Source organism: Deinococcus indicus (assembly GCF_002198095.1).
Lineage (GTDB): Bacteria > Deinococcota > Deinococci > Deinococcales > Deinococcaceae > Deinococcus > Deinococcus caeni.
Genome location: NZ_NHMK01000014.1, coordinates 54757 through 237500, shown reverse-complemented (window position 1 = coordinate 237500; position 182744 = coordinate 54757). Strand labels below are relative to the sequence as shown.

The window sequence follows — 182744 nt, the reverse complement described above, 5'->3', positions numbered from 1 at the left end:
GCCACGCGTGGCTGGGCGTGACGGACGGCGCGGCGGCCGCCGGCGGGTGGATCGCCGTGACCGGCGAGTTCGCGCCGGGCGCGTGGGCGCTGTGGGCGGTCGTGATCTTCTGGATGATCGGCTTGGACGTCATCTACGCCACCATGGACCGCGATTTCGACGTGGCGAACGGCATCCGGAGCATCCCGGCGCGTTTCGGGATCACGCGGGCGCTGCGGATCGCGGCGGCCAGTCACGCGCTGACCTTCGCGCTGCTGCTGCTGGTGGGCGTCCTGACCGGCGCGAGCTTCTGGTACTACCTCGCGGCGGTGGCGATGGGCGGCATTCTGCTGTTCGAGCACCGCATCGTGAACCCGAACGATCTGGCGCGCGTGAACGTGGCGTTCTTCGACGCGAACATGTGGCTGGCGCTGACCATGCTGGCCGGCGTGATCGTGGACGTGACGTGGCGCACCCTGACCTGACGGACCTGCGCGCACTGGTCCCGCCGGCCGCCGCGCGGGCTTTCGCGGACGGGGACGACCGCCTGACCGCCACGCTGCTGCAACGCGCCCGCGACGCGCAGCCGCCGGGCACGCTGGCCTGGGCGGTGCTGGAACGCCTGCTGGGACTGGCGTTCATTCACGTTCAGCGCGAGGTGGAGGGCACCTTCGCCCTGGAACGCGCCGACGCGATCCTGGACCGGACCTGCCCGCCCGGCGGTCTGGGCCGCCCGGACCTGGACTGGCTCGCCCCGCCGGACGCCCCGGACGGAGAGCGCGGGGCCGGTTAGGTTTGACCGGGGCGGGGGAGCGGCGCCGGAGACGGATGCGCTAGACTCGCCGCCATGTGGAATCTGCGCCCCGGAGTGCCGCGTTGACGCTGGAAACGTCCGAACGGGAGTTCGCCGGGCGCTTCGAGGAATTCGCGGCGTCCGGCGTGCTGTACCCGCAGCGGGAGGGCAGTCCGCTGCTGGAGTTCGCGTCGGGCGGGCGGGTCCTGTACCTGTTCGACCGTTCCGGACCGTACGCGGCGCTGCCGGGCGAGGCGCGGGTGGTCGTGCACGGCGTCCTGGACGCGGCCTTCACGCGGCGTCTGCCGGAGCCGGCCGCCCAGACGCTGACGGTGCTGGGCGTGTCGGGCGTGGAGGGGCAGGGGCCGGTGCTGGCCGTGCGCGGCAACGTGGTGGTCGTGCAGGCGCGGGTGCCGCTGGTACTGGGCTCGTTCGAGGAACTGCACGGAGTGCAGGCGGGCGACTGGCTGGCCTTCCGGACTCTGCCGCCCTTGCACGGCTTCCTGATCTGACGGTTCAGCCGCACTCCGGTCGAACGGAGTGCCCCGGCCATTCCATCGGGGTGAAGGGCGTGGAAGCTGTGCTTTCTCATGCTACCGGGACAGGTGGTATTGACCTTCTGGAGCGCTTTCTGCGGATTTTTCCACTCGCCTGAGTCCTGTTACCGGAGCAGTTGCACTTATGCGTGTCCGGTGTCCCCAGAACCGTTTGACGTCGCCGGATTCTGCTCTGGCGCGACCGTCATCCTTCAGGCATGATGAAGGTATCCGTTATGGCTGACCTTCTGCTTCCCCTTCCCGGTGACCACGACAGCACCATGGCGTGCCTCGTGATGGTCGATCTGGTCGGCAGCACAGCCATGGCGACCACGCTGCCGCTGCGCAATTACCAGACACTCATGCAGGAATTCGTGCAGGTCATGATCCTGAGCTTCGAGGCGCGCGGCGGTCAGGTCCTCCAGCACCAGGGCGACGCCGTGCTCGCGTGGTGGCCGCTGGAACAGGCGGGCGCCGCCTGCGTCGCCGCCGCCGAGGCCCACACCCGCGCCGCCCGCCTGACCCTGGCCGCCCAGCTGGGCCAGCAGCTGCGCGTGCGGGCCGGCGTGTCGGGTGGCGAGGTGATCATGGGCGTCGTGGGCCGCCAGGACAGCGCCTACGGACTGCCCGTCAACTACGCCACGCGCCTGTGCGGGGCCGCGCAGCCGGGCCAGACGCTGCTGTGCGACTCGGTGCTGGGCTACGTGCCGCACCTGCCGACCCGGCCCTACGAGCCGCTGCACCTGCGCGGCTTCGGTGACAACTGCCGCGCGCACCTGCTGCAGCCGCTGCCGACGCCCGGTCCGCGCGCTGCGGATGAAAGCTGATTAAGCGCCACGGCCCTCTTCTCATGAGAACGGTCCATAGACTGACCGCATGGAACGCAAGCCCCTGGTACTTGTCATCGAGGATGAGAAAGACATCGCTCGGTTTATTGAACTCGAACTCGCCGCCGAAGGATACGCCACCGAGGTCGCCTTCGACGGCGTCACCGGCCTCTCCAAATTCCGTGAAGTCAACCCCGACCTCGTCATCCTGGACCTGATGCTTCCCGTTCTGGACGGCCTGGAAGTCGCGCGCCGCATCCGCAAGACCAGCAACACCCCCATCATCATCCTGACCGCCAAGGACGGCATTCAGGACAAGGTCGAGGGACTGGACTCGGGCGCCGACGACTACCTGATCAAACCGTTCTCCATCGAGGAACTGCTTGCCCGCGTGCGCGCCCACCTGCGCCGCGTGAATCCGGCCGTGACCGGCGAGGTCCGCGTGGCCGACCTGGTCATGAACCTCGACGGGCGCGAGATCTTCCGGGGCGGACGCCGCGTGGAACTGTCCGCCAAGGAGTTCGAACTGCTGGAACTGCTGGCCCGCAACCCCGGCAAGGTCTTCTCGCGCTTCGAGATCGAGGAGAAGGTCTGGCCCGAGTACACCGGCGGCAGCAACGTCGTGGACGTGTACATCGGCTACCTGCGCCGCAAGCTGGAAGAGGGCGGGGAGCGCCGCCTGATCCACACCGTGCGCGGCGTCGGCTACGTGCTGCGCGAGGAGTAAGACGGACCCCGATTGAATGGGCTGCAAAGCCCGTTCGATCCGAGCGGATGCGAGCAGGAGAGAACCGGGTTCCGGACGTGGAGCCGGTAGGGGCGGTGACGTTCCGGATTGTCGGCGAAACAAACGGAATCCGTACAAGGGACTCCGATTGAATGGGCTGCAAAGCCCGCTGGGTCCGGGCGGACGCGACCCGCAGAGGGGTTCGGCAGATGGCCTGCCGGTGTCTCATGGCCGGGTGGGGGCGACTCATGAGGCGGGCCGGTAGACTGCCGCACATGGCTGCCCCGCACGTTCCCACCCGCCCCCGCAGGGCCGCATGACGCTCCGCTGGCGACTGACGCTGTTCTACACGGCGCTGCTGGCGCTGCTGCTCACCACGGTGGGCGTGACCACGCTGTACCTGATGCGCAGCAGCCTGATCGCCGGACTGGACAACGACCTGCGCGGCACGTACACGCAGTTCACCAGTTACGTGCAGAGCACCCGCGTGTCCGACCAGCTGTCGCTGCCGCTGGACGCCACCCGCAACGAGCCGGATCAGGTGCCGGACGCCCTGATGCTGGCCCGCTACCAGTTCCCGAACTCCAGTCTGGCGCTCGAGCAGATCGACGTGTATGACCGGCAGACGCTGCTCGACTCGCTGGAACGCGCCCGCACCCCCGAGGACCGCGAGGCGCTGTTCGGTACCCTGCGCGCCCTGCGCGACGCCTCGCGCCGCTCGCTGGGAGTCGATACCGAGAAGCCCATCGCGCTGTCCGAGGCGGAACTCGCGGCGCTGATCCGCTCCAGCGGCGGGCAGCTGTTCCTGAACCACGCGGTGCAGGAGCCCTACCGTCCCGCGCCGACCATGATGCGCCTGATGGTCGTCCTGACGCCGCTGTCGCAGGGTCTGCCGGGGCAGGAGGTGCCGGGCAGCCTGCTCGGCAGCAGCGACGGCCTGAGCATCGTGTACGTCGCGCGGTCCCTGGCGACCGTTGAGGATACCCTCCTGAAATTGCGCAACGTGATCCTGCTGCTGTTCCTGGTGGGCCTGATCACCGCCGGCAGCGGCGCATACGTGCTGGCCGGGCAGGCCCTGCAACCGCTGCGTCGCGTGCAGCGGGCCGCCGAACGCATCGGCGGGCAGACCCTGACCGAGCGCGTGCCGGTCCCGCAGACGGGCGACGAGGTCGAGTCGCTCGCCACGGCCCTGAACGCCATGCTGGGCCGCCTGGAGGACAGCTTCGACGCGCAGCGCCGCTTCACCAGCGACGCCAGCCACGAGCTGCGCACACCCGTCACGGCCATCAGCGGGCACGCCGGGTACCTGCTGCGCCGCACCAACCCGAACGAGCAGCAGCGCGAGAGCCTGCGGATCATCCAGAGCGAATCCGAACGCCTGACGAACCTGATCGCCAGTCTGCTGCAACTGGCCCGCAGCGACAGCGGCGCGCTGGTCCTGACGCGCGAACCGATCTTCGCGCCGCTGTTCCTGACCGAGATCACCCGCGAACTCGCGCCGCTGGCCCAGGCGCAGCACACCACCCTCAGCACCACCGGGCAGGACGTGACCTTCGAGGGCGACCCGGACCGCCTGAAACAGGTGATCATCAACCTCGTCAGCAACGCCCTGAAGGCCGGCGCGCAGACCGTCACGCTCGACAGCCGCGCCGTGGACCGCCCCGCCACGGGCGTCCCGACCGTGCGCCTGAGCGTGCAGGACGACGGGCCGGGCATCCCGCAGGGGCAGCTCGAACGGCTGTTCGACCGCTTCTACCGCCTGGAGGACAGCCGCAGCCGCGACCAGGGCGGCGCGGGCCTGGGCCTGAGCATCGCGCGCGGCATCGTCGAGGCGCATGGCGGCCGCATCTGGCTGGAAAGCGAGGTCGGGCGCGGCACCACCGCCTTCGTGGACCTCCCGGTGGGCAACGTGCCCGTCCTGGACGAGGACGACGTTCCGTAACAGGGGATGATGGTGAACGGTTGATGGTTGATAGAAAGGGCCACCCGCCGCCTCTCTATCAACCATCAACTTTCAACCATCCACGGCCCCTACCCCAGCATCAGGGCGTGGAATTCCTCCATGATGCTCTCGGCCTCGGCGGTGGTGCGGGCCACGACGAAGATGGTGTCCTCGCCGGCGATGGTGCCCACGATGTCGTCGCGCCGGACCCGGTCGAGCAGCAGCGCGACGCCGCTGGCGTGGCCCTCGGCGGTGCGGATGACGAGCATGTTCTCGCCGCGGTCCACGTCATGCACGAAGTTCTGGAACAGGCGGGCGAGTTCCTCCTGGGCGCCCACGTGTCCGGTCGTCTGGGCCAGGGCGTAGCGGTGGCGGCCCTTGCCGACCGGGAGGCGCACGAGGCGCAGTTCGTTGATGTCGCGGCTGACGGTCGCCTGCGTGACGCGGATGCCGTCCGCCTGGAGCCGCTCGACGAGTTCTCCCTGGGTGCTGACGCTCTCGCGCGCGATGATGTCCTGAATGCGTTTCTGACGCTGTTCCTTGCTGAGCGGTCCCGGCATTCCTCCCATGGTATGCATATTCAGTGAATTATTCAATGGGCGGTGGGGTGGGGGCAGCGGTGGGGGCACCCGCTGCCGGCCCGGCCACCCGTCCCGGCAGTCGCCGCGCCGCCTCGTCCAGCAGTCGCCGCGCCACCTCACGCTTGCTGACACGCGGCCAGTCCTCGTGCGAACCGTCCGGGCGCACCAGCGTCACCTGATTGTCGTCCCCGCCGAACGCCGTGCCCTCGCGCGTCGGGTAGTTCAGCAGGATGAAATCCGCGTTCTTCCGCTGCGCCTTCAGGGCCGCGCGTTCCACGCCCGCGTGCGTCTCCATCGCGAAGCCCACCAGCACGCGCTCCCCCTTCTCCTGCCCCAGCTGCGCCAGGATGTCCGGGTTCGGCGTCAGGTGGACCGTCACGTCCCCCGCCACCTTCGCCTGCTTCTCACCGCTCTGGGCCGCCGCGCGGTAATCCGCGACGGCCGCCGTCATCACCACGACGCCCGCCGTGCGCGCGGCCTCCACCACCGCTTCCCGCAGTTCCAGCGCCGACTCGATCCGCACCACCCGCATCCCCGGCGGGTCCGGCAGGTTCACCGGGCCGGTCACCAGCGTCACGTCCGCCCCCCGGTCACGGGCCTCCTCGGCCACCGCGAAGCCCATCTTCCCGCTCGACGGATTGCTGATGAACCGCACCGGGTCCAGGTACTCGCGGGTCGGACCGGCCGACACGACCACCCGCACGCCCGCCAGATCCCGCGCCGGGGCGGTGGGGGACAGCAGCGCCAGCGCCGCGTCCGCGATGTCGCCCGGCTCGCTCATGCGGCCCACGCCGCTGCCCTCGCCGCGCGTGCCGAACGCCCCGACCTCCGGCCCCAGGAACGCGTGTCCCCGGCCACGCAGGGTCGCCGCGTTCGCCTGGACCGCCGGGTGCGTCCACATCAGCTCGTTCATGGCCGGCACCCACAGCACCGGGGCGCGCACGCTCAGCAGCGTCGCCAGCGCCAGCTCGTTCGCGTGCCCGTGCGCCGCGCCCGCCAGCAGCTCTGCCGACGCCCCCACCACGACCGCCGCGTCCGCCCGCGCGAGCGTCAGGTGCAGCGCGTCCGGCCGGGCCTCGAACCAGTGCTCGTCCGTGCCGACCGGCCCGTCCGCCGCCGTACTCAGGCTCAGTTCCGTGATGAACGCCAGCGCCGCGCGCGTGGCGATCACCTGCACCGCCGCGCCCCGCTCGCGCAGCCGCCGCAGCACCGACGGGGCCTTCACCGCCGCCATACTGCCCCCCACGATCACCAGCACGGTCGGCCCGGACTTCAACGCATTCACGCCCCACAGGATAGGGTGCGCCGGGCGCCCAGTAACGCCGCGCCACCAGTGACGACGCGGGCCACCCCCAACCAGGAATGGCCCGCGCCGGATGACGGGGTTCAGCCCTCGCGCTGCCCGGTCACCCAGTAACGCACGCGCTCGGCGATGTTCTCCATGTGGTCGCCCACGCGCTCCAGGCTGCGCCCCACCCGCATCAGCATCAGCGCCTTGCTGATGTTGCGGGGGTCCTCGAGCATGTACGTGACCAGTTCGCGCTGGATCTGCTCGTACAGGTCGTCGACCTCGTCGTCCATCTGCACGGTCGCCTCGGCGCGCGTCACGTCGCGGTCGGCGATGGCGGTGCGCAGGTTCTCGCTCATCTCGCCCAGCCGCTCGAGCATCCGCGCGAGGTTCACGTAGCGCTTGAGGGCCGGGGCCTGCGCGAGTTCCGCGCCGTCCTCGGCGACATGCACCACGTAATCGCCCATCCGCTCGATGTCGCTGAGGCTCTTGAGGATCAGCGCGACCATCCGCAGGTCCCGCGCGACCGGCTGGTGCAGCGCGATGATCCGCAGGCACTCGGCCTCGATCTGCGCCTCCTGCGCGTCCACCTCGCGGTCCAGGGCCTTGACTTCCGGCAGGCGGTCCACGTTCTCACGCAGCAGCACGTCGGCCGCCACGGGCAGCATCCGCTCGACCGTGCCGAGCATGTTCAGGGCGCCGTTCAGGACGGCACGCAGATCGTTTTCAAGGGCTTCACGCATGGGAACTCCTGTTCATGAACGTACCACCCCGCAGGGGGCGGCGTGTCAGAGGGTGATCAGTGACAAGGGAAAGGAACGTGACGGGGGAGGGCAGTGGCACCACGGGCCGGGCGCCCGGCCCGCAGAGAGGGTGGAAGGGGCGACCTACAGGCCCAGCCCCCCCACGCCGGGCAGCGTGAAACAGAAGGCGTTCGCGTCGCCGCGCCGCTCCGCCCACGCCTGCCCGCCCCAGCCCTGCACGATGCTCCGGACGATGTACAGGCCCATGCCGCTGCCCTGCCCGGTCGCCGCGCGGCCGCGCGTGTGCGCCCGGAACAGGTTCTCGGTGTCGGGAATCGGGGTGCCCCGGTCGAGCACGCTCACCTCGACCCAGGTGCCCCGCTCGGCCGTGGCGACCTCGACGCGCTGCCCGGCCGGACCGTACTTCAGGGCGTTCTCGATCAGGTTCAGCAGCACCTGCAACAGCTTGTCGGGATCGGCGCGCACCAGATGATCCGCGCCGAACGACACGGCCGCCCCGCGCGCGTGCAGGTCCGCGCTCAGCAGCCGCTCGGCGCGCGTGAAGGCCTCGGCCAGCGGCAGCGTCCGCGCCCGCGTGGGCCGGAACCCCACCGCGAGGTCCTCGACCAGCCGCGCCAGCCGCTCGGTCTCCTGCAGGCCCTGCCGCACGAAGTTCTGCGACAGGTCACGCGGCATGTCGTACTCCAGCGCCTCCAGCACCCCGCGCAGCGCCGCGACCGGCGTGCGGAACTCGTGCGACAGCACCGCCGTCGCCTCGCGCAGTTCCGCCTCGCGGCGGCGGTGCTCGGTCACGTCCTCCACGATCAGCGCGCCCTGGTCGCCGGTGCGGGTGGCGGCGCAGCGCAGCGTGCGGCCCGTGACCTCCAGTTCCAGTTCGCCGCCGCGTTCCAGCAGCGTCTCCAGCGTGTGCCGCCGCACGACTTCCAGCACGGGGCGGCCCAGCGCGCGTTCCTGCGGCACGCCCCACAGCCGCGCGGCCGAGGCGTTCACGCGCGTGACCAGCCCCGCGCGGGTCAGCAGGACGGCCTGCGGCAGCGCGTCCATCCAGGCGTCACCGGACGCCTCGGCCGTCACGGGGTCGGCCTCCGGGGGCAGGGGCGGCGTCACGGGGCGTCCGTCCAGGGGCGCATGCGGTAGCCCTTGCCACGCACCGTCTCCAGGAAACCGGGCCGGCTGGGATCGTCCCCCAGGTGCGCGCGCAGCTGCGTGACGTGCTGGTCGACCGTGCGCTCGCCACCCAGGAAGTCCGCGCCCCACACCCGGTCGAGCAGTTCCGTGCGCGAGTACACGCGGCCCACGTGCTGCGTCAGGAACGCCAGCAGGTCGAACTCCCGGCGGGTCAGGTTCAGGCGCGCGCCGCTCACGCGGGCCTCGGCGGCGCCCACGTCCACGGTCAGCGGGCCGTTCGTCATGGTGGGCGGCACCTCCGGCTGCGTGCGCCGCAGCAGCGCCCGGACCCGCGCGACCAGTTCCGCCGCTGAAAACGGCTTGGTCAGGTAGTCGTCCGCGCCGGATTCCAGCCCCTCGACCCGCTCGGCCTCGGCGGCGCGGGCGGTCAGCATCAGCACCGGTAGGCGGCGCAGTTCCGCGTCGCCGCGCAGCCGGCGCAGGAACCCCAGCCCGCTCTCGCCCGGCAGCATCCAGTCCAGCACCAGCGCGTCCGCGCCGTTCAGGGCGTCCAGCGCGCCCGCCGTGGACTCCAGGGCCGTGACCCGCAACCCCGCCCGCTCCAGGTGAAAGCGCAGGACGTCCCGCACCGTCCCCTCATCCTCGATGACAACGACGTGGCTCATTGACCTCATTCTGAGCCCTCCGGTCAGGCCCGTGTCAGCTTCGGGACGCTCCCGTTCCCGCCCCGCGCCCCGGCCGGTCCCGGACCCTGCCTTTTCGTCCTTTTCAGCCCTGGCGCGGTGCGGTACGCTGCGGCACGACACGGCCCTTCCCGCGTCCGGTCGGTCCGGCACGGGAAACGGCCGCGCCGTGCGGGGACCGCAGCGACATCCCTCTCCAGGCGGTTCTGTGAGACGCCCCCCCGCACGCAAGGAGCCAGTATGCGGAAGTCCAGTATGCGGAAATACTACACCTCGGAATCGGTGTCCGAAGGGCACCCTGACAAGCTCGCCGACTTCATCTCGGACAGCATCCTCGACGAGTTCCTGCGCCAGGAACCCACCAGCCGCGTGGCTGTCGAGACCCTCCTGACCACCGGCATGGCCGTCGTGGCCGGCGAGGTCCGCGCCGAGACCGCCCACGTGGACGTGCAGAAGACCGTCCGCGAGGCCGTCAAGCAGGTCGGCTACACCCGCGCCAACTACGGCTTCGACGCCGAGTACAGCGCCGTGCTGGTCAGCATCCACGAGCAGAGCCCCGAGATCGCGACCGGTGTGGACACCAGCGAGGAGTGGCGCGCCATGACCCCCGAGCAGCGCGCCGACCCGGCCAACGCCCACTCCATGGTTGGCGCGGGCGACCAGGGCCTGATGTTCGGCTACGCCACCGACGAGACCCCGGAACTCATGCCGCTGCCCATCAGCCTCGCGCACAAGCTGACGCGCCGGCTGGCCGAACTGCGCAAGGACGGCACTCTGCCGTACCTGCGCCCCGACGCCAAGGCGCAGGTCACGGTCGTCCGCGACGGCGAACCCCACGAGGCCACGCAGACCCTGGTGGACACGGTCGTGATCAGCACCCAGCACAGCGACGACGTCACGCAGGAAACCATCCGCGCCGACATGCTCGAGCACGTCATCCGCGCCGTGATCCCCGCCGAGTACCTGACCGACGACACCAAGTACTTCATCAACCCGTCGGGCCGCTTCGTCATCGGCGGCCCGCACGGTGACACCGGCCTGACCGGCCGCAAGATCATCGTAGACACCTACGGCGGGGCCGTCCCGCACGGCGGCGGCGCCTTCAGCGGCAAGGACCCCACCAAGGTCGACCGCAGCGCGGCGTACTACGCCCGCTTCATCGCCAAGAACGTCGTGGCCGCCGGACTGGCCCGCCGCGCCCTGGTCGAGATCGCGTACGCCATCGGCCGTGCCAGCCCCGTCAGCCTGCGCGTGGACACCTACGGCACCGGCACCGTCAGCGACGAGCAGCTGGCCGCCCTGATCGCCACGCACTTCGACGCCCGCCCGCAGTCGATCATCGCGGAACTGGACCTGCAACGCCCCATCTACGCGCAGACTGCCGCGTACGGCCACTTCGGCCGCCCCGAATTCCCCTGGGAGCAGACGCCCAAGGCAGAGGCCCTGAAGACTGGCGCCGGACAGTAAGGGCGCACTGAAGGAGGAGGGGGCCGGACACGCCAGTGGTGTCCGGCCCCCTCCTGCTGTGGGCTCAGCGGCCCAGCAGCGCCGGGTTCTGCTTCTCGGCCTCGCGTTCGGCGTACACGTCCGCGTGTTTGCGGCGCAGGGCGCTGGCGCTGGCGCGGGGGACCATCTCGCTCACGTCGCCGCCGTAGCTGGCGATCTCGCGGACCATGGAACTGCTCACGAAACTCCAGCGGGTGGCGGCCATGATGAAGACCGTCTCGGCGTCCCCGATCTGGCGGTTCAGGTGCGCGATCTGCAACTCGTACTCGTAGTCGCTGACGGCCCGCAGGCCGCGCACGATCACGCTGCCGGTCTCCTGGCGGGCCATGTAGTCCACGAGCAGGCCCCCGAAGGTGTCCACGCGGACGTTCGGGAAGTGCGCGGTTGCCTCGCGCAGGATGTCCATGCGTTCCTCCAGGGTGAACAGGTGACGGCCCTGCTTGCGGGCGTTGTGCATGACCGTGACCGTCACCTGGTCGAAGATCTTCGCGGCGCGCGTCAGGACGTCCATGTGCCCGCTGGTGATGGGGTCGAACGATCCGGGAAAGACAGCGTTCATAGCCCCGTCACCTTACCCTACTTCCGCCGCGCCTTCATGGGCGCCCGCCGGTTCCCTGGCCGGGTCCTCGGTGGGTTCGTCGCGTTCGTAGATGGTCAGGCTGTTGCTGCCGTACTCGCGGACCTCGCGGGTGTACCCGGCCCGTTCGGGCAGGCGGGCGCGGTCCGGATGCTGGCAGATCAGCAGTCCGCCGGGCCGCACCACGTTCCGCGCGAGCAGGTTCGCGGTCAGTGCGGGGATGTCCACGTCGTAGGGCGGGTCGCTGAACACGATGTCGAACGGCCCCAGCGCCGGCATGAGGCTCTGCGCGTCGCCCTTCAGGATGCGGGCGCGCAGGCCCAGCGCGCGGGCGTTCGCCTCCAGGGCCTTCACGGCGCGGCCGTCCATCTCGATCAGCGTCACCCCGTACCCACGGCTGGCGGCCTCCAGGCCGATGGCGCCGCTGCCGCCGTGCATGTCGAGGAACGTGCCGCGCGGCAGCCGCGCCGCCAGCAGGTCGAACAGGCTCTTGCGGATGCGTGCGCCGCTGGGCCGGGCGCTGTCCGGCACTTCCAGCGAGCGGCCCTTGGCACTGCCGCCCAGGATGCGCAGGCTCATACGGACTCCGGGCGGGCGGGGCAGGGAAGAGGGGAGGCAGTCATCCCCACAGGATACGGGCTGCCCCTCAGTCCAGGAACGCCTGCGCCGCCCCGAAGCCGGCCAGGGCGTCCGGGCTCAGGTGCCAGTCCTCGCCGTCGCGGGTCGCCTGCCCGGCCTGCACCAGCCGGTTCAGTTCGGCCTCCACGCGCTGCTGCACGCGCCGCAGCGGCATGCCTTCTGCGCCCTCCACGCCGCGCCAGGTCAGGAACGCCCGGTGGAAGGCCGGCAGCTGGTCCAGGCCCACGCGGGTTTCCAGGGCGCGCCAGCGGAGACCGGCAGCGGGATCGGCGTTGATGTCTGTCATGTTTCCTGTTCTACCCGCCCCGGCCCGCCGCGTACAATGCCCGCATGAATGCCGACCTTCCCAGTGACCTGCCCGGCGACCCGGACGCGGGCGGCCGCCCGCCGGTCACGCCGGACCTGCTGCGCCAGCTGGAGGCGCTGGGCGGACAGCTGGTCTGGCGGATCGGGAAGGACGAGGCCAGCGACGACGTGATCGTCCGGCTGGGCTTCGCGTCGGCCACGCCCCGTTTCGCGCACCTGTCGCGCCTGCGCAGCGCCGGGGACGCCGAGTTGCAGGCCGCGCTGGCCGAGAACCGCGTCGTGATCGAATGGGTGGACTGACCCCACCCCCGGCCCTGGCCGCCCGCCGGAGCGCCGCGTGATCCTGGACGCCGAGCAGACCTTCACGCTGCCGTACCCAGGTCCGCCCGCCGACGCGGTGGCGTTCGTGCGCGACCCGGCCCGCGCGCTGGGCCGCCTGCGCTTCCTGCGGGACCTGCGCGCCGACCAGGAGAGCGTGCGCGGCGAACTGGTCGTGCCGCTGCCCGGCCTGGGCGACGCCGACCTGCCATTCCACAGCCTCCTGAGCGTCACGCCGGACGGCGCGGACCTGCTCCCACAGTCCCTGAGCGGCGAGCGCGCCTGGGTGGAGGTCGCCGGGCAGGCCCGCGCGGAGGGCACGGACCTGCATTTCGCCTTCCAGTTCCGCGCGCACCTCGCCACGCCCGACGCGCAGGGCTGGGGCGGCGCGGCCTTCGAGAAGATGATCCGCGCCGCCGCCACCCGCACCCTGGACCGCGTGGCCCGCGAACTGCCCGGCAGCATCAGCCGCGCAATCGATGGAAACCTGAGTTGACGTGGCGTGTTAGGGCAGTAGATGTGACCATGAGGTGTACGGTCATCGAGCTTGAGCGGGACGGTGACTCACTCATAGGGCTGTGGATGGGCTCTTACTTTCCGCAGAAGGGGGACAACTTTTACATTGAGCTGAATGTGGACGCTGTGCTGCCGGGATGGCTTTGCGAAGAGAATGCTGATATATCTCTTGGCGCTAAGGTTGCGGCTGACTATAACGAAATAAAAGTTCTAGTCGAATCGGTTGAGGAAGATGGCGTGCATTTTATGAGACTATCGCCCGATTTAATTATTATGATTGAGATTCAGGGTCGCTTATTGGAGGTCGGCAATTTCTATAAAATTTCGATTCCCTGTACGCAGACTTTGATATATGCATGTTGATCTGAAATATCCAGATAAGCATGGAAGTCCAATTGGAGCGGCCTCGGAAGACTATTTCCGAGGCCGCTCTATTTCATGGCGTTATCAGACCTTGACTTCGGGTTCCGGGAAGTCCATGGCGCGCGCGTCGCTCCAGAGGCCTTCGAGGTCGTAGTACTCGCGGGCGTCCTTGGTCATGATGTGCACGATCACGCTGCCGCCGAAGGCGAGCAGCAGCCAGCGTTCGCTGGGGCCTTCCACGCTGGGGCGGGGCAGGCCGGCGGCCATGGCCTTCTCGCGGATGTTCTCCTGCACGGCGTTCAGCTGCAACCCGGCGGTGGCGGTGCAGATCACGAAGTATTCCAGGGTGGAGCTGACGTCGGTCAGGTCGAGCACCGTGACGTCCTCGGCGCGGCGTTCACGGGCGGCGTCCACGATGGCTTGCAGTTGGGTCAGGGTCTGGGCGTCTGGGGTCATGGGTACTCCGGGGGTGGTGGGGGTGGGGGCGGCGCGGCGGGCGCTGCCGGGGCGGGCTGAGGCGGCGGTCGCAGGGACTCTGGTCGCGGCGCGGTGAGCGCGGCCCCGGCCTCGTTGCGGCCGGTCTGGACCGGCAGTGAACGGGCGGCGGGCGGCGCAGCAACAGGTCAGTGTACAGGTCCGCGCGCCGCACAAGGCGACGCCGCTCACCAGCCAAGCCGATTCTGCTGACTGGGACGCCTTCTGCGGGTTCCGTCTGTTTCGCCGGCGATCCGTAACTTCACCGGATAGCCCGCTTCACGTCCGGCAGCCCGCTTTATCGGAGGCCGAATCAATTCCCGGCGGGTGGGGGGGCGGGGGTCATGCCGGGCGTCGTGGGCGCAGCCGCGTCGGCGGCGGGGATCGGGGTGCCGGCCAGCGCCGCGAGCTGTGACAGGGTGTCCTGCGCGTCGCGGCCCAGCAGCACGCCCACCTCGCCCGGCGCGACCGGGAAGCGTTCGCCCTGCAGGCGCGGCAGCTTCAGCAGGTCCGCCAGGGCGCCCGCCTGGGCCACGTCCTGCTGCGTGAACACCTGACTGGCCTCCTGGCTGGGCGGGGCGACCGTGACCTGCACGTCCGCGTACCCGAGTGCGCCCAGCGCGCGGCTCAGGCCGGCGCCCAGGCCCGCGCCGCTGGCGTCCACGACGCTCACCTTCACGTCGGGCGTGGCCGTCACCGGGGCGGGCGCGTCGCCCCACAGCGTGGCGAGCCGCTCGCGGTTCACGGCGAGGTTGAAGGTGCCGGGAATCTCGTCGGTGGGCAGCGTGGCGAAACTCAGTTTCAGCTGCCCCAGGAAGGGCCGCAGGGCCACCAGCGTGTTCGGGTCGGCGTTCGTCTCCACGCCGTTCCCGATGCCGCCCAGGATGGTGGGCAGCGCCGCGAGGCCCTGCGCGGACTTCAGGCGCCCCGCGAGCTGCGTCAGCGCCTGCTTCTGGTGGTCGATGCGGCCGTAGTCGTCCCCGAAGCCCTTGCGGACCCGCAGGAACAGCACCGCCTCCTGGCCTTTCAGGTGGTGCGCGCCGGCCGGCAGTTGCAGGTTCACGCCGGCGGCGTTGTCGATCCATTCGATGCCGCCCTCGGGAACCGTGACGTTCAGGCCGCCCAGCGCGTCGATGACCCGCTCGACGTAATCGGTGCGGACGATCACGTACGAGTCCACCCGCTCGCCCGTGATGGTCTCCACGGCCCGCGCGAGGGCCTCCGGGCCGCCCGAGTGGTACTGGCTGTTCACCTTCTGCGCCGCGATGGAACTGAAGCGGTCGAACGGCCCCACGTTCGTGTCACGCGGAATGTTCAGCACCCGCACGCTCGACCCGTCCACCTTGACGAGCATGACCGTGTCGGTGTTCGGCGGTTGCACCAGCCCGGTCCGCTGATCCTGGTCCTTGCAGGGCTGCCGGTAATAGCAGTACACGATGTCCCGCCCGGCGATCAGCACCGTGAACTGCGGCGCGGCGCCCGGCGTGACCGTCGACGCGACCGTGCGGCCCGCCCCGCTGAGCAGCGCGAAGCCCCCCAGCGACAGGCACGACAGGGTCAGGCCGAACGCCTGCAGGGCCCGCAGGCCGGCGATGCGGGGCCCGCCCCCCGCCCCGGAAGTCCTTCTGGTCATGGCTGCCGGGCCGTCAGAGGAGAAGCGGACCCGCCCTGGTCCTGCCGGGCCACGCACGGCAGCGCGTGATAGGAGCGCAGGGTGCGCGGATGCACCTGAATGCCGCGACCCTGCAGGTACGTGACCTTCGAGACGATGGCGCGTTCCAGCGCCGCGTTCAGGTCCCGCAGCGCCAGTTCGCGGATGTCGGCGTTCACGCCCCGCCCCGGCTCGGACACGTCCGCGATGTACACGCAGTCCGCCACCGGATTCCCGCCGCGCGGGCCGGTCGTGTGGTCCTCCACGGCCTCCAGCACCACCCGGTCCTGGTAGCCCCAGCGTTCCAGCAGCACCCGCGCGGCCCGCCCGTGCAGCGCCAGCGGATGCCCGGCGTCAATGTCGCACTCGGGCGGCGCGAGCCGCAGCAGTTCGGCGTCCGGCAGGTCACGGGCGATGTCGTGCAGAATGCCGGCCGCGTAGGCGCGCATGTCGTCCAGACCGTTCGCCAGGGCAATCTGCGCGGCCAGTTCCGCCACGCGCAACACGTGTTCGTACCGCCTGGGCCGGACCATCAGCCGCACGCGTTCCTCCCAGCCAGTCCACTCGGCCACCGGGTGCCGGGGTACGAGGAGCTGGGCAATCACAGGGTCATGTGGCCGCTTCCCCACATCATGCTTCCGACTATACGCCGCCGCCCCCCACCCGCGATGACACTCCGGTCACTTTCGGCCGTGCCCGGCGCGGTGACAGCCTGCCCTACGGCCTCCGGTGGAACGGTTTGCAGAAGCCACCCGATCCGGGCCGACCCGTAGAGCTGCGCGGCAGAGCGGGTGGGAGCGGCACGCCCCTCCAGACACGCCGCCGGCAGTCCGGATCAGGGGGCCGGCGGCGTGTCCTGCGCCCGCTCGACCGTCAGGCGCACGCTGACCGTCTCCAGCGTCTGCGCGCCCGCCGGGATCGACAGTCGGACCGGCGCGGTGTACGTCCCGACCCGGTACGTGACCGCGCCGCTCACCTCTCGCAGCCGCCCCAGCAGCTCCGGGGCCGCCACGACCCGCACCGTGCTGGGCTGCACGCTGACCGACGTGACCCGCAGCGTCGCCGGCGGATCGTTCAGCACCACCCGCACCGTCTTCACCGGCAACTCCCCGGTATCCAGGCGGCGCACCGTCACTGTCGAGGGATTGGCCTTCACGCCCTCGACCGGCAGGCCCGCCTCGTCGAGCGCCACGAGCGGCACCTCCCGCTCGGCCCCGGCCGCCAGCGCCGCCGGACTGGTCACCAGCCGCGCCACCGTGGACACCACCTGCCCCGGCCCGGACACGCCCGCCTCGGCCGGCAGCACCACGTAACGCGGCACGCTCGCCTCGGGCGGCGACGCCACGCTCAGCGTGACCGGCAGCGTGCGCGTCACCTGCGTATCCACGAAACCCTGCACCCGCGCCGGCGACTGCCGCTGCACCTCGGTGCCAGTGGGCGCCGTCACCGTGACCGGCTGCGTGAAACTGCCCTCCGGCACGCCCGTCACGTCCACGACCGCCTCGATGTTCTCGGGTTGCAGTTCCCGCAGCCGCTCCGGACGGCCCCGCAACGTCACCCGCACCGACGACGGACTGAGGTTGCTCGTCGCGCGTTTCTCCTGCCCGTTCCCGGTCGTGTCCCTCACCGTCACCGGCACGTCGAAGCCCTGCTCGACATTCGCGCGCCGGTCCCCGGTCGCCACGAACCACAGCGTCACCGACACGCCCAGCGCCAGCAGCTTCAGCCCCAGGTTATGCGTCCCCCGCGCCCAGGCGTAACGCGGGTCCAGCCAGCGCCGCCACCCCTCCAGTGGCCCGCCGGCCTTCACCGCACCCTCCCGGCCGGCACGTCCGCCTCGGCGTCCCGGCCCGCCTCCGGATCCGGTTCGGACGGACCCGGCTCGGGTGGCAGGAAGGCCGCCCGGTCGTACACCAGCGCCCGCAACTGCTCACGGAGTTCCGTGCCGTTCAGGTCCGGCCCCAGCCGCCCACCCAGCGCGATCCGCATGCTGCCCCGCTCCTCGCTGACCACCAGCACCACCGCGTCCGTCAACTCCGACAGCCCGATCGCCGCGCGGTGCCGCGTCCCGTACCGCCGGTACGTGCCGTCACTCGACTGCAACGGAAACAGACACCCGGCCGCAATGACCCGCGAACCCTGAATGATCACGCCCCCATCATGCAGCGGCGCGTTCCGCGCGAACAACGCCTCCAGGAACGGCACGCTGACCAGCGCGTCCAGCGACACCCCGGTCCCCGCGTACTCGCCCAGTGGCGTGCGCCGCTCGATGGCGATCAACGCGCCCGTCTTGCGCTCCGCGAGCCGCTCCATCGCCCGCGCCAGGTCCTGCAGCGCCGCGCCGCTCGCCCCCACGTCCCGCGCGCGCGGCCGCCCCACCCGCTCCAGCGCCGCGCGCAACTCCGGCTGGAACAGCACCACCAGCGCGAAGATCCCCACCGTTCCCGCCCGGCCCAGCAGGTAACTCAGGGTCGGCAGGTTCAGCACCTGCGCGGCCACCCACACGCCCGCGAACACCAGAATGCCGCGCACCACGTTCACCGCCCGCGTCCCCGCCACCAGCAGGTACCCCTGGTACACCAGGAACGTGACCAGCAGGATGTCCAGAACGTCCCGGACATTCACCTGACCGAAGGGCGTGGGCATGACGTGAACGGCACTCCTTTCAACAGACTCGCGGAAACGACAGCAGGCAACGGGGCGGAGAACGGGCAACGGTGCGCGCCCACTATACGGCCTTCCCGCCCCCCCTCACCGTCCGCCCGCCCCCAGACTTCCCCACCGGAACCCTGGCAGGATGAAAGGAGGCCCCCACCCCACCCGCCCACCCGCCCCCCAGGAGACCCCATGGACATTCACTTCATCGGCCACAGCACCTTCATGCTCGAACACGGCCAGACCCGCCTGCTGATCGACCCGTTCATCCAGGGCAACCCACAGGCGACCGTCACCCTGCAAGACGCCCTGAACTGGAACGTCACGGCCATCCTGATCACCCACGCGCACGGCGACCACTGGGGCGACACCCTGGAATTCACGCGCGCCGGCACCCCCGTCATCGCCACCGCCGAGATCGCCGCCTACGCCCAGCAGCGCGGCGCGACCCACGCGACCGGCATGAACATCGGCGGCACCTACCGCGCCGACTGGGGCAACGTCACCTTGACCCCCGCCTGGCACAGCAGCTCCTTCCCGGACGGCACGTACGGCGGCATGCCCACCGGCCTGATCGTCGAACTCGGCGGGCAACGCCTGTACCACGCCGGCGACACCAACCTCTTCGGCGACATGACCCTCATCGGCGACCGGGGCCTGGACGCCGCCCTACTGCCCATCGGCGACCACTACACCATGGGTCCCGAGGAAGCCGCCCGCACCCTGGACCTGCTGCGCCCCCGCGTGGCCATCCCCATGCACTACGGCACCTTCCCGCCCCTGACCGGCGACCCCGCCGTGTTCCAGCGCGAAGGACAGGCGCGCGGCGTGGACGTCCGCATCCTGGCACCGGGCGAACACACCACCCTGTAAACACCGCCAGAGCGCGGGCCGCCGGCACTCCTGACCGGCGGCCCCCGCCGTTCATGCCTCTCCGCTCAGCGTTCCCCGGTCACCATGCGGCGGCCCGCTCCCTCATCCTCCGAGGCCACCCGCGTCTGGTTCGGCGTGGGCTCCGGAAACTCCGGGTTCGCCTTCCGGTCCGGCGCACGCACGAACGACCGCGAATCCACCAGCACCTCCTGCGGCTCCCGCACCTTGAAGCGCGTCGTGCGCGCCGGCACGCCCATCGCGATCCCATGCGGCGGAATGTCACTGCGCAGCAACGCGTGCGTCGCCAGCATCGCGTCGTCACTCACCACGCTGCCCGCCAGGACCGTCGAATGGTACGTGATGCGCGCCCCACGCCCGATCACCGTGCGCCGCAACGTCACATCCGGACCATCCAGCACGCTGTGCGTATGGCTGTACACGTTCACGTAATCACTGATGCTGGCATTGTCGTGCAACTCGATCCCACCGATGTCATCCAGCAGCACATGCCGGTGAACGACCACGTCGTCCCCCACCTCCATGTTGTACCCCACGCTGAACTCGACGTTCTGCCAGCACTTGAAATCCCGCCCCACCCGCCGGAAAATCCGCTCCGCCAGCACCCGCCGCACCGGAATCCCCAGCACCGGATTCTGCCCGACCGGCGTCAGATCCAGGTTCTTCCACAGCCACAGCAGCGGCTTGACCCGCCCGAACAACTCCGTGTCCGTCGCCATGTAGTACTCCGCCTCGAACGTCACGTTCCGCGCGTCCAGATTCAGGGCCGCCAGCGGCGCGTCCGCCAGCAACGCCGCGTAGGGCCGGCCGTACATCGCCTCGGCCAGCACCTCACGCGCCAGCACGAACCGGTCCGTTCCCGGATCCGCCAGCCGCGCCTCCAGATCCCGCAAGAACTCACCGTACGCCGACTGCGCGTCACGACCCACATCCACCGGCTTCAGCCAAGTCACCCCCACACTCTAGCGCCCGCAGTGAAAAACAAAGTGGGGTGGTCTGCAAGGGGCTCCTGCACGTTGATCGGCTCACAGCGCGCGGCCCTCCGGAATGCTGATCGGAGGGCCGCGCGCGGTTGAAAGTGAAGCGGGTTCGCTGCCCGCAGCCGGCGGGTCAGCGGATGTTACGCCCGACGATGGCGGCCCGGATCGGATTCTGGGACAGCACGGGCAACACGGTGACCGAACTGCCGGACGCCTTCTGGAAGCGCAGGCGGTACGTGACCGCCTGATCCGACTCGGACCTGAACAGGGGTTCGGCGGTCGTCGGGGTGCGCACGTATTCGGCCAGCAGCAGCGCCTGTGCGTTCGCTGCCGGTGCCAGGGCGACCGTCAAAGGAGACGTGCAGGCCGCTGCGGTAACGGGCGCCCTGAATTCCATCAGCACCTGGGATGTTTCGGCGCTGTTGACCGGGATGTCCTGCGCGGCATCCATCTGCTCGTTGTACTGGGCGCGGCTCAGCAGGTAATAGGCGTACATCATGGGAGTGCTGCCCGACACGGCCGTACTGGCCGGCACGACGAACGCGATGAAGGGATCGGTGCCCACCCGCCAGATGGTCGTACCGGCGGCATTCTTGGTGCCCTTGACACCGGCGGGCAGCGTGACCGCCGTGGTCTGCGGTAACACGGCGCAGGCTTCACGCAGGCGGGCGCTCAGCAGGCTGCTGGACACCGTCGCCTCATTGGTCAGCTGGGACCGCGTGGTCAGCACTGCGTTGGCCTGCGCCGTGTTGGTCGTCAGGGCATACGCAGCCCCCAGCACCAGCAGCGAGAGGGCCAGCGCGATCAGAATTTCAACAAGGGTCAGTCCGGCCGTAGAGTTCACATCAGCCTCCATACATCTCAAAGGTCAGTTCTGCGGCCGGGCCATCCGTGCTGCTCGACTGCACCCGCACACGCCGCACGCTGTTCGCCGGGCGTTCCGTAGCGCTCCCACAGTTGGTATTCAGGGAATAACTGCTGCTTACCGTGAACGTCCCGTCCGTATTGGGTGTCACGTCCCAGACCGTCACAGTCATGCCGGTCGGCACCGTGAAACTCTCGGTGCAGGCGCGGGCCAGCCGGTAATCCCCCCGGGTTCCGGCGGGCGAAGTCATGGTGGTGGGGTCCAGCCAGTGACGTCGCAGGTCCTCGGCCAGCTCCTGCACACGAACCGTGTTGTTCTGCCGCTGCTCGCTCTGCCGGTTGGACCGGAACAGGCCGGTCAGTGAGGCGCTGACCATGGCCAGCACGACGGCAAGGAGGGCAATGGAAACCAGAACCTCCAGCAGCGTGAATCCCTGTGTCTTACGATCCATCCTGAACCACCTTGCCTGTCACACCGACCGTACGCAGGGTCGTCTGTTTTGTGCTGCCAGTCCGTTTCACGACGATGGTGGCCTGTGCGCTGCTCAGTTCGCTGTAGGGAGCGCTGTAGGTGAGGGTGGCGTTCGCGGGCGTGCTTGTGATCTGCGCCGAGTCGGGCAAAGTGACTGTTTCAGAGGCGCCGTTGACCGTCATCCGGTACGAGGTGGAGCTGATGATCTCGAAGGTGGCGTCTCGGTTGTACCGCATGGCGCCGCTGCGCACCCTTTCGAGATCCCCGGCTACCTGCCGCGCGGCCTCCCGCATCTGCTGGGACTGAAGGTAACCCAGCAGGCTGTTCCCGGCGATGGCCAGCACGATCCCCAGGACAGCCATCACGATCAGGACCTCGATCAACGTGAACCCCTGCGCCGGTCGGTGGGTGGCGGGCGGGTTCATTGGCTCTTCTCGGCGCGGAAGTTTTGCGGGTCGCTGAGTCTGGCGAAGTTGGGCGTCGCCTCGTACTGACCCTGGGTGGGGAAGAAGGGCGGCGTGAGGCCCTTGGCCAGCCGCTCGTCCCACTTGAAGTTACGGGAGTAGCCCTTACCCGGCGTGCCGACCTGACCCACACCCTGCGACTGCTCCTCGATGATGCCGCCGGTCAGGTTGATCTTGGGGGTGGTGCTGCCGTTGGTACGCAGGGTGGTGTAATCCACCGTCCCGAAGCCCTTGCCGGTGGCGCTGGCCATCAGCGTGCCGTCGATGGTGATGTCCCGGTTCGCGGGGCCGTTCACCTTGATGTTGCCCCCCTCAGAGTACACGCCGAGCACGTTGCTGGAATCCGGTTTGTCCTTGGCGTTGTCGGTGTACGTCAGGTTGTCCTTGATGAAGATGTCGCCCGCGGCGGCCACAGTCAGCTGGGATTCCGCGGCGACGTCCGGGGTGTCCGTGCCGTCACCGCGCAGGCCCTTGCTGCCCTTGGTGCTCTGGTCACCGATGGCCCCGTCCACGAAGACCATCCCGTTGAACGTGCTGTTGGTCATGGTCTTCTTGACCACGCCGTTTTCCCTGACGGTCCAGGCCGTGGAGCTGGTCTGCTCGAACACCGTGGTTTTGCTGCCCTGAACGATCTCGATCCGCTGGAAGTTGCCGTTCTTCGAGAGCTTCAGGTCATCCACGTTGCCCTTCACGTAGATGCCGCCCGTGCCGTTGCTGCCGAAGCCACTGCCCGTATTGCTGGCAGTGGCTGTGCCGGAACTGAAGTACACGCCGTTCGTGGTGGCGCTGGCCGCGCCGAACTTGGCTGCCAGGCACAGCGCGGTCGTGGTCGTGCACTCGCCGGCCTGCACCCCGGCGGCCGCGAGGCGCTGGTCGTTCGCGTTGGAGGGCAGGGCGACGGGGGGCACTCCCATCTGATGTCCGCCCTTGAACATGGTGCTGGCAGACGGACGGGCGGTCGTGGAGTACTCCAGACTGGTGGCGGTGGTCGTGTACTTCCCGAGGAAACGAGGGCCTTTATCTGCTGCGGTCGCATAGAAGACCGGCGCGCTGACGCCCTGGGTCCCGTTGGTGTGCACGCGGCCCTCGAAGGTGTCCTCGTCCCAGAAGACGAGGCGGCCACCGTTTCCCGTCGCGGTGGTGCCGGGCAGGGTGCGGCGGTTGACGAAGTACTGGTACTCGGAGAAAGGCGGCTGCGACACTTTGACCTCACGTTCCTGCACGCTGCCGGCCGAGTAGGTCCGCTGGGCAATCACCTTGCCACCGCTTTCCAGAGTGGTGCCCGAGACGACGGGATACGATTTGAGAAGCACGCGCAGGGTGTTGTCGGGGTAGACGCGGACCTCGGTCATGGTCAGGCCGCCGCCCTTCACCTCGGTCTTGAGGGTGCCGGTATCGGTGCTGGGTGCTGCCGTCGTCTTGGCCAGCAGCACGGTGTCCTTGCCTCCGAACATGTTGCGCCAGTAGGTCTTCCAGGCGTCGTCGCTCATGCCCGCCGGCTTGGCGACGTTGTTGCGGAAGAAGGCCAGCTGGTTGTCCAGGGCGTTGCCCGTCAGGACCGGGACGTCGCACAGTTTCTGCCCAGCGACCGGCAGGTTGAAGATGTTCAGGGGCAGCGTAACTGCGCTGGCCAGGCCGCACACCGCTCCCAGCTGGTTCAGGATGCTGCTCTGCTGGGTGCCCTGCGGAATGACGATACTGTTCAGCGAGCTGGCGTACAGGTCCGCCTGCGACTGAGCGCGGGCCAGTGCGGATTCGGCAGCGTACTGCGCTTCCAGGCCCAGGCGGTTGTCGGTGGTGTTGCGCTGGCTGTTCAGCGTGACGGTGGCGGTCATGGACAGCACCACCGCGATCACGAGGCAGCCGCCCAGAACGGTGACGATGGTCGTCATGCCGCTTTCATGGCCGGCCGGGCGCCGCAGGCGGAGGGACCGGTCGAGACTTCTGGTGGCGGGTGACGGGTGGTCAGTCATGCCCTCAGGGTGCCATTTCTGTCCTTACAGACGATGCACAAATTCCCACACGGACGGGCTTTTCCGCCTGTTGTGGGGCACCTGTTCGGGTGTGTTGCCCCTGTTCGGGGGTGTGGGGCGGTGGGGGTTTGCTGAAGGTGCGGTCAGGTGGGGGCGGGTAGGCTGTCTGGCATGTTGGTGTCGAGTCGGGTGCAGGATCTGCTGGGGCGGGAGCGGGCGCTGCTGGGTGACGTGCTGGGGTTGCTGGTGGGGCAGGGCGCGCCGCCGGAGGTGGTGGAGGGCGCGCGAGTGGCGGTGCGGGCGCTGGATGAGGCGTTCCTGCTGGTGGTGGTCGGGGAGTTCAACGCGGGGAAGAGTTCGTTCGTGAATGCGCTGCTGGGGGCGTCGGTGCTGCCGGAGGGGGTGACGCCGACCACGGACCGGATCTATGTGCTGGTGAACGGGGAGGTGCCGGGGCAGATGGAGGCGACCCGTGATCCGTTCGTGAGTCGCCTGACGTACCCGTTGCCGTCGCTGGAGGGGGTGGCGTTGGTGGATACGCCGGGCACGAACGCGATTGTCCGGCAGCATCAGGCGCTGACGGAGGGGTTCCTGCCGCGTGCGGATCTGGTGTTGTTCCTGACGTCGGCGGACCGGCCGTTCACGGAGTCCGAGCGGCAGTTCCTGTCGCTGGCGGCGCGCTGGGGTCGCAGTGTGATCATGGTGGTGAACAAGGCGGACCTGCTGGAGACGCCGGAGCAGCGGGCGCAGGTGCGGGAGTTCGTGGAGGCGGGCGCGCGGGGCGTGCTGGGCCTGACGCCGCCGGTGCTGCTGATCAGCGCGCGGGCCGAGCAGCGCGGTGGGGACGTGGGCTTTCATGCGCTGCGGGAGGTGCTGCGCCTGCGGCTGTCCGAGGTGGAACGCACGCGCCTGAAGTTGCTGAGTCCGCTGGGCACGGTCGCGGAGTTGCTGGCGGGCGAGGAGGCGCGGGGCGCGGCGGCCCGGCAGACGCTCGCGGAGGACCTGGGGGTGCTGCGTGAGCTGGAGGAGCGGCAGCGGGCGCATCAGGAGAGCACGCTGGGGGAGCTGGACGGGCAGCTCAACCGCGTGAACCGCCTGCTGAGCGAGTTCGAGGTGCGCGCCGACCGGTTTATTGACGAGAAGTTGCGGTTCGGGAACCTGCGGGGCCTGCTGAACGGCCGGGAGCTGGAGGAGGCGTTCCGGCGCGAGGCGGTGGCGGAGTTGCCGGACGCGATCGACCGGCAGTTCGGGTCGATGATCGACCGGTTCGTGGAGGTGAACCTGGGCTTCTGGGAGGACGTGCAGGTGTTCCTGGCGCGGCGGCAGCCGGAGTCGGCGGTGGCCCGCACGCGCTTCAGTTACGACCGGGCGGCGCTGCTGGAAGGCATCGCGGGCAGCGCGCAGCAGCATCTGGAGGCGACCACGCAGACGGAACTGGCGCGGCAGCTGTCGCGGGACGCCGAGGACGCCATGAAGGGCGCCGTGGGTGGCCTGGCGGGCGGGCTGGGGATCGGGGCGGGGCTGGGCGCGCTGATCGGGGCGTCCGCGCTGGATTTCACGGGCGGGATCCTGGCGGGCCTGACGCTGGGCAGCCTGGGTCTGTTCGTGCTGCCGAACAAGCGCATTCAGGCGCACCGGCAGTTGCGCGAGAAGGTCGCGGCGCTGCGTGAGGTGCTGGAACGGATCGTGCGCAGCGAGTACGGCCGCGAGCAGGAACGCGCCGATACGCGCCTGCGGGACGCGGTGCGGCCGTTCACGCAGTTCACGGCGCAGGAGCAGACGCGTCTGAACGACGCCGAGCAGAAACTGGCGGCCCTGCAACTGGAACTGCAGGCCCTGCGTACCGAGGTGCAGGCGCTGGCGGCGCCCCAGTCGGCCGCCCCGTCGTCCCCGCCGACTGGGGGCGCGGCCGACTGAGGGCTGGTCGGCCGCGCGGGAGGGGCCGTCAGGGCAGCGTTTCAGCCTCGCGGACGATCTGCAGGACGCGTTCGCGGATGCTGCGTTCCTCGCGCAGGTAGCGGCCGGCGCTCATCTGCACGCCGATGGCCGCCACGACCGTGTCGCCGGTGTGCGGGTCGGGCAGGCCGCTGTGCAGCGCGTGGTACGGCACGCCCAGGGTGCACTGGCCGGGAATCCATTCCTCGATGGAGTACGCGTAGCCCAGGCGGCGGACCTTGGCGACCTCGGTCTTCCATTCGTCCAGCGAGGTGATGGAGCTGGGCGTGCAGGCCTCGAAGCTGCGGGGCGTGATCTCGGCGTGCGCGTACAGGATCTTGCCGCTGGCGGTGGCGGTGGCGGGCAGGTACACGTCGAGCGGCAGGTCGATGTCGGCGTCCGGGTGGCGTTCGCGGATGGTGGCGACGACTTCCTCGCCTTCCAGGATGCACAGGAACGCCACGGCGCGGACTTCCAGGGCCAGCCGGGTGATCAGCGCGCGGGCCTCCGGGAACCACGGGAGCGAGGCGGTCAGTTGCGCGCCCATCTCGGCGAGGTGCCAGGACAGGCGGTACTTGCCGGCGGGGGTGCGGCGCAGGAAGCCCGCCTCGGTCAGGCCGGCGAGGTAGGCGTGCGCGGTGGCGCGGGGCACGCCGAGATGGGAGGCCAGCGCCCGGACGCCCCACTCGGGTTGTTCGGCGCTGAACGCTCCCAGGATGGTGGCCGCTTTCTGGAGTGAGAGCACACGTCCAGCCTACAGGGACAAGCGCGGATTGTATACATCTTTTGGGTCCCTTTGACCCGGTGCAACGACCCGGCCCGGCCGCGCACCGCCGGGTCCGGATCAGTCGCGGCGCAGGTAGGCCAGCATCAGGTCGCCCGTGGCGCGCAGGGCGTCGGTGTGGGTGCGCTCGTAGGCGTGACTGGCGTCCACGCCCGGCCCGATCAGCGCGACCGGGTAATCCCCACCGGCCCGCCACGCCGCCGTGCCGTCCGAGGCGTAGTAGGGGTAGATGTCCACCCGCAGGTCCAGCCCGGCCGTGCGCGCGGCCGCCCGCAGCCGGTTCCCGAGCGCGTGATCGTACGGCCCGCCCCCGTCCGCCACGCACAGCGTCACGTGATGCTCGCTGCTCGTCTGCCCCTCACCGACCGCCGCCATGTCCACCGCGATCAGCTCGTCGGTGTGCGCGGGAATCCCGGTGGCCGCGCCGTGCCCGACCTCCTCGTACGTCGTGATGTGAAAGGCCGCCGTGACGCCCGCCGGGCGGGCCAGCAGCTCGCGCGTGACCGCCAGGAACACCGCGACCGCTGCCTTGTTGTCCAGGTGGCGGGCCTTCACGTACCCGCTGCCGGTCACGCGGGGCCGCGCGTCGAAACTCACGAAATCGCCCACGCCCACGCCCAGCGCCTGCACGTCCCGCACCCCGGACACCGGTTCGTCCAGCCGGACCTCCATGACGGCCGCCTCGCGCTTCAGGTCCCGCAGGGCCGCGCCGTGAACGTGCGTGCTCTGGCGGACGTTCACGACCGTTCCCGTCAGTTCCCGGCCCGACTGGGTGTGCACCAAGACGTCCTCGCCCTCCACGGTCGCCCAGTCGTACCCGCCCAGCCCCCACAGCCGCAGCCGCCCGCTGTCCTTGACGCCCTTGACCATCGCGCCCAGCGTGTCCACGTGCCCGCTGAACGTCACGTGCCCCGCACCGGTGCCCGGCACCTCCCAGGTCAGCGCGCCCTTACGGGTCCGCTGGCCCGGCACGCCCAGCGCCCGCAACTCGGATTCGATCAGGGTCACGGCCCGGTCCGTGAAGCCCGTCGGGCTGGGCGTATCCAGCAGACGCACCAGCACGTCCAGGGTGTACTCCAGGTTCAGGTCGCTCACGCCGGCACCGTCCGGTCCGTCACCGTGAACCCCTGTGCCTGCGCGGACGCCAGGGTCGCCGCGAGTTCCGGCGTGCCCGGCAGCGCCAGCACCTGCAGCGACTGCACGGCCCGCCCGTGCAGCTGCGCGCCCAGCTCCGACCCCTCGAAGGCGTCCGGGCGGGAGGCGCGGACCAGCACGTCGCCCTGCTCGGCCCGGAAGTCCGGATGCAGCGTCCACGCCTTCGAGAAGGTCTCCCAGTCCGCGCCGCGCGGCGCGTCCCACTGCACGAACGCCACCAGCCACCCGGCCGCGCGGGCCTCGTCCACGTGATGCGCCCAGTCGCGCGCCAGCGCCCGCTCGTCGCGGCGGTCCTCCAGATCGTGACGCTGCGCGTTCAGCAGCAGCAGGGCGTGCGGGGTGAGGGTCATGCCGCCCAGAATAAGGCAGCCTTGCCGTGCGGAGCGGGTCAGGGGCGCAGCACGAGCTTGCCGACCGTGCGGCCGGTCTGCTGGGCGCGGTGAGCGTCCGCCACCTGTGCCAGCGGGAACACCCGGCTGACGTGCGAGCGCAGTTGTCCGGCCGCGACCAGTCGCACCAGTTCGTTCAGGTGAGCGCGTGACGGGTACACCAGAATCCGGGTGGCGTGCACGCCCCGCTCCTGCGCCAGTGCCGCGGACGGCACGGCCGTGATGGACACCAGCCAGCCGCCGGGGCGGATCACGGCGAACGAGCGGTCCGTGGTGTCGCCGCCGACCGTGTCGAACACGGCGTCCACGTCCTGCACCTGCTCCTCGAAGGGCCGGGCGCGGTAATCCACGACCTCGTTCGCCCCCAGCTCCCGCACGAAGTCCACGTTCCCGGCCGAGGCGGTGGCGATCACGTACGCGCCGCGCGCGCGGGCCAGCTGCACCGCGTAGTGCCCGACCCCCCCGGCGCCCGCGTGGATCAGGACGCGCTGACCGGCGCGCAGGTCCATCCTGTCGAGCGCCTGATGCGCGGTCAGGGCCGCCAGGGTCATCGCGGCGGCGTCCTCGTGGCCCAGCGCGGCGGGTTTCAGGGTGATGTCGGCCGTGCGGGCCAGGACGTACTCGGCGTAGGCGCCGGGCAGCTGCGGGAAGGCCAGCATGCCGAACACCTCGTCACCCGCCGCGAACTCCATCACGTAGGGCCCGACCGCCTCGATCACGCCGGACACGTCCCAGCCCAGCACGACCGGAAATTCCTTGAGGGGGCCACCGGCGCGCCACTTGGTGTCCACGGGGTTGATACTGACTGCCTTCACGCGCACGAGCACCTCGCCCAGGCCGGGCGTGGGGACGGGGCGGGTGGCGGGTTGCAGGACTTCGGGGCCGCCGGGCTGCTGGAGTTCCATCACGGTCATGGTCTGCGGAAGGGACATGGGGGACTCCTGCGGCGGGCCGGTCCGGAGGCGCCCGCCGTTCTGAACGGGGAGGAGGGGAGGCAGGCGGGCGGGTTCCCCCTGCGGTGCCCCCAGTCTGCCAGCGTACCCATGTATTGCCAAGTACGTACACTTCTGGTAGGTACGCACATTCTGGGAACCATGGACTGTTACCCTGCGGGCATGACCGCGCCCGCCAGCCCGTCCCTGCCCACCAGCCCGCCGCACTCCTGTCCCGTCACGACCACCGTGGCTGTCATCGGCGGGAAATGGAAGGCCGTGGCGATCTACCACCTGCTGGGCGGGCCGCGCCGCTTCTCGGACCTGCAGCGGCGCATGCCGGGCGTCACGCAGCGCATGCTGACCTTGCAACTGCGCGAACTGGAAGCCGACGGACTGGTTCACCGCGAGGTCTACCCGCAGGTGCCGCCCAAAGTCGAGTACTCGCTGACGCCGCTGGGCCTGACGCTGGAACCCATCGTGCGCGCCATGCTGGCCTGGGGAGCCGCGTACCGCGAACGCGACACCCAGTCCGGCCAGTCTGACCCGGATGCATGAAGGGCGCGGCCGGGCCTCCTGGCTCGCCGCGCCCCGTATGCCTCCGTCCTTAGTTCTCGATCTTCATGGCCATGATGCTGGAGCCTGCGTCCACGTACACGGTCTGGCCGGTCAGGCCGCTGCCCAGGTCGCTGAGCAGGAACAGGGCGAGCTTGCCGACCTCGTCGGGCGTGGCGTTGCGGCCCAGCGGGGCGGCCTCGGCGGCCTTCTCGTACATGGTCCCGAAGCCGGGGATGGATCGGGCCGCGATGGTCCGCATGGGGCCGGCGCTGATGGTGTTCACGCGCACGCCGGCGGCGCCCATCTCGCTGGCGAGGTAGCGGGTGGTGGCTTCCAGCGCGGCCTTGGCGACGCCCATCACGTTGTACTTGGGCACGACCTTCTGCGAGGCGTGGTAGGTGAGGCTGATCACGCTGCCGCCGGGGCGCAGCAGACTCTCGGCGTGCCGGCAGGTGGAGACCAGCGTGTACGCGCTGACGTTCAGGGCGGTGTTCCAGTCGGCTTCGGTGGTGTCCAGAAAGCGGCCGTCCATGGCGGCGCGCGGCGCGAACGCGATGGAATGCACGAGGTAGTCCAGCCCGCCGAATTCGTCCTTCACGCGGGCGAACAGGGCGCTCAGGTCGTCCTCGCTGGTGGCGTCGGCCTGCTGGGTCCAGACGTTCTCGTGTCCGGCCAGCAGTTTGTCCAGTTCGCCCTTCAGGCGTTCGCCCTGGTACGAGAAACCCACCCGGCATCCGGCCGCCAGAAGCTGCTGCGCGATGGCCCAGCCGAGGCTGCGTGCGTTCGCCACGCCCATCACCAGGGCCGTCTTGCCGCTCAAGTCAATGCTGACACTCATGGGGGGGACTCTAGCAACCCGCGCGGCTGCCCGCTGAAGCGGGTGCAAAACGCGCTCCGTCGCGGCCCGCCCCGGCCGGGGGCACGCCGTACATGAAGACCGCCTCCCCCGGTGTGGGACTTGACGCGTCAGAATCCGGTGAGAGATGACCCTGCATACTGAACGCCTGATGCTGATCCGCGCGCCGCACCTCACTGCGCCGCACGCCTTCACGACGCGTGCTGGTGGCGTGTCCACCGGCCCGTACGGTGGCCTGAACCTCGACGACCGTGAAGACGACCCCGCGCTCGTGCAGGAAAACCGCCAGCGGCTGTGCGCCGCGCTGGGCTTCACGCCCGCGCAGGTGGCCCGCCTGACCCAGGTGCACGGCACCGACGTCGTCCACGCCCGCAGCGGCGGCCACTGGACCGGGGACGCCCTGGTCAGCGCCGACGCCGGGGTGCTGCTGGCCATCGGGACCGCCGACTGCTACCCGCTGCTGCTGCACGACCCGCAGGCCGGCGTGATCGGCGCCGCGCACGCCGGCTGGAAGGGCACGCTGGGCCGCGTGGCCGCCCGCACCGTGGAGGCCATGACCGAACTGGGCGCCGACCCGGCGCGGATCCTGGCGGCGGTCGGCCCCGGCATCCGCGCGGCCGCGTACCCGGTCGGCGAGGAGGTCGCGCTGGCCTTCGCGCAGGAGGGCCTGGGCGCGCACGTCGGCGCCGACGAGGACGAACTGCACGGCGATCCCACCTGGCACCTGGACCTTGCCGGAGCGAACCGCGCGGTGCTGCGCGGGGCGGGCGTGCCGGACGCGCAGGTGTGGGTGAGTGGCCGCTGCTCGACCGAGCCGGACTTCTACTCGTACCGCCGCGACGCGGGCCGGACCGGGCGCATGTGGGCCGTGATCGGCCAGCGCGCCCTGGGCGACACCCCGGCGCGGGGTCAGGCGTGAGCCTGCTGCGCCCCCGCGACGTGATCGACCACGTCACGCACCTCACGCCGGAATTCCTGGCCGACCGGGGCCTGCACGGCCTGCTGCTGGACCTCGACAACACCCTGGTCCCCTACGGCAGTTACGACCCGGTGGGCGTGGGCAGCACCCTGGCCTGGGTGCGGGACCTGAAGATCGCGGGCGTGGGCCTGTACCTGCTGAGCAACGCCACCGGGCGCCGCGCGGCGTTCTGGCTGGACAAACTGGAATTCCAGGGCGTCGGACTGGCCGGCAAACCCAACCCCCGCGCCTTCCGCCGCGCCCTGGATGAGCTGCGCCTCCCGCCACACCAGGTGGGCATGGTCGGCGATCAGCTGTTCACGGACGTGCTGGGCGGCAACCTGAGCGGCATGCACACCATCCTGGTACGCCCGCTGGTCACGAACGCCCTCCCGCACACCCGCGTGGCCCGCCGCCTGGAACGCGCCGTCCTGAAACGTTACGGGCACGACTGGAACCACTGACATGACCCTGAACACCGGCCCGCACGCGGCTCACGCCTCCTCTTCCCATCTTCGCTGCACCCTGCACGTTCCCTCACGCCGCGCGGCCCGGTCGGGCCTGAACAAGGAGACACAACATGGCACTCTCAATCGGTGACCGGCGCCTGGGCGCCATCCTGCTCGAACAGGGGTACGTGAACGACACGGACCTGCAAAAAGCCCTGGTCCGCCACGCCGAGGTCGGCGGCCGCCTCGCGGAGATCCTGATCGACTCCGGACTGGTCGGCGAGAAACGCATCGCGCGGGCCATCGAGGAGGCGCTCGGCATTCCGCTCGTGAACCTGCTGGTCGTGACGCCCGAACCGCAGGCGCTGGCGGCCGTCCGCTCGCAGACCGCCCTGAGCGTGCAGGCCTTCCCGTTCGCGGTGGACGGCGGCACCCTGCGCGTGGCGATCGTGGACCCGCTGTCGAGCATGAGCATCGAGGCGCTCGAGGACGACAGCGGCCTGAACATCGAACCGTACCAGGCGCTGCGTGACCAGATCATGTGGGCCATCGCCACGAACTACCCGGACCTGAACCTGCAGGCCGAACTGCCCGCCGACGCCGAGGGCAACAGCGGCGGCGGCATGATGGGCCAGCGCCTGATCTCGCGCGGCCTGATCACGGACGCGCAACTTCAGATCGCGCTCGACTCGCAGCAGCAGACCGGCGAGCCGCTGGGCGCCACCCTGATCGCTCAGAAGGCCATCACGGAAGATCAGCTGTACGAGATCCTGGCCGAACAGGTCGGCGCGGTGTACCTGCGCAACCCCCGCGACTTCCAGCCCAGCGAGGATGTGCTGGGCAGCATGCTGCGCGCCGACGCGCTGCGCCTGAACGCCGTACCCGTCGATGAGACCGACAGCGGCGTGACCGTGGTCGCCAGCGACCCCCGCAAACGCGAGGACATTGAGGCGCTCGTGGGCCGCCCCGTGCAGCTGATCCTCGCCAAGCCCCGCGACGTGGAACTGCTGATCGAACGCTTCTACCCGCAGCGCGGCCGCCTGGGTGAACAGATGGTGCAGCAGGGCACCCTGTCGCGCGCGCAGCTGCGCGAGGCGCTGCAGGTGCAGGCCCGCGAGGGCCGCGTCAAGCCGCTGGGCGAGGTGATCGTGGAACTCGGTTTCGCCGGAGCCGACGAGATCGACAACGCCCTGCAGAAACAGAACGCGGGCGGCGGCCGCCTGGAAGACACGCTGGTGCAGTCCGGGAAGCTCAGCCCGGAGATGCTGGCCCGCTCGCTGGCCGCCCAGCTCGGGTACGAGTTCCTCGATCCGGTCCAGAACCCGCCGGACAGCAAGGTCGCGCTGCTGATCCCGGAAAGCACCGCCCGCCGTTACGGCGTGGTGCCCGTGAGGTTGCAGGGCGAGTCGCTGGTCATCGCCATGAAGGACCCGCGCAACGTGTTCGCGCTCGACGACCTGAAACTCATCACGGGCCGCGAGGTCATCCCGGCCGTCATGGCGGAAAAGGACATCGTCCGCCTGATCGAACGGTACTTCGGCAGCAAGGACATGGCCGACCTGAACCAGCGGCTGGTGCAGGAGAGCAAGCAGCGCGACAAGGACAGCAAACGCCAGGAAGAAACCGACGTCACCGCCGGACTGGACGACAACGCCGTGGTGCGCGTCGTGGACAACATCATCCGCGAGGCGGCGCTGCAGGAAGCCAGCGACATCCACATCGAGCCCACCGAGACGTCCCTGCGCGTCCGCTACCGCGTGGACGGCGTGCTGCGCGAACAGAACGAGCTGCCCAGGGGCAGTTCGCAGAGCATCCTGGCGCGCATCAAGATCATGGGCCACCTCGACATCAGCGAGCGGCGCGTCCCGCAGGACGGCCGCATCCGCTTCAAGAAGGGCAGCATCGACCTCGACCTGCGACTGTCCACGCTGCCGACCGTGTACGGCGAGAAGGCCGTCATGCGACTGCTGCAGAAGGCCAGCAACATCCCGGAAGTCGAGCAGCTGGGCTTTTCCGAACACAACTACCAGCGCTACCTGGACACCATCCACAAGCCCAACGGCATCTTCCTGGTGACCGGCCCCACCGGCTCGGGGAAATCCTTCACGTCGTTCTCGACCCTCAAGCGCATCGCGGTGCCCGAGAAGAACACCACGACCATCGAGGACCCGGTCGAGTACGAGATTCCGGGCATCATCCAGTCGCAGGTGAACAACACGGCGGGCATGACCTTCGCCCGCGCGCTGCGCGCCTTCCTGCGACAGGACCCCGACATCATCTTCGTGGGCGAGATCCGCGACACCGAGACCGCCAAGATCGCCGTGGAGGCCGCCCTGACCGGCCACCTCGTGCTGGCCACGCTGCACACCAACGACGCGCCGGGCGCCATCGTGCGACTCGAGGAGATGGGCGTCGAGCACTTCAACATCGGCGCGGCCGTCGTGGGCGTCGTCGCCCAGCGCCTCGTGCGCAAGGTCTGCCCGGACTGCAAGGCCCCCACGAACGCCGACCCGGATGTCCTGCGCCGCCTCGGCATCACGGAACGCGACCTGCGCGGCGCGCAGCTCATGCGCGGGGCCGGCTGTAACCGCTGCGGCGGCACCGGCTACAAGGGCCGCATGGGCATCCACGAACTGATGGTCATCGACGAACCGCTGCGCGTCGCCATCGGTTCGGGCAAGAACGCCACCGAGATCACTGAGGTCGCCATCAACCAGAGCGGCATGAAGACCCTGCGCCAGGACGGCATCGAGAAGGCGCTGGCCGGCATCACCACCCTGGAGGAGGTGCTGGCCGTCACCAGCAAGTAACCCGCGCCCTGCCCCCCCGCCCCTGCCACCCGCCCTCCCGCACCCCCGAGGTACTCCCATGACCCAGCCCGCCGCCGACATCACCGACATCCTGCGTTTCGCCGCCGAGAAGGGCGCGTCCGACGTGATCCTGACCGTGGGCCTCGCCCCGCAGTTCAAGTTGCAGGGCGTGTACGACTCGCAGGGCTTCACGGAACTGGCCGCCACCGAGACCCGCAAACTGATGTACTCCATGATGAACGAGAAGCAGCAGCGCACCTTCGAGGAACGCCGCGAACTGGACTTCTCGTTCGCGCTCGGCGAGAAGGCCCGCTTCCGCGTAAACGCCTTCATGCAACGCGGCAACGTGGGCGGCGTGCTGCGACTGATTCCCACCAAGATCAAGAGCGCCCAGGAGATGGGCCTCCCGCAGAACGTCATCGACATCGCCAACGCGCCGCGCGGACTGGTGCTCGTGACCGGCCCGACCGGCTCGGGGAAATCCACCACGCTGGCCGCCATGATCGACTACATCAACACCACCAAGCGCCTGCACATCATGACCATCGAGGACCCCATCGAGTTCATGCACACGCACAAGCAGTCGATCATCAACCAGCGTGAGGTCGGGGCGGACACCATGAGCTTCAACGACGCGCTGCGCGCCGTGCTGCGTCAGGCACCCGACGTGATCCTGGTCGGCGAAATGCGTGACTACGAGACCATCAAGGCCGCCGTGACCGCCGCCGAGACCGGACACCTCGTGATGGGCACCCTGCACACCAACTCCGCGCCGGAATCCATCGACCGTATCGTGGACGTGTTCCCCGAAGAGCAGCAGGAACAGATCCGCGTGCAGCTCGCCAACAACCTCGTGGCCGTCATGACCCAGCAGCTGCTGCCCCGCCTGGACGGGCAGGGCCGCATCCTGGCGTACGAACTGCTGATCGCCAACCCCGCCGTGCGCGCCCTGATCCGCGAGGGCAAGACGTACCAGATCACCTCCGTCATGCAGACCGGCGCGCGCGAGGGCATGGTCACCATGGACGCCTTCCTGGCGAACCTGTACCGCCGCCGCGTGATCTCCTTCGACGTGGGCGTGGAACGCGCCGTGGACAGCAAGGAATTCGCCCGTCTCGCCAACGACCCCACGGTCGGCTCGGCCGGAGGCAGTGCCGCCGCGCCCGCCGGATACGGCAGCGCCCCCGTCGCCGGCTTCGCGCCCGCAGCGGCGCCGGCCGCCGGCGGCTACGCGGGCCGCGCCGACGCCGGCCTGGGCCGGGGCGCCGCCACCACCAGCACCCCCGAAACCGGCAGCGGCGGAGGCTACGGCCGCCGCTGACCCGCTCGACAGTGAAGCGTCCCCCCAGCTGGTCTGGGGGGACGCTTCACTGTCGAGCGGCTTACGCGCCGGGCTGGGCGGACGTCTTGCCCAGCGGAACGGGCATCGTGCCGTCCGACTCGGGTTTGGGAAGCAGCAGCAGGTCCAGCACCTCGCCGACCCGTTCGGCGGCGTGGACGCGCAGGTCGCTGCGGATGCTGTCCGGGACTTCCTGCAGGTGCGGTTCGTTGTCGCGGGGAATGATGACCTCGCGGATGCCGCCCTGGTGCGCGGCCAGCAGTTTCTCCTTGACGCCGCCGATGGGCAGCACCCGGCCGCGCAGGCTGATCTCGCCGGTCATGGCGACATCCATACGGACGGGGCGGCCGGTCACGGCGCTGATGACGGCCGTGGCGATGGTGATGCCGGCGCTGGGGCCGTCCTTGGGCGTGGCGCCATCCGGGAAGTGAACGTGCAGGTCCATGGTCTTGTGGAAGTCCGGGTCGGCGCCGTAGCGGGCGGCGTTGGCGCGCAGGTACGCGATGGCCGCGCTGACGCTCTCCTTCATCACGTCGCCCAGGCTGCCGGTCATGACGATCTTGCCGGTGCCGGGCGTGGCGAGCGCCTCCACGAGCAGCATGGTGCCGCCCACGCTGGTCCACGCGAGGCCCTGCGCCACGCCGACCTGCGGTTCCTTCTCCATGCGGTCCGGGCGGTGCACGGGCACGCCCAGGTAGTCGGGCACCTGCGCCGCGTCGATGACCTTCACGCCGTCCCAGGCTTTCTCGAGCAGTTCACGGGCGGCCTTGCGGGCCAGTTTGCTCACCTGCCGGTCCAGGTTGCGCACGCCGCTCTCGGCGGTGTACTCCTCGACCACGCGGTTGAGCGCGGCGTCCGTGATGTCCAGCTTGCCGGTCAGGCCGTGGCTCTTGATCTGACGGGGCACGCGGTAGCGCCGCGCGATCTCGACCTTCTCGACCTGGGTGTAGCCGGGAATGTTGATGATCTCCATGCGGTCCAGCAGCGGGCGCGGGATGGTCTGCAGGCTGTTGGCGGTCGTGATGAACATGACCTGCGACAGGTCGTACGGCACTTCCAGGTAGTGGTCCTGGAAGGTGTGGTTCTGCTCGGGGTCGAGGACTTCCAGCATGGCGCTGCTGGGGTCGCCGCGCCAGTCGCTGCTCATCTTGTCGATCTCGTCGAGCAGGATCACGGGGTTCGTGACGCCCGCGTTCTTCATCGCCTGTATGATCCGGCCCGGCATGGACCCGATGTACGTGCGGCGGTGACCGCGGATCTCGGCCTCGTCCCGCACGCCGCCCAGCGCCATGCGCACGAACTTGCGGTTCAGGCTGCGCGCGATGCTCTTACCCAGGCTGGTCTTGCCGACGCCGGGAGGGCCGACGAGCACCAGGATCGGGGCGCGCAGTTCGGCGTCGTCCGTGCGTTCCTCGGCGCTGCGTTCCTTGCGGGCCTCCTCGGTCTCGCCGGGACGGTGGGTCAGCTGACGCACCGCCAGGAATTCCAGGATGCGGTCCTTCACGTCGCCCAGGGCGTAGTGGTCGGCGTCGAGGATCTCGCGGGTGCGCGCGATGTCCAGGATCTCCTCGTCGCGTTTGCTCCAGGGCACGTCGATCAGCCAGTCGATGTAGTTGCGCACGACGGTGCTCTCGGGGCTGCCGCCGGGCGTGCGTTCCAGGCGGTTGAGTTCCTTCAGCGCCTTTTCCTTGACGCTGTCGGGCATGCCGGCCGCCTCGATCTTCTCGCGCAGCGCCTCGACCTCGGCCGGGCCGTCCTCGCCGCCGCCGAGTTCCTTGCCGATGGCCTTCATCTGCTCGCGCAGGTAGTACTCGCGCTGGTTGGCGTCCATCTGTTCCTTGACGCGCCCCGCGATCTTCTTGTCCATGTTGAAGCGTTCGGTGTCGCGGCCCAGGAACTTCAGCACTCCTTCCAGGCGGGCGCGCAGCGCGACGGCCTGCAGGATCTCCTGCTTCTCCTCGGGCGTCCAGGTGGCGTGGTGCGTGACCTGATCGGCCAGCGCGCCCGCGTCGGTCAGGGCCTTGAGGCCCTCGAGCTGGTAGTTGTCCAGGCGCAGGTTCTTGTTCTGACGCTGGTACTCCTCAAAGGCGCTCTTGACCTCCTGCGCCAGCACGACGACCTCGCGGCTGTCGTCGGCGGGGGTGGGCTGCGTCTCGGCGCGCACGCGCATGTACGCCGAGGGCACCTCGTCCTGCACGGCGGCGCGCTCCTGGGCTTCCACGAGAACTTGGTAGGTGTTGTCGGGCATCCGCACGACCTGCTTGATGACGGCCAGTACGCCCATGTCGAACAGTTCGGCGCGGGTGGGGTCGTCGGTGCGGGCGTCACGCTGGGTGAGCAGCAGCACGCGGCGGTCGCTGGCCTGGGCCTCGTCGACGGCGCGTTTGCTCTTGGGGCGGCCCACGTCCACGTTCATGGTGACGCCGGGCAGGATCACGATGTTTCTTAAGGCGACTACGGGCAGTTCCCAGATCATGCTTGCTCCTTGCGGCCGCGCCGGGATGGGCGCGGGAATACTTGAGTGTAACGCGGGTCTGCCGAAAGCCGACACCCCCGCACGGTGTCCCAGAAGTGTAGGGACGCGGGCGGGGGCTTGCTGTAATGCCTGTTGCGTTTAGGCAGACTTCTTGAGTCCCTTAGACTCAAGCAGGCCCATCGGCGCATCGATGTGATCCGCGTCGAACCGCAGCTCCTTCAGGTCCTCGACCGGCAGTTCGAACAGCAGGTCCGTCATGGCCTTCTCCAGCACCGCCCGCAGCCCGCGCGCCCCGGTCTTGCGTTCACGGGCGCGGCGCGCCACCTCACGCAGCGCCTCGTCCGTGAAGCTCAGGTCCACGTTCTGGAAGCCGAACAGCGCCTGATACTGCGACACGATCGCGCCCTGCGGCTCGGTCAGGATGCGCACCAGCGCCTCCTCGTCCAGATCCTGAAGCTGCACCACCAGCGGCAGACGCCCCACGAACTCCGGGATCAGACCGAACTTCACGAGGTCCTCGGGCAGGAAGCGCAGTTCCTCCTTCTCGTCGCCCTTGTGCTCGGCGCCGAAGCCCACCGCGCGCACGTTCGTGCGGCTGCGGCCGATGTCCGCGATCCCGTCGAAGGCGCCGCCCACGATGAACAGGATGTTCTTCGTGTTCACCTGCACGAGTTCCTGCTGCGGGTGCTTGCGTCCCCCCTGCGGCGGCACCTGCGCGACCGTGCCCTCGATGATCTTCAGCAGCGCCTGCTGCACGCCCTCACCGGACACGTCACGCGTGATGCTGGTCCCCTCGGACTTGCGGGCGATCTTGTCGATCTCGTCGATGTAGATGATCCCGCGCTCGGCCGCCGCCACGTCGTACTCGGCCGCCTGAAGCAGACGCACGATCACGTTCTCCACGTCGTCGCCCACGTACCCGGCCTCGGTCAGGGTGGTCGCGTCGGCAATCGCGAACGGCACTTCCAGCATCTCGGCCAGACTGGCCGCCAGCAGCGTCTTGCCGGTCCCGGTCGGCCCGATCAGCAGGATGTTGCTCTTCTGCAGGTTCACGTCCGGGTGCGCCAGCCGCTGGTAGTGACTGACGACCGCCACCGCCAGCGCCTTCTTCGCCTCGTCCTGCCCGATCACGAACTCGTCGAGGTACGCCTTGATCTCACGGGGCGTCGGCAGTTCCTCCAGGCTGAACTCCGCGCCCGCCTTGCGGTTCTGCTTGACCAGCTCGTGCGCCCGCTCGGTGCACTCGTTGCAGATGAACGCCGCGCGGCCCGGCGCCTCGATCAGCTGCGCGATCTGCGGATGCTGACGCCCGCAGAACGAGCAGCGGTCCCCACCGTTCTTCGTCATTGTTCCTTCGCCTCCCCGGACCGCACCCGGTCCACCACGCTGTCGATCAGGCCGTACCCCATGGCCTCCTCGGGCGACATGAAGTAATCACGTTCCATGTCCCGCAGCAGCTTGTCGTGCGGAATGCTGGTGTGCTCGTGGTAGATGCCCACCAGCTTGTCACGCAGGTGCAGCACCTCCTTGGCCTGCACTTCCAGGTCCGGGGTGTTCCCACGGAACCCCGCCGACCCCTGGTGAATCATGATCCGGCTGTTCGGCAGCGCCATGCGCTTGCCCTTGTCGCCGGCCATCAGCAGCACGCTGCCCATGCTCATGGCGATTCCCACGCAGATCGTGCTGACCGGCGCCTTGATGTACCGCATCGTGTCGTAGATCGCCAGTCCCGCGTACACCTCGCCGCCGGGGCAGTTGATGTACATCTGGATCTCCTGCTCGGGATTCTGGGAATCCAGCAGCAGCAGCTGCGCCACGATGGTGTTCGCCATCTGCGACTCGATGGGCGTGCCCACGAAGATAATCCGGTCCTTCAGAAGGCGCGAGTAGATGTCGTACATCCGCTCGCCACGCCCGGTCTGCTCGATCACGTAGGGAATCACGCTCATGGAGCAATTATCGCACGGCGGGGGAAAGGGAACGTAGGCGAACCCCGACTTGCACCCGGACCACTTCCGCGCGCCCGCAACCAGACGGCCCCCGCCGACTGATACGCACTCCGATTGAATGGCTTATAAAGCCGTTCAATCCGAGCGGAGCGAGTGGGATAGGGGCGGATTCCGGACGTGGAGTTGGCAGATCGGTGGTCTTCCGATCTGTCAACGAAATAAACGGAATCCGTATGACAGGGGCCGCCGGGGACCGGTCGTTCAGTCCACGATCAGGGGAATCAGGACGGGGTTGCGGCCCGTCGCCTTGCGCACGAAGCGCCGCACGGCGCCGTACATGTCGTCGCGGACGTCTTCGAGGCGTTTCTTCTCGCGCAGGCTCCCATTCCGCATAATGGCAGCATGCCCCGGTCCGCCCCTTCACCGGATGATCTGACTCTCGCGCAACTGCGGGCTGCATTCGAGGCCGGAGTGACAAGGGCCGGGTATCAGCTGACCTCTTCAGAGGTCCTTGAATTGTCCCGTGCAACCTCACATGGTCATCAGAGACTTGGTGTGCGGGCAGAATGGCGTAGGCGCAGCTGGCGGCTCTCCACGTGGGCCACGACCGTCTTTCAAGTGGACCTTTCCGGTAGGCCACAAGGCCTCACGTTCCGGACGACCTACGCCCGATTGACGGGGCAGGACACCCCCTGGGTCCAGCTGCTGCCCGGAGCATTGGAACACGAGATGGTGCAGCAGATGGAACGCCTGCGGGCGCAGTGCGACGAAGCCCTGTTCCCCTGGCTTGATCAGGTGCAGACTCCTGCCGGTCTGGTGGCGTTCATGTCCGTGCCGCGTAACAGCCGACGACTGATCTGGGGGCATTCGGTGGGTCCCTTCCGCCCGGCTCAGCTGGTGGCGGCGCGTCTGCCCGCGTCAGAAGCGGCAGACGCTCAGGCCAGGTTGCAGGAAGCGGAACGCCTGACGCGGCTCTACCTCAACGAGCGTGAGCAGTTCAGCGCAAACGACACGGCCCCCGCCGACTGACAGGGGCCGTCCGGGGACCGGTCGTTCAGTCCACGATCAGGGGAATCAGGACGGGGTTGCGGCCCGTGGCCTTGCGCACGAAGCGCCGTACGGCGCCGTACATGTCGTCGCGGACGTCTTCGAGGCGTTTCTTCTCGCGCAGGCCCTGCTCGACGGCTTCCAGCGCGACCTTGCGGATCTGGCCGTCGAGTTCGCGGTTGGCGCGCACGAAGCCGCGCGACACGACTTCCACGTGCGGGGTGGGGTGCAGCACGGCCGTCATGATCAGCACGCCTTCCTGGCTCATGTTCACGCGGTCGAGCAGCACGTCGTCGCCGATGTCCCCGACGCCCAGGCCGTCCACGTACACGGCGCCGGCGGGCACGGTGCCCGTGACCTTGAACTCGTCCTGGCTGAGGCGGATCACGTCGCCGTTCTTGGCGATCAGGGTGCGTTTGGGCGGGCGGGGGAGGGTCTGGGCGAGGCGGGCGTGGTTGATCTGGTGGCGGGGTTCGCCGTGCCAGGGCAGGAAGTACTTGGGCCGCGCGAGGTTCAGGACCGTGGCGAGTTCCTCCTGGCTGCCGTGTCCGGAGGCGTGCACGCGGTAGGTGGGCGGGTAGTACACGTCCACGCCGATCTCGTACAGGCGGTTGATGACGAGGTTCACGGCTTCCTCGTTGCCGGGGATGGGGTTGCTGCTCAGGATGACGCTGTCGCCGCGCCTGAGGGCGATCTTGGCGTGGTTTCCGAACGCCAGGCGTGACAGGACGCTCATGGGCTGGCCCTGGCTGCCGGTGCAGACGTACAGCACCTGCTGGTCCTGAAGTCCGCCGACCTCGTCGCTGGCCAGGAACGGTTCGGGCAGTTCCATGTACCCGAGTTGCTGCGAGACCTGCGCGTACTTCAGCATGGAGCGGCCTTCCATGACCACGCGGCGGCTCTGGCGGTGCGCGATGTTGATGACGTTCTGGATGCGGTGCACGTTCGACGCGAAGGTCGTCATGAACACGCGGCCCTTGATGCCGGCGATCAGCGTTTCCAGGTTCCGGGCGACCTCGGCCTCGCTGACCGTGCGGCCCGGACGCTCGGCGTTCGTGGAGTCGCTGAGCAGCAGCAGCACGCCGTCCTTGCCGGCCTGCTCGATGCGGGCGAGGTCGCTGGTCTTGCCGTCGCTGGGTTCCTCGTCGAGCTTGAAGTCCCCGGTGTGCAGCACCACCCCGGCCGGCGTGGTCAGGATGTACCCGGCGTTGTCGGGAATGGAGTGGGTCATGCGGATGAACTCCACCTGGAAGTGCGTGCCGATGCGGACGCGGTCGGTGAGCTGCACCTCGCGCAGGTCCACCTCGCCGTCCTTGATGCCGAACTCGGACAGTTTCTCGCGCACCAGTCCCAGCGTGAGGCTCGCGCCGTACACCGGGATGCGCGGCAGGCGCGGCAGGATGTAGGGCAGGCCGCCGATGTGGTCCTCGTGCCCGTGCGTGAGGATCATGCCCTTGATCAGCCCGGCGTTCTGCTGCAGGTAATCGATGCGGGGGATGATCAGGTCGATGCCCATCTGGTGGCTCTCGGGGAACGCCAGTCCGGCGTCCACGATCATGATCTCGTCTTCATAACGGTAGGCGGTGATGTTCTTGCCGATCTCGCCCATCCCGCCGAGCGGGATGACTTCGAGGTGGGGGGCGGCGCCCGTGTCGTTCGGGGCGGCTTTGCTGGGTTGTGTCATGGGAACTCCGGGTGCCTGTCGCGGTGGCGCGGGCGGGTTGTGTGAGACGGCGGGGCCTGGAATGCGGCCTGAGTGCGGTTCATGCGGTTGTGTCGCTCGGTCCCCCTCGTCAGGGCAGGGTCAGAGCGCGGTAGCTTCACCGTACCACACTGTCTGCGCGGCCCCCCCACCGGGGCCGGGGGCGCCCGGCGGGCGCGGCAGCGTGAAGGGAGGCTCAGCACGGCCGGTCTTCATGAAGGGGTATCATCCTGTGCGTGAGCTCTCAACGCATTCTTGTCATCGAGGACGACCTGGATATCGCCAACGTCCTGCGCATGGACCTGACGGACGCCGGTTTTGAAGTGGAACACGCGGATTCGGCCATGAACGGCCTGATCAAGGCGCGCGAGGAGCAACCCACCCTGATCCTGCTGGACCTGGGCCTGCCGGACTTCGACGGCGGGGACGTCGTGCAGCGCCTGCGCAAGAACAGCGCCGTGCCGATCATCGTGCTGACCGCCCGCGACACCGTCGAGGAGAAGGTCCGCCTGCTGGGCCTGGGCGCCGACGACTACCTGATCAAGCCCTTCCACCCGGACGAACTGCTGGCCCGCGTGAAGGTGCAGCTGCGCCAGCGCACCACCGAGAGCCTGACCATGGGCGACCTGACCCTGGACCCCCAGAAGCGCCTCGTGACCTACAAGGGCGACGAGCTGCGCCTGTCGCCCAAGGAGTTCGACATCCTGGCGCTGCTGATCCGCCAGCCGGGCCGCGTGTACTCCCGCCAGGAGATCGGCCAGGACATCTGGCAGGGCCGCCTGCCCGAGGGCAGCAACGTCGTGGACGTCCACATGGCCAACCTGCGCGCCAAACTGCGGGACCTGGACGGCTACGGGCTGCTGCGCACCGTGCGTGGCGTCGGGTACGCCCTGCGCGGCTGACCGGCCGCATGAACGACCTTTCCGCCGCGGCCGGAGCGGACGCCGGGGCGCTGCTCGCGGCGCTGCCGGACCCGGTCGCGTGGCTCGGCCCGGACGGCGCCTGGACCGTGAACGGCGCCGCCGCCGCCCGACTGGACCTGCTGGACGCCGGGCAGGACTGGCAGGCGCTGTTCAGTGACGACAGCGCGGCCCGGCTGCGCCGCGCCGTGCAGGACGCGCAGGCGGGGCAGACCACGCGCGTCACGGTCAAGATCGTGGATACGGCCGCGCCGGGACTGGTGACGGTCGCCCCGTCGGGCGGCGGGGTGCTGCTGCACCTGCACGTCGCCCGTGACCCGCTGGAGGTCGCGCTGGAACTCATGGACGGCCTGCACCTGGGTCTGACCGTGCAGTCCCCGGACAGCCGCATCCTGATGGTGAACGGCGCCGCCCCGGACATCCTGGGCCTGAGTGCCGGGCAGCTGACCGGACGGGACTCGCTGGACCCGCGCTGGCAGGCCATCCACCCGGACGGCCGGCCCTTTCCCGGCGACACCCACCCGTCGCGCGTGGCGTTGCGGACCGGGCAGGTCGTCCGGGACGTTCCCATGGGCATCTTCCACCCGCCCAGCGAGACGTGGCGGTGGTTGCAGGTGACGGCCATCCCGAGGCTGGTGGCCGGCACGAACGAGGCCAAGCAGGTCACGACCGTCTTCGCGGACGTCACGGACCGGTACGTGCTGCAACGCGAGATGCAGCGCAGCGAGCAGCGCTTCCGGTCGCTGGTCGAGGCGACCTCGCAGATCGTGTGGGACGCCCACCCGGACGGGCACTTCCCGCCCCCGCAGCCCGGCTGGGAGGCCTTCACCGGACAGACGCCGGGCGAGTACGGCGGGGCCGGCTGGCTGGACGCCGTCCACCCGGACGACCGCCCCAGCACCCTGCGCGACTGGCGGCGGGCCGTGCAGACCGAACAGCACTACCTGACCGAACACCGCCTGCGCCGCGCCGACGGCACCTACGTCCCCATGCAGGCCCGCGCCGTGGCCGTCCGTGACGAGAACGGCGCGATCCGCGAGTGGGTGGGCATCCACACCGACATGAGCGCCGTGCGTGACGCGCAGCAGGCGCTGATCGACCTGAACGCCGACCTGGAACGCCGCGTGCAGGAACGCACCCTGGCGCTGGCCGACCTGACCCGCTTCAGCACCCTGCTGCTGACCGCCGCCGGCGAGGGCATCTTCGGCCTGAACCCGGACGGCATGACGACCTTCGCGAACCCGGCCGCCGCGCGGATGCTGGGCTACAGCGTGGAACGCATGATCGGCGCGTCCCAGCACGACCTCGTCCACCACCACCACGCCGACGGGCGCCCGTACGAGCTGCGCGAATGCCCCATCCACCAGACCCTGCAGGACGGGCAGACCCGCCGCGTGGAACAGGACGTCATGTGGCATGCGCAGGGGCACGCCGTGCCCGTCGCGTACGTCGTCACGCCCACCCACGACGAGAACGGGCAGCCCAGCGGCGCGGTCGTCATGGTGCAGGACATCACGGAACGCGAACGCGCCCAGGAGCAGCTGCGCGAACTGATCGAGAACCTCGAACGCAGCAACCAGGACCTCGAACAGTTCGCGTACGTCGCCAGCCACGACCTGCAGGAACCCCTGCGGACCATCGGCAGCTACACCGAACTGCTCGCCCGTCGTTACCAGGGCCAGCTGGACCCGCGCGCCGACCAGTACCTGCACTACATGCAGGACGCCGTGATGCGGATGCGCAGCCTGATCCAGGACCTGCTGGGCTTCGCCCGCGTGGGCCGGCACGACACCCTGCTCGAACGCGTCCCGCTGGACGACCTGCTGCGCGCCGCCGCGCAGAACGTGCGCGGCACGCTGGACGACGGGGGCGGCACCCTGGACTGGCGCACGCCGCACGCCGTGCTGGGCCAGCCGTCCCTGCTGATCCAGCTGATCACGAACCTGATCAGCAACGGCCTGAAGTTCCGCGCCCAGGACCGCCCGGCGCACGTCCAGGTGACCTCACACCTGGAAGGTGAATTCGTGCGCGTGACCGTGCAGGACAACGGAATCGGGATCGCGCCCGAGTACCACGCGCGGGTGTTCGACATCTTCCAGCGGTTGCACCGCCGCGAGCAGTACGCCGGCAACGGCATGGGGCTCGCCATCTGCCGTAAAATAGTCGAGTTCCACGGCGGCCGCATCTGGCTCGAATCTGCCCCGGCACAGGGCAGCACCTTCCACCTGACGCTCCCCGTGGCTCCCTCCCAATGACCCCAACACCCATCACCGATCCCATTGAAATTCTGCTGGTCGAGGACAACGAGCCGGACGTCCTGCTGACCCTCGAAGCCTTCGAGGACGCCCGCGTTCCCAACCGCCTGCACGTCACCCGTGACGGCGTGGAAGCCATGCGCTTCCTGCGCGGCGAGGGAGAGCACGGCGGCGCGCCCCGCCCCGACGTGATCCTGATGGACATCAACATGCCCCGCAAGACCGGCCTGGAAGTCCTGGAAGAGATCAAGGCCGACCCGGACCTGCGCAGCATCCCGGTCGTGATGCTCACCACCAGTCAGGCCGACGACGACGTGCGCGCCTCGTACGAACGCCACGCCAGTGGGTACGTCGTCAAGCCCGTGGGCTTCGAGAACTTCCTGGGTGCCATGCGCGCCTTCGAGGCCTTCTGGATGACCTTCGTGCGCTTCCCGCCGCGCGGCCCCTGAGCGCCGGCACGCGCCCCGCAGCGTGTGGGACAGAGGGGACCGGAGTACACGCCCCGGTCCCTCTGCCCATGTGGTTCGGTCCGTGCCGTTCAGGCGAGGGCCGGTTCGGGGGTGGCGTCCTGAAGGGCGCGCAGCACCCGCTCCATGTGCTCGTCGAGCGGCACGCCCAGTTCGCGGGCGCCCTGCTCGACCTCGTCGCGGTTCACGCCCGCCGCGAACGCCCGGTTTTTAAAGCGCTTCTTCAGGCTGGACAGTTCCACCTGCCGCACGTCCCGGTCCGGGCGGACCAGCGCGGCCGCCTGCACCAGTCCGGTCAGTTCGTCCACCGCGAACAGCGTCCGCGAGAGCCGCGACTCGCGGGGCGTGCCCGTGAACGCCGCGTGTCCCATGATCGCGTCCAGCACCTCCGGCGGCGTGTCCGTGTGCTCACGCAGGAAGGCCACGCCCCAGACGGGGTGCTCGTCCGGGTGGGCCTCGTAGTCGAAGTCGTGCAGCAGGCCCGCCACGGCGTACAGTTCCTCGTCCTCGCCCCAGTGACGGGCGTAGGCGCGCATGGCGGCCTCGACGTTCAGCATGTGCCGCCGCAGCGACCCGGACGGAGTGTGTTCCAGCATCAACGCGTACGCCTGATCACGGTTCATACGGCAGTCTAGCGGCCAGCCAGCCACACGGGTGCCGGGGTCAGCCGCCCAGGTAGCGGCTCCACTGCGGCTGCCAGTGCGCGAACTGCCCGTGGGCGTACACCCCGAAGGTCGGCGCGCGCGGCCGGGTCCGCAGCGGCATGGCGGCCTCCTCGGGCGTGCGGTTGCCCTTGCGCTGGTTGCAGGCGCGGCAGGCGGTCGTGACGTTGTCCCAGGTGTGCCGCCCACCGCGCGAGCGGGGCAGGACGTGATCGAGCGTGAGTTCCTCGGCCGAACCGCAGTACTGGCAGGTGAAGGTGTCGCGGCGCAGCACGTTGCGGCGGTTGAACGGCACCGGGTGCACGCGCGGGCGGCGCACGTAACGGCGCAGGCGGATCACGCTGGGCACGTTCAGGACGGTGCTGGGCGACCGGACCACGTCCGCGCTGTCCTCCAGAATCTCGGCCACGCCGTACTGCACCAGCGTGATGGCCCGCTTGGCGCTCGTGACGTGCAGCGGCTCGTACGATGCGTTCAGCACCAGCACGCGCGGCGCGTTCAGGTCGGCCGCGATCCGGGGTATTCGGGTGTCTTCCTGCACGTCCTTTCTGGAGGTCATGCACGGCATTCTAAGGCGCGGCCGTCAGGCGAATGTTGCGCTGGGACGCTTAGTGATTCCTGTCACACCCTGCGGCGAATGGCCTACGCCGCCCGCCGGGTCAGCGCACGCCGCGTCAGCCCAGCCAGGGCAGCGTGCCGGGCACCCAGCCGGTCTTCAGGCCGCCCCGGATCAGTTCCAGCGTGCCGTCCGCCACGTACTGCACCGCCAGCGCCCCCAGCAGCACGCCCAGCACCCGCGTGACCACATGCACGCCGGTCAGGCCGATCACCCGCGCGATCTGCCCCGACAGGCGCAGCGCCAGGTAACACAGCAGCAGCACGGCGGCCGTCACCAGGAACACCGCCGAGAGCAGCAGCGGCGACCCGTGCGCGTCCGCTGCGAGAATCATGATGCTGGCCAGCGTGCCCGGCCCCGCGATCAGCGGAATGGCGAGCGGGAACACGCTGATGTCCTCGCGCTGCTGCGCCTCCTGCTCCTCCTCGGCGGTCTCCTTGCTGCCGCTGGGCCGCGCGAACACCATGTCCAGCGCGATCAGGAACAGCAGGATGCCGCCCGCGATCCGGAACGAACTGAGGCTGATGCCCAGATGCCCCAGCAGTTCCCGGCCGAACAGACCGAACAGCAGGATGATGATGCCCGCCACCACGCAGGCCTTCAGCGCCACGCGCCGCCGCTCGAAGCTCGGGCGGTTCCCGGCCAGCCCGATGAAGATCGGCGCCAGCCCGATAGGGTCCATCACGACCAGCATCGTCAGGAACGTCTGAAGGGCAATGCTGGAAAGTTCCGTCACATCCACCGACCGAGCGTACCATCCCGCCCGCGCCCGCCCCTCACCCCACGGTCGGGGGCCGGGCGGTCAGGGTTGCGTGGCGTCGGCCGGAGCCGGAACGCCCGTGCCCGGCGCGGGCCGCACGTTCAGTTCCAGCGTCCCGGCCGCCTCGGCCGGACGGTCCCCCGCAGCCTCGCGCGCCCCGATCCCGACGGTGTAGGTGTTCACGGGCGTCTGCGCCGACACCATCACCGTCACCGGGAAGTCCTCGCCCACCCGCACCCGCGTGCGGCCCGGCGTGACCGTCACGCCCGGCGCGGCCGTCTGCGCCTGCACTGTGAACACCCCTGGATGCGTCTGCGGGGTGTAGCCGCCCACCCGCGCCGTGACCGTCACGGACGACCCGGCCTCCAGCCGCAGGCTGCTGATGCTGCCGCCCGGCCCGCCATCAGCGGCCGCGCGGGACACGACCACGTACCCGCCGGCACACCCGGTGCGGCGCAACTCCCCGATGTCCTGCGCGCCCACGTACAGCGCCGGCATCAGCGACGCCGCCACCAATCCCAGGCCCAGCGCCGCCCGGCGGGGCCGCCGCCAGTTGGCGGCCGTCAGCGCCAGTCCGCCCGGCCCCAGCAGCAGCGGCAGCAGCAGCGCCAGGAGCGTGCGGCCTTCGCAGGGATCACCCAGCAGCGCCCCGCCGACCGCGCGCACCGTGAACGTCAGGGCGGCCCCCACCCCCCAGCCCAGCAGGAACGGCGGCAGGAAGGTCGGCAGGCGGTAGGTGGGGAACTCCTGCACTTCAGGAGCTGGGGGCGGCGCGGGCGTCATACCCGGCAGAGTACCGCCCGCCTGCCGGGACGAACCGCCCGCAGCCGGCGCCGGACGGGTTCAGTCCCCGGTGGCTTCGGCGGCCTGCGCCTGACAGCCGGGGCACACGCCCATGAATTCCAGGCGCACGTCCGTCACCTGGAATCCGGCCGGGAAGGCCGAGGCGGGCACGGTGGGCACCACGGCGGCGTCCACGTCGAAGATCGCACCGCAACTGCGGCACACCGCGTGGTGGTGCGTGTCGCCCTCGTGCTTGTAGTCGTAGCGGGTGGCCTGCCCGGCGCGTTCGAGCGTGACCACCACGCCGTCACGCACGAGCGCGTCCAGCGTGCGGTACACGGTCCCCAGGCTCACGCTGGGCAACTGCCCGCGCACCTGCGCGTGAATCCACGCGGCGTCCGGGTGGGACCGCGCGGTCCGCAGGACCTCGATCACCGCCGCCCGCTGCTTGGTCTGCCGCACCATCGTCATGCGCGCAGTCTAGCAAATGCACCTGACGCGCCCGTGACCTGCGCGACACACTCACCCGCAGGCCCCCGCCCCGCCCCCGGCCCGCCCCCGGCCCGGCGCCCGCGACCGCTGTCTGAACCCGGTTCATTGCCTTCGTTCACCCGAGCGGGTAAAACACTGAACGAATGCCCGACCGCCTCCTCCCGCTGCTGACCGACCACCCCCAGACCGGGGACACGCTCGGGCAGGCCCTCGGCGTGAACCGCGTCACCGTGAACACCCTGGCCCGCCAGCTGATCGACGCTGGCGTGCCCGTGCAGGTCACCCGCGCCGGGTACGCCCTGCCCCCCGGCACGCCCACCCCACCCCTGACCCCCCGCAGCGGCACCCTCGGACAGGCCATGCGCTACCACGGCACCGTCACCAGCACCCAGGACGCCCTGCGCGCCTGGGCCGACCACCCCGACCAGCCCGCCCCGCACGGCGCGGTCATGGTCGCCGAACGCCAGACCGCCGGACGTGGCCGCCGTGGCCGGAGCTGGGACACCACCCACGGCACCCTGGTCTTCAGCGTCCTGCTGACCCGCAACCTGCGCGGCGGCCCCCTGACCCTCGCGGACCTGCCCCTCATGCCACTGGCCGCCGGCGTCGCCGTGCAACGCGCCGCCGGCGTGGGCGGCCTGAAATGGCCGAACGACCTGCTCGCCCCCGACGGCCGCAAACTGGCCGGCATCCTGCTCGAAGCGGACCTGCGCGGCGAGGAAGCCCGCCGCGCTGTCCTGGGCATCGGCATCAACGTCACTGCCGCCCCACGCGACGCCGCGCACCTGAGCGCCCTGCGGGCCCCCGGCACCCCCGAACCCACCCGCGCCGCCCTGCTGGGCACCCTCCTGAACGAACTGGAACGCGCGTTGGCCGCCCCGCCCGCCCAGACCCTGCGCGACTGGCGGACCGCGAACGTCACCCTGGGCCGCCCGGTCCTGATCCACACGCACGAAGGTCCGCTGGAAGGCGTCGCCACCGATCTCGACGCGCAGGGCAGCCTGATCGTCACGACCGCCGGCGGCCCCCGCACCGTCAGCGCCGGCGACGTGCAACTCGTCGGCACCCTTGCCCCGGACGCCGCCCGGAGCGGCCCCGCTCCCTGAGCGACCCGCCGCGTTGCCTGCTGTTCTGCCCGCCCCTCACCCCCGCAAAGGAGGACTCACCATGACCCTGACCCACCCCACCCTGGCCCGCCAGCTTGCCCCCACTCCCAGCCTCGCCCGTGACCTGCTGCTCGTCGGCGGCGGCGCGGCCCTGATCGCGCTGCTCGCGCAGGCCGAGGTGCCGCTGCAACCCGTCCCCATGACCCTCCAGACGCTGGGCGTGCTGCTGGTCGGCGCGGCCCTCGGCTGGAAACGCGCCTTCGCCGCCGTGCTGCTGTACGCCCTGGCCGGCGCCGCCGGACTGCCCGTGTACGCCGGGGGCGCCAGCGGCGTCATGAACTCCACGGGCACCGGCCTGCGCGCCAGCATCGGGTACGTCATCAGCTGGCCGTTCGCGGCCGCGCTCGTCGGCTTCCTGGTCGAACGCTTCGGGCTGGACCGCCGCTTCCTGGGCACCTGCCTCGCCATGCTGGTCGGCAGCGTCCTCATCTACGCCATCGGCCTGCCCGTCCTGGGCGCCATCACCGGCCTGAAGGGCGCCGCCCTCATGACCGCCGGCCTGACCCCCTTCATCATCGGCGACAGCATCAAGCTGCTGCTGGCCGCGCTGCTGCTGCCCGCCGCCTGGAAGTTCGCCCGCCGGTAAATCCCGGCAGGCAACGAAGCAGCCCCCCACCTTCACTCGGGTGGGGGGCTTTGACTTTGGGCGTGGGTTGTCGATGTCTCCCACGCGGAAACCCCACCCCGAAGCCTGCGCCCAGTCTGCGCCGCCCGCGCCGGACGCGGCATCCGCCGAAAGAGGGACGGCCGGGTAGGCACAGCGGCCTACGCGGAGCCACCGACGCGGGGCTATCGACACAGGGCTATCGACGCGGGGCCATCTACACTGAGCCATGCGATGGAGAACGTTGGCCGTGTGCGTGGCCCTGCTGGGCGGTTCAGTGTGGGCGCAGTCGGACGCGCCCGTGTTGCGCGGCACGGTGGGCGGCTGGACCGGCCAGCCGGCCTCGGTGGGCCTGCTGCTGGAATTTCCGGGCGGGGACGACCGCCTGATGCAGGCGGCGCGCGGCACGGTCAGCGCCGCCGGTGAATGGACGCTGCCGCTGCCCGCCCCCGAGCGGCTCACGGGGTCGCTGGTGTCCCTCGCAGACTGGCTGATCCTGGAACCGCTGGGCTGCGTGACCCGCACCGGCAAGGTGACGTTCAGCGATCCGGCCGCTGCCGTCTTTCCCCTGGGTCAACTGCACGTCGCGCCCGGCGGGCGGTCGTTCCCCAGCGTGGGCAGCATCGTGGGAGTGGACCTGTGGAACGCCGCAGCGATCCTGAAGCCGGAAACGAACCTGCTCAGGGGCCAGCCGGACGCAGCGAACCGCGTGCGCACCCAGCAGCTGGTGTTCAGCCCGTCGGACGTGACGGTCAGCGGCGCGGCGCGCTGCGTCCCGGAGCGGGGCATGCCGGAGTCCGTCACCGTGGACCTGCCCCTGAAGGCCGGCTGGAACGTCGTACAGGACGAATCCAACTACGGCAGTGAGGAGGCCACCCGCACCCTGACCCTCGCCGCGCCGGACACCGTGACCGTCTGGAAGTGATCCGGACTCCGCCGGAGTCCGCATGACTGCCTGCATGACAGAGGGGGAGAGGCCCGCTGACCCCTCCCCCTCACCTTTCAACCATCAACCTTCGCCCATCAACGTCACTCGGAGATGGGTTTGGTGGGCAGTTCCGGGGCGTTGCCGGTGCGGATGGCGTTCAGGACGCGTTCGCGGATCTCGGCTTCCATCTCGGGGCGTTCGGCGATGTAGGCGATGGCTTTCTCCTTGCCCTGGCCGATGCGTTCGTCGCCGTACGAGTAGAAGCTGCCGGCCTTCTTGATGATGTCCATGTCGCTGGCGAGCGTGACGAGGTCGCTGAGCTGGTCGAAGCCCTTGCCGTACACGAGGGCCAGTTCGACTTCCTTGAAGGGCGCGGCGACCTTGTTCTTCACGGTCTTGACCTTGACGGTGTTGGCGACGGCGTCGTTGCCGACCTTGATGGGCTGCCCGATCTTGCGGACGTCCAGGCGCACGGAGGCGTAGAACTTCAGGGCGCGGCCGCCGGTGGTGGTTTCCGGGTTGCCGTACATGACGCCGATCTTCTCGCGGACCTGGTTGATGAAGATGGCGGCGGTGTTCGTCTTGCTGAGGATGCCGGTGAGTTTGCGCAGCGCCTGGCTCATGAGGCGGGCCTGGAGGCCGGGGAGGCTGTCGCCCATCTCGCCCTCGATTTCGGCGCGGGGGGTCAGGGCGGCGACCGAGTCGACGACGACGATGTCGATGGCGCCGCTGCGGACGAGCAGTTCCATGATTTCCAGCGCCTGTTCGCCGTTGTCGGGCTGCGCGACGAGCAGTTCGTCGGTGTTCACGCCGAGCGCGCGGGCGTACACGGGGTCAAGGGCGTGTTCGGCGTCGATGAACGCGGCGGTGCCGCCGGCCTTCTGGGACTGCGCGATGATGCTGAGGGCCAGGGTGGTCTTGCCGCCGGATTCCGGGCCGTAGATCTCGGTGACGCGGCCCTTGGGCACGCCGCCCACGCCGAGCGCGAGGTCCAGGCTGAGGCTGCCGGTGCTGATGGTCTGCACGTCGAGTTTGCTCTCGGCGCCGAGTTTCATGATGCTGCCCTTGCCGAACGCCTTCTCGATCTGGCTCATGGCGGTGTCGATGGCCTTGGCGCGTTCCTTGGCGTCGGTGGGGGCGGCGGTGATCTCTTTTTCCTTGCTCATGGGGTCTCCTTGCCCGCTGGCCTTCCGGTGCGGGGCGGGGGTTGCGGCGTGGGTGGGGTTACTGCGGGTCGGTGACGGCCGGTTCGGCCGGTGGGGTGTCGTGGGCAGAGTCCGGTGCCAGGAGGTCCGGGGCCAGGGGGTCCGGTGTGGTGGGCAGCGGCGCGCGGAAGCGGAAGCTGCTGGCGGTCTCGTGGATGGGGCCGGTCTTACGCAGGATGCTGCGGTACAGGACCGCGCCGCCGGCCTGCCATCCGTGGGTGAAGGTCAGGGGCGGCACGCGCGGCGCCGGTCCCTTCTTGCGGGCCAGGGTGATGTGCCCCTTGAACGGTTGCTCGTCGGTTTCCAGGCCCAGCGCGTGAATGCCGTCGCGCAGCGCCTGCGCCAGTTCCGGCAGGCCCTCGGCTTCCACCTTCACGAACCACACGCGGGGGCTGCCCTCGTTGGGGTAGTAGCCGGTGCCGCGCAGGCTGACCTGCATGGGCGGCAGGTCCTGCATGAGCGTGACGCCCAGGCGCTTGAGGTCGTCCACGCGGTCGGCGGGCACGGCCGGCAGGTACGCCAGGGTGACGTGCAGCTGGTCGGCGTCCACGCGGCGCCAGTTGCCGCGCAGTTTGCGTTGCGCTTCCCGCAGCGGCCCGACGAGGTTCGCGGGGACCTTCAGCGCGAAGAACAGGCGCTGCGTGCCGGCCGGCTGGGGACCGGACCCGGACTCCGGGCGGCCGGTCTGCCGGGGGTCGGTCTGCCTGGCGCCGGTTGGCCTGGCGCCGGTCTGCTGGGAGCCGGTCGCGCGGGGGGCGGCGTCGTGGGTGGGCCGGCGGCCCCCTTCCTTCGCGGGCCGGGTGGGTTTCGCGCCGCGGTTGCCCGCTCCCTGGCCGGCCGGGCGGTCGCGGCGTGGCGCGTCGGCCTGCGCCTCGGTGACGGCGCGGCGCAGCGCACCGGGCTCGCTGGCCGGGGCGGGGGTGGAGGCGGTGCGGGCTGGGCGGTGGGTCTTCTTGATCTTCATGCGGTCCTTCCTTCGGGCCGCTGTACGGGGGCCGGGGCAGTGCGGGTGTGGGGGTCGGGCGTGGAGGAGAGGCTGGCGCGCAGCAGGGACAGGGCGCTCACGGCGGCGCGTTCCCGCACCTGCGCGGCGTCGCCGGGCCAGTTGACGTGCAGCGTGCGTTCCAGCGGCTCCTGGCCGGGCCGGGGGACGTTCACGGCCACGAAGGCCTGCCCGGCCCGCTCGCCGGTCGTGGCGACGACCACCGCGAGGCCCACGTCGGCGCCCAGGTGTTCGCGCGCCCCGGCGGCCAGTTCGCGGGCGGCGGCCTCGCTGACCAGTCCGGCGCCGCGCAGCGTGACGGGCGTCAGACCCAGCGTGATCAGGCGCGCGTGGTCCTGCGTGACGGCGGCGTCCAGGAAGCCCGGCTGGTCGGCCAGCAGCGTGCAGAGCATTCCCGCGCTGCCGGCCTCGATGACGCCCAGCCGGAGGCTGCCGAGCGCGCCCTGCGCGGCCCCGGCAAGCGTCTGGTCGTCCTCGCCCCAGGTCCAGCGGGCCAGCAGTTCGCGGACGCGCTGCCGGACCGGGTGCAGCAGCGCGGCGGCCTGATCGCGGTCCGGGGCGCTGGCGGCCACGCGCACGTCCACGCCGGTCGCGCGGGCGTACGTGGCGACGCTGGGATTCGCCTGCCGGGTCAGGTCGCCGAGCAGTTCGGCGACCGCGCTCTCGCCGACGCCCTGGGTGTGGATGGTGGTGTGTTCCAGCGCCGCTGCGGGCATCGGCAGGCGCGGCAGCACCTGCTCGCGCCACATGCGCTGCATCTCGCGGGGCGGGCCGGGCAGCGCGACCAGCAGTTTCGGCGTGCCGCCGCGCGTGGTCCGCACGAACCAGCCGGGCGCGGTGCCGACCGGGTTGGGCAGGGCCTCGGCGCTGGGGATCAGCCACGCCTGCTTGCGGTTGATCTCGGGCATGGCGCGCCCGCGGGATTCGAACAGGCCGCGCAGGTGCGCGAGCTGCGCGGCGTCCTCTGTGGGGGTTTCGTTCAGGGCGGCGGCGATGGCCTCGCGGGTCAGGTCGTCGTCGGTGGGGCCGAGGCCGCCGCCCAGGATGATCAGGTCGGCGCGGCCGAGTGCGGTCTGCACGGCGTCCGTCAGGCGCAGGAGGTTGTCTCCCAGCACGGTCTTGCGGTGCAGGGTGACGCCGCGCGCCCCGAGTTCACGGGCGAGGAACGCGGCGTTGCTGTCGACGATCTCGCCGAACAGCAGTTCCGTGCCTACGCTGATAATTTCTGCTAGAAGCATAACAACCTCGGCGCAGTATAGGCCAAAGCGAAACGTACGTCCAGTGAATCACCGGACGTACGCAGGGGCAGAGGGAGCGTCATCCGTCCAGTCTACCCCCACCCCCAGGCCGGTCCCGGACCCCTAGGCGGGCACCCGCACCCGCACCGCAACCCCGTTCAGGCCGCCAGTTTCCGGCACGCTTCCTCGCAACGGCGGCAGGCCTCGGCGCAGCGCTGACAGTGGTCATGGTGGTGCTGGCCGCACTCGGCCGCGCAGGCCTCGCACGCTGAAGCGCACAGCGCGCACGCCTGCGCATGCAGGTCACTGCCGCGCATCAGCAGCCGCGCCGTCAGGGCGCACACGTCCGCGCAGTCCCGGTCCAGGCGGATGCAGCCGCGCATCATGTCGATCTCTGGCTCCGACAGGCACGCCGCCGCGCACTCCTCGCACGCCGCCACGCACGCCAGACAGGCCTCGATGCACTCCCGGATCATGGCTTCAGTCATGCCCCACCGTCCCACGCCGCGCCGGGAGGGGGGTGGGAGTTCACTTCAGGCCCACTTGACCCCCCGTGAAGCGCGCGTTCATCCGCCCAGCGGCAACTCGAAACACAGGCTGTTCTCCACGCCCTCGCAGTACCCGAAGTTCGGAATGCGCCGGAACCCCGTCCGCGTGTGCAGCGCCAGCGCCGTCGCCTGCTGATCCCCCGTCTCCAGCACCAGCCGCGCGTACCCCTCGCGATCAGAAGGCAGAAGGCCAACCCCCGCGCCACGCAGGATCAGGGGCCACGCCCGATCAGGTCAGGAACAACCGGTACGCCGGGTTCGCCGTCATGTCCACCGCCGGGTACCCCACCCCCGCCAGGAACGCCGCGAACGCCGCCCCGTCGCCGGGTGGCACCTGAAAGCCCGCCAGCACCCGCCCATGCGCCGACCCGTGATTCCGGTAGTGGAACAGGCTGATGTTCCAGCGCCCGTGCAGGTGCGTCAGGAACTCCAGCAGCGCCCCCGGCCGCTCCGGGAACGTGAACGAGTACACCCGCTCATCCGTCGCCTCGGGCGCGCGCCCGCCCACCATGTGCCGCACGTGGACCTTCGCCAGCTCGTCCTCGGTCAGGTCCGCCACCGCGTACCCCAACCCCACCAGCTCCGCCACCAGTTCCGCCCGCTGCCCCGCGCGGGCCAGCTGCACCCCCACGAAAATCTGCGCCTGCGACCGGGGCGCGAACCGGTAGTTGAACTCCGTGATCGCCCGCGCCCCCACCACCTCGATGAACTCCCGGAACGCGCCGGGCCGCTCCGGGATCGTCACCGCCAGAATCGCCTCGCGCTGCTCACCCACCTCGGCCCGCTCGGCGACGTGCCGCAACCGGTCGAAATTCACGTTCGCGCCGCACGTCAGGGCCACCAGCGTCTCGCCCTGCACGCCCAGCTCGGCCACGTACTTCTTCAGGCCCGCCACCGCCAGCGCCCCCGCCGGTTCCATCACGGCCCGCGTATCGTCGAACACGTCCTTGATCGCCGCGCACACCTCGTCCGTGTTCACCCGCACCCAGTCGTCCACGTACCGGCGCGTCAGGTCGAACGTGAACGCCCCCACCTGCTTGACCGCCACGCCATCCACGAAGATTCCCACCGTGTCCAGCCGCACCCGCTCACCGGCCTGCACCGACTGGAACATCGCGTCACTGTCCTCTGGCTCCACGCCCACCACCCGCACGTCCGGCCGCAGCGCCTTCAGCACCCCCGCCACGCCCGCGATCAGCCCGCCACCCCCCACCGGCACGAACACCGTCAGCGGCCCGTCCACCTCCACCTGCCGCAGCACCTCCAGCGCCACCGTTCCCTGACCCGCCAGCACCAGCGGATCATCGTAAGGATGCACGAACGTCAACCCCCGCTCGCGCTGCAACGCGAACGCATGGGCCTCCGCGTCACTGAAACTATCCCCGAACAGCACCACCTCCGCCCCACGCGCCCGGCACGCCCCCACCTTGATCTCCGGCGTCGTCGCCGGCATCACGATCACCGACCGCACCCCCAACCGCTGCGCCGCGAACGCCACTCCCTGCGCGTGATTCCCCGCCGACGCACAGATCACCCCACGCGCACGCTCCTCCGGCGTGAGCTGAGCCATCTTGTTGTACGCGCCCCGCAACTTGAACGAGAAGATCGGCTGCAGATCCTCCCGCTTCAGCAGCACCCGGTTCCCCAACCGCGCGCTCAACGACGGCGTCTCACTCACCGGCGTCTCGATCGCCGCGCCGTACACCTTGCTCGTCAGCGCCAGCCGCAGCACGTCCATCGCGTCCATCTCACCCGGTTTGAACTCCCTGACCTGCATCACCACGCATCACCCCTTGATTCCTACGAAAGAAAAAACCCCCACCGGCAGCGGGTGGGGGACGATTGGCAGCGCGCAGGCCGTCAGGCGTTCACCCCTGACCAGCCCGTAATTCGCGCCGCGCTCATGGGCGACAGCTTAGGCGCCAGGGGTGATGGGCGGGGTGGGAAGGGGTAGACAACAGGAGGGGCGGCTTTGCGAGTGCTTCCCCACCCCCCAGCCCTCTCCGCAAACGGCTCACACGCCATCCTCTGCTGCGCAGCTCTGCGAGTCCGATTTCGCCGCGTGCGCCCCGCGCGCTACGCGAACGACGGGCGCGGTTGCCGTGCCAGCCGCGTCAGCATGCTTTTTAGGCTCCCCTTGAGGGGAGCTGTCAGCGAAGCTGACTGAGGGGTCCTGCGAAGCAGTTGGGTCATGCGAAGCAGCCGCGCTTCCCCCCTCTTTACGTCTCTGCGAGGTGCTGTGCCAGTTGGTGCGCGAGTGCCTGGGCGGTGTGGGGGCCGAGGGTGTCTGCGTGTGGGCCGCCGAGGAGGAGGGTGGTGTGGTTGTCGAGGGGTTCGTGGGTGGGTGGGTGGTGGGGGTGGCCGTGGGGGAGGGCGATCCAGCTGCCGGGGATGTCGCTGAGGCTGCGGCCGAGGTGGAGGGCAGGGGTGGCGAGGATGGGCAGGGCGTCCATGAGTCCGACGAGGTCTTCGAGTGTTTCGCGGCGCAGGCCGGTGGGGACGCCGGTCAGGTGGCCGCCGGTGGGGGTGTAGCCGTGCGGGTCGCGGTGGTGGGTGGCGGGGTGCAGGGTGTACGCGCCGTGCTGGGGGGTGAGGGTCAGTCCGGCGACGTGCAGGGTGGGGCTGGTGGGGGTGCTGGGGGCGTTCAGGTGCGGGGTCTGCCGGTAGGCGCGGGCGTGGCGGGTGTGGATGCCGAGGTGCTGTTCGGCGTGGGTGGGGGCGTCGGCGCCGGTGGCGAGGATGACGTGCCGGGCGCGCAGGGTGTGGGTTTCGTGCGTGACGATCTGGTGGGTGTTGGTGACGGTCAGGCGTTCGGCGGTGACCACGCCGCCGGGGTGGGGGGCGGCGCGGGTGTTGAGCATCAGGTGCGCGCCGGCGCGGATGGCGGTCTGGGCGGCGTTCAGGGCGAGCGTGCCGGGGCGGTAGGCCAGGGCGTGCGGGTCGGTCGTGGCGTGCGTGAGGACGTCCGGGTCGAGCAGGGCGAGGCTGTCCGGGTGGGCGGCCAGGGCGTCGGTGGTGGGCAGGCTGCCGGGGGCGGCGTGGGTGTGCAGCGTGACGTGGTGGCGGTGGGTGGGCTGGGCGAGTTCCTCGATCAGGGTGCGGCTGGCGTGCGCGGCGGGGTGCTGGTCGGGGGGCAGGTGGGCGGTGGTCCACACGCCGGGCGCGAGGATGGTGTGACCTTCCTCGTTGGGCAGGCCGCCCTGTTCGATCAGCAGCAGGTGGGCTTGCGGGGCGGCGCGGGTCAGGGCGAGGGTCAGGAGGCTGCCCATGCGGCCCGCGCCGATCACGATGAAGTCGTAGTGGGTGCCGTCCGGGCGGGGGGTGGGGGGCGTGAACGGCTGGCCGACGTGCGCCCAGACGTGACCGGGGGTGGGGGTGGGGGGCATGGGTGGCATGATGGCGCGCTTCTCACGCGGCTGTCAGTCGCGTGCGGGGGGGCGCGCGTATACTCGGCGTTGATCATGCGTTCATGTCTGCGTTCCGGCGTTTCCCTGCTTGCCGCGCTGCTGCTGGGGGCGGGCGGCGCGTCCGCCCTGAATGTGCGGGTGCTGGTGGCGTCCGCGCCGCAGTTGACGGTGCGGGTGCCGACCGCGCCGGCCGCCGTGACGGGCGCGCCGGGGTCGGTGGGGGCGGCGTTGCCGGCGGCGGCGCTGCCCCCGCAGGCGTGGACGGTGGGGGTCGTGGGGGCGGGCGCGGCGGCGCAGTTGACCCTGAACGGTCAGCCGACCGGGAGCGCCACGCTGTACCTGCCGCCCGGCGCGGGCCGCACGGTGGAGATCGCGGGCCGCGCGTACCGGGGCGGGGTGCATCTGCGGGCCGAGAAGGGCGCGGTGCAGGGCGTGAACGTCGTGGACATCGAGGAGTATCTGCGGGGCGTGGTGCCGGCCGAGATGCCGGCGTCGTGGCCGGCGGCGGCGTTGCAGGCGCAGGCGGTGATCGCGCGGACGTACGTGGCGGCGCGGGTGAATCCGGCGGCGCCGTACGACACCTGCGCCACGCAGAGCTGTCAGGTGTACGGGGGCGTCCCGGCCGAGAAGCCCGCCACGGACGCGGCGGTGACGGCCACGCGCGCGCAGGTGGTGGCGTTCGGTTCGAAGGCGGCCAGCACGTACTTCAGCAGTGATTCGGGCGGGTTCACGGCGTCCAGCGCCGAGGTGTGGGGCAGCGAGGTGCCGTACCTGACGGCCCGCCCGGACCCGTTCTCGACGGGGGGGCCGCGCGCCCGCTGGCGGCTGGAGGTGCCGCTGTCGCAGGTGCAGGCGGTGGCGGCGCAGTACGGCGTGCAGGTCGGGCCGCTGAGTAGCGTGACCGTCACGCGCCTGAGCGCCTCGGGCCGCCCGGCCGAGATCCTGCTGGTCGGGGCGTCCGGCGCCTCGCGGCTGGGCGGCGCGAAGGCCGGGGGGTTCATCCGGTCGCTGGGCGCGTCGGGGACCCGCGTGACGCTGGCGGGCCTGAACCCGCTGGTGATCGAGGGCAGCGGCGCCGGGCACGGCGTGGGCCTGTCGCAGTACGGGGCGCTGGGGCTGGCGCGCGCCGGGTACGATCACCTGCACGTGCTGGGCTTCTACTATCCGGGGACGGTGCTGGGCACCCTGAGCGCCCCGGCCGCGCAGCTTCCGGCGACGCGGGGGCTGGCGCTGTCCCCGGCGCTGGCCTCGCCGGTCCTGGCGTCCGGCCCGGCCCTCCCCACTCCCGAGCTGCCAGCGGTTCCCGACGCGCTGACCGCCCCGCTGGCCCACGCCGGAACGCCCGCCGAATGATACGGATTCCGTTTGTTTCGCCGACAATCCGGAACTTCACCGGATTGCCGGCTCCACGTCCGGAACCCGTTTTTCTCTCACTCGCATCCGCTCGGACCCAGCGGGCTTTGCAGCCCATTCAATCGGAGTCCGTATGAGCCGCGTCCGGGGTGGCCGGCGGGGGCGTCGCGTGCGGGCGGCGCTGCTGGGCCTGGGCCTGCTGGGCCTGGGGCTGCTGGACACCGCCGGGGCGCGCACGGTGCGGATCATCTCGGCCGACACGCTGGAACTGCGGCAGGTGGACGGCCAGGAACTGGTGATCATCTCGGGCGAGGCGGTCGAACTGCGCGTGGACGACGACGTGGTGCGGGCCCGGCGCGTGGAGTTCAACCGCACGCGCCGCGTCCTGACGCTGGTCGGCGCGGCCAGTTACCGCAGCGCCCGCGACAGCCAGGACCTGCGTGGCGAGAACCTGGTCGTGGAACTCGGGCAGGAGCAGGTGACGGGCGAGGACGTCCTGATCAGCGACAGCCAGCTGGAAATCCGGGGCCAGGAGGTCGAACGCATTCCGGGGCAGCTGCGCGCCGCGGGCGGGTACTTCACGACCTGCGCCCGCTGCGGCCGCACCCCGAACGATTTCGCGTTCCGCGCCGAGCGGCTGATCGTGTACCCCGGCGACCGGCTGGTCGCGTACCGGGCGCAGCTGCTGCTGGCCGACGTGCCGGTGCTGTTCCTGCCGGTGCTGGTGTTGCCCCTGAACGACCGCGAGCGTCAGCCGCGCCTGGAAATCGGGCAGGACGCCGTGGACGGCTACACCGTGCAGGCCGACCTGCCGTTCAGCGTGGGCAGCAGCACCCTGGGCACCACGCTGCTGCGCTACTACCAGAACCGCGATCCCAGCGTGGGCCTGGGCGTGAGCCTGCGGTCGTTCGCGCCGCTGCCGCTCGTGGACCGCCTGAACCTGTACGCCCTGGCGAACCCCCGCCCGGTGGGCAGCAGCGGGTACGACCTGGACCTGGAGTTCGGCGTGCGGGGCCGCCTGCCGCTGGACCTGGCGCTGCGCGACCTGGACTACACCCTGAACGTCAGCCGCAGCGAGGTCGGGCGGAGCGACACCGACCCGCAGCGCGGCGTGACGAACGTCACCTTCGGCGCGAAGGCCGACTACCCGCTGTTCACGGCGGACTTCAACTACATCAACCGCTTCGGGCCGGAACCCACCACGCCCCTGTCCACGCCCCTGAAACTCCCGGAAGTCACGGTGGACCCCAAGGTGTACACGAGCGGGAACCTCAGCGCGGACGTTCGCGTGACGGCCGGGCGCTACACCGGGGCCAGCAACCCGCTGTCGCGCAGCGCGTCGGCGCAGGGGCCGAACGTCACCACCGAACGCCTCGAGGAGCAGCACGCCCTGTCGTACACCGCCCGCCCCTGGCAGGACGCGGACCTGAGCCTGAAGAACACCTTCACCGGCCGGTACTACGGCACGGGCGCCCGCACGGTGCAGCTGACACTGGGCGCGACCCTCACGCAGCGGTTCAACACCACGAACACCCTGAGCGTCAGCGGCGCGTACAACCGCACCGAGGGCACCAGTCCCTTCGCCTTCGACGCGCTGGGCGGCCGCCTGCTGAGCGCCCCGCTGGGCGTGACGTTGTCGGCCGTCCCGGCCCGCGACGTGACCTTCGGTGCGTCGTACAGCCGCGACCTGTTCCTGAGTCCCGAGCAGCAGGGGCCGCTGAACTTCACGCTGCGTGTCAACCGCCGCCCCCTGACCCTGGACGCCAGCAGCAGCGTGAACCTGTACACGCGGCAGCTGGACAGCGCGTCGTTCACGGCGACCCTCAGCGACCCGGATGCCGGGCAGGTCACGGCCGGCACAGCGGTGTCCGGCGCGGTGGCGTCCGGTACGGTGGCGTCCGCCCGGCCGCGCAGCAGCGCCTGGCCCGCCCCGAACCTCGCCCTGAGCGCCTCGGGCAGCTACGCCCGGCAGACCGGTCCGGGGCCGCTCACGCTGCGCGCCACCGTGACCGGCGACGTCCGCACGAACACCTTCAGCGCGTACCTGATCCACAACGTCCGCACGCCCGACGTGAACGAGATCGGCGTGTCTTACACCCTGGCCCGCACGCGCGACACCGTCCTGAACGCCCTGACCCTGAGCGGCAGCGAACGCCTGCTGCCCCGCACCACCGACCAGGGCAGCGGCGCGCAGCTGATCGGGGACGCCAGCCTCACCTGGCGCGGCGCGTACCGCCTGAGCACCGCGCACAGCCTGCTGCTCAACCGCCCCGCCAGCGCGCCGGACAGCGGCACCCTCACCTTCAGCGTCGGCACGGTGCAGGGCAGCGCCACGAACTGGAACGTCACGTACGGCGGCCCGTACGACCTCGTGCGCGGCGGGTTCACGCGCCCCGCCCTGAGCGGCAGCGTGAACGCCACTCGCCCCGGCCAGAACCTCGCCCTGAGCGCCGCCCTGAACACGCCGGGCCTGGACCAGCCGCGCACCGAACTGAGCCGCGCCAGCCTGGACGCCTCCTGGCTGTTCGGCACGCGCGCCGCGCTGGCCGGCCGCGCCGCGTACACCCGCACCCGCAGCGGCACCTTCCCGAACGACCGCGCCACCGACACGCTGACCCTGGACCCCGTGCGGCTCAGCGTGGGCATCGGCCGCAGCGGGCAGGCGCCCGGCGCGTACCTGAGCGGCAGCCTGCGCCAGACCTTCACCTGGCTCGACGGCGTGCGGCAGAACCCGGCGCCGCTCTCCCCGGTGATCGGCCTGACCATCGACCGCTGCTGCTGGGCGCTGCAGGCCGAGGCGGACCTGGGCCTGCGCCGCTACCGCCTCGCGGTGGGCCTGCCCGGACAGACCTTCTACCCGCTGTTCGACCTGACCGATGGCAACGTCCGCGTGCCGCTGGTCAGTCCCTGACCCCCCTGCCCGAGGTGCCCCCCATGCTCCAGCGTTCCCGCCGCCCTGCCCTGATCCACCCCCACCACCCGGCCCACCCCCGACACCCGGCCCGCTCCCCACTTCCGGCCCGGCTGCTGGGCGCCGCGCTGCTGACCGCCCTGCTGGGCGCCTGCACCGGCACCGAGGAGGCCGCCGTCCCCCTGACCCTGGCGGTCCTGAGCGACGGTGGAACCATTCTGCGCGCCGTCACGCCCACCGACACCGGCGGCGTGGTGAGTGCCCCGGAAGGAGCGCGCGTGACCGTCACGGGCGGCGTGAAGCTGTTCACGCCCGCCGGCGGCCAGCGCCTGCTGCTGACCCGCCAGGACGGCGTGGAGAGCCGCGCCCCCGACCTGAGCGACCCGCGCCCCTACCCGGACCCCGCGTTCACGCCCCGCTGCAACCTGCGGTCCGCGCAGAACGCCGCCCGTGACCGCCTGCTGATCCTCAGCGACTGCGGCGGCGTGCAGAACCTCGCGCTGTACCAGACGGGCGTGCTCGTCTGGACGGCCGCGCTGCCCGGCGCGCTCGTCACCGCCCCCGGCCCGGACACGCCCCCCACCCGTCTGGCCGTGCAGGGCGACGTGGGCATCGTCGCGCGCGCCCGCCTGGGCGGCGGCAGCGAGGTCCTGCGCGCCGCGCCCGTCACGCCCGGCGACGCGACCGCGCAGGTCAGCCTTCCGCAGGCGGCGCCCGCCATCCGCGACCTCGCCAACCTGGGCGGCACCCTGATCGCCGCCACCGACACGGGCGTCCAGAGCCTCACGCCGGCCGGCCTGCCGGACCCCGCCACGACCCGCGCGGCCCTCGGCGCGACCCGCTTCGACCGCCTGTGGACCGGCGGCCCCCAGAACCTGCTCGCCGCGTGGCGCGACCCCGCCCTGGCCGGCACCGGCAGCGAACCGCTGCGCGTGTGGGACGGCCGCGCCGCGACCGCCGCCACCGTCGAGAACGTCACGGACCTGCGGGACCTGACCGTCACCCCGGACGGGTTCCTGTACACCCTGACCGGCAGCGCCCTGCGCCGCCACGACACCCTGCTGGGCCTCCAGAACGGTAACTGGCGCAGCGTCACCCTGCCCGTCGCCCTTCAGGACGCCCGCAGCGTCACCTGGGTCGTGCCCACGCCCTGACCCCAGCTCCGCAGGCAGGGCGGGGTCATTCCAGCAGGCGCAGCAGCAGGGCGGACAGCGCCGCGCGGCGGCCCAGCAGCGGCTCGCCCCCGCGTGCCAGGATCGCCGCGACGGCGCCCGTCCCGGCGTGAAAGGCCAGTCCGGCGCGGGCGTGCCGGGCCACGCCGTCATGCCAGCGCAGCGGCCCGCGCGCCAGCCACCCGGCCGTGACCTCCAGCCCGGCCGGCAGGCCCGGCGGACGCTGCGCCGCGACCCAGTGATCGCCCAGCGGCCCGTGCAGGTGCGCCCGCCCGAACGCCAGCAGGTCGCCGGGCGAGGCGAACAGGCCGCCCGCGCCCGCCAGCGGCCCGAACCCCGTGGGCGGCCCGGCCGGCCCGGACAGGCGCGGTGGGTCCAGCGTGACGTGCAGATTCAGCGGGCCGGTCACGAAGCGCCGCAGCGCCCGCCCGTACCCGGCGGCGCTGCACGGCTCGCCCGCCGCGACCGCCCCAGCCAGCGCCAGCGTGCCCGCGCCCAGGTTCGAGTACCGGAACCGGCCGGGCGGCCCGGCCCAGCGGCGCACGCTGTCCAGAACGGCGCGGGCGTCCATGCCGCCGTAGGGATCGTGGTAGCGGGTCAGGACCGTCACGGCCGCCCGCGCCGGGTGGGTCGGCAGGCCCGCCGTGTGCGTCGTCAGCCGCCACGCGGTCACGGAACGCGGCAGGCCCCGCAGCGGCCCGCCCAGCGCCGACAGCGGCGCGTCCCAGTCCAGCTGACCGGCGCGGACCAGTTCGGCCGCCAGCGCCGCCGTGAACGGCTTGCTGACACTCGCCAGTTCGAACGGCCCGTCCGCCGCTCCCGGCAGGCGCAGCGGCGCGCTCAGCTGCCGTCCGCCGCGCGCCACGGCGATCACGCCGCCGCCCGGCAGCGCGGCGCGCAGCAGCGGCCGCAGGTGCGTCAGGTCGCGGCCCAGCACGCCGCCCAGGTCGGTCAGGGCGGCGCGGGCCGGGTCGCGGCGGAACATGCCGGTCAGCGTACCCCGGCCGCGGGCGCCCTTCACACGGGCCGGGCGCCGCCGCCTGTCAGAGTCGTGGGAGGCGCCGCTTCCTATCCTGCGGTCAGCTGATACGGAATCCGTATTGAGGAGTGCTGCCGTATGTCCATTGCCGTCACCTTCACGTCCACAGGGGTCCGCCCGTCCTCACGCGCCGCCGGGTGCGGGGGGCGGCCGTGAATCCCGGCGCGCGGCCGGACCGGCCCGACACCCCGTACAGCCTGCCGGAACGGATCGGGCGGCTGTACTTCCGGGTGGCGCTGCCGATGGTCGCGGCGTCCCTGCTCGTCGGGACGGTCGGGGCGTCCCCGGCGGCGCAGGGGGTGATCGGGGCGCTCGCGGCCCTCGCGCTGCTGACGTCGGCGCTGCACGTCCTGCTGCCCACGCCGCTGCACGACCCGCTGCGGCGGCTGTTTCCGCCCGTGACCATCGCCTTCGTGGCGGTCGTGGCGGCGCTGTCCGGACCCGGCGGGTTGCGCGGCGACCCGCTGCTGCTGTCGGTCGTGCTGCTGCTCGGGCCGGGCACCGTGCTCGCCTGGACGCTGCTGTTCCTGGACGACGCCCGCATGGGCCGCCTGACCGGGCTGGGCCTGACCGCCAGCGCCACGCTGCTGCTGTGGCGCTGGCAGCAGGCCGGGCTGCAACCCACCCTGACCGGCAACACGCCGCTGCTGATGCTGGTGGTGTGCCTGACGGTCGTGCTGTACGGCGCGGCCTTCACGGACATCAACCGTCGGTTCGTCGCCGGGGAACGCGAGCGGCGGCGCGACCCGCTGACCGGCCTGCTGAACCGCCGCGCCTTCGACGAGGACAGCCGCGCGCCCCGCCCGGACGGTCAGGCGCTGGCCGTGCTGGACATCGACCACTTCAAGCGCGTGAACGACACGCACGGCCACACCGCCGGGGACCGCGTGCTGCGCGGCGTGGCCGACGTGATCATGGACGTGCTGGCCGGGCGCGGGCAGGCGTACCGCTGGGGCGGCGAGGAATTCGTGGTGCTGCTGCCGCCCGGCCCGGACCCGACCGACCTGACCGTGCAGGCCGCCGAACTGATCGAGAGCGTCCGGGCGGAGGTCGCGCGCCGCGCCTTCACCGGCGGGCAGCACGTGACCCTCAGCGCCGGCCTGGGCTTCAGTCCGGCGGGCGAGCCGCTCCAAGCGGCCTTCGACCGGGCCGACGGCGCCCTGCGCCGCGCCAAGGCGGACGGCCGCGACCGCGTGGTGCTGGCCTGAGCGCCGCCCCCCCCTTGACTTCTGCGGCTGCGGCCCGTAATCTCTGTTCCGCTGGTCCGGTAGTGTAGCGGTTAGCATATCTGCCTGTCACGCAGAAGGTCGCGGGTTCAAATCCCGTCCGGACCGCCAGCCAGAAGGGAGCGAGGTGAATGCCTCGCTCCCTTCGACTTTGTCCCGCCCGGCGCGGCGTATTCGGTCCTGCGGGGCGGCTGGGCCGCGCATGAAGGGTGAATGCGGGAGCAGATGACATCCGGACCGCCGGCTTTGCCGTATCATGCGCCCGGTTTCGCACGGCGTCCGTGAGTGCCTTTCCCGTCAGTGCCCGCCGCGGCGGGTTCCGGGCAGCGCAACTCCGAACCCCGCGCACGGCGAGCCTATCCCCACGGAGGAGGACGCCCTTCATGACGACACCCAGCAGTTTTTCCACCACCGACGCCGCCGAGCTGTACCAGGTTCCCAACTGGTCCGGCGGCTGGTTCCGCGTGTCCGACAAGGGACAGGTCGAGGTCACGCCCAGTCCGGGCCTGCACGTCCCGCTGCGCTCGATCGTGGACGAGATCGTGGACCGCGGCGAGAGTCTGCCGGTCATCCTGCGCTTCCCGCAGGTCATCACGGGCCGCGTCAAGCACCTGAACGAATCCTTCCAGACCGCCATTCAGGAGTACGGCTACACCGGCCACTACCAGGGCGTGTTCCCGATCAAGGTCAACCAGCGCCGCGCGGTCGTCGAGGCCGTCGCGTCGGCCGGCTACGACTTCGCGCACGGCCTGGAGGCCGGGTCCAAGGCGGAACTGGCGCTGTGCCTCGCGCAGAAGATGCACCCGGACGCGCTGCTGTGCTGCAACGGCTTCAAGGACGACGGTTTCATCAAGCTGGCGCTGTGGGGCCGCACGCTCGGCAAGAACGTGGTCATCACCATCGAGAAGTACAGCGAACTCGACCGGATCCTCAAGCAGGCCAAGGCGCTCGGCGTGCGCCCCGCCATGGGCGTGCGCTTCAAGCTGCACGCGCGCGGCAGTGGCCAGTGGGAGGAGAGCGGCGGTGATCAGGCGAAGTTCGGCCTGAACGCCTACGAACTGCTGCGCGTCGTCGAACGCCTGCGTGAAGAGGACATGCTGGACACCCTGGTCATGCTGCACACCCACATCGGGTCGCAGATCACCGACATCCGCCGCGTGAAGGTCGCCGTGCGCGAGGCCACCCAGACGTACGCCGGCCTGATCGCCGCCGGCGCGCAACTGAAGTACCTGAACGTGGGCGGCGGCCTGGGCGTCGACTACGACGGCTCCAAGACCACCTTCTACGCCAGCATGAACTACACCGTCCGCGAGTACGCCGCCGACATCGTGTACACCGTGCAGGAGGTCTGCAAGGCCAGAAGCGTGCCGGAACCCGTGATCGTCTCCGAGTCCGGCCGGGCCCTGACCGCACACCACGCCGTGCTGATCCTGCCGGTCGTGGACGTGACCGGCCCCACCCGCGACCTCGAGGACCTCGCCCCCGCAGACGAGAACAGCCACCAGATCGTCAAGGACATGGAAGAGATCCTGGCGAACATCACAGCCCGCAACTACCGCGAGTCGTACAACGACGCGGTCGGCGACAAGCAGACGCTGCACAATCTGTTCGACCTGGGCTACGTGACCCTGCCGGACCGGGCGCGCGGCGAGGCGCTGTTCAACGCCATCCTGCGCCGCATCGCCAAACTCATCCAGAACGAGAAGTACGTCCCGGACGAACTCGAAGACCTGCAGAAAGTGCTGGCCGACAAGTACATCTGCAACTTCTCGCTGTTCCAGAGCCTCCCGGACAACTGGGCGATCCAGGCGCTGTTCCCCATCGTGCCGCTCGACCGCCTGAACGAGAAGCCCACGCGGCAGGCGACCATCGTGGACATCACCTGCGACAGCGACGGCAAGATCGAGAAGTTCATCGACCTGCGCGACGTGAAAGCCACCCTGCCGCTGCACGAGCCCGGCGACCGCCCCTACTACCTGGGCGTGTTCCTGATGGGCGCGTACCAGGACGTGCTGGGCAGCGCCCACAACCTGTTCGGCAAGGTCAGCGAGGCCCACGTCACCGTGCGCCCCGGCGGGAAGTACCACATCGACCTGTTCGTGCGCGGCCAGAAGGCGCGGCGCATGATCGAATCCATGGGCTACGAGGAACCCATGCTGCGCGACGCCATCGAGGATCAGGCCGACGCCGCCATCAAACTCGGCACCCTGACCGGCGAGCAGGAACACGAACTGCTCGAGGACTACGGTGAGGAACTGCTGGGCTACACGTACCTCGAATACGAGAACTGAGCTGATACCCACTCCGATTGAATGGGCTTCACAGCCCGTTCAATCCGAGCGGATGCGAGTAGGAGAGAAACGGGTTCCGGACGTGGAGCCGGCAATTCGGTGAAGTTCCGGATTGTCGGCGAAACAAACGGAATCCGTATGAGCTGGACACCGGTTCTGTCCGGCGCGGCGGCCTCCGGGGGATTCCCCTGGGGCCGCCGCGGCACGTCGGCGGGGGCGGCGCGGGGCGCAACGTGAGCTGGGGGCAGCGGCGCGGGCGCCGGACGCGCTACCCTGTCCTTTATGTCGGACGCTTTACTTACGCTGGAAATCGAGAAACTTGTTGCGGGGGGGCTGGGGCTCGCCCGGGACGAGTCCGGCGTGGTGCTGGTCCGTGGGGCGCTGCCCGGCGAGCAGGTCACGGCCCGCGTGCGCGCCGGGAAGGGCGTGCGCCAGGGCCAGACGGTCGAGGTGCTGCGCCGCAGCCCCCAGCGCGTGGACGGCCCGGACCTGCCCACCGCCGACCTGGCGCACGCCACGTACGAGGCGCAACTGGACTTCAAACGGGCCTTCGTGCAGGAGGCCCTGAGCCGCATCGCGAAGGTGCAGCACGGCGTGGCCGCCACCGTGCCCAGCCCCGAGGCGTGGGGGTACCGCAACACCGCGCAGTACCTCGTGACGCCCGGCGGACTGGCGTACCGTGAGCGGCGCGGCAGCGACCCGCTGGTCGTGCAGAAGGACCCGCTGGTCATGCCGCAGATCCAGGCGGTCATGGACCGCATCGATCCCACGCTGCTGGACCCCGCCACCGAGGTCGCCTTCCGCGCCAGCCGCCTGACCGGCGAGGTCGTCGCCGCCGTGATCGGCGCGGGCGAGACCCGCCAGTACCTGCGCGCCAGCGACCACCTGATGGAAGCCGGCGTGGTCGGCGTGTCGCTGGCGCAGCCTGCCGGGAAACGCTTCAGCGCCGGCGTGCGCCTGATCGCCGGGGAGAGCGAGATCCGCGAGCAGTTCGGGCGGGTGCAGGTCAGCGTGTCCGCCACAGGCTTCGCGCAGGTGAACCCGCAGGCCGCCGGACTGGCCTACGAGCGGGCCGCCGAACTGGCCGGCAGCGGCGAGCACGCCGTGGACCTGTACGGCGGGGCCGGCGCGATCGGCCGTCACCTCGCGCCGAACTTCCGCCGCGTGACCGTGCTGGACGCCGCCCCCGAGGCGCTCGCGCGGGGCCGTCAGGACGTGGCGGTCAGCGGCGAGAGCAACGTCACCTTCCGCAGCGGCGACGCCGCCCGCTTCAGCGAACTGGGCACCGACGTGATCGTCGTGGACCCGCCCCGCGCCGGTCTGGAGGAGGGCGCGCGCGAGCACATCAACTCCAGCACCGCCGACCGCCTCGTGTACGTGTCCTGCGACCCGGCCACCTGGGCGCGCGACGTGGGTGACCTCGTGCGGCGCGGCTGGAAACTCGCGGAGGTCATTCCGCACGACTTCTACCCGCAGACCAGTCACGTGGAGATCGTCAGCGTCCTGAACCGCTGACCCGGAGTGCTGTGCCCGGAACCGGCGGCAGCCGGGGAGGGCCGTCCCTGCGGGGCGCGCACCTTCATGAAGCCCTTCATGAGCGCCGGTCCCTGGGAGGCGCGGCGCGCGGTGCGCTAACCTGCCCCGCGTGATTCGCCGTGCCTGCGCCCTTGTTCTGCTGGTTCCGCTGCTGGTCGGCTGCCAGGACCGTGAGGCCCGCGCGCAGAACGCCGAACTGACCCGCCGGGTCGAGGCGCTGGAGCGGCAGCTGAGCGCCGCGCAGGCCGACCGGCCCGCCGGCATCACGGCCGACGCGGACCGCGTGGTCAGCGAGGCCGCCGCGCAGAACTGCGCAAACAACCTGACCCGCGAACTGGAAATCTTCCGGCAGAACAGCAGCGACCGGATCTACCCCCGGCCCGCTCAGCTGGCCCTGCCGGACGCCTGCATCGACCACCGCGTGAACTGGATCACCCGCACCGATCAGGCGTACACCTTCAGCGTCACGGACACGGCCGGCCGCGAACTGGTCCGTCAGAGCAGCCAGACCGGCTCCTGACCGTCAGGGACGCCGGGCGACCGGCGCGTCGCTGCGGTCCTCCTCCAGCGCGATCCCGAAGGTCGTGACCTGCGGCCCCGTGAAGCCCAGCACGACGGCCCACACCAGCTCCGGCGCGTTCTCGAAGGCGGCGCTGCGGACGTAGAACACCTCACGGCCACGCGTGAAGGTGCGTTCCTGCACGACCTGCCGTTCCGGCCCGTACTGCGCCAGCCCGCCGCGCCGGAACGCCCGGAAGGCGGTCAGGGTGCCCCACTGCGCCCGCACGCCCGGCGAGAACGCCCCCCACAGCCCGTCGAGTTTCACGGCGTAGAAGTCCCCCACCAGCGTCCGGCCGCGCGTCAGGGCGACCTGCTCGGCGGCGCTGGTCTGCGCGGCCGGGGGCAGTCGGGGCGGGGCGGCCTGCGCGCCGTGACCGGCCAGCAGGGCGGCGCCCAGCAGCAGGGCCAGCGGTGCCAGCCGGACGGAAGACGCGTGCCTGGGTGCGGGGTTCATGCTCCAGCGTAGGCCCGCGCCCGCCCGGCCGGGTGTCAGCGGGGCGACGATTGTGGGGGGGGAGGCCCGCTCCCTTCAGGAACGCTCAAGTCCGTGGCGGGAGCCGGTCCCTCCAGGATCACCACGGCCGACGCGTGCTCGCGGGTGTGCGTGAGGGTAAGGTGCGCCGTCCAGCCCTGCTCGCGCATGAGCTGCGCGATGTGCGGCGCGAATTCCAGGTGCGGGCGCGCGAACGGGAACGGCCCGCCGGGCGTGGCGGTGCGCTCCACCCACACGTCCCGCCAGCCGTGCGGGCGCGGCCAGACCTTCTGGAAGGCCTCCTTGGCCGCGAACCTCGCCGCGAGGCTGGGCGCCGGGTCGCTCAGGCGCGCGCAGTACGCCAGTTCCGTGGGCGTGAACAGCTTCTCGGCCCGCCGGCCCTCGCGTTCCAGCATGCGCCGGATACGGTCGATCTCGATCAGGTCGTGGCCCACGGCGATAATCACCCGTTCAGGATACGGTCCCCGCGCGCGGGCACGCCGTATCCTGGGCGGCATGAACGCTGCCCAGCCGCTGTTTCCGGACGTCCGCCTCGACACGGTCGCCGGGCGCCTGCGGGCCGCGCAGCCGCAGTGGGAGGAGGCCGGCGTGACCCGCGTGCGGGTGTTCGGGTCGGTCGCGCGCGGCGAGGCGGGCGAGGCCAGCGACATCGACCTGCTGGTCGACTTCGCGCCTGCACAGGCGCGCGGCCTGCTGGACCTGATGCGCGCGCGGGCCGTGTTCGAGCGGGCGCTGGGCCGCCGGGTGGACGTGGTGACGGAAGCGGCCCTGCGGCCCCCGCTGCGCGGCGAGATCCTGGCCGACGCGGTGGACGTGCAGCGCGTCCCGGAGCGCCTGCCCCGCTCGCACCGCGAGAAACGCTGGCGCTGGCGGGTGTTCGACCTGCTGCGCGCCATCGACCGCGTGACGGCCTTCACGGACGGCCACACCCTGGCGACCTTCGAACGCGACGAACGGACGCAGGACGCCGTGCTGCACGGACTGGCCCGCCTGGGCGAGACGACCAAGTTCATTCCGCAGTCCGTGCAGGACACCCACCCGCACCTGCCGTGGGCGCTGCTGCGCGACGTGCGCAACCTCGTGTCGCACGACTACTTCGGGATCGAGGTGGCGCTGATCTGGCACACCGCCCGCGTGGAACTCCCCGCCCTGCGCCCCGACCTGCAGGCCCTCGCAGACGGTGAAGCGGTGGCCGCGCCGTAGCGCAACGGCCACGCACGGAGGCGGCTCTCCTGTTGAAAACTTCACACCCCGGTGGGAGCCCCTGATGGGGGAAATTTCACATTTCGGCCCGGCCGGGTTCTACCATCGGGTATGAAGAGCATCGTCCTGACCGACTCCACCAGTGACCTAGAATCCGGCCAGGCCGACGCCATCGGCCTGCGGGTCATTCCCCTCACCGTCCGTTTCGACGGACGCGACTGGCTCGACCACCACGAACTCGGCAGCGACGAACTGTTTCGCCGCGTGGAAGCCGGCGCCGACATGCCCGTCACCGCGCCCCCCACCGTGCAGACCTACCGCGACACCCTGGACGACCTGCTGCAACGCCACGACCACGTATTCGCCGTGCACCTCAGCAGCCGCCTGAGCGACACGCACGCCCACGCCACCGAGGCCGCCCTGGCCTTCCCCGGCCGCGTCACGGTCCACGACTCCTGGCAGTCCGCCGCCGGACTGGCCCTGCAGGCCGAACGGGCCGCGCGCCTGCTGCGTGACGGCGTGCCCGCCACGCAGGTCGCCGCCGCCCTGACCACCCTGCGCCCCCAGGCCACCACCCGCATGTGCCTGAACACCCTGCGTTACCTGCAACGGGGCGGCCGCATCGGCGGCGCGGCGGCCCTGCTGGGCGGCCTGCTGAACCTGAAACCCATCCTGGGCCTGCGCGAAGGCCGCGTGGAAGCCTGCGCCCGTACCGTCGGAGCGGGCCGCGCCCTGAACCACATGACCGAGCAGCTGCGCACCTGCGCCGCCAGCCTCCCGCAGGGCCGCGTGGCGTTCTTCCACAACGGCGCGCCCGACAACGTGGACGCCCTGCGCTTCGAGGCCCGCCGCCTGGGCGTGCAGGAAAGCATGACCCTGAGCCTCGGCACGGTCCTGTCCGCCCACAGCGGTCCCGGCGTGTTCGGCTTCAGCTTCGAACCCGCGCACGTCTGGCAGAACTTCCGCGCGTACTGATACGGACTGCGGGTCAGTTCCAGGGCAGCGCGGCCCGCTCCTGCCAGTACGTGCGGGCGTCAAGCGTCAGTTCCGGCAGGGTGTCCGCCGGGACCTGCACGCGCAGCGCCGCCAGATTCTGCGCCAGCTGATCGGTGTTGCTCGCGCCGCTCAGGACCATGTCCGCCCAGGGTTGCGCCAGCACCGCCGCCAGGGCCGCCGCGTCCGGCGTGACCCCCAGCTCGGCCGCCAACGCCGCCAGCGGGGCGGGCACGTCCCCGCGCCCGCTCAGGCCCCGCGCACTCAGGCGGCCGTTCGCCACGCCCTCCTTCACCACGGTCACCCACCCGGCCGCGTGCGCGTCGGCCAGGGCCGCGCCCGCCGAGCGGTCCAGCAGGTTCCAGGTGGCCTGCACCGCACTCAGGGGATTCACGCCGTCCACCTGCATCTCCAGCGCCCGCCGGATCGTGTCCGCCTGCGCGGGGCCGCTCGTACTCAGGCCCACCCGCACGCCCTCCGCCGCCAGTTCCGCCAGCCGGGACAGCACCGCCGGGTCGTCCAGCACGCCCGACTCCAGCGTGGCCGAATGGATCAGGTACAGGTCCGGGGCCATGCCCAGCGCCGCGAGCGTCTGCGGCCACTGCCGGTCCAGCGTGGCCCGGTCGTGCGTCTTGACCTCATGCACGGCCGCGTCCGGCTGCCAGTCCGCCACGTACGTGTACCCCCACTTGCTGCCCAGCACGGCGTCCCGGTGCCCGCGCGCCTGCACCCACGCGCCCAGGAACTCCTCGGCGCGCCCGTAACTGCGCGCCGCGTCGAAATACCGCACGCCCGCCGCGTACGCCGCGTCCAGCACCGCCCACGCCTGCGCCTGCATGCCCGCCACCGACCGGTCCGGCAGGTCGCCCGCGTGCCCCAGGTTGATGTACCCCGGACGGCCCAGCGCCGCCAGCCCCACCCCCAGGCGCGGTGACGCCGGATCGAACGGACGGCCAAGACCGGACAGGGAAGAAGTCATACTCCCCAGTCTGCCGCAGGGGCGGGGGTCACCCGCCGATGACGGCTTCGGCCTCAATCTCCACGAGGTGCAGCGGGTCGATCAGCGCGGCGACCTGCACCAGGGTCGTGGCGGGGCGGATGTCGCGGAACACCTCGCCGTGCGCGCGGGCCACTTCTTCCCAGCGGCTGATGTCGGTCACGTAGATGCGGGTGCGGACCACGTCGGACAGCTGCGCGCCGGCCGTTTCCAGGGCGGTGCGGATGATGCCCAGCGCCGCGCGGGTCTGTTCGGCCGGGTCGCCCTCGCCGACGACCTCGCCGTTCACGGTGGCGGTCGTGCCGCTGACCTGCACGGTGTTCCCGACCTTCACGGCGCGCGAGTACCCGATCTGCGCTTCCCAGGGGCTGCCACTGCTGATGTTCTGACGCATGACCCAGCGTAAACAGCCCGGCCGGCTGCGCGCCGCGCCGTCGTCTGACCCGCCCTGTGCCGCGCCGCGTGACAGGCCCTCCGCCACCGCCCATCAGCTGCCGACCGTTCAGTCCTCGTACAGTTCGCCGCTGCGGGGCGTGAAGGTCCAGTCCGTGACCTGCCAGCCCTGCGCGGCGCGGCCCAGGTTGACGGTCAGGGTGTGGCGTTCGCCGCTGACGTACTCGCTGTCGGTGCGGTCGTCGGTGAAGCCGACGGTGGTCGTGATGACCGCCTGCGCCTGCGTGGCGCTGTCCCGCGCGAGGGTGACGCTGCCGAACGTGAAGTTCCCCAGCCGCGCCAGCGGGAAATCGGCCGGGCCGCGCCGGGCGTCCAGCCAGGGCCGGGCGCGGGTGACGGCCGCGTCGATGCGGCGCTGCACCTCGGCGGTCTGCGCGGCGGTGCGGGGTGCGCTGCGGTACTGCGAGGCGACGTGCCCGGCGACGCTGCTCAGGTCGCTCAGCAGCGCGGTCGTGACGGCCAGCGGGTCGTCCCGCAGTTCGGTCAGGGCGGCGCTGCCCACGCGGTACGCGGCGTAGCGGACGCTGCCGCTGCGGGCGTCGCGCAGCAGGACGTCGTCGCGGCCGTTCGCGCGGCGGACCGTGACGGCCGGCCAGACGGTCAGGCGCGGCTCGCCGTAGCTGTCGCGGGTGACGGGGACGGTCAGCAGGGCGGGACTGGCCGTGATGTCCGTGCCGCTCGGCTGGAACAGGCGCAGCGTGGCGACCGGGTCCCGTCCCGCGCCGACGATGACGGCAAGGTACGCGCGCGTGCCGGGCGCCGTGAACGCCCCGCCCACGCCGCTGCGCACGGCGTCCGCGTTCAGGCCGGCGCGGGTCGGCCAGTCCCGCAGTCCGAAGTCCGAGAGGTCCTGCCGCACGTCCGGCCCGTAGTTCGCCAGCCACGCCCGGAAGGGTGCCGGTTGCGTCGCCGCCCAGGTGTCGGCGCTGGCGTCCCCCTGCGTGACGGCGCGCGTGGCGTACTCGACCAGCACGCCCCCGCTGAACGGGTCGGCGTTCATGTGGCGCGCCTCCGCCTGCAGGAAGCCGGGGAAGGCGCGGGTGTTCTCCACGTACCGGCCGTTCAGGAAGGAGTACACGGCGGGCAGCGGGGCGCTCTCGGCGAAGCTCATGCCGTACCCGTACGCGAAGCGCCAGTCCGCGCCGACCAGTTCCAGCGGGCCGCGTCCGTCCAGCTGCCGGGCCTCCAGGGTTTCGCTGTGCGCGCTGAACGCCGTGAGCAGCCGCCGGGGCGGGCTGGTCAGCGAGTACAGCGTGTGCGTGAAGCAGCAGTGCGCGCCGCCGGAAAAGCCGGCCAGCAGCACTTCCGGGACGCCGTCGCCGGTCACGTCGCGGCACCAGTCCACGCCGACCATGGTGTCCTCGACCGTGGCGTGCGTCACGCCGCCGCGCGAGAGGGTCACGCGGTCAAGTGGATCGCCGAAGCCGTTCTCGCGCAGGGTCAGGGTGTACGCCCCGCAGGTCTGCGAGGAGGCCTTCACGGGCGCGGGCGTGGTCTGCGCGTCGGCGGGCGCGGCCAGCAGCAGGCACAGCAGCGGGCTCAGGGCGGAGGCCAGCAGGAGCGGCGTGCGGGGTCGGGTCATCAGGAACCTCCGTGAGAGGGGAGCGGGGATGTGGACTCGCCTCACAGCATGCCCCATGTGGGCGTCCGGGTGAACGGGCCGCGCGGATGCAACCCACCCCACACCCGACCTAACGCTCGTTAGGTACACTGGGGGCAAGTCCCCATCAGGAGGTTGCCCCCATGACCCACCCCACCCCCGCCCAGACCGGTATCACACCCGGCGAAACCGCCGAGCAGCACGCGCACTTCGAGGCCCGCATCGCGCGCGGCGAGAAGATCGAGGCCGGCGACTGGATGCCTGCCGAGTACCGCCGCCAGCTCATCCGCATGATCAGCCAGCACGCCCACAGCGAGGTCGTCGGGATGCTCCCCGAAGGCGAATGGATCACCCGTGCGCCCAGCCTGAGGCGCAAGACCATCCTCATGGCCAAGGTGCAGGACGAGGCCGGGCACGGCCAGTACCTCTACCACGCCGCCGAAACGCTGGGCGCCACCCGCGAGGACATGCTCCAGGCCCTCCTGAGCGGCAAGGCCAAATACAGCAGCATCTTCAACTACCCCACCCACAGCTGGGCGGACGTCGGCATGATCGGCTGGCTTGTGGACGGCGCCGCCATCAAGAACCAGACCATGCTCGCCGGCTGCTCCTACGGCCCGTACAGCCGCGCCATGGTCCGCATCTGCAGCGAGGAAACCTTCCACCACAAACAGGGCAAGGAAATGATCGTCGCCTACGCCCAGGGCACCCCGCAGCAGCGCGCCATGGCACAGGACGCCCTGAACCGCTGGTGGTGGCCCGCCATGATGATGCTCGGCCCGCACGACGCCGACAGCCCCAACAGCGGCGTCCTCACGCGGTGGGGCATCAAACTCAAGAGCAACGACGAAGTCCGGCAGGAATTCATCAACGAACACGTCCCCGAACTGCTCGAAGCGGGCCTCACCATCCCCGACCCCGACCTCCACCAGGACGAGCACGGCAACTGGCGCCACGGCCCCATCCACTGGGACGAATTCTGGGCCGTCATCCGCGGCGAACAGGGCCTCAACAAAGAACGCCTCGGCGCCCGACAGGCCGCCCACGACGACGGCGCCTGGGTCCGCGACGCCCTCCAGGCGTACACGGACCGGCAACGTGCCGTCGCGGCCGACTGAACCCCTCTGCTTCGCAGCTCTGCGAGTCCGCCCCTTCGGGGCACCTCCCCTCAAAGGGGAGGCAAAGCATGTCCCTGGCTCCCCTTGAGGGGAGCTGGCCGCGCAGCGGACTGAGGGGTCACCCCCCAGCCCAGAAAGGAATCACCCATGACTCAACCTCAATACCCGTCCTCCGATACGCAGTGGCCGCGCTGGGAGGTGTTCAAGCAGGACGCCCCGAACCGGCCGCATCAGGCAGTGGGGAGCGTGCACGCCGGTGATCCGCAGCATGCGCTCCTGACGGCGCGGAACGTGTTCGTGCGCCGCCCGGCGGCCGTGAGCCTGTGGTGCGTACGCGAGGATGACATTCTGACCGCCACGCCCGAGGAACTGACCACGAATTTCGCGCTGCTGGACACGCCCGGCGAGGCCGGGACGTACCACGTGGGCGTGAAACGCACCAACAAGCGCTCCATGACGTTCGTGGATCTCAGCGGCACCGTGCAGGCCAGCGGGAGTGGCGACGCGCTGCGGCAGGCGCAGGTCATGCACCCGGACGTGCTGGCCTGGATGGTCTTCCCGGAAACGGCAGTCGTCCGCACGGACGAGGACCCTGGCACCGTCGAGAGCTGGTTCGCGCCCGCGAAAGACAAGACGTACAAGCAGCAGCAGCACTACGGCGTGATCGGCCGTCACGTCGGCGAACTGAAACGCGCCGGGCTGATGCCGGGCCGCGCCGCCAGCGAGGAAGGCGCATGACCACCACCCCCACCGAACTGACCGACACGCAGACGCAGGCGCTCCTCCTGAAACTCACGGTCCTCGCCGACGACGAGATCATCCTCGCCCACCGGAACGGCGAGTGGACCGGGCACGCCCCCATCCTGGAAGAGGACATCGCACTGGCGAACATCGCGCAGGACGAACTCGGGCACGCCGGACTGTACCTGAGCCTCGCGCAGACCCTCGGCGGCAGCGACCCCGACCGGGTGGCATTCTGGCGCGGCCCGGACGACTACCTGAACACCCGCCTCGTGGAACTCCCGAAAGGCGACTGGGCGTTCACGATGGTCCGGCAGTTCCTGTACGACACCTCCGAAGCGCTGTGGCTGGAGGCCGCCACCCGCAGCACCTACGCGCCCCTGGCAGAAATTGCCGCGAAGGCCGTGCGCGAGGAGAAATTCCACGTGCAGCACACCGCCCTGTGGGTGGAACGCCTCGCCCTGGGCACGCCGGAGAGCGAACGCCGCACCCAGGCCGCCCTGACCGAACTGTGGCCGCACGCCGCGCAACTCTTCCAGCCCGTCGAGGGCGAGGCCGAGCTGACCGCCTCTGGCATCCTGCCTGATTTGAACGCCGTTCACGCCCGCTGGAGCGACCTCGTCACCCGGCACCTCGTGGACAGGTGCGGCCTCACCCTCCCCGACGCGCCCGCTACCCAGCCCGGCCGCGACACGCACACCGAACACCTCGCCCCCCTGCTGGAAGAGATGCAGCGCGTCGCCCGGCAACACCCCGACGCCGAGGTCTGGTGAACAGGTTGAAGGTTGATGGTCAAAAGTTGATGGAAGACTCCACCCCATCACCTATCAGCCATCAACTATCAACCATCTGGGACGCGCTGGCCAGCGTCCCAGACCCTGAGATTCCGGTCGTGAGCATCACGGACATGGGCATGGTGCGGGACGTGACTGTGGGCGACGCCGGGCGCGTGACGGTGACGTTCACGCCCACCTTCAGCGGCTGCCCCGCGCTGCACGTCATCCGGGACAGCATCGAGCAGGCGGTGCGCGACCTGGGTGTGACCGACGTCGAGGTCCGCAGCACCCTCACGCCCCCCTGGACGACCGACTGGATAGGCGACGACGCCCGCGAGCGGCTGCGGCAGTACGGCATCGCGCCCCCCGCCCCCACCGGGGAAGGGCAGCTGATTCAGCTGGACGCGGAACCCACCCGCTGCCCCCGCTGCGGCAGCCTGAACGTCCGCATGACCGCGTCTTTCGGCCCGACCCTCTGCAAACGCATGTACGTCTGCGACGCCTGTAAGGAACCGTTCGAGGGCTTCAAGAGCGTATGAGCATGACGTCGTGACCGCACAGCACACCATCCGACTGCCTGCTGGTGACTTCGTGTACCGCGAAACGGGCATGCCTGACAGGCCGACCGTGCTGGCGCTGCACGGCATGGGTCGGGACGGCTCCGACTGGGACGCGACCGCTCAGGCAATCGCCCCGCAGTTCCGTCTGGTGGCCCTCGATCTGCGCGGGCATGGGCAGAGTGTCCGGACGGGGCAGTACAGCCTGGAGGCCATGCGGGACGACGTGGCGGCGTTCGTGGACGCCCTTCAGCTGAGTGACTTCGTGTTGCTGGGGTTCTCGCTGGGGGGTGTGGTCGCGTATCTGTACGCGCAGTCGCACCCCGCGCGGGTCCGTCAGCTCGTGACGGTGGATACGCCCCTGCCGACCACCTGGGAGCAGCCCGCGCCGCCCGCCCAGGCTCCCGAGGGCGTTCGGCACGACTGGAACGCCACCACGCAGCTGTTCCCGGAGCTGCACACCACGAATGACCGGTGGTGGCATGACCTCGCGCGGATCACCTGCCCGGCACTTCTCCTGCGAGGTGGGGAGACCAGCTGGATGCCGCAGGAACGCATCGAGGACACCGCCCGCCAGCTGCCGGACGCCCGCGTGATCGAGATTCCAGGCGGCGGCCACCCCCTGCACCGTACCCAGTTTGCGGCGTTTACCAGCCACCTCACCCGCTTTCTTCGGGGAGCGGAATGACCCTCACGTCACGCCGTCAATATCACCGGTTTCCCTTTGGTGATCATGATGGTGTGTTCGACGTGGGCGGCGATTCCTCCGTCGGTGGTGGCGAGCGTCCAGCCGTCGCGGCGGGTGCGGACGCGGGGGCTCTTGCCGGTGCTGATCATGGGTTCCACGGCGATCACGAGCCCCTCGTGCAGCGGTTTGCGGAGTGCGGGGCGGTAGTAGTTGGGGACGTCGGGTTTCTCGTGGATGGCGCGGCCCACGCCGTGCCCCTGAAGTTCCGGCAGGAGCGTGAAGCCCCGGCGCTCTACCTCGGTCTGGATGGCGCGCCCGATGCCGTTCAGGGGTTGCCCGGCGCGGGCGGCGTTCAGGCCACGGGCCAGGGCCGCCTCGGCAGCCTCGATGAGGCGGGTGGCGGTGGGGGAGACGGGCGGCACGGCGACCGTGATGGCGGCGTCCGCGACGAACCCGCCGACGTTCGGCGTGACGTCGATGCACACCACGTCACCCGCCTGAAGCGGTCGGTGGGTGGGCAGGCCGTGGACGATGTCGTCGTTGACGCTGATGAACACGTTCACGGGCGCGCCGTACTCGGCACGCGGCGCGGAGAATGCGCCGAACCCCGCGAACACCTGCCCGGCCAGCGCGTCCAGCTCGGCAGGCGTGATGCCCGGTTCGACGGCGGCGCGCAGGGCGTCGAGGGTGCGGGCGACGACCTTCCCGGCGAGGGTCATGCCGTCCAGTTCATGCTGCGTGGTGATCGTCATGCGGCAGTGTAAGCGCCCGGTCGTGGGCGGGAGTGTGACGATCCGGTGACCCGTTGCTTTTCTCCTCCCCCTTGCCTTGCAAAGCTGCGCAGCAGAGGGGGGAGGCCGGGTGGGGGTGAACTGGGCTGATCTCCAAGTACGCCTGAACGAAATGCCCTGTTCCTGCCCTCAGATCGATTCTTCTTTCTCTCTTCAAGGAGCGTTTTCTGTGACTCAATCAATCACTTCTGATCTTCTTCGTCCGGCGTCTTACGTGTCGGGTTCATGGCATGCGAATGCGGATGGGCAGGTGCTCCTGGACGCGGTGTACGGGCGTCCGGTGGCGGTGATCTCGTCGGAGGGTGTGGATTTCGGTGGGGCGCTGGCATACGGCCGGAAGGCGGGCGGATTGCTGCGCCGCATGACGTTCCATGAGCGGGCGCGGGCGTTGAAGGCGCTGGGGGCGTTCCTGATGGAGCGCAAGGAGGCGTATTACGCGCTGAGTGCGTTGACGGGGGCGACGCGGCGGGATTCGTGGGTGGATATCGAGGGTGGGATCGGCACGCTGTTCAGTTACGCGAGTGCGGCGCGGCGGGAACTGCCGGACGAGCGCTTCTGGCCGGACGGGCGCGTGGAGCGGCTGGGGCGCGAGGGGACGTTCGTGGGCCGTCACCTGCTGGTGCCGCGTGAGGGCGTGGCGGTGCAGATCAATGCGTTCAACTTCCCGGTGTGGGGGATGCTGGAGAAGTTCGCGCCCGCCTTCATCGGGGGGATGCCGAGTCTGGTGAAGCCCGCGCCGCAGACGGCGTACCTGACGGAGCGGGTGGTGCGGGACATCGTGGCGTCGGGCCTGATTCCGGAGGGGTCGCTGCAACTCGTGACGGGGGAGCCGGGGTCGCTGCTCGATCACGTGGAGGAGCAGGACGTGGTGGCGTTCACGGGGTCGGCGGCGACGGCGGCGAAACTGCGGGTGCATCCGGCGATCGTGGGGCGGTCGGTGCCGTTCAATGCGGAGGCGGACAGCCTGAACGCGTCGGTGCTGGGCCTGTCGGTGAAGCCGGAGGACCCGGAGTTCGCGCTGTTCGTGCGCGAGGTGGCGCGCGAGATGACCGGGAAGGCCGGGCAGAAGTGCACCGCGATCCGCCGGGCGCTGGTGCCCTCCCATCTGGTCGAGGCCGTGACGGAGGGTCTGCGCCGCGAACTGGCGAAGGTGACGCTGGGCGATCCGGCGCGGGATGACGTGCGGATGGGCGCGCTCGTCAGCGTGGAGCAGCGCGAGCGGGTGCGTGAGACGCTGGAGAAATTGCAGCAGGAGGCGCGCGTGGTGATCAGCGGCGAGGCGCAGCTGCTGGGCGGTGACCGCGAGAAGGGCGCGTTCCTCGACCCGACGGTGCTGCTGTGCGAGAACCCCCTGACGGCGCGCGGGCCGCACGAGCTGGAGGCGTTCGGGCCGGTCGCGACGCTGCTGCCGTACGACTCGCTGGAGGACGCGATTCACCTCACAAAGCTGGGTCGGGGCTCGCTGGCCGGGAGCATCGTGTCCCGCGACCGCGCCGAGGCGACGGAACTGGTGCTGGGCATGGCGAGTTCGCACGGCCGCCTGCTGGTCCTGAACCGCGATAACGCCAGGGAGAACACCGGGCACGGGTCGCCGCTGCCGCAGCTTAACCACGGCGGGCCGGGCCGCGCGGGGGGCGGCTCGGAACTGGGGGGCCTCAGCGCAGTGCGGCATCACATGAACCGCGTGGCGGTGCAGGCCGACCCGACCACCCTCACGGCGATCACGCGGGAGTTCGTGCCCGGCGCCGAAGTGCAGGAGGACGTGGTGCACCCCTTCCGCAAGTCCTTCGACCAGATTCAGGTGGGCGACAGTCTCCTCACGCACCGCCGCACCGTCACCGAGGCCGACATCGTGAACTTCGCGGGCCTGACCGGCGACCACTTCTACGCGCACGTCGACGAGATCGGCGCGCGGGAGGGCATCTTCGGCAAGCGCGTGGCGCACGGGTACTTCCTGATCTCGGCGGCGGCCGGGCAGTTCGTGTCGCCCGCGCCAGGGCCGGTGCTGGCGAACTACGGCCTGGAGAACCTGCGCTTCATCGAGCCTGTGGGTATCGGGGACACCATCCGCACGCGCCTGACCTGCAAACGCAAGATCCGCAAGGACCTGCGCCCCGGCGAGACCCGCCCCACCGGCGTGGTCGAGTGGCGCAGCGAGATCACCAACCAGGACGGCGCGCTCGTCGCCACGTACGACATCCTCACGCTGGCCGAGCGGGCGCGCGACGGGTTCGACCCGCCCGAGGAGATGCTGTCGGAGGAGGGCGGATCGGCGCAGGCCTGATGCGGCCTCCGGCTGCCGGGGAGCGGCCACTCACACCTGCGGGGCATTGTGCTGAGTGTCTCTTTATGCGGGCTTCACCTGACGGCCGGCGGATGCTTTATCCGATAAAGTGTGCCGCATGGAATACCGGAACCTCGGCAAGAGCGGTCTGAAAGTCAGCGAAGTCGCCCTGGGCGGCTGGGAAACGTACGGCGTCGGCGTGAACGAGCAGCAGATGGTGCGTGACATCGTCACCGCCGCGTACGACGGCGGCGTGAACTTCTTCGATCAGGCCGACATCTACGCCAAGGGTCGCAGCGAGGAACTGATGGGCAACGTGCTGCGCGAACTGCCGCGCCACACTCTGGTCATCAGTTCCAAGGTGTACTGGCCCATGAGTGACGACGTGAACGACCGTGGCCTGAGCCGCAAGCACGTCCTGCACAGCATCGACGGCAGCCTCAAGCGCCTGGGGACCGACTACCTCGACGTGTACTTCGCGCACCGCTACGACCCCGACGTGCCCATGGAAGAGATCGTGATGGCCTTCGATCAGGTCATCCGCGACGGCAAGGCCCTGTACTGGGGCACCAGCATGTGGCCCGCCGCTCGCATCGCCCAGGCGGTCGAGTTCGCCCGCGCCCATGGCCTGCACGCACCCATCACCGAGCAGCCCGAGTACTCCATGATCCGCCGCGACCGCGTCGAGAAGGAAATCCTGCCGTACACCGAGACGGCCGGCGTGGGCCTCGTCGTCTGGAGCCCGCTCGCCATGGGCCTGCTGACCGGCAAGTACGACGACGGCAAACCCGAGGGCGCCCGCCTGACCGAGAAGGAAAACTGGGGCAAGAACTTCCTGACCGACGAGAACATCCAGAAGGTCCGCGACCTGAAAGCCATCGCCGACAGCCTGAACATCACCCGCGCGCAACTGGCCCTCGCGTGGATCCTGCGGCAGAAGGGCGTGAGCAGCGTCATCACGGGCGCCACGAAAGTCCAGCAGATCGAGGACACCGTCAAGGCCGCCGGCGTGCGCCTGAGCAGCGACGTGATCGAGCAGATCGAAACCATCCTGACCCGCTGAACGCGGGCGTCTGTCCGCGCGGCCCCCTCCATCCCGGAGGCGGGCCGCTGCTGTTACCGCCCCTTGCCGCTGGCGGTTCAGTCTCTGGGGGGGTGCACGCGGTTGCGGCCGGCGCGTTTGGCGCGGTACAGGTGCTCGTCGGCCTGCGTGAGCGCGGCGGGCAGGCGGTGGCCGGGTTCCACGGCGTACCCGACGCTGGCGGTCAGGTCCGTGCCGGGCAGCAGTGCGGACCAGTCGTGACCGGCCACGGCGTGGCGGCAGCTTTCGGCCAGGGCGTGGGCCTGCGCGGCGTCCCTGACGGGCGCGATCAGCACGAATTCCTCGCCGCCGTAGCGGGCCAGGAGCGCCTGGGGCCAGCGGGCCAGCTGGCCGCGCAGGACGTCCGCCACGCCCCGCAGCGCGCGGTCCCCGCCCGCGTGGGAGTGCCGGTCGTTCACGCGTTTGAAGTGGTCGATGTCCACGAACAGCGCCGCGAACGGCCCGTCGGGTGACTCCTGCAGGCGCAGCAGGCCCTCTTCCAGTCCGCGGCGGTTGAGCAGTCCGGTCAGCGGGTCCTGCCGCGCCTGGGCTTCGGCCAGCCGCAGGCGGTCCTGCCAGGAGCTGGCGTCCTGCCGCGCCTGCTGCTGCGTGGTGACGTTCACGCGGCTCAGGGCGTCCCGCGCGTCCGCGAGGGCCTCGCGCGCGGCGCGCAGGGCCTGCGGGTACTGCCCGGCCCGTTCGTGCAGCGCCGAGATGTCCCCCAGGATGCGTTGCGTGTCCCGGTGGCGGTGCTGACTGCGCACGAGGGCCAGCGCGACGTGGTACTCGTCGAGGGCGGCGGCGTGGTTGCCGCGCGCTCCGGCCAGTTCCGCGAGGCACAGGTTGACCTCTATGTACAGCTGCTGGTCGAGGCCGCTGTGCAGTTCGGCAGCCCGGTCGGCGGCCCGCTGCGCGGCCGTCAGGTCGCCGCTCAGCAGGTGCAGGGTGCTCTCGTGTGCGTGGCACAGGACTTCGGTGGTGCGGCTGGGCAGGACTTTCAGGGCGGCGTGCGCGGCGCGCAGCACCATCAGGCCCTGCTGGGCGGCGTGCTGAACCGCTTCCGTTCTGCCCAGGTCGCGGGCGTGCCGGGCCAGCAGCGCGTACGAGTGCGCGCGGTTCTCGTGCAGGTAGTTGTTCAGGTCGTCCCGTAACTGGGGGTCGTGCAGCGAGTGGATGTGCTCCTCGAGCAGGTTCAGCTGGTGCAGCGCCTCGCCCGGTTCGTCCCGGTTGTTCGCCAGCCACGCGAGGTTCACCAGGGCGTTCCCGGTGTCCAGCGGGTCGTCCTGCTGCCGCGCGAGGCCCAGCGAGTCCTGCAGGTCCTGCTGCGCGCCGTTCAGGTCGCCGATCAGCATGTGCGTCAGCGCGCGGACGTTCAGCAGCGAGGCCTGCAGGTGGCGCAGGTCGTGTTCGCGGATGAGTTCCTGGGCGCGCGTGACGGCGTCCCTGGAGCGTTCCAGCTGGTTCAGGTGCGCCGCGACGAAACTCAGGCCGATCAGGGCCAGGGTCGCCTCGGCCGGGGCGTCGGCGAGCAGCGCGAGTTCCAGGGCCGCCTCGCCGACCTGCTGCGCGCCGTGCATGCTGGTGTCGCGCAGGTACCGCGCCAGGCTGGTCAGCGCCTGCGCCCGCTCGCGGTCGTTCGTGGCCGCCCGGAATTCCATGACCAGCGGTCCCGGCAGGTTCGCGGGCAGCTGGAGGCTCCCGAGATCGAACGGGACGGGCGGGGACATGACGGTCATTGTCGCGGATTGTGCGGTGAACGCGGCGCGCATGTCCGTGAAATCCGGGCCATTCCACCCGACCACCCCCCCCAGCGCCGCCCCGCACCCGCCACGCCGCGCCCGCCGCGCCCGCGTGAGGCGCAGGCACTCCGCAGAAAGACTGACGATTGCGCCCGCACCCCGCCCCTATGCTGGAAGGCGTGAACGCCATCGAAACGCACGAGTTGCGCAAGGAGTACCGGGGCCGCGCCGTCGTGGACAGCCTGACCCTGACCGTCCCGCCGGGCGAGGTGTTCGGTTTCCTCGGCCCGAATGGCGCCGGGAAAAGCACCACCGTGAAGATGCTGCTGGGCCTCGTGCATCCCACGGCCGGGCGCGCGCAGGTGCTGGGCGGCAGTCCGCACGACCCGGCCGTGCGCGCCCGCCTGGGTTTCCTGCCCGAACAGTTCCGCTTTCAGACCTGGATGACCGCCGAGGAATTCCTGCGGTTCCACGGCCGCCTGGCGGGCCTGAAGGCCGCCGAACTGGGCGCCCGCATCCCGCAGGTGCTGGAGACGGTGGGGCTGGGCGGCCGGGGCGGCGAGACGCTCGGCGGGTACTCCAAGGGCATGTTGCAGCGGGCCGGGCTGGCCGGCGCGATCCTGGCCCGCCCGGCGCTGGTGTTCCTGGATGAACCGACGAGCGCCCTGGATCCCATCGGGCGGGTCGAGGTGCGCGAGATCATCGAGCGGCTGCGCGGCGAGGGTACGGCCGTGTTCCTGAACTCTCACCTGCTGTCGGAAGTCGAGCAGGTGTGCGACCGCGTGGCGTTCGTGAAACGCGGCCGGGTGCTGCAACAGGGCAGCATGCGGGAACTGATGGGCGGCGTCCTGCCGCTGGACGTGCGCGTGGACCACCTGCCGCCAGGCCTGCTGGACACCCTCTCGGGCCTGGGTGAACTGCGCCACACCGACACGAACACGCCGGGCCGCGCCGACGTGGAACTGTGGCTGGACCACGAGGACGCCATCCCCGCCGTCGCCAGCGCCATTCACGCGGCCGGGGCGCGCCTGTACGCCCTGAACCCGCGCCGCCCGGACCTGGAGACCATGTTCCTGGACCTGATCGAGGACACCCCGGACAGCAGCGCCCGCGCCGCCCGCCTGGGCCAGGGGGCCGCCCGTGCGTAACGCCCTGCTGATCGCGGAACTCTCGCTGCGCGAGGCGGTCCGCAAACGCCTCGTGAGCGTGCTGCTGCTGCTGACCGCGCTGTTCCTGGGCTTCTACCTGTACGGCATCGTGCGGCTGGAAGGCACCCTGGACCAGCGTTCACTGGAGGCCGGACTGGACGGGCGCAGCCTGAACGGCGCGTCGAACCTGCCCGTCATCTACTCGGCCATGTTCGGCATGTACCTCGTGTACTTCCTGGGGTCCCTGATGGCCGTGCTGTCCACCGTGGGCGCCGTCAGCGGCGACATCGAGAACGGCGTCATGCAGAGCGTCATCGCGCGGCCCATCAGCCGCGCGCAACTGGTACTGGGCCGCTGGCTGGGCTTCGGCGCCGTGAACCTCGGGTACGTGGCCCTGCTGAGCGCCGGTCTGCTCGGCGGCGTGTACGCCATCACCGGTTACCTGCCGCCCGAGCCGCTCGCCGCGACCGGCCTGATCCTGCTGGCCACGCTGCTGCTGACCGCCCTGACCGTGCTGGGCAGCACGCTGTTCACCACGCTCGCCAACGGCATCGGCGTGTTCGTGCTGTACGGCGTGGGCTTCACGGGCGGCATCCTGGGGTCCATCGGCACCTTCGCGGACACGCCCACCCTGACCACCCTGGGCCGCGCCGCGAACGCCCTGATGCCCACCAACGCCCTGTGGCTGGGCGCCAGTTACCACCTGCAACCCGAGGTGGCCCTGCAGGTCAGCGAGGCGGCGCGCGGCGCGAACCCCTTCTTCGCCGACGCACCCATCGCCGCCGGTCTGGTCGTCTGGGCCGTCGCCCTGACCGTCCTGGCCGTCCTGGGCGCCACGCAGCGCTTCAGCCGCCGCGATCTGTAGGGTCATGCGGACTCCGATTGAATGGGCTGCAAAGCCTGTTCAATCCGAGCGGACGCGAGTGGGAGAGAAGAGGGTTCCGGACGTGGAGCCGGCAATCCGGTGAAGTTCCGGATTGTTGGCGAAACAAACGGAATCCGTATCGGTGGTCGATGGTCGAAAGTGGATGGAGAGCTCCTTCAACCATCGACCTTCGACCATCTGCTTACCTCAGTTGTCCGAGGGCGCCGCCCGTCTCGAACCACACCTGACCGTCCGGCGCGACGTGCAGGGCGCGCGGCCCGGCGGACGGGGCGTTCGCGGGACTGTCCGGCAGGGGCACGGTGGCCGCCGCTGTCTCTCCGGGCAGGACGCGCAGCAGGGCCGGGTGGGCGGTGTCGGTGGCCCACACGGTGCCGTCCGGCGCGACGGCGATCTCGCCGGGGCGGGCCTCGTCGCCGGGACCGCTGCCGGCCGGCAGGGAGATCTCGCGCTGCTGTCCCGTGACCGGGTTGAGGGCGCGCAGCGTGCCGGTGCGGGTTTCCGTGAACCACAGCTGACCGTCCGGCGCGGCGCTCAGGCTGGCGGGAACGCTCACGCCGGGCGTCCCGACCGGGTACGTGCGCCCCGCGCCGCCCGTGAGGCTCACGGACACGATGGCGGGACTGGCGCCGCGCCGCGTGAAGAACAGCGTGCCGTCCGCGCCCAGCGTCAGGCTTTCCGGCGCGCCGGCCGTGGCGACCGACCCCACCGCGCCGCTGGCCGGATCGAGCAGCAGCACCCGCTCCTGCCCGTACGCCGTGAACGCCACCCGCCCGTCCGCGAGCGGCGTGACGTTGTTCAGCGTCTCGACGGTTCCCGCCAGGAAGCGTCGGGCGGTCCCGTCCGCGCCGCGCCTCAGCAGGAAACTCCCGTCGGCCGTCACGCCGCGCACCGCCACCCACACGTCCGGGCCGTTCACGGCGTGACTGGTGATCGTCTCGAAACCCGACACCGGGAAGGTCACGGACGTGAACGTGGCGGCCCCCGCATCGAACCGCAGCAGGCTGCGGCGGAACGCGGCGTCGGCGCTGACCGTGGCGCGCAGCAGCACCTGGGCGCCCTGCGAGCGGGTCGCGCCCGCCAGGTACGGGGTGGGCGGCGCGTACCGCCCGCTGCCCAGGACCCGCACCGTCACGTCCTGCGAGCGGCTGCCCGCGCGGACACTCAGGGTGACCGGCCCGCTGCCCTGACCGCTCACGGCGAGCGGCAGCAGGGTGTCGCTGCCACTGGCGACCGGCGTCAGCGGCGTGACAGTCAGGCCGGTCGGCGCGTCCCGCACGGTCACGCTGACCCCGGCCGGCGCCGCGCCCCGCACCCGCAGCGTGCCGGACTGCGCCAGCGCCCCGCTGACCGGCACCCGCTCCAGGCGGGTGGACAGCGCCCCCGGAGGGGTGGCGCCCGGAGTGCCGCCCGTCACGGCGGACGGACCGGACCCGCACGCGGCCAGCAGCAGCGGCCCCAGCAGCGCGGCCAGGACCGCCCGCGCGCCGGGTGGCCGGGTCGGGAGGCGCCGGCCGCCCGGACCCGCAGACGGAGTGACTGCCGTGAGGGAGCGTGTCATGCCATCAGTTCACCGCACCGGCCCTTGCACTCTCCTTACGGCAGGTCCGTCAGCTGGGGGCCGGGTTGCCGGCGCCACGCCCGGAATCCGGGTTGCTTCCACTCACTTCGCTCGGATTGAACGGTCTTTGCGGCCCATTCAGGTCCGAGTCCGTATCAGGCGCGGCGGGCGGCGCGCAGGCGGCGCGGCAGGGCGTGCAGGTCGTCCACGCCGGCCACCGGCAGCAGCGCGTCCAGGAACGGCAGGGCCGCCGCGACGGCCCGCTGCACCGGCCGGTAGTTCGGGCTGGCCGCCAGCGGCGAGAGCCACACCACGCCGCCCGCGCGGCGCTCCAGGTCCCGCAGCGCCCGGCCGACCAGCGCGGGGTCGCCGGTGTCCAGGCCGTCACTGAGAATCAGGATCAGCGTGTCGCGGTTCACGGGCGCGCGTTCCTCGCGGGCGACGCGCAGCAGGTTCTCGCCGATGCGGGTGCCGCCGCCCCAGGCGTCCCCCAGGTCCGGGAGGGTCAGCGGCACGCCGGGCGGCGCGCGGCGCAGCAGCGGCGTCAGGCGGGTCAGGCCGGTACTGAACGCGTAGACCTCGACCCGCCGGGAGCGCAGGTGCAGCGCCTGCGCGAAGCGCAGCAGCAGCGTGGCGTCCGCGCCCATCGAGCGGCTCCCGTCGATCAGCAGCAGGAAGTGCGGCGCGCGGCGCGGGCGGCCCAGCCAGCGCAGCAGCGTGGCGTCCCCGGCGGTGCGGGCGGCGGCGCGCAGGGTGCGCCGGGCGTCCAGTTTCGGCCCCCGGTTGGCCTGCGGTTTCAGCCGGCGTGCGCGGCCCAGTTGCAGGGACCGCACCAGCGCCGACGCGGCCCGCAGCAGTTCCGGCAGGTCGTCCCCGCCGGCCTGCACGGCCTGTCCCGGCGCGGCGTTCGGGCTGAGGCGGGCGCGCAGGCTGGGCACGGCGGCGTCGTCCGGGGGGGCCGTCTCCTCGCCGGGCAGCGGCTGGCCCGGCGCCTGACTGTCCGGCGCGTCCTCGTCCGGGTCCGGCGCGTCGTCCGGGGCGGGGGCCGGGGTGGGTTTCGGCGCGGGCGGCTGACCGGGGCCGGGCGGGGGAGACTGGCCGGCGTCGGTCTGTTCCTCGCGGCCCGGCGTTTTCGTTTCCGGCAGCAGCGGCGGCAGCTTTGGCTGCGCGGCGCCCTCCACCCGGAAGAAGGCGTTGAATTCCAAGTCGAACAGCCGCAGCTGCTCGGGGCTGGCGCTCAGGACCGCCCGCAGCGCCCCTCGCACCTCGCGCCGCGCGAGGACGTCCACGGCCCCCAGCGCCCGCAGCGCGTCGGCCGTCTCGCCCGGCCCGATCAGGAAGCCGTGCCGGTCACGTAGCCGCGCCGTGAACGCCGACACCTGCGCCGCGAGGTCCGGCGGGACGGCCCCCAACCCGCTCACGCGCCGGGCGGGCGGCCCGCCGCCGCCTGCGCCGCCAGTCCCTGCAGGGTCGGCGCGGCCAGCAGCTGATCCTCGCGCAGTTTCAGGACGGCGCCCAGCGTCGCGCGGATGCCGGGGGCGTCCAGGTGGTCGGCGTGCAGGCTGACCAGCGCTGCCGCCCAGTCCAGCGTCTCCGCCACGCCCGGCGGTTTGCCCAGCGGCAGGGCGCGCAGGGCGTGCACGGCGTTCGTGACCTGCTGCGCCAGCGTCTCGTTCACGCCGGGCAGCCGCGCGTGGACGATGGCCAGTTCCTGCGCGCGGCTGGGGTACTCGGTCCAGTGGTACAGGCAGCGGCGGCGCAGCGCGTCACTCAGTTCCCGCGAGCGGTTGCTCGTCAGGATCACGTGCGGGCGCGTGCGCGCCTCGATGGTTCCCAGTTCCGGCACGGTGATCTGCCACTCGGCCAGCAGTTCCAGCAGGAAGGCCTCGAAGGCGTCGTCGGCGCGGTCCACCTCGTCGATCAGTAGCACGGGGGCCTGCTCCTCGCGGATCGCCTGCAGCAGCGGGCGGGCCATCAGGAAGCGTTCGCTGTACAGGTCCTCGTCGGTCACGCCGCCCAGCCCGCCCAGCTCGGCGGCCCGCAGGTGCAGCAGCTGCCGCGCGTAGTTCCACTCGTACAGCGCCGACTGCGCGTCCAGGCCCTCGTAGCATTGCAGGCGGATCAGGCGCGTGCCCAGGGTCGCGGCCAGCGTCTTGGCGGCCTCGGTCTTGCCGACCCCGGCGGGACCTTCCAGCAGCAGCGGCTTGCCGAGCGCCACGACCAGCCGCAGCGCGGTCGCCAGGGCGTCGTCGGCCACGTAGCCGCGCGCCAGGAAGGCCGCCTGCAACTCGGCCGGACCGGGCGGCGCGGCGTTCATGCGGCCCTCAGGTCGGTGGGGGGGGTGAGGGGCGGCGTGGGCGTCTGACAGCAATTCTTACAAGACATGTTTCTCTCTCCTGGCGCGGCTCCAGCCACTTCAGACCGCGATCTTAATGTTCGGGCCGGGCGGGGCCGGTGACGGGACCGTGAGAGGCCGCCCGCTACGGTGACCGCATGACCCTGCCCCTGCTCCTGTGCGCCCTGATCGCCCTGACCTCCGGACTGCACTTCGGTCGCCGGTTCGCGCAGGCCCACGCGGCCGGCGGGAACGTGGCCCTGCCGGCCCTCGCGCACGGCGTGATCGTCACGCCGCTGATGATCCTGACCGTCGTGCTGGACCCCACCGCCGCCGGCCTGCTGTGGATGGCCGTGGCGACCGCCGCGCTCGTCGGACTGGCCGTCGGCGCGCTGCGTCCCGTCCGCGAGGTCACCCCGGCCGTCACGCTGGCCCCGCAGCGCCTCGCGGACACCCCGCTCCCCGCCCAGCCCGGCGCGCAGCACGCCGCCCAGCACAGCGCCGCCTGAACCCCCCGCCCGGCAGGTCATCCGCGCCGCCCCCACTCCGCACCGGAGGGGGCGGCGCGCGCGCGTCTCGGGCCGCGCGGCAGGTGAAGGAACTCCACCGGACGGAGGATGCAACCCGCCCCCCGCTGAGGCACACTGAACCCGGACGGCCCGGCCGGGCAGCGCCCGCCGGCACCCGCTTCCCCGGAGGACCCATGAGCCGCAGCAGCAAGACCGGCCGCACCCTGAACACCCTGATCCGCCTGGGCCGCGCCCTGACCGACACCGACATGCCCGCCGATCCCGTGAGGGCCGCGCAGCAGGCCGCCACGCAGGCATTGCGTGGGCCGGTCGGCGGCGCCGCCGAGAGCCTGCGCCGGCGCGGCTCGCAGGTCCGCGACCAGCTGAGTGAACGCGCCGACGCCCGCCTGGAACGCCTGATCACCGAACGCCGCGCCGCTCAGGCCACCCCGCCCGACCCGCAGGCCCTGGCGGTCCTGGCCCGGCGCCGCGCCGAACGCGAGGCCCGCGCCGCCCGCCTGCGCGCCCGCCAGACCCTGCTGGCCCAGGCGCAGACGCCCGCCGAGCGGCAGGTCATGCAGGCCGTCGTGAATGTGACCGGCTGGGCCGGCGGGCAGGACGCGCCGCTGCGCTACACCGCGCTGCTCGACCAGCTCGCGCCGCGCGGGGACGCCGCGAGCGAGATGGCCGCGCACCGCGCCCTGTGGACCCTGGCCGAACGGCAGGTCCTGAGCGTCTCGCCGCACGGCCTGATCCGCGCCGAACCGCTGCGCGCGCCGCTGGCGCTGCCGCCCGCCCGGCCTGACCTGCCGGAATCCTGACGCGCCCGCCCGCCACGAGGGCCGGTGCGCGGGCGGCGTCCGGACGGTCATTCAGGCCGTCGCGGCGCTGGCCGCGCCGACGTGCGCGCTCATGTTCTCGAAGGTCTTGGAGATCAGTTTCTGCGCCTGGGCGTCCAGCAGGCGCCCGCCGACCGTCGCGACCGGGCCGCGCATGGTGGCGTCCCCGGTCCAGTCCAGGGTGGTGGTGCCGTCCGCGTTGTCCACGACGTTCGCGCCGGCCGTCAGGTCCACGACGCTGCCCAGCCCGCCGCCCTGCACCTTCACGTTCACGCGGCCCTGCGCCTCGTCGGGCAGCACCTCGATCTTGAACTTGAACTTGCCACGCACCATGCCCACGCCCACCTGCACGGTGGCGTCCATGTGCGTCTGGTCGTGCACGACGACCTCCTGCACGTCCGGCAGGCAGCGCGCCACCCGTTCGGGGTCCTGCACGAACGCCCACACGGCGGCGGGCGGCGCCTGCACTTTTTCCTGACCTGAGTAACTGAGTTTCATAGCGGTCCTCCCGGCGGCGCGCGCGCCACACCCGAATTGAAGTGAACGCCGCCATTGTAAGGCGCGGCGGGTTGAAGAAAGATTGGCCTGCACTACCATGCCGGCATGACCCTGCCTTCCCACGCGCCGGTCGCGGGCGTGCTGCTCGCCGCCGGACGCAGCGCCCGCATGGGCCGCCCCAAGCAGCTGCTGCCGGTCGCGGGCGTGCCGCTGGTCCGCCGCGCCGCGCAGGCCCTGGCGGGCGGCGGGCACGACGCGCTGCTGTGCGTCGTGCCGCCCGGCGAGGTCGGCGAGGGCATCCGCGCGGCGCTGGCGGGATTGCCGTTCTCGTTCGTGGTGAATCCGGACCCGGCGCGCGGACTGGCGAGTTCCTTCCGGGTGGCCGTGGCGGCCCTCCCGGCCGGGCTGGCCGGCGTGAACTTCGCGCTGGCCGACATGCCGCTGCTGGGGGCCGCGCAGCACGCCGCCCTGATCGCCGCCTTCCGTGAGACGGGCGCGCCCGTCGTGCTGGCCGAGTACGGCGACCCGGACGCCGGTCCCGACGCCGGGCCGGTACGCGCCCCGCCGCACCTGTTCCGCGCGGACCTGCTCGCGGCCGTGCGCGACGCCCCGGACGCCGACCACGGCCCCCGCCACCTGATCCGCGAGCACGCCGCGCAGGCGCTCACGCTGACCTTCCCGGCCGGACTGCTGCTGGACGTGGACACCCCGGAGGCGCTGGCGCAGGCACAGGCCCTGCTCCGGCAACAGGCGCCGTAGCGGCGGTTGCGGGTGCGGCGTATGCTGCCGTATGGCCCCCAACACGGCAGCGAACGCGCTTCAGGACGGCAAGCGGCGGCAGGCGCAGGCCCTGCTCGGTGAGGGCGAGGTGTGGCTGATCGCCGCGCGCGAGTCCGGCGTGCGCCCGGAACCGGCCCTGACGCTCGTGGCGGGCATGGACGTCACCTGGGACAGCCTGTTCCTGCTGACCCGCACGGAGGCGGTGGCGATCGTGGGCCGCTTCGACGCGGACGCCGTGCCGCCCGGCTGGACCGTGCACGGCTACGACGCCGACCTGCGCGTCCTGCTGCGCGCCGAGGTGACGCGGCTGGGTGCGCGGCGCGTGCTGCTGAACATCAGCGAGGACGACCCGCTGTGCGACGGCCTGACCTCCGGTCTGGAACGCCGGGTGCGCGGCTGGCTGGAACCCGGACCGGACCTGAATCTGGAGTGGGACAGCGCCGCGCCGCTGCTGGGCCAGCTGCGGTCGGTCAAGACCCCAGGGGAACAGGCCGCGATCCGGGAGGCGGTGGACCTGGCCGAGGCGCATCTGCGCGAGATGGCGGCCGCCGCCCGCCCCGGCTGGACGGAACGGGACGTGGCAGCCTTCCTGCACGGCCTGTGCCGCCGCGACGGCGCCGAGCCCTCGTGGGGCTGGAACGCCTGCCCGAACGTGCACATCGGCCCGGACAGCCCCCCGTCGCACGCGCCGCCCGGCGACCACGCCCTGATCCCCGGCGCGCTGCTGCACATCGACTACGGCGTGCGGCTGGCCCACGGGTACTGCTCGGACATCCAGCGGGTGTACCGCCTGCCCGACGGGAACCCGGTGCCGGACGCCGTGCAGGCCGCCTTCCGCGCCTGCTGGCAGGCCATCCAGGCGGGCGCGGACGCCCTGCGCCCCGGCACGCCCGGCCACGCCGTGGACGCCGCCGCCCGCGCCGCGCTGGTCGCCGCCGGGTACCCCGAGTACCAGCACGCGCTGGGCCACGGCCTGGGCCGCGCCACGCACGACGGCGGCACCCTCCTTGGCCCGCGCTGGCCCCGCTACGGGCAGACCGTCGAGGGCGGGGTCCGCGAGAACGAGGTGTACACCCTGGAACTCGGCGTGATGGTGCCCGGCCACGGCTTCATCGGGCTGGAGGAGGACGTCGTGGTGCGCGCCGGGCCGCCGCAGTGGCTGTCGGACCGGCAGGACGACCTCAAACGCCTGGGGTAAGGCCCGGTTGGGGGGCGCTTACCGGGGGGGCGCGCCGGGCAGGTCGACCGGCGTGACCGGAATGGGCTCCCCGAAGCGGGCGTACTTGCGGGCGCGCGCCGGGTCGCCCCGCCCGCAGAACACCGTCACCTGCGGCAGCCCGTGGACGTTCACCTCGGCGACCGCCAGCCGGCCCGTGTCGTACGCGCCGAGATCCAGGTACAGGTGGCGGCCCAGCCGGGACGGCGTGGGGACCGGCGTGTGCCCGTGCACGGAGTACATCACGCCGTCCGGCAGCGGGAACGGTCCCTCGAAGGGCCGCAGCCACAGCGCCGCCGACAGCGGGTTGGGGTGCTGCGGGTGCCGCACAGGCGGCGAGGCGTGCGCGATCAGCACGCTGGGGTGCGGGGGCGGCTCGTCGTGGATGTCCCCGTCGGCCGTCACGTACACCACGCGCCGCAGGACCTTCAGGTACGCCTCCAGCAGCGGCGGGAACTTCTCCAGGGTCAGGCCGCCCAGCTCGGTGCGGACCGTCTCGCCGCCCGCGCGCATCCACCACTGGTAGCCTTCCATGGCGCGGCGGTAGTCGCCCAGGTCGTGCGTGCCCAGGTACTGCCGGTACCACCGGACGCCCTCTTCCATCATGCGTTCGTGGTTGCCCATCAGCAGCGTGGCGCGCCCGGCGGCGTGCAGGTCCATCAGGGCCTCCACGACCGGCATGGAGCGCGGGCCACGGTCGATGGCGTCGCCCAGCGACACGTAATGCGCGTCCGGGAAGCGGTCGAGCGCGGCGCGCAGCAGGTCGGGCCGGCCGTGCAGGTCCGGGATGATCAGGATCTGGCGGCTCACGCGCCGTCTCCGGCGTCGTGCTCGTCACTGAAGTCCAGCAACGTCTGCTTGCTGCGCTCACGCAGGCGGGCCGCGCCGTGCGGGTCGGGCGTGAACGTCACCTGCCCGCCGCTGAGCGTCACGCGGTACGCCGCGCCGTCCGCCGCGCCGGGCAGCCACTCGGCCGGCAGCTGAAAGGTGCGGCCGCGCAGGTCCTCCACGTCGGCCAGTCCGGCGTCGTCGTCCAGTACGTCTATGACCAGCAGATTCTCGGGCTCGGCGTGCATCCCGGCAGTCTACCGCGCCGCCCGCGTGCACCTTCCGGTGGACGCCCCCCGACCGGCCCGGACGCTAGGGTAAGGGCATGACCGTGACCCGCCGCCACGTCCTGCGCGCCCTGGGAGGCGGAGGTCTGGCGGCCCTGGCGGCCGGAGGGGCGGGCGCGGCGCAGGCCTACCGGTTCGGCGTGACCCGACACGCCCGCGCCCTGCCGGGCCTGCGCGCCCCGCTGCGCGTGGCGTTCCTGACGGACCTGCACTACGGGCTGTTCATCGGTGCGGGCAGCGTGGCTGCCTGGGTGGACGCCACGAACGACCTGCGGCCCGACGTGGTCCTGCTGGGGGGCGATCAGCTGGACGCCCGCATGGACGCCCCGCCGGAACCGCTGCTGCGCGAACTGCGCCGGCTGCGGGCGCCGCTGGGTACCTTCGCAGTGTGGGGCAACCACGACTACGGCAGTTTCGGGCGGTACGGGGGCCGGCAGTACGGCGCGCCCCGCGCGGACTGGACCGCGAAACGCGCCGAACTGGAAGCCGAGTTCGCGCGGGCCGGCGTGACGGTCCTGCGCGACACGGGCCGCGCGCTGCGCGAAGACACCTGGGTGGGCGGCACGGACGACCTGTGGTTCGGCACGCCGGACGTGACGGGCGCACTGGCCGGGGCGGGGGGGCGGGCCACGCTGCTCGTCACGCACAACCCGGACCTGCTGCCCGACCTGCCGCGCCCGGCGGGACTGACGCTGTGCGGGCACACGCACGGCGGGCAGGTGCGGCTGCCGGGCCTGGGCGCCCCGGTGGTGCCCAGCCGCTACGGGCAGCGGTACGCGATGGGCTGGGTGCAGGGCGCGCACGGCACGCCCGCCTACGTCAGCCGGGGCCTGGGCCTGAGCGGCCTGCCGCTGCGGAACCTGTGCGAACCGGAACTGGCGCTGTTTCAGCTGACCCCCGCCTGAGACGGACTCCGATTGAATGGGCTGCAAAGCCCGCCCGGTCCGAGCGGATGCGACTCGGAGAGCTGCTCCGCAGAGTGGGAGTAACAGCGGGCTGCCGGACGTGGAGCCGGCAGGGGCGGTGAAGTTCCGGATTGCCAGCGAAACAAACGGCAGTCCGTGTGATCAATGGTGCGGACAGGTTCATCCCTTCAGGTCAGACCAGCGATGACCACGCCGTGTTGTTTGCCCCTCCCCCTTGAGGGGGGAGGCTGGGAGGGGGTGAGCAGGAATGGCGTGACAGAAGATGTTGTCCATGCCGGTCACATCTGGCGCTTGAACAGTGTCCGCATCATTGATGAGACGGACTCCGATGGACTGGGCTGCCCACCCCGGCGGCGCGCGCAGGAAGGCGCTGGCTTCCGGGCGGGGCGGTCACCCGCTGCATGAAGGTGGGCGCGCTGGGCGGCGGGTGCCGGGGCGTGCGCGGCGATCCTTGCGCCCGGAGTGTCCGGATGGGCAACCTTCGGGAAGCAAAGTGCTCGGTGGGGGACGGGTATTGCGCCGGGTGGCGGAAAAAGTGGCTGGATGTGCAGAAAAGTGTGCACAGAACATTGGACCCGTTATAAACAACGGCCCTGCATAGACATGCATCTCTCTGTATGGTGATTCTAGCAGCCTGCACCCTGCGGGCCAGCGAGTCACGAGCGAGATGGGAGCGTCAACATGAACAGAACAGACAACCGGGTGACGCCGGCTGAGGCGCCGCACACCCCCGTAACCCCCGCGAGCGGCGCGGAACTGAACCTCGCCCGTGAGCAGGGCCTGTACAGCGGCGCCGAGCACGACGCCTGCGGCGTGGGATTCGTCGCGCACATCAAGGGGCACAAGAACCACGCCATCGTGCAGCAGGGCCTGAAGATCCTCGAGAACCTCGACCACCGCGGCGCGGTCGGCGCCGACCCCCTGATGGGCGACGGGGCGGGCATCCTGATCCAGATTCCCGACGAGTTCTACCGCGCCGAGTTCGCCGCGCAGGGCGTGACCCTGCCGCCGCTGGGCGACTACGGCGTCGGCATGATCTTCCTGCCCAAGGAGATCGCCTCGCGCCGCGCCTGCGAGCAGGAACTCGAACGTGCCATCGTCGCCGAGGGTCAGGTCGTGCTGGGCTGGCGCGACGTGCCCGTCAACCGCGAGATGCCCATGAGCCCCGCCGTGCGCGAGAAGGAACCCGTCATCCGGCAGGTGTTCATCGGCGCGGGGCCCGACACGCTGGTCCCGGACGCGCTGGAGCGCAAGCTGTACGTCATCCGCCGCCGGGCCAGCAACGCCATCCGCGCGCTGAACTTCACGCACGGCGCCGAGTACTACGTGCCGAGCATGTCGTGCCGCACGGTCATCTACAAGGGCCTGCTGCTCGCCACGCAGGTCGGCGAGTACTACCTCGACCTTCAGGACCCGCGCGTGACCTCCGCGCTGGCCCTGGTCCACCAGCGATTCAGCACGAACACCTTCCCCGAGTGGCCGCTGGCGCACCCGTACCGCATGGTCGCGCACAACGGCGAGATCAACACCGTCAAGGGGAACTTCAACTGGATGCGCGCCCGCGAGGGCATCATGCAGAGCCCCGTACTGGGCGACGACCTGAAGAAGCTCTACCCGATCTCCTTCGAGGGCGAGAGCGACACCGCCACCTTCGACAACGCCCTGGAACTGCTGACGCTGGCCGGGTACCCCATGGCGCACGCCGCCATGATGATGATCCCCGAGGCCTGGGAGCAGAACGCCAACCTCGACCCGCGCCGCCGCGCGTTCTACGAGTACCACGCCAGCATGATGGAGCCCTGGGACGGCCCGGCCGCGATGGTCTTCACCGACGGCCGACAGGTCGGCGCGACGCTGGACCGCAACGGCCTGCGCCCCGCCCGCTACGTGCAGACCCGCGACGATCTGGTCATCCTGGCCAGCGAATCCGGCGTGCTGCCCGTCCCCGAGAGCAAGATCGTCAAGAAGTGGCGCCTGCAACCGGGCCGCATGTTCCTGATCGACTTCGAGCAGGGCCGCATCATCGAGGACGACGAACTGAAGAACCAGTTCGCGTCCGCCAAGCCCTACGCGCAGTGGGTGGAGAACACCCGCTTCCGCCTGGACGACAGCGAGGAGACCGGCACGGTCGGGCAGTTCCGCGAGTCGCTGCTGGACCGCCAGCAGGCCTTCGGGTACACCCAGGAGGACCTGAAGTTCCTGATGGGCCCCATGGCCCTGACCGGCGAGGAAGGCATCGGCAGCATGGGCAACGACAGCCCGCTGGCCGTGCTGTCCGGCAAGAACAAGCCGCTGTTCAACTACTTCCGGCAGCTGTTCGCGCAGGTCACGAACCCGCCCATCGACCCGATCCGCGAGTCGGTCGTCATGAGCCTCGTGTCGTTCGTGGGGCCGCGCCCGAACCTGCTCGACATCAATGCGGTCAACCCGCAGCTGCGCCTGGAAGTCGAGCAGCCCATCCTGGACTTCGACGACATGGCCCGCGTGCGCAACATCGAGGAACACACCCGCGGGAAGTTCAAGGCGTACGACCTCGACATCACCTACCCCGCCGAGTGGGGCGCGCGCGGCGTGGAAGCCAAACTGGCGACCATCAACGCCTGGGCGGTGGACGCCATCGAGAGCGGCCACAACATCATCGTCATCAGTGACCGCCGCGTGGACCGCGAACGCGTCGCGATTCCCAGCCTGCTGGCCCTCAGCAGCATCCACCACCACCTCGTCAAGGCGGGGCTGCGCATGAAGGTCGGTCTGGTCGTCGAGACCGGTGACGCCCGCGAGGTCCACCACTTCGCCGCGCTCGCCGGGTACGGCGCTGAAGCCATCCACCCGTACCTCGCGCTGGAAACCCTGATCAACCTGCACACCGACGTGCCCGGCATGCCCGCCCTGAACGGCATCGACGCGCACAAGGCCATCTCCAACTACATCAAGGCCATCGGCAAGGGCCTGAGCAAGATCATGTCGAAGATGGGCGTCAGCACGTACATGAGCTACTGCGGCGCGCAGCTGTTCGAGGCGGTCGGCCTGAAGACCGACTTCGTGCAGAAGTACTTCTACGGCACGCCCACCCAGGTCGGCGGGATCGGCATCTTCGAGGTGGCCGAAGAAGCCCTGCGCAACCACCGCGGCGCGTTCAGCGACGACCCCGTGCTGGCGCAGAACCTCGACGCGGGTGGCGAGTACGCGTGGCGCGTGCGCGGCGAGGAGCACATGTGGACGCCGGACTCGATCGCCAAGCTGCAGCACTCGGTGCGCAGCGGCAACTACGCCACGTTCGAGGAGTACGCCCGGATCATCAACGACCAGAGCAAGCGGCACATGACCCTGCGCGGCCTGTTCGAATTCCGCACCGACGGCGTGACGCCCGTCCCGCTGGAAGAAGTGGAGAGCGCCAGCGAGATCGTCAAACGCTTCGCCACGGGCGCCATGAGCCTCGGCTCGATCAGCACCGAGGCGCACACCACCCTGGCCGTCGCCATGAACCGCATCGGCGGCAAGAGCAACACCGGCGAGGGCGGCGAGGACCCCGCCCGCTACGAACGCGAGATGCGCGGCGAGACCATCGGTGAGGGCCACACCCTCGCCAGCATCCTCGGCGAGAGCAGGGTTGAAGTGGACTACCCGCTGGAACCCGGCGACTCCCTGCGCTCCAAGATCAAGCAGGTCGCCTCGGGCCGTTTCGGCGTCACCACGAACTACCTGACGAGCGCCGACCAGATCCAGATCAAGATGGCGCAGGGCGCCAAGCCCGGCGAGGGCGGCCAGCTGCCCGGCGGGAAGGTCAGCGAGTACATCGGCTTCCTGCGCCACTCCGTGCCCGGCGTGGGCCTGATCAGCCCGCCCCCGCACCACGACATCTACTCCATCGAGGACCTCGCGCAGCTCATCCACGACCTGAAGAACGTGAACCCCCGCGCGGACATCAGCGTGAAACTCGTCTCCGAGGTCGGCGTGGGCACCATCGCCGCCGGGGTCGCCAAGGCCAAGGCCGACCACATCGTGATCGCCGGGCACGACGGCGGCACGGGTGCCAGCCCCTGGAGCTCCATCAAGCACGCCGGCTCCCCCTGGGAACTGGGCCTCGCGGAGACGCAGCAGACCCTCGTCCTGAACCGCCTGCGCGACCGCGTGCGCGTGCAGACCGACGGGCAGCTGAAGACCGGCCGCGACGTTGTGATCGCCGCGCTGCTCGGCGCCGACGAGTTCGGTTTCGCCACCGCGCCGCTCGTCGCGCAGGGCTGCATCATGATGCGCAAGTGCCACCTGAACACCTGCCCCGTCGGTGTGGCCACGCAGGACCCGGTGCTGCGCGCCCGCTTCCAGGGCAAACCCGAGCACGTCATCAACTTCTTCTTCTTCATCGCCGAGGAAGTCCGCGCCATCATGGCCAGCCTGGGCATCCGCTCCTTCGACGACCTGATCGGCCGCGCCGACCTGCTCGACACGAAGAAAGGCATCGAGCACTGGAAGGCGCAGGGCCTGGACTTCAGCCGCGTCTTCTACCGCCCCGAGGTGCCCGGGGAGGTCGGAGTGCGCCACCTCCACACCCAGGACCACGGCCTGAGCGGCGCGCTCGACCTGCACCTGATCGAGAAGTGCCGCCCCGCCTTCGAGAAGGGCGAGAAGGTGCACTTCCTGCAGGACGTCCGCAACGTGAACCGCACCGTCGGCGCGATGCTGTCGGGCGAACTGACCCGCGTGCGCCCCGAAGGGCTGCCGGACAACACCGTGTTCATCCAGATGGAAGGTACCGGCGGCCAGAGCTTCGGTGCGTTCCTCGCCCCCGGCCTGACCCTGTACCTGATCGGCGACGCGAACGACTACACCGGCAAGGGCCTGTCCGGCGGCCGCGTGGTCGTGCGCCCCAGCATCGAATTCCGCGGGAAGGCCGAGCAGAACATCATCGTCGGGAATACCGTCCTGTACGGCGCGACCTCGGGTGAGGCCTTCTTCCGGGGCGTGGCAGGCGAACGCTTCGCCGTGCGCCTCAGCGGCGCTGAGGCCGTCGTGGAAGGCACCGGCGACCACGGCTGCGAGTACATGACTGGCGGCACCGTCGTCGTGCTCGGCCAGACCGGCCGCAACTTCGCGGCCGGCATGAGCGGCGGCGTCGCCTACGTGTACGACGTGGACGGCAGCTTCGCCAAGCGCTGCAACACCAGCATGGTCGACCTGCACCCCCTGCTGCCCGAGGACCAGCAACTCGCCCAGACGGGCGGCGCCCTGCACCTGGGCCAGAGCGACGAGGCGCACCTGCGCCGCCTGCTCGAAAGCCACCACAAGTGGACCGGCTCGCAGCGCGCCTCCGAACTGCTGGACGACTGGGAGAACAGCCTGAAGCGCTTCGTCAAGGTCTTCCCCAAGGAATACCAGCGCGCCCTGCGCGAACGCGCCCAGGCCGGCACCGTCCAGGCCGCCGACACGACCAGCATGCAGACCGCGCAGCCCGGCAACCCCGTGGCGGCGCAGGGCACGCTCACCAAGTAACACTCCGCTCCGTTCAGTGCCGTGCTGAACGGAGCCGAGCGGATGCGAGTACGAGTCTGGACGGGACTCAGGAGATGGAACAGCATGGCAGCGCCCTTCTGACATGGTGTGGAATCGGATGAGTCCCGTCGAAGCCCCTCCCAGTGCCCGCCCAGTTCAGGCGGCGGGCGCTGCCCCCCCACCGGAGCACGCATGAGCAAGATCACCGGCTTCCTCGACCAGCCGCGCATCAAGGACCAGTACGCCCCGGTCGACGCGCGCCTCAAGCACTACCACGAGTTCCTGCTGCCCCTCGCCCCGGACGCCGCCCGCCTCCAGGCGACGCGCTGTATGGACTGCGGCATTCCGTTCTGCAACAACGGCTGCCCCGTCGGGAATATCATCCCGGACTTCAACAACCTCGTGTACCAGGACGACTGGCGCAGCGCGCTGGACACCCTGCACTCCACGAACAACTTCCCCGAGTTCACGGGTCGCATCTGCCCCGCCCCCTGCGAGGCCGCCTGCACCCTGAACATCAACGGCGACGCGGTCGGCATCAAGAGCATCGAGCTGAGCATCATCGAACGCGGCTGGCAGGAAGGCTGGGTCACGCCGCAACCCCCCGCCGTGAAGACCGGCAAGAAGGTCGCCGTGATCGGTTCGGGTCCCGCCGGGCTGGCCGCCGCGCAGCAACTCGCGCGTGCCGGGCACGACGTGACCGTGTTCGAGAAGAACGACCGCGTGGGCGGCCTGATGCGTTACGGCATTCCCGACTTCAAGATGGACAAGCACCACATCGACCGCCGCGTCGAACAGATGCAGGCCGAGGGCGTGACCTTCCGCACCGGCGTGCTGGTAGGCGCGTGGCCCGAGGGCAGCCGGATCACGAACCTCAGCAAGCAGACCGTCACGCCCGACGAACTGAAAGCAGAGTTCGACGCCGTCCTTCTGGCGGGCGGAGCCGAGCAGCCCCGCGACCTGCCCGCCCCCGGCCGCGAGCTGGACGGCATTCACTTCGCCATGGAGTTCCTGCCGCAGCAGAACCGCGTGAACGCGGGCGACAAGCTGAAAAAGCAGCTGCGCGCCGACGGCAAGCACGTCATCGTGATCGGCGGCGGCGACACCGGCAGTGACTGCGTGGGCACCAGCAACCGCCACGGCGCCGCCAGCGTCACCCAGTTCGAGGTGATGCCCCAGCCGCCCGAACAGGAGAACAAACCCCTCGTGTGGCCCTACTGGCCCATGAAACTCCGCACCAGCACCAGCCACGAGGAAGGCGCCGTGCGTGAATTCGCCATCGCCACCAAGGAATTCATCGGCAAGGGCGGCAAGGTCACGGGCGTCAAGACCGTCCGCATGGAACTGAGGGACGGCCAGCTGACCGAAATCCCCGGCAGCGAGGAGGTCCACAAGGCCGACCTCGTCCTGCTCGCCATGGGCTTCGTCAGCCCCGTCGGCAGCGTTATCGACGCCTTCGGCATCCAGAAGGACGCCCGCGGCAACGCCCACGCCCACACCGACGAGGGCGGTTACCACACCAACGTCGAAGGTGTCTTCGCCGCCGGGGACATGCGCCGCGGCCAGAGCCTCGTCGTGTGGGCCATCCGCGAGGGCCGTCAGGCCGCCCGCGCCATCGACCAGCACCTCATGGGCACCAGCGTCCTGCCCCGCTGAGCGTAGGCAGGGAAGAGGAGGCGGGCGTGAAGGCCCGCCTTTTCGGTTTCGGCGATGTAAAGATCACTTGACAGCGCGGGGGACGGCCGGTTAGGGTGAGTCAAGCAAACTTGACATGCTGGAGGCTCCCATGAAATCGGAACGAATGCCCACCCGCCGCGACCGCCAGTTCAGCCAGATGCGCCGCCTGGAACTGCTGTTCATCATCGTCTGCATCGCCCTGTTCCTGCTGGCTGCCCGCTACCCCACCAACTTCGGCGCCCACTGGACCCTGATGACCGCCTCCCTGATCGGCGGCCAGTTCATCTGGTTCCGGCAGTACCGCGTCCTCGACGAACGCGCCCGACTGCGTTTCCTGAAAGCCTGGATGGTCACCGGCATGTTCCTGTCGAACGCCGTCGCCCTGCTGCTCCTCTGGAGCTTCCTGTCCACGATGAACACCGCGGGCGCCCCGCTGACCACCCCGCCGCCCCTGCCGTTCTGGCCGGTGTACCTCGCCCTGGTCGGGTCCATGCTGATCATGTGGGCCACCAACCGCTACCTGCGCTGGAAGGACGGCGAATGAACAACCGCCTGCGCGAACTCCGCACCGCGCGCGGCTGGACGCAGGCCGATCTCGCCGATCAGCTCGACGTGTCCCGCCAGACCGTCAACGCCCTGGAAACCGGCCGGTACGACCCCAGCCTGCCGCTGGCCTTCAAACTAGCCCGCCTGTTCGGGCAGCGCATCGAGGACATCTTCCAGGACGACCACCAGCCGTGACGAAACGGAAAGGCCGCGCCGCCCCAGTCAGGGGAGAGGTGCGGCCTTCTGCTGGGCGAGTCTACGCTGGTCGGTGGAGGTTGACCTTGCCGCTGCTGAAGTCGGCGGGGGCGCTGCTGTGTTCGTGGAGGATCAACCAGCCGTCGCCGCTGCGGGTGAGGGTGAGGCTCAATCGGTTGTTCATGGCGTGCAGGCGTTCGCCGCTGGCATTCAGGCCCGCGTAGGTGGCGAAGGCGTGCACGAGGGCCATCTCCGGCGTGACGGTGCTGCGGACATCGTCGAAGGTGACCTGCACCCGCTCGTCGCCGAGGCTGGCGAACCAGCCCTCGACCATGCCGCGCCATGCCGCGCCATGCCGGCTGGCCGTCGTAGAGCCAGTGTTCCCACATGTCGTACACGGTGACGTGCGGGTGGTACAGGGCGAGCAGGGCTTCAGCGTCGCGGGCGTGGACGGCGTCGGCGTAGGCCTGGAGGAGTTGTTCGGGGTGCATGGGCTACCGTAGCACCTGATTGTCTTCAGGCAGAATAAGCTATTCTTACTATGCTGTCTGCTTACGCTGCGTGGTGCCCGAGAACCTTCACGAGGGCCTGCACGACCTGCGGGTCGAAGTGCGTGCCGCTGGCGGACTGCACGAAGGCCAGCGCCTCGTCGGTACTCCAGGCGTGCTTGTAGGGACGGTTGCTGGTCAGGGCGTCGAACACGTCGCACACGGCGAAGATGCGGGCCGGGAGGGGAATGTTCTGGCCGCGCTGGCCCAGCGGGTAGCCGCTGCCGTCCCAGCGTTCGTGGTGGGCGGCGATGACGTCCAGGGCGGGTTGCGGCAGGAACGTCAGCTGCTGCGCCAGCGACACGCCCTCCTCGACGTGGACGCGCATCCGTTCGCGTTGCGCGGGGCTGAACGGGCCGGGCCAGCGCAGCACGTCGTCGGGCAGGGTGATCTTGCCGATGTCGTGCAGGTACGCGCCCCAGCGCAGGGCGCACAGGCTGGGTTCGTCGAGGTTCAGGGCGCGGCCCAGCCGCACGGCGAGCTGCGTGACCCGGTCGGTGTGGCCGTGCGTTTCGGCGTCCCGCGCTTCTAGGAACAGGCCCAGGGTTCGCAGGGCGCTCTCGTGCGCCTCGCGTTCGCGTTCCTCGGCGTCCAGGCGGGCGGCGAGCAGTGCCAGCAGGCCGGTGACGCTGCCGGTCAGGGCGCATTCGATGTCCGTCCAGACGTGCGGGATGTGCGCGTGGGCGAGCAGCGCGCCGATCAGGTGGCCCTGGCGGTCGTGGACGGGCGCGGCGATCAGGGCGTGCATGCCCAGCGCCGGGAAACCGGTCGCGGCGGGGTGGGTCAGGGTGTCGGTGTAGAAGCTGACGCTGTCAGCGGCCCGCAGCGCCTGGATCAGCGGCAGCGTGGCGGGCAGGCCGGACGTGGCGTGCCAGGGGTGGCGGCCGCTGACGGCGCGGATGCGGAAGGTCTGTTCGGATTCCCACCACTGGAAGTACCCGGCCCCGTCGGCGGCGGTGTGGGTGACCAGGGCGTCCAGGACGGGCTGCATGGCGCTGCCGAGGTCCGGGGCGTTCAGGCCCAGCCGGGTGAGTTGCAGGGTCAGTTCAGCGTAGCTGACCTGTGGGGTGGGCGGTTCGGTCATGGATGTTCCCACTATGCCACGCGAATTGACGGAATTCTCACAGGCGGCGGGTGCGTCGCGCTGGGGGGGGAGGGTCGGATGTCGGTGCCTGCGGGCCGGGCAGGACAGACAGAGCAGAGGCGGATAGGGCAGAGGCAGTGAGGGAATCCCCCCACTGCCTCTGCCCTGCCGGGTGGCGCGCCGGGTTCAGGGAATCCGGAAGCCGCCCGCGAAGGCATGTACTTCGGCCTTGACGTCCTCGCCTTTCAGGGCGCGGTCGATCAGGTCTGCGACGGTCTGCATGTCGCTTTCCACCATGCCGCGCGTGGTGACGGCGGGCGTGCCGATGCGGATGCCGCCGCCGTGCAGGATCTTCTCGGTGTCGTACGGCAGGGTGCTCTTGCTGATCGTGATGTGGTTCGCGTCGAGCAGGCGCGTGGCCTTGGTGCCGTTCAGGCCCTGGGGGCGCAGGTCGAGCACGAACAGGTGGTTGTCGGTCCCGCCGGACACCACGCGGTACCCTTTGTCCTGGAAGGCCTTTGCGAGCGCCTGCGCGTTGCGGATGATCTGCGCGGCGTACGCCTTGAACTCGTCGGTCAGGCACTCGCCGAACGCGACGGCCTTCGCGGCGATCACGTGCTCCAGCGGCCCGCCCTGGTAGCCGGGGAACACGGCCCGGTCGATCTTGGCGCCCAGTTCCGGGTCGTTGCTCAGGATGATCCCGCCGCGCGGCCCGCGCAGGGTCTTGTGGGTGGTGCTGGCGACCACGTGCGCGTGCGGCAGCGCATTCGGATGCACGCCGCCCGCGATCAGGCCCGCGATGTGCGCGACGTCCGCGAACAGGATCGCGCCCACCTCGTCGGCGATCTCGCGGAACGCCTTGAAGTCGATGGTGCGGCTGTAGGCGCTGGCCCCCGCGATGATCATCTTCGGCTGGTGCTCATGCGCCAGCCGGCGGACTTCCTCCATGTCGATCAGTTCGGTGTCGGGGTTCACCTTGTAACTGACGATCCGGTAGCGCAGGCCCGAGAAGTTCACGGGGTTGCCGTGCGTCAGGTGCCCGCCGTGGCTGAGGTCCATGCCCAGGACCGTGTCGCCCGGCTGGATCAGCGCGTTGTACACCGCGAGGTTCGCGCTGCTGCCCGAGTGAGGCTGCACGTTCGCCCACGCCGCGCCGAACAGTTCCTTCAGGCGGTCGATGGCCAGCTGCTCGATGCGGTCCACGACCTCGCACCCGCCGTACCAGCGCTTGCCGGGGTAGCCCTCGGCGTACTTGTTCGTCACGATGCTGCCCTGCGCTTCCCGCACCGCCGCCGATGTGAAGTTCTCGGAAGCGATCAGCTCCAGCCCGAGACGCTGCCGCTCGGCCTCCTGGGCGATCAGGTCGAAGAGTGCCGTGTCACGGGCGGCAGATTTCTCGGCGGTGGTCGTCATGACCCCACGGTAACACCGCCGCCGCAGCCCGGTGTCCCCCGTGTCTTTGCAGGTCAGACAACGCCGGGCGCCGGCCACGCCGCGCCGCCGGGCGCTGCGGTCAGCAGTTCCGGCGGCGCGGCCCGCCCGATCCAGTAGCCCTGCAGGGCGTCCACGCCCAGTTCCCACAGCAGCTGCGCCTGCTCCGGCGTTTCCACCCCCTCGGCCACCACCCGCAGGTTCAGCGCGCGGCCCAGCCCCACGACCGCCTGCACCACCTTGAACGCCGCCTGCCCGTCCGCGCGGTCCCCCGTGAGTTCCGTCACGAACGCCCGGTCCACCTTCAGCACGCTGATCGGCAGGCGCAGCAACGACGACAGCGACGACTGTCCCACCCCGAAATCATCGACCGCCACCTCGATTCCCAGGTCCAGCAGGGCCTGAAGGGTCTGCGCGGCCTGCGCCTCGTTCTCGATCAGCAGGCGCTCCGTGACCTCCAGGCTCAGCGCGGCGGGCGGCAGGTCATGCTCGCGCAGCGTCCGCAGCAGGAACGGCAGGAAATCCGGCCGCACCAGGTTCGGCGGGCTGATGTTCACCGCCACCTGCCACTCCCGCCCGGCCGCCCGCCACGCGGCCAGCTGCCGGCACGCCTGCGCGATCACCCAGCGGTCCAGGCTGACCATCAGGCCCGCGCCCTCCGCGACCGGCACGAACTCGGCCGGGGAGACGGCGCCCAGCTGCGCGTCCTGCCAGCGCAGCAGCGCCTCGAAATGCACGCGCTGCCCGCCGCGCTCCAGTTGCGGCTGGTAGTGCAGTTGCAGTTCCCCGCGTTCGGCGGCGCCGCGCAGCCGCGTCTCGATCGTCACGCGCCGCGCGGCGGCCTCGTCGTCGCGCAGCGGATCGAACAGCCGCACGGCGTTCCCGCCGCTGCGTTTGACCTCCTTCATGGCGAGGTCCGCGCGCCGCAGCAGGGCCGCGCCGCTCCATCCTCCGTCCGCCGGCCGCAGCGCCGCCCCCACCGACGCCGTGATGTTCAGCACCTGCCCCTCGAGCGTGACGGGTTCCCGCAGGGCCGCCCGCAGCGTCTCGCCCGCCGCCCGCAGCGTCTCCTCGTGCGTGGCCGGGACGATCACCACGAACTCGTCGGCGCTCAGGTGAAAGCACTCGCCGTTCAGCGCGGCCGCCTGATCCCGCAGCGTGGCGGCCGTCCGTTGCAGGAACGCGTCCCCGGCCCGGTGCCCGAGCGCCTCGTTCACGAACCGGAAGTCGTCCAGGTCCACGATCAGGACGCCCGTTCCCTGCGCGTGGCCCGCGCAGGCCTCCAGGGACAGGTGCAGCTGCCGGCGGTTGCCCAGCCCGGTCAGTGCGTCGTGCCGGGACTGGAATTCCAGCCGCGCGCGGCTGTCCTCCAGTTGCCGCAGCGTCAGCGTCTGCCGGGCCGCGACGAACACGGCCGCGAAGAACGTCGCGTACAGCGCCCCCCGCGCCTCCAGCGACAACCCCACCCCGCCCAGCAGCGTGAATCCCGCCAGCAGCGCCGAGTATGGCGCGAGCGGCCCGTACCACAACGAACGCGGCCGGCGCGGCGCGCCGCTCCTCAGCGGGCGCGGCCGCCCCGCCTGCCACGCCCCCGCCGCGAACAGCAGCGCCGCCAGCGGCCACAGCGCGTCCGGCCACATGCTGCCCAGGTACTCGCCCCGCAACGCCAGGAAGATGTACGCGGTGTCCGCCACCACGAACAGCACCATGCCCGCCGCGAGGAACCCCATGCCGCGCGGCGCGCCGTCCGGGCCGCGCCACGTCTGCGCCAGCAGCAGCGTCAGCAGCACCAGATCCGACAGCGGGTACAGCGCCGACACCAGATTCGACAGCAGCGACGGCCCGGCGCGCTGCATCTGCTCGGCCAGCACGAAAAACCACAGGTACGCCCCGGTCGCCATGACCTGCGCCGCCACGTCCAGCTGCCCCTCCCGCGACGGCAGCGACGGCCAGCGCCGCTCGAACAGCCGGAAGGCCAGCAGCATGCAGACCGGCAACGCCAGGAACCACGGGTCCGTGAAACCCAGCACGCCCGCCTGCACGTCCCCCAGCGTGTACAGGGCGTTCCCGATCCCCCAGCTGAACGTGCCGGTCGCCACCCACCGCCACGCACCCGGCGCTTCCGTGCGGGCCGCCAGCGACCAGATCAGCGCCGCCGACCCCAGACACACCAGCAGGTACGGCCCCATCTCCCACTCCAGCGACCCGGACGTCCAGCCGAGCAGGTACGTCAGGTGCAGCAGGTACGCGGTCCCCAGCCCCAGCGCCGCCAGACCGGTGCCTCTGGCAACAGAGCGGGGCGCAGGCAGGATCATGCTCCCCAGCCTGCGCCCCACCCCCTCGCCAAAGTCTTACCGCTGCGCCCGTAAACCCCGGCGTTCCACGCCCCGGCGGGACGCTCAGCGGTGCAGTTTGCCTTCCACCTCGCGCAGTTCCGTCTCGCCGGCCAGCACCAGCAGGCTGTCCCCGGCGATCAGTTCGGTCGCGCCTTTCGGAATCAGGAACTCCCCGGCCCGGTGGACCAGGATCACGAGCGCCTCGGGCGGCAGTTTCAGGTCCATGATGCGCTGCCCGTCGGCGGCGCTGCCCGCCCGGACCTCCACCTCGACCATCTCGTTCTTGTTGTGCCCGGTCGGCGTGTACGTGATCGGGTACTGCGTCACCTCGGGCAGCGCCTCGCGCACGTGCAGGAACCGCGCCACCAGCGTCAGGGTGGTCCCCTGGAGCAGCACGCTGGTCAGCACGATGAAGAACACGATGTTGAACAGCGTCTGCGCCTGCTCCACCCCCGCCAGCAGCGGGAAGGTCGCCAGGACGATCGGCACCGCGCCGCGCAACCCCACCCACGCCACCATGCTCTTCTCGTTCAGCGGCATCTTCGCGCGCGCCAGACTCAGGTACACGCTCAGGGGCCGCGCCACGAACACCAGCACCAGCGCGCACGCCAGCGCCAGCCCCGCCGTGGGCAGCAGCTCGTGCGGGTTGACCAGCAGGCCCAGCGTCAGGAACATCGCCACCTGCATCAACCACGACAGCCCGTCGTGAAAGCCGATCAGGGACCGCTTGTGAATGAACTCGGCGTTCCCGATGATCACCCCGGCAATGTAGATCGCCAGGAACCCGCTGCCGCCCGCCACGGCCGTCCCCGCGAAGATCGTCAGGGCCAGCGCCAGACTGAGCACCGAGTACAGCCCCTCGAACTGCAGTTGCAGGCGGTTGAGGATCCACAACCCCGCGCGGCCCAGCACCACCCCGAACGCCGCCCCGATCAGCATCTGCTTCACGAACAGCGGCAGGATGCCCAGCACGCCCAGCTCGGGATTCGCCATGAGTTCCAGAATCCCGACCGTGAGGAACACCGCCATCGGGTCGTTCCCGCCGGACTCGAACTCCAGCAGCGGCGCCACGTCGCCCTTCAGGCCCAGCTGCCGCTCCTTGAGGACACTGAACACCGCGCTGGCGTCCGTGCTGCTGACGATCGCGCCCAGCAGCCACGCCGCCAGCCACGGAAAGCCGAACGCGTAGTGCGCGAACGCCGCCATCACGCCCGCCGTGACCAGCACCCCCACCGTCGCCAGACTCAGGCCCCGGCGCACCACCGGGCGCGTCTTGGCCCAGTTCGTGTCCAGTCCCCCCTGGAACAGGATGAAACACAGGGCCAGCGTACCCAGCGCCTGCGCTCCCTGGTAATCCTGAAACTGGATGCCCAGCCCGTCCGAGCCGGCCAGCATCCCCACGCCCAGGAACAGCAGCAGCCCCGGAATGCCCAGCCGCCCCCCCAGCCGGCTGAACAGCAGACTGACCAGCAGCATCACCCCGACAGCCAGCAGGAACACCTCGGTGTGAACCTCACCCATCCTGACCCTGCCTGTTCCGCGAGGGCCGCACCCTGAATCCATGTACCGTCATGCCGTCATGGTCGCATGCGTCCAGGCGCACAAAAAAGGACCGGGCACCCCCTGGGCGGCCCGGACCGGGAACATGAAGGCCTGGTGAAGCAGGTCCTCACGGCGCTGGCCCGGAGCCCGCAGGGACGCCGCACTCCCCGGACGAAAGGGACTTCGCAGCCCCTTCTACCGGAGTCCGTATTACAGGTCCTTGGCCAGCCAGCGCACGATGTTCTTACCCAGCGTGGCGTTGCTGAGGTTGGGCCAGTTGTTGTACGTGCCGGTGCTGCCGTCCGAGTAGGTGTTGTCCCCGAAGGTGCTGCTGTCGCCCCACATCGCCACGCGGCCCGCGCCGACGCTGTTCACCGCGAGGTACGTCTTGCCGCCCGTGCCCATCAGCGCCGTGCCGGACAGCACGTCCACGCTGGTGCCCACGTACACCCCGGCGCTGCTCACGCCATTCAGGATCGGGTGGGTGGTCACGGGGGTCGCCGTGTACACCGGGTCGCTGAAGCTGGAATTGAACGACGCCCCCAGACCGAAGATCACGTCGCTGTTCAGGCTGGCCTGCAGGGTGCTGCCCACGCTGGCCGGCGTGCCCCCGTCCCAGCCGTTGAAGACCTCCGGGCTGTCCCAGCCGTTGTTGTTGCGGTCACTGACGCGGTGGTCCGTGATCATGAACACCCCACCGCCGCTTTGCACGAAGCTCTGGATCGCGGCGCGCTCGGCGTCGCTGAACGGATTCTGCGGCTCGGGAATGACCAGCACCGACGCGCCCGACAGGCTGGTGGACGTGATGCTCGTGCCGGTCACGCTGCTGACCGTGTACCCCAGCCCGCGCAGCGCACTGGCGTAATCGCTGTACGCCCCGTCGATGCGCCAGTCGGCGTTCCCGGCGTCCTCGGCCTTCGTCAGGTCGAACAGGACCTTCTTCCCGGTCGTGCCGCCCCCGCCGCCCGTCCCGCCCCCGTTCGCCGCGCCGGGCGTGGCGGCCTGCACCCGGAAATCCACGCTGTTCGCGTCCGTGTCCGAGCCGTCCGGCACGCGGGCCAGGGCGCTGCCCGCCCCGGTCGTCGCGGCCGACGCGCCCTCGCCCCGGCTGCTGCTCGGCGAGCCGTACGCCACCGCGTCGATCACCGCGCCGCTTTTCAGCAGACGCAGGCTGCCCGCGCCGTTGTTCAGGTCCGCGCCCGCATTCACCAGATTCCGGCTCGCCACCGTCGTGTCCTGCGCCACCACGAAGTACCCGCCCGCCGGGATCGTCCCGGACAGCGTAATGGTGCGGTACTGCGTGCCGGCCGTGTCGAACGCCGCCAGCGTGTACCCGCTCAGGGACTTGCCCGCCGGCCCTTTCAGCTCAATGAAGGTCCCGGCGTCCGTGCCCGGCGAGTCGTAGTACAGCTCGTTGACCACCGGCTCACCCGCCGCCGCCAGCGACGACAGCCCCGCCTCCCCGGACAGCGGCACGTGACCGCACGAGGACAGGGCAAGAGAAACGGAGGCCAGTAGCATCAGGCCGCGCCGGAAGGTTGAGTTGGACATCGAGATACCATTCTTCGCGCACCTGTCAAGCAGATGTCAACACCACCCGGTCACCTGCCTCCCGCCGCGCCCGAACCTGCTACCCTGAACCCCATGACGCCCCGGACCGGTACACCTTCGCCGTTTACCCGCACCGGGGTCACGCTCGCCTGAACAGGTCGCAGCGCGTCACCCCGCCCGCACCCGCGAGGCGGGGCTTTTCATTGCCAGACTGTTCATTCCCCCCACCGGAGGACCCATGCAGCACGAAGCCATCCCCGAAATCCAGGCGGCCACCACCCTCGAAGCGCTCCAGACCGTCAAGACCAAGTACGTCGGCAAGAGCGGCCTCGTCACCCGCGAACTCGGCACGCTGGGCAAACTCCCCCCCGAGGAACGCAAGGCACGCGGCGCCGAGATCAACGCCGTCCGGCAGGCCATCCAGGACGCCCTCGACACCCGCGAAGCCACCCTCAGGCGCGAAGCCCTCGACGCCCAGCTGGCCAGCGAGGCCATCGACGTCACCCTCCCCGGCCTGCCCCTCCCGAGTGGCGGCCTGCACCCCATCAACCGCGTCTACGACGACCTGACCGGCATCTACGAACGCCTCGGCTACACCGTCGTCGAGGGACCCGAAGTCGAGGACGAACACCACAACTTCGAAGCCCTGAACGTCCCCTGGTACCACCCCGCCCGCGACCTCCAGGACACCTTCTGGCTCGAGGACGGCCGCCTGCTGCGCACCCACACCAGCCCCATGCAGATCCGCTACATGACGGAGCACGAACCCGACCTGAAGATCGTCGTGCGCGGCAAGGTCTACCGCTACGAAGCCACCGACGCCACCCACGAAAGCATGTTCCACCAGCTTGAGGGCCTCGTCGTGGGCGACCACATCAGCATGGCCGACCTGAAAGGCACCATCGCCGAAATGGCCCGCGGCCTCTACGGCCCCGGCGCCAAGGTCCGCTTCCAGCCCAGCTACTACCCCTTCGTGGAACCCGGCGCGGACTTCGCCGTGTACTGGGACAACCCGCGCGGCGAGAGCAAATGGCTCGAACTCGGCGGGTGCGGCATGGTCCACCCCAGCGTCTTCAAGGCCGTCGACGACCTCCGCGAAGCGCAGGGCAAGACGCGCGTGTACGAAGGCAAGACCGGCTTCGCGTTCGGCCTCGGCCCGGAACGCATCGCCATGCTCAAGTACAAGATCCCCGACATCCGCTACTTCTACGCCAACGATCCCCGCGTCATCGGACAGTTCCGGGGAGAGCTGGAGTGAGAGCACGCGCCGTCGCGATCATCCTCAACGACGCCACCACCGACAGCGTCGAGGTGCTGCTGATGCTGCGCCGCAAGCAGGGGCGCGCGTACGCCACGTTGCCCGGCGGCGGCATCGAGGACGGCGAGACGCCCGCCCAGGCCTGCGTGCGCGAGGTGCTGGAGGAAGTGAACCTGACCGTCACGGTCGGCCCGGAACTGCTCGTGCTGGAGAACATCGGCAACCTGGAGCACTACTTCCGGGCACACGTGCAGTCCGGCGAGATGCGCCTCGGCGACGGCCCCGAAGCGATCCGCAGCAGCGACGTGAACTGGTACTCGCCGCAGTGGGTGCCCCTCACGCAGCTCGACGCCGTGAACCTCGTGCCCGAGCGGGCGCGGGACCTGGTGCGCGAGGTGGCGCACGGACCCCTCACCCCAACCCCTCTCCCCACGGGAGAGGGACTGACAGAAGGCTGAAGCCAGAGCGTTTTTCTCCCTCTCCTCTTGCGGAGAGGGCCGGGGTGAGGGGTCACTGGACTTCCACCCGAACATCCGAGGTTACTCAATGAAAATTCCGTATTCGTGGTTGAAGGAACTGGTGCCGGGTCTGCCGGTGGTGTCGGAGTTGGAGCCGATCCTGGCGGGGCTGGGTCTGCCGCTGGAGGGCGTGGAGGAGGTCGCCGCGCCGCCGGCGGGGGTGCTGCTGGTGGCGGTGAAGGCGGCGGAGGCGATGCCCGGCACGCAGTTGACGCGCCTGACGCTGGATGCCGGTGAGCACGGCGAGCGGGTCATTGCGTCGGGCGCAGGGAACGCGGTGGGCCTCCCGGCGGGGACGATGCTGGCGCTGGTGTCGCCGGGCACGGAGCTGGGCGGCATGACGTACGGCGTGCGGGCGTTGCAGGGCGTGGAGTCGTGGGGCATGGCGGCGAGTGCGAAGGAGCTGGGTCTGGGCGAGAGCAGCGCGGGCCTGATGCTGTTCCCGGCCGGGACGGCAAAACCGGGGACGCCCATGCGCGAGCTGTGGGCGGCGGATCACGTGCTGGACGTGGAGGTCACTCCGAACCGCGCGGACGTGCTGAGTGCGCTGGGGCTGGCGCGGGATCTGGCGGCGTTCCTGAAATTGGAACTGGTGGAACCGGCGGCCGGGCCGCAGGCGGTGGGGGAGGGCGAGATCCGCGTGTCCCTGCCGCCCAAGGGCATCCGGATCGAGCGGGACCCGACGCAGAAGCTGCGCTTCGGCTGCGATCGCTTCGTGGCCCGCACGGTCAGTGGACTGCGGAACGGTCCGGCGCCGCTGTGGATGCAGCGCCGCGTGACCCTGTCCGGCATGCGCTCGATTGACCTGATCGTGGATACCAGCAATTACGTGATGCTGGAACTGGGCCAGCCGACGGCGCTGTACGACCGGCGGGACGTGCGCGGCGATCAGATTCTCGTGGCGTTCGGGCTGCGTCAGGGCGAGCGGGTGCGGGACCTGCTGGGCGGCGAGCACGAGGTCGGCCCGGAGGACCTGCTGATCCTCGACGGCGCGCAGCCCGAGGTGTCCACCGTCGCGGAGGCCTTCGAGACGGCCGGGCAGCCCAGGCCGGGCGACACGGTGCTGGGCATCGCGGGGATCATGGGCGGCGATCACGGGCACGTGCGCGCCGACACGACGGACGTGGTGATCGAGGTCGCGCACTTCGACCCGGTGCTGCTGCGCCGCACGAGCACCCGCCTGGGCCTGAAGACCGACGCCGTGTACCGCTACGAGCGTGGCGTGGACCCCCTGCTGCCCGAACGCGCGGCGGCCCGACTGGTCGGCCTGCTGGGCGACGCGGGCGGCCAGGTGCACCCCGGCGCGACCGTCGTGGGCGACCCCGAGATTCCGGGTCGGATCGAGGCGACGGGCGAGCAGATCCGCGCGCTGCTGGGCATGCCCGTGGACACCGGCGAGATGCGCGGCATCCTCACCCGCCTCGGGTGCGTCGTGGAGGGCGAGGGGGACACGCTGAGCGTCCTGCCGCCCTCGTGGCGGGTGGACATGGCGATCTGGCAGGACCTCGCGGAGGAGGTCGCGCGCCTGCACGGCTTCGCGCACCTCCCCGAGAGCCTCCCCACCCTGCGCGTGCATGAAAGCAACGTCGGCGCGGAGAAGCCCGGCGTGGCCCGCGCGACGCTGCGCCGCACCCTGGCCGGCATCGGCGCGCAGGAGGTCGTGACATACACCTTCACCAGCGACGAGGAGGCCGAGAAGGCCCGCACCGAGCGGCCCGGCGTGCGCCTGCGCAACCCCCTGACCGCCGACCGCACCGGGCTGCGCACCGCGCTGTACCCCAGCCTCGTGAAGGCCGCGCAGGCCCACGCGAAGGGCGACCGCGCGCTGATCTTCGAGATGGGCCGCATCTTCCCCGCCAGCGGCGAAACGGAACGCGTCGGCCTGCTGATGCGCGGCCCGTTGGCGCCCCGCACCGATCAGGCGGGCATTGCCGGGGACTTCCGGGCGTTCAAGGGCCTCGTGGAATCCCTGGCGGGCACCCTGGGCGCCAGCTTCGAACTGCGCCAGCTGCGTGGCGAGGCCGTCCCCAGTGCCCTGCACCCCGGCATCGCGGGCGAGGTCGTCTGGAACGGTCAGAGCGTCGGCTGGCTCGGCGCGCTGCACCCCGAGATCGCCCAGGCATTCGGCCTGAAGGGCGACACCTTCCTCATGGAGGCCGCGTTGCCCCTGCCGGGCCGCGAGTGGACGTTCCGCGACCCCAGCCGCACCCCCGCCGCGTGGCGTGACCTCGCCGTCATCACCCCCGCAGGCGTCAGCTACGGCGAGATCGCCGCGCTGCTGCGCGAACACGGCGGCACCCTGCTGGAAAGCGTGGAACCCTTCGACGTGTTCACCGGCGAGCAGATCGGCACGGGCAACCGCTCCGTCGCCGTGCGCCTCGTGTTCCGGGGCGACAGGACCCTCACCGACGCCGAGGTGGACCCCGTCATGGACGCCCTGATGGGCGCCGTCCGCGCGCAGGGCTGGAGTATCCGGGAGAAGTAAGCGGGCTGTGCACTCTGAGCCATGAGCTCTGAGCAGGCAGAAGGAGGCCAGGGCCGCGTGCTCTGGCCTCCTTCCCATGCATGTGCAGCAGCGGGACCGCGTGGGGGCGGGTAGGCTCGGGCATGACTTCCGAGACAGTGACGGCAGACGTGCGTGGCTTCCGGGGCGAGGCGCTGCCCTGCATGGTGAACCGACACCCGCCGGGCGAGGCCGTGGGGGCGGCGCTGCTGCTGCCGGGGCTGCGGTATGGGGCGCGCCAGCCGGGCCTGCTGTACCCGGCGCTTCTGCTGGATGAACTGGGCTTCGACACGCTGACGCTCGACACCCGCTGGAACGTCCCGGCGTTCATGGACGCCCCACAGGAGGAACAACTGGCGTGGCTGCGGGAGGACGTGCGGGCCGCCTGCCACGCGATCCTGCCGGGCGCGGGCGGCGCGTGCGTGGTGGCGAAATCCATCGGGACACAGGGCCTGACCCTGCTGCTGCAGGGGGGAGTGGTGCCGCCCGGCGCGCGGCTGGTGTGGCTCACGCCGCTGCTGGAACGCCCGGAGGTCCGCGCGGCCATCGCGGCGCACGCGGCGACCTCGCTGGTCGTGATCGGCACCCAGGACGGCCAGTACCGCCCCGAGTGGATCACGGAACTGACCGGCGCGGGCGTGCGGGTGCTCGTGCTGGACGGCGTGAATCACGGCCTTCAGGTCGAGGGGGACGTGGTCGGCACGCTGGGTGCGCTGCACGCTCTCATGCGGGAACTCCGCGCGTTCCTGACCGGGCAGGCGGGGTGAGTTGGAGGTCACGCTGGTGGGCGCGGCTCGCACTGGCGGCCATCCTGGGCGGGTCCGGTGTCGCGCAGGCGGCTTCCGCGCCCGTCTCGGTGCGGTTCGGGGCGCTGTACTGGATCGACGCGTAGGGGGGCGCGCCGGGGGTGGAGGCCGGACGGGTGCGGGTGCCGCTGGTGGCTGCGTGCGACCTGCTGGGCCTGACCTGCCCGGTCAATGGGCGGGCGGCGGTCGTCAATGGTGTGCGGGTGCCGGTCGTGGCGGGCCGGGTGGCGCTGCGTGACCTGATCGCGGCCCGGACGCCGTTCACCCTGACCTTCGACGCGCGTTCCCGGACGGCGGTGGTGAGCACCCCACCGACGGTCAACATGATCGCCGTGCCGTGGATGCGGGCCGAGCAGGACTGGGGCCTGTCCCTGAATCCACCCTACCGGGGGCCGCTGCGGGCCCAGCGGGGCGCACCGGAGCGCGCGCCGTCGCGGTTGCGGCGCTACGTGCTGACCTCCGGTGGTGAGGCGCTGGGCGGCGTGACCCTGCTGGGTCACCTCAGGGCAGGGGTCGTCGGGCCGGTCGGTGTGCTGAATGTCGTGGGAGCGCAGGCCCCGTCCCTGCCGGACACGCCGAACCGTGACCCGGGCTGCGGCGCCCGCCCCCGCTGCGAGGGATGCGCCGACGTCCGGGCGCCGTGGGTGCTCGCGGCGGTGGAGGCCGCCCGCTGAGTCGATTCATACGGGATCAAAACAACTTGCTTCCCATGTGATCGCGTTCCGTTTTCCCCTCTCCCCTTGTGGGAGAGGGAGGGAGGAGCGGAGCGACGGAAGGGTGAGGGGGCCACTGGGTGACTCGGAATGATGTGGAATCACTTGAGTCTCGGGTCAGCCGTGCGTGCGCCACCAGCGGAGGTTCGCGCGGATCAGTTCGCCGCTCAGGTCCTCTTCGGGGGGGAGGTCGTCGGGGCTGAACCAGCCGACCTCCAGCACCTCGCCGGGCTGGGGGGTGAGGGTGCCGGTGACGCCGTGGGCGCGGTACAGGACGGAGACGTTGTCGATGATGTGCCCGTTGGGGTACGTGAAGCGGTACTCGGGTCCGGCGAACATGTGCAGCGGGTGCAGGTGGGTGGCGCGCAGCCCCGTCTCCTCGAACAGTTCCCGCGCGGCGGTCTGGGCGAAGGTCTCGCCGGGTTCCAGGCTGCCACCGGGCAGCGTCCACAGGCGGGTATGCCCGTGCCGCAGCAGCAGGAGGCGCCCCCCGTCGTCGGTGACGAGGACGTTCGAGCCGGGCGCGAACCAGGGGCGCGGGCCGATCACGCGCCGCAAGTCCATCAGGAAATTCCCGACCGGCGGTGCGGGTGGCGTGGGCGCCAGGGGCAGGGGTGGGAGGCCCGCGCGGGCACGCAGGACGTTCATGCTGGCGCGGTTGGCGTTGTTGCTCAGGTCCGGCAGGGCGTCCAGCGGGAACCACGCCAGTTCCAGCGTCTCGCCGCTGTCGTCCGGCGCGGCCCATTCCAGCGCGGCGGCGCTCAGCGTGCCGTGGGCGCGCATCCCGACGATGTAGATCTCGTGGCCGTTCGGGTAGCGGTGGAACAGCTCCGGGCCGTCCTGCAACCCCTCGGGCAGCGGCAGCACCGTCAGGTTGGGGCAGTCCAGGCCGGTCTCCTCCAGCAGTTCGCGGCGGGCGCTGGTCAGGAAGTCCTCGCCGGGTTCCAGCGCGCCGCCCGGTTCGCCCCACAGACCGTCGTCGCCGCGGCGTTGCAGCAGCACGCGGCCCGCCTCGTCCTGAATCAGGACGCCCACGGCGGCGGCCATCAGGGGGCGGTTGCCCCACACGGCCCGCAGTTGCATCAGGGTCACGCCCAGCCTCCCTGGAGCAGCGCGCGCGTCTCTGCGACGGCCTCCTGCCAGATGCGCTGCATCTCCCGGTCCGGGCGGCGGTGCAGCCCACCGTAATTCCCGTCGCCCAGCCGCTCCCGCACCAGCGCGGGCGGCAGTTGCCGCAGGGCCGCCACGTCCACCATGGGTTTGCGTTCCTCGGGGGCCGCCACGCCCTCCAGGCGCGTCCAGGGGAAGTTCTCCATCCAGCTCGCGTGACTCGCCAGTTCGTCGGTGGCCTGCACGGCCGCCCAGGTGCGCGGCGCGTTCCACCAGTTATGCCACTGCACCCGCGCGTCCGGATGCCGCGCCAGCCACTCGCCAAGCCACCCCTGCCCCGGCGAGTTCCCCCCATGCCCGTTCACGATCAGGATCCGCCGGAACCCCTGCCCGTGCAGGCCCGACAGCAGGTCGTCCAGCAACGCCAGGTACGTGCCCACCCGCAGGCTCACGGTGCCCGGATACGCCGTGAACGACGGCGTCACCCCGTACGGCAGCGCCGGGAACACCGGCACGCCCAGCCCGTCGGCCGCCTCGGCCGCCACCCGCGCGGCGAGGCGCGTGTCGGTCGCCAGACTCAGGGTCGCGTGCTGCTCGGTGCAGCCCAGCGGCAGCACGCAACGGTCCTCGGCGCGCAGCGTCTCGGCCACCATGGCCCAGTTCATGTCCTCGATCCGCATGAACCACGCTACCGCACCGCCCATGCTGGCGCCGCCGCAAACAGGACAGGCCGGAGCACCCGCCCCGGCCTGCGCCCTGTCCGCGTGCGCTCAGCGGCGCGGGTTGGCGAGTTCCTGCAGGTCCTTCTCGGCCGTGCGGAAGTCCGCTTCGACCAGTTTGCCGCTCTTGACGTAGCGGAACTTCACCTGATCGCCCGGCTGCAGGTCCATGTCCTTGCCGTCGGCCAGCGGGCCGAAGGCGGTCACGACGGCCTTGCCGTTGAAGCTCAGGGCGGCGTTCAGGGTGCCGCCGATCCGGTCCAGGGCGTTGGGGGCGCTCATGGCCTTCTCGCTGAATTCCAGGTTGCTCAGGTCGCGCAGGTACACGTTCAGTTCGGTCTTGTGGCTGGGGATGTCCAGCGTGCCGGTCAGGTCGGCGCGGGTGGGCGTGAACGTGAAGGCTGCGCCGCAGCGGTCGCGGGTGGTGCCGGTCACGTTCAGTTTCATGCTGGCAGCTGCCTTCTCTTTGGTCGTTGCGTACTGCGCCGAGCCGCTGAACAGCACGTCCTTCTCGGTCCAGGCGTACGCCAGGTCCAGTTTGGCGGGGGCGTTCGCCTCGCGGCCCGCCCAGCCGCTCAGGGTCAGCGCGGTGGGGCCGGCGGTGTTCAGGCAGTCGCCGGGCGTCATGCTGAATTTCAGGCCCGCCACGGTCTTCCCGGAGACGGTGACGCTGCCGGTCGCGTTGGTCGGCACTTCCTGCTGCACCATCACGCTCTGCCCGGTGCGGTAATCGTACCGGTACCCGCTGTTCACCCAGACGGTCGCGGCGCCGCCGACCTTCCACTTTGCCTCAATGCGCACGCCGGATTGCTCGTCGATCTCCACGTAGCCGTCTCTGGGCAGCTCGGAGTACTGGTAGCCGCCGTCGCGGGTGTACGTGCGCGTGCCGGTGGCCAGGGTGTCCTGCACGACCGTCATGGCCTGCGTGGTGACGCGCCCCTTCCCGCCGAGCCCCTGCACGAAGTTCTTCCCGAACGACGCGGCGCCGCTCAGGTCCAGGCCGTTCAGGCCGCCAGACATAGGGACGGGCGCGCTGCCCATGCCCAGCAGACCCAGCAGGGCTTTCAGATCCGGGTCCATGTTCGGGCTGTTCGGGTCGGTCATGGCGGCCATCTGCTTGGCGGCGCTCTGGGCGGTGCCCATCACGTTCTGCACTTCCAGGCTCTGGCCCACGACGGGCGCGGCGGGTTCGGTCTTGGCCGGGTCAACCGGGGCCGGATTGGTGGGTTGCGTGGGCGTGGTGGTACGGTCGCAGGAGGCGAGCAGCAGGGCGCCGACGGTCAGCAGGGCAAGGGAACGTTTCACATCTTCACTTTAGGGAACGTTCAGAAAGCTGTCGTGCGGATATGACGCACCCCTGTCGGCCGCGCGCCTAGGCCGGGAGCGGTGGCAGGTCCGGCAGGTCCTGCTCGCGGCGCAGCAGGTTCAGGCTGGCGACGTTGATGGCGCCGCTCAGGGGCGGCAGATCGGTCAGCGGGAACCACGCCAGGGCCAGCGTTTCGCCGCTGTCGTCGGGCGCGGCGAGGTCCAGCGAGGCGGCGCTGAGGGTGCCGCGCGTGCGCAGCCCCACCTGATAGCGGTCGCCGCGCGGCGTGCTGACGCGGAAGGCGGGACCGTCGATCAGGGCGTCCGGGAGGGGCATCAGGTGCAGGTCCGGGCAGATCAGGCCGGTCTCCTCGAACAGTTCGCGCTGCGCGGCCTGCAGGAAACTCTCGCCGGGGTTCAGGTGCCCGCCGGGCGTGCCCCAGCGGCCGTCGTCGCCGCGCCGTTGCAGCAGCACACGCCCCTGCTCGTCCTGAATCAGGACGCTGACGCCCACGGACAGCGTGGCGGCCGGGCGGGCCGGGAGGGTGGTGAAGGGGTCGGGTGGGCCGGACATGCCCGGCACCCTAGCGCGGCGCGCGGCGTAGCGTGAGGGCATGACCGACACGCCCCGCCCGGCCGCCCATCCCGCCGAAGACTGGAGTTACGAGACGACCGCCGTGCAGAGCAGCATTCCGCGCGGGCTGGGGCAGACCATCGGCTTTCCGATCCACGCGGCCGCCGCGTTCCAGTTCGACACGCTGGAAGAGGCGCAACTGGAATTCCAGCAGAACACCGGCCTGAGTTACGCCCGGCTGCAGAACCCGACCGTGCGGGCGCTGGAGGACCGCCTCACCACCCTGGAGGGCGGCGCGGCCACCGTCGCCGTGGCGAGCGGGCAGGCGGCCACCCTGACCGCCATTCTCAGCGTGTGTCGCGCGGGGGATCACGTGGTGTCGGCCAGCAGTCTGTTCGGCGGGACGACCGGGATGCTCAGTAACATCCTGCCGCTGATGGGCATCACGGCCACGCTGGTCGACAACACCCCCGAAGCCGTGCAGGCGGCGCTGCAACCCAACACGCGGCTCGTGTGGGCCGAGATGATCAGCAACCCGGCCGGGGACATCGCGGACATCCGCGCCTTCGCGGACATCGCGCACGCGCACGGGGCGCTGCTGGCCATCGACAACACCTGCGGCGGCGTGGGCTTCCTGTGCCGCCCGCTGGAACACGGCGCGGACATCGTCAGTCAGTCCCTGACCAAGTGGGCGGGCGGGCACGGCAGCGTGCTGGGTGGGGCTGTCACGGTCGGCAGTGGGCACGATCTGACCCGCAATCCCATCTTTGCGGACGGCGGCGAGCAGAGCATCCTCAGCGTGCGGGGCGACGCGGCGCTGGCGTGGCGGCAACGCTGGTTCGGCGCGCACCAGCTGGGCATGACCCTGGCCCCGCACAGCGCGTTCCTGATCGCGCAGGGCCTAGAAACCCTCGCCCTGCGCCTGGAGCGTGAGAGTGCGACCGCGCTGGGCCTCGCGCAGTGGCTGGAGGCGCACCCGCGCGTCGGGAAGGTCAGTTACCCCGGCCTGCCCAGCCACCCGCACCACCACCTCGCGCAGACGTACCTGCGGGTCGGGCAGGGCGCCGTCCTGACCTTCGAGGTGCCGGACCCCGCCGCGTTCCTGTCGCGCGTGCGGGTGCTGCGCATCGCCCCGAACTTGGGGGACGTGCGCACCCTGGTCGTGCACCCCTGGACGACCACGCACGCCCGCGTGCCCGAGGCGGCCCGCCACGCCGCCGGAGTCACGCCCCTGACCATCCGCATGAGCGTGGGCGTCGAGGCCCTGGCCGACCTGAAAGCGGACATCGAACAGGCGCTGTAACCCACGGGGCGCGGCACCCCCGGAACCCGGATCAGTCGAACAGGGTGGGGGTACGCTGCGGGACCTGCTGCGCCTTGCGGTCCCGTTTCATGCGGTACATGGCGTGATCCGCGCCGGACAGCAGGCCGCTGGTGGTCACGCCGGCCGTCAGGGCGCTGTGCATCTGTCCCAGCGACCCGGCCGTCGTGAGCGTCTGCCCGTCCGGCAGGGTGATCGGCCGCGCGATCAGCGCCGCGACCTGCCCGGCCAGCGCCTCGCCCCGCTCCGGGGTGCCCAGGAACACCAGCGCGAACTCGTCGCCGCTCAGCCGGGCGGGCAGCAGGTCGGGTTCCTGCGCGGCCAGCCCGCTCAGGCGCTGCCCGGTCACGCGCAGCACCTCGTCCCCGGCGGCGTGCCCGTACCCGTCGTTCACGTTCTTGAAGCCGTCCAGATCCAGGAACAGCACGCCCACGTCGGCCCTGGCGGGGTCCTGCGCCAGCCAGCCGTCCAGGCGGTCCAGGCACGCGCGGCGGTTGGGCAGGCCGGTCAGGTCGTCGGTGTGCAGTTGCCGCCACAGGTCCCGGCGGCTGCCCTGGAGTGCCTGTGCGGTGCTGCGCAGCCGGGTCGTCAGGCGGCGCTGCCGGGCTCCCAGCAGTTCCTGCCGGGCCAGCAGCAGCGCCGTGAGGGCCATGATGCCGGTGAAGGTCACGTTCTCGACCGCCTCCCCGTGCGAGATCAGCGCCCAGGTCAGGGTCGCGACCCCCAGCGCCACGTACGGCCCGGCCTGCACCAGCGCCGGCACCCACGCGGGCCGGTTCCATTCCGGGTCGGTGGTGGCCGTCAGGGCGCGCAGGGCCGACAGGCCGAACGCCCCCATGGCCGCCGTCCACAGCGCCGTGACGGGATGCAGGGGCGAGTACTGCCCGTGGGCGCTGAGAATCACGTACGCCACGTCTCCCACCACGATCAGCAGGACGCCCGTCACGAGCGGCAGGACGATCAGGGGCAAGCGGCGGCGCGTGAACAGCAGCGCCAGCAGCGTGCTGAGCACCCAGGCGTCCAGCGCCGGGTACAGCACGCCCGTCCACCACGCCAGCTGCCGCTGCTCCGGCGAGGCCTGCACCAGCACGACGTACAGCGGCAGCACGATGGTCAGGGTGGTCGCCAGGATGTTCAGGCGCGACATCAGCGGCAGCGGACGCCCGCCCCGCAGGGGCTGGAGGGCCCACAGGACCAGCGGGTAGAACGTCAGGTACAGCAGGTCCGGCAGGCCCGGATCACCCGTCGAGATGCTCAGGGAGGACGCCGTCAGCACGAAGGCCGCCTCGGCCAGCACGTACACCAGCGTCGCGCCCAGCAGGCGGTAGAACACGGGCCGCAGTGCTGCCGGGACGCGAACGGCTGCCAGTGCCAGCAGCAGCAGCGCCGCCGCCCGCACCACGCCCGACAGCAGAATCACCGGACCCGGCCGGTCCGTCAGGAGCAGCGCGGCGACCGTTCCGCACAGCCCGGCCGTCACGATCATGCCGGCCCACCACCAGGGGGCCGACAGGAACGGTGACGGGCGCGCAGTCATGGCTCAGTGTTTCACTCCGGACTTGACACGAACCAAACAGACCCATTCTGAACGGTTCATGAAGCGCCCGGCGCCGTCAGGAGCGGGGTCTGTTGGTGACACAAACGGCTGTCCGGATCAGGCCGTCACAGCCAGGCTTTCTGCCCCCGCACGTACTCGCGCTCGAAGTCCGCGTCGCTCTTGGTCAGGTAGATGATGCCCTCGACCAGTCCCAGCAGCCCCACGGCGCTGCTGACCAGCGCGGCCAGCGGCAACGTGATGACCAGCCCGAACCCCAGCGTCAGCAGGCCCAGCACGAACGCCACGATCCACACGCCCACGTTCACGCCCAGCATGATCGCGCCGGGCGTGGTGTTGCCCAGGTAGAACTTGTGCACCCCCAGGCTGCCCAGGAAGATGCCCAGCAGTCCCGCGATCAGTTTCTTCTGCGCCACGTCCGCGCCGCCCAGCGCTTGCGGGGCCTGTGGCCGGGCCGGCTCTCCGAAGCGGTCCAGGTTCGAGGCGGGCGGCGTGACGGGCAGCGACCCCAGGCCCGGCTGGGGTGCCGCCGGCTTCGTCAGGGACGGCGGCGCGGTCGGAACCGGGGCCGCCGGGGGAATCCGCAGGTCCTGGGGGCGTCCGTCGTCCGGGCCGCTCGTGCCGGCGCGGCCCAGCACTTCATCCACCCACGACGGCGCGTTCCCCGGCGTGCCCTTTCCATCGTCTTCCGGTCTGGTCATGCCCCACAGTACGCCCCGGAAGGCCAGCCGTTCATCCTCCGAAAGTCGCCGCGCCCCCGTGGGTCACCCTGGCCGGGTGGCGCGCGCCACGATCACCGGCAGCGGCACCGTCACCGGCCCGCCCGCGAACAGCGGCGCGAGGTCCGCGCGGTGCTCGGCTTCCACCTGCGCCCGCAGGTCCGGCGTGAAGCCCGCCAGCGGCAACCCCTCCAGACCCGACGCGATCTCGTTCCAGCGCCCGGTCACGTCCGCCAGGGTGTACGGCAGGTCCGTGCGGTCGGCCTGCACGTCCCGCAGGCCCGCGCCCAGCAGCAGCTCCCGCGCGGCGTCCGGCGTGGGAATCCGGCCCAGCGGCGCCGACCCCGGCGTGACCCCGTGCGCCTCCAGCCGCGCCCGCCACAACCCCGGCAACTCGCCCAGCAGGCCCCGCCCGAACGACGAGAACACCACCGACCCGCCCGGCCGCACCACCCGCCGCCACTCCCGCAACGCCGCGTCCATGTCCGGCACGAAGAACAGCCCGGACGCGCACACCACCACGTCGAACGACCCGTCGGGGAACGGCAGCCGCGCCGCGTCCCCCACCACGAACCGCGCGCCCGGCACGCGCCGCCGCGCCGCCTCCACCATGCCCGCCGACAGGTCCAGGCCCACCACGGACCCGCTCCTCGGTCCGGTCCCCGTCTGGCCGGCCCTCACCTGCCCGGTCAGGGCCAGCGCCACGCCGCCCGTCCCGGTCATCACGTCCAGCGCCGCCTGCCCCGGCCGCGCCCCCACACGGTCCGCCACGAACGCCGCCACCCGCGCCAGGAACCCCAGCCGGTCGTACCCGCCGGCCAGCGCGTCGAACTGCCGCCGGTTGCGGTCCTCCCAGCTTTCCTGAAGCGTCACGCCCGGCCTCCCGTTGCGCTCAGGGTAGCCTGCACCTGCGCGACCCGCTCGGGTACGCTGCCGCGCAGCACCGTGAACGGCACGCCCCGCGCCTCCAGATCCTGCCGGATGAACGCCTGCTGCACGGCCCGCACCTCGGTGTTCGCGCGCCAGCCGTCCTGCTCGTGCGGGAGGTCGGTGTCGCACAGGAAGGTGTGCGCGTAGCGGGCGCGGCAGTCGTCCGCGAGGGCGCGCAGGTCCGGGTGGGCCGCGCCGGTCAGCAGGTGCGACCACATCAGGGTCGTGGCGGCGTCGGTGTCGCTGAACACCCACTTGTGCGCGCCGGGTGACTGCGCGGCCTCGTCCTCCAGCGCCCGGTGGCCGCGCGCGATCTCCAGAAAATGCGTGGGGGTCAGGGCGCCGTCCTCGCGTTCGTACACGTCCCGGCCGTACTCGCGCACCCAGGTCGTGCCGAACGCCTCGCCCAGCGCCCGCGTCAGGGTGCTCTTGCCGGTGCTCTCGGCACCCAGGATCACCACGCGCCGCACGAAATGGGCGTACACCAGCGGATCGAGAAAGTGCCGCAGGGCATGCACGTCCGCCCGCAGCGCCGTCCCACTGACCGGCACCGCCGCCCGCACCCGGTCCACGCAGACGTGCGCCGCGCCCAGCGACGCCGCGAAGGCCGCGCCGTACTCCTCGGACGTGAACACCGCGTCCGGCCGCACGCCCCAGCCGTCCAGCACGCCGCGCACGTACTCGCGGTGCACGGCGTCCGGCGCGTCGTTCAGCGGGGGCTGCGGCGCGTCCGGCAGCAACTCCAGCCCCGGAAAGAGGCGCGCCGGGTACAGTGCCCGGATCCAGCCGCGCCGCAGCGGACCGGGCATCCCCGGGAAGTCCGGGCGCGAGTACACCCACACGCTCAGGCGCTCGCACTGCTCAAGCGCCGCGTCCAGCAGGAGCATGTGCCCCCGGTGCAGCGGCGCGAACTTGCCCACGATCAGGCCGTGCCGATAGGTTTTCGCCAACACACTTTTGCTGCTCACACGCCCCCTCACCCCGGCCCTCTCCCGCCACGGGGAGAGGGAAACACCATCAGGCAACCGCCACTTCACGCCGCTCGTCGCGCCGCCACGCCTGCCAGCCGACCACGCTCATGGCCGCCAGCACGAACTGCAACGCGAACAGCACCCAGTACTCGGCGTGCCAGAAGTACACCGCCTGCACGGCATTCACCGCGATCCACACCGGCCACGACCACGCCCAGCGGCGCGTCGTCCCGAAGTTGGCAATCAGGGCGAGTGTCACCGCCGCGAACTGCACCCAGTTCCACGCCGCGCTGAAATCCGTCACGGCCACCGTGTAAGCGAAGATCGCCAGACTCGCTGCCCACGTCACGCCGTACCACCCTGTCTCGTTGAAGCGGATCTCGCCCCGCGCCCGCCGCGCCTCCAGGTGCCACAGGTACAGCCCGTGAATGCCGAACAGCAGGTACGTGACCTGCAGGCCCGCCAGCATCCACTGCCCGCCCGACGCGAACAGCAGGAAGTACGGCAGCAGCGACAGGTTGCTCCAGTGCCAGTACGTGCTGCTCTTCGCCCACAGGAAATACAGGCTCACCAGCACGCAGAGGCCGCCCGTCAGGTCGAGAACCAGCGGCGGAATGCTCAGGCCGAGAATGTTCATACGGTCGCCCCACTCACGTGTCGATCCGCAGGGTCGCCACGCCCGCCCACGCGCCCAGCGGCAGGCGCGCCAGGTCGATCAGCAGCAGTGCCGCGCCACCCGCCGTGACCGTCACCAGCCGCCGCTCCGGGTGGGCCAGGAACAACGCCTGCGCCGCCCGGATGGTCTGCACTTCCTCCGGCGCGTAGAAGTCCTCCACATCCCCGTCCGCCTCATGCTCCGCCAGCTGCTCCGCCACGCGGAAGTCCGATCCGGTCACCTCCACCTCGACCTCACCGGTCGGGAGGGGCAGCAGGCCCAGCCAGTCCACACCCCCCAGTTCCTCCGGTGTGAACGCGCGCGGCAGCACGAACGGCACGTACGACGTGTCCGTGTCGCTCGACTCGGTCAGGGAAGACATGGCCCCCGCCAGCGCCGCCGCGAACGCCACGCCCTCCTGCACGGCCTCAGGACTCGCCGCTTCTCCCGGCTGCTCCGGCCAACCGAACACCCCGTCCGGCGACAGACGACCCGCCACCACCACCGGCGACACCGACCCATCCGCCCGGTACGCTACCAACCGCTCCAACTGTAGGGGCACGTTCAGATCACCGTTCATAAGTCTCCTTCCCAGTCATTCCCGCCCAGCCGCGTCAGCACGGCCACCTGCCGCGCCAGCGCCGTGAGGGTCCACGCGGCTTCCGGCTCGCTCCACTCGTCCCGGCGCACGTCCGCCCGATTCAGGAACCCCTGTTGCGCCAGCCCCAGCAGGGCCGACGCGAACTCCTGCCGGGACAGACCCGCCACCGTCGCCGTGCCGTTCACGGGCAGGCTGTCCCCGAACGGGTCGATCGGGTCGAGCAGGTCGAACAGACCCACGAACACCCGCAACTCCCGGTCGGACAGACCCTCGATCACGCGCATCGTCTGAAACCTGTCCGGCGCGGGCGGCGGGAAGCTCAGCACGCACCCCGCCAGCGCCCGCGCAATGAAGCGCAGTTTGTCCTCGGACTCCGCGATCTCCGCCGCCCGCACCGCCTGCACCACGTTCGCCTGGAACGCATCGGAACGCAGGTACGCGTGATCCACCGCCCCCGCGAAGGCCCGCAGCAGCGTGGCGAACTCGGCCTGCACATGCACGGCCAGCCGCGCCGCCTGCCGCTGATTCGCATAGGCGAACCACTCCGGCAGGGCAGAGGAGGGGAGGCCCAGCGGCTCCAGAGAACGCAGGGCCGGAAGGAGAGGGGTCAGGGCGTTCATATTGCGCGGCTCACCGTTCAACTCTTTGAGATTTAAGGTGAGATATAAATTCGCTTCTTAAGATGCTAAGACCTGTTTTAGTTAGTATATATTGAGTTATTGAGTCATGGCCTCCATGAATGCTTGGCCAATTTGAATTGATTTGTTGTGACTTGGAGATCGGTACGGTTTGATGCTCGATTATTCCATATGAGGCTAAGGTTGCGATAAACTCACTTGTATTCGCCTCGGATAGAGTTTTGCCTTTTGGAATGTTGAATTCTTTATTCAAGAAGCTTATGATAGAAGAAACTTCTCTGGATTTTATTACAAGGTATTTAGCGATACCTATTGCTAAATCTAGATATGTCCTTTTGGTGCCGTTTATCTCCAGGGTAATATTGCTGATCTCGCCGATCAAATCTTGTAAGTTGATGGAAGATTGACTTCGTAGCTCGGCATTTTCGCGGCTTAATCTGGCTATTTCCTCAGTAACTTCGGGACGTGCTTGTGGGTTTCTAATCCATCCAGGGCGCGGCGTATCAATTTGTCCCATAACTAGGGCGGTTGTGACTTGTGCTGTCAATTCATCGGCATTTTTCCAGAAATCTATCATGCGACTTTTTGAGACTTCTGAGCGAAGAGCATCTAACTTCTCCCGGTGAGCGTCTGATTCGCGATGCTCTGGCAGAATGGGCACATCTTTCGAGATAAACGTAAGACACGGAATTCCCTGCTCTAATGCGTAGCGATATTCCTTTTCGGTGTAGCTAATTCCAGTTTCAGAATCGATTGATCCGTAGCAATTTCCCAGGATCAAGACATAGTAATCACTAAGGTCGATGGTCTTTTTAATTATGTCCCATTGATTTTTTTCGGACGCAGTAAAGGCTTCCATGCCAAGCGGTATCAGATTCAAGCGCATCAAAGCTCTAGCGACGGCCCAGCGCGCATCTACTAAGTCCTTATACGTGCTGCTGACAAAAACGGTGTACCGCTTGTCCATATTCACGCCCGGCTCCGCACTTCCTCCAGCGTGTCCCGCACCAGCAGTTCGCCGTCGCGGTACACGGTGCGCAGCAGGCTGCCGGGGAAGTCCGTATCGAAGGTCCTGTACGCCCTGGTGACCATGCGGCCGCCTTCCTGTACGAGGTCGAGGACGCCGTCCTTGCTGCGTTTGCCGGGGTCGGTGACGGGGTCTTTGTAGATGCCGCGGTACGCGCCGTCGATCAGGCCGGCGCTGGCCTTGTACGCGAAGCGCTGGGTGTCGCGGTCGACTTTCTGGAGGAGGGCGCCGCCCATGCCGAAAGACACGTTCTCGGCGCTGTAGCCGTCCACGTCGAGGTTGTCGAGGATCTGGCGGATGGTCTGTTCGTCGATGCCGTCGCCCTGGATGACGCGGACGTGGTTCAGGACCTTGTAGCCCTTGCTGTTGGTGGTGGTGCCGTAGCGGGCGGCCAGGGCGTTCACGGCGAGGCGGACCATGGCGGGCGGTTCGCCGCTGTCGGGCCGGACGACCAGGGTGCCGCCGGACTCGATGACCTGCTGTCTCAGCGTGTCGCCCCACAGGTGGTTGATGGCGTTCTTGAGGTCGTAGGAGTCGCTGACGACGGCGTACACGCTGCCGGGGCGGCTGAAGCGGGTGATCATGTTGCGGTAGGCGTCGGCCTCGTGCGCCTTGCCCCAGGAGGTGATGGTGCTGTGTTCGGCGGCGGGGATGCTGAAGCCGGCAAGGTCGCTGTCGTAGTGGTTGCGTCCCACGCGCAGGGCTTCGAGGGTGTCGCTGCCCTGGAAGTTGATCAGGTGCGCGAGGCCGCCGATGCCGGCGCTCTCGCGGCTGGAGACACCGCGACTGCCGAAGTCGTGGAGTTTGAACGGGAGTTCCTCGGCGGCGCGGTCGCTGGTCTTCTCCAGGGCGGCGCGAATGATCTCGCGCAGGAAGTAGCTCTGCGTGGCGACGGTGGTGGGGTACCAGACGCGCATCAGCATGGTCTCGAACCAGCCGGGCAGCCAGGGCAGTTCGGGGTCGGTGTTCGTGCAGGTCATCAGGACGTTGTGGATGGGCACCAGCGTGCCTTCCGGAACGGCGCGAATCTCCAGGGGCAGGCGGCCCCCGTGGACGTTCACGACGCGCATCCAGCCCTCGTAGGGGAAGGGTTCGCCGTGCGCTTCGATCAGCGTGCGGGCTTCCTCGACCATCTCGGCGGTGATCTGGCGGGTCAGGTAGCGGTCGAGGATGTACTGCAACCCGAAGAAGCGGGTCTGGGGGTACTTGCCGCCGCGACTTTCCAGGTAGGAGAACAGGCGGGTGGTGCCGGCGGGGTACTGCAGGTAGTGGCTGCTCTTGTAGGAGTCGGTGTCGAGGATCAGGTTGTCGTCGTTGAGGGGGGTGCGGGTGGTCATGGGGTGCCTCCTATGGTGACGCCTTGTCTTGACTCATAATCTAGAAATTGATTATGAAAACTATGAGTCAGGCGAGCAGATCTCGATACCACGTTGCTTTCTCCAGGGAGAACCTGATCGCCCACACGCACTTTTCCCAGTCGGTCGAGCGGGACAATCATCTGACCGGACAGGCATTGAATGTTCCTTCATCCACCCCGCGCACAGTCCGGCCACCGCCGCAGGTCCCTACAGGTACACCTGACAGCCCCGCTCAATCAGCGTGTCGAAGGCGTCCGGCAACTGCTCGATGCGGTTCCAGCGCAGGTCGAGTTTCCGCAACCCCGGCAGGTGCGCCAGCCCCTCGGGGAGGCTGGTCAGTTCGTTGGCGCGCAGGTCGAGGGTGTGGAGTGCGTGCAGGTCGCCCAGCGTGTCTGGCAGGTGCGTCAGCGCATTGAAGCGCAGGTTCAGCGCGGTCAGGCGCGGCAACTGCCCCAGCGAGTCCGGTAGTTCGGTCAGCGCGTTGCCCTGAAGGTCCAGCACCTCCAGCGCCCCGCACCCGCCCAGACTGGCGGGCAGCGCTGTCAGGCGGGCGTTCATGACGTGTAGTTCCCGCAGGCTGCCCAGTGCCCCGAGGCTGTCCGGCAGGGCCTCCAGCGGGTTGCCGTACAGCCGCAGCTCGGTCAGGTCGCGCAGGTCGCCCAGCCAGTCTGGCAGCCGCGTCAGGGCGTTGTCCGTCACGTTCAGGTACGTCAGCAACCCCAGCCCGCGCATGGACTCCGGCAGCTCCGTCAGGCGGTTGTGGCTCAGGTACAGGAACGCCAACTGCCTCAGCCCGCCGAACACGTCCGGCAGGGCGTTCAGCTCGTTGCGCCCCAGATCCAGCATCCGCAACTCGCGCAGGTTGCCCAGCGGCTCCGGCAGCGCCGTGAACCGGTTCGCGGACAGGTTCAGCGTCCGGAGTTCCCGCCGCGTCCACACCCAGCCCGGCACGCCCGTCAGCGCGTTGTCGTACACGCTGAATGCGATCAGGTCCGGCGCGGCCTCCCGCTCTGGCAGCGCACCCAGGCCCAGCCCGTCCAGATTCACGCGTCGCACCCCCGACCAGTCCGGCAGATTCAGCAGCGCCGCCCCCCGCAGATCCGAGAGGTGCTGATGCGTGGGCAGCGTGACAGCAGACATGCCCGCAGCGTACCGGCGGCGGGCACGGCGCAGGCACGCACATGGGCTGCGGGTTCTGACAGCGGTTTTCAGGGGTGTTGAGGGGTTCCCTCAGCACTCCTGAAACGAGCGAAGCGAGAAGCCGTCCACAACAGCGGTTGGAAGTGGAATTGAAGGGCGTGCTGTTGGCCCTTCAATGGAACTGGAAACCGCTGTGAGCACACCTGCCCATTCCTCAGAGCCCACAGCTCATGGCCCCGGTCAGTCTTTCTTCGGCAGGGCGAGGCCCATCTGCTGGTACATCTGGTACTGGGGGGCGCCGCCGAGCATGTTCTGGCCGCCGTCGACGGGCAGGATGACGCCCGTGACGTAGCTGGCGGCGTCACTGACGAGGAACAGGGCGGCGTTGGCGATGTCCTGCGGGATGCCGAAGCGGCCCAGCGGGACGGTGCCCATGAACTGGCGGCGGGTCTTCTCGTCGGGGGCGAGGCGGGCCATGCCTTCGGTGCCGTCGATGGGGCCGGGGATGATGGCGTTCACGCGGATGCCGCGCAGGCCCCATTCGATGGCGAGGGTGCGGGTCAGGGCGTCCACGCCGGCCTTGGCGGCGACGACGTGCGCCTGCATGGGCACGGGAATGCCGTAGGCGCTGATGCTCAGGATGTTCCCGCCGGGGGTGGTCAGGTGGGGCGCGCAGGCCTTGATGGTGTGGTACGTGCCGAGCAGGTCGATGTCCACGACGGTCTTGAAGCCGTTGGGGCTGATGCCGTCCACCGGGGCGGGGAAGTTCCCGGCGGCGCCCGCGAGGACGATGTCGATGGGGCCGAAGGCTTCGACGGCCTGCGCGGCGGCGGCCTGCATGGCGGCGATGTCGCGCACGTCGGCGCTGACGCCGATGGCCTGCCCGCCGGCGTCGATGATGCCCTGCGCGGCCGTCTGGGCTTTTTCGAGGTTGCGGCCCAGGATGGTGACCCGGCAGCCGTGCGCGGCGAAGCTCTGCGCGATGCCGAGGTTGATGCCGCTGCCGCCGCCGGTGATCAGGGCGTGCTTGCCCTGCAGGAGGTCGGGGCGGAAGGTGCTGTCGGCGGCGCCGGGTTGCAGGGTGCCGAGGGTGGGGGTCTGGGTCATGTGGGGGCTCCTTGGGTGGGGAAGGGGGGCGGGGGGTTTACTTCAGGGCCTGCGCGAGGCCGTCGGCGGTCATGTGCTGGGCGTTCCAGCGCACGGCCTGTTCGAGACTCTGGGCGTGGGGGAGGTGCGCGTGCAGCGTGCGTTTGGTGCCTTCGACGGCGCGGGGCGGCAGGGCGGCCAGTCCGGCGGCGAGGGTGTTCGCCCGCTCGAACAGGGCGTCCGGGGTGGGCAGGAGTTCGGTGATCAGACCCCAGCGTTCGGCGGTGGGCGCGTCGATGGGGTCGCCGGTCAGGGCGAGGTGCGCGGTGCGCCCGGTGCCGATCAGGTGCGGGAGGCGTTGCAGGCCGCCCAGGTCGGCGGTGATGCCCAGCCGCACCTCGGGCAGGCTGAAGCGGGCGTCCGCGCTGGCGATGCGAATGTCGCAGGCGCTGACGAGTTCCAGGCCCGCACCGATGCACCAGCCGTGCACGGCGGCGATCACCGGGATGGGCAGCGCGGCGAACGCGTCGATGGCGGCGTGCATCTCGGCGACGACCTCCGCGAACGCCTCGGGGTCGCCCAGGGTGGGGGCGATGACGGGGGCGCTGGCCCGCACGTCCAGGCCGGCGCTGAACAGGTCCTGGCCGCGCAGGATCAGCGCGCGGGCGCCGCCCAGTTCGTTCAGGACGCGCGGGATCTCGGGCCAGAAGGTCGGGCCCATGCTGCCCTTCTTGCTCGTCAGGGTCAGCGTGGCGACCTCACCCGCGTGGGTGAGACTCACGTTCTGGAATGTCATGACGTCCACTGTACCGCGTTCAGGTGAACTCGGTTCAATTTATCCGGTCGGGCGTGCCGGGCCGCACCTGCCCCGGCGGGCCTGCCGGGCGCGCAGACCGGGCGGGAACGCCCGGAAGGGTCGGCTACAATGCCTGCGTCATGTCCGCGCCTGCCCCGACCACCGCCGAGTCTCCCGCCGCCGAAGGCGCGTCCCGGCCGGCTGCGCGGCGGAAAGTGACGCTGCGCGCCTTCCTGCTGCGGCCGTTCCTGCTGCCGTTCGCGCTGCTGGTGGGCGTGGGAACGGCGGTCACCGTGGGCGTCAACCGCAACGACGAGCAACTGCGACTGGTGTCGGACGCGCAGACGCGGATGCTGCTCCTGAACGACCTGAACACCCAGATCTCCGTCATGGAGAACGGCGAGCGCGGTTACGTCATCACCGGCGATCCCGCCTTCCTCGCGCCGTACCGCGAGGGCGAGGCGGCGTTCCGGGCCGCCGCGCTGGCCCTGCACGACCTGAGCGTCACGGACCTGCAACGCACGAACCTCGCGCGGGTGCGGCGCGCCGTGCAGCGCTGGCAGGAGACGGCCGCCCGGCCCGAGATCGCCGCCCGCAGCGACTCGCTGGCGCAGGCCGCCCAGCTCGTCCGGCAGGGTAAGGGGCGCGACCTGCTGAACGAGGCGCGCGACATCATGGCCGTCATGCGCACCAACGAGAGCGGCCGCCTGAGCGCCGCCACCGCCGCCAGTCAGGCCACCCTGACCACCGTGCGAACCCTGACGGTGGGCGGCCTGCTGCTCTCGCTGACGCTGCTGCTGCTCACCGCGTACCGCGTGACCCGCACCATCACCCGCAGCCTGAACGACCTGAACGCCGGGGCCGGCGCCATCGCTGCCGGGCAGTACCAGCGCCGCACGCCGGTCATGCCCGTGCAGGAACTCGCGCAGCTGGGCGGGCAGTTCGACCGCATGGCGGCCGCCGTGCAGGACCGTGAACAGGCCCTGCGCGAGAGCGCCGAGGCGCTGCGCGCCAGCAACACCCACCTGGAACGCAGCAACCGCGAACTCGAACAGTTCGCGTATGTCGCTAGCCACGACCTGCAAGAACCCCTGCGGACCATCGGCAGTTACACCGAACTGCTCGCCCGCCGCTACCAGGGGCAGCTGGACGAACGCGCCGACCAGTACATCGCGTTCACGACCTCGGCCACGCAACGCATGAAGACCCTGATCCAGGACCTGCTGGCGTACTCCCGCGTGCGCAACGCCCCGCGCGCCACGCAGCCGGTCGACACGGCCGCGCTCGTCCGCGAGATCACCGCCGACCTCGAACGGCAGATCCTGGACGCGCAGGCGCAGGTCACGGCCCGCGACCTGCCGGTCATCCCGTCCAACCCGGACCTGATGCGGCACATCCTGCAGAACCTGATCGGAAACGCCCTGAAGTTCCGCGACCCCACCCGCCCGGCCCGCGTGCAGATCAGCGCCGACCGCACCCGCCACGCCGGGCAGGACAGCTGGGTGTTCCACGTGCAGGACAACGGCATCGGCATCGCGCCCGAGTACCACGAACGAATCTTCGGGGTGTTCCAGCGACTGCACGGCATGGACGAGTATCCGGGCAGCGGCATCGGGCTGGCCGTCACGCGCAGCGCCGCCGAACAGCTCGGCGGTCAGCTGTGGCTGGACAGCGAACCCGGCCGAGGCAGCACCTTCCACCTCGCGCTGCCCGTCACGGCCCCGCCCGACCCCACCCCCCAGGAGAACCCCGCATGACCGAACCCGTCGAAATCCTGCTGGTCGAGGACAACCCCGCCGACGTGATGCTCACGCGCGAGGCCTTCGAGGACGCCCAGTTCCCGCACCGCCTGCACCACGCCCGCGACGGCCTGGACGCCCTGAACTTCCTGCGCCGCACCGAGACGCACACCCAGGCCCCGCGCCCCGACGTGATCCTGATGGACCTGAACATGCCCCGCATGACCGGCCTGGAACTGCTGGACATCCTGAAAGAGGACGCCATCCTGCGCAGCATCCCCGTGATCGTCCTGACCACCAGCCGCGCCGAGAGCGACATCTGGCGCAGCTACAACCTGCACGCCAACGCCTACATCCCCAAACCCGTCAGCCTGCTGGAATTCGAGGACGTGATCCGTACCCTGGGGAACTTCTGGTTCCGCAAGGTCGCCCTGCCCCACCCGCCCGAAGCGGATTGATCCGCGACGGCCCCCCGGTCAGGACGGACATCGGAAGAAGGGACCCCGGATTGCTCTGGGGTCCCTTCTTCTACTGGGGATTCAGTGGGGGAGAGGGTTACATCGTGCGGCGGCTGAGTTGCCCGCCGCTCACGTATTCGCCCCCGTGGCGGATGGCGGCCGCCTCGACCACGTCGGCCGGGACGCTGTCATGCACGGCGACCGTGCGCCCGCCGCTGGTGTGGGTGGTGTTCAGACGGTCGTAGTAGTCGTCGTCGGCGTCGTAGTAGTCGCCCGTCTCATCGACACCCATCGCGCCGCCGGTCGCGCCGACCGCGGCGCCCACGCCGGAACCCAGCGCCGCCATGCCCAGAATCACCGGGAGGGCCAGCCCGCCGGTCGCGACGGTCGCGCCGGTCGCGATCACTCCGGCCACCGCGCCGACCGCAGCGCCCACACCGGTGCCCTTCACGGCGCCCGCCCCGGCGTCCTCGGCCGTGCCGCCGCCGTCCGTGACGACCGGGTCGGCAGCGGTGCGGCGGGTGACGGTCGCGCGGCCCATGGTGGGGGCGATCACTCCCTGCGCCTGCAGGTCAGCGGTGAAGGCGTCGGCGGCGGCGGCGGTCGGGAAGATGATGTGTTTCATGCCCCCAGTCTTTCCCGCCCTTCCCGCCCACCCGTGAGAGCGGCGCCAAGCGATCTTGGGCGGACGCTGACGGGACCCTGAGACGCGCCTCATCTGACCAGCCCCGAACGGACTACCCGACCTGCTGGGCCTCGAACAGCCGCGCGGGCTTCACGAACTCGTCCTGCGCCGCCACCAGCTGAATCTCGCGGGTGCCGGCAGCGTGCGTGCGGCTCAGCAGGCCGAACAGGGCGCTCATGGACAGACTCAGCGCCTGCGCCGCCTGACCGGTCTTCAGGTACTGGCCCAGGAACAGCGCCGCGATGGCGTCCCCCGTGCCGTTGCGCGGCGGGTCCAGCGGCAGCAGCGGCGTGCGGCACAGCCACGCCCCGTCATCCGTGACGACCAGCGTCTCGATGCTGTTCTCGGGCGCGCCGCTGCGGACCAGACTGGTCAGCAGCACCACGCGCGGCCCGCCGGCACGCATCCGCTCCCGCAGGGCGCGCGCCGCTTCCAGCGCGTGCTCCAGCGTGTCCACCGCGCGCCCGGTCAGCAGTTCCAGCTCGAACTGATTGGGCGTGACGATATCCGCCTCCGGAATGGCCTGCGCCGCGATCAGGTCCGGCAGTTCCGGCCGCACGAACACCCCGCGCCCCACGTCCCCCATCACCGGGTCGCAGGCGTACAGCGCGCCGGGATTCGCGCCCCGCACGCGCCGCACGGCGTCCACGACCGCCGCGACCGTCCCCTCGCTGCCCATGTACCCGCTCAGGATCGCGCCGCAGCCCGGCAGCACCCCACGCGCCTCGATCCCGTCGATCAGCTCCGCGACCGCCTCGGGCGGGAACACCGCGCCCGTCCACGCGCCATACCCGGTGTGGTTACTGAACTGCACCGTGTGAATCGCCCAGACCTCGAACCCCAGGCGTTGCAGCGGAAACACGGCAGCCGCGTTCCCCACATGCCCGAAACTGACCCACGACTGAATACTCAGGATGTTCTGCGGCGTGCCCGTCATGCCCGCCAGGATACCCGCCCGCGCCCCACCCGGCCCCTCATGCGGACTCCGGTTGAATGGGCTGTAAGGCCCCCCGGTCCGGGCGAAGCGACTCGGAGAGCCCCTCCGCAGAGCGGGAGCACAAACGGGCCGCCGTATCATACGGACTCCGATTGAATGGGCTGCAAAGCCCGTTCAATCCGAGCGAAGCGACTCGTAGAGCTGCCCCGCAGAGTGGGAGCAAAACGGGTTCCGGACGTGGAGCCGGCAATCCGGTGACATTCCGGATTGTCGGCGAAACAAACGGAATCCGTATCAGGGAGCGCGCAACGTCAGCGGTCCGAACACCCGCGCCCACAGGTCCGCCTTGTCCCGCGCGCCCGCCAGGTCCAGCGGCGTGACCCCCGACACGCTCAGCTCCCAGCTGCCGTCCGCCGCGCGGCGCAGGCCCTCCAGACGCGCCGCCCCCGCATGCGAACGGTCCAGGCCGTCCGCCACGCGCAGCACCGCCGCCAGCCGCGTCACCCGGTCCCGGTCCCCCGCCCCCAGCGCCATGAACTCCGCATGCGACGCTTTCGGCGGACTCTTGCGGTGGTAACGGGCCAGCAGGGCGATCAGCTCGATCTCACGCGGACTGAACCCACGCAACCCCGCATGCCGGATCAGGTACGCCGAATGCTTGTGGTGCGCGCTCTGCGCCACGATCTGCCCCACCTCATGCAGCGCGCCCGCCGCCGTCAGCAGACTGCGGTCCTCGTGATCCACCGGCTCGCCCGCCGCCTGCAGCGCGTCCAGCAGCCCACGCGACAGCGCCGCCACCTGCCGCGAATGAGACAGGTTCGCGCCGAACCGCTCGGCCGTGCCCAGCACGCTCCGCTGCCGCGCACTCAGCGCCGACCGGTACGCCTGGAACCGCGACAGTTCCTCGATCAGCATCCCCTCACGTAACGCACCCTCACTGACCGTGAACTCCTGCGCGCCCAGCGCCACCAGCGCCGCATGCAACGTCGCCAGCCCCGCCACGACCGTCTCGGAACGCCGCTCCAGACCCGGCACCCGCGCCCGCGCCGCCGCCTTCAACCCCCGCACCTGCTCCAGTAGCGCACCCAGCTCAGCCACCGTGACGCTCACACCGTTCACGCCTTCCGGACCGTCCGCCCCGCCCCCCGCACGGCCACCCCCACCGCGCCGCGCCACGACGGCCGCCGCCGCCCCCTCCGCCGTACCGCTCGACAGTACCACCCGCGTACCGGACCGCACCCGGAACCGCTCCACGTACGGCGCCAGCGCCCCACGCACCGCGTCAGCCAGCGCCTGCACCTCCCGCCGCCCCGCCGGTTCAGACCGGATGAACGCCCCCGTCATGCGGATCCCACCCAGCGGCAGACTCAACACGTCACGCGGCCCCTGCGCGTCCCCACGCACGAACTCCAGACTGCCGCCCCCCAGATCCAGCAGCACGTTATCCTCACCCAACTCCACCGCGTGCGCCGCACCCAGGTACGTCAGCTCCCCCTCACGCTCCCCCGAGATGATCGCCGGATACACCCCCGTCCGCGCCAGCATCCGCCCCGCCACCTCCGCCCCGTTCGGCGCCTCACGCAGCGCACTCGTGGCATACACATGCACCTCCGCCACCCCCGCCGCCGACGCCAACTCCCGGAACCGCGTCAGGGCCGACGCCAGCCGGTCCTCCCCCTCCGGCGTCAGGTTCCCCGCCCCATCCAGACACTCCCCCAACCGCGTACGGTCCTTCAGGGCGTCCAGCACCCGGAACCCACCCGCATCCCCCTGCGCCGCCTCGGCAATCAACAGGTGACTGGAATTGGTACCCACATCCGCAACGGCGACCCTCATGCGCCGCAGCGTACCGCAGATTCCCGCGCGTCCCCCAGCCACAACCGCCGGAAATCAATGCGGCCATACGCATCCGGACGCACATCCCGGATCAGCGGATGCACCGCGCGGCGCTTGACGCGGTGATGCGTCAGGTGCAGGTGATACCCGCCCAGCAGCCGCGCCTCCACGCGGGTCATCAGGGCCTCCAGGGCCGCCGCGTCGGGAGCCACGCGGTACCCGTCCAGCTGGGCCGCGCGTGAAATGGTTCGGCTGACGTTGTAGGTGGGCGCCTGGCGGCGGGCTGCCCCACCCCCCAGCCCCCTACCCCAAAGGGGCAGGGGGGGCAGCGTTGCACTGGGCAGGTACTCCGCTGGCTTTCTAGCCGGGTGTCGGGCGGGGACGACCACGCCTCACACGCCATCCTCCGATTTCGCGGCGTTCGCCCCGCGCGCTTCGCGCACGACGGGCTCGGTTGCCACGACGCCGGATGGGCCAGCCAACTGGGTGCGTGCCACAAGGTTCTACTCTTTCGCTTTGGCAATAGCGCGGTTTTCAAAGTCGATCAGCGGATCGCTTCATGCTGCCCTGCCAGCCGCCGCAGACCACCACCGGCCGTCGTGCGCGAAGCGCGCGGGCCTACGAGGGGGCGGCAGGATGGCGTCGAAGCCGGACACGTCAGCGCCCACAGCAACTCCGCCGCACCAGTAGAACCTCTTGCCCAGTGCAACGTTGCTCCCCCTGCCCCCCTGGGGTAGGGGGTTGGGGGGTGGGGAAGCCCGCCGCCAGGCGCCCCCCCACGACATCAACCTCAATCCGCCAACAACCTTACCGGAGTTTCAGCTGCCATTCGGTAAAGGTGCTGTACGGCGTGAAGCCGAGTGCCACGTTGATGCCGAGCATGGGGGCGTTCTCGTTGGCGTTGTTCGTCTGGACCCAGCGGGCGCCGGGGCACTCCTCCAGGATGCGCTCCAGCATGGCGGCTTTGACCCATTTGCCGAGGCCCTGTCCGCGTGCTTGGGGTCGGACGGCGGTCGCGCCCTGGTACACCAGCGCGGCGCGTTCCGGCATCCAGAAGACCTCGCTGTATGCGTCGAGCCTTCCGGTGCGGGTGTCTTCGATGGCGAGCATGTGGCGGGTTTCGTTGGCTTCCTCGATCATGGTTTCCCAGGAGCGGATCATGTCGGGGGTGACGGTCCAGTCGTGTTGTTCGAGGTCGCCTTTGGGGGCGGTGTTCATGACCATCATCATGTCGGCGACGCGCTCCAGGTACTCGTCGGGGACGCGTTGCCAGAGGTGCAGGTGGAAGGGGTCGCCGTGGGGGCGGGTCTGCCAGTGGGTGAGGAGGTCGTGGTCGAGGGTGGTGAGGTCGAGGCGGCTCTGGCGCATGGGCAGGGCGGGTTGCGCGCCGTAGGCGTGTGCGAAGGCTTCTCCGGCGGGGCTGCGGCTGCTGGTGCCGAAGGTGAGGGTGTGGCGGCCCAGTTCGTCGGCGCGGGCGAGGAGCTGGGTCATGACGGCGCGGCCCAGGCCGTGGCGGCGGGCGGTGGGGTGGACGGTGAGGCGCAGGTGGGCCATGTGGGTGTTCTGTTCGGTGTCGTATTCGACGCTGCCCCAGGCCAGCGCCTGGTCGCCGTTCCACACGACGAGGTGTTCCTTGCGTTCGGTGGGGAGGCTGTGCGTGAGGCCGAGCGCTTCGGTTTCGGGGAGGAGGGCCGGGTCGTCCGGGTGGGCGTGCGCGAAGGTGTCGGCGAGCAGTTGCCCGACGGCGAGGCGCTGCGCGGGGGTGGCCGCGTGCGGATTGAAGGGGGTGACGGTGGGCGAGGTGGGCCAGCCGGGGTCCGGTTTGGCCTGGGGCTCCGGGGTGGTGGTGGGCGCAGTGGAGGTCATGTCCGCAGTGTGCGCCCTGCCGGTCAGCGCGGCATGCGCCGGATGGCGGAGGGTGTCCATAGGCCAGATCGGTCCTTGCCGGACGCTACGCTGGGCGGGTGTTCGCGCATGCCATCGGGTTCGACGACGCTCCTTTCGCGCACGGCTGGCGGGGCGACGTGCCGGTCGTCGGGACGGTGTACGCCCGCACGACCCTGCATGGCGTGGTCAGTGGCCGGGTGCGGCGTGATGGGCGCAACAGCACCGCCGAACTGGCGCGGCTGGTGAACCGTTCGCCGGAGCACCTTCAGCTGATCCTGTTGCAGGGCATCGCGCTGGCGGGCTTCAACGTCGTGGACCTGCGCGCGCTGCACGCGCAGACGGGCCGGCCCGTGCTGGTCGTCGCGCGCCGCGCCCCGGACCTGGACCGTATCCGCGAGGCGCTGCTGACGTGCGTGCCCGGCGGCCGGCGCAAGTGGGCGCTGATCGAGGCGGCCGGTCCGATGGAACCGTGCGGGCCGGTGTTCGTGCAGCGCGCGGGCCTCACGCATCCGCAGGCGCAGGAGGCCCTGCGGACCTTCACGGTCACCGGGAACCTGCCGGAACCGTTGCGGGCCGCGCACCTGATCGCCGGGGGCGTCACGCGCGGGCACAGTGCCGGGCAGCGCGCCTGACCCTGCGGCGCCCGGCGCGCGGTACGGGCTTCTTCACGTTCCCCTGAATTCTGAACGCTTCCGTCAGGTGGCATCAGCCGGCCGTCACGCAGGCCGGGCAGACTTGGGCTCATGAAAAGCACCCTGACCGCCCTGCTCGCCCTCGGCACCGTCGCCCAGATCAGCACCGCCTCCGCCGCGCCCAAGATCAGCGCGCAGAGCATCATCGTGAACCCCGCGCAGCCGGACCTGAACGTCAGCGTCCGCGTGAACAAGGACACCACCGGCGCGCAGAACCCCGCCTACCGCATCGACGAGCGCATCTCGATCAGCACCACCGTGAACCGTGACGCGTACGTCTACCTGTTCAACGTGAACCCGGACGGCAGCGTTGACCAGGTCCTCCCCAACCGCCTGAGCGGCGAGAACTTCGTGAAGGCGAACACCACGACCACCTTCCCGGCGGCCGACGCGAACTTCACGTACACGGTGGGCGGCCCCATCGGGCAGAACAAGGTCCTGGCGCTCGCCAGCCTGACCCCGCTGAACCTCGACCAGATCAGCTCCTTCAAGACCGCCCAGGATCAGTTCGCCACCGTTACCGCCAAAGGTCAGGACGGTCTGGCGCAGGCGCTGAGCATCGTCGTCACGCCCCTGCCGCAGAACAGCTGGGTCAGTGACACGGCCTTCTACACGGTCGCCGCGCAGAACCCCGTCACGACCGGCAGCCTGTTCGTCGGCACGAACGTCTCGGGCGCCACCGTCACCCTGAACGGGCAGCGGCTGGGCGGCGCGAACGTCACGTACAGCAACCTGCGCGCCGGCACGTACCCCGTCCGCGTTCAGGCCCCCGGTTTCCGTGACTACACCACGACCGTCACCATCCGCGCGGGCAGCACCACCAACGTGAACGTCGAGTTCGCGCAGGCCGTCGCCCCGACCCCCGCGCCCGTCACGACCGGCAACAACGTCCTGGACTTCATCGGCACGCTGTTGGGCGCCATCACCAACAACCAGATGCAGGACCCCGCCCGCAGCGCCTACGACCGCAAGGTCAGCGACCTTCAGGCCCAGGGCTACGGTCTGCAGCAGACCCGCCAGACGAACACCGGCTTCGTGGGCACCCTCGTCAAGGGCGGCAGCACCGTCACCCTGACCGTGGACCGCGGTGCGAACCGCACCGTCCGCGTGAACGTCAACGAGACCACCACCTACCGCTACTGAGCAGCAGCGTTCAGAGGTATTGGGGAGGCCCTCCAGTACCTCTGATACGGGTTCCGTTTGTTTCGCCAACAATCCGGAACTTCACCGGATTGCCGGCTCCACGTCCGGAACCCGTGTTGCTCCCACTCGCATCCGCTCGAATTGAACGGGCTTTGCAGCCCATTCAATCGGAGTCCGTATGAATCGAGTGGACGCGTGGAGCTGCGCCGCAGGGCGGGCACCTGAGCAAGACAGCGGTTGGAAGTTGAGCCCAGGGGTGTGCGGTCTGCCCTTCAACCCGATAAGAGAGCGCCCCGGACCTTCACAGGGTCCGGGGCGCCGTCTTGCCGTATCAGCCGGGCAGTTGCGTCTCGATGAAGGCCATCAGGCTCCGGATGTGCTCGCGGTCGAAGCGGAATTCCACGCCGGCGGCGCGGTACAGGTCCGGCACGCTGACGGTGCTGCCCAGTTGCAGGCTGGCCCTGTAACGGGCGAGCGCCCCGGCCGGGTCGGTCTGCGCGCCGCGCCACACGCCGACCGCCGCGAGGTAGCACATGGCGTACTCGATGTAGTAGAAGGGCACCTGGAAGACGTGGTAGTACTGCCAGCCCTTGGCGCGGACGCTCTCGTCCAGGCCGTCCCAGTCCACGAACGGGTGGAAGGTCCGGTCGAGTTCCAGCCAGCGGGCGTCCAGGTCCGCGACGGTCACGTTCTCGGGGGCCTCTGCGTACAGCCAGTGCTGGAAGGCGTCCATCTGTGCCGCCCACGGCAGGAACGCCACGACGCCCTGAAGCTGCTTCTCGCGGTAGCGGCCCAGTTCTTCCGGCGTGAACACGTGGCCCAGGTGGTCCAGGGTCAGGAATTCCATGGCCATGCTGGGGATCTCCACGAACTCGATGGGACTCCAGCGGTTCCACGCGAGGGGTTGCGCGTCGCCGCTGTAGAAGCCGTGGAAGGCGTGCCCGACCTCGTGGAACAGCACGCGCACGTCCTCGGCGGTGCCGACCACGTTCATCAGCACGAACGGTTCGTTGCGGGTCGGGAAGTACTGGCAGTACGCGTGCGTCATCTTGCCGGGCCGGGATTCCAGGTCCAGCAGGCCGCCGCGCATCTGCCGGAAACGCGCGGCGAGGTCGGCGTCCAGGCTCTCGAAGGCCGCCTCGGCCAGCGTTTCCAGTTCCTCGCCGGTGCGGAACGGTTTCAGGGACTCGCGGCCCTGCGGGTCGAGGAGGTTGTTGCGGTTGTAATCCCAGGGGCGCACGCGGTCCAGGCCCAGCCCGTCGGCGATGCCGCGCACGATCTTCGCGGCGAGCGGCACGACCTCGTCCCGCACGGCCGCGTGGAAGGCCGCGCAGTCGGCCGGGGCGTAGTCCACGCGGTCCAGCGCCCGCCACTGGTAGTCGCGGTAGTTGGGCAGGTCGGCGTTGCGGGCCAGCTGCCAGCGCGTGGCGATCAGGTCCAGCATCACGCCGTCCAGTTCCCCGGCGACGCCCATGTTGCTGTCACTCAGGGCGCGCCACGCCGCCTCGCGCGCCGCGCGGTCCGGGCTGTCCAGGCGCTGCTTGGCCTGCGGGATGGTCAGCGTCTCGCCGTTCAGGGTGACGGTCTGGTTGCCGGTCGCGACCGAGTACCGGTTCTTCTGCGCCTCGTGCGTGACGCCCAGGGTCACGTTCGCCTCTCGGTACAGGGCGGCCGCGTCCCGCATCCGCCGGAAGTTCAGCGCGAAGTCCGGCGCCGGCACGAAGTCCGGCACGCCCAGCAGTTTCTCCTTCAGGGCCTGCTCGGCCCGCTCGACCTGCGGCAGCACCTGCGCCACGAACGTCTGGTAGCGCTCCTGCACGTCCGGGCGGTCCGTGTGCAGGTCCGCGTGCGTGGACAGCCGCGCGGCGACGTCCGTGACCTCGCTGCTCACGGCGTTCCAGTCGGTCAGCCAGTCGGGCACCCCGGCAGCGTCCAGCGGGGCGTCCAGCAGCGCCCGGTACCGCCCGGCGAAAGCTTCCCAGCGGGAGTCGTCGGCCGGAACGTGAAGTTTGGCCTCGACGGCACTCGGGCCGGATGGACGGTCAGTGGTGGTCATCCCCGCGAGTGTACGCGAGCCGCCGCCCGCCCGCAGGCCCGGTTACCGGTCGCGGGCCGGTTTACCCGGACGCCCGCCGCGCCCACCGTCCGGCAGGGCCTTGATCTCCGCGTCGGTCAGGCGGCGCAGCTCGGTGGCGGGCACGTCCGTCAGGACGCCCTGGTCGGTGAACACGTCCACCGTCCCGGCCAGCGGGTGCAGTTTCGTGACCTTCCCGCACGCGCCGCTCGCCTCGTGGCACACGCGGGCGTTCTTGCGGGGCAGGTCCTTGAGCAGGTCCAGGTACTGCGTGTGCTCGAACTGCAGGCAGCACAGCAGCCGCCCGCACGGCCCCGAGAGTTTCTCCGGGTTCAGCGGCAGCTGCTGGTCGCGGGCCATGCGGATACTGACCGGCGCGAAGTCCTGCAGGTGCGTCGAGGAGCAGTTCTCGCGGCCGCAGGCGCCCAGCGTGCCGATCATCTGCGCCTGCTCGCGCGGCCCGACCGCCGCGAAGTTCACGCGGGCGCGGGTGTGGGCGCGCACCTCGCCGATCAGGCCGGACAGTTCGATGCGTTCGTCGGCGCTGTAACTGACCGTCACGAGGCTCTCGTCAAGCGTGAACTCGACCGCCACGACCTTCACCGGCAGGTTCTTCTGGCGGGCGCGGGCGCGCAGCAGCCACTTGAGGTCCTCGCCGGACGCGTGCAGCGCCTCCCAGCGGCCCAGGTCGTCGGGCGTGGCGGCCCGCAGCACCGCCCCGTACCGCCCCTGCGGTTCGGGAGGGGCCGCCTCGCCGCGCACGGTGGCGACCTCCGGGCCGCGTTTGCCCTGCACCACGACCCGCGTACCGACCGCGTGAGCCTCCTCGCTCAGCATGGCGTGAAGGCGGGGACTGCGCTCGAAGCGGACCGGCAGGACAAACATTACGCGCAGGATGTCACGCCGCGCCCCGCAGCGTCGAGACCCGGTACACAAAGCGTCCCGGCGCAGGTGGCCGGGACGCGGGCAACAGACGGAGTCCGTCTCATCCGGATTCCGTCTGTTTCGCCGACAATCCGGAACTTCACCGGATTGCCGGCTCCACGTCCGGAGGGGCGTTTCTCTCCTGCTCTGCGGGGCAGCTCTACGAGTCGCATCCGCTCGGACCCAGCGGGCTTTGCAGCCCATTCAATCGGAGTCCGTCTCAGTGGCGTTCGGCGATCACCTCGATCTCCACGCGCACGTCGCGCGGCAGGCGGGCCACCTGCACGGTGCTGCGCGCCGGGTAGGGCGCGCGGAAGTGCGACTCGTACACGGCGTTCATGGCGGCGAATTCGTTCATGTCGGCCAGGAACACCGTCGTCTTCACCACGCGGTCCAGGTCGGTGCCGGCCGCTTCCAGCACGGCTTTCAGGTTCGCGATGACCTGTTCGGTCTGCTCGGTCACGCCCCCGGCCACCAGTTCCCCGGCGGGTGTCAGGGGAATCTGCCCGCTGGTGATGACCAGATTCCCGAAGGTGACGGCCTGGCTGTACGGGCCGATGGCGGCGGGGGCGTCCGGCGTCTGGATGATCTCTTTCATGCCCCGAGCATACCGGGCGGCGCTCAGCGCCGTGAGCTGCTGAGGGGACTGTCCGGCTGGGTCGGCGTGGTGGTCAGGGCGGCGCTTGGGCTCTTCAGGACGTCGTGGCTGCGCCGCGCCGCCTGGGTGCGCTGCCACACGAGCAGGCCCACCAGCGCCGCCGTGCCCAGCAAGCCGATCAGCGCCCGGCGTTCCGGGACGAGCATGATGCCCAGCAGCGTGAAGTACGCGACCATCAGCAGCAGGTACGTCAGGAGGCTGCTGCCGCGCTGCGTGCTGAGCAGCACGTCCACGTAGGTGGGGCCGTCCTCGCGCCGGGGGGGCAGGGCGTAGCGGGGCGCGGGGGTGTCGCGGTGAACGTCGATGATCAGCGCCGTGATGTTGTCGGGGCCGCCGCCGTCGTTGGCGGCGTTCACCAGCATCCGGACGGTCGCCTCGGGTTCCAGGGGGCGCGACAGCAGCAGCAGCAGTTCCTGATCGGTCACGACGCTGCTCAGGCCGTCGCTGCACAGCAGCAGGCGGTCCCCGGCGCGCAGCGGCAGGCCGAACAGTTCCAGCCGCACACGTTCCTCGCCGCCCAGCGCGTTGCTGACCACGCTGCGCCACTGGTGGTCGCGCGCCTCGGCCTCGGTCATGTGGCCCAGCCGGACCTGCTCGGCGACCCAGGAGTGATCCTCGGTCAGGCGGTGTAGTTCGCCGCCGCGCAGCAGGTACGCGCGCGAATCCCCGACGTGCGCGATCAGCGCCGCGCCCCGGTCGATCAGCGCGGCCAGCAGCGTGGTGCCCATCCCGACGTACTCGCCGACCGCGTGTCGCAGCACCGCGACGTTCGCGGACTGCACCGCCTCGGCCAGCCGCACCGGGGGCGCGCCCCGCCCGTCGAGGTACTGCTGGCTCAGCGCGTCGAGCGCCAGGTTCGCCGCGAGTTCCCCGGCCGCGTGGCCGCCCATGCCGTCCGCGACCGCGTACAGCCCGCCGGTCGGGAGGTCCAGCGCCAGCGCCGCGTCCTGGTTCACGCCGCCCTGACGCTGACGACCCACATCCGTCAGCAGACCGGAAGTGAGTGAGGGCGTCGCAGGGGCGCGCATGAGTTCAATATAAGCCACCGGGTCAGATTCGCCCGCTCGGAATTCCACACAGCCCGCCGGCCCGGACGTTCAGGCTTCTCATTCAGCGGCGTTCAGGCAGTCCGCCGCGCTCATGCAACGTCAGGAAGACCCTCACGATTGCCGGGTCGAACAGCGTCCCAGCGTGACTTTCCAGGTACGCCAGCGCCCGCTCGGGCGCCCAGCCCGGCTTGTAGGGCCGCTCGCTGACAAGCGCGTCGAAGGTATCGACCACCCGCACCACCCGCCCGCCCAGCGGAATGGCGGGTCCGGCCAGTCCAGACGGGTACCCGCTGCCGTCCCAGCACTCGTGATGCGTCAGGGCGATCTGCGCGGCCAGTTGCAGCAGCGGCCCGCCGTCCGCCGCGCCCGGCTGCGACAGCAGTTGCGCGCCCAGCGTCGTGTGGGCCGCCATGCGCGCCCACTCGTCGGGCAGCAGCGGCCCGTCCTTGAGCAGGATGGCGTCCGGAATGCCGATCTTGCCCACGTCATGCAGTTGCGCTGCCAGCCCCAGCTGCGCCGCGTCGGCCGGCGGGCTGCCCAGCGCCAGCGCCACCGCCTGCGCGGCGTCCCCCACCCAGCGGGTGTGCGGTCCCAGCGGCGCGTCCCGGAACTCGGCGCAGCTGGCCAGCAGGTCGATCACGGCCCGCTGGCTGCGCGCCAGTTGCGCCGTGCGGTCCTGCACCAGCCGGTCGAGTTCCTCGCTGCGCTGCCGGTGCAGCCGCGCCTCCTCCCGCGTGGCGTGCAGACCCACCCGCGCCTGCGCCGCCTGCGTCCGCTCGCGCGCCAGCCGGTCGCGGCGCCGGGCGTCCAGCGCGTGGTAGGCGCGGTGGTGGGCCAGCGCCCCGGCGTGATCGCCCAGCGCCTCGCAGGCGTCGCAGGCCGCGAGGTGCAGCGCCGCGTGCTCGTCCGGCAGCCGCGTATCGGGATTGAGCGTCAGGGCCGCCCGCACCTCCGCGAGCGCCTGCGCGGCCAGCCCCAGCGCCAGCTGCGCGCGCGCCAGATCCGGCAGGACCTGCAGCGCGCCGCGCGTATCGCCGCCCTGCCGCAGCAGCGCCAGCGCCCGCCACGCCGCGTCGTGCGCGCCGTCCGGGTCGTGCCGGCACAGCAGGAGCCGCGCCAGCGCCGCGTACCCCTCACCGGCCAGCCGGTCCTCCCGGCCGGAACGCACCTGCGCCAGCGCGTCCCGCAGGTGCGTCTCGGCGTCCGCGAGGGCCGCCGCGTAACGCGCCGGGTCGGCCGTGAAGGCCCGCAGGGTGACCTGCGCCAGCCGCACCACGGTGTGCAGCGCCCGCCCCGGCCGGTGGCGCGAGGCCAGACTGCCGCGCAGCGCCTGAAGGGCCGCCGCGTGATCCCCCTGCTCCGAGTGCGCCTGCGCCAGATCCTCGAGCAGCTGCACCTCCAGCGCCTCTGCACCCGCCTCCTGCGCCAGGTTCAGCGCCAGCGCCAGGAACTCCTGCGCCTCGCTGTCGCAGGCCAGATTCCACTGCGCGCCCGCCGCTTCCTGCCACGCGCGGGCCTGCGCTTCCCGGTCCTCCGGCGGCAGGAACGCCACCGCCTCCAGCAGGGCCGCGAGCGCCTCCTGCGAGCGGCCCAGGCGGTTCAGGGCCACGCCACTGAGGTACAGCGCCGCCCCGAGCGCCGCGTCATCCCCGGAACGGCGCGCCTGCGCCTCGGCCCGCGCGGCCTCCTCGAACGCCGCCTGCCACTCCGGGCCGGGCTGGAACGTCACGCCGTCCAGCCCGAAACACCCCTGCCCGAACCACGCCGTCACGCGCGCCCCCACAGCGGCCCGCCCGGCCGGGTCGCCCGGCGGGGCCGTCCGGCGGGTGTCGTGTGGGTTCCGTCTGTCTCGCCCGCTCTGCCGCGCCGCTCTACGGGTCCACCCGGATGGAATGGATTGGTCATCCGTTCCATCCGGGTCCGTATCAAAAAGGCCGGCCCGCGCATGCTCCCCCCATGAAACTCCAGTCCGGGCGCCGCTGACCAGCGCCCACCGGGAACCGCCACCGGGGGTGCCCACTGTATGAAGGTCGGGTGCAGGGAGCGCGCCGCACCTGCCCTTGACACCCCAACTGCCCTGACACCCCACCTGCCCTGGCACCCCGCCTGACCGGATCGCACGCGCACCCGGCCATCCGGTTAACGGGACAGGGCGGCCGTGCGGGTCAGGGCCGGATCTGTTCTCGCAGCCACAGCATCAGCGCCTCGGCACTCGCCGGGTTGGTCGCCAGCGGAATGTCGTGCACGTCGCACAGGCGCACCAGCGCCGACACGTCCGGCTCGTGCGGCTGCGCCGTCAGCGGATCCCGGAAGAAGAACACCGCCAGCAGCCGCTCCTCGGCCAGCCGCGCCCCGATCTGCTGATCGCCGCCCAGCGGCCCGGACAGCACCCGCTCGACCTGCAGTCCCGTCTGCTTGGCCAGAATCCCGCCGGTCGTGCCGGTCGCCACCAGATGAAAGTTCGCTAGGGTGTCGCGGTGACTCAGGGCGAACAGCGCCAGCTCCAGCTTCTTCTTGTCGTGCGCGATCAGCGCCACCTGCCGCCGGGTGTCGGGTCGCGCGGCCTCTGCGGGATCAGTCATGCCCGGCATTCTCCCACGCCCGGCAGGCCGTCTTCCGCTTCCACCCGCTCTGCGGCGAGGCTCCGCGAGTCGGTATCACCCGGCGTCCGTACCACCCGCCGCAGCTATCATACGGATTCCGTTTGTTTCGCCAACAATCCGGAACTTTACCGGATTGCCGGCTCCACGTCCGGAACCCGTTTTGCTCCCACTCGCTTCGCTCGGATTGAACGGGCTTTGCAGCCCATTCAATCGGAGTCCGTATCACCCGGCGTCCTCGATGCGGATGCGGCGGTAGCGGGCCTGCACGGCGCACCACACGCCGTAACACAGCGTTCCGACCGCCACGACCCCCAGCAGCACGTTCCCGGCCGGCTGGGACCCCAGCCACGTCAGCGCCTGCGAGATCCCGACCGTCTCGCTGGCCCGGCGGTTCCACGCGGCGACCAGCGCGAAGGCGCCGATGATCAGCATCAGCACCCCGCGCGACGCGATGCCCACCTGCCCGGTCTTCACCAGCAGGTCCCGGACGCGGCCGTCCACCCCGGAAAACTGCATGCGCTTCATGAACTTCGCGCCGTACGCCGTGTACAGCTGACTGGCCGCCAGCCCCAGCAGCGCCGCGCCTACCAGCCCCAGCAGCAGCTGCCCGCCCGGCAGGTTCAGGACCGTGCCCGCCGTCTGCGCCTGACCGTCCCCGCCCTGCGGCGCGCGGCCCGACGCGGCCAGCCGGGCCGTGAACACCGCCAGCGTCAGGTTCACGCCGGCACTCAGCAGGTACCCGGTCCGCTTGACCAGCCCCTTGGCGGCCACACCCTGCCGTTCGGGGTCCAGCGCGGCGCGGATCAGCTGCCACAGCGCGTACCCGACCAGCCCGACCGCCAGGACGGACAGCAGCGCCGCCCCGCCCGGCAGGTCCTGCAGTTTCAGCAGTGCGCCGCGCGTGTCCGTGGTGCGCCCCCCCTGCCCGAGTGCCACGCTCAGGGCCAGGAAGCCCACCGTGAAGTACACGACGCCCTTGCTGACGTACCCGACGCGCGCCAGGAGTTCCAGGCCCGGCGCGGCCTGCTGCGCGGCGTGCCCGGCGGCCTCGCGGGTGTCGTGCAGCCCGGCCTTCACCTGCTGCGCGCCGCGACTGACGCGGCTGTTCACGTTGTTCAGGTCTGCCATCAGACCCGCAGTGTGACCCGCCCGCCCCGCCCGGCGGAGCTGAACAGTCCACAGGCGCCTTGAACTGACGTCCGGTGTTTCTTCATGTAGGGCGCGTTCACAGCAGGGGGGCGGCGCGTGTGGTCACGGCGCCGCCCCCCTCTTCTGTCCGGGCCGGATCAGGGCAGTTCGAGTTCGAAGTCCTTCACGTCGCTCAGGTAATCGGTCATCCAGGCTTTCAGGGTCGCGCGGGTGTACCCGCCGCTGATCGGCATGCTGGAATCCAGGTAGTACGCGCCGTCGTAGGCGTACGCCTGCGTGTAGTAGTTGCCGTTCCAGTCGTTGACCAGCGCCGTGTCCAGTTCCTCCTCGCTGTCGCTGTAATCCCAGGAGGTGCTGGCCGTCACGCGCCCGCAGCTGCCCGCCTTGCAGTTGCTGAGCCACACGCTGACCTCGTAGTCGCCGGCCATGACGGTCATGCTCGGATCGCTGTCCGGGCTGACGGGGTCCATCGTCACGCGGTACCCGGCCTCCTTCAGGGCGGCCATCAGCGCGGCGGGCGTCGCGGCGACCACCTGACCGGCGCCAGCCATGGGAGCGGCCGCGCCGCCCGCCAGGGCCGGGGTGGACAGGGTGAGGACGAGCAGCGCAGCGGACACCAGATTTTTCTTCATGCCTCACAGTACGCCGCCGCCGCGGGCCGCGCACGCCACTCTGCACGCCCTGAACCCGGTTCAGACTTGACTATCCCGCCAGTCCTCATCAAGTTCATAGACAGATGGTGACATCGTGAGGATCATGGCCGTTCCCACCCCCACCCCCGCCCGCCGCAGACGCACCTTCGGCGTGTACATCGGCCGCTTCGAACCCCCCCACGCCGCCCACCTGCAGGTCATGCTCGAAGCGCTGCGCAGCGTCCAGAAACTCATCATCGTCATCGGCAGCGCCCGCGCCGCCCGCAACACCAAGAACCCCTTCACCGCCGACGAACGCCAGGACCTCATCACCGCCATGCTCCAGCAGGCCGGCGTTCCCCGCACCCGCCTGCTGTTCGTGCACGTCCGCGACTACTACTACAACGAAACCCTCTGGCTCAGCGAAGTCCAGGCCGGCGTCCAGGCCCACACGCGCGGCAGCACCGACATCGCCCTGATCGGCCACATCAAGGACGAAAGCAGCTACTACCTCCGCTCCTTCCCCGCCTGGGAATTCATCCCCACCCACGTCGTCAGCCCCCTCAGCGCCACCGACGTGCGCCGCGCCTACTTCGAAGGCCGCCTGAACGACGTGCAACCCATGGTCCCACCCGCCGTCCACGCCTTCCTCGACACCTTCAGCCGCACCCCCGACTACACCGAACTGAAAGCCGAGTACGACCACCTCCTCGCCTACCGCGCCGCCTGGAAAGACGCCCCCCACCCACCCATCTTCGTCACCACCGACGCCGTCATCACCCGCAGCGGCCACGTCCTGCTCGTCCGCCGCGCCGGCCGCCCCGGACGCGGCCGCCTCGCCATGCCCGGCGGGTTCCTCGAACCGCACGAAACACTCCTCGCCTGCGCCATCCGCGAAACGCACGAGGAGACCGGCCTGAGCCCCAGCATCGACCTCGCCGCCGCCCTGCGCGCCCAGGCCGTCTTCGACTACCCCGACCGCAGCCTGCGCGGCCGCACCGTCACCCACGCCTACCACTTCGACCTCGGCATCGGCCAGCTGCCCCGACTCAGCGGCGGCAGCGACGCCAGCGAAGCGCTCTGGATGCCCATCAGCGACGTCCTCGCCCGCCCCGAACTGTTCTTCGAGGACCACCACGCCATCATCGAACACTTCGTCATGCGCGGCTGAGGGGGCCGGGGGGAGGTTGCGGGACGCGGGGGAGAGGCGGGCCGCAGCTCAGCGAACGCGCGCGACGTGCTGATGGCCGGGCTTGCGTCGCTCGACTTTGCCCTCGCGCATCAGCAGGCCCAGCACCGAGTACGACAGGTAATCCTTCGCGCCGCCGCCGTAGTCGCTCCGCAGCCCCAGCAGGCTGGCCGTGTCCGAGTTGGTCACGCCGCCGGGGTTGGCCTGCGCGAACTCCAGCACGGCGTCCTTGAGCAGTTGCAGACCCACCTGCGCCTTCTCGGGCACGCCCGCCGGGACGACCTTGCCGGCACGCGCCTTGCCTCCCAGACCGCTGGGCAGCACCGTGTTCGTCAGCAGGCCGCCGCTGGCCTGCGTGCCGAAGGCGGCGATCAGTTCCGCCTCGATCTTCAGGGCCTGCGCCTCGGTCAGGCCCTCGACCAGCCGCACGACCAGGACCTCGGCGCCGGCGGCCAGAATCTCGCGGATGCGCTGACCCTTGGGCGTGCTGTCGGGCCGGTGCAGGTGATCGTGCGCGCGCGTGCCGATGCCCTTGCCCACGTAGAACGGCGCGGCGGGCGACGTGCGCGGGTCCTTCAGCGCGTACACGTAGTACGAGAGGTCGGTGGTCACGCGCGGCGTCCGGTCATGCTGCGCCCATCATGCCAGGTCGCTCCCGGACACACTTCCTCATACCCCGCACCCGGCCTGACCGTGACGCAACTTCCGTGCGGGTGCGCCGGGCGGGCCTAGACTGTGCGGGTGTTGCCTGCCCGTTCCCCCTACGCCCGCCTGGAGGGGTTCCTGCGGGACACGCTGGGCGGCGGGGCGACGCGCCTGCACGAGGAGGAACCCGCCCCGGCGCGGACGGTGGGCGTGCCGGAGCTGGGCTGGAGTGACGCGGTGGCGCGCGGGTTCGGGTTTCCGACGGTGTTCGCGCATCAGGCGCGCACGTTCGAGCTGATGCGCGCGGGCGAGAACGTGATCATCACGACGCCCACCGCGAGCGGGAAGACCGGGGCGTTCTTTCCGGGGGTGTTCGACCGTCTGGAGCGGGACCCGGCGGCGACGGCGCTGTTCGTGTACCCGCTCGTGGCGCTGGGGCAGGATCAGCGGGACAAGCTGCTGGAGTTCCGCGAGCGGGGCGGGTTTCCGTGGGAGGTGGCGGCGTTTCAGGGGTCGGCGCAGGGGTCGGCGGTGTTCCGGCCGGGCGTGCGGATGGTGACGGCCACGCCGGACAAGCTGCACTGGTCGCTGGTGCAGCCGGGCGTGCGGGACTTCCTGCGGAACCTGTCGTTTCTGGTGCTGGACGAGGCGCACACGTACCGGGGCGGGTTCGGGAGCGAGGTGGCGGGGATGCTGCGGCGCCTGCTGGGGCTGGCGCGGGCGCTGGGCGCGAACCCGCAGGTGGTCCTGAGTACGGCGACCATCGGGAACCCGGCGGAGTTCGCGCGGGAACTGACGGGCGTGGACGCCACCGAGGTCAGCGAGTCCGGCGCGCAGCGGCACGGGAAACGCTACTACCTCGCGGACCACCGGGGCCAGCCCCGGCGCTTCTGGAACGCCGTGATGGACGCCAGCGCCCGGTACGACCTGAAGGTCCTGGCGTTCTTCCGGGGGCGGTCGCGGGCGGCGCGGCTGTACTCCACGTACCGGGCGCAGCCGGGGTACGCGGGGCGCGCGCACCTGTACATGGCGGGCACCAGCGACCGCGAGGGCCGCCTGTCCGAGTTCCGCCGCACGCGCAGCGGCGTGATGTTCGCCACGAACGCCCTGGAAGCCGGGGTGGACATCGGGGATCTGGAGGTCGTGATCATCGACGGGTACCCGGGCTCGCGCATGGCGTTCCGGCAGATGGCGGGCCGCGCCGGGCGGATCGCGCCGGGACTGGTGCTGTACCTGCCGTCCCTGAACGAGCAGGGCGTCCCGCAGCCCGCCGACGCCTTCTACAGCAACGCCGGGAATTTTCTGGACCTGCTGACTGGCCCGATCGAGAAGGCGGTCGTGGAGGCGAACAACCCGTACCTCGCCCCCCGGCATCAGGCGCGCGCGAACGAGGAATTCCACGCGGCGGGCCTGCCGGAACCGCACGCGGCGTCCCTCACGGCGCCCCGCTACTGGAACCTGCGCGGCGAGGGCAGCCTGAAGTACGTGGTGGTCGAGGCGGCCGACTGGGAGCGGCACGGCGCGCGGGCGCTGGACAACCCGCTGGAAAGCCCCAGTCAGCACTACGCCCTGACCGAGAAGCACGAGGGCGCCGTGTTCACCCTGGATGGTCAGGGGTACAAGGTCGTGCGCTGGGAGAAACACGAGGGCGGCACCGTCATCCTGGTCGAGCGGCACGACACCGCCAACCTGTTCACGCGCGGCCTGTACACCATCGAGGTCACGCCCCGCGAGATGGGCAAGTGGGTGCAGCGCGGGCCGCTGGCGTACCGGCACGGCGAGGTCGTCATCCGCCGCCGCTACACCGGCTACCAGATGCTCCGGCAGGTGTTCGAGCGCGTCTGCGTGGGCTGCGACCGCGAACCCGGCCCCACCGAGCGCAGCTGCGTGAAATGCGGCGGCCGCATCCAGGACCGCATGCAGGACCACAAGCTCTCCGAGCACCTGTACGACACGCCCACCGAACTGCCGCCCTTCCGCACCAGCGCCCTGGAGGTCGGCGTGGACGCCCGCGCCACCGACTACCCCACCGCCGTCGCGCACACCCTGAAGCACCTGCTGCAGAAGGTCACGCCCGAACGGGTCGCCTGCGACGAGAACGACCTGTCCGGCGCGTTCCGCGAGGGCCGCGACACGTACTTCTTCCTGTACGACGACTGGCTGGGCGGCCTGGGCGTGGCCCGCCGCGCCTCGCTGCACATGGACGACCTGCTGCGCCGCGCACTGGACCTGACCGCCAAGACCTGCTGCCAGAACCCGCACGGCTGTTTCGAGTGCATCGCCGTGAGCCGCTGCTACTCGCCCACCCTGCCCAGCGGGGAACGCCGCCCCACCGACAAGCACGCCACCCGCGCGTTCCTCCAGGCGGTGCTGGGCGTCACCGACGAGCAGCTGCACCAGCCCGTCCCCGCGCACCTGCGCCCTGATCACGCCCCCGCCGCCCCGCACGCGCCGCTGCCCGACCAGCCCGCCCCGCCCACCGACTGGCCCCTCCAGGCGCGCGAGCTGCTGGACCTGCACGGCCTGAGCCTCCCGGAAGTCAGCGCCCGCCTAGGCATTCCCAGCCGCGAACTGCAACGCGCGGTCAGCACCACCCAGCCGCTGCGCCTGCGCCACGCCAAGTTCGGGGACGGCGTGTTCATGCAGGGCTTCCACCAGGGCGACCGCCGCGAGGTCCTCGTGTACTTTCCCGGCGTGGGCCAGAAACGCCTCCTGCTGAAATTCGCCGGGCTGACCGTCATCGAGGCCGCCCCCGCACCCGCCCGCTGAGCGTCCCCCCGCCCGCGCTGTCTTGACCCTGCCCGGCCACCCCCGGTATACTCATGCCCGCCTGAAAAGGCACTGCAGGCACACCCTAGGGATATGGTGTAATGGCAGCACAGCAGATTTTGGATCTGCTTGTCTAGGTTCGAATCCTAGTATCCCTGCCAGAACCCAGCGGCTCACCGACCACCATCGGGGAGCCGCTTCTGCATACCCCCAGATCAGGCGACGCTCCTTTTCTGACGAGATCATCATGAGCCGAAACGTGACGCAGCTCATGTTCAGTCAGCCTCCCTTCACCGCCCGTCAGGTGCCGGCGCCTACGCTTGAGGAGAACAGAAGCCGCTCCCACACGCCCACCAGCGCCCGCCACCCCGGCCGCGCCTAGGGCCGAGCGGCCCCGGAGACCCCCATGAACAAAGCTGCCCTGCTCCTCGCCGCCCTCGCCACCGTCACCCTGGGCACGCCCGCCACCGCCGCGCCCAAGCTCAGCGCGCAGAGCATCATCGTCAACCCCGTCCCCACCGACCTCAGCGTCCGCGTGTGGGTGGACCGCGACCCCGGCGGCAACGGCACGCCCACCTACCGCGTCGGCGACGCCATCCGCATCGCCACCACCGTCAACGAGGACGCGTACGTGTACCTGTTCAACGTCAACCCGGACGGCACCACCGACCAGATCCTCCCCAACCACCTCAGCGGCACCCACTACGTCCGCGCCGGACAGACCCGCACCTTCCCCGCGCCCGGCGACAACTTCGTGTTCAACGTCAGCGGCCCGCGCGGCCTGAACAAGGTTCTGGTCATCGCCAGCCGCACCGAACTGAACCTCAGCCAGCTCAGCTCCTACCGCAGCGGCGAGGCGTTCGCCACCGTGAAACCCACCACCACCCCCGGCTTCGCGCAGGCCCTGAGCATCGTCGTGAACCCCGTCACGCAACCCATCCCGCAGCAGAACTGGACCAGCGACACCGTCCGCTACACCGTCGGCCGCTGAAGCCCCGCACCCAACGCGCCGCCCCCGGATCACTCGGGGGCGGCGATTTCTGCGCGCCGTACACCACTCCCGCTGTTATGCTGCCCGCACATGCCCAGCGCGCCAGACCGCATCCGGGAAGCCGTGACCCACATCCAGGACTGGCTGACCCACACCCCCAACCCCGGCGAGGCCGTCGTCCGGCAGGCCATCGTGCTGCGCCTCCTGCACGCCGCCGGATTCGACATCTGGAACCCCAGCGAGGTCGTCCCCGAAGAAACGAACGCCACGGGCAACCGCGCCGACTTCCTGATCCGCACCGGGCACGGCGCGTTCGCGCTGGAACTCAAGGGCATGAACGTCACCCTGGGCGCCGCCCACTACCAGCAGGCCGCCACGTACGCCGTCAACGAGGGCACCCGCTGGGCCATCGTCACGAACGGCCGCGTCTGGGTCATCCTCGACGAACACCTGCCGGGCCGCTGGGAGGACCGCGTGGCCCTGAAACTCGAACTCGGGCAGGAAGGCCACACCTTCGCAGGAGACCTCGCCGCGCTGCTCGACGTGGACACCTGGCGGGCCGGGCGATTCCCGGACGCCCTGCACGGCATCCGCCAGCGGCAGCAGCAGCGGCTCGACGAGGCGCGCATCCGCCGCGAGAAGACCCCGGTGGTCGAACAGGTCCGGCAGCACTTCGGAATTGCCACCTTCGAACTTGCCGCGCAGGCCGCCGCCGAGATGAACCGCATCACCGAAACGGAGCGCGACGTGCTGATCGGGCACGCTGCCGCACCGAGCGTGACGGGCGGGATTCCGATGACCTTCACGGCGCTGGGCTGCACAGCCCGCGTCCTCTATTTTCCTGAGCCGGGCACCAAGGGGCTCTGGCGCCTGCTGGCAGGCAGTCAGGTTTCCACGCGACTGCGAGAAGATCCGGGATGGAAGAACTTCAATACGCGGCGAGCAGCGTGGGTGCAGGACGGCACCCTGAAACAGATCAGTGACACCCAGTACGAGCTGACCCGCGACTGTGAGTTCACCTCGCCGTCCGACGCGGCGTGCATGGTCTGCGTCCGGCCTGTCAGTGGATGGGACGCCTGGAAGGATGACCAGGGCCGCACGGCCCAGCACTACCGCGCCGCCCCAACACCCTGACCCTGTGCCCTGAACGATGAGGCGCACCTGACGTCGGGCGGGTAGCCTGCGGGGTATGAAGCCGCTTCTGCTGGGTCACCGTGGCACGCCCCGACTGCATACCGAGAACACCCTGGCCGGGTTTCAGGCGGCGATGGACGCCGGGTTGGACGGCGTGGAGCTGGATGTGCGCCGCCTGCTGGACGGCACGCTGGTGGTGCATCACGATCCGGCGTTGAAGGAGGGCGGGGCGCTGCCCGAGATGACGGCCGCCGGTCTGCCCGCGCACGTGCCGACGCTGGACGCCACGCTGGCGTGGGCGGCGGATGCGGGGGCGTTCGTGAACGTGGAGATCAAGTTTGAGGGGGCCCGTCCGGATGACCGCGTTCACCGGACGTTGGACACCATCCGCGCGCACGGCCTGTCGCGCCGCGTGATCGTCAGTTCGTTCAGTCCGCTGGTGCTGGACGCCGCGCGGCACCACGCGCCGGACATCGAGCGGGGGTTCCTGTTCCACCGGGCGTACCGGGCCGGGCCGCTGGACCTCGTGCCGCTGGTGATGCGGCGCGTGAAGGCGGCGGCGCTGCACCCCATGCATCCCCTGATCGACGACAGCCTGATGGCCCAGGCCCGCGCGCACGGCTGGCGCGTGAACACCTGGACCGTCAACGACGCTGCGCAGGTCGCCCGCCTGAAAGCACTCGGCGTGGACGCCCTGATCGGCGACCTGCCGGACGTGCTCCTGACCGCCCGCTGAAGAGGGGAGTGGAAAGCAACGTGTCGGCAATGGGTAGGCCTTGACGTGCGCAGCCATGTCGCGCACACGCTGTTGACCATCAGCCATCAGCCATCAGCCATCAGCCATCAGCCATCAGCCAGTCATTCCAGCCAGTCCTGCCGGTAGTGCTGCGCGAAGGCCTCGATGGTGTGGCCGGCGCTGCCGGTCAGGGTGTGCAGGTCGGGGGTGGTGGGGGCGGTGTCGCCGGCGCGGATGGGCGGGTAGATGGAGGCGATGGCGCGCGCTTCTTCCTCGTCGCTCTCGCCGGTGGAGATCAGGAAGTCGACGAAGCCGTCGTCGTCGACGGGGCGGTACGTGATGGGGTGGCCCAGGGCGCTGCTGAGGGCGGCGGCGACGGCGTGCCGGTCGATGGAGTGCGGGCCGGTCAGGTCGTATTCGCGGCCGTCGTGGCCGGGCTGGGTGAGGACGACCACGGCGGCGGCGGCGATGTCGCGCGTGTCGATGAAGCTGGTGCGCTGTTCCCCGGCGGGTTCCGCGAACTCGTGGCGGTCGCGGATGCCGCGCCGGAACATCTGGTTGTAGTTCTGCATGAACCAGTTGGGCCGGAGGACCGTCCAGTTCAGGCCACTGGCGCGCACGCTGTCCTCGGCCTCGCCCAGCGGGTTGTCGCCCTTCTCGGCGCCGAATCCGGATTGCAGCACGACGCGTTCCACGCCCGCCTGCTTCATGACGTTCAGGGCACGTTTCAGGGTCTCTGTGTCCACGGTTTCCGGGACGATCAGGTACACGCCCTGCACTCCGGTCGCGGCTGCGCGGATGCTGGCCTCGTCGCCGAAGTCGAAGTGCACGGCGTGCGCGCCGGACGGGAATGATGCCCCCTGCGGGTGGCGGGTGCCCGCGCGGACCTGTTGCCCGGCGGCCAGCAGTTGCGGCACGAGTTCGCGCCCGACGTTCCCGGTGGCGGCAGTGACGAGAATCATGCCCTGACTGTAGGCCGGCCGGGTCTGGCGGTCGCGTTCCCTGAAGGCCTGCTCAAGCGGGGCGCGGAGGGGGAGGGGAGAGCGGGCAGGTCCTGCCATGACAGCCTTCTGGGGCACCTGACAGGCCCATCACACGCCGATGATGAGAAGCTGATGACGGGAGCCTAGGCTCGCGGGCGTGAACAAATTCATGCTGACCCTGGCCCTGCTGGGCACCGTCGCCACGCCGCTCGCCTCCGCGCAGACCACCGTGGAATTCTGGCATTCCTTCGGGGACGCCAAGCGCAGCGGCTGGATTCAGGCCCGCGCGGACGAGTACAACAAGTCCCAGAACGCCGTGAAGGTCATGCCCAGCTACAAGGGCAGCTACAACGACAGCCTGCAGGCGACCATCCTCGCCGCGCGGCAGGGCAAGGCCCCGGCCCTCGTGCAGGTCTTCGAGGTCGGCAGTCAACTGGCGCTGGACAGCGGCGCGTTCCAGCCGGTCAGCAGCGTCAGGAACGTCGATTTCGGCGATTACATCAAGCCGGTCATCAACTACTACACGATCGGCGGGAAGGTGAACAGCCTGCCGTTCAACTCCAGCAGCCCGGTCCTGTACTTCAACCAGGACCTGATGAAGAAGGCGGGCCTGAACCCCAAGCAGCCGCCCACCACCTTCGGCGGTCTGCTGAGCGCCTGCCAGAAGATCGAGGCGGCGAAACTGAACGCCAAGTGCTTCGGCATGAGCCTGAACGGCTGGTTCATCGAGCAGTGGATGGCGCAGCAGGGCGCGCCCCTCCTGAACAACGCCAACGGCCGCCAGGGGCGCGCGACCGCCACGAACCTCGACAGCCGGGCCGCGAAGAACATCTTCACGTTCTTCAAGACCATGCAGGACCGCGGGTACTACACGTACACCGGCAAACTGCAGGACTGGGACGGCAGCGACGCCATCTTCACGAACCAGAAGGCGGTGTTCCACATCACGTCCACCGCCGACATCGGCAACATCCGCGACGCCGCGAAGAAGGCCGGGTTCGGGGTGGGCGTGGGCGTGCTGCCCATCGCGGACGGCACCAAACGCAACGGCGTCGTGATCGGCGGGGCCAGCCTGTGGATCAGCAAGGGCGTCAGCAAGGCGCAGGCCGAGGGCGCGCTGGACTTCGCGCTGTACATGACCAACACCCAGAACATGGCCGACTGGCACAAACTGACCGGCTACTACCCGGTGCGCCAGAGTTCCATCGAGCTGCTGCGCAAGCAGGGCTGGTTCACGCAGACGCCGCTGCAACTCGTGGCGTTCAACCAGCTGACCCGCACCGTGCCCGGCGCCGCCACCGCCGGCGGCCTGAACGGCGCGGCCATCCAGACCCGCAAGATCATGGAAGAAGGCGTGCAGAAGGTCCTGGCCGGGCAGAACGTGGACGCCGCGCTGAAGGAAACCAAAACCCGCGCCGACGCCGCGCTGGCCGAGTACAACGCGAACTTCAAGTAAGCACTCTGCCTGACCCCCTGACCCGTCCCACCGTTTCGCCCTGCCCGCCGCGCGGCCCGGTCCCTCCCTGACGGAGGGTGGGCCGCCCGCGCCGTTCACCGGAGGCCCGCATGACCCGTCCACCCGCCCCGCTCCCCGCCCGCCCATGCTGAGTCCCGCCCGTTCCCGCCCCGCCCCGGACGACGCCGGAAGCGCCGTGTTCCGGGGCCGCGCGCTGCCGTGGGCGTTCCTGCTGCCCAGCCTGCTGATCCTGGCGGTGTTCATCTACCTTCCGGCGTTGCAGACGCTGCGGCTGGCCGCGTACCGCGCCAACGTGATCCTGGGCACCGAGCAGTTCGTGGGTCTCGCCAACTTCGCCGAGTTGCTGTCCAGTCCCGCGTACCGGCAGGTGGCGTTGCAGACGCTGGTGTTCACGGTCCTGACCGTCACGTTCGGGCTGCTGCTGTCGCTGGGACTGGCGTGGCTCGCCAGACGTCCCGTGCGCGGCGCGAGCACGTACCGCCTGCTGCTGATCTACCCCTACGCCCTGAGCCCCGCCATTGCCGGGACGCTGTGGCTGTTCCTGTTCAACCCCGAGATCGGGCTGGTCAACCAGCTGCTGGGCGAACTGTTCGGCGTGCGCCCCCGCTGGCTGGACACGCCGGCCCTGGCGTTCGGGCTGGTCACGCTGGCCGCCATCTGGAAGGGACTGGCGTACAACATCGTGTTCTACCTGGCCAGCATCCAGAACCTGCCGCGCGACGTGATGGAAGCCGCCGAGATCGACGGCGCCACGCCCGCGCAGGTGTTCTGGCGCGTGGCGTTCCCGCTGCTGAGCCCCATCACGTTCTTCCTGGTGTTCACGAACATCATCGCGGCGCTGTTCGACTCGTTCGCGCTGACCGATATCCTCACGCGCGGCGGGCCTTACACCGGGAACGCTGGCGTGACCACCTTCCTGGTGTATCAGCTGTACCAGGACGGCTTCGTGAACTTCAGGACCGGCGCGGCCGCCGCGCAGGCCGTCATGATGCTGGCGCTGGTGGCCTTCGTCACCTGGATGCAGTTCCGGGTGGGCGAGCGGCGGGTGCACTATGGCAGTTAAGCACCCCGCCGCGCCCGCCGCCCGCGCCGACCGGACCGCCCCCCGTTCCCGCCGCGCGCGGGGCGAGTGGGTCACGCACGCCGCGCTGATCCTGTCGGTCCTGATCATCGGCGCGCCCCTGATCCTGGCGGTCATCAAGAGCACCCAGACGTCCAGCGTCGTCCTGAGCCCCAGCCTGCTGCCGGGCGGCGCGTTCTTCCAGAACCTGTCCGGCGTGTGGCAGGACGCGAACCTGGGCCGCTACATGCTGAACAGCCTCGTGGTGGCCGTGTGCGTCACGGCCGGAAAGACCACCCTGGCGCTGCTGGCTGCGCTGGCGTTCGTGTACTTCCGCTTTCCGCTGAAGGGCGCGGCGTTCACGCTGGTCCTGCTGTCCCTGATGCTGCCCACCGAGGTGCTGATCATCGCGCTGTTCGATCTGGTCAGCCGCGACCTGAACTGGGCGAACACGTACGCCGCGATCATCGTGCCGTTCCTGGCGAGCGCAACCGGCACGTTCCTGTTCCGGCAGCACTTCCTGAGCATTCCCGGCAGCCTCGCCGACGCCGCCCGCATCGACGGCTGCGGCCCGCTGCTGTACCTGACGCGCATCCTGATTCCCATGAGCACGAACACCATCGGCGCGCTGGCCGTCATTCAGTTCGTGTACGCCTGGGATCAGTACATCTGGCCGCTGGTGATCATGCAGCAGGACGACCGGCAGGTCGTGCAGGTGGGCCTGCGCCGCCTGATCGAGGTGGGCGGCCAGACCGACTGGGGCGCCGTGATGGCCGGCGCCGTCATCACGGCCCTGCCGCCCCTGATCGTGTTCACGGCCCTGCAACGGCAGTTCAGCCGGGGCTTCGCGCTCAGCGAGGACAAGTAGGCACTCCGACTGAATGGTTTGCAAAAACCGTTCAGTCCGAGCGAAGCGAGAAGGAGCAAAACGGGTTCCGGACGTGGAGTCGGCAATCCGGTGAAGTTCCGGATTGTCCGCGAAACAGACGGAATCCGTATCGGGAGCCACGCACTTCCCTGACGCCGGGCTGACCCGCCGCGCACGTTGCTCTGACGTGCGCGGCTTCAACTGACGGGTGTGAATTCCTCATCTGCTGTCCGCATGTCCGTGAAAGCCCTCATGATCCGCCTGTCGGCCGCGCTGCTGCTGGGTGTGGGGGGCGCGCAGGCCGTCACGCTGGCCGGGTACGCCGAGTTGCCTGCCGATACCTTCGCGCCCGGCCCGGCCAGCGGCGCGTGGAGGGACGGACTGCGCGGTCAGGCGCGTTTTCAGGGGCAGCCGGTGCAGGGGTTCAGCGGCGTGCAGTTCGCGCCGGACGGCACGTACCTGTTCCTCAGTGACAACGGGTACGGCGCGAAGAACAACAGCGCCGATTACCTGCTGCGCCTGTACCGCCTGACCCTCACCCCGAAGACTGCGCCCACGGGAACCGGGAAGGTCGAGGTGGGCGCGTTCATTCAGTTACGTGACCCGGAGCGGCGCGTACCGTGGGCGATCGTGAACGAGGCCAGCCCGGAGCGTCTGCTGACCGGCGCGGATTTCGACCCGGAAGGCTTCGTGGTCGCGCCCGACGGGACGCTGTGGGTGGGCGACGAGTTCGGCCCGTACCTGCTGCACTTCAGCGCGGACGGCGTGCTGCTGGACGCCCCCATGCCCACGCCGAACCTGCCGGGCCTGCCCACCCTGACCGGCCGGCCGCCCCTCGTGATCGCGCACCGGGGCAGCAGCGGCACCCGCCCGGAACACACCCTCGAAGCGTACCGGGTGGCGATCGAGGCGGGCGCGGACTTCATCGAACCGGATCTGGTCGTCACGAAGGACGGCGTGCTGGTCGCCCGGCACGAACCCGTCATGGCGGTCCTGGACGGGAGCGGCAAGGTCACGGAGGCCACCACCGACGTCGCGACCCGCCCCGAGTTCGCCGGGCGCGTGAAGACCAAGAACCTTGACGGGCAGGACGTCACGGGCTACTGGATCGAGGATTTCACGCTGGCGGAACTCAAGACCCTGCGCGCCGTGGAACGCCTGCCGGCCCTGCGTGGCCGCACCTTCGACGGGCAGTTCGAGGTGCCCACCCTGAGCGAGATCATCGCCCTGATCCGCGACACCGAGACCCGCACCGGCCGCCGGGTCGGGATCTACCCCGAAACGAAGCACCCCACCTTCATGACCGCGCAGGCCGGCGTGAACACCTCGCAACTGGTGATCGACACCCTGAAGAAGGAGGGGTTCACGGACCCGGCGCGCGTGTTCATCCAGTCCTTCGAGACGGGCAACCTGCGCGACCTGCACGCCACCATCATGCCGGCCGCCGGCGTAAAACTGCCGCTGGTGCAACTGCTGGGCGGCCAGACCGGCGCGCCCTACGACCTGACCGCCCGCAAGGACCCCCGCCGGAACACCGACCTGACCACCCCCGAGGGCCTGCGCGACATCGCCACGTACGCCAGCGGCATCGGCCCCAGCAAGGGCTGGATCATCGACGGCAAGGGGCAGACCACCGACTTCGTGACCCGCGCGCACGCCGCCGGGCTGCTCGTGCACCCGTACACCTTCCGGAACGAACCCACCTTCCTGCCGGCCCAGTACGCCAACAACCCCGAAGCCGAGATGCGGCAGGCCATCCTGGCGGGCGTGGACGGCCTGTTCACCGACTTCCCCGCCACCGGCGCGAAGGTGGTCGCCGAGTACGCCGCGCCCGAAGTCCGCAGCCCCCAGCATCCCGCCTTCACGCAGGGCGCCAGCAGCGGCGCCGCCACGCTGGGCAGCAGCGGCGGCTTTGAGGGCCTGACCCTCAGCCCCGACGGCAAGACGCTGCACGCCCTGCTGGAAAAAACCGTGGCCGGAGACGCGCCCGGCCAGCTGCGCCTGCACGCCATCGACCTCGCCACGCGCCGGTGGACCCTGACCGGCCGCTACCCGCTCGACGCGCCCGGCAACGCCATCGGGGACATCACGCCCGTGAACGCCTCGGAACTGATCGTCATCGAACGCGACGGCGGCAGCGGCGACGCCGCCCGCACCAAACGCCTCTACCGCCTCAGCCTGACCGACCGCAACGCCGACGGCACCCTGAAAAAGACCCTGTTGGCCGACCTGCTGAACATCGCCGACCCGCAGGGACTGGCGCCCAGTACGACCGGCGGCGTGTTCCGCTTCCCGTACGTGACCATCGAGAACGTGATCGTGCTCGACGCCACCACCGTCCTGGTCGCCAACGACAACAACTACCCCGGCACCGGCGGGCGCGGCGCGGCCGTCAAGGACACCAACGAGTTCATCTGGCTGAAACTCGACGCGCCCCTGACCCTCGCGCCCGGCGTCGGCCGCCGCTGAGCATCACAGGCGACCCACCGCCGCTGTCAGAATCACGAAATACCACGCGTGGCACACTGAAATCCGGACCGGCAGACCCTGCGCGGTGATCCCCCGCGCCCTGCCCCGCCCCCACACCCCCAACCCAGGGCCGCCCGCCGATGTTCCCCCGGTCGGGCGGCCTTTTTCGTGGGGCGCTCAGCTCAGGCTGTACAGCCCTGCGTACTTCCCACGCAGGTACGTGAGGTACGGCGCGGCGGTCATGCCCTGCCCGGTTGCGCGCTGAACCAGTTCGTTCGGCGTGAACGTCCGGCCCGGCGCGTACACGTGTTCACGCAGCCAGCCGTGCAGGCGCCCGAACTCGCCCCGCGCGATGTCCCCGTCCAGGTCCGGGTTCGCCGCCTGCGCCGCCGCGTAGAACTGCGCGCTCAGCACGTTCCCCAGCGTGTACCCCTGGAACACCCCGCCGATCCCGCCACTGAACCAGTGCACGTCCTGCAACACGCCGTCCACGTGACTGGGGGCGCGCAGGCCCAGGTTCGCCTCGTACGCCGCGTGCCACGCGTCCGCCAGATCAGAAATGGCCAGCGAGCCGCCCAGCAGCTGCCGCTCCAGCTCGTAGCGCGTGATCACGTGCAGGTTGTACGTCAGCTCGTCCGCGTCCGTGCGGATCAGGCTGCGGCGCACCACGTTCACCGCGCGGAACATCTCCTCCTCGGTCACGTCGTTCAGCTGCTCCGGGAAGGCGTCCCGGAAGCGCCCGAACTGCCCCGCCCAGAACGCCCGCGAGCGCCCCACCAGGTTCTCCCACAGCCGCGACTGGCTCTCGTGCACCCCGGCACTCACCCCGCCGCCCAGCGGCGTGTCCAGCAGGTCGTCGGCCACGCCCTGCTCGTACAGCGCGTGCCCCACCTCGTGCAGCGTGGAGTACAGCGCGTCCGTGGGGTCCGCCAGTTGCGCCCGCGTCGTGATCCGCACGTCCCGCGCGCCCAGCCGCGTCATGAACGGATGCGCCGTCAGGTCCTGCCGCCCCCGCGCGAAATCGTACCCGTACAGCGCCCCGACCTCCTCGCCCAGCCGCAGCTGGGTGGCAATCGGGTACTCGCGCGCCAGGAAGTCCATGCGGGGCGCCGGGGCCGCGGCGACCGCGTCCACCAGCGGCACCAGCGCCGCGCGCAACTCCGCGAACACCGCGTCTACCTGCGTGGCCGTCATGCCCTCGTCCGAGGCGTCCACGAAGAAATCCATCGGGTCCGAGAATTCCGGGAAGAAGCCAGCCCGCTGCACGCTCAGGTCCAGCGTCCGCTCCAGCAGCGGCACCATCCGCGCCCAGTCGTTCGCGGGCCGCGCCTCCACCCACGCCGCGTAACTCTCCCCGGCATGCTGCGCCGACGCCCGCACGAACTCGCCCGGCAGGCGCGTCGCCCGCTCGAAGTCCCGCCGCGCCACCGCCAGCATCCGCGCCTCCACTGGCCCCAGGTCCAGCGCGCCCGCCGCATCCAGCAGCCGCCCGTACCCCGCGTCCGTCGCCCGCGCGTGCCGCAGACCCGACAGTAGCGCCCGCTGGCGCGCCCGCCCCGCCGAACCCCCACGCGGCAGGTACGTACTCTGATCCCACCCCAGCAGAGCCCCGATCCCACCCAGGTCCGAAAGCTCCTGCCAGTGCGCCCGCAGCGCTGCCCACGTCTCATGCTGTGTCATGACCCGCAGCGTACCGCGCCCCCAGCCGGATGGCCTGCGTCAACTGGCTGATGCCCCACCCGCCTCACCCCGCGCAGACTGGGTGCATGACCGACCACGCCCTCTCCAGACGCCTCTCGTACCTGCTGCGTCACGCCCCGCACGAGGCCGGGCTGACCCTCGCGCCCGGCGGGTGGGTGCCCCTCACACCTCTTCTGGCGCACCTGAACGTCACCCGCGCGCAGGTCGAGGCCGTCGTCTCGGGAAGCGATAAGCAACGCTTCGCCCTGCGCGGCGACCACATCCGCGCCAACCAGGGGCACAGCGTGCCCGTCGACCTGCAACTCGAACCTGCCATCCCACCCGCGCGGCTGTATCACGGCACGCACACGGGTGCCCTCTCCGCCATCCGCGAGGGGGGACTGCGCCCCATGAACCGCCACCACGTCCACCTCTCGCCTGACCCCGACACCGCCCGGCGCGTCGGTGCGCGGCGCGGGCCACCCGTCATCCTCACCGTCCGGGCAGGGGAGATGCACGCCGCGGGGCACCTGTTCCTCGTCAGCGAGAACGGCGTGTGGCTGGCGGACACGGTGCCGCCTGCGTACATCGACGGTGCATAGGTCCTGAAAGCGCCGTTCAGTGATTGGCGTGCTGGACGGCAGAAATCAGGCCGCCCGGCGGGGGGTTGACGCAGCCTGCATACCGGGGTATCTTGTTTCTATCACCGCCGAAGAAGGCGGGTTTTTTATTTTGAGCCTGAACAGCACAGGCAGCCCAGCACGACTCTTCGCCTTCCCGCCGCTGTCGAGACTGCGTTTCCGTCTTCCGTCCATCTGTTCAGCCCACCCGGCCCCGATCCGGAGGTGTTCCTGTGTCCAGTGAACGAATGACCATCACCAAGGCCCTGAGCGAACTCAAACTGCTGGAAAAACGCGCCAACAAACTGATCGACGAGACGACCTTCGTAACCTTCACGGTCGGCGGGGAGCCGCCCCGCGACGCCCGCAGCGCCGCCGAATTCAACGACCGCGTCCGGGCGCGCCGGCAGAGCGTCACGGACCTGCTGCGCCGCCGCTCGGCGATCAAGGCGGCCGTGGTCGCCAGCAACGCCCGCACCACCGTGGACATCGCCGGGCAGACGTACACGGTCGCCGCCGCGATCGAACGCAAGGCCAGCGTGGCCTTCGAGCAGCGGCTGATCGCGCGGCTGCGCAGCGACCTCGCCCGCGTGCAGCGGGAGGTCGAACTGCACAACGAACGGGCCGGGGAACGCCTCGACCAGCAGGCGCAGGCGCTGCTGGGTAAGGAAGGCTCACGCGGCGCGGAGTACGAGGCGCTGCACCGCTCCTTCATGGACCGCAACGCCGCGCGGCTCCTCGACCCTCTCGACGCGCAGGCGGACATGGACCGCCTGTCGGATCAGGTGGAGGCGTTCCTCGCGGAGGTGGATCAGGCCCTGAGCGTCAGCAACGCCCTGACGGTGATCGACGTGCCGTGAGGCGCGGGGCTGGCCGTTCGAACGGCGCGCGACGTGACCGCCCCGACCACAGGGCCTTGTGGTCAACTTCCTGACTTCCGGACGCCGGATGTCGATGGCACCAACCCCCACGGGGGACCGCTGAACACTCAGAGTTGACGGTTCAGGTGACAGCCTTCACGGTTCTCAACCCTCTTTCCATGAACGCTCAGCGCTCAAGCTTGCAAGGCTCGATCAAATCCTGGACGCAGGGCACCCACGGACCCGGTCACTCCGGCGCGCGGCCCCCAGGCTGAACGGTCAGCCCCACCCACCTCAGGGTTCCCTGGCACCACCGGGGAGCCCTGAACCACTTTGACCCCTGCTGGAGTTGAGGCAGCGGACCTGTCCGGCGCCGGGCTACCCTGCCCTCATGGATCTCGTTGCTGCCCGCGCCGCCCTGCAAGCCGCCACCCGCGTCGCCGTGCTGACCGGCGCGGGCGTCAGTGCCGAGAGCGGCATTCCCACCTTCCGGGACGCGCAGACCGGGCACTGGGCGCGCTTCCGGCCCGAGGACCTCGCCAGTCCGCCCGCGTACCGCCGCGACCCGGCGATGGTCTGGGAGTGGTACGCGGGCCGTTACCGTGACGTGCTGGCCGCGCAGCCCAACGGCGCGCACGACCTGCTCGCGCGACTGGAAGCGCAGAAGGGGCCGGGCTTCTTCCTCGCCACGCAGAACGTGGATGGCCTGCATCACCGCGCGGGCAGCGGCACGCACGGCGGGCGGGTCGTGGAACTGCACGGCAACCTCCTCAGCGGCCGGGACGAGGTGACGGGGCAGACGTTCCCCCTCGCCGCGCCCACTGAACTGGTCACGCCGCCCACCTCGCCGCTCGGGAACCGCATGCGGCCCAACGTCGTCTGGTTCGGCGAACTGCTCCCCGAGGACGCCCTGGAGGCCGCGCAGGACGCCTTCGCCGCCGCCGAGGTCGCGCTGGTCATCGGCACGAGCGGCGCCGTGTACCCCGCCGCCGGACTGGCCGCCGAGACCCTCCGGCGCGGTGGGATCGCCATCGAGATCAACCCCACCGAGACGGAGATCTCGCACCAGATGACCTGCGTTATCCGGGACGTCGCGTCACGCGGACTGGCGAGCCTGCTTCAGCCTGCGTAGGGGTTGGGGCGCGCGGCCTCCTGCACGAGCCACTGCGCCCAGGTGCGGCCCACGCCGCTCAGGTCCGGGCGGGTGAGGGGCGTGAAGCGCCGCGCGGCGGGGACGGGCAGGACGCGGGTGCGGGCGCCGGTCGCGTCGGCCCAGCTGCGGGCCAGTTCCGGCAGTGCGATGACCTGCGGGCCGACGAGGTCCGGCGCGCGGCCCTGCGGGTCGCCCAGCGCCACCTGAGCGATCTGTGCGGCGGCGGCGTGGACGTCCACCGGCTGCAGAGGCAGGCCCGGCAGGGGCAGCAGCGGCGCGCGGGTCAGGCGCGACAGCACGAATGCCACGAACTCGTGGAACTGCGCAGCGCGCACCACCGTGAACGGCACGCCGCCCGCCGCGACCAGCGCCTCGGCCTGGGTCTTGGCGCGGTAGTACGGGAACGCCCGCACCCGGTCACAGCCCACGATGCTGACGTACACGACGTGCCGCACGCCCGCCTCGCGCGCCGCCGCGAGGAGCACGCCGGTCATCTCGAGGTCCGCCTGGGGCCGCGACGGCTGGCTGGCCGCGTGGATGACGGTGTCCACGCCGCGCAGCGCCTCCGCGAGGCCCGCGCCGGTCTGCAGGTCACCCTGCCGGAAGGTGGGTTGGGGGTCGGCGTGGCGGGACAGGACGCGCACGTCCGCGCGGCCCTCCAGGGCGGGCGTCAGGGCGCGGCCCAGCACGCCGCTGCCTCCGGTCACGAGGATCGTCTTCATGGGTGGGGTGCCTCCGGACCCGCCCGCGCCCCTGTGCTGCCGGCGCGTGGGGCCTGTGCAGAGCATACGCGCCGGTCCGGGCGTTGCCGGGCGGGTGGTACAGTGACGGGTTATGAATGCGCTGAACGCAACAATTGACGCGGGGAACAACCTGCTGTGGGGCTGGCTGCTGATCTACCTGCTGATCGGCACGGGCCTGTACTTCACGGTCCGGACGGGCGCGGCGCAGTTCCGGTACTTCGGGCAGGCGTGGCGCACGATCCTGGGCAGCCGTTCCGGCGGGTCCGGGGGGGGCATCACGTCCTTCCAGGCGTTCGCGACCGGACTGGCCAGCCGCGTGGGCACCGGGAACATCGCGGGCGTGGCGATCGCCATCTCGCTGGGCGGGCCGGGCGCCGTGTTCTGGATGTGGGTCACGGCGCTGGTGGGCATGAGCAGCGCCCTGATCGAGGCGACGCTGGCGCAGGCCTTCAAGGTCCGGGACGGCGAGCGCGGGTTCCGGGGCGGCCCGGCGTACTACATCCGCCAGGGACTCGGGCAGGGCTGGATGGGGCAGCTGTTCGCGGTGTTCCTGATCCTGGCGTTCGGGCTGGTGTTCAACGCCGTGCAGAGCAACAGCATCGCGGCGTCCATGCAGCAGGCCTTCGGGCTGTCGCCCGCTGCGGTGGGGGCGGCGCTGGTGCTGCTGACCGCGCCGATCATCTTCGGCGGGATCCGCCGGGTGGCGCGCGTGGCCGAACTGGTCGTGCCGTTCATGGCGCTCGCGTACCTGCTGATCGCGCTGTACGTGGTGTTCACGCACCTGGGTCAGGTGCCGGACATGCTGCTGGGCATCGTCCGCAGCGCCTTCGGTCTGGAGAGCGCGGTGGGCGGCGCGGCCGGGTTCGCGGTGCAGCAGGCGCTGATGATGGGCGTCAAACGCGGCCTGTTCAGCAACGAGGCCGGGATGGGCAGCGCCCCGAACGCCGCCGCGGCCGCCAGCGTCAACCACCCGGTGCAGCAGGGGCTGGTGCAGATGGTGGGCGTGTTCGTGGACACCATCATCGTGTGTACCTGCACGGCCGCGATCATCCTGCTCAGCCCGCTGCCGCGCGACGCGGACCTGTCCGGCGTGCAGCTCACGCAGGCGGCGCTGGAATCGCACGTGGGCGGCTGGGGCGGCGCGTTCCTGGCGGGCGCGATCTTCCTGTTCGCGTTCACCAGCATCATCGGGAACTACGCGTACGCCGAGGGGAACGTGCAGTTCCTGACCCGTCACCGCTGGGTGCTGAACGCCTTCCGGGCGCTGCTGCTGGGCATGGTGCTGTTCGGCGCGCTGGCCGAGGTGCCGACCGTGTGGAACATGGCGGACCTCAGCATGGGCCTGATGGCCGTCACGAACATCGTGGCGCTGCTGCTGCTCTCGCCGCTGGCCCTGCGGCTGCTGCGCGACTACGACCGCGCCCGCCGCGCCGGTCAGGCCGACCCGCTCTTCGACCGCCGCGCCGACCCGGAACTCGATCGCCGCCTCCCGCGCGAGGTCTGGGGCGCCGGCGAGGGAGTCAGCGCCACGGATTGACCACGCCGCGAATGGTCCTGTGGGGGGTGCGCCAGACCGGCGTGCCCCCCACAGCCTGTTGTGCGGGGGTGTCCCCCGTCAGGTGTCTGATCTCTCCCACAGTTGGGTGGTGGCCGGGTGCTAGGTTCAGGGTGGCCCGCTCCCGGGTGGGCCGACTTCCTTCGGGGTGGGGTGGAATTCCCTACCGGCGGTGATGGCGTGAGCCTCAGCCCGCGAAGCCCGCGCAGACTGCACCACGCGCAGGCCCGATCCGGTGAGATTCCGGGGCCGACGGTCAGAGTCCGGATGAGAGAAGGAGGAACGCTGCCTGCCACCCCGGCGGGCGGCGACAGACCATGTATGAAGTGAATGCTCCACCCCCTGGGGTGGCGGCGGCACTGCCAGTAGACGAGCGGTTCATGACGCTTGCGCTGGCGGAGGCTGCCAGAGGACTGGGCCGCACGGCGCCGAATCCCCCCGTGGGCTGCGTGATCGTGCAAGGCGATGAACTGGTGGGGCGAGGCTTCCACCCCAGAGCCGGTGAGCCGCACGCGGAGGTGTTCGCCCTGCGGGACGCGGGTGAGCGGGCGCGTGGCGCCACCGCCTACGTGACGCTGGAACCGTGCAGTCACCACGGGCGCACGCCGCCCTGCGCGGACGCGTTGATCGCGGCGGGCGTGCGGCGGGTGGTCGTTGCGGCGCTGGACCCGAACCCGCTGGTGGCGGGAAGCGGCGTGCAGAAACTCCGCGATGCTGGGATCGAGGTCACGGTGGGCGTGCTGGAAGCCGGGGCCGTGAGGCAGCAGGCGGGCTTCCGCAGCGCGGTGGTGCGGGGCCGCCCGTGGGTGGTGGCGAAGTACGCCATGACCCTGGACGGCAAGGTGGCCGCGCTGAACGAGAGCAACGGCGCGGTCAGCGGCCCGCAGGCCCGCGAGCGCACCATGCGCTGGCGTGACGAACTGGACGCCATCGCGGTCGGCAGCGGCACGCTGGGGCTGGACGACCCGGCCCTCACGACGCGCGGCGTGCCGGGCGGACGTGACCCGCGCCCGGTGGTGTTCGACCGCCGCGCGGCGAGCGATCCGCAGGCCCGCGCGTGGCGCGACGGCGCCGTGCTCGTGACCGCTCCAGACGCCGACGCGACCGCGCACGAGGCTGTCGGGATCACCGTGCAGCGCGCCGACTCGCTGCCGGACGCCCTGAGCGGACTGGCGGGCCTGGGCATCGGCAGCGTGCTGCTGGAGGGCGGCCCGACTCTCCTGAGCGCCTTCTTCGCGCAGGGACTGGTGGACGAGGTCAGGGTGTTCGTGTCCCCGAAACTCCTGGGCGCGGGCCTGAGTCCCCTGACCGGCCCCACGCGCCCCATGCACGAGGCGCAGGCCTTGCGGGACGTGACGGTCGAGACCCTCGGCCCGGACGTCCTGATCACCGGCCTGCTGCACGACATCCCGCGCGTCTGAGCCTTCCTTCCCCGTGGAGGGGGGCGAGTGCGCTCCTGCCTCCACCCGAGGTCAACACATGTTTACTGGAATTATCGAACAGGTCGGGCACATCGCCCGCACCACCGACAACGAGGGGAACCTGACCGTCACCATCCAGCCCGCGCGCATGTGGGCGGACGTGGAACTGGGCGAGAGCATCGCCGTGAACGGCACCTGCCTGACCGTGACCACCTGGGACGCGGCGGGCTTCACCGTGGACCTCAGCCGCGAGACGCTGGCCAAGACCGCCCCGCACTGGCGGGAGGGCACGAAGGTGAATCTGGAGCGCGCCATGACCGCCCAGGCGCGCTTCGGCGGGCATGTGGTGAGCGGGCACGTGGACGGCGTGGGCGAGATCCTGCGCGTGGACGCCCAGCCCGGCGCTTACACCATGACCGTGCGCGCCGCGCCGCACCTCGCGCGCTACCTCGTGCCGAAGGGGAGCGTCACGGTGGACGGCGTGAGCCTGACCGTCGTCGACGCCGGTGGCCCGGCGGGCAGCCGCGCGGACCTGCGCCCGGACGAGTTCACGCTGTGGCTCGTGCCGCACACGCTGGAGGTCACCACCCTGCACACCTGGGCGGCGGGCACGCAGGTGAACCTGGAGGCGGATCAGATGGCGAAATACGTGGAACGACTGATCCTGATGCGCGACTGGACGCCCGAACAGGAGGTGACGGCATGACCCTGGCCTCTATCCCTGAGCTGCTGGCGGAACTGCGCGCCGGGCGGCCCGTGATCCTCGTGGACGACGAGAACCGCGAGAACGAGGGCGACCTGCTGATGCCCGCCGCCACCGCCACGCCCGAGTGGGTGAACTTCATGGCGCGCGAGGGGCGTGGCCTGATCTGCGTGACCCTCACGCCCGACCGCGCGCGGATGCTGGACCTGACGCCCATGGTGGGCAGCAGCACCGACCCGAACGGCACGGCGTTCACCGTCAGCGTGGATCACGTCAGCAACTCCACCGGCATCAGCGCCTTCGACCGCGCCGCCACCATCGCCGCGCTGATGGACGACGCGGCGAAACCCACGGACTTCCGCCGCCCCGGCCACATCTTCCCGCTCGTCGCGCGGCCCGGCGGGGTGCTGCGCCGCGCCGGACACACCGAGGCCGGCTGCGACCTCGCCCGACTGGCAGGCTTCCCGCCCGTCGGCGTGATCTGCGAGATCATGGGCGACGACGGCGAGATGAGCCGCCTCCCGGACCTCCTCGCGTTCGGCGAGCGGCACGCCCTGAAGGTCGGCAGCATCGAGGCCCTCATCGCGTACCGCATGGAACACGACCCCTTCATGCAGCTGGTGGCCGAGGCGAAGTTGCCCACCGAGTACGGCGAGTTCCGCATCATCGGTTTCGAGGACGCCCTGACCGGCGCGGAACACGTCGCGCTCGTCATGGGCGACGTCACGCCCGACCCCCTGCTGGTGCGCGTGCACAGCGAGTGCCTCACCGGGGACGGCTTCCACAGCCTGCGCTGCGACTGCGGCCCGCAACGCGACGCCGCCATGCAGGCCATCGCCGCCGAGGGCCGCGGCGTCCTCGTGTACCTCCGGCAGGAGGGGCGCGGCATCGGCCTGCTGAACAAGATCCGCGCGTACCACCTTCAGGACGGGGGCGCGGACACCGTCGAGGCGAACCTGCAACTCGGCTTCCCCGCTGACGCCCGCGACTTCGGCATCGGCGCGCAGATGCTCCACCTGCTCGGCGCGCGGCAACTGCGCGTCCTGACGAACAACCCCCGCAAACTCCACTCCCTGGGCGGCTTCGGCCTGGAAGTCGTCGAACGCGTGCCCCTGCACGCCGGCCACAACGAACACAACACCGCCTACCTCAACACCAAGGCCGCGAAACTCGGCCACATCGGCACGGACGGCAGCGGGGACTGAGAACCCCTCAGTCCGCTGCGCGGCCAGCTCCCCTCAAGGGGAGCCAAGGACTAAGCCATGCCTCCCCTTGAGGGGAGGTGCCCGAAGGGCGGAGGGGTTGCCCTCCGAAGGAGACCCACCATGAACCGAATTGAAGCCAATCTGCTCGCCACCGACCTGAAGTTTGCTGTTGTCAGTACCCGCTGGAATCACCTGATCGTGGACCGTCTGGTGGAGGGGGCGGAGCTGGCGTTCGTGCAGCACGGCGGGAAGACGGAGAATCTGGATCATTTCCTGGCGCCGGGCAGTTACGAGGTGCCGCTGATCGCCCGCAAGCTAGCGGAGAGCGGGAAGTATGACGCGGTGGTGTGCCTGGGGGCGGTTATCAAGGGTGATACGGACCACTACGATTTCGTGGCGGGCGGCGCGGCGAACGGCATCCTGAACACCAGCCTGCACACGGGGGTGCCGGTGGCGTTCGGGGTGCTGACGACGGATACGGTCGAGCAGGCCCTGAACCGCGCCGGGATCAAGGCCGGGAACAAGGGCGCGGAGGCGGTGTTGGCGATGATCGAGACCGTGAACCTGCTGCGGCAGATCGGGTAAGCGGGGTGCGGTGGGGGCAGTCATGGCCCCCGCCAATCCCGCCTTGACTCACACCCGGCCCTGTGCGGGGTTGTTATGCTGTTGTGCTTGATGCGGGGCCGCCACTGGAGTCCCGAAAAGGGGTGATGTGTTGTGACGGCAGCTGAGAACATGCAGGATCAGGTTTTTCCCGCACCGATCAAGTCGGTGGAGGGTGGCAGCGCCGCCGAGCGGGCCGGGGTGCAGCCGGGTGACGTGCTGCTGCGCGTGAACGGCGAGCCCGTGACGGACGTGCTGGCGTACCGGCACGCGCTGTCGCAGGGCCGCGCGACGCTGGAGATCGCCCGTCCGAAGGAGGCGCCGCGTGTCATGACGGGCGTGGCGGGGACCGCGCAGGATCACCACCGGCTGTTCCTGCCGTCCCCGCCCAGCCTGGAGGACACCTTCACGTTCGACGTGGAGTGGGAGGATCCGGGCCTGGAGTTCGAGGAGGTGCTGTTCGACGGCATCAAGAAGTGCGCGAACAAGTGCGATTTCTGTTACGTGCATCAGATGCCGCGTGGCTTCCGCAAGAGCCTGTACATCATGGACGACGACTACCGCCTGTCGTTCCTGTACGGGTCGTTCGTGACCCTGACGAACCTCTCGGAGGGCGACATTCAGCGGATCGAGAACGAGAACCTCTCGCCGCTGTACGTGTCGGTCCACACGGCGAACCAGGACCTGCGGCAGGACATGATGAAGTGGTGGCGTCTGAAGGTCAAGGACCAGCAGGCGGTGCAGATCCGTTCCATGATCGAGCGGCTGGAGCAGATCGACCTGTACACGCAGATCGTGCTGGTGCCGGAACGCAACGACCGCGAGAACCTCGACGAGACCGTGGAGTACCTCGCGAGCCGGCCGAACGTGATCAGCGCGGCGGTCGTGCCGATCGGGCTGACCTCCCACCGCACGAACCTGCCGGACGTGCGGACCTTCACGCGCGAGGAAGCGCAGGACACCCTGCGGCGCCTGAACGTGTGGCGTAAGCAGTTCCTCGCGGAGCGC

At 70.5% G+C, this 182744-nt stretch carries 173 protein-coding genes, 2 tRNA genes and 1 riboswitch (2 of these 176 only partly in view); of the genes, 82 read left to right on the top strand and 93 right to left on the bottom strand.

Annotated elements, in window-relative coordinates:
- The 6 genes from mqnP to CBQ26_RS11615 form a co-directional block, all read left to right on the top strand.
- Window positions 1-464: the 3' portion of a menaquinone biosynthesis prenyltransferase MqnP gene (mqnP, locus tag CBQ26_RS11640; RefSeq protein WP_172418045.1), read on the top strand. The gene continues 403 nt to the left of window position 1, outside the view; 464 of the gene's 867 nt are visible here — the last part of the coding sequence; its start codon lies off the left edge, out of view; the stop codon is at window positions 462-464.
- Window positions 446-772, top strand: a complete 327-nt coding sequence (locus CBQ26_RS11635; RefSeq protein WP_088248795.1) for a hypothetical protein — start codon at window positions 446-448, stop codon at window positions 770-772. The genes mqnP and CBQ26_RS11635 overlap by 19 nt, the downstream gene beginning before the upstream one ends.
- Before the next feature lie 56 nt (window positions 773-828).
- A complete protein-coding gene (locus tag CBQ26_RS11630; RefSeq protein WP_229844128.1) occupies window positions 829-1284 on the top strand; it encodes a hypothetical protein in 456 nt (151 codons plus the stop codon).
- A 260-nt stretch (window positions 1285-1544) separates the two neighbouring features.
- Window positions 1545-2135 (top strand): adenylate/guanylate cyclase domain-containing protein, encoded by a 591-nt coding sequence (locus CBQ26_RS11625; RefSeq protein ID WP_088248794.1) that lies wholly within the window; start codon window positions 1545-1547, stop codon window positions 2133-2135.
- Window positions 2136-2184: 49 nt separating this feature from the next.
- Complete coding sequence (locus CBQ26_RS11620; protein ID WP_010887388.1) at window positions 2185-2862, top strand: response regulator transcription factor; 678 nt, start codon at window positions 2185-2187, stop codon at window positions 2860-2862.
- Window positions 2863-3178: 316 nt separating this feature from the next.
- The gene (locus CBQ26_RS11615) at window positions 3179-4804 is read left to right on the top strand and encodes a sensor histidine kinase (RefSeq protein WP_088248793.1); all 1626 of its coding nucleotides are present in this window, start codon (window positions 3179-3181) and stop codon (window positions 4802-4804) included.
- An 89-nt stretch (window positions 4805-4893) separates the two neighbouring features.
- On the opposite strand, the gene argR is transcribed toward CBQ26_RS11615, so the two are convergent.
- The 5 genes from argR to CBQ26_RS11590 form a co-directional block, all read right to left on the bottom strand.
- Entirely contained in the window at window positions 4894-5364 is a 471-nt protein-coding gene (gene argR / locus CBQ26_RS11610; RefSeq protein WP_172418044.1) for an arginine repressor, read from the bottom strand.
- 28 nt (window positions 5365-5392) lie between these two features.
- The gene (coaBC, locus tag CBQ26_RS11605) at window positions 5393-6670 is read right to left on the bottom strand and encodes a bifunctional phosphopantothenoylcysteine decarboxylase/phosphopantothenate--cysteine ligase CoaBC (RefSeq protein ID WP_268248317.1); all 1278 of its coding nucleotides are present in this window, start codon (window positions 6668-6670) and stop codon (window positions 5393-5395) included.
- 101 nt (window positions 6671-6771) lie between these two features.
- The gene (gene phoU, locus CBQ26_RS11600; protein WP_088248791.1) at window positions 6772-7416 is read right to left on the bottom strand and encodes a phosphate signaling complex protein PhoU; all 645 of its coding nucleotides are present in this window, start codon (window positions 7414-7416) and stop codon (window positions 6772-6774) included.
- A gap of 144 nt (window positions 7417-7560) precedes the next feature.
- Complete coding sequence (locus CBQ26_RS11595) at window positions 7561-8481, bottom strand: sensor histidine kinase (protein ID WP_088248816.1); 921 nt, start codon at window positions 8479-8481, stop codon at window positions 7561-7563.
- 59 nt (window positions 8482-8540) lie between these two features.
- The gene (locus CBQ26_RS11590) at window positions 8541-9230 is read right to left on the bottom strand and encodes a response regulator transcription factor (protein WP_088248790.1); all 690 of its coding nucleotides are present in this window, start codon (window positions 9228-9230) and stop codon (window positions 8541-8543) included.
- A 273-nt stretch (window positions 9231-9503) separates the two neighbouring features.
- Here CBQ26_RS11590 and metK point away from each other — a divergent pair, with 273 nt between their 5' ends.
- Window positions 9504-10715 carry a methionine adenosyltransferase gene (gene metK / locus CBQ26_RS11585; protein WP_172418043.1) on the top strand — a complete coding sequence of 404 codons (1212 nt, stop codon included), beginning with the start codon at window positions 9504-9506 and terminating at the stop codon, window positions 10713-10715.
- A 64-nt stretch (window positions 10716-10779) separates the two neighbouring features.
- Here the strand turns inward: metK and coaD are convergent, their stop codons facing one another.
- The 3 genes from coaD to CBQ26_RS11570 form a co-directional block, all read right to left on the bottom strand.
- The gene (coaD, locus tag CBQ26_RS11580) at window positions 10780-11313 is read right to left on the bottom strand and encodes a pantetheine-phosphate adenylyltransferase (protein ID WP_088248788.1); all 534 of its coding nucleotides are present in this window, start codon (window positions 11311-11313) and stop codon (window positions 10780-10782) included.
- 12 nt (window positions 11314-11325) lie between these two features.
- Window positions 11326-11910: an RsmD family RNA methyltransferase gene (locus CBQ26_RS11575; RefSeq protein ID WP_088248787.1), complete on the bottom strand. Its 585-nt coding sequence runs from the start codon at window positions 11908-11910 to the stop codon at window positions 11326-11328.
- Window positions 11911-11977: 67 nt separating this feature from the next.
- Window positions 11978-12256 (bottom strand): hypothetical protein, encoded by a 279-nt coding sequence (locus CBQ26_RS11570; protein WP_088248786.1) that lies wholly within the window; start codon window positions 12254-12256, stop codon window positions 11978-11980.
- Between the two features lie 44 nt (window positions 12257-12300).
- Between CBQ26_RS11570 and CBQ26_RS11565 the strand changes: the two genes are divergently transcribed.
- From CBQ26_RS11565 to CBQ26_RS21305, 3 genes are all read left to right on the top strand, one after another.
- The gene (locus CBQ26_RS11565; protein ID WP_088248785.1) at window positions 12301-12576 is read left to right on the top strand and encodes a DUF3248 domain-containing protein; all 276 of its coding nucleotides are present in this window, start codon (window positions 12301-12303) and stop codon (window positions 12574-12576) included.
- Between the two features lie 37 nt (window positions 12577-12613).
- The gene (locus tag CBQ26_RS11560) at window positions 12614-13090 is read left to right on the top strand and encodes a DUF3809 domain-containing protein (protein WP_088248784.1); all 477 of its coding nucleotides are present in this window, start codon (window positions 12614-12616) and stop codon (window positions 13088-13090) included.
- 137 nt (window positions 13091-13227) lie between these two features.
- Window positions 13228-13473, top strand: a complete 246-nt coding sequence (locus CBQ26_RS21305) for a hypothetical protein (protein WP_143342067.1) — start codon at window positions 13228-13230, stop codon at window positions 13471-13473.
- 84 nt (window positions 13474-13557) lie between these two features.
- Here CBQ26_RS21305 and rsfS read toward each other — a convergent pair whose 3' ends face one another.
- From rsfS to cdaA, 5 genes are all read right to left on the bottom strand, one after another.
- On the bottom strand, window positions 13558-13929 hold the full coding sequence (rsfS, locus tag CBQ26_RS11555; RefSeq protein WP_088248783.1) for a ribosome silencing factor: 372 nt from the start codon (window positions 13927-13929) through the stop codon (window positions 13558-13560).
- A gap of 331 nt (window positions 13930-14260) precedes the next feature.
- The gene (locus tag CBQ26_RS11550; protein WP_088248782.1) at window positions 14261-15580 is read right to left on the bottom strand and encodes an LCP family protein; all 1320 of its coding nucleotides are present in this window, start codon (window positions 15578-15580) and stop codon (window positions 14261-14263) included.
- Window positions 15577-16131 (bottom strand): bis(5'-nucleosyl)-tetraphosphatase (symmetrical) YqeK, encoded by a 555-nt coding sequence (gene yqeK / locus CBQ26_RS11545; protein WP_425319427.1) that lies wholly within the window; start codon window positions 16129-16131, stop codon window positions 15577-15579. The genes CBQ26_RS11550 and yqeK overlap by 4 nt, the downstream gene beginning before the upstream one ends.
- Window positions 16132-16433: 302 nt before the next feature.
- Entirely contained in the window at window positions 16434-17408 is a 975-nt protein-coding gene (locus CBQ26_RS11540) for a CdaR family protein (protein WP_229844129.1), read from the bottom strand.
- The gene (gene cdaA, locus CBQ26_RS11535; RefSeq protein ID WP_229844130.1) at window positions 17405-18244 is read right to left on the bottom strand and encodes a diadenylate cyclase CdaA; all 840 of its coding nucleotides are present in this window, start codon (window positions 18242-18244) and stop codon (window positions 17405-17407) included. The genes CBQ26_RS11540 and cdaA overlap by 4 nt, the downstream gene beginning before the upstream one ends.
- 201 nt (window positions 18245-18445) lie before the next feature.
- On the opposite strand from cdaA, the gene CBQ26_RS11530 reads away from it, so the two are divergent.
- The gene (locus CBQ26_RS11530; protein WP_088248781.1) at window positions 18446-19126 is read left to right on the top strand and encodes a metal-dependent hydrolase; all 681 of its coding nucleotides are present in this window, start codon (window positions 18446-18448) and stop codon (window positions 19124-19126) included.
- Between the two features lie 65 nt (window positions 19127-19191).
- Here the strand turns inward: CBQ26_RS11530 and CBQ26_RS11525 are convergent, their stop codons facing one another.
- From CBQ26_RS11525 to CBQ26_RS11505, 5 genes are all read right to left on the bottom strand, one after another.
- Window positions 19192-20097 carry an acyltransferase gene (locus tag CBQ26_RS11525; RefSeq protein WP_172418041.1) on the bottom strand — a complete coding sequence of 302 codons (906 nt, stop codon included), beginning with the start codon at window positions 20095-20097 and terminating at the stop codon, window positions 19192-19194.
- 157 nt (window positions 20098-20254) lie between these two features.
- Window positions 20255-20968, bottom strand: a complete 714-nt coding sequence (locus CBQ26_RS11520) for a prepilin-type N-terminal cleavage/methylation domain-containing protein (RefSeq protein ID WP_088248780.1) — start codon at window positions 20966-20968, stop codon at window positions 20255-20257.
- 1 nt (window position 20969) lies between these two features.
- The gene (locus CBQ26_RS11515) at window positions 20970-21440 is read right to left on the bottom strand and encodes a type II secretion system protein (RefSeq protein ID WP_088248779.1); all 471 of its coding nucleotides are present in this window, start codon (window positions 21438-21440) and stop codon (window positions 20970-20972) included.
- On the bottom strand, window positions 21430-21885 hold the full coding sequence (locus CBQ26_RS11510; protein ID WP_088248778.1) for a GspH/FimT family pseudopilin: 456 nt from the start codon (window positions 21883-21885) through the stop codon (window positions 21430-21432). Before CBQ26_RS11510 ends, CBQ26_RS11515 begins: the two co-directional genes overlap by 11 nt.
- On the bottom strand, window positions 21882-23897 hold the full coding sequence (locus CBQ26_RS11505) for a hypothetical protein (protein ID WP_143342065.1): 2016 nt from the start codon (window positions 23895-23897) through the stop codon (window positions 21882-21884). Before CBQ26_RS11505 ends, CBQ26_RS11510 begins: the two co-directional genes overlap by 4 nt.
- 171 nt (window positions 23898-24068) lie before the next feature.
- Here CBQ26_RS11505 and CBQ26_RS11500 point away from each other — a divergent pair, with 171 nt between their 5' ends.
- Window positions 24069-25814: a dynamin family protein gene (locus CBQ26_RS11500; RefSeq protein ID WP_088248776.1), complete on the top strand. Its 1746-nt coding sequence runs from the start codon at window positions 24069-24071 to the stop codon at window positions 25812-25814.
- Between the two features lie 28 nt (window positions 25815-25842).
- Here the strand turns inward: CBQ26_RS11500 and CBQ26_RS11495 are convergent, their stop codons facing one another.
- From CBQ26_RS11495 to CBQ26_RS11480, 4 genes are all read right to left on the bottom strand, one after another.
- Window positions 25843-26577 (bottom strand): IclR family transcriptional regulator, encoded by a 735-nt coding sequence (locus tag CBQ26_RS11495; RefSeq protein WP_088248775.1) that lies wholly within the window; start codon window positions 26575-26577, stop codon window positions 25843-25845.
- 99 nt (window positions 26578-26676) lie between these two features.
- The gene (locus CBQ26_RS11490) at window positions 26677-27711 is read right to left on the bottom strand and encodes a M42 family metallopeptidase (RefSeq protein WP_088248774.1); all 1035 of its coding nucleotides are present in this window, start codon (window positions 27709-27711) and stop codon (window positions 26677-26679) included.
- The gene (locus tag CBQ26_RS11485) at window positions 27708-28121 is read right to left on the bottom strand and encodes a cysteine hydrolase family protein (RefSeq protein WP_172418040.1); all 414 of its coding nucleotides are present in this window, start codon (window positions 28119-28121) and stop codon (window positions 27708-27710) included. The genes CBQ26_RS11490 and CBQ26_RS11485 overlap by 4 nt, the downstream gene beginning before the upstream one ends.
- A gap of 38 nt (window positions 28122-28159) precedes the next feature.
- Complete coding sequence (locus tag CBQ26_RS11480; RefSeq protein WP_088248773.1) at window positions 28160-29092, bottom strand: NADP-dependent oxidoreductase; 933 nt, start codon at window positions 29090-29092, stop codon at window positions 28160-28162.
- A gap of 183 nt (window positions 29093-29275) precedes the next feature.
- On the opposite strand from CBQ26_RS11480, the gene CBQ26_RS11475 reads away from it, so the two are divergent.
- The gene (locus CBQ26_RS11475; protein ID WP_088248772.1) at window positions 29276-29650 is read left to right on the top strand and encodes a winged helix-turn-helix transcriptional regulator; all 375 of its coding nucleotides are present in this window, start codon (window positions 29276-29278) and stop codon (window positions 29648-29650) included.
- Between the two features lie 49 nt (window positions 29651-29699).
- Here CBQ26_RS11475 and CBQ26_RS11470 read toward each other — a convergent pair whose 3' ends face one another.
- A complete protein-coding gene (locus CBQ26_RS11470; protein WP_088248771.1) occupies window positions 29700-30488 on the bottom strand; it encodes an enoyl-ACP reductase FabI in 789 nt (262 codons plus the stop codon).
- A 145-nt stretch (window positions 30489-30633) separates the two neighbouring features.
- Between CBQ26_RS11470 and pgeF the strand changes: the two genes are divergently transcribed.
- The 4 genes from pgeF (at window position 30634) to CBQ26_RS11450 (ending at window position 36044) form a co-directional block, all read left to right on the top strand.
- Window positions 30634-31425: a peptidoglycan editing factor PgeF gene (gene pgeF / locus CBQ26_RS11465; RefSeq protein WP_088248770.1), complete on the top strand. Its 792-nt coding sequence runs from the start codon at window positions 30634-30636 to the stop codon at window positions 31423-31425.
- A complete protein-coding gene (locus CBQ26_RS11460; RefSeq protein WP_088248769.1) occupies window positions 31422-31928 on the top strand; it encodes a YqeG family HAD IIIA-type phosphatase in 507 nt (168 codons plus the stop codon). Before pgeF ends, CBQ26_RS11460 begins: the two co-directional genes overlap by 4 nt.
- Before the next feature lie 116 nt (window positions 31929-32044).
- Window positions 32045-34723, top strand: a complete 2679-nt coding sequence (locus CBQ26_RS11455; protein ID WP_088248768.1) for a type II/IV secretion system protein — start codon at window positions 32045-32047, stop codon at window positions 34721-34723.
- Window positions 34724-34781: 58 nt separating this feature from the next.
- The gene (locus CBQ26_RS11450) at window positions 34782-36044 is read left to right on the top strand and encodes a type IV pilus twitching motility protein PilT (RefSeq protein WP_088248767.1); all 1263 of its coding nucleotides are present in this window, start codon (window positions 34782-34784) and stop codon (window positions 36042-36044) included.
- Window positions 36045-36105: 61 nt separating this feature from the next.
- Here the strand turns inward: CBQ26_RS11450 and lon are convergent, their stop codons facing one another.
- From lon to CBQ26_RS22840, 4 genes are all read right to left on the bottom strand, one after another.
- Entirely contained in the window at window positions 36106-38538 is a 2433-nt protein-coding gene (lon, locus tag CBQ26_RS11445; protein ID WP_088248766.1) for an endopeptidase La, read from the bottom strand.
- A gap of 138 nt (window positions 38539-38676) precedes the next feature.
- On the bottom strand, window positions 38677-39885 hold the full coding sequence (clpX, locus tag CBQ26_RS11440) for an ATP-dependent Clp protease ATP-binding subunit ClpX (protein ID WP_088248765.1): 1209 nt from the start codon (window positions 39883-39885) through the stop codon (window positions 38677-38679).
- Window positions 39882-40487, bottom strand: a complete 606-nt coding sequence (gene clpP / locus CBQ26_RS11435; protein WP_088248764.1) for an ATP-dependent Clp protease proteolytic subunit — start codon at window positions 40485-40487, stop codon at window positions 39882-39884. Before clpP ends, clpX begins: the two co-directional genes overlap by 4 nt.
- A gap of 261 nt (window positions 40488-40748) precedes the next feature.
- Window positions 40749-40880: a hypothetical protein gene (locus CBQ26_RS22840; RefSeq protein ID WP_255578875.1), complete on the bottom strand. Its 132-nt coding sequence runs from the start codon at window positions 40878-40880 to the stop codon at window positions 40749-40751.
- A 348-nt stretch (window positions 40881-41228) separates the two neighbouring features.
- Here CBQ26_RS22840 and CBQ26_RS11430 point away from each other — a divergent pair, with 348 nt between their 5' ends.
- A complete protein-coding gene (locus tag CBQ26_RS11430; RefSeq protein ID WP_143342064.1) occupies window positions 41229-41516 on the top strand; it encodes a hypothetical protein in 288 nt (95 codons plus the stop codon).
- A gap of 25 nt (window positions 41517-41541) precedes the next feature.
- Here the strand turns inward: CBQ26_RS11430 and CBQ26_RS11425 are convergent, their stop codons facing one another.
- The gene (locus CBQ26_RS11425; protein ID WP_088248762.1) at window positions 41542-43218 is read right to left on the bottom strand and encodes a ribonuclease J; all 1677 of its coding nucleotides are present in this window, start codon (window positions 43216-43218) and stop codon (window positions 41542-41544) included.
- 254 nt (window positions 43219-43472) lie between these two features.
- Here CBQ26_RS11425 and CBQ26_RS11420 point away from each other — a divergent pair, with 254 nt between their 5' ends.
- From CBQ26_RS11420 to CBQ26_RS11410, 3 genes are read left to right on the top strand one after another with little or no spacing between them, the layout of a single operon-like run.
- Complete coding sequence (locus tag CBQ26_RS11420) at window positions 43473-44138, top strand: response regulator transcription factor (RefSeq protein WP_088248761.1); 666 nt, start codon at window positions 43473-43475, stop codon at window positions 44136-44138.
- Between the two features lie 8 nt (window positions 44139-44146).
- Entirely contained in the window at window positions 44147-46411 is a 2265-nt protein-coding gene (locus CBQ26_RS11415; protein ID WP_088248760.1) for a PAS domain-containing sensor histidine kinase, read from the top strand.
- On the top strand, window positions 46408-46860 hold the full coding sequence (locus CBQ26_RS11410) for a response regulator (RefSeq protein WP_088248759.1): 453 nt from the start codon (window positions 46408-46410) through the stop codon (window positions 46858-46860). The genes CBQ26_RS11415 and CBQ26_RS11410 overlap by 4 nt, the downstream gene beginning before the upstream one ends.
- An 89-nt stretch (window positions 46861-46949) precedes the next feature.
- On the opposite strand, the gene CBQ26_RS11405 is transcribed toward CBQ26_RS11410, so the two are convergent.
- From CBQ26_RS11405 to CBQ26_RS11385, 5 genes are all read right to left on the bottom strand, one after another.
- Window positions 46950-47501 (bottom strand): HD domain-containing protein, encoded by a 552-nt coding sequence (locus CBQ26_RS11405; RefSeq protein WP_088248758.1) that lies wholly within the window; start codon window positions 47499-47501, stop codon window positions 46950-46952.
- 40 nt (window positions 47502-47541) lie between these two features.
- Entirely contained in the window at window positions 47542-48099 is a 558-nt protein-coding gene (locus CBQ26_RS11400; protein ID WP_088248757.1) for an HNH endonuclease, read from the bottom strand.
- Window positions 48100-48214: 115 nt separating this feature from the next.
- Window positions 48215-48898 (bottom strand): MarC family protein, encoded by a 684-nt coding sequence (locus CBQ26_RS11395; protein ID WP_078301100.1) that lies wholly within the window; start codon window positions 48896-48898, stop codon window positions 48215-48217.
- Between the two features lie 60 nt (window positions 48899-48958).
- The gene (locus CBQ26_RS11390; RefSeq protein WP_229844131.1) at window positions 48959-49699 is read right to left on the bottom strand and encodes a hypothetical protein; all 741 of its coding nucleotides are present in this window, start codon (window positions 49697-49699) and stop codon (window positions 48959-48961) included.
- Between the two features lie 60 nt (window positions 49700-49759).
- Window positions 49760-50170 (bottom strand): Fur family transcriptional regulator, encoded by a 411-nt coding sequence (locus CBQ26_RS11385; RefSeq protein ID WP_088248756.1) that lies wholly within the window; start codon window positions 50168-50170, stop codon window positions 49760-49762.
- A gap of 164 nt (window positions 50171-50334) precedes the next feature.
- Between CBQ26_RS11385 and CBQ26_RS11380 the strand changes: the two genes are divergently transcribed.
- The 3 genes from CBQ26_RS11380 to CBQ26_RS11370 all read left to right on the top strand — a co-directional run bounded on the left by CBQ26_RS11380 (window position 50335) and on the right by CBQ26_RS11370 (window position 52886).
- Window positions 50335-51297, top strand: a complete 963-nt coding sequence (locus CBQ26_RS11380; protein WP_088248755.1) for a biotin--[acetyl-CoA-carboxylase] ligase — start codon at window positions 50335-50337, stop codon at window positions 51295-51297.
- Between the two features lie 61 nt (window positions 51298-51358).
- Window positions 51359-51943 carry a biotin transporter BioY gene (locus CBQ26_RS11375; RefSeq protein ID WP_088248754.1) on the top strand — a complete coding sequence of 195 codons (585 nt, stop codon included), beginning with the start codon at window positions 51359-51361 and terminating at the stop codon, window positions 51941-51943.
- 247 nt (window positions 51944-52190) lie between these two features.
- Window positions 52191-52886, top strand: a complete 696-nt coding sequence (locus CBQ26_RS11370) for a hypothetical protein (RefSeq protein ID WP_143342063.1) — start codon at window positions 52191-52193, stop codon at window positions 52884-52886.
- A 104-nt stretch (window positions 52887-52990) separates the two neighbouring features.
- On the opposite strand, the gene recA is transcribed toward CBQ26_RS11370, so the two are convergent.
- The 7 genes from recA to CBQ26_RS11340 form a co-directional block, all read right to left on the bottom strand.
- Window positions 52991-54055: a recombinase RecA gene (gene recA, locus CBQ26_RS11365; protein WP_088248752.1), complete on the bottom strand. Its 1065-nt coding sequence runs from the start codon at window positions 54053-54055 to the stop codon at window positions 52991-52993.
- A gap of 58 nt (window positions 54056-54113) precedes the next feature.
- Window positions 54114-55058, bottom strand: a complete 945-nt coding sequence (gene thpR / locus CBQ26_RS11360) for an RNA 2',3'-cyclic phosphodiesterase (RefSeq protein ID WP_088248751.1) — start codon at window positions 55056-55058, stop codon at window positions 54114-54116.
- On the bottom strand, window positions 55055-56335 hold the full coding sequence (locus tag CBQ26_RS11355; RefSeq protein ID WP_088248750.1) for a CinA family nicotinamide mononucleotide deamidase-related protein: 1281 nt from the start codon (window positions 56333-56335) through the stop codon (window positions 55055-55057). The genes thpR and CBQ26_RS11355 overlap by 4 nt, the downstream gene beginning before the upstream one ends.
- A 158-nt stretch (window positions 56336-56493) precedes the next feature.
- On the bottom strand, window positions 56494-56823 hold the full coding sequence (locus tag CBQ26_RS11350; protein ID WP_088248749.1) for a four-helix bundle copper-binding protein: 330 nt from the start codon (window positions 56821-56823) through the stop codon (window positions 56494-56496).
- Window positions 56824-56901: 78 nt separating this feature from the next.
- Entirely contained in the window at window positions 56902-57036 is a 135-nt protein-coding gene (locus CBQ26_RS22835; protein WP_268248319.1) for a hypothetical protein, read from the bottom strand.
- A gap of 76 nt (window positions 57037-57112) precedes the next feature.
- A complete protein-coding gene (gene ilvA / locus CBQ26_RS11345; RefSeq protein WP_088248748.1) occupies window positions 57113-58660 on the bottom strand; it encodes a threonine ammonia-lyase, biosynthetic in 1548 nt (515 codons plus the stop codon).
- A gap of 442 nt (window positions 58661-59102) precedes the next feature.
- On the bottom strand, window positions 59103-60269 hold the full coding sequence (locus CBQ26_RS11340; RefSeq protein ID WP_244898030.1) for an FAD-dependent oxidoreductase: 1167 nt from the start codon (window positions 60267-60269) through the stop codon (window positions 59103-59105).
- Between the two features lie 75 nt (window positions 60270-60344).
- Here CBQ26_RS11340 and CBQ26_RS11335 point away from each other — a divergent pair, with 75 nt between their 5' ends.
- The 3 genes from CBQ26_RS11335 to CBQ26_RS21895 all read left to right on the top strand — a co-directional run bounded on the left by CBQ26_RS11335 (window position 60345) and on the right by CBQ26_RS21895 (window position 65708).
- Window positions 60345-61643 carry a SpoIID/LytB domain-containing protein gene (locus tag CBQ26_RS11335; RefSeq protein ID WP_088248746.1) on the top strand — a complete coding sequence of 433 codons (1299 nt, stop codon included), beginning with the start codon at window positions 60345-60347 and terminating at the stop codon, window positions 61641-61643.
- A gap of 133 nt (window positions 61644-61776) precedes the next feature.
- Entirely contained in the window at window positions 61777-64554 is a 2778-nt protein-coding gene (locus tag CBQ26_RS11330) for an LPS-assembly protein LptD (RefSeq protein ID WP_088248745.1), read from the top strand.
- Window positions 64555-64577: 23 nt separating this feature from the next.
- Window positions 64578-65708: a hypothetical protein gene (locus CBQ26_RS21895; protein WP_229844133.1), complete on the top strand. Its 1131-nt coding sequence runs from the start codon at window positions 64578-64580 to the stop codon at window positions 65706-65708.
- A gap of 25 nt (window positions 65709-65733) precedes the next feature.
- Here the strand turns inward: CBQ26_RS21895 and CBQ26_RS11320 are convergent, their stop codons facing one another.
- Complete coding sequence (locus CBQ26_RS11320) at window positions 65734-66711, bottom strand: serine hydrolase domain-containing protein (RefSeq protein ID WP_088248744.1); 978 nt, start codon at window positions 66709-66711, stop codon at window positions 65734-65736.
- A 206-nt stretch (window positions 66712-66917) separates the two neighbouring features.
- Between CBQ26_RS11320 and CBQ26_RS11315 the strand changes: the two genes are divergently transcribed.
- The 5 genes from CBQ26_RS11315 (at window position 66918) to CBQ26_RS11295 (ending at window position 72338) form a co-directional block, all read left to right on the top strand.
- Window positions 66918-67973: a GGDEF domain-containing protein gene (locus CBQ26_RS11315; RefSeq protein ID WP_143342062.1), complete on the top strand. Its 1056-nt coding sequence runs from the start codon at window positions 66918-66920 to the stop codon at window positions 67971-67973.
- A gap of 53 nt (window positions 67974-68026) precedes the next feature.
- Window positions 68027-68102 (top strand) — tRNA-Asp (locus tag CBQ26_RS11310).
- A gap of 272 nt (window positions 68103-68374) precedes the next feature.
- Window positions 68375-70282, top strand: coding sequence for a biosynthetic arginine decarboxylase (gene speA, locus CBQ26_RS11305; protein WP_172418039.1), 1908 nt, complete (start codon window positions 68375-68377; stop codon window positions 70280-70282).
- Between the two features lie 282 nt (window positions 70283-70564).
- Window positions 70565-71797: a class I SAM-dependent RNA methyltransferase gene (locus tag CBQ26_RS11300; protein WP_088248741.1), complete on the top strand. Its 1233-nt coding sequence runs from the start codon at window positions 70565-70567 to the stop codon at window positions 71795-71797.
- Between the two features lie 130 nt (window positions 71798-71927).
- Window positions 71928-72338 (top strand): hypothetical protein, encoded by a 411-nt coding sequence (locus CBQ26_RS11295; RefSeq protein ID WP_229844134.1) that lies wholly within the window; start codon window positions 71928-71930, stop codon window positions 72336-72338.
- Window positions 72339-72341: 3 nt separating this feature from the next.
- On the opposite strand, the gene CBQ26_RS11290 is transcribed toward CBQ26_RS11295, so the two are convergent.
- Both CBQ26_RS11290 and CBQ26_RS11285 read right to left on the bottom strand, forming a co-directional pair.
- Window positions 72342-72833: a hypothetical protein gene (locus CBQ26_RS11290; protein ID WP_088248740.1), complete on the bottom strand. Its 492-nt coding sequence runs from the start codon at window positions 72831-72833 to the stop codon at window positions 72342-72344.
- A gap of 35 nt (window positions 72834-72868) precedes the next feature.
- Window positions 72869-73318, bottom strand: coding sequence for a 4'-phosphopantetheinyl transferase superfamily protein (locus CBQ26_RS11285; protein ID WP_088248739.1), 450 nt, complete (start codon window positions 73316-73318; stop codon window positions 72869-72871).
- Window positions 73319-73367: 49 nt separating this feature from the next.
- On the opposite strand from CBQ26_RS11285, the gene CBQ26_RS11280 reads away from it, so the two are divergent.
- Window positions 73368-74075: a HepT-like ribonuclease domain-containing protein gene (locus CBQ26_RS11280; RefSeq protein ID WP_088248738.1), complete on the top strand. Its 708-nt coding sequence runs from the start codon at window positions 73368-73370 to the stop codon at window positions 74073-74075.
- Between the two features lie 111 nt (window positions 74076-74186).
- Window positions 74187-75050 carry a DegV family protein gene (locus tag CBQ26_RS11275; protein WP_088248737.1) on the top strand — a complete coding sequence of 288 codons (864 nt, stop codon included), beginning with the start codon at window positions 74187-74189 and terminating at the stop codon, window positions 75048-75050.
- Between the two features lie 13 nt (window positions 75051-75063).
- On the opposite strand, the gene CBQ26_RS11270 is transcribed toward CBQ26_RS11275, so the two are convergent.
- From CBQ26_RS11270 to CBQ26_RS11260, 3 genes are all read right to left on the bottom strand, one after another.
- On the bottom strand, window positions 75064-76047 hold the full coding sequence (locus CBQ26_RS11270) for an aldo/keto reductase (RefSeq protein ID WP_088248736.1): 984 nt from the start codon (window positions 76045-76047) through the stop codon (window positions 75064-75066).
- Window positions 76048-76075: 28 nt separating this feature from the next.
- Window positions 76076-76459 (bottom strand): RidA family protein, encoded by a 384-nt coding sequence (locus tag CBQ26_RS11265; protein WP_078301070.1) that lies wholly within the window; start codon window positions 76457-76459, stop codon window positions 76076-76078.
- A 108-nt stretch (window positions 76460-76567) separates the two neighbouring features.
- On the bottom strand, window positions 76568-78100 hold the full coding sequence (locus tag CBQ26_RS11260) for a hypothetical protein (RefSeq protein ID WP_088248735.1): 1533 nt from the start codon (window positions 78098-78100) through the stop codon (window positions 76568-76570).
- Between the two features lie 161 nt (window positions 78101-78261).
- On the opposite strand from CBQ26_RS11260, the gene paaA reads away from it, so the two are divergent.
- From paaA to CBQ26_RS11235, 5 genes are all read left to right on the top strand, one after another.
- Window positions 78262-79236 carry a 1,2-phenylacetyl-CoA epoxidase subunit PaaA gene (gene paaA / locus CBQ26_RS11255; RefSeq protein WP_088248734.1) on the top strand — a complete coding sequence of 325 codons (975 nt, stop codon included), beginning with the start codon at window positions 78262-78264 and terminating at the stop codon, window positions 79234-79236.
- A 147-nt stretch (window positions 79237-79383) separates the two neighbouring features.
- Window positions 79384-79974: a phenylacetic acid degradation protein gene (locus CBQ26_RS11250; protein WP_088248733.1), complete on the top strand. Its 591-nt coding sequence runs from the start codon at window positions 79384-79386 to the stop codon at window positions 79972-79974.
- Window positions 79971-80750: a 1,2-phenylacetyl-CoA epoxidase subunit PaaC gene (gene paaC / locus CBQ26_RS11245; protein ID WP_088248732.1), complete on the top strand. Its 780-nt coding sequence runs from the start codon at window positions 79971-79973 to the stop codon at window positions 80748-80750. Before CBQ26_RS11250 ends, paaC begins: the two co-directional genes overlap by 4 nt.
- Before the next feature lie 29 nt (window positions 80751-80779).
- The gene (paaD, locus tag CBQ26_RS11240; RefSeq protein ID WP_088248731.1) at window positions 80780-81292 is read left to right on the top strand and encodes a 1,2-phenylacetyl-CoA epoxidase subunit PaaD; all 513 of its coding nucleotides are present in this window, start codon (window positions 80780-80782) and stop codon (window positions 81290-81292) included.
- 10 nt (window positions 81293-81302) lie between these two features.
- Window positions 81303-81998: an alpha/beta fold hydrolase gene (locus CBQ26_RS11235; RefSeq protein ID WP_143342061.1), complete on the top strand. Its 696-nt coding sequence runs from the start codon at window positions 81303-81305 to the stop codon at window positions 81996-81998.
- 8 nt (window positions 81999-82006) lie between these two features.
- On the opposite strand, the gene map is transcribed toward CBQ26_RS11235, so the two are convergent.
- Window positions 82007-82750 (bottom strand): type I methionyl aminopeptidase, encoded by a 744-nt coding sequence (map, locus tag CBQ26_RS11230; protein WP_088248729.1) that lies wholly within the window; start codon window positions 82748-82750, stop codon window positions 82007-82009.
- Between the two features lie 151 nt (window positions 82751-82901).
- Here map and paaZ point away from each other — a divergent pair, with 151 nt between their 5' ends.
- Together paaZ and CBQ26_RS11220 are read left to right on the top strand one after the other, a co-directional pair.
- Window positions 82902-85073 carry a phenylacetic acid degradation bifunctional protein PaaZ gene (gene paaZ / locus CBQ26_RS11225; protein ID WP_088248728.1) on the top strand — a complete coding sequence of 724 codons (2172 nt, stop codon included), beginning with the start codon at window positions 82902-82904 and terminating at the stop codon, window positions 85071-85073.
- 118 nt (window positions 85074-85191) lie between these two features.
- Window positions 85192-86136: an aldo/keto reductase family protein gene (locus CBQ26_RS11220; RefSeq protein WP_088248727.1), complete on the top strand. Its 945-nt coding sequence runs from the start codon at window positions 85192-85194 to the stop codon at window positions 86134-86136.
- A gap of 77 nt (window positions 86137-86213) precedes the next feature.
- Here the strand turns inward: CBQ26_RS11220 and CBQ26_RS11215 are convergent, their stop codons facing one another.
- Window positions 86214-87890 carry a GGDEF domain-containing protein gene (locus CBQ26_RS11215; protein ID WP_172418038.1) on the bottom strand — a complete coding sequence of 559 codons (1677 nt, stop codon included), beginning with the start codon at window positions 87888-87890 and terminating at the stop codon, window positions 86214-86216.
- Window positions 87891-88060: 170 nt separating this feature from the next.
- Here CBQ26_RS11215 and CBQ26_RS11210 point away from each other — a divergent pair, with 170 nt between their 5' ends.
- Both CBQ26_RS11210 and CBQ26_RS11205 read left to right on the top strand, forming a co-directional pair.
- Window positions 88061-89041, top strand: coding sequence for an ABC transporter ATP-binding protein (locus CBQ26_RS11210; RefSeq protein WP_088248725.1), 981 nt, complete (start codon window positions 88061-88063; stop codon window positions 89039-89041).
- The gene (locus CBQ26_RS11205; protein ID WP_088248724.1) at window positions 89034-89906 is read left to right on the top strand and encodes an ABC transporter permease subunit; all 873 of its coding nucleotides are present in this window, start codon (window positions 89034-89036) and stop codon (window positions 89904-89906) included. Before CBQ26_RS11210 ends, CBQ26_RS11205 begins: the two co-directional genes overlap by 8 nt.
- A 202-nt stretch (window positions 89907-90108) precedes the next feature.
- Here the strand turns inward: CBQ26_RS11205 and CBQ26_RS11200 are convergent, their stop codons facing one another.
- The 3 genes from CBQ26_RS11200 to CBQ26_RS11190 all read right to left on the bottom strand — a co-directional run bounded on the left by CBQ26_RS11200 (window position 90109) and on the right by CBQ26_RS11190 (window position 93802).
- A complete protein-coding gene (locus CBQ26_RS11200; protein ID WP_088248723.1) occupies window positions 90109-91485 on the bottom strand; it encodes a Vgb family protein in 1377 nt (458 codons plus the stop codon).
- A 155-nt stretch (window positions 91486-91640) separates the two neighbouring features.
- Window positions 91641-92906: a VWA domain-containing protein gene (locus tag CBQ26_RS11195; RefSeq protein ID WP_229844136.1), complete on the bottom strand. Its 1266-nt coding sequence runs from the start codon at window positions 92904-92906 to the stop codon at window positions 91641-91643.
- Complete coding sequence (locus CBQ26_RS11190; RefSeq protein ID WP_088248722.1) at window positions 92903-93802, bottom strand: AAA family ATPase; 900 nt, start codon at window positions 93800-93802, stop codon at window positions 92903-92905. The genes CBQ26_RS11195 and CBQ26_RS11190 overlap by 4 nt, the downstream gene beginning before the upstream one ends.
- Window positions 93803-93978: 176 nt before the next feature.
- On the opposite strand from CBQ26_RS11190, the gene CBQ26_RS11185 reads away from it, so the two are divergent.
- Window positions 93979-94329 carry a hypothetical protein gene (locus CBQ26_RS11185; protein ID WP_088248721.1) on the top strand — a complete coding sequence of 117 codons (351 nt, stop codon included), beginning with the start codon at window positions 93979-93981 and terminating at the stop codon, window positions 94327-94329.
- Between the two features lie 194 nt (window positions 94330-94523).
- Window positions 94524-95150: a hypothetical protein gene (locus CBQ26_RS11180; RefSeq protein ID WP_088248720.1), complete on the top strand. Its 627-nt coding sequence runs from the start codon at window positions 94524-94526 to the stop codon at window positions 95148-95150.
- A gap of 51 nt (window positions 95151-95201) precedes the next feature.
- Here the strand turns inward: CBQ26_RS11180 and CBQ26_RS11175 are convergent, their stop codons facing one another.
- Window positions 95202-95666, bottom strand: coding sequence for an SRPBCC family protein (locus CBQ26_RS11175; RefSeq protein ID WP_088248719.1), 465 nt, complete (start codon window positions 95664-95666; stop codon window positions 95202-95204).
- A gap of 105 nt (window positions 95667-95771) precedes the next feature.
- Between CBQ26_RS11175 and CBQ26_RS11170 the strand changes: the two genes are divergently transcribed.
- Together CBQ26_RS11170 and CBQ26_RS11165 are read left to right on the top strand one after the other, a co-directional pair.
- The gene (locus CBQ26_RS11170; RefSeq protein WP_088248718.1) at window positions 95772-96425 is read left to right on the top strand and encodes a nucleotidyltransferase family protein; all 654 of its coding nucleotides are present in this window, start codon (window positions 95772-95774) and stop codon (window positions 96423-96425) included.
- 31 nt (window positions 96426-96456) lie between these two features.
- The gene (locus CBQ26_RS11165; RefSeq protein WP_088248717.1) at window positions 96457-97644 is read left to right on the top strand and encodes a M24 family metallopeptidase; all 1188 of its coding nucleotides are present in this window, start codon (window positions 96457-96459) and stop codon (window positions 97642-97644) included.
- An 18-nt stretch (window positions 97645-97662) separates the two neighbouring features.
- On the opposite strand, the gene CBQ26_RS11160 is transcribed toward CBQ26_RS11165, so the two are convergent.
- Window positions 97663-98472 (bottom strand): metallophosphoesterase, encoded by an 810-nt coding sequence (locus CBQ26_RS11160; protein WP_088248716.1) that lies wholly within the window; start codon window positions 98470-98472, stop codon window positions 97663-97665.
- Window positions 98469-98738 carry a hypothetical protein gene (locus CBQ26_RS11155; RefSeq protein WP_078301046.1) on the bottom strand — a complete coding sequence of 90 codons (270 nt, stop codon included), beginning with the start codon at window positions 98736-98738 and terminating at the stop codon, window positions 98469-98471. The genes CBQ26_RS11160 and CBQ26_RS11155 overlap by 4 nt, the downstream gene beginning before the upstream one ends.
- A 77-nt stretch (window positions 98739-98815) precedes the next feature.
- On the opposite strand from CBQ26_RS11155, the gene CBQ26_RS11150 reads away from it, so the two are divergent.
- The 5 genes from CBQ26_RS11150 to CBQ26_RS11130 all read left to right on the top strand — a co-directional run bounded on the left by CBQ26_RS11150 (window position 98816) and on the right by CBQ26_RS11130 (window position 107611).
- On the top strand, window positions 98816-99682 hold the full coding sequence (locus CBQ26_RS11150) for a metallophosphoesterase (RefSeq protein WP_088248715.1): 867 nt from the start codon (window positions 98816-98818) through the stop codon (window positions 99680-99682).
- 702 nt (window positions 99683-100384) lie between these two features.
- Window positions 100385-105193: a glutamate synthase-related protein gene (locus tag CBQ26_RS11145; protein WP_088248714.1), complete on the top strand. Its 4809-nt coding sequence runs from the start codon at window positions 100385-100387 to the stop codon at window positions 105191-105193.
- 192 nt (window positions 105194-105385) lie between these two features.
- A complete protein-coding gene (locus tag CBQ26_RS11140) occupies window positions 105386-106849 on the top strand; it encodes a glutamate synthase subunit beta (protein WP_088248713.1) in 1464 nt (487 codons plus the stop codon).
- A 130-nt stretch (window positions 106850-106979) separates the two neighbouring features.
- Window positions 106980-107414 (top strand): hypothetical protein, encoded by a 435-nt coding sequence (locus tag CBQ26_RS11135; protein ID WP_143342060.1) that lies wholly within the window; start codon window positions 106980-106982, stop codon window positions 107412-107414.
- Window positions 107411-107611: a helix-turn-helix transcriptional regulator gene (locus CBQ26_RS11130; protein WP_088248712.1), complete on the top strand. Its 201-nt coding sequence runs from the start codon at window positions 107411-107413 to the stop codon at window positions 107609-107611. The genes CBQ26_RS11135 and CBQ26_RS11130 overlap by 4 nt, the downstream gene beginning before the upstream one ends.
- 61 nt (window positions 107612-107672) lie before the next feature.
- Here the strand turns inward: CBQ26_RS11130 and CBQ26_RS21890 are convergent, their stop codons facing one another.
- The 6 genes from CBQ26_RS21890 to CBQ26_RS11100 form a co-directional block, all read right to left on the bottom strand.
- The gene (locus CBQ26_RS21890; protein ID WP_172418031.1) at window positions 107673-107945 is read right to left on the bottom strand and encodes a nuclear transport factor 2 family protein; all 273 of its coding nucleotides are present in this window, start codon (window positions 107943-107945) and stop codon (window positions 107673-107675) included.
- 218 nt (window positions 107946-108163) lie between these two features.
- On the bottom strand, window positions 108164-109243 hold the full coding sequence (locus CBQ26_RS11120) for an HD domain-containing phosphohydrolase (protein ID WP_088248710.1): 1080 nt from the start codon (window positions 109241-109243) through the stop codon (window positions 108164-108166).
- A 186-nt stretch (window positions 109244-109429) separates the two neighbouring features.
- The gene (gene glyA / locus CBQ26_RS11115; RefSeq protein WP_088248709.1) at window positions 109430-110656 is read right to left on the bottom strand and encodes a serine hydroxymethyltransferase; all 1227 of its coding nucleotides are present in this window, start codon (window positions 110654-110656) and stop codon (window positions 109430-109432) included.
- Between the two features lie 53 nt (window positions 110657-110709).
- Window positions 110710-112989, bottom strand: coding sequence for a putative bifunctional diguanylate cyclase/phosphodiesterase (locus tag CBQ26_RS11110; protein WP_088248708.1), 2280 nt, complete (start codon window positions 112987-112989; stop codon window positions 110710-110712).
- 84 nt (window positions 112990-113073) lie between these two features.
- Window positions 113074-114531, bottom strand: coding sequence for a potassium/proton antiporter (locus CBQ26_RS11105; protein WP_088248707.1), 1458 nt, complete (start codon window positions 114529-114531; stop codon window positions 113074-113076).
- A gap of 231 nt (window positions 114532-114762) precedes the next feature.
- Window positions 114763-116103 (bottom strand): lamin tail domain-containing protein, encoded by a 1341-nt coding sequence (locus tag CBQ26_RS11100; protein ID WP_088248706.1) that lies wholly within the window; start codon window positions 116101-116103, stop codon window positions 114763-114765.
- A gap of 238 nt (window positions 116104-116341) precedes the next feature.
- On the opposite strand from CBQ26_RS11100, the gene pheS reads away from it, so the two are divergent.
- From pheS to CBQ26_RS11075, 6 genes are all read left to right on the top strand, one after another.
- Window positions 116342-117361 carry a phenylalanine--tRNA ligase subunit alpha gene (pheS, locus tag CBQ26_RS11095; RefSeq protein ID WP_088248705.1) on the top strand — a complete coding sequence of 340 codons (1020 nt, stop codon included), beginning with the start codon at window positions 116342-116344 and terminating at the stop codon, window positions 117359-117361.
- Complete coding sequence (locus CBQ26_RS11090; RefSeq protein WP_088248704.1) at window positions 117358-117819, top strand: NUDIX hydrolase; 462 nt, start codon at window positions 117358-117360, stop codon at window positions 117817-117819. Before pheS ends, CBQ26_RS11090 begins: the two co-directional genes overlap by 4 nt.
- An 88-nt stretch (window positions 117820-117907) precedes the next feature.
- Window positions 117908-120364 carry a phenylalanine--tRNA ligase subunit beta gene (locus CBQ26_RS11085; RefSeq protein ID WP_088248703.1) on the top strand — a complete coding sequence of 819 codons (2457 nt, stop codon included), beginning with the start codon at window positions 117908-117910 and terminating at the stop codon, window positions 120362-120364.
- Window positions 120365-120486: 122 nt separating this feature from the next.
- The gene (locus CBQ26_RS11080; protein ID WP_143342059.1) at window positions 120487-121149 is read left to right on the top strand and encodes a hypothetical protein; all 663 of its coding nucleotides are present in this window, start codon (window positions 120487-120489) and stop codon (window positions 121147-121149) included.
- Complete coding sequence (locus CBQ26_RS22830) at window positions 121146-121274, top strand: hypothetical protein (protein ID WP_268248320.1); 129 nt, start codon at window positions 121146-121148, stop codon at window positions 121272-121274. The genes CBQ26_RS11080 and CBQ26_RS22830 overlap by 4 nt, the downstream gene beginning before the upstream one ends.
- A gap of 36 nt (window positions 121275-121310) precedes the next feature.
- A complete protein-coding gene (locus CBQ26_RS11075; protein ID WP_143342058.1) occupies window positions 121311-121862 on the top strand; it encodes a hypothetical protein in 552 nt (183 codons plus the stop codon).
- A 156-nt stretch (window positions 121863-122018) separates the two neighbouring features.
- Here CBQ26_RS11075 and CBQ26_RS11070 read toward each other — a convergent pair whose 3' ends face one another.
- The 4 genes from CBQ26_RS11070 to CBQ26_RS11055 form a co-directional block, all read right to left on the bottom strand.
- Window positions 122019-122984 carry an NUDIX domain-containing protein gene (locus CBQ26_RS11070; protein ID WP_088248807.1) on the bottom strand — a complete coding sequence of 322 codons (966 nt, stop codon included), beginning with the start codon at window positions 122982-122984 and terminating at the stop codon, window positions 122019-122021.
- Between the two features lie 5 nt (window positions 122985-122989).
- Complete coding sequence (locus tag CBQ26_RS11065; RefSeq protein WP_229844137.1) at window positions 122990-123715, bottom strand: creatininase family protein; 726 nt, start codon at window positions 123713-123715, stop codon at window positions 122990-122992.
- 66 nt (window positions 123716-123781) lie between these two features.
- Window positions 123782-125035, bottom strand: coding sequence for a hypothetical protein (locus CBQ26_RS11060; RefSeq protein WP_088248699.1), 1254 nt, complete (start codon window positions 125033-125035; stop codon window positions 123782-123784).
- A gap of 67 nt (window positions 125036-125102) precedes the next feature.
- On the bottom strand, window positions 125103-125609 hold the full coding sequence (locus CBQ26_RS11055) for an NUDIX domain-containing protein (RefSeq protein ID WP_088248698.1): 507 nt from the start codon (window positions 125607-125609) through the stop codon (window positions 125103-125105).
- A gap of 40 nt (window positions 125610-125649) precedes the next feature.
- On the opposite strand from CBQ26_RS11055, the gene CBQ26_RS11050 reads away from it, so the two are divergent.
- Window positions 125650-126912: an aminotransferase class V-fold PLP-dependent enzyme gene (locus CBQ26_RS11050; protein ID WP_088248697.1), complete on the top strand. Its 1263-nt coding sequence runs from the start codon at window positions 125650-125652 to the stop codon at window positions 126910-126912.
- A gap of 31 nt (window positions 126913-126943) precedes the next feature.
- On the opposite strand, the gene CBQ26_RS11045 is transcribed toward CBQ26_RS11050, so the two are convergent.
- The 12 genes from CBQ26_RS11045 to CBQ26_RS10990 form a co-directional block, all read right to left on the bottom strand.
- Window positions 126944-128467, bottom strand: a complete 1524-nt coding sequence (locus tag CBQ26_RS11045; RefSeq protein ID WP_088248696.1) for a GGDEF domain-containing protein — start codon at window positions 128465-128467, stop codon at window positions 126944-126946.
- A gap of 125 nt (window positions 128468-128592) precedes the next feature.
- A complete protein-coding gene (locus CBQ26_RS11040) occupies window positions 128593-129186 on the bottom strand; it encodes a TM2 domain-containing protein (protein WP_088248695.1) in 594 nt (197 codons plus the stop codon).
- Between the two features lie 63 nt (window positions 129187-129249).
- Window positions 129250-130077: a class I SAM-dependent methyltransferase gene (locus tag CBQ26_RS11035; protein ID WP_088248694.1), complete on the bottom strand. Its 828-nt coding sequence runs from the start codon at window positions 130075-130077 to the stop codon at window positions 129250-129252.
- Window positions 130074-131102 carry an AAA family ATPase gene (locus tag CBQ26_RS11030; RefSeq protein ID WP_229844138.1) on the bottom strand — a complete coding sequence of 343 codons (1029 nt, stop codon included), beginning with the start codon at window positions 131100-131102 and terminating at the stop codon, window positions 130074-130076. The genes CBQ26_RS11035 and CBQ26_RS11030 overlap by 4 nt, the downstream gene beginning before the upstream one ends.
- Window positions 131103-131151: 49 nt before the next feature.
- Complete coding sequence (locus tag CBQ26_RS11025) at window positions 131152-131742, bottom strand: nicotinamide mononucleotide transporter family protein (RefSeq protein ID WP_172418037.1); 591 nt, start codon at window positions 131740-131742, stop codon at window positions 131152-131154.
- Window positions 131743-131755: 13 nt separating this feature from the next.
- A complete protein-coding gene (locus CBQ26_RS11020) occupies window positions 131756-132340 on the bottom strand; it encodes a hypothetical protein (RefSeq protein ID WP_143342057.1) in 585 nt (194 codons plus the stop codon).
- Window positions 132337-132981: a hypothetical protein gene (locus tag CBQ26_RS11015; RefSeq protein ID WP_088248692.1), complete on the bottom strand. Its 645-nt coding sequence runs from the start codon at window positions 132979-132981 to the stop codon at window positions 132337-132339. The genes CBQ26_RS11020 and CBQ26_RS11015 overlap by 4 nt, the downstream gene beginning before the upstream one ends.
- A 10-nt stretch (window positions 132982-132991) precedes the next feature.
- Complete coding sequence (locus CBQ26_RS11010; protein WP_088248691.1) at window positions 132992-133966, bottom strand: DUF4062 domain-containing protein; 975 nt, start codon at window positions 133964-133966, stop codon at window positions 132992-132994.
- Between the two features lie 2 nt (window positions 133967-133968).
- On the bottom strand, window positions 133969-135363 hold the full coding sequence (locus tag CBQ26_RS11005) for a nicotinate phosphoribosyltransferase (RefSeq protein ID WP_088248690.1): 1395 nt from the start codon (window positions 135361-135363) through the stop codon (window positions 133969-133971).
- A 228-nt stretch (window positions 135364-135591) separates the two neighbouring features.
- Window positions 135592-136524, bottom strand: a complete 933-nt coding sequence (locus CBQ26_RS11000) for a leucine-rich repeat domain-containing protein (protein WP_088248689.1) — start codon at window positions 136522-136524, stop codon at window positions 135592-135594.
- A 240-nt stretch (window positions 136525-136764) separates the two neighbouring features.
- Window positions 136765-137631 carry an SDR family oxidoreductase gene (locus CBQ26_RS10995; protein ID WP_088248688.1) on the bottom strand — a complete coding sequence of 289 codons (867 nt, stop codon included), beginning with the start codon at window positions 137629-137631 and terminating at the stop codon, window positions 136765-136767.
- A gap of 37 nt (window positions 137632-137668) precedes the next feature.
- Window positions 137669-138406 carry an enoyl-CoA hydratase-related protein gene (locus tag CBQ26_RS10990; RefSeq protein ID WP_088248687.1) on the bottom strand — a complete coding sequence of 246 codons (738 nt, stop codon included), beginning with the start codon at window positions 138404-138406 and terminating at the stop codon, window positions 137669-137671.
- A 140-nt stretch (window positions 138407-138546) separates the two neighbouring features.
- Here CBQ26_RS10990 and CBQ26_RS10985 point away from each other — a divergent pair, with 140 nt between their 5' ends.
- A complete protein-coding gene (locus CBQ26_RS10985; RefSeq protein WP_088248686.1) occupies window positions 138547-140163 on the top strand; it encodes a sensor histidine kinase in 1617 nt (538 codons plus the stop codon).
- Window positions 140160-140603, top strand: a complete 444-nt coding sequence (locus CBQ26_RS10980) for a response regulator (protein WP_088248685.1) — start codon at window positions 140160-140162, stop codon at window positions 140601-140603. The genes CBQ26_RS10985 and CBQ26_RS10980 overlap by 4 nt, the downstream gene beginning before the upstream one ends.
- A gap of 97 nt (window positions 140604-140700) precedes the next feature.
- Here the strand turns inward: CBQ26_RS10980 and CBQ26_RS10975 are convergent, their stop codons facing one another.
- The 5 genes from CBQ26_RS10975 to CBQ26_RS10955 form a co-directional block, all read right to left on the bottom strand.
- Complete coding sequence (locus tag CBQ26_RS10975) at window positions 140701-141228, bottom strand: hypothetical protein (RefSeq protein ID WP_088248684.1); 528 nt, start codon at window positions 141226-141228, stop codon at window positions 140701-140703.
- 112 nt (window positions 141229-141340) lie between these two features.
- Window positions 141341-142225: a pyridoxal kinase PdxY gene (gene pdxY / locus CBQ26_RS10970; protein ID WP_088248683.1), complete on the bottom strand. Its 885-nt coding sequence runs from the start codon at window positions 142223-142225 to the stop codon at window positions 141341-141343.
- A 294-nt stretch (window positions 142226-142519) separates the two neighbouring features.
- Complete coding sequence (locus CBQ26_RS10965; protein WP_088248682.1) at window positions 142520-144061, bottom strand: Ppx/GppA phosphatase family protein; 1542 nt, start codon at window positions 144059-144061, stop codon at window positions 142520-142522.
- Window positions 144058-144240, bottom strand: coding sequence for a hypothetical protein (locus tag CBQ26_RS10960; protein ID WP_143342055.1), 183 nt, complete (start codon window positions 144238-144240; stop codon window positions 144058-144060). Before CBQ26_RS10960 ends, CBQ26_RS10965 begins: the two co-directional genes overlap by 4 nt.
- 628 nt (window positions 144241-144868) lie before the next feature.
- Window positions 144869-145927 carry a GNAT family N-acetyltransferase gene (locus tag CBQ26_RS10955; protein ID WP_088248680.1) on the bottom strand — a complete coding sequence of 353 codons (1059 nt, stop codon included), beginning with the start codon at window positions 145925-145927 and terminating at the stop codon, window positions 144869-144871.
- Window positions 145928-146025: 98 nt separating this feature from the next.
- Between CBQ26_RS10955 and CBQ26_RS10950 the strand changes: the two genes are divergently transcribed.
- The gene (locus tag CBQ26_RS10950) at window positions 146026-146580 is read left to right on the top strand and encodes an endonuclease dU (protein ID WP_088248679.1); all 555 of its coding nucleotides are present in this window, start codon (window positions 146026-146028) and stop codon (window positions 146578-146580) included.
- 111 nt (window positions 146581-146691) lie between these two features.
- Window positions 146692-147783: a DUF4384 domain-containing protein gene (locus CBQ26_RS10945; RefSeq protein WP_088248678.1), complete on the top strand. Its 1092-nt coding sequence runs from the start codon at window positions 146692-146694 to the stop codon at window positions 147781-147783.
- Between the two features lie 331 nt (window positions 147784-148114).
- On the opposite strand, the gene CBQ26_RS10940 is transcribed toward CBQ26_RS10945, so the two are convergent.
- The 8 genes from CBQ26_RS10940 to CBQ26_RS10905 all read right to left on the bottom strand — a co-directional run bounded on the left by CBQ26_RS10940 (window position 148115) and on the right by CBQ26_RS10905 (window position 156872).
- Window positions 148115-149839 carry a M3 family oligoendopeptidase gene (locus tag CBQ26_RS10940; protein ID WP_088248677.1) on the bottom strand — a complete coding sequence of 575 codons (1725 nt, stop codon included), beginning with the start codon at window positions 149837-149839 and terminating at the stop codon, window positions 148115-148117.
- A 42-nt stretch (window positions 149840-149881) separates the two neighbouring features.
- Window positions 149882-150742: a PSP1 domain-containing protein gene (locus CBQ26_RS10935; RefSeq protein ID WP_088248676.1), complete on the bottom strand. Its 861-nt coding sequence runs from the start codon at window positions 150740-150742 to the stop codon at window positions 149882-149884.
- 259 nt (window positions 150743-151001) lie between these two features.
- The gene (locus tag CBQ26_RS10930; RefSeq protein ID WP_088248675.1) at window positions 151002-151379 is read right to left on the bottom strand and encodes a RidA family protein; all 378 of its coding nucleotides are present in this window, start codon (window positions 151377-151379) and stop codon (window positions 151002-151004) included.
- A 23-nt stretch (window positions 151380-151402) separates the two neighbouring features.
- The gene (locus CBQ26_RS10925) at window positions 151403-152467 is read right to left on the bottom strand and encodes a PP2C family protein-serine/threonine phosphatase (RefSeq protein ID WP_088248674.1); all 1065 of its coding nucleotides are present in this window, start codon (window positions 152465-152467) and stop codon (window positions 151403-151405) included.
- An 82-nt stretch (window positions 152468-152549) separates the two neighbouring features.
- Window positions 152550-154259 carry an HD domain-containing phosphohydrolase gene (locus CBQ26_RS22825; RefSeq protein ID WP_143342054.1) on the bottom strand — a complete coding sequence of 570 codons (1710 nt, stop codon included), beginning with the start codon at window positions 154257-154259 and terminating at the stop codon, window positions 152550-152552.
- 394 nt (window positions 154260-154653) lie between these two features.
- Window positions 154654-155070: a methylglyoxal synthase gene (locus CBQ26_RS10915; protein WP_088248672.1), complete on the bottom strand. Its 417-nt coding sequence runs from the start codon at window positions 155068-155070 to the stop codon at window positions 154654-154656.
- 243 nt (window positions 155071-155313) lie between these two features.
- Window positions 155314-156219, bottom strand: coding sequence for a DUF1206 domain-containing protein (locus CBQ26_RS10910; RefSeq protein WP_088248671.1), 906 nt, complete (start codon window positions 156217-156219; stop codon window positions 155314-155316).
- Window positions 156220-156377: 158 nt separating this feature from the next.
- Window positions 156378-156872 (bottom strand): YbjN domain-containing protein, encoded by a 495-nt coding sequence (locus CBQ26_RS10905; RefSeq protein WP_088248670.1) that lies wholly within the window; start codon window positions 156870-156872, stop codon window positions 156378-156380.
- A 124-nt stretch (window positions 156873-156996) separates the two neighbouring features.
- Between CBQ26_RS10905 and CBQ26_RS10900 the strand changes: the two genes are divergently transcribed.
- Window positions 156997-158043 carry a bifunctional nicotinamide-nucleotide adenylyltransferase/Nudix hydroxylase gene (locus tag CBQ26_RS10900; RefSeq protein ID WP_088248669.1) on the top strand — a complete coding sequence of 349 codons (1047 nt, stop codon included), beginning with the start codon at window positions 156997-156999 and terminating at the stop codon, window positions 158041-158043.
- Between the two features lie 48 nt (window positions 158044-158091).
- On the opposite strand, the gene CBQ26_RS10895 is transcribed toward CBQ26_RS10900, so the two are convergent.
- Window positions 158092-158673 (bottom strand): GIY-YIG nuclease family protein, encoded by a 582-nt coding sequence (locus CBQ26_RS10895; protein ID WP_088248668.1) that lies wholly within the window; start codon window positions 158671-158673, stop codon window positions 158092-158094.
- A 129-nt stretch (window positions 158674-158802) separates the two neighbouring features.
- On the opposite strand from CBQ26_RS10895, the gene CBQ26_RS10890 reads away from it, so the two are divergent.
- The 5 genes from CBQ26_RS10890 to CBQ26_RS10870 all read left to right on the top strand — a co-directional run bounded on the left by CBQ26_RS10890 (window position 158803) and on the right by CBQ26_RS10870 (window position 164336).
- A complete protein-coding gene (locus CBQ26_RS10890; RefSeq protein WP_088248667.1) occupies window positions 158803-161475 on the top strand; it encodes a DEAD/DEAH box helicase in 2673 nt (890 codons plus the stop codon).
- Window positions 161476-161562: 87 nt separating this feature from the next.
- A tRNA-Gln gene (locus tag CBQ26_RS10885) sits at window positions 161563-161636 on the top strand.
- 245 nt (window positions 161637-161881) lie between these two features.
- Entirely contained in the window at window positions 161882-162466 is a 585-nt protein-coding gene (locus CBQ26_RS10880; protein ID WP_088248666.1) for a DUF4384 domain-containing protein, read from the top strand.
- A 90-nt stretch (window positions 162467-162556) separates the two neighbouring features.
- Entirely contained in the window at window positions 162557-163600 is a 1044-nt protein-coding gene (locus tag CBQ26_RS10875) for a DUF4357 domain-containing protein (RefSeq protein WP_088248665.1), read from the top strand.
- Window positions 163601-163655: 55 nt separating this feature from the next.
- Window positions 163656-164336 (top strand): glycerophosphodiester phosphodiesterase, encoded by a 681-nt coding sequence (locus CBQ26_RS10870; protein WP_088248664.1) that lies wholly within the window; start codon window positions 163656-163658, stop codon window positions 164334-164336.
- A gap of 122 nt (window positions 164337-164458) precedes the next feature.
- On the opposite strand, the gene CBQ26_RS10865 is transcribed toward CBQ26_RS10870, so the two are convergent.
- Window positions 164459-165298, bottom strand: a complete 840-nt coding sequence (locus CBQ26_RS10865) for an NAD(P)H-binding protein (RefSeq protein ID WP_172418036.1) — start codon at window positions 165296-165298, stop codon at window positions 164459-164461.
- 190 nt (window positions 165299-165488) lie between these two features.
- Here CBQ26_RS10865 and CBQ26_RS10860 point away from each other — a divergent pair, with 190 nt between their 5' ends.
- The 4 genes from CBQ26_RS10860 to CBQ26_RS10845 all read left to right on the top strand — a co-directional run bounded on the left by CBQ26_RS10860 (window position 165489) and on the right by CBQ26_RS10845 (window position 171193).
- Window positions 165489-166775: an ABC transporter substrate-binding protein gene (locus CBQ26_RS10860; protein WP_088248804.1), complete on the top strand. Its 1287-nt coding sequence runs from the start codon at window positions 165489-165491 to the stop codon at window positions 166773-166775.
- 145 nt (window positions 166776-166920) lie between these two features.
- Window positions 166921-167859 carry a carbohydrate ABC transporter permease gene (locus CBQ26_RS10855; protein ID WP_088248662.1) on the top strand — a complete coding sequence of 313 codons (939 nt, stop codon included), beginning with the start codon at window positions 166921-166923 and terminating at the stop codon, window positions 167857-167859.
- The gene (locus CBQ26_RS10850) at window positions 167849-168724 is read left to right on the top strand and encodes a carbohydrate ABC transporter permease (RefSeq protein WP_088248661.1); all 876 of its coding nucleotides are present in this window, start codon (window positions 167849-167851) and stop codon (window positions 168722-168724) included. Before CBQ26_RS10855 ends, CBQ26_RS10850 begins: the two co-directional genes overlap by 11 nt.
- Before the next feature lie 234 nt (window positions 168725-168958).
- Window positions 168959-171193, top strand: a complete 2235-nt coding sequence (locus tag CBQ26_RS10845; RefSeq protein WP_088248660.1) for an esterase-like activity of phytase family protein — start codon at window positions 168959-168961, stop codon at window positions 171191-171193.
- A gap of 177 nt (window positions 171194-171370) precedes the next feature.
- Here the strand turns inward: CBQ26_RS10845 and CBQ26_RS10840 are convergent, their stop codons facing one another.
- Window positions 171371-172873, bottom strand: a complete 1503-nt coding sequence (locus CBQ26_RS10840; protein WP_088248659.1) for a carboxypeptidase M32 — start codon at window positions 172871-172873, stop codon at window positions 171371-171373.
- Between the two features lie 86 nt (window positions 172874-172959).
- Here CBQ26_RS10840 and CBQ26_RS10835 point away from each other — a divergent pair, with 86 nt between their 5' ends.
- The 3 genes from CBQ26_RS10835 (at window position 172960) to CBQ26_RS10825 (ending at window position 175485) form a co-directional block, all read left to right on the top strand.
- On the top strand, window positions 172960-173475 hold the full coding sequence (locus CBQ26_RS10835; protein WP_088248658.1) for an RNA 2'-phosphotransferase: 516 nt from the start codon (window positions 172960-172962) through the stop codon (window positions 173473-173475).
- A 251-nt stretch (window positions 173476-173726) separates the two neighbouring features.
- The gene (locus CBQ26_RS10830; RefSeq protein ID WP_143342052.1) at window positions 173727-174353 is read left to right on the top strand and encodes a hypothetical protein; all 627 of its coding nucleotides are present in this window, start codon (window positions 173727-173729) and stop codon (window positions 174351-174353) included.
- A 391-nt stretch (window positions 174354-174744) separates the two neighbouring features.
- On the top strand, window positions 174745-175485 hold the full coding sequence (locus tag CBQ26_RS10825) for a Sir2 family NAD-dependent protein deacetylase (RefSeq protein ID WP_088248656.1): 741 nt from the start codon (window positions 174745-174747) through the stop codon (window positions 175483-175485).
- Here CBQ26_RS10825 and CBQ26_RS10820 read toward each other — a convergent pair.
- On the bottom strand, window positions 175473-176228 hold the full coding sequence (locus CBQ26_RS10820; protein ID WP_172418035.1) for an SDR family oxidoreductase: 756 nt from the start codon (window positions 176226-176228) through the stop codon (window positions 175473-175475). The genes CBQ26_RS10825 and CBQ26_RS10820 overlap by 13 nt on opposite strands.
- A gap of 112 nt (window positions 176229-176340) precedes the next feature.
- Here CBQ26_RS10820 and CBQ26_RS10815 point away from each other — a divergent pair, with 112 nt between their 5' ends.
- From CBQ26_RS10815 to CBQ26_RS10790, 6 genes are all read left to right on the top strand, one after another.
- Window positions 176341-177786 (top strand): alanine/glycine:cation symporter family protein, encoded by a 1446-nt coding sequence (locus tag CBQ26_RS10815; protein WP_088248654.1) that lies wholly within the window; start codon window positions 176341-176343, stop codon window positions 177784-177786.
- A 153-nt stretch (window positions 177787-177939) separates the two neighbouring features.
- Window positions 177940-178087, top strand: a riboswitch (FMN riboswitch).
- Between the two features lie 97 nt (window positions 178088-178184).
- Complete coding sequence (gene ribD / locus CBQ26_RS10810; protein ID WP_088248653.1) at window positions 178185-179225, top strand: bifunctional diaminohydroxyphosphoribosylaminopyrimidine deaminase/5-amino-6-(5-phosphoribosylamino)uracil reductase RibD; 1041 nt, start codon at window positions 178185-178187, stop codon at window positions 179223-179225.
- Between the two features lie 58 nt (window positions 179226-179283).
- Entirely contained in the window at window positions 179284-179931 is a 648-nt protein-coding gene (locus CBQ26_RS10805) for a riboflavin synthase (RefSeq protein WP_088248652.1), read from the top strand.
- Complete coding sequence (locus CBQ26_RS10800; protein WP_088248651.1) at window positions 179928-181133, top strand: bifunctional 3,4-dihydroxy-2-butanone-4-phosphate synthase/GTP cyclohydrolase II; 1206 nt, start codon at window positions 179928-179930, stop codon at window positions 181131-181133. Before CBQ26_RS10805 ends, CBQ26_RS10800 begins: the two co-directional genes overlap by 4 nt.
- A gap of 120 nt (window positions 181134-181253) precedes the next feature.
- Window positions 181254-181718 (top strand): 6,7-dimethyl-8-ribityllumazine synthase, encoded by a 465-nt coding sequence (ribH, locus tag CBQ26_RS10795; RefSeq protein ID WP_046843441.1) that lies wholly within the window; start codon window positions 181254-181256, stop codon window positions 181716-181718.
- A 150-nt stretch (window positions 181719-181868) separates the two neighbouring features.
- A protein-coding gene (locus tag CBQ26_RS10790) for a DUF512 domain-containing protein (protein ID WP_172418048.1) crosses the window boundary here: on the top strand, window positions 181869-182744 show its 5' portion. The gene runs 627 nt beyond the window's last position; only the first 876 of its 1503 coding nucleotides appear in the window; the start codon lies at window positions 181869-181871; its stop codon lies off the right edge, out of view.

Excerpts from the sequence above, each read along its gene's own strand:
- CBQ26_RS11625 (WP_088248794.1), top strand. The coding sequence starts at position 1,545 with ATGGCTGACCTTCTGCTTCCCCTTCCCGGTGACCACGACAGCACCATG.
- CBQ26_RS11620 (WP_010887388.1), top strand. The coding sequence starts at position 2,185 with ATGGAACGCAAGCCCCTGGTACTTGTCATCGAGGATGAGAAAGACATC.
- CBQ26_RS11615 (WP_088248793.1), top strand. The coding sequence starts at position 3,179 with ATGACGCTCCGCTGGCGACTGACGCTGTTCTACACGGCGCTGCTGGCG.
- argR (WP_172418044.1), bottom strand. The coding sequence starts at position 5,364 with ATGCCGGGACCGCTCAGCAAGGAACAGCGTCAGAAACGCATTCAGGAC.
- phoU (WP_088248791.1), bottom strand. The coding sequence starts at position 7,416 with ATGCGTGAAGCCCTTGAAAACGATCTGCGTGCCGTCCTGAACGGCGCC.
- CBQ26_RS11595 (WP_088248816.1), bottom strand. The coding sequence starts at position 8,481 with ATGGACGCGCTGCCGCAGGCCGTCCTGCTGACCCGCGCGGGGCTGGTC.
- CBQ26_RS11590 (WP_088248790.1), bottom strand. The coding sequence starts at position 9,230 with ATGAGCCACGTCGTTGTCATCGAGGATGAGGGGACGGTGCGGGACGTC.
- metK (WP_172418043.1), top strand. The coding sequence starts at position 9,504 with ATGCGGAAATACTACACCTCGGAATCGGTGTCCGAAGGGCACCCTGAC.
- coaD (WP_088248788.1), bottom strand. The coding sequence starts at position 11,313 with ATGAACGCTGTCTTTCCCGGATCGTTCGACCCCATCACCAGCGGGCAC.
- CBQ26_RS11575 (WP_088248787.1), bottom strand. The coding sequence starts at position 11,910 with ATGAGCCTGCGCATCCTGGGCGGCAGTGCCAAGGGCCGCTCGCTGGAA.
- CBQ26_RS11570 (WP_088248786.1), bottom strand. The coding sequence starts at position 12,256 with ATGACAGACATCAACGCCGATCCCGCTGCCGGTCTCCGCTGGCGCGCC.
- CBQ26_RS11565 (WP_088248785.1), top strand. The coding sequence starts at position 12,301 with ATGAATGCCGACCTTCCCAGTGACCTGCCCGGCGACCCGGACGCGGGC.
- rsfS (WP_088248783.1), bottom strand. The coding sequence starts at position 13,929 with ATGACCCCAGACGCCCAGACCCTGACCCAACTGCAAGCCATCGTGGAC.
- CBQ26_RS11550 (WP_088248782.1), bottom strand. The coding sequence starts at position 15,580 with ATGACCAGAAGGACTTCCGGGGCGGGGGGCGGGCCCCGCATCGCCGGC.
- yqeK (WP_425319427.1), bottom strand. The coding sequence starts at position 16,131 with ATGGTCCGGCCCAGGCGGTACGAACACGTGTTGCGCGTGGCGGAACTG.
- cdaA (WP_229844130.1), bottom strand. The coding sequence starts at position 18,244 with ATGCCCACGCCCTTCGGTCAGGTGAATGTCCGGGACGTTCTGGACATC.
- CBQ26_RS11530 (WP_088248781.1), top strand. The coding sequence starts at position 18,446 with ATGGACATTCACTTCATCGGCCACAGCACCTTCATGCTCGAACACGGC.
- CBQ26_RS11515 (WP_088248779.1), bottom strand. The coding sequence starts at position 21,440 with ATGGATCGTAAGACACAGGGATTCACGCTGCTGGAGGTTCTGGTTTCC.
- CBQ26_RS11510 (WP_088248778.1), bottom strand. The coding sequence starts at position 21,885 with ATGAACCCGCCCGCCACCCACCGACCGGCGCAGGGGTTCACGTTGATC.
- CBQ26_RS11505 (WP_143342065.1), bottom strand. The coding sequence starts at position 23,897 with ATGACTGACCACCCGTCACCCGCCACCAGAAGTCTCGACCGGTCCCTC.
- CBQ26_RS11500 (WP_088248776.1), top strand. The coding sequence starts at position 24,069 with ATGTTGGTGTCGAGTCGGGTGCAGGATCTGCTGGGGCGGGAGCGGGCG.
- CBQ26_RS11485 (WP_172418040.1), bottom strand. The coding sequence starts at position 28,121 with ATGACCCTCACCCCGCACGCCCTGCTGCTGCTGAACGCGCAGCGTCAC.
- CBQ26_RS11480 (WP_088248773.1), bottom strand. The coding sequence starts at position 29,092 with ATGTCCCTTCCGCAGACCATGACCGTGATGGAACTCCAGCAGCCCGGC.
- CBQ26_RS11475 (WP_088248772.1), top strand. The coding sequence starts at position 29,276 with ATGACCGCGCCCGCCAGCCCGTCCCTGCCCACCAGCCCGCCGCACTCC.
- CBQ26_RS11470 (WP_088248771.1), bottom strand. The coding sequence starts at position 30,488 with ATGAGTGTCAGCATTGACTTGAGCGGCAAGACGGCCCTGGTGATGGGC.
- pgeF (WP_088248770.1), top strand. The coding sequence starts at position 30,634 with ATGACCCTGCATACTGAACGCCTGATGCTGATCCGCGCGCCGCACCTC.
- CBQ26_RS11455 (WP_088248768.1), top strand. The coding sequence starts at position 32,045 with ATGGCACTCTCAATCGGTGACCGGCGCCTGGGCGCCATCCTGCTCGAA.
- CBQ26_RS11450 (WP_088248767.1), top strand. The coding sequence starts at position 34,782 with ATGACCCAGCCCGCCGCCGACATCACCGACATCCTGCGTTTCGCCGCC.
- lon (WP_088248766.1), bottom strand. The coding sequence starts at position 38,538 with ATGATCTGGGAACTGCCCGTAGTCGCCTTAAGAAACATCGTGATCCTG.
- clpX (WP_088248765.1), bottom strand. The coding sequence starts at position 39,885 with ATGACGAAGAACGGTGGGGACCGCTGCTCGTTCTGCGGGCGTCAGCAT.
- clpP (WP_088248764.1), bottom strand. The coding sequence starts at position 40,487 with ATGAGCGTGATTCCCTACGTGATCGAGCAGACCGGGCGTGGCGAGCGG.
- CBQ26_RS22840 (WP_255578875.1), bottom strand. The coding sequence starts at position 40,880 with ATGCGGAATGGGAGCCTGCGCGAGAAGAAACGCCTCGAAGACGTCCGC.
- CBQ26_RS11430 (WP_143342064.1), top strand. The coding sequence starts at position 41,229 with ATGGAACGCCTGCGGGCGCAGTGCGACGAAGCCCTGTTCCCCTGGCTT.
- CBQ26_RS11425 (WP_088248762.1), bottom strand. The coding sequence starts at position 43,218 with ATGACACAACCCAGCAAAGCCGCCCCGAACGACACGGGCGCCGCCCCC.
- CBQ26_RS11415 (WP_088248760.1), top strand. The coding sequence starts at position 44,147 with ATGAACGACCTTTCCGCCGCGGCCGGAGCGGACGCCGGGGCGCTGCTC.
- CBQ26_RS11410 (WP_088248759.1), top strand. The coding sequence starts at position 46,408 with ATGACCCCAACACCCATCACCGATCCCATTGAAATTCTGCTGGTCGAG.
- CBQ26_RS11405 (WP_088248758.1), bottom strand. The coding sequence starts at position 47,501 with ATGAACCGTGATCAGGCGTACGCGTTGATGCTGGAACACACTCCGTCC.
- CBQ26_RS11400 (WP_088248757.1), bottom strand. The coding sequence starts at position 48,099 with ATGACCTCCAGAAAGGACGTGCAGGAAGACACCCGAATACCCCGGATC.
- CBQ26_RS11390 (WP_229844131.1), bottom strand. The coding sequence starts at position 49,699 with ATGACGCCCGCGCCGCCCCCAGCTCCTGAAGTGCAGGAGTTCCCCACC.
- CBQ26_RS11385 (WP_088248756.1), bottom strand. The coding sequence starts at position 50,170 with ATGACGATGGTGCGGCAGACCAAGCAGCGGGCGGCGGTGATCGAGGTC.
- CBQ26_RS11380 (WP_088248755.1), top strand. The coding sequence starts at position 50,335 with ATGCCCGACCGCCTCCTCCCGCTGCTGACCGACCACCCCCAGACCGGG.
- CBQ26_RS11375 (WP_088248754.1), top strand. The coding sequence starts at position 51,359 with ATGACCCTGACCCACCCCACCCTGGCCCGCCAGCTTGCCCCCACTCCC.
- CBQ26_RS11370 (WP_143342063.1), top strand. The coding sequence starts at position 52,191 with ATGCGATGGAGAACGTTGGCCGTGTGCGTGGCCCTGCTGGGCGGTTCA.
- recA (WP_088248752.1), bottom strand. The coding sequence starts at position 54,055 with ATGAGCAAGGAAAAAGAGATCACCGCCGCCCCCACCGACGCCAAGGAA.
- thpR (WP_088248751.1), bottom strand. The coding sequence starts at position 55,058 with ATGAAGATCAAGAAGACCCACCGCCCAGCCCGCACCGCCTCCACCCCC.
- CBQ26_RS11355 (WP_088248750.1), bottom strand. The coding sequence starts at position 56,335 with ATGCTTCTAGCAGAAATTATCAGCGTAGGCACGGAACTGCTGTTCGGC.
- CBQ26_RS11350 (WP_088248749.1), bottom strand. The coding sequence starts at position 56,823 with ATGACTGAAGCCATGATCCGGGAGTGCATCGAGGCCTGTCTGGCGTGC.
- ilvA (WP_088248748.1), bottom strand. The coding sequence starts at position 58,660 with ATGCAGGTCAGGGAGTTCAAACCGGGTGAGATGGACGCGATGGACGTG.
- CBQ26_RS11340 (WP_244898030.1), bottom strand. The coding sequence starts at position 60,269 with ATGCCCCCCACCCCCACCCCCGGTCACGTCTGGGCGCACGTCGGCCAG.
- CBQ26_RS11335 (WP_088248746.1), top strand. The coding sequence starts at position 60,345 with ATGCGTTCATGTCTGCGTTCCGGCGTTTCCCTGCTTGCCGCGCTGCTG.
- CBQ26_RS11330 (WP_088248745.1), top strand. The coding sequence starts at position 61,777 with ATGAGCCGCGTCCGGGGTGGCCGGCGGGGGCGTCGCGTGCGGGCGGCG.
- CBQ26_RS21895 (WP_229844133.1), top strand. The coding sequence starts at position 64,578 with ATGCTCCAGCGTTCCCGCCGCCCTGCCCTGATCCACCCCCACCACCCG.
- CBQ26_RS11320 (WP_088248744.1), bottom strand. The coding sequence starts at position 66,711 with ATGTTCCGCCGCGACCCGGCCCGCGCCGCCCTGACCGACCTGGGCGGC.
- speA (WP_172418039.1), top strand. The coding sequence starts at position 68,375 with ATGACGACACCCAGCAGTTTTTCCACCACCGACGCCGCCGAGCTGTAC.
- CBQ26_RS11300 (WP_088248741.1), top strand. The coding sequence starts at position 70,565 with ATGTCGGACGCTTTACTTACGCTGGAAATCGAGAAACTTGTTGCGGGG.
- CBQ26_RS11290 (WP_088248740.1), bottom strand. The coding sequence starts at position 72,833 with ATGAACCCCGCACCCAGGCACGCGTCTTCCGTCCGGCTGGCACCGCTG.
- CBQ26_RS11280 (WP_088248738.1), top strand. The coding sequence starts at position 73,368 with ATGAACGCTGCCCAGCCGCTGTTTCCGGACGTCCGCCTCGACACGGTC.
- CBQ26_RS11275 (WP_088248737.1), top strand. The coding sequence starts at position 74,187 with ATGAAGAGCATCGTCCTGACCGACTCCACCAGTGACCTAGAATCCGGC.
- CBQ26_RS11270 (WP_088248736.1), bottom strand. The coding sequence starts at position 76,047 with ATGACTTCTTCCCTGTCCGGTCTTGGCCGTCCGTTCGATCCGGCGTCA.
- CBQ26_RS11265 (WP_078301070.1), bottom strand. The coding sequence starts at position 76,459 with ATGCGTCAGAACATCAGCAGTGGCAGCCCCTGGGAAGCGCAGATCGGG.
- CBQ26_RS11260 (WP_088248735.1), bottom strand. The coding sequence starts at position 78,100 with ATGACCCGACCCCGCACGCCGCTCCTGCTGGCCTCCGCCCTGAGCCCG.
- paaA (WP_088248734.1), top strand. The coding sequence starts at position 78,262 with ATGACCCACCCCACCCCCGCCCAGACCGGTATCACACCCGGCGAAACC.
- CBQ26_RS11250 (WP_088248733.1), top strand. The coding sequence starts at position 79,384 with ATGACTCAACCTCAATACCCGTCCTCCGATACGCAGTGGCCGCGCTGG.
- paaC (WP_088248732.1), top strand. The coding sequence starts at position 79,971 with ATGACCACCACCCCCACCGAACTGACCGACACGCAGACGCAGGCGCTC.
- paaD (WP_088248731.1), top strand. The coding sequence starts at position 80,780 with ATGGAAGACTCCACCCCATCACCTATCAGCCATCAACTATCAACCATC.
- map (WP_088248729.1), bottom strand. The coding sequence starts at position 82,750 with ATGACGATCACCACGCAGCATGAACTGGACGGCATGACCCTCGCCGGG.
- paaZ (WP_088248728.1), top strand. The coding sequence starts at position 82,902 with ATGCCCTGTTCCTGCCCTCAGATCGATTCTTCTTTCTCTCTTCAAGGA.
- CBQ26_RS11220 (WP_088248727.1), top strand. The coding sequence starts at position 85,192 with ATGGAATACCGGAACCTCGGCAAGAGCGGTCTGAAAGTCAGCGAAGTC.
- CBQ26_RS11215 (WP_172418038.1), bottom strand. The coding sequence starts at position 87,890 with ATGACCGTCATGTCCCCGCCCGTCCCGTTCGATCTCGGGAGCCTCCAG.
- CBQ26_RS11210 (WP_088248725.1), top strand. The coding sequence starts at position 88,061 with ATGCTGGAAGGCGTGAACGCCATCGAAACGCACGAGTTGCGCAAGGAG.
- CBQ26_RS11200 (WP_088248723.1), bottom strand. The coding sequence starts at position 91,485 with ATGACACGCTCCCTCACGGCAGTCACTCCGTCTGCGGGTCCGGGCGGC.
- CBQ26_RS11190 (WP_088248722.1), bottom strand. The coding sequence starts at position 93,802 with ATGAACGCCGCGCCGCCCGGTCCGGCCGAGTTGCAGGCGGCCTTCCTG.
- CBQ26_RS11185 (WP_088248721.1), top strand. The coding sequence starts at position 93,979 with ATGACCCTGCCCCTGCTCCTGTGCGCCCTGATCGCCCTGACCTCCGGA.
- CBQ26_RS11180 (WP_088248720.1), top strand. The coding sequence starts at position 94,524 with ATGAGCCGCAGCAGCAAGACCGGCCGCACCCTGAACACCCTGATCCGC.
- CBQ26_RS11175 (WP_088248719.1), bottom strand. The coding sequence starts at position 95,666 with ATGAAACTCAGTTACTCAGGTCAGGAAAAAGTGCAGGCGCCGCCCGCC.
- CBQ26_RS11170 (WP_088248718.1), top strand. The coding sequence starts at position 95,772 with ATGACCCTGCCTTCCCACGCGCCGGTCGCGGGCGTGCTGCTCGCCGCC.
- CBQ26_RS11165 (WP_088248717.1), top strand. The coding sequence starts at position 96,457 with ATGGCCCCCAACACGGCAGCGAACGCGCTTCAGGACGGCAAGCGGCGG.
- CBQ26_RS11155 (WP_078301046.1), bottom strand. The coding sequence starts at position 98,738 with ATGCACGCCGAGCCCGAGAATCTGCTGGTCATAGACGTACTGGACGAC.
- CBQ26_RS11150 (WP_088248715.1), top strand. The coding sequence starts at position 98,816 with ATGACCGTGACCCGCCGCCACGTCCTGCGCGCCCTGGGAGGCGGAGGT.
- CBQ26_RS11145 (WP_088248714.1), top strand. The coding sequence starts at position 100,385 with ATGAACAGAACAGACAACCGGGTGACGCCGGCTGAGGCGCCGCACACC.
- CBQ26_RS11140 (WP_088248713.1), top strand. The coding sequence starts at position 105,386 with ATGAGCAAGATCACCGGCTTCCTCGACCAGCCGCGCATCAAGGACCAG.
- CBQ26_RS11135 (WP_143342060.1), top strand. The coding sequence starts at position 106,980 with ATGAAATCGGAACGAATGCCCACCCGCCGCGACCGCCAGTTCAGCCAG.
- CBQ26_RS11130 (WP_088248712.1), top strand. The coding sequence starts at position 107,411 with ATGAACAACCGCCTGCGCGAACTCCGCACCGCGCGCGGCTGGACGCAG.
- CBQ26_RS21890 (WP_172418031.1), bottom strand. The coding sequence starts at position 107,945 with ATGGTCGAGGGCTGGTTCGCCAGCCTCGGCGACGAGCGGGTGCAGGTC.
- CBQ26_RS11120 (WP_088248710.1), bottom strand. The coding sequence starts at position 109,243 with ATGACCGAACCGCCCACCCCACAGGTCAGCTACGCTGAACTGACCCTG.
- glyA (WP_088248709.1), bottom strand. The coding sequence starts at position 110,656 with ATGACGACCACCGCCGAGAAATCTGCCGCCCGTGACACGGCACTCTTC.
- CBQ26_RS11110 (WP_088248708.1), bottom strand. The coding sequence starts at position 112,989 with ATGATCCTGCCTGCGCCCCGCTCTGTTGCCAGAGGCACCGGTCTGGCG.
- CBQ26_RS11105 (WP_088248707.1), bottom strand. The coding sequence starts at position 114,531 with ATGGGTGAGGTTCACACCGAGGTGTTCCTGCTGGCTGTCGGGGTGATG.
- CBQ26_RS11100 (WP_088248706.1), bottom strand. The coding sequence starts at position 116,103 with ATGTCCAACTCAACCTTCCGGCGCGGCCTGATGCTACTGGCCTCCGTT.
- pheS (WP_088248705.1), top strand. The coding sequence starts at position 116,342 with ATGCAGCACGAAGCCATCCCCGAAATCCAGGCGGCCACCACCCTCGAA.
- CBQ26_RS11085 (WP_088248703.1), top strand. The coding sequence starts at position 117,908 with ATGAAAATTCCGTATTCGTGGTTGAAGGAACTGGTGCCGGGTCTGCCG.
- CBQ26_RS11080 (WP_143342059.1), top strand. The coding sequence starts at position 120,487 with ATGACTTCCGAGACAGTGACGGCAGACGTGCGTGGCTTCCGGGGCGAG.
- CBQ26_RS11070 (WP_088248807.1), bottom strand. The coding sequence starts at position 122,984 with ATGCAACTGCGGGCCGTGTGGGGCAACCGCCCCCTGATGGCCGCCGCC.
- CBQ26_RS11065 (WP_229844137.1), bottom strand. The coding sequence starts at position 123,715 with ATGGGCGGTGCGGTAGCGTGGTTCATGCGGATCGAGGACATGAACTGG.
- CBQ26_RS11055 (WP_088248698.1), bottom strand. The coding sequence starts at position 125,609 with ATGTCCGGCCCACCCGACCCCTTCACCACCCTCCCGGCCCGCCCGGCC.
- CBQ26_RS11050 (WP_088248697.1), top strand. The coding sequence starts at position 125,650 with ATGACCGACACGCCCCGCCCGGCCGCCCATCCCGCCGAAGACTGGAGT.
- CBQ26_RS11045 (WP_088248696.1), bottom strand. The coding sequence starts at position 128,467 with ATGACTGCGCGCCCGTCACCGTTCCTGTCGGCCCCCTGGTGGTGGGCC.
- CBQ26_RS11040 (WP_088248695.1), bottom strand. The coding sequence starts at position 129,186 with ATGACCAGACCGGAAGACGATGGAAAGGGCACGCCGGGGAACGCGCCG.
- CBQ26_RS11025 (WP_172418037.1), bottom strand. The coding sequence starts at position 131,742 with ATGAACATTCTCGGCCTGAGCATTCCGCCGCTGGTTCTCGACCTGACG.
- CBQ26_RS11020 (WP_143342057.1), bottom strand. The coding sequence starts at position 132,340 with ATGAACGGTGATCTGAACGTGCCCCTACAGTTGGAGCGGTTGGTAGCG.
- CBQ26_RS11015 (WP_088248692.1), bottom strand. The coding sequence starts at position 132,981 with ATGAACGCCCTGACCCCTCTCCTTCCGGCCCTGCGTTCTCTGGAGCCG.
- CBQ26_RS11010 (WP_088248691.1), bottom strand. The coding sequence starts at position 133,966 with ATGGACAAGCGGTACACCGTTTTTGTCAGCAGCACGTATAAGGACTTA.
- CBQ26_RS11005 (WP_088248690.1), bottom strand. The coding sequence starts at position 135,363 with ATGACCACCCGCACCCCCCTCAACGACGACAACCTGATCCTCGACACC.
- CBQ26_RS11000 (WP_088248689.1), bottom strand. The coding sequence starts at position 136,524 with ATGTCTGCTGTCACGCTGCCCACGCATCAGCACCTCTCGGATCTGCGG.
- CBQ26_RS10995 (WP_088248688.1), bottom strand. The coding sequence starts at position 137,631 with ATGACCCAGACCCCCACCCTCGGCACCCTGCAACCCGGCGCCGCCGAC.
- CBQ26_RS10990 (WP_088248687.1), bottom strand. The coding sequence starts at position 138,406 with ATGACATTCCAGAACGTGAGTCTCACCCACGCGGGTGAGGTCGCCACG.
- CBQ26_RS10985 (WP_088248686.1), top strand. The coding sequence starts at position 138,547 with ATGTCCGCGCCTGCCCCGACCACCGCCGAGTCTCCCGCCGCCGAAGGC.
- CBQ26_RS10980 (WP_088248685.1), top strand. The coding sequence starts at position 140,160 with ATGACCGAACCCGTCGAAATCCTGCTGGTCGAGGACAACCCCGCCGAC.
- CBQ26_RS10975 (WP_088248684.1), bottom strand. The coding sequence starts at position 141,228 with ATGAAACACATCATCTTCCCGACCGCCGCCGCCGCCGACGCCTTCACC.
- pdxY (WP_088248683.1), bottom strand. The coding sequence starts at position 142,225 with ATGACGGGCACGCCGCAGAACATCCTGAGTATTCAGTCGTGGGTCAGT.
- CBQ26_RS10965 (WP_088248682.1), bottom strand. The coding sequence starts at position 144,061 with ATGAGGGTCGCCGTTGCGGATGTGGGTACCAATTCCAGTCACCTGTTG.
- CBQ26_RS10960 (WP_143342055.1), bottom strand. The coding sequence starts at position 144,240 with ATGACCCGCGTGGAGGCGCGGCTGCTGGGCGGGTATCACCTGCACCTG.
- CBQ26_RS10955 (WP_088248680.1), bottom strand. The coding sequence starts at position 145,927 with ATGACCTCCACTGCGCCCACCACCACCCCGGAGCCCCAGGCCAAACCG.
- CBQ26_RS10945 (WP_088248678.1), top strand. The coding sequence starts at position 146,692 with ATGAAAAGCACCCTGACCGCCCTGCTCGCCCTCGGCACCGTCGCCCAG.
- CBQ26_RS10940 (WP_088248677.1), bottom strand. The coding sequence starts at position 149,839 with ATGACCACCACTGACCGTCCATCCGGCCCGAGTGCCGTCGAGGCCAAA.
- CBQ26_RS10935 (WP_088248676.1), bottom strand. The coding sequence starts at position 150,742 with ATGTTTGTCCTGCCGGTCCGCTTCGAGCGCAGTCCCCGCCTTCACGCC.
- CBQ26_RS10930 (WP_088248675.1), bottom strand. The coding sequence starts at position 151,379 with ATGAAAGAGATCATCCAGACGCCGGACGCCCCCGCCGCCATCGGCCCG.
- CBQ26_RS10925 (WP_088248674.1), bottom strand. The coding sequence starts at position 152,467 with ATGCGCGCCCCTGCGACGCCCTCACTCACTTCCGGTCTGCTGACGGAT.
- CBQ26_RS10915 (WP_088248672.1), bottom strand. The coding sequence starts at position 155,070 with ATGACTGATCCCGCAGAGGCCGCGCGACCCGACACCCGGCGGCAGGTG.
- CBQ26_RS10910 (WP_088248671.1), bottom strand. The coding sequence starts at position 156,219 with ATGGCAGACCTGAACAACGTGAACAGCCGCGTCAGTCGCGGCGCGCAG.
- CBQ26_RS10905 (WP_088248670.1), bottom strand. The coding sequence starts at position 156,872 with ATGAAGAAAAATCTGGTGTCCGCTGCGCTGCTCGTCCTCACCCTGTCC.
- CBQ26_RS10900 (WP_088248669.1), top strand. The coding sequence starts at position 156,997 with ATGGCCGTTCCCACCCCCACCCCCGCCCGCCGCAGACGCACCTTCGGC.
- CBQ26_RS10880 (WP_088248666.1), top strand. The coding sequence starts at position 161,882 with ATGAACAAAGCTGCCCTGCTCCTCGCCGCCCTCGCCACCGTCACCCTG.
- CBQ26_RS10875 (WP_088248665.1), top strand. The coding sequence starts at position 162,557 with ATGCCCAGCGCGCCAGACCGCATCCGGGAAGCCGTGACCCACATCCAG.
- CBQ26_RS10870 (WP_088248664.1), top strand. The coding sequence starts at position 163,656 with ATGAAGCCGCTTCTGCTGGGTCACCGTGGCACGCCCCGACTGCATACC.
- CBQ26_RS10865 (WP_172418036.1), bottom strand. The coding sequence starts at position 165,298 with ATGATTCTCGTCACTGCCGCCACCGGGAACGTCGGGCGCGAACTCGTG.
- CBQ26_RS10860 (WP_088248804.1), top strand. The coding sequence starts at position 165,489 with ATGCTGACCCTGGCCCTGCTGGGCACCGTCGCCACGCCGCTCGCCTCC.
- CBQ26_RS10855 (WP_088248662.1), top strand. The coding sequence starts at position 166,921 with ATGCTGAGTCCCGCCCGTTCCCGCCCCGCCCCGGACGACGCCGGAAGC.
- CBQ26_RS10850 (WP_088248661.1), top strand. The coding sequence starts at position 167,849 with ATGGCAGTTAAGCACCCCGCCGCGCCCGCCGCCCGCGCCGACCGGACC.
- CBQ26_RS10845 (WP_088248660.1), top strand. The coding sequence starts at position 168,959 with ATGTCCGTGAAAGCCCTCATGATCCGCCTGTCGGCCGCGCTGCTGCTG.
- CBQ26_RS10840 (WP_088248659.1), bottom strand. The coding sequence starts at position 172,873 with ATGACACAGCATGAGACGTGGGCAGCGCTGCGGGCGCACTGGCAGGAG.
- CBQ26_RS10835 (WP_088248658.1), top strand. The coding sequence starts at position 172,960 with ATGACCGACCACGCCCTCTCCAGACGCCTCTCGTACCTGCTGCGTCAC.
- CBQ26_RS10825 (WP_088248656.1), top strand. The coding sequence starts at position 174,745 with ATGGATCTCGTTGCTGCCCGCGCCGCCCTGCAAGCCGCCACCCGCGTC.
- CBQ26_RS10820 (WP_172418035.1), bottom strand. The coding sequence starts at position 176,228 with ATGAAGACGATCCTCGTGACCGGAGGCAGCGGCGTGCTGGGCCGCGCC.
- CBQ26_RS10815 (WP_088248654.1), top strand. The coding sequence starts at position 176,341 with ATGAATGCGCTGAACGCAACAATTGACGCGGGGAACAACCTGCTGTGG.
- ribD (WP_088248653.1), top strand. The coding sequence starts at position 178,185 with ATGACGCTTGCGCTGGCGGAGGCTGCCAGAGGACTGGGCCGCACGGCG.
- CBQ26_RS10805 (WP_088248652.1), top strand. The coding sequence starts at position 179,284 with ATGTTTACTGGAATTATCGAACAGGTCGGGCACATCGCCCGCACCACC.
- CBQ26_RS10800 (WP_088248651.1), top strand. The coding sequence starts at position 179,928 with ATGACCCTGGCCTCTATCCCTGAGCTGCTGGCGGAACTGCGCGCCGGG.
- ribH (WP_046843441.1), top strand. The coding sequence starts at position 181,254 with ATGAACCGAATTGAAGCCAATCTGCTCGCCACCGACCTGAAGTTTGCT.